Below are 164,600 nucleotides of genomic sequence, written 5' to 3'. Positions count from 1 at the left end.
CGCTCTACCGACTGAGCTATTGGAGAATCTGATGCGCATTTTAGGCAGGAAAACAAAGACCGTCAATCAATTCCTGTAAAGAAATGAATCATTTGCTTTTTTAATATGCATCTTAGACCTAAAAATAAAAAAATCACCCATGAAGGGTGATTTTTTAAGCTGGAAATAAAAAATTATTTCTCAACACCAGCAGGTTGACCAGCATATTTCGCGTTTGCGTAATCCCAGTTCACCAGGCTTTCTAGGAAAGTAGAGATGTATTTAGGACGAGCGTTACGGTAGTCGATGTAGTAAGCGTGTTCCCAAACATCGATTGTCAACACAGCAATTTTACCGTGTGCCATTGGAGTGTCAGCATTTGAAGTTTTAAGGATAGACAGGTTACCGTTTACTTCATCAGCAACTAACCAAGCCCAACCTGAACCGAACTGAGTTGCAGCAGCAGTTGCGAACTCTTCAGCGAATTTTTCGTAAGAACCGAAAGCTTCGTCAATTTTTGCAGCCAAAGCGCCAGTTGCTTTACCGCCACCGTTTTTAGTCAAGCAGTTCCAGTAGAATGTGTGGTTCCATACTTGTGCAGCGTTGTTAAATACACCTGCTTTAGATGAATCACCAGCAGTTGCTTTGATGATTTCTTCTAGAGTTTTGCCTTCAAGCTCAGTACCAGCGATCAGGTTGTTCAGGTTAACCACATAAGTATTGTGGTGTTTGTCGTGGTGGTATTCTAAAGTTTCTTTGCTGATGTGTGGAGCAAGAGCGTCGTAGTCGTATGGTAATGGTGGTAAAGTAATGGTTGTCATGTTTTCAATTCCTTGCATTTTGCTGGGTTTTGACAATAAGTGGCGTTATTGTAATAGATTCTTAGGCAAAAATGGGACTGTGTATAAATAACAATACAGAATAAAGCCTGAAAATTTAAAGATAAAGCCACTCATCTACTTGCCAATCGAAATTAAATCGGATTGTTTAATTCGAAATAACTATACTCAATATTAAATTGTTCTGAAATAGCTTTAGCCAGACGTTGTACACCATATTTTTCAGTGGCGTGGTGGCCGCAGGCATAATAATGCACATCCAGTTCCTGAGCATCATAAAAAGTACGCTCACTGACTTCGCCAGAAATATAAGCATCACAGTCTTGTGCCGCTGCTTTATGAATATAATCCTGTGCACCACCAGTACAGAAACCGACTTTTTGAATCAGGCTTTTTTCGGCAGGTAAATGCAACGCATCATAGCCCAGTCTTTCTGATACATAGGCCTTGAATCCTTCTGGCGTCATGGCCTGTTTTAAATAACCAATATTCCCAATTGGACGGCGCTCACTCGGATCAAGCTGTTCCAAGTTTTCCAGTTCCAGCAGGTCTGCAATCGCAATATTGTTTCCCAGAGTTGGATGGCTATCTAAAGGCAGGTGATAACCAACAAGCGAAATATCATTTTGGATCAGGCTTTTAATTCGTTTACCACGCATCCCGGTAATCGGGTAGGCTTCACCTTTCCAGAAATAACCATGGTGAACCAATAGTAAATCAGCACCTTGTTCAATCGCAGCTTCGATCGCAGTTTGGGAGGCAGTAACGGCACATAAAATTTTATTGACTTCAGCGCGGCCTTCGATCTGTAAGCCATTTGGTGCATAGTCCTTAAATTCGGAAGATGCCAAAGTCTGATCGCACCAGCGGATAATATCGTTTAAATTCGCCATAAAATTCCTGTCAGTTTATGAACTTGCCAATTCTTATTCATATGTCCAATTGTAACTAAAGCAGCACAAATCTCTGTGGATTTTTTTGTGTTTAGTTATGTATTTGGCATTACAATAGGATACAAATTACTTAGTCATCAACGAATTAAAATATTTTAGAGGATAGCAAAGTGCGCCGTACCTTTACATGGTTACCTTGGGTGTTACTGATTTTAGTCATTATCGGTTTTTTGGGGTGGCAGCAGCTGCAGAAACCTAAATCACCGATTGCGCCGGATGGCGTAAAAATGCCTGCTGAAAAAGTAGAACCGTTGATCGATACTTCGCGTTCTGGAGGCGTTGTCTCCTATAGTGCCGCAGTGAAAGTCGCAGCACCTGCGGTGGTAAATATCTTTACCACACAAAAAGTAAAACAGCAGGCGCATCCTTTACTGACAGATCCAGTCTTCCGTGAATTTTTCGGTGATCAGTTACCAGACCAGTTTGGTCAAAGTCCAAATGAAAACAGTTTAGGTTCAGGCGTGATAGTTCGTCCTGATGGTTATATCCTGACCAATAATCACGTGATTGCACAAGCAGACCAGATTGTAGTGGCCTTGCATGATGGACGTCGTGCCGAAGCCAAAGTCGTGGGTACAGACCCGGATACGGATTTGGCTGTAATCAAGATCGAACTTGAACAATTACCAGTTTTGCCATTTAAGCTGAGTGGCAATGAAGTCGGTGATGTTGTTCTGGCTATTGGTAACCCGTTTGGTGTCGGTCAAACCGTGACTCAGGGGATTATTTCTGCGACAGGCCGTTCTGATCTGGGCATCAATACCTATGAAGACTTTATTCAGACAGATGCTGCAATTAATCCGGGCAACTCGGGTGGTGCATTGATTGATGTTGCCGGTAACCTGATCGGGGTGAATACAGCAATCTTCTCGCAAACAGGTGGCTCACTGGGGATTGGTTTTGCGATTCCCGCTAAAATTTGTCAACAGGTGATGAATGCAATCCTGAAAGATGGCCGTGTCGTTCGTGGCTGGCTGGGTATCAGTCTGTTGCCGACTGAACGTAATGATGTACTGCAACCTAAAGAATCAGGTGTAGTGGTCGCTGAAGTGCTGGAAAATGGACCAGCAGCAAAAGCTGGCATCCAGCGTGGTGATAAAATTATCAAAGTAAATAATGAAGTGATTACTTCTGCCTCACATCTGATTAATTTTGTCGCTTTACAGGCACCAAACAGTACCGTTCAGATTGAAGTAGAGCGCGCTGGAAAAACCATGACACTGGATGTGGTGATTAGTGAACGTAAAACGCAAAGCAGTTCTTCACAATATATTCCTTTACCAGGTCAGTAATTTTTTCTAAGAAAATCCCTCCATGTGAGGGATTTTTTTATGCACGATTGATTTAATTAGATACAAAACAAAAATATTTTATGTGAATTAAATCATTTAACTTCATTAAATAAAAATCAAAAAGAGTAAAGAACAATGAGTTTTATGACTGCAGATCAGGCCAAAATTTTATCGGACGTGGCCAATTTAAATATTGAAATGTATAAGCCTCGCTTGGCTCAATTGATTGAAGATAATGCCCGACTGGGCAATACCGCTGTGCTAACAGTGTTTCCAAAACATTTGCCTTTAGAAGAGATCCGTGGTCTTTCGGCAGAATTGACTGAACTGGGCTATAACGTGCGCTTTGAGGTGCAGGAATTTTATTATAGCTTTAATGTCTATTGGTTATAGTTTTATCAATTGTTCAAAAATAGTCCTATTCAGGCATGTATTTTGCTGCACTCATCTCATAGCGAAACTATGAGAATTTTATGTCTTTATTTATTTATCCTGCAGCACGGGCCGATGCGCCTTATATAGTGCTTTCTTCTGGTTTAGGTGGACATGCAAGTTTCTGGAATCCACAAATTGAGGTTTTGCAGCAAGATTTTCATGTGGTGACCTATGATCAGGAAGGTTGTCATGCGGATTCTGAACTCTTGCCAACGCCTTATTCCGTAGATCATATGGCTCGGCAGATTCTGGATTTATTGATCAATGAGGATATTTGCGAGTTTCATTTTATTGGACATGCCCTAGGCGGACATATTGGCATGCAACTGGCGACCTGTCAGACGGAAAAGGGTGTGAAGTTACTTAGCCTGACCATGTTGAATGCCTGGGGGGAACTGGATTCACATACCCAAAAATGTTTTCAGGCAAGGACTTCTTTATTGCTGAATAGCGGGACTGAGGCCTATGTGCGGGCACAGGCTTTATTTCTGTATCCACCGCAATGGATCTCTACACATATTGAACAGTTGACTGATGCAGAAAATAAGCAGCTCCTTGACTTTCCACCGATTCAAAATGTCTTGGCACGTATACAGGCAGTACAAGCTTTTCAACTAGAAGAAGTGCATCGGCAGGCACTCAAAAATGTTCCTGTACATCTGATTGCCAATCGGGATGACTTTCTGGTGCCATATCAATGTTCACAAAAATTGCAGCAGTTATTGCCACATAGCCGGTTTAACCTGCTCGAAACGGGAGCACATGCTTCTACGGTGACTGAAACTGCCCTGATCAACCAAAACATACTGCATTATTTAAAATCAGCCTGATATTTTCAGCCAATAAATCTGTTTATTTAAGTCAGACCCTGGGTCTGACTTTTTATTTTTTCTAATGAATCATTTCTATGGTATGAGCAGGAATTTTACTGCGAATTTATACAGGGCTTGCACACGCATGAATTTATATAAATGCACTTGAATGAAACATAGTGAGCAAAATTGACTCATGTTTGAAAACAGTTATTTTACTAAAAATTCAAAAAATAAAATATTAAGTATTTGATAAATAATTAATAAAAATATTTGGCACACGGTTTGCAATGTTTATCTTGTAAATAAGATTCCCGTAGCGGAACCAGGATTTTGAATAAGTGTTAAAAAATAATGAGGTGTGAAAATGAAAATAGGTGTCTTCTGTCCAATTGGAAACAACGGTTGGTTACTCTCTGAAAATGCACCACAATATATGCCGACTTTTGAGTTAAACAAACAAATCGTACAGCGTGCTGAGCACTATGGTTTCGATTTCGCACTTTCCATGATCAAGCTGCGTGGCTTTGGTGGCAAGACCGAATTCTGGGAACATAACCTGGAAACTTTCACCCTGATGGCCGGTCTTGCTGCTGTTACCAGCAAAATTCAAATTTATGCAACAGCTGCAACTCTAGTCATGCCACCTGCAATTGTAGCGCGCATGGCATCTACCATTGATTCTATTTCCAATGGCCGTTTCGGTCTGAATGTGGTAACCGGCTGGCAGCCACCGGAATATACCCAGATGGGTATGTGGCCGGGCAATGAGTATTTTGGTAAGCGCTATGAATACCTATCTGAATACGTACAAATCCTGCGTGAGCTTTGGACAACCGGAAAATCAGACTTTAAAGGCGAACATTTCCAGATGGAAGACTGCCGTGTTAGCCCGCGCCCGCAAGCCGATATGAAAATCATCTGTGCAGGTCAGTCTGATGCAGGTTTAGAGTTTTCTGCACAATATGCCGACTACAACTTCGTATTTGGTAAAGGCCTGAATACTCCAACAGCTTATGCAGAAATTAATGACCGTCTAAAAGAAAAAACAGATGTGACTGGCCGTGATGTACAGACTTATGTGCTGTTTATGGTGATTGCAGCTGAGACCGATGAAGAAGCGCAAGCAAAATGGCAGCACTATAACGATGGTGCCGACATGGAAGCGATTAACTGGTTGATGAATCAGGGTGGGAAAGACACGACTTCTGGTGCAGATACCAATATCCGTCAAATGGCGTCTAGCGTATCTCCTGTAAATATCAATATGGGGACTCTGGTCGGTTCTTATAAAAATGTGGCACGAATGTTGGATGAAATTGGCGAAATCAAAGGCACTGAAGGTGTGCTGCTGACTTTTGATGATTTCGTTCAGGGTGTCGAAGATTTTGGTCAGAAAATCCAGCCATTGATGAAATGTCGTGAGCATATTGTGATTGAGGGCGAAGCACCGGTTCTGGAGAAAAGCGCATGAGTGAATCAGTAGTTACCGCTGGGTTTACTGAAAAACTCGGCACCGGAAGAACCCTAAAGGCTGAACCTGAAGCAATTTGTCTTGCACCTGAACAGACTGCGCTGATTGTGATCGACATGCAGAATGCCTATACCTCACAGGGGGGCTATCTGGATCTGGCGGGCTTTGATGTCTCGAAAACCAAGCCAGTGGTTGAAAATATTAAAAAGGCAGTTGATGCAGCGCATGCAGCCGGTATTCAGGTGATTTATTTCAAAAATGGCTGGGATACAGAATATAAGGAAGCGGGTGGAACCGATTCTCCAAATTTCCATAAATCAAATGCCCTAAAGACCATGCGTAAACGTCCTGAATTACAAGGGAAATTATTAGCAAAAGGCGGTTGGGATTTTGAACTGATTGATGAGTTAAAGCCATTGCCACAGGACCTGGTCATTGAAAAGCCACGTTATAGCGGTTTCTTTAATACCGCACTAGACAGCATGTTGCGTGTCCGCGGCATTCGCAATCTGGTTTTTGTCGGAATTGCCACCAATGTCTGCGTGGAATCGACCCTGCGTGATGGTTTCTTTCTGGAATATTTCGGCGTGGTGCTGGCGGATGCCTGCCATCAAGCCGGTCCAGTCGAGGCCCATGAAGCCAGTCTGTACAACATCAAGACCTTCTTTGGCTGGGTATCCGATACCGCAAATTTTGTCGATACCTTTCAAAAAGAAAGTGAGTCACTAAAAGAAACTAAATTAGCTGTAAGCGTATAAAGAATTAAAGATCAGGATTAAGGAAAAAAAGTATGCCTAAAGAAATCATTATTCCCGCAGGAACATCAAAACCACTCGCACCGTATGTACCGGCAACTAAGGCAGATAATATTGTGTATGTGTCCGGTACATTGGCCTTTGATGAAAATAATAATGTAGTGCATGTCGGTGATGCCGCAGCACAGACCCGTCATATTCTGGAAACCATCAAGCGTGTGATTGAAGAAGCCGGTGGCAGCATGGATGACGTAACGTTTAACCATGTCTTTGTCAAAGACTGGGCAGATTATGCTGCGATTAATGCAGTGTATGCAGAGTATTTCCCGGGAGATAAGCCGGCACGGTATTGCGTACAGACAGGTTTGGTCAAACCTGATGCGCTAGTCGAAATTGCTTCGATTGCCCATGTATAAGCCGATCCACCTGATTCAATCTCATTACTAGATGCCCCAAGTCTAAAACTGAATATTGACTTGGGGTCGGGAGAACAGCATGAATGCCAAATTATCTAAAATCATCACAGAGACAGTTGCAGAAAATAACGCATTAAATAAGGTTTTGGCGACTAACGCATCTGGCGACATCATTACCCAAGTCGATCAGCAGATTTTCCGTCAGGGCATGTCCAATCTGGGTGCTGCGGTGAATGTGATTACTACGCAAGGCGATGCAGGAATGGCTGGATTTACCGCTTCGGCCGTATGTAGCGTGACGGATACACCACCAACGTTGCTGGTGTGCCTGAACCGTTCTGCTTCAGTCTATGAAACCTTTAAAAAGAATCAGGTGTTGTGTGTGAATACCTTGGCATCACATCAACAACATCTCTCCAATCTGTTTGGTGGAAAGGCACCAATAGCAGAGCGTTTCAGCCAGGGGAACTGGAAAACCTTGGTGACCCAGTCACCTGTACTTGAGGATGCCTTAGTCAGTTTTGACTGCGAGGTGGTCCAATGTTTATCCGTAGGCAGTCATGACGTGCTGTTCTGTGAGGTGAAAGCCATGTGTCAGAGTCAAGGCAATGCGCTGATGTACTTCAACCGTTCTTACTGTGAGCCACACAAAATGTGCTAATTCAATTCAATCCTAATCAAGGAGGGGAAGCCGATGCAAGAAAAAGAAACGTGGTTTCCAAAATTTAAGCCTTACCAAGGCAATCTCGATACCACACCCGTGCAAACAGATGAATATCTGCCTGCTGGGAAAAGTATTATTCTCGGGTTACAGCATGTGTTTGCCATGTTTGGCGCAACCGTGCTGGCACCCTTATTAATGGGGTTTGATCCCAATCTCACAATTTTTATTACCGGGATTGGTACCATTTTATTTTTCCTGATCACGGGCGGTCGATTGCCTAGTTATCTGGGATCCAGCTTTGCCTTTATTGGTGCGGTCGTCGCAGTGACGGGGTATTCCGGAGTTGGAGCGAATCCTAATATCGGACTGGCACTTGGCGGTACGATTGCTTGCGGTATTGTTTATGCCTTGATTGGGCTGCTGGTCATGAAAACCGGTACCGCATGGATTGAAAAGCTGATGCCACCTGTAGTGACAGGCGTGATCGTAATGATTATCGGTTTGAACCTGGCTCCAGTGGCAATCAAAAGCGTTTCAGCGAACCAGTTTGATTCGTGGATGGCATTAATCACTATTATCTGTATCAGTGTGATTGCTGTATTTACACGAGGAATGGTACGCCGTCTGTTATTGTTATTGGGCTTATTATCTTCCTACCTGATTTATTTCCTTTTCACCAATGTGATGGGCTTCGGACCTGCGATTGACTTTACTAAGGTCAGTGAAGCAGCCTGGTTTGGTTTGCCAAATTTCCAAAGTCCGGTCTTTGAAATGAATGCCATGCTGATGATTGCACCAGTAGCAATTATCTTGGTTGCAGAAAATCTAGGGCACTTTAAGGCAGTCTCTGCGATGACCGGTAAAAACCTGTCTCCATATATGGGTCGTGGTTTCTTTGCTGATGGGGTGTGTACTTCATTATCAGCTTCTGTGGGTGGTACGGGGATGACCACTTATGCCGAAAATATCGGTGTCATGGCAGTCACCAAAGTTTATGCAACCACTGTATTTGTCTTTGCTGGTATCTTCGCCATCTTACTTGGGCTTTCACCTAAATTCGGTGCAGTGATCAGTACCATTCCAGTGGCCTTGTTGGGTGGTGCATCGATTGTCGTATTTGGTCTGATTACTGTGGCTGGTGCGAAAATCTGGGTGGATAACCGTGTTGATTTTACCAAGAACAGTACGCTGATTATTGGTGCAGTCTGTCTGATCATGGGCACAGGGAACTATAGCTTGCAGATCGGTGGTTTTGATCTGGGCGGTATTGGTACTGCAACTTTAGCTGCGATCTTACTCAATCTGTTCCTGAACCGTGGTGAAGATAAAGAATTGCCAGCATCTGAACCAGCTGAAACCGTAACTGAGGTTGAGGCTAAGCCAGTCGCTTAATATGAGGAGCATTTTTTGAGTCATTCAATTGCATTTTTAGGACTCGGGGCAATGGGCTGGCATATGGCCTCCCATTTGCCAAAACTCGGGCATCAGGTTTGGGTCTGGAATCGAACTGAACAGAAAGCTGTAACGCATGCTGAAATTTTTGCAACTCAAGCAGTGAGTATTAAGCAGGCGGTTCAGGCAGATTTTATCTTTTCCTGTTTGCCGACCAGTCAGGATGTGGAAGCATTAATTGCAGCCTATCCACCCAAACAAGGTGCAATCTGGATTGACTGTACCAGCGGTGTACCGGAATCTGCCCAGAAACTGGCGAAGCTCTTGGAGCAACAAGGCAGTTTTTATCTGGATGCACCGGTTTCTGGTCAAACCGTTGGCGCAGAAAAAGGTACTTTAACCGTGATGGTGGGAGGGAATGAGCAAGCCTTTGAACAAGCCAAACCTATCATTCATGCGTTTGCCGGATTAATCGAATATGTCGGAGAAAGTGGTGCTGGTTTTGCAGTCAAGGCTGTCAACAATACCTTGATGGCTACCCATTTATGGGCACTGGCCGAAGGACTGACGGTACTGAAAGGGCAGGGTGTTGATTTAAGCAGTGCACTAAATTGTATTAATCATTCCAGTGGTAAAAGCAGCATGTCGGAAAATATCATGGCACAGCGTGTACTAAGCCGTGAATTTAATAAGACCTTTGCACTGGATCTATTACAGAAAGATATTGGCATTGCCTTGGAGTTGGTACAGCAACAGCAACTGGATTTATCGGTGATGTCTTTGATTCAGCAAGAGTTTCAGCAGATTGCCAAACCACAGGCCAGTCAGCTGGATTTCTCCGCTGCGGTGCAAGGACTGGAACAGCGGACTCAAATTGAATTAAGAGGATAATCTTTTCAAACAATATTAAAGAAGTATAGCTATAGATATATCAGTTTAAAATTTAAAAAGCCGGGAATTTTAATTCCCGGCTTTATTATTGATAAGCCAGTTAAATAGCCTAGGTAATTCTTAATTCTGCTGATTTGCCTGATATTCCTGAATTACTTCAAATGCTGCACGGAAGGCTTCCAGTGTGGCAGGGGCACCGCAGTAAGGCAGGCTATGCAGTAGCACTTCTTGAATTTCTTCAACTGTTGCACCATTATTCAAAGCGCCACGAACATGGCCTTTCAATTCAGTCGGGCTTTTTTGCGCGGTAAGAAAAGCAATGGTAATTAAAGAACGGTATTTACGTGGTAAAACCCCTTCACGTTGCCAGGTTGAACCCCAGGCATGTTCATTAATCCAGTCCTGCAAAGGCTGAGTAAAAGGAACCGTATTGTCCTGAGCGCGCTTTACAAAACTTGCACCCATCACCTCAGTACGGACTTTCAAGCCATTTTCATAATCTTGTCGTGACATCATTGACCCTCAATTTTATTATGGGTGTAGCTTAACGTTTTATCTCTTAAATACCATCGTGCAATAGTCGTAAAAAAGTGGCTGAATAGCCACTTGAGATATCCAAAGTGAAATCAGGAAATAACTTCACTTTGGAAAGCAAGATTCGATTTAGATAAAAAATTTATCTAAGGGCTGGTTGAATGTGAAGGTGCACTTTGAACTGAGGTATCAGTACCTGTTGCATCTGCTTTCGAAATATGAGGATTTTCCAGTTCCAATACTTCCTGTAAATGCAAATCGAAGACATCAGTCAACATGCTGTCATAGCGACGCGCATTATAGTGCAGTAACTTATTGGCTTCTTCTTCATTAATAAAGCCTTGTCCATGCGCATCAGCCACATGATCAGCAAAACTAAGTCCCTTAAATTGACCTTTGTTTTCAGCTTTTTTAAAGCGATCCCAAAGCTGCTCAATTTCCAATAACATGGTGAAGGTTGATTCCATACGACCATTTACATCATCTTCCGCTGTGCTATAGAAAACATGCTTTTTCAGTACCTTCCGGAAAGCGTTATCTTCCATCATGACATTTGCGACTTCCTGTTTAAGTCGGTCAGATGGTTTCGCGACAGGGCGGCCAAATGGGAAACAGATGAGTTTGACCATGCCAGCAGCAACACCCACCGGGAAGTTCGCAAACAGGTCATAAAACGCTTCCTGAGCGGTATATAAAGATTTCTCAATTGCCAACTGTGCATGCAGACGTTCAGCTTCAGTTTTTTTACTATGTTCAAAAAAATTCAGAATTGCCGTCGCAATGAACAGATGGGCATGAATATCAGCCAGACGGCCAGAAAGCATTTCCTTGCGTTTAATATCACCTGCTAATAAACCTAAACACATATCTGCAGTCAGGGCAAAGTTGGCACTGAGCCGGTTGATAATCTTGTAATAAGGACGGGTAAAATCAACCGCACTTTGTGGCGCAGCACTTGAACCACCGCTAAAAGCATAGGCAAAAGAGCGGGCAGTCCGGTTAAAGGTATAACCCAGATGCTTAAACAACATAGTATCGAATGGATTCAGAGCGGCTTTCGGGTCTTCAGCTTGCAGAAGCTGTAATTCTTCATACAGATAAGGATGGCAACGCATCGAACCTTGACCAAAGATCATCAATGAACGGCTCAGAATATTGGCGCCTTCAACTGTAATTGATACTGGAATGGCTTGATAGTTTAAGGCCAAAAAGTTACGAGGCCCCATCTGAATGGCGCGACCACCCACGACATCCATACCATGATTGACGATTTTACGCATGGTCTCAGTGGCGTAGTATTTGGCAATCGCGGTCATGACTGCCGGCTTACCACCTTGATTCAAGCCACAAGTCACTAAATAACGGAATGCTTCCAGCATATAGGCATCACTGGCAATTTCGCTATTGGCTTCCTGTACGCCTTCAAATTTACCCACCGAAATCTTGAATTGCTGACGGATTCGCGAGAACGCGCTGACATTCAGATAAGTCATTTCGGCACTAGAGGTAGATAAAGCCGGTAGGGAAATACCACGACCAACCGCTAGACATTCCATCAGCATACGCCAGCCTTTACCGGCATTTTTCACGCCACCAATTATCCAGTCTAAAGGAATAAATACATCCTTACCTTCAACAGTGCCATTCATAAAAGGGGAGCCAGGATTATGTCGTGGACCGACTTTTACCCCTTCATGATTGGCCGGTAGCAAGGCACAAGTAATCCCATAATCTGTTTTATCACCAAGTAGATGATCAGGGTCATACATTTTAAAAGCCAGACCGACGACAGTGGCAATCGGTGCTAAGGTAATCCAGCGTTTAGAAAAATTCATTCTCAAACCGAGAACTTCCTGACCTTCAAACTGCCCATAACAGACCACACCGGTATCTGGAATTGCACCGGCATCTGAACCGGCTTCAGGACTGGTCAGACCAAAACATGGGATTTCTTCACCTTTGGCCAGACCGGGTAAATAACGATCTTTTTGCTCATCAGTACCATAATGTAGTAACAACTCACCCGGCCCGAGAGAGTTAGGCACCATACAGCTCACAGCAGCAGTGAGAGAGCGTGAAGAAATTTTGCTCATCACTCGGCTTTGAGCAAAGGAACTAAAGGCACGACCGCCGTATTCTTTGGGAATAATTAGTCCCAAGAAACCGTTATCTTTAATATATTGCCAGATATGTTCAGGCAGCATTTTCTTCTCATGAATTTCCCATTCATCCAGCATGCTACAGAGCGTTTCGACTTCGTTATCCAAGAATGCCTGTTCCTCAACGGAAAGTTTTGGATAAGGATAGCTATTAAAGGTTTCCCAGTTCGGCGCACCCATAAAGAGTTCTTTTTCCCACCAGCTGGTGCCGGAATCAAGAGCCTCACGTTCTGTCGGGCTAATGCTCGGCATGGCATCCGCTAAAGCTTTATAGGCTGGCCTGGAAATGAAAGACATGCGCAAAGGTTCGATCATGACGACCAGACTGATCAGGATCAAAGGAATGCCCAGAATCAGTGACCAAGGACTGATAAAGGCACAAACCACTGACATGACAATCAGGGTAATTGTACCAGTGGTACGGGAGAGTTGAAAAAAGAAAATCGCCCATAAACTGGCAATGAGAAGAAGTACGGCGAAAATAAATAGCATTGTTATATTTCTCCAGGGTCATACAAGTGTGATGCTGCCGATCTCCCTAAGGTGTCTTCATAAGACTTGATCAATTTTTTTACATCGCTTAAGCAATTGGCAAATTCACAATTGTTCTTGTGAGAACAATCGTTATTAAATATTTCAACGATATATTGAAGTGTTTTATCTGTTTTTGAGATTGTTTGAAAAATGCGCAGTCTTCAAGTGAGAACACGCAAAGAAATGTGAAGATAAGTAATAACTTAATCTCCAAGAGAGGGTAGATAAAATAATTAAAAAGTGAACAAATATAAATTTAGCTAGGCATAAAAAAGCCCTCTACTTGAGAGGGCTTTGATCTAAGTCATTTTAAGCTTCGATTGCCTGTACAGCGATTTTTTTTGCTGGATCAACTTTACGGCGTACTTCTGGAACCGGTTCACCATAGTATTGACGATCCGCAAAGTAACTTGAACGTACCATCGGTGCTGACCAGATATTCTTAAAGCCAAGCTTACGGCCATGTTCTGCATAACGTTCGAATTCTTCTGGCGTTACAAAACGGTCGATTGGCGCATGCTGTTTAGATGGCTGTAGATACTGGCCAATCGTTACATAATCCACGTCATGAGCTTTCAGGTCGTCTAGCAGAGCGAGAACTTCTTCTTCAGTTTCACCGATACCGACCATCAAACCACATTTGGTTGGAATTTCTGGGCAATAATCTTTAAACATTTTCAACAGATTTAAAGAGTGCTGATAATCAGAACCTGGACGCATGGCTTTATACAGACGTGGCACAGTTTCAATGTTGTGGTTAAACACGTCTGGTGGACATTCAGTCATGATGCGTAAAGCGATGTCCATACGACCACGGAAATCAGGTACCAGAATTTCTAGCAAAGTCTTTGGACTCAAAGCACGAGCTTCTTTAATACAGTCTACAAAATGCTGTGCACCGCCATCCAATAGGTCATCACGGTCTACTGAAGTGATGACTGCATACTTCAGACCCAAGTTGGCAATCGTTTCTGCCATATGACGCGGCTCGTCTGGATCAAGTGCATTTGGACGACCATGCGCCACATCACAGAACGGACAGCGACGCGTGCAAATATCACCCATAATCATAAAGGTTGCTGTACCCCCACCAAAACATTCAGGCAGGTTCGGACAGGCAGCTTCTTCACATACGGTATGCAGTTTTTGCTGACGAAGTGTAGTTTTAATACGCTGAACTTCCTCGGGAGCGGCCATTTTCACGCGGATCCAGTCCGGCTTACGTGGCGTTTCAACCGTAGGAACAACTTTTACAGGAATACGGGCGACCTTTTCTGCGCCGCGAAGTTTGATACCCTGTTCAGGTTTACGGTTTTCAGACATATATAACTTTTCCACTGTTTTGAAGGAGGGAGATAAATCAAAGTTAACACTTTTTTAATTATAACGAAACTCGGGTGAAATAGGGTGAAAAGGATTATTCATTTAAAAAATGTTCTTATCACACAATATATGTAAGTTAAATACACCAAATTGGTAGCAATTACGTCATAATATAGCGTAGATTAAAGCAAAATTTTTTAATTTTAAGGAGCGTTGAATGCCACGTAAAAAAGAGGTCGTTAGTGGAACTTTCGTTAAGTACGATGCGGTAGTTCTAGGTTCAGGCCCTGCGGGCGAAGGCGCGGCAATGAAACTTGCCAAATCTGGTAAGCGTGTTGCAATTGTAGATATGCGTGAACAGCTGGGTGGTAACTGTACACACGTAGGTACGATTCCAAGTAAGGCATTGCGTCAAACGGTATCCAGCATCATCCGTTATCAACGTGATCCAATGTTTCAAAAAGTAGGTGAATGGAAACAATTCACTATGAAACAGGTACTGCGTAATGCACATAAAGTGATTCAGCAGCAGGTGGATACTCACTCACGTTTTTATGACCGTAACAAGATTGATATCTATCATGGTCGTGCTTACATTCAAGACGAAAATACGATCTTTGTATTTACACCAGATGGCATAAAAGAAACCATTATGTTCCAGCAACTGGTGATTGCGACGGGTTCACGTCCATACCGTCCAGAGATTCTTGATTTCAATCATCCACGTGTATTTGATTCAGACAAAATTCTGGATCTGGATTTCTCGATCCAAAAAATCATTATTTATGGTGCAGGTGTGATTGGCTGTGAATATGCATCAATCTTTATTGGATTGGGACATAAGGTTGACCTGATCAACACCCAACCAAAACTGCTGAGCTATCTGGATGATGAAATCTCCGATGCGCTGTCTTATCACTTACGCGAACAGGGTGTATTGATCCGTCATAATGAACAGATCGACTTCCTTGAAACTTCTGATGATTATGTCGTTCTGCATACACAAAGCGGCAAGAAAATTAAGGCAGACGCTATTCTGTGGTGTAACGGCCGTTCAGGGAATACTGACGGTTTAGGCCTTGAAAATATTGGCCTGAAACCAAACAGCCGCGGTCAATTAACCGTGAATGAACAGTATCAGACTGAAGTCGAAAATATCTATGCTGCAGGTGACGTGATTGGCTGGCCATCATTGGCTTCTGCTGCCTATGACCAAGGTCGTTGCGCAGGTGCCAACATGAGCGGTGAGCAAGACGTTGCACCCGTAACTGATATTCCGACTGGTATTTATACCATTCCAGAAATTTCTTCGATCGGTAAAACTGAGCAGCAGCTGACTGAAGAAAAAATCCCGTATGAAGTGGGTCAGGCTTCTTTCCGTCATCTGGCGCGTGCGCAGATTACCGGTGATACGGTTGGTGAATTAAAAATCCTGTTCCACCGCGATACGCTGGAAGTTCTAGGTGTGCATTGTTTCGGTAATAATGCTTCGGAGATTATCCACATTGGTCAAGCGGTCATGAACAGCCCGAACAATACGATCAAGTATTTTGTGGAAACTACATTCAACTATCCAACGATGGCGGAAGCCTATCGTGTGGCAACCTTGAATGGTATGAACCGTTTATTCTAATTTGATTTATTCAGGTTAGATCAAAAACCCGCAAGCTCAATTTGCGGGTTTTTTATTTATCATAATTTTGGCATAACCACTGAATAAACAGTTGGGCTTCATCAGATATGTTTTTCCTCGGGTCTACAATTGCATAATATTGAAATTGAGGCTGCGCTGTAATATCAAATAGTTGTACGAGTGATCCTTGATTAATGAGTTTATTTACTAGTGATTCTCTAGCTAACGCTATACCCCAGTTATTTTGTGCTGCATGATAAAGTAAAGATAAATCTTCAAAGCGATGTCCTTGTATAGGTTCTTTCCATTCTAAATGTGCTTGCGTAAACCAAGGTGACCAAGGCTCTAAATAGCTCCTTAAAAGGTCACAGTTTTTAAGATCCCTAGGTGAACGAATATTCTTTATTTTTACATAATAAGGCGATGCAACTGGGAAAATAGTATCTCGGCTAATCTGATAACTTTGCATACCAGGGTAGATTCCAGTTCCATATCTAATATCAAAATCAACTTTGCTAATTTCATAATCAAGCTGTGATTTTGCAATTTCTATAGCAATCTCAATATCTGGATACTGTTCTAAAAAGTCTTTTAAACGAGGAAGTAAATAAATATTTGCGAAAGTAGGAGGAGACGATAGCGTAACTGTTTTTTGATGAGGGTTATTCGAGTTAATTTTATTAAGACTATCTAGTGAATGTAGGGCTTTTTTTACTGACTGATAATAGGATGCACCTGTAGCACTTAAATTTAACTTGCGTGTAGTTCGCTCAAATAAAACAGTATTAAGTAATTTTTCTAAGGTCTGAATCCGATGTGAAATTGTACTACGGGTAACATTAAGTTCATCAGCTGCTTTGGAAAATGATGAATGCCTAACTACAGCTTCAAAAGCATAAATAAGATGAAGAGGAGGAATCCTTCCTGGCATAAATTGTCCAATCCTATTCAACAATGTGTCTTTTAAATATCACAGATTGTCAAAAATAAAAAGACTATGATGAATTCAATCAGACATTTTAATATCTGATAGCACTAGCAAAATATAAAGACATTATGGACTCAGCCAGCTACTAGAAAGGAAGCAAACAGTGAACACATCTTATATTCTTCAATTGCATCCGAATGATAATATTGCAATTGCCAAAAGCCCTTTGATATCACGCACACCGATTACAGAAGAGATTGCTACTTTAGAAGATATCCCTGCTGCCCATAAAGTCGCACTAAAAGATATTTTCAAAGGTGAAGCTGTATTACGTTATGGTCAGATTATTGGTTTTGCTACCCAGAATATTCTAGCGGGTCAGCATGTTCATATACAAAATTTGGCCATAGCTGATTTTGATCGTGACTACGCGTTTGGAGAAAATGTAATTCCAATAGCAACTGCGCTGCAGCCTCGAAATTTTTTAGGAATTAAACGTGCAGATGGACGTGTAGCTACTCGGAATTATGTGGGAGTAATCAGTACAGTCAACTGTTCAGCAACAGTGGTAAAAAAAGTTGCTCAGTATTTTGACCACCCAGAAATCATAGACAATTATCCTAACGTAGATGGCGTAGTAGCATTATCACATAGTTTTGGTTGTTGTATTGATCATCATGGTGAAGGGCTCAAGCAATTACGTCGTACTATTGCAGGTTATATGGAGCATCCTAACTTTGCAGCGGTAGTAATCATAGGATTAGGGTGTGAAGCCAATCAGTTGAAACCACTTCTTCAATCAAAAAATCCAGCATATGCTAGTAAAATAAAATCACTGGTTATGCAGGAAGAAGGGGGGACACAAAAAACTATTGATAAGGCGATTGCGTTAGTGCAAGAAATTTTACCTGAAGCAAATCAAGTGAGCCGAGAGCCGCTACCATTATCTCATTTATGTGTCGCTCTGCAGTGCGGTGGCTCCGATGGATACTCTGGAATTACTGCTAATCCTGCCCTAGGTGTAGCTGTTGATCATTTGGTTGCACATGGCGGTACAGCAATCTTATCGGAAACTCCAGAAATTTACGGTGCAGAACATCTATTAACACGTCGGGCGGTGAATAATGAAGTAGGTCATAAATTAGTAGAGTTGATTCATTCTTGGGAAGCTTATGCTGATCGTGAAAAAGGTAGTATTGATAATAATCCTACTCCTGGAAATAAGGCGGGCGGTCTTACTACTATTCTAGAGAAGTCACTGGGTGCGGTAGCAAAAAGTGGTTCAACACCATTAAAAGGTGTGTATCGTTATGCGGAAACTATTGACACACAGGGCTTGGTATTCATGGATGCACCAGGTTATGACCCTATGGGAGCTACTGGCCAAATTGCCGGTGGGGCAAATTTAGTTGCCTTCACGACAGGACGTGGTTCTTGTTTTGGTGCTAAACCTTCACCCTCAATCAAAATTGCAACGAATACTGCTATGTATGATCGGATGCTAGATGATATGGATATTAATTGTGGAAATATTATGGACGGAACATCAAATGTGGCAGAAAAAGGTCAAGAAATTTTTGAAATGTTTATTCGTGTAGCCTCGGGTGAGAAAAGTAAAAGTGAAGCGTTAGGAATTGGTGGAGAAGAATTTGTACCTTGGATGATCGGTGCACAAATGTAAAAAGGAAATTGCTCAATAAGAGTAATGGTTTTGATCTCCACAGCCGCAATAAATATCTTTCTATTTTAAAAAATAGTTTCAAAATAATTAAGATCAGTATTGCTTTATCAAAACCATAACTCTTCAGGATGGAATTCGAGGGAGTTTTTAAAATGGAAATTAAAAAATTTATAGATAAAGTACCTGGTGGAATGATGCTAATTCCACTTTTAATTGGTGCAACAATTCATACATTTGCACCAGATACTGCTGAATATTTTGGTTCATTTACTAAGGGAATTATTACAGGGGCTGTACCAATTTTAGGAGTCTGGACTTTCTGCTTAGGGGCTTCTATTAATGTTCGTGCTACTGCCACTGTCGTCAGAAAAGCAGGAGCCGTTATCGGTGCAAAATTATTTATTGCCTGGATGTTAGCTCTAGTTTTAGGTTCTCTCATGCAGCCAGATGAAATGTTGAATACTCCGCTATTTGCGGGTTTTTCTATTTTAGCTATAGTGGTTGCATTTGATATGACCAATGCTGGTCTTTACTCTTCATTAACGTCAGAATATGGAACTAAAGAAGAGGCAGCAGCAGGCGCACTCATTGGAATTGAGTCTGGCCCTTTATTTACTATGCTTATTTTAGGTTCAGCTGGTGTTGCTTCTTTTCATCCTGCCGCTCTAGTAGGAGTGGTTCTACCATTTTTGTGTGGTTTCTTATTAGGCAATCTAGATGAAAAAATGAGAGACTTTTTTGCTCCTGCAGCGAAAGTAATGATTCCATTTTTTGGTTTTGCTCTGGGTAATAGTATTAATTTTGGACTAATTCTAGAAACTGGATTACCTGGAATTATTCTAGGTGTTACTGTTGTCTTGATTTCGGCTCTCTTTTTAATACCAGCAGATATATTTTTGGCCAAAGGTAATGGTACAGCAGGAATAGCAGCATCTAGTACAGCAGGTTCTGCAGCCGCTACACCAATGCTTATTGCTCAGGTAGCCCCACAATTTGAGGTTGTGGCACCAGCAGCAACTACTTTAATTGCAGCCTGCGTAGTTATTTCAGCAATTATCGTGCCTTTACTTACATCTTTATGGGTTAAAAAGTTTGCTTATAAAATTGATGATATAAGAGCTAAAAAAACTGAGTTTAAAGCAGAATTTTCCAAAATTACAGATACCTAAAATCTTAAATAATAAGAAAAACCCGCAAGTTCGATTTGCGGGTTTTTTATTTTCTAAATTGAAAAAGTTCAATCTAGCCAGTAATGCTGGAAATTAAGCTGCCATTTTGCGGCATTCTTCAGCACAGCGACGGCAAGCTTCTGCACATTGCTGGCAATGATCATCCTCATGATGGCCACATTCTTCTACACAATAATCGCAAGCTTTAGCACATAGCTCGCAAATCTCTTTCATAAATGGAGATTGCTTTTGTTGCATGCGGGCGCAGAGCTGACACAGATCAGCACAGTCCAGACAGCGCTGAATACATTCCCGCATCATTTCTAAATCTTCTTCTTTCAGGCAGGCACTGGCACAGTTGGTACAGGCCAGCGAGCAAGTCATACATGCGCGGACACAATCTGAAAATTGAATCTCGTTCATTTTCTTCTCCTTTTTGCAGCTATAGCAATCGCTTGTTTTTTAATACGCTAAGCAGAAAAGGAAAAATACACTAGGCAGTTTGAGTGAGAAAAAGTAATCTAATTACCGATTTTGTTAAAAGCTGTATTTCTAAAAAATTTAATTCAAAGCATCTCTCCTGATATTGCCAAAATAGGATGATTGAAGATTTAAAAATAAAACCATTGAGGTGGTCATTCCTCAATGGCGGAAAATCTACATGATGAGTCGTTATTGTCGAAGGCTTAAATAACCTTTCTCTTTATTATATTTTTATGGAGATTAAAATGGACGACTACCTGCCAAGCTGATCCGTTTTAATAAACGGCGTTGATCAGCGGGGAAAGGACGGCGTGAATGTAGAGTAACCTGATTATCCCAGAACACGATATCGCCTGCTTCCCAATTGTGCTCATAAGCGAATTCAGGTTTTAAGACATGTTCACGTAATTTTGCAATCAGTTCACTGCCTGCCTGATCGTCATAATTCACCAGCTCAACTTCGGTATGGGTATTTAACCAAAGCGCTCTACGCCAGATTCAGGATGGGTACGTACCAGTGGGTGCGGGTAGGCGTGACCTAAAATTGACTCATCTTTAAAGCGATACCTTGGCATATTACCCGCATAAGCATTACCACCTTTATTGCTTTGGAAGCGCACAAATGGATTATAGGTAATGAGCTGTAACTGGTAGGGGTGTCCACTGGTGATCGGCATGCGGTGCAAGTTCACCATGGCCGGTGTAATCCCCTTGACCGACTGCATTGGAAACTGGTACGACATCAGGTGGGGGGCCCGTATCGGTTTTAGAAGCTAGCACTGGCGTGTCAGCATCTGGACGGAAGATTGAACCGAAATAGGTGGCAAAGGCAAGATACTGTAGATCATCCAGACTTTGGTTTCTAAAGATCAGGATCAAGTGTTCGGCCAGAGCTTGCTTCAGACGCAGGATGATTTCACCAGATTGGGCTTTGCGGGCATCGAGGCCATAAACCACTGCGCCTAGCGCTTGATCTGCCTGCGGAACAATTTTAATTTCATCAGTATTCTGGAACTGATCTTGCTGATGCCAGCGTGGTGCATCGTGAATGGCTTGTGAAAGTTGGGTCAAGCTTGTCATTGGAAAGTCTCTGAATTTTCTTGTTGTAGAAAATCTAAAAAAATCCAGAGCAAAAATAAAATCACAAGAATTGCTAAACTTATGAAAATTCGGATAAAAATATCTAAATGATTGAATTGAAATCTTTTAATTAATATGGCAAAACAAAGTCCTAAAGCTGCTGAAAAATGTCAAATATTTGACAATCAGTGTGCGCAAAAAGCCTGGTTAAAGTACTCAAACAGTTCTGGAGTCTGGCTCCAGAGCAATAGAGAAATAGCGAGGAGAAGTACCATCGCTACCGCAATGGAAAGCTTGAGCAGAAAAGTGGAATCAGTCATGTACAATTTGCTCCTCATTTACCCATAAGTGCACCAGTACGCCAAAAATACTTAAGGCAATCGACAGCATCCATACTGCATTATAGTTACCACTCATGTCATGGTTTACACCGCCGAGCCAGCCGCCAAAGAATGAACCGACCTGATGGGTAAAGAATACAATCCCGCTGAGCATGGTCAGATATTTCACGCCAAACATATTGGCAACAATACCATTGGTGAGCGGTACGGTAGAAAGCCATAATAATCCCATGATGACACCAAACGCATAGACCGTCCAGGTGCTTAAAGGCAGCATCAGAAAGGCGATAATCGCAATCCCGCGCAGACCGTATAAGCCCATTAGCAGACGTGGTTTGGAATACTTTCCACCGAGCCAGCCAGCCGTATAGGTACCGACAACATTAAACAGGCCCACCAGCGCCAGGAAAATCGTGCCAGTTGTAGCATTGAACCCATGATCAATCAGATAACCCGGCAGGTGAATCCCGATAAAGACCACCTGAAAGCCACAGACAAAAAAGCCCATCGCCAGAAACCAGAATGGCTTATGGTTTTTGACTACCACTAAAATCTCTTTAAAGCTTAGTGAAACTTTATTCGGTGTAGGAGTCGCATTCGGATCGACATACATCGGGGCTTTTAGCATCCAGGCCAAAGGTACAATCAAAGCGATTAAAATTGCGCTGACAACAAGTGCTGCTGACCAGCCGACATTCTGTAAAAGTAACAGCGTTGAAGGCAGCATAATAAACTGGCCGAAGGAGCCTGCTGCACTGGCAATCCCCATTGCCAGACTGCGTTTTTCAGGTGGTGCAGCTCGTCCAACCGCAGACAATAAAACCGGGAAAGAAGTCGCAGACAAAGCCAGACCTAAAATCAGTCCGACGCTGAGATTCAATAGTAATCCGGTTGAACTGACAGCCATCAATAACAGACCAAGCGCATATAAGGCACCGCCAACGGCAACGACAATCTTGCTGCCATATTTGTCAGCGAAGGCACCAGTAATGGGCTGAACAGCACCCCAGATCAGGTTCTGCATGGCAATGGCTAAACTAAAGACATTATGACCCCAGCCAAATTCTTCACTCATTGGCACCAGATACAGGCCAAATGCATGACGAATCCCCAAAGATAAGGCCAGAATAATGGCAGCGCCAATCAGCATAAAAATCAGGGTTCTGGAAAATTGACTGTCAGCCATAAGTCATTCATGCATATAAAGTTGATAGGTATAGTATTCGATTCAACCTAGAGAGGCGATAAAATAAAAATTAATCAAACGATAAATTTTTTTTATAGCTGTATAGAACGTCAGAAAATAAAACAACGGCCGTAGCCGTTGCTCTGGAATTTTGAGGTTTGAATAGAAATTGTAATTGATTAGAAACGCATCCCGAATCCTGCATAGGCCAGAATTGGATTGACTTCAATATCGGCTTTGGAGGTAATTAATTCACCCAAACTATCATCAGAAACAGTAATAGTGGTTTCATTTTTCAGATGAGCATAAGATACAGAACCTACCGCGAACCAAGTATGATTAAAATCATAGGTGAAACCGACGGTGGCTATCGGAGCGAATGCATCGGTTGCTTCAAGATCTACTGTAGGATTGGCATTGCTCGGTTTACCTTCCAGTGAAGCTCCGGCATTGCCTTCTTTGATATTGGCAATCATATGACCGGCTGCAATCAAATCCTGTTCAGTACGCGGGTTAATCTCCAATTCATTAAAGTAAGCGTACATTATCCCTAAGCCGACATAAGGGCGAAACTTATTAACTCCGGTTTTTCCAAAATGATATTGTAATTCAAAGGCAGGCGTCCAAGCACGTGCTGACGCTGCAGGACCATGAGCTTCTAAATCAGTAATAAAAATATCATTTTGCAGATCGATATTTAGAAATTCTAAAGGCAAACTACCGATTTGAGGTGTAGCGATCGCAGCGAAAGGAGCATAAATTTTTCCTTTGCCTTGTAAGTCCACTTTGGGTGGAATGCCGGCTTTCATTTCAAGTGATACGTGATCGGTAAAAAAGTAATTACTTAAAATCCCAAGGGTAGTGACATCATCTGCTTCCAGACCGGTGCCCGGATTATTCCACTCCTCCAACCCTTGAATTCGTGAACTACCGCTGAGTCCACTACCTAATTCACCACCGGTAAAAAAACCCAGAAATTCTAATGCTGCTGCAAGACCCTCTTGGTCAACATTAGAATTCAAGTTATTCAATACAGTATCGACTTGAATAGTACCATTTCTGGCAACTTCACCATTTTTTACAGCAGTATTAACTTGAAAAGGCTGAGCTTTTCCTTGTGGCATGACATGCAGTGCACCAACTGAAACGGAAAATCGCTTAAAGCCATCGCCATCCTGTAGGCTGAAATATGGGGATTCTGCATGTGCAAGCAGGGGTAGTGTGGCTAGACCTGCCATGCATACCATGATTGTCTTCATTGTTCAGAGGACTCCTTGTCCGTGCTAGTTATTTTTTTTTCTATTGGACAATTTAGTTAAATCTCACCAATTTACACAGTTACAGAACGAGTAGTAAAAAGTTAACAGAAAGTAAAAAATGCCAAAATTTGTATAAATTGTATTAATAAAATATATATTTATGTAAAAATTATCATGAATAGTGAAGATAAATAGGATGTTAATTTTTATAAAATTTTCAATTTTATTGAAGTAATAGAATAATAAGTGGGTAACATTTTTATCATTAATCTAAGTTTTAAATAATGATTTAAGCTTTCTGTTCCGGACGTGATATATACAAGAAATCAGCAAATTTTCCGCTTAAAACTTACTAGAAAAAGCTTTAATAAATTTAGCTAACCGATGGTACACTGCAGATAGAGTTTTTTTGTACAATAGCCGCATAAATTATTGAGTATTGCGCATGAGCTCCCAAAATTCTCCCAAGAAAAAGCCACTGGTTAATTTACCGTTTCCATTAAAACAGGCAGAACAATCTGCTTCAGATGAAGTTCTGGAACATCTGCGACCTAAACCGCAACGTTATGCTGATCGGACCTGGATGCCACCTCGTGGTACACGCCGTTCAATGGGCAAACGTTAATAAATAAAAAAGCCATGAAGTTCATGGCTTTTTTATGAGTAAAATTTGAGATTTTCTTAGCGAACTGTTTTACGCGCCTTATTTTCAGGTTTTGGCGGGGCAATCTCACGATCGCCTTTCCAGACATCAATAAAGTCTTTTTCATTGATATTATAAAGTTCCAGTAGCGCCAGAATTACGGCACCAAACAGCATGGAACCTTCAGAATTATTCTGAAAGTCAAAAATCTTGCCATTCAGGTTATGCAGAATATCTTCAATCTCGAATACACGATCACGACCATTGCTATCGACCGGATAAATCTGAGTATTGAGCAGAATCTTGGCCAGACTCTTTTCATTATCGGTCAGTGCCAGAACATCAATCAGCTCATCTGTCGCCGGAGTAAAAATCACTGAATCCCGGAAGATGGTATGCAGGAATTGCGACGTAATTTTTGGAAGCGCTTTTTCTACAAAAGGCCGGAAAGATTGTGGAAAAATGACATTGTGGGAAATGCCTTTGAACATAGGAGCAATTTCTTCAACTTTATAGCCTGCAATGCCACAACCAACCGAAGTAATAAAATATTTAATTTTAGGATGGTTCTTGGTGTAAATCTTGAAGTCATCAATATAGTGCTGGATCTGTGAGAGAGGCATCTGTTGCAAATGCTCATTCATAGTCGGAATGGCATAACTTTGACCTGCCCAGCCACGACCAACCCCCATAACCGCCCCAAAATGCTCATAAGCTGTTAGAGCTGCACCTCCGGCATGTTGTCCAGCCAAGTTGCTTCCGAAAACAAATACCGTATTTTCTGGCAGAGATTTAACAATACTTTCATCGTGATAATGGTAAGTCATGGCTTTTTTATTCGATGTCCTGATTAGCTTCATGTTGCCTTTGAACGCTATAAGGGTCAAGGTGAAATTAATTTTTATTACATCATCAGATAAAGCAGAACTTTATACAGAAATTTTGGCTAAATATTGAATAAGCCAGAATAAGGTAAGGAACCGAATCAAAACTTATACTGATTCAATTTTGATAGAAAAGATTAGAACTAAAATGGTTTTAGGCTACGAAAGCATAATATTTCACTCGATTTATTTTACTAAACAGAAACCTGGATAGGGATTGAGTAATTCAATTTTACCCCCATAATAAATTGAGTCGATATCCGCAGTGAAATTATTAAAGCTATGAGTGATAAACAACCCTTTGAACTGGTGACTAATTATCAACCTGCTGGCGATCAGCCACAGGCCATTGAAAAGCTGGTCAAGGGTATAGAAAAAGGCTATCACGATCAGCTTTTGCTGGGGGTTACCGGTTCAGGTAAAACCTATACTATGGCCAATGTCATCGCCCGTACCCAGCGTCCGACTATTGTCATGGCCCATAACAAAACGCTGGCTGCACAACTTTATGGCGAATTTAAAGCATTTTTCCCGAATAATGCGGTTGAATATTTCGTCAGTTATTATGACTACTATCAGCCAGAAGCCTATGTGCCATCTTCAGATACCTTTATCGAGAAAGATGCGGCGATTAATGACCACATTGACCAGATGCGTCTTTCGGCCACCCGTGCACTTTTAGAACGACGTGACGCGATTATTGTTGCTTCGGTGTCTGCAATTTATGGTCTGGGTGATCCGAATGCTTATATGAGCATGCTGCTGCATGTGGTGGAAGGGGATCGCATTGGTCGTGATGATATTATCCGTCGTCTGGTCGAAATGCAGTATTCACGTAATGAACTGGAATTCCTGCGTGGTACCTATCGTATCCGTGGTGAGATCATTGATATTTTCCCAGCCGAATCGGATCAGGATGCCATCCGGATTGAACTGTTTGATGATGAAGTCGACTCCATTCGCTGGTTTGATCCTTTAACCGGGAAAATGATCCGTAAAGTGCCGCGTGTCACGATCTATCCTAAAAGTCACTATGTAACACCGAAAGACAATCTGGCTCGCGCGATTGAAACGATTCGAGATGAGTTAAAAGAACGTCTGGTCTTTTTCCGTGAAAATGACAAGTTGCTGGAAGCCCAACGGATCGAACAGCGTACCCGTTATGATCTGGAAATGATGCAGCAGCTCGGTTATACCAACGGTATCGAAAACTATTCACGTCATTTATCGGGTCGTCCGGCAGGCGAAGCACCGCCGACACTTTTTGATTATGTACCTGATGATGCCTTGCTGATTATTGATGAATCGCATGTGACTGTTCCACAAATTGGAGCCATGTACAAAGGTGACCGTTCCCGTAAAGAAAATCTGGTGAATTATGGTTTCCGCTTGCCAAGTGCGCTGGATAACCGTCCGATGAAATTTGAGGAATGGGAACGTATTGTACCGACGACCGTGTACGTCAGTGCCACACCTGCAAGATATGAACTGGAAAAATCTGAACAGGTGGTCGAGCAGGTGGTTCGTCCAACCGGTCTGATTGATCCGGAAATTGAAATCCGTCCAGTCCTGACTCAGGTCGATGATGTACTGTCTGAAATCAATATCCGTAAGGAAATGAATGAACGTGTGCTGGTGACGACATTGACCAAGCGCATGGCAGAAGACCTGACATCCTATTTAAAAGAATATGGAATCAAGGTGGCCTATTTGCATTCCGATATTGATACCGTTGAGCGTGTGAAGATTATTCATGAGCTACGTACCGGTGTGCACGATGTTCTGGTCGGCATTAACCTGCTGCGTGAAGGTCTGGATATGCCAGAAGTTTCACTGGTTGCAATCCTGGATGCGGATAAAGAAGGTTTTCTGCGTTCAGAGCGTTCATTGATCCAGACCATTGGTCGTGCAGCGCGTAACTTGAAAGGTAAAGCGATTTTATATGCAGATCGCATCACTGATTCAATGCAAAAAGCCATTGATGAGACTGAACGCCGTCGTGCCAAACAGATTCAGTTCAATGAAGAGCATGGTATTACACCACGTAGTGCAGTACGTCAGGTGATTAAGGAAATTGATACGGGTGAAGTGCTAGATGATGAAACTATTGAGCTGAAAGCTTCGGATCAGGCCCGTGCGATCAGTGCAGATGAACGCCATATCATGGCCGATCCAAAGATGTTCGCGAAGCATATCAATAAACTGGAAAAAGAAATGCTCAAGGCTTCAAAAGAGCTACAATTTGAGCAGGCTGCACGTATACGGGATGAAATTTTACGTTTAAAAGCGCAGATGTTAAGTTAGGTCTGTGTGTAAATTACAGATTTAAATTACGTAAAATCAATCACAAACCTAACATAATGCTACAAAGTATGTCTACGGATGCCGCTATTGTAAGTACGAAATATTCATGTTGAAAATTTTGTCCTGATCAACAAATAGGTATCGTATGACAACTAAAAATAATCTGCCTCATGCGGGATTGAAGCTTGCAAAAATTGCAGTGGGTGGTGCAGTTCTACTTGGACTCGGGGCTGCAACCATGGCTTATGCCAAGAACGATTCTTTACCCACTGTAGAGAAAGTTGAACTGGACCGTTATTTGGGCATTTGGTATGAAGTGGCTCGTAAACCACTTACATTCCAGAACAAGTGTGATCGTGATGTTACGGCGACGTATACATTAAATGAAAATGGTAACGTTAATGTAGATAACCGCTGTATCCAGAAAAATGGTCAGGTGACCCAATCAGTGGGTGAGGCATACATTCAGAATGCACCTTATAACACCAAGCTCAAAGTAAGTTTCTTACCAGAGTTTATTCGCTGGTTGCCAGTGGGCCGTGGCGATTATTGGGTATTGAAACTGGATGATAATTATCAAACCGTACTGGTAGGCGAGCCTAAACGTAAATATATGTGGGTATTGTCACGTGATCCTCAACTTGATCAGAACGTGGTGAATGAATACCTGCAATATGCGCAATCTGTGGGTTATGATTTGAGTGATGTGATACATACCAAACAGACCCAACAGGCAAGAAAATAAAAGGCCAATCGGGTTATGTATAAAAAACCCTGCTTCGGCATGGTTTTTTTTAATCCATCTCTTTTTTAAATTATATATTTTGCCTTGCTATTACCTTTGATCAGATGAATCTTCAAGCTTTATTTTAGACTAATCGTTATAATGTGCTGGAATGATCTTGGGTTTGAAGCATGTATAAAGGTATTGCATTATCGGTATTGGCATCAGTGGTATTTGGTGTTCTTTATATATTCACGCCATTGTTGCAGCCTTTAGACAGTGAACAGACCTTTGCCTGGCGGATGCTGGCGACCATTCCATTTTTGACTGCGTTCATGTGGTGGTCAGGCGATTTGAGTCATATCACTCATATTTTTAAACGCATTCTCAAACAGCCTGCTTTTCTGATCTGGTTGATCATCAGTTCCCTGTTATGTACGACACAGTTGTGGCTCTTTTTATGGGGACCAATTAATGGCCGTGGTTTACAGGTATCCCTGGGATATTTCCTGTTGCCTTTAGTCATGGTCTTGGTCGGATGTGTGCTCTATAAAGAGAAGTTGTCACGCTGGCAAATGGCAGCAGTCGCACTGGCCATATTAGGTGTAGGACATGAAATCTGGAGGATCGGTTCGATCGCGTGGGAAACGGTGTATGTAGCACTGGCATATCCGCTGTATTTCTTTATGCGCCGTAAATTCCAGACGGATCATTTGGGCGGTTTCTGGTGGGACCTTTTCATCATTCTGCCTGTCGCGATTTATCTGGGCTTTATTCATAGCGATTCCATGCAATTGATTCTTAATGCACAGCATCTGATTTTTGCGGTATTGGGTCTAGGCTTTTTAAGCGCACTGGGGTTGGGAAGCTATATTCTGGCGAGTCGCTATTTGCCTTTTGTCATCTTCGGATTATTAAGTTATTTAGAACCAGTACTTTTGGCTTTTGCGTCTATGGCATTAGGGGAGCGGGTTGAAGCTGGCGAATGGCTGACTTATCTTCCGATCTGGCTGGCCGTCGTATTGTTGGTGATTGAAGGTATACTACACATTATTGAACAACGAAAAAGACGCTTAGCACTAGCACAAAATTTAGAGCGTTATCAGAAACGTTTAGATTCTTGAATGATAAATTTGACTGAATAAACAACATTTAACAAAAATCTGGTTTTTATAGTTAGTAGATGATTTTTCAAATTTTAAATGCAAAATCATCTGACTAATTACAATTATTTTCAAAATTTATAGTGAATATATCGGATTTTCGGCCAGAGTTAATCAGCTTTTGATTCAAACTTGCGGCCAATTCCATTACAATTATCGGGTTTTGAAATTTATGCTTAGATTTACAATTAATTAGAGGACGTATCTGTGAGCAAAGACACTATCGTTGCCCTCCATGCAGAGCACCAAGGTCGTTGGAAAAACCGTGAAGAACTTGCGGAACGTATGATTGCCCTAGTAGGTCAGTTATATCGTGAAAAAAATATCGTAGCTACAGTTTACGGTCGCTCTTTAATTAACCGTTCTGTAATTCAGATCCTTAAAGCGCATCGTCGTACTCGCGTATTAGACGTTGAGCTTTCTGTTGTAGACACTTTCCCAATCCTTGAAGCATTGGCAAAAGTGGAAAACATCGGTACTGCTGAAATTGATCTAGGCAAACTTGCTGTTGAATTCAAAGCGAAAGGTGGTGATGTTAACGCATTCGTTGCTGATGCTGTGAAATCACTTGAAGGCAATGCAACTTCTGTTGAAGGTAAAGACGTTGTTCTTTACGGTTTCGGTCGTATCGGTCGTATCCTTGCCCGTTTGATGATCAGCCAGTCAGGTCTAGGCCGTGGCTTGAACCTGAAAGCAATCGTAGTTCGTAAATCATCTGACGGTGACCTTGAAAAACGTGCGTCTTTATTACGTCGTGACTCAATCCATGGTCCATTCGCGGGTACGATTTCTGTAGATGAAGAAAACGAAGCAATTATTGCAAACGGTCAGTTCATCAAAGTGATCTATGCATCTAATCCATCTGAAGTGGATTACACTGCATACGGTATCGAAAATGCATTAGTGATCGATAACACTGGTAAATGGCGTGATGCTGAAGGTCTTGCTCAACACCTTAAATGCCCAGGCGCTGCTCGTGTAATTCTGACTGCACCTGGTAAAGGTGACATGAAGAACGTTGTATTTGGTGTGAACCAGGCTGACATCCTTGATGAAGATCAAATCATCTCTGCTGCAAGCTGTACAACCAATGCGATCACTCCAACATTGAAAGTGTTAAACGACAAATACACAGTGATCAATGGTCACGTTGAAACAGTTCACTCGTTCACAAACGACCAGAACCTGATCGACAACTACCACAAAGCTGATCGTCGTGGCCGTGCTGCAACATTGAACATGGTCATCACTGAAACTGGTGCTGCTAAAGCAGTTGCGAAAGCACTTCCTGCACTGAAAGGCAAGTTGACTGGTAACTCTGTACGTGTTCCTACACCAAACGTATCTCTTGCGATCCTGAACCTGACTTTAGATAAAGAAGTTGATCGTGATGAAGTGAATGAATACATTCGCCGAATCTCAATCAATTCTAACCTTCAAGGTCAAATCGGTTATACAAACTCTACTGAAGTTGTATCTTCTGACTTTATCGGTTCGCGTACTGCAGGTGTATTCGACGCTCAAGCGACAATCACTTCAGGCAACCGTTTAACTTGCTACGTTTGGTATGATAATGAAGTGGGTTATAGCTGCCAGGTACTTCGCATTGCTGAACAAATGGGCGGCGTAAGCTATCCAAAAGTTCCTGCTGAAACAAATGCATAATTTGTAGAAGTCATCTAAAAAGAGCCTCTTTTGAGGCTCTTTTTTATTGTGGAAGATAAAGGTGGCAAATCAGCTTTATAAAACCATTGCATTAATTGATGGAAAATTCACCTTGATACGTCCATATGAATCTGTTAACTTACAAATGGTAAGTACATAAAAATAGTAAGTAATAACTAAAAACTGTGATCAAGAAAGGAACTTTTCAATGACCAAGTATGCAATCAGTCCATTGTTGGGACAGGTGCTATCTAATGAATGTTCATCCCGTGAAATACTGGAACATCTCACCAATAAATGGTCAGTGCTGGTATTGCGCTGTTTAAGTGAGGGTGTACATCGTTTTAGTGAGCTGAAGCAGCGAATTGAAGGGATCAGTGAAAAGATGCTTGCACAAACCTTAAAAATGCTGGAGCAGGACGGTTTTATTTTAAGAACGGTATATCCGATTGTACCCCCTAAAGTGGAATATCAATTGACCATTACTGGTTCGCAAGCGGCAGAAAAAATAAATTATTTGATTGGCTGGGTAGAGCGGAGTTTGCCAGAGATTTTGGAAAATAAAGAGCGTGTTGCTAAATAAAACTTAAATTGCTTTTGGGGAAGCAATAAATGGATAAATCAGAAAATTTAGTTGCTCGATTATTGGCAGTGTACGCAATTATCCTAACTTTATGCATCGCTATTTATGCGATCTTTCAACTTTTAGAAGTTGATCTCACTTTAGCGACTAATCTTTTACTTTGGTCAGCTGCAATCTTTGCTCCAATAGCCGTATTAATGACTTATACAAGCTGGAGAGAGCAGAAAGGGAGTGAAATTCTATCTAGTATGTCTAAAGATAATTATGCATCTTTGCTTGCATTAGAGAGTCATTTGATAGATGTAGCAAATAGCGTGAAATATCAATTTAAATCATGGCAATTAAGTGAAAATAGAGAAAAACTTTTTAATAACCAGTATCTTTTTGAAATTGAAAAATTAAAAGATCGAACGTCTTCACTCAAAAAAAATCTGGATATGATAGTTCGGTATCAAAAGGAAAATATAGAATTAAAGACATTGGTAAATAATTTTAATTCTGAATGTGAGTTGGTGAATGAAGGTATAAAAGGGCTCTGTGATCATATTGGAACATATGGTAACGATGATACTTACTTTAAAGCTAATTATTTAAAATATGAAAATGATCTTGATATGACAGTAGGTGAAGCTAATAGACCGACCCAAGAGCTTAGAAATCAGCTCATCAACCTTGTTTTTATAAAACTTAATAAGACAGTTGATAATTTTTTTTTGGATTACAAATGAGTTATTTTTCAAAATCAACTCAATCAAAGAGTAAAACACAATCAAGAAAATTAAGCTTAAAGTAGTAAATCACTTCAACTATAAGAAAAGACCTAACTCAAATCTAAGCTAAGTACAAATATTTTGTTGATCTTTATTTTGTATAAGTTCCTCACAATAATTTCTTGATAAATCGTCAATCTGTATCAGCTTTTTGCTTGAATAATATAAAATAATCTTAAATTGGGTCTTCTTCATGGAAAGCCCAATAAATATAGTCGAGAAATGCTTTAAAATATGGCAGAATAGGCGGTTTTTAAAGTTTTTAGAGGATTGGCATTATGCGCTTTGTTGATGAAGCAGTCATTACCGTAGAGGCTGGCGACGGTGGCAATGGCGTAGCCAGTTTTCGCCGTGAAAAGTTCGTACCATTTGGTGGTCCAGATGGTGGTGATGGTGGTCGTGGCGGCAGCATTTATATTCAGGCTGACGACGACACGAGTACCCTTGTAGATTATCGTTATACCCGTAAATTTCGCGCTGAACGTGGTAAAAACGGTGCTGGCGCAAACTGTGCTGGTCGTGGTGGCGAATCAGTTATTTTAAAAGTTCCTGTGGGAACAACTATCGTCGATTCTGAATCTGGCGATATTATTGGAGATCTGGTTGAAGACGGCCAGAAAGTATTAGTGGCACATGGCGGCCAAGGTGGTTTGGGTAATACCCACTTCAAATCATCAACCAACCGTTCTCCGCGTAAATGTACGCATGGTACCAAAGGCGAATTCCGTGAAATCCGTCTTGAGCTGAAAGTGCTGGCTGATGTTGGCTTGCTCGGCATGCCAAACGCAGGTAAATCAACCTTTATCCGTGCAGTTTCTGCTGCAAAACCAAAAGTGGCGGATTATCCATTCACAACCATGGTGCCTAACCTGGGTGTAGTGGATGCGGATCGTCACCGTTCATTCGTGATGGCGGATATTCCAGGTCTGATCGAAGGTGCGGCAGAAGGTGCAGGTCTCGGGATTCGCTTCCTGAAACATTTGGCACGTACCCGTATTCTGCTTCACATTGTAGATGTTCAACCGATTGACGGTTCAGATCCAGCTTACAATGCCAAAGCGATTTTGAATGAGTTGCAAAAATTCTCCCCAACACTTTCAAAATTACCAGTGGTATTGGTTCTAAACAAGGTCGATCAGCTTGCTGTAGATACTCGTGACGAATGGTGTAATCACATTCTTGAAGAATTGCAGTGGGAAGGTCCTGTCTTTAAAACTTCAGGCTTAACGGCTGAAGGCACTAAGGATGTGGTGTATTACCTGATGGATCAAATCGAGCAGCAACGCGAACGCGAAGTTGAAGATCCTGAATACGCAGCAGAGATGAAAGAATTCCGTGATCAGCTTGAAGCTGAAACACGTGAACAAACGATTGCTGCGAAAGAAGCTTATCGTGAAATGCGTCGCGCTCAACGTCTGGGTGGCGATGACTTTGATGATGAAGATGATGACGACAGCGACGTAGAAGTATATTACGTACGTTAATCTTTTAAAGATAAGTCTGAGGACAAGATGATAGAAGTGGTAGATGGGCAACGTCAGCTCAAGGGTTGTAAACGAATCGTTGTTAAAATCGGATCATCTTTACTCACAGCAAACGGGCAAGGTTTAGATTTAGATGCGATCTCGCATTGGGCGGGACAAATCGCGGATCTACACAATGCCGGACACGAGATTATTCTCGTTTCTTCCGGAGCTGTGGCTGAAGGTATGGTTCGAATGAAACTTGAGAATCGACCCACCGATCTACCCAGTCTTCAGGCTTGTGCTGCCATTGGTCAAATGGGTTTAATCCAGACCTGGTCAAGTGTACTGGAAAAACACAGCATTCAAACCGCTCAGGTATTATTGACTCATGATGATCTGGCAGACCGTCGTCGCTATCTCAACTCTTGTGATGCTTTGCAACACTTGATTGACTGGCATGTGATTCCAGTCATTAATGAAAATGACACGGTTTCTACTGATGAAATCCGCTTTGGTGATAACGATACACTCGCAGCGATGGTCGCAGGTCAAGTTCATGCAGATCTGCTGATTATCCTGACCGATCAGGAAGGCATGTTCGACTCGGATCCACGTTCTAATCCGAATGCCAAACTGTTCCATACCGTTCGTGCCATGGATGAAAGCCTGTTTGATATGGCAGGCGGCGGCGGAAAATTTGGTCGTGGCGGTATGCTGACCAAAGTCCGTGCTGCTCGTCTGGCTGCCAAGTCTGGTTGTCCGACATTAATTGCCAGTGGTGATAGTGACAATGTTTTATCGCGCCTGATGGCGGGTGAAATGTTGGGTACACTTTTTATCACTGATGATGATCGTATGACTGCACATCAGCAATGGTTAGCAGCGCATCTGCAAACTGCAGGTCGTCTGGTGATTGATGATGGTGCGGTTAAAGCCATCAAAGAAAATCACCGTAGCTTGTTGCCTGTCGGTGTCAAAGCGGTAGAAGGACATTTTGACCGTGGTGATGTAGTGGAATGTGTCGATCGACAAGGTCACCGTATTGCTGTAGGACGTGTCAACTTCAGTTCGCGTTCAGCGGAAATTGTCAAAGGTCTGGCATCAGATAAAGTGCATCAGGTCTTGGGTGAAGCACGTTCTTTAGAGATGATTCATCGCAATCATATGGCGATTTACTAAATCTTCGGTCTATAAAAAAATCCCGCTTTCGAGCGGGATTTTTTTATGACATTTGGATTAAGTTTATTTAACCCAGCCCATCCGAATAAAAGGCTTAAACAGGAATTGATGAATACTGAAAATAAAGCGCATGATTTTATTCTCATATTTCCACCAGAGCGGTAAGCCGGCAAGATTGACTGCTAAAGCAATCAGGAATGCTCCCACCATATCAATCGGAAAATGTACACCCACATAAACTCGTGACCAGGCTACCAGCCAAGCAGTCCAGAGCAGGATTCGTCCCAAATCACGTTGTGCTGAGAAATAATAGGCAAAGGCAATCCCGCTGAAAATACTCATGTGGTTGCTTGGGAATGAACCTGTAGGCGCATGTTCAATCAAAGTTCGGCCAACTTCCATGACAAAAGGGCGAGGTGTGTTTAGAACGGTAGATAATACCTCGCTAATCGACAAGGTAATTGCTGTGAAGATTGCAGCTTTAATAATCCCGGTTTTTACTTCATGACTACCACGCAGCCAGGCAATAGCAAAAATCAGCAGGAATACATACACCAGATCATGCGCTATCAGACTGGCATAGTTAATCATCCAGATCGAGGCTTGGTCATGTACATTGAGAAGATGAAACAGATACAGGTTCAATTGATCGAGTGACATGAGGAGAGAGGGTTGACACAAATGTCCGTTACTCTAAACCGATCAAAGCTCAATTCATATCTGAGTTTGTATGAATTTGTAGCATTGATTTTTCAGAGAATATTCACATGATAAAAAAACCACTCAAAAGAGTGGTTCTTAAAAGTCTGAGGAATATAATGAAGTCTTATTTAAACTGAATCGCCCCATTCGCGCTGACGGTCATTTGCGATTCACCCGCCGCAAATTCCTGCTCAGGAACCGCCATATCAGCCGATGCAGATTTCATCATGGCCATACGCGGTACTGGCTGTGGTGAATAATTGTTAGTATTCAGGTTTAAGTTCACCAGTTGATAACTCGGTTTGTTCCAGGTCTGGGTGAGTGCCTGTGCGCGTTGCTGGAAGTTTTTGGTGGCTTCAATTATCAGTTCGCTTTCAACTTTTTTACGCTTTTCGTCTGATACTTTAAAGTTAATCGACTGGGTCTGGAAGTGCTGTTGTAATTCGGCAATCAGTTGAGATGTCGCTTTAAAATCTTTCGATTCCAGACGAATTTGGGCACGACCACGCCATTCTTTCAATTTACGGTTGTCATTGTCATAAATAGGGTAAGTACTTTGTGCCCCAGTCTCGATTTTCACAGTTGGATATTTGCGTGCTGTGGCGATCGCCTGATTCATCAGCTGGTTAATTTGAGTGGCCAGTTCAGCTGGTTGTTTGTTGGATTTTTCAATATAAAGCACAGCATGCATTTCATCATTTGAGATTTCACGACTGGCCTCTGCTGAAAGATTAACAACATTATAATTCAGAGATTCAGCAGGAGCTGCGAATGTGCCTGTGGAGAGGGTGCTGGCAAGGATCAAACTGGTAAGTGCTAAGAGACGCATGAAATTGTCCTGTTTTTCTTAAAATTGGCCATCTAAGCCGTTGTTAAAATATTAAATCTCAATTGTGATCTTTTTACGAAATATTTGTCGTAAGAGTGTTAAATTTTCTTTAATTTTATCTCATTATTTAATTTATATTTATTATTAATAATTAAATACTTAATGAATAATTTTGAGATTGATTACCTGAATGCCGCCTGCGCTACAAAAAACCATAAAAGAACACGCTTTTCTTTCTGCTGTCACACTGTAAGATGATGATTTAGGGGATGGATTAGCATGATGTTTTTTTTCGATAAAGATTAGGACAAAATGTGACTGAAAGTTATTTATTTTCCTGAAAAATTCGGTATCATCCCCCTCCTAGTTATTCGAATACAAAACTGCTAGCTAGAACCCTTATAAAGCGCCGAGTCAAAGGACCAAACGTCACCAGACTTATTTCTTTCACCCATATCAGAGATGGTAATTCGATATGAGCGTTACTTCTGTAAACCCTGCCACCAATTCCACAAACGAATACTACTTGACTCGCCAAAGTCAGATGGAATCGAATGTGCGTAGTTATCCACGTAAATTACCGTTAGCGATAGCGAAAGCACAAGGTTGCTGGGTTACCGATGTTGAAGGTACTGAGTACCTTGATTGTTTAGCTGGGGCAGGGACGTTGGCTTTAGGCCATAATCATCCTGCAGTCATTCAAAGTATCCAGGATACAATTGCAAGCGGTTTACCATTGCATACCCTGGATCTTACTACTCCTTTAAAAGATGCTTTTACCGAAGCACTTCTTTCTTATCTTCCAGGTGGCCAAGAAGAGTACTGCTTGCAGTTCTGTGGTCCATCAGGTGCAGATGCAACTGAAGCCGCAATTAAACTGGCGAAAACCTTTACTGGTCGTAGCTCAGTGATCAGCTTCTCTGGCGGTTATCATGGTATGACTCACGGTGCATTGGCAATGACAGGTAACCTGTCTGCGAAAAATGCAGTGAACGGTTTGATGCCGGGTGTACAGTTCATGCCGTATCCGCATGAATACCGTTGCCCACTGGGTCTTGGCGGTGAAGCCGGTGTTGATGCCCTGACTTACTACTTTGAAAATTTCATTGAAGATGTCGAAAGCGGTGTGACCAAACCTGCAGCTGTAATCCTTGAAGCGATTCAGGGTGAAGGCGGTGTGGTAACTGCACCAGTAAAATGGTTGCAAAAAATCCGCGAAGTGACTGAAAAACACAACATCGTGTTGATTCTTGATGAAGTTCAGGCTGGTTTTGCGCGTTCAGGCAAAATGTTTGCATTCGAACACGCAGGGATTGAACCTGATGTCGTAGTGATGTCTAAAGCCGTAGGTGGTAGCTTGCCGCTTGCCGTACTTGGTATTAAACGTAAGTTTGATGCTTGGCAACCTGCTGGTCATACCGGTACTTTCCGTGGTAACCAATTGGCGATGGGTACAGGTCTTGCAACGATCAATACCATTAAAGAACAGAACCTGGCGCAAAATGCACAAGAACGTGGTGATTTCCTGCAAGCTGAACTGAAAAAACTGGCTGCTGAATTCCCATGTATCGGTAACGTGCGTGGCCGCGGTCTGATGATCGGTGTTGAAATCGTCGACGAGCGTAAACCAGCGGATCATATGGGTTCTTTCCCTGCTGATGGTCAGTTGGCTGCAGCGATCCAAACCGCTTGTTTCAACAACAAACTGTTGCTGGAAAAAGGTGGGCGTAATGGTACAGTAATCCGTTTACTTTGCCCATTGATCATCACTCAAGCTGAGTGTGAAGAAGTTCTGGTTCGCTTCAAGAAAGCGGTTGCTGAAGCTCTAGTCGCAGTTCGAGGCGCGTAATTCATGGTAGATTTTGCAGAACACCGTAAAGCGTTACTCTGCAATGATGCTGCATCTATCGCTGACTATGAGTCGGCGATGGATCAGGCGACCAAAGCGGTTGCAGCATGGTTGCAAAACGACAAGATGTATACCGGCGGTAGCATCAAGGAATTGCGTAGCGCAATTGCGTTCAATCCTTCTAAAGAAGGCTTGGGCGTACAGAAATCTTTAGAGCGTATGGTTGAGCTATTCCTCAACAAGAGCTTGAAAGTACATCATCCGCATTCGCTAGCACATTTGCATTGCCCGACGATGGTCACCAGCCAGATCGCGGAAGTGCTCATTAATGCCACTAACCAGTCAATGGACTCTTGGGATCAAAGCCCGGCAGGTTCTTTGATGGAAGTGCAGCTGATTGACTGGCTACGTCAGAAAGTTGGCTATGGCTCAGGTCAGGCAGGTGTGTTCACTTCTGGTGGTACCCAATCCAACCTGATGGGTGTATTACTGGCACGTGATGCCTGTATCGCGAAAAACTGGAAAGACGAAAACGGTAATCCGTGGTCTGTTCAGCGTGACGGCATCCCTGCAGATGCAATGCGTAACGTCAAAGTGATCTGTTCTGAAAATGCACACTTCTCTGTGCAAAAGAACATGGCGATGATGGGCATGGGCTTCCAGTCTGTGGTGACTGTTCGTGTGAATGAAAATGCTCAGATGGACGTTGATGCGCTGGAAAAAACCATGGCGCATCTTCAGTCTGAAGGCAAGATCGTGGCATGTGTAGTCGCAACAGCGGGTACGACTGATGCTGGCGCAATTGATCCACTGAAACAGATTCGTGAAATCACCAATAAATATGGCGCGTGGATGCATATCGACGCAGCATGGGGTGGTGCGCTGATCCTGTCGAATGACTATCGTTCTATGCTGGATGGTATCGAGCTGTCTGATTCTGTGACACTGGATTTCCATAAGCATTACTTCCAGACCATTTCATGTGGTGCATTCTTGCTGAAAGATGAAGAGAATTATCGTTTCATGCACTATGAAGCAGAATACCTGAACTCTGCTTATGATGAAGAGCACGGTGTTCCTAACCTGGTATCGAAGTCTCTACAAACGACTCGTCGTTTTGACGCGTTGAAATTGTGGATGACCGTAGAAGCGCTGGGTGAAGAGCTTTATGGCTCGATGATCGACCATGGCGTAAAATTGACTCGCGAAGTGGCAGATTACATCAAGGCAACTGATGGTCTGGAACTTCTGGTTGAGCCACAATTTGCATCGGTATTATTCCGTGTGGTTCCAGCAGGCTATCCAGCTGAGTTTGTCGATGCCTTGAACCAGAACGTCGCAGATGAACTGTTTGCGCGTGGTGAAGCGAACATTGGCGTCACCAAAGTCGGTCAGGTTCAATCTCTGAAAATGACCACTTTGAGTCCGGTTGCAACGCTTGATAATGTGAAGAACCTGTTGGCACTGGTGCTTGCAGAAGCGGATCGTATCAAGGATTCAATCGCTAATGGTACTTATACACCGCCAATCGCATAAGCTGTGATGGTGTGAAAAAGGAGATCGTTAAGATCTCCTTTTTTATTGGAATTTGGCTGACACATAGATAATGATTTTTAAATAAAATTAAGCTGCAAATAAAGGACTAAAGCCTTTTTTCCTTAACAGTTTGCGGTACATGCTGGAGCTGCGATCTGCCGGGAAATGTGCTTCCAGAGATAAGTCCAGCGGTAAAAACTCAGGCTTCTGATTTTCGACAATCAGACGATCTTCTTCAAAAATCTTCAGATTAAAATCATAGGCTTCTTCGACGGGTAAGTCTTTATCATAATTACGACAGATAGGAGCAAACAGTCGGGTCTGACGGGCGGTCATCGGTGAGGCAGCATTCATAATCACCTGTTTGGCATCATTAGGGAAATGAATGGTCAGGGTCGCGGTAAAGGGCAGACTAATTTCAAAATGTCGTAGCCATTTAAAATCTTCCTGACCACGCTGATCTAACCCAATCGGATAACGGCCAACACTGCTGATATAGTCGGCACTGAAACCATATTCAGTTTCTATTGGTGTGTAATTCGGGACTTCAACATCATTCGGATCACCAAAGGTATCCGGATGTACCCAGGCAAAATGGGCTACATCAATAAAGCCTTCTAGCTGTCTGCCAGCAAAACATTTGATGTCGACTTGTGGGCAAACCAGTTGCTGATAATCTGCATCGTTCCAATAAGGCATCATTGGAATATTCGGTTCAGCGTTTTTGTCAGCTGTCAGTGAACACCAGATCAGACCATAACGTTCAACCGCGGCATAGGTCCGTAAATGAAACCGATCTGAAATTTTATGCTGTGGATGTGCAGGGATACGGTTGCATTTACCTTGTGTACCAAAACGCAAACCATGATAAGGACAGACGATGCCTTGGCCATCATTTTTTCCCACACTTAAAAGCACACCACGATGCGGGCAGGCATCTTTGGCCACGATCAGTTCATCCTGTATCTTGTAAATGACCAGTGGCATATCTAGCAACATTGTCCCTAACGGCTGTTCAGAGACATCACGCGCTAAGGCCACTGGATACCAATATTGAGCTAGGAGATGCCAGTCATGTTCTTCAAATGTCATGTGAATCGGTAAATCGGGATTGAAAACTGGAATGGTGGTGCTGTTCATGGTGCTATCACTGTAATTCTTTATTTCAATATAGGCCAATGTGATGTTCTACGAAATTTCAAAGATCAGGACATCCTGTTGCATAAATTCGAACAGGATGTAAGGAAGAATGAGCTATAGGCAAAAAAATTAAAGGAAGCGATATTTGAAGCGCTTAGAAGCATTCTGAAAGATGCTTATTCTATTTTTCATGCACAAAATGTGCATTCAGGACTTTATGCCTAATGTGATATGCAAGCTCCATTCAGACAAAATCAGCTAATGTCAGGGAACAACAAAAATATCTAATTCAGGATGAAGAGATGACTAATTTGCATGTATCCCAACCCGTTGGCTGTATTATTCAAGGAAAAATGATACAAGGCGCTGCCGAAAGTTTTGTAGTGATCAATCCTGCTGATGAGCAGGTATTGGCACTGTGTTCTTCTCCCTCAGAAGCACAAATTGAAGACGCCATCCGTAGTGCCGAGCAGGCTTTTCATCAATGGAAAAATACGGATGATGCCACGCGACAGTCAATCTTGCATCGTATTGCGGATCGTATTGAAGAACATCGGGAAGAGTTAGCGCGTTTGGTGGTGCAGGAGCAGGGCAAACCTTATGCGCTGGCTGAATTTGAAGTCGGTGGGGCTATTGCCTGGACCCGCTATCAGGCAGAACTCAAGATTGAAACTGAAATCTTACAGGATGATGCCAATAAACGGATCGAACTGCATCATCGGCCTTTAGGGGTTGTGGCATCGGTCACTCCATGGAACTGGCCTTTAATGATTGCTGTCTGGCATATAATGCCGGCAATTCGCGCTGGCAACGTAGTGATCAATAAGCCTTCAGAATTTACCCCATTGTCGACCCTTCGACTCGGTGAGTTGATTCAGGAAGAAGTTGCACCTGGAGTGGTATCTATACTTACTGGAGGCGGTGAGGTCGGTGCCAAGCTGACCAGTCACTCTGCAATTGCCAAAGTGGTATTTACCGGTTCGACCGCAACTGGTCAAAGAATCATGCAGAACGCAGCTGCGACTTTCAAGCATTTAACACTGGAACTTGGTGGCAATGATGCAGGCATTGTTTTGCCAGATACCGACATTCAGGCAATGGCAGTCCGAATCTTTCATGGAGCTTTTATCAACATGGGCCAGACCTGTGCTGCGTTGAAGCGCCTGTATGTACATGACAGTCAGTATGATGCACTGGCACAGGAATTAGTAAAAGTCGCGCAGCAACAGTCTCTGGGAGATGGTTTAGCCGAGACAACTACTTTTGGTCCGGTACAAAATATTAAGCAATACCAAAAAGTTCAGGCCATGATTCAGGAAGCCCGGGATGAAGGGGCAATAGTCATGACATCTGGTCAGAATCTACCGGATACAGGCTATTTTATTGCACCGACGATTGTGACCAAGGTAAGCCCAGATAGCCGTCTGGTACAGGAAGAGCAGTTTGGTCCGGTATTACCTTTGATCCGTTATCACGATATTGAAGAAGTACTGACTGAAGCCAACAATACGGATTTTGGTTTAGGTGGCTCAATCTGGTCATCCGATCTGGGGCAGGCGCAGCAGTTTGCTCAACGGCTGAGTTGTGGTACGGCATGGATCAATACGCATGGTGAGATTTTCCCGCATGTACCTTTTGGTGGATGGAAGCATTCAGGTATCGGTGCCCAGTTCGGACTGAGTGGCCTGCTCGAAAATACGATTCAGCAGGTTGTTCATATCAATAAAAATTAAATCAAAAAAAGCTCAAGTTGAACTTGAGCTTTTTTCTTTTACTTAAAATATATCAACGTAATAAAGGGCGGGCAGCCTGAAAATCAAAATGTAATTGCTTGAATTTATCTAAGACAATATAAGATTTGATATGACCAATAAAATTACAGCTCAGCAATTTTTCAGTCACAAAATTTGCCAGCATTTCCAGATTTTTAGCGCCTACTTTTAACATGAAATCTGCATCACCACTTAAAGAAAAAGCTTCCTGAATGGCTTCTTCTTCTTCAATCAATTGTTGAAAAGCGATCTTGGCTGCTGCGTCATGTGTTTTGAGATTGACCTGAACCATAGCCAAAACTGCAATTCCCAAAGCTTCAGGATGAATGCAGGCGCTATAACCCAAAATAATTCCTTTTTGCTCCAGCAGCTGACGCCGTCTAGAACATTGAGAGGCTGACAGACCGATTAAATCCCCGATTTCCTGATTCGTCAGGCGCCCATTTTTTTGCAAAGCCTGGATGATTTTCCAGTCAAATTTATCCATTGCATCCATTGCACTGAATCCTTATCCGATACACGTTTTATGTGTTTTTGAATCATTGTGACTTGCATTATGCACGAAATCAGAAAATGAAATGCAATATTCTGTAATTGAAGCATAATAAGTGATAGGGAAAATAATAATGTTTATGGAAATTGGTCAGTACCTTAATCAGCGCCTGCAAGAACTAGGAATTCAGCATATTTTTGGTGTGCCAGGTGACTTTAATCTCTCCTATTTAGAACAGATCGAAATTGATCCAAAACTGGAATTTATCGGTAACTGTAATGAGCTAAATGCAGCTTATGCAGCAGATGGTTATGCACGTCTGCATGGTGTCGGTGCTTTGCTCACTACTTATGGTGTGGGTGACCTGAGCGCGATTAACGGCATTGCAGGTGCATATGCCGAGCAGGTTGCCATGGTGCATATTTCCGGTATTCCGCCTTTACATGCCGTAGAACAGGGTGCTTTGTTACACCATACTCTGATCGATGGCGATTATGACAATATCATGAACTGCATGCGCGAATTTACCGTAGCACAGACACGTTTGACTCCAGCCAATGCAGTGAGTGAAATTGACCGGGTATTGAAGCAATGTATATTGATGCGTCGACCGGTTCATATTCAGCTTCCATCGGATATTACCCATCTTCAGATTAAAGTACCTAAGCAGCCTCTGGATCTGAGCCGTCCACAGAGTGATCCAAAACTTCTGCAAGAAACTGCGGCACGGATAGCCAAACGCATCAAACAGGCACGTCAGCCAGTCCTGCTCATTGACAATGAAGCAGAAATTTTCCAGCTTACCGATATGCTGCAAAATTGGGCTGAGCGCATGCAGATTCCCTATACCTGTCTGTCTACTGCCAAAAATATCATGAATGAAAGTCACCCCTTATATGCGGGCGTTTATGCAGGTGCAGCAAGCGCAGCATCGACTTATCAGTTGGTAGAGCAGTCAGATTGTCTGATTGCCATTGGGCCACGTTTTACCGATGTTGCCACAGCATTTTTCTCACATCGTGTATCCGCACAAAATATGCTGTATCTGGCGGATTCCTGTCTTTGCTTGGATGGGCAGATGATCAGTGGACTGGATTTAGTTCAATTGATCCAAGCCATCTCAAAACAGACTTTAGATGATCAACCACGTACTTTTAATCCTGCACCGAAACCATCGTTACAAACTCAACAGATCGAAGAAAATACTGCGCTTAGCCAAACTGCACTCTGGCAGCAAATTTCTGAGTTCTTACAGGAAGATGATGTGATTGTGGCAGAAGTGGGCACTGCCAATGCAGGTTTATCAGGATTGACTTTACCTGTGACTGCTAAGTATCTGGTTCAACCGATCTGGGGATCGATTGGTTATACCTTGCCTGCCTTGCTTGGCAGTATGCTTGCTGCACCGAAGCGCCGTCATCTGTTATTTATTGGGGATGGTTCGATTCAGCTGACCATTCAGGAGCTTTCTACCTTATTAAGAGAAGGCTTAAAACCTGTCATTTTTATTTTAAATAATGGCGGCTATACCATTGAACGTTTGATTATGGGTGAAAATGCCAAGTACAACGATATTCAGAACTGGCAATACAGCCAGTTTGCCCAAGTCTTTTCTGCAGATACCCCGCATCAGGCTCATATAGTCAAAACCCCGGCAGAATTAAAGCGTACACTCGCACAGGTTCATCAGGCTGAGGAATTATGTCTGATTGAACTGCAACTTCCACGTATGGATGCTCCACAACGCTTAAAACAGTTTGCTGAAGTTGTGGCACGCTATGACTATGGTGAATATGGTTATAAGCAGCTGGTTGAGCAGAATACACCTCCCTACAAAAAGGCAATCTAGCAAAATGTAGAAATTAAAAAAATTGTTCACAAGGAGTGACAATATGGATGTTGAAGATCATCAATTAAAAAAACAGCTTTCCAACCGGCATATCCAGCTAATCGCCTTAGGCGGAGCGATCGGTACAGGATTATTTTTAGGTTTATCACATACGATTCAGCTGGCAGGTCCATCAGTACTTTTAGGCTATGCCATTGCGGGCATCATTGCATTTCTGATCATGCGCCAATTGGGTGAGATGGTGGTGCATGAACCGGTTAGTGGTTCATTCAGTTATTTTGCCAATAAATACTGGGGCAAAAAAGCAGGCTTTATTTCAGGCTGGAACTATTGGGTACTCTATGTCTTAGTCAGTATGGCTGAGTTGAGTGCAATTGGTACTTTCGTTCAGTTCTGGTGGCCGGAGATTCCGACCTGGCTCACGGCACTGGCATTCTTCCTGCTCATGAATGGTATTAATCTGGTCAATGTCAAATTCTTCGGTGAGAGTGAATTTATATTTTCCATGGTCAAGATTATTGCCATTTTAAGCATGATCGGATTCGGGATCTATCTGCTGTTTAGCGGTTCTGCAGGAAGTCAGGCCAGTGTGACAAATTTGTGGCAGCATGGCGGATTTTTCCCTGAGGGCTGGTCAGGTTTTATGATGGCACTTGCCGTGATTATGTTTGCATTTGGTGGGCTGGAGCTGATTGGTATTGCTGCCAGTGAAACCAAAAATCCAGAAAAGACCATTCCAAAAGCAGTGAATCAGATTGTCTACCGTGTACTGATTTTCTATATTGGTGCCATTGGCGTGTTGCTATGTCTGTATCCATGGAATCTGGTGGCGCAGGGCGGTAGTCCGTTCGTAATGATTTTCCAGTCATTGAACAGTCAGGGTGTGGCGAATGTTCTTAATTTTGTAGTTCTGGTTGCTGCACTTTCGGTCTATAACAGCTGTATTTATTGTAATACCCGCATGTTGTTGGGTCTGGCTCAACAGGGTAATGCACCGGCATTTTTAAAGAAAATTAACCGCCGGGGTATCCCAGTAAATGCTGTTCTATTCTCGGCAGCAGTCTCCGGTATCTGTGTATTAATGAATTACCTCATGCCGGGTGAAGCTTTCGGTATTCTGATGCTACTGGTGGTTTCTGCTTTGGTAATTAACTGGCTGATGATTTCACTGACCCATTTGAAATTCAGAAAAGCCATGCAGGAACAGCAGCAGACGACCGCATTCCCAAGCCTGTTTGGCCGCTGGAGTAATTACCTGACAATTTCATTTATCATCATGATTTTAATGATCATGAGCTTTACCAAAGAAATGCAGATTGCCGTTGCATTGGTGCCGGTCTGGTTGCTGTTTTTGACGGTGATGTATGTGATGAAATATCGCAGGAAACCGGTACTCTTGCCTGAATCTACTGAACCCACCACTTAAATAAAAAGACCCTGAAAAGGGTCTTTTTTCTATTATATTGTCTTGAGCAGGTAACGAATTAATTATCATAAAACCGTCATAAAGCTGTAACCCGGCTGTCATATTCTAAAATCAAAATGCGTGTATCGAAAAAGTACAAGACTTTATTAGAAAGTGGCGTACTCCAATAAATGCATCAATAAAGAGAGATGAGAATGCGCTTCAATCATATCGCAATTGCGTTGGCACTTTCAGGGGTAGCTGTTGCAACAACTGCAAATGCAGCTCGTGACACGATCCAAATTGCTGGTTCTTCTACAGTTTTGCCTTACGCGAGTATTGTTGCAGAAGAGTTTGGTAATACATTCCCACAATTTAAAGCACCTGTTGTAGGTTCTGGTGGTACTTCGGGTGGTTTGAAACAATTCTGTAATGGCGTTGGTGATAACACTATCGATATTGCTAATGCATCTCGTAAAATTAAAGACACTGAACTTGCAGCTTGTAAAAAAGCAGGTGTAAACCAAGTTCTTGAGATTAAAGTAGGTTATGACGGTATCGTGTTTGCATCAAACGCTAAAAAAGCGGCATTCAAATTACGTCCACAACATGTATTCGCTGCTTTAGCTGCTGAATTACCATCTAACGGTAAAATGGTTGCAAACCCATATACACGTTGGAACCAAATTGATCCAACACTTCCAAATGAAGCAATCACTTTAGTGATTCCTGCATCAAACCACGGTACACGTGAAGTGTTCCAAGAAAAAATGGTTGATGCTGGCTGTGAAACTTACCAAGCATTTGCGAAGTTAGATAAAGATGCACAGAAAAAGGCATGTTCTACATTCCGTAAAGATGGCCGTGTGATTGAAATTTCTGGCGACTACACTGAAACACTGGCACGTTTAAAAACATCTCCAAATGCAGTCGGTGTTTTTGGTTTAGGTTTCTATGATCAAAACCGTGACAAATTACGTGTAGCGACAGTTAACAACGTAGCTCCATCTGAGAAAACAATTCTGAATGGTTCTTACCCTGTATCACGTCCATTGTTCTTCTACGTGAAAGGTGAACATCTTAAATCAATCAAAGGCTTGAAAGAATTTACAGAATTCTTTGTAAGCAAAAAAGTATCTGGTAAAGGTTCTAAGCTTGAAAAAGCTGGTCTGATTTCAATGTCTGACAAAGAACGTGCTGCGGTACTAGCAAACTTCAAAGCGGGTAAAGCTGTTAAATAAAAGTATGGAAATAGCCAATGGCAGGGTCGACCTGCCTTTGGTTTTTTGCAAAGAAACCGTTTTTTCAAAGTGTGTAATTGAAGAAACAGTGGAGATTACATGAATCTGCTCCTCATTGGTGTGTTACTGGCGATTATTGCCATTGCCTATCAAGTTGGCTTAACCAAGAGCCGTAAACTTGCAGGTAAAGGGAATAACTCAGCGATGCTGCATTCTCGACCGGGTTACTATGGTGCATTGGTCGCGTTGTGGTGTGGTATCCCAGCATTTTTAATTCTGATTGTTTGGAATTTAGTTGAACCAAGTATTTTTCAACAAGTCATTTTAAATCATGTGCCTGAACAAATTCGTGCGACGCTAGATCCGGCGAGTACAAGCGTGATGGTTGAGCGTGTACAAGCATTGGCTTCGGGTTTTGGGGTGAGCGATACACCAGCTGCTTATGAACTTGCAGCAGCAGAACAGTTAAAGAAAATTGAGAACATTGGTTCATTCGCGAAATTAGCAGTTGTTGTAAGTGCGGCATTGATTGGTTTAGTGATGGCTAAACGTCGCATTGCAGAAAAATATCGTGCACGAAATCAAGTTGAAAAAGTCTTAAATGTAGCATTGGCACTATGTTCAGGCGTGGCGATTTTGACCACTGTCGGTATTGTCATGTCGATGTTTAGTGAAGCAATGCGCTTCTTTAGTTTTGTTAATCCTCTCGACTTCTTCTTTGGTACTGAATGGAACCCAGGTTTTAGTACTTCGGGAAGTGCAGAAGGCAGTTACGGCTTGTTACCTTTATTGTGGGGTACGCTCATGGTGAGTGGTATCGCATTATTGGTAGCTGTTCCTGTTGGTTTAATGATTGCGATCTATCTTGCTGAATATGCAAAACCAAGTTTTCGTTCATGGGCAAAACCTGCGATTGAAGTATTGGCAGGTATTCCAACCATTGTTTATGGTGTCTTTGCTTTAATGGTCATTGGTCCATTTGCTAAAGATTTAGGCGCAATGATTGGGCTCGAAATTAATGCGACAAGTGCCTTAACCGCTGGTTTTGTCATGGGCATTATGATTATTCCATTTGTCTCTTCATTATCAGATGACATCATTACTCAAGTGCCACGAGCACTACGTGATGGTTCACTCGGATTAGGTGCGACAAAATCTGAAACGATTCGCCAAGTGGTTATTCCAGCAGCATTGCCAGGTATTATCGGTGCGTTCTTGCTTGCAGCATCACGTGCCATTGGTGAAACCATGATTGTGGTACTAGCCGCTGGTAATAGTCCGCTGTTACATATCAATCCACTCGAAGCGGTTTCGACAGTCACAATTACCATTGTGAATCAATTAACAGGTGATACAGATTTTGCGAGTCCTCAGGCCTTGGTTGCTTTTGCATTGGGCTTAACGCTGTTTGTAATTACTTTAGGTCTGAATATTGTTGCGCTGTACATCGTGCGTAAATACCGTGAGCAATACGAATGAGTACGATTAATACATCAAATATGGATCAAACATTCGATCCGCAAGCTGCTGCTGAGCAGCGTGAAAAGCGTAAAAAAATCATCGAAAGCTCATTGGCAAAGCGTCACCGTAAAGAAAAGACATTTCGTATGTTTGGCTTCGGTGCGGTCATTACAGGTTTATTATTTGTTGCTTTGCTATTTGGCAGTATCTTGGCAAAAGGCTTACCTGCATTTTGGCAAAGTAGCATGACTGTGCCAGTGTTTTTTGATCCAGCAATTATTCAAGTCGGTCCTAAACCGGTTCAAAAAGGAGGTGAGTCACCTGCACAGTTTGAAGAGCGTTTTATCGCTTGGCAAACTGAAATGGGTATGGTGGATTGGGATGCGCTCATTGTTAATGGCATTGTTAAAAAAGCACCTGAAATTGCAAATCAAAGTGATGAGTTGAATAGTATTTACACCAGTTCCGAAGCTTATCGCTTACGTGATATGGTGATGAAAGATCCGTCACTGATTGGTAAAACGCAGGACTTCAGAATTTTAGCTGATGCGAATGTCGATGTATGGTTAGCAGGTAATATTGACCGTAGTCTTCCAGATGAACAGCAACAGCTGAGCCCTGAAGTACGTCAATTGGCCGATCAGTTAAAAGCCGATGGTGTAATCACGAATAGCTTCAATACAGAAATCTTTAAAAATCCAGATTCACGTAGTTCACCAGCAACTTCTGGCTTAGCAGGCGCATTTATGGGCTCGCTATTTATGATGCTGATTGTGATTGTGTTGTCTATTCCAATTGGTGTGGCATCTGCTATTTACCTTGAAGAATTTGCACCGAAAAACTGGATTACTGACATTATTGAAGTCAACATCAATAACCTTGCAGCAGTACCATCGATCGTATTTGGTTTGTTGGGTGCAGCAATCTTTATTGGTTGGATGCATATGCCACTTTCTGCACCTGTTGTGGGTGGTTTGGTCTTAAGTTTAATGACACTACCAACCGTAATTATTACAACGCGTGCATCTTTAAAAGCCGTTCCACCTTCGATTCGCCAAGCCGCTTTAGGCTTAGGTGCATCACGCTTACAAACAGTTTTCCACCATGTATTGCCATTGGCTTTGCCGGGTATTTTAACGGGCGGTATTATTGGTGTTGCCCAAGCTTTAGGTGAAACAGCACCACTATTACTCATTGGTATGAGCGCCTTCGTTGCAAACGTACCTGCTACGCCACTTGATCAATCGACTGCTTTACCTGTTCAGATTTTCTTATGGCAGGGGAATGAATTGCGTAACTTCTTCGAAGGACGTACCGCAGCAGCGATTATTGTACTTCTTGCACTGATGATTGGCTTAAACAGTCTAGCCATTTGGCTACGTAAGAAATTTGAAGTACGCTGGTAATTGAGAGCATTATATGAATACAGTTATTACTCTAGAACAGAATTCCTTAGAACAGGATAAGTCCGTGAATCCAGAACCAACGCAATTTACCTCTGCTCAGGGCAGTCAAAAACAGCCATCGACTTCGTTTGTGTCTCAGTTCGATACACAGACAAGTCAAAAGAAAGATGCCAAACCTACTGATGTAAAAATTAGCACACAAGATGTTCATGTTTACTACGGTGAGACTGAAGCCATTAAAGGAATTGACCTAAATATTTATGCAAATGAAGTGATTGCATTTATTGGTCCATCTGGCTGTGGTAAGTCAACATTCTTACGTACCTTAAACCGTATGAATGACACCATTGATAGCTGCCGTGTAACAGGTAAAGTGATGATGGATAATCAAGATATCTATGATCCAAATCTAGATGTGGTGTTACTACGTGCACAAGTTGGTATGGTTTTCCAAAAGCCAAACCCATTTCCAAAGTCAATTTTTGATAATGTCGCTTATGGACCAAAATTGCATGGTCTGGCACGGGATAAATATGATCTGGAAGAAATCGTAGAAAACAGCTTGCGTAAGGCAGGGCTGTGGGATGAAGTCAAAGACCGTTTAAATCAGCCGGGTACAGGGTTGTCGGGCGGACAGCAACAGCGTTTATGTATTGCACGGACGATTGCCGTTTCTCCTGAAGTGATTCTGATGGATGAACCTTGTTCAGCACTCGATCCGATTGCAACAGCTAAAGTTGAAGAACTGATCTCTGAACTTTCAACCCAATACACCATTGCTATTGTGACTCACTCCATGCAGCAGGCAGCGCGAGTCTCTGATCGGACTGCTTATTTCCATTTAGGTGATCTGATTGAAGTCAACTCGACCGAGAAAGTCTTTACTCAGCCTGACCATCAGCTTACAGAAGCCTATATTACCGGGCGTTTTGGTTAAGAAGTTTTATCTCAAGAAAGAAGGGCTAAAAAGCTCTTTTTTTATATCCAAAAGTAACGAAAGAATAAGATATATCAATTTAATCAGTGAAATGTGGAAAAATAAACCGAATCCTATTGTGCCCGAAATTCTTATAGAATATGCCGTCTTTGACATGGCAGAGCTGTCAAAAGATAGATGTTAAGAAAAGGTTGCATCCGCTATGGAAACACTCAAAACGATGTCAGTTTTTCTGATGCTGCTGATCGCATTAAGTTTAAGCATCGGTGGTCTGTGGCATCAATTACAAGGCGGCAGAATGTTTTATATACTGATTGGATTGCTGTATGGACTCAGTTTGAATTTCTATTTCAAAAAGCAGGAAAAAGCCTTATATACGAATTCTGCTATATTGCTAGGAGTTATTGTCTGGGCAGGTTATCAACATGGTATTAATTTTCTATAGTGCGAATTATTTTTGCCTTACTAAGACCATATGGATACTGCTCAGTTTCAGCAATTAAACAACAATATTCTATTGAAAAAAATTCATTTGACCTTATCTTAAATTGAAACCTATATAAATAATTGAGACCCGATTTTTATGTTATTTCATACCCCCAAATTACCCGCTGAAATCCGTATTAGTCATTTGAATGCGCGCATTAATGAGCAACGAAAAAAAATAGCGCAAACAACGTCGTCTAAACTGGAACTTTTGCAATTGAGCCAGCAATTGTCAAAAGAAGCGCGTGCGCGTAAGAAAACTAACCAGAAAATCTATGTACTCGATTTTAAAGGTGATATGGCTGCGTCAGCAGTAGAAAGCTTGCGTGAAGAAATTACCCTGATTCTATCTACAGCCAAAGCTGGTCGTGATCGTGTCATTGTACGTTTAGAAAGTCCGGGTGGCATGGTACATGGTTATGGTCTTGCAGCTGCGCAGCTGGTGCGCTTACGTGAAGCGGGTTTTCATGTGACCATCTGTGTCGATAAAGTTGCAGCCAGTGGCGGTTATATGATGGCGTGTATTGCAAATGAAGTGCTTTCTGCACCGTTTGCGATTGTGGGTTCAATTGGGGTAGTGGCACAGGTGCCAAACTTTAACCGTCTACTGAAAGAAAACAAGATCGATTTTGAACTTTATACTGCGGGTCAATATAAACGTACGGTGACCATGTTTGGTGAAAATACCGAAGAGGGCAAAGCCAAGTTTGAAGAAGAATTGCAACAGACACATGCCTTATTTAAACACTTCGTGGAAAAATATCGTCCACAGTTAAATGTTGAAAAAGTGGCAACGGGTGAACACTGGTATGGTCAGGATGCCCTAGACCTGAATCTGGTAGATAAACTGCAAACTTCTGATGAATATCTGCTAGGTCTTTTACCGCAACATGATGTGTATTTAATCCAGACCCGTAAAAAACCAACGCTGGGCGAAAAACTAGGTTTGCAAGCAGCACAAATCGCAGATTCTTTTATCCCCGCGGTGATGGATAAAGTGGTAGATACGCTAACCAAAGCCAATTCAAATCTGGTTCAGATGCGTGATCCGAAACTTTAATTTATTGCTCTAAAAATGATATGGAAAGCTCACTTGGTGGGCTTTTTTATTTTTGAAATCAAATCATTATGATATAAGTGAAGTACTTTGGTTGAGTCTAGGCTCATATGCTCACGTTTATTTTATTATTGGGATTCTTTAACATCGTGTTTATTCCGATGTTATGTATGCTCTATGCTGAAGCCAAACTCATAAATAATGATTCGAAGAAGATTCTGTTTTGGCTGAGCTTTCTACCTGGTGCATGTATTTTTCTATTATATGGTGTTTTAAAGCCAAATAATCCACCCGTTACTTCATCGAAAGAATGTGGTGTGGTGCAGTCTTATCAGGTATATAAAACTCGAGGTGGAACTCAGCATGAAAGCGTGATCATTCGCTTCAATGGTGCCAAGTATAGTCGTTATTTATATTTCGATCAGCATTTTGAGAAAATGCCGAAAGGGCAAAGGGTCTGTTTTGAGTATTTAGATAAGTTTAAATACCCACACTTGTCAAAATCTAAGTTTGTTAAATGGATTGACCCCACTGAAATGCCGACCAGCACTGAGGTAAATCATATAAAATAAAGCATATTTTACTGTTAGAGCAGAAACATGGCTGTCGCTGAAGCATATCTTGCAACGCAAAATTGTTATTTTAATTACGAGTTTGAAGAATTGAATTTAGAGGATTTTCCTGAGGAGTTATCTGTGTCACTGCGTGGCATGATGTTCCGCCATGAGATTCAATATCCTGATGCCACCTATTTTATTTATTACAGCGAGATATTGACGGGTCATGAATTGCAAAAAATGAAAGATGATTGGATGCGATATTGCCCACTTCCATAATTGAAAAATATGCAGCTCATTAAATTTGTGATGACACACTTTAATTCAATGAGATGCTGAGTTTAAGAGCTTGCTTCTATGGGCTTTTTTTGTAATAGCATGATACTCCCCGTAAATATAGCGCCAATGGTTGCCAGCAAAATATCTTTATGTGCATCCCACATATCACCTTGTTGTCCATTATAGTTTTCAGCTTCCTCAGGAGATAGACCAATGGCAATCAGCCATTCCAGCCATTCATAGAGCATGCTGCTGACCACCACAAACTGAATCACCAGCAGGAAAATGACCACAGGTTTCTGCTGCGGCAGCCAGACCTGAAACAACCGGTAAAATACCGGGTAGAGTAAAAGACCAAAAGCCAGGTGCACAAAACGGTCAAACATGTTGCGTGACCAGCCCATGGCAGCATTCAGGTCAAAGCCAAAGAGTGTCTGAGTCCATTCATTATAAGGTACATAAGAATACAGATAATGTGCAGCAACCACATGAATCAGCAGAAAAGCCAGATAAAGGTTGAAACTGAAGAAGCTCAATCCGATTTTATACAGGCACAAGATCAACATAACGATCATAAAAACCGTACCTGTTTGATGGAGCAGATAAGATTCCATTTCTAAAGGTTGAATACTGGCAAAGATAATCGCAATTGCCAAAATCCCTAAACTAACAAAATGTTTGCTGCTTAATCGATGATCCATCATCTATTTCTATATCATTTTTCTTAAAGTTAGACATGATTATAAATAAAAAAGCGAAGCCGGAGCTTCGCTTTTGGTCTTAATTGTCTAAATTAGATTTTAGCGATTAAGTCTTTAATTTGTTTTGCTTGTTCAGATGCATTACCTGTATATGTTGCAGGTGTCATTTCAGCCAAACGAGCACGATCCGCTGCAGGAACAGCTTCTAATTCGTTACCGTTTACGAAATCAACCATCATGTCGCGAGTCATGGCTTGACCACGAGTCAGTGCTTTTAATTTTTCATATGGTTTTTCAACATTATAACGACGCATAACCGTTTGAATTGGTTCAGCCAAGACTTCTTGAGCATTGTCTAAGTCTTCATCAATACGTGCAGCATTCAGTTCAAGTTTACCCACGCCTTTTAAGCAAGCTTCAAACGCGATCAAGCTTTGCGCAAAACCTACACCCATGTTACGAAGAACAGTTGAGTCAGTCAGGTCACGCTGCCAGCGAGAAATAGGCAGTTTTTCACCTAGATGCGCAAGAACTGCATTGGCAATACCCAAGTTACCTTCTGAGTTTTCGAAATCAATCGGGTTAACTTTGTGCGGCATGGTTGAAGAACCCACTTCGCCTTCTTTCAATTTTTGTTTGAAGAAACCAAGTGAGATATAACCCCAAACGTCACGGTTGAAATCGATCAGGATAGTATTGAAACGACGCAGCGCATCAAACAGTTCCGCCATGTAGTCATGTGGCTCGATCTGGGTGGTGTACGGGTTAAAAGTCAAACCTAAAGATTCAACAAATGCTTGTGAATGCGCAGGCCAGTTGATGTCTGGGTAAGCTGAAAGATGCGCGTTGTAATTACCCACTGCGCCATTGATTTTGCCCAGTAGCTCAACTTGCTTGAACTGTTTGATTTGACGGGCAAGACGGTAAGCCACGTTCGCCATTTCTTTACCCAAAGTTGTTGGGCTCGCTGTTTGACCATGTGTACGAGACAACATTGGTTGGTCAGCATGTTTCTCAGCCAATGCAACAATTGAATCAATGATTTGTTGCATAGACTCAACCAGTACATCACGACCGCTTTTCAGCATTAATGCATGAGACAGGTTATTGATGTCTTCAGAAGTACATGCAAAGTGAATGAATTCGCCTGCATTTTTCAGTTCTTCAATGCCTGCAATTTTTTCTTTCAGGAAATATTCAACCGCTTTCACGTCGTGGTTCGTAGTACGTTCGATCTCTTTAATGCGGTTGGCATCTTCTTCAGAGAAGCTGGCAACAATCGCATCAAGTGCAGCATTGGTTTCAGATGAGAACGCTGGCACTTCAGTGATTTCAGGACGGTTGGCAAGCGCTTGTAACCAACGCACTTCAACAGTCACACGAGCATGGATCAGACCAAACTCAGAAAGAAAAGGGCGCAGCGCATCACATTTGCTAGCGTAGCGTCCATCTAATGGAGAAAGTGCAGTTAAAGCGTTCATATCGATTCCCTAAATTTTGGAATTAAACGAAAAACGGTGCGCGTACAACAACATGGTTTAGATCACCTGAAACTGTAAGCGCGCGAGATTTTGGATATCCTGTAGCAACTTGCGCTTGCCAAAAATCATGCCCCATGAACTGCCGCCAAGCTGACGCCATAAGTGCGCCATTTGCAGTCCAGTAAAGAGTGAAGCACGGATGCGGTTGGTATGACCGGAATCTTTAAAGGCTTCAGCATTGCCACGCACCATGATCCGCGGATTGATCTGGCCGGCGGTATCGACATAGGTCTGAGCGAGATTGGCAATGATGCTGGGGTGCATGTAATTGTTATCGAAGAAGGAGAGCTGTCTGAGGATTTTTTGCTGGGATTGTTCGATGATTTCAACAAACTTGGTATTGCTATAGACCTTCTTTTCTAACTGAAGAAGTGCCATGGCATAGGACATTGGAAGCTTGGTCGATGAAAGTTTTGGAAGTCTGGATTTTGGGGAAGTATTAAAAGGTTGGGTAATGCTGCTTTCCAGGGTTTTTAAACCGAGGGAAATATCGGCCAGCTGATTAAAGAAGTCTAAGGTCTGGGCATTTAACTTGCCACTTGGACGGATATTTAAACTGGCTTTAATCAACTGTTCAAAATAGAAATTACCGCTTTCACCAATGCTTTGCTGTCCCGTCAATGCAGTCATATGCGTCAGCTGGGTGGCCTGAAAAACCCCCGCTAGCGCCAACGCACGATTTTGACGAACATTCAACGTTGTGGCTTGTTGAAACGGTAACTCCGTCATACCGAAATCATCCTTTAATAAAATCAGGTTTAGGCGCATTGGTATGATGAATCACGCCACCACCTAAACAAACTTCACCTGAGTAGAATACAACGCTTTGACCCGGGGTCACTGCACGTTGCGACTCATCAAATTCAACACGAACACCATTTGGTGTTTCTGGATCCTTGAAAATAGTACACGCTTGGTCAGGCTGACGGTAGCGGGTTTTTGCCGTACAGCGGAAACCTGTTTCAGGAATATCCTGTTCACCGGCTACCCAGTCAATCGCTTCAGACCACAATATGGTACTGTGCATCAGTGGATGTTCATGACCTTGACCCACCACCAGACGGTTACCTTCAATATCTTTATGCAGTACAAACCAGGCACCCTCTTCCGCGCCTTTCATACCGCCAATACCGATCCCGCCACGTTGACCGAGCGTATAGTACATTAAGCCGTGATGATCACCAACCTCTTTGCTATCTTCCAGCACGATTTTTCCAGGTTGCGCCGGCAAATATTGCTTTAAGAAGTCATTGAAGCGACGTTCACCAATAAAACAGATACCCGTAGAATCTTTTTTCTTCGCTGTTGCCAGACCTAATTCTTCTGCAATTTTACGGACTTGCGGTTTTTCAATTTCGCCGACAGGGAACAGGGTCTTATTAATTTCACGACCATGGACCGCATGCAGGAAGTAAGTCTGGTCTTTATTATTGTCATAACCACGCAGTAATTGGGCATATTGCTCACCGCGCGAATTGGTCATGGTTTTGCCGCGACGACAGTAGTGACCAGTCGCGATAAAGTCAGCGCCCAGATTGATCGCATGATCCAGGAAGGCTCGGAATTTGATTTCTTTATTACACAAAATATCCGGGTTTGGGGTACGGCCAGCAGTATATTCAGCCAGAAAATGCTCGAACACGCGATCCCAGTATTCCATCGCGAAGTTGGCGGTATGCAGTTTGATCCCGATCTTGTCGCAAACGGCTTGTGCATCGGCAAGATCTTCCATTGCCGTACAGTATTCTGTGCCGTCATCTTCTTCCCAGTTTTTCATGAAAAGACCTTCAACCTGATAACCCTGTTGAAGGAGGAGAGCTGCAGACACAGATGAATCTACACCACCAGACATACCGACGATGACACGTTGTTGCATAGGATTAGGCATCCAAATTTAAAATTAAGGGAGAATTTTGGTGCTCGTAAATGAGCGATAAAGGATAGTGTTTGCCAGCTTGGGCATCCTGCACGGCTTTAATCACCAATGGGCTGCGAGCACGTGCGGTTTCAACCAGTTCATCCAGCGTCATCCAGACTGCACCGACAATACCGGTATCCAGTTCAGCATTTTCATCATGGCTGACGGCTTCTGCTCTCAGGCAGAAACGGAAATAGGTACGATCCGGGAACATCGGCGGGGTATAGGTATAGATGCCGATCAGATCAGTAACATTGACCTGATAACCGGTTTCTTCTATGGTTTCACGAATGGCTGCTTCGACAATGGTTTCACCTGCCTCCACATGGCCTGCCGGCTGATTGAATACGGTATGGATGACACCTTCAGTATGTTCTTCAACGAACAGGAATTTTCCATTTTTTTCGACGATAGTTGCGACAGTGACGTGAGCAGTCCAAGCGATCATAGAGGAGCACCATGGAATAAAAACTGTATTCTACAAAATTTAGGCGGCGGTGGCTATGTTGATACTCGGGATTTTAATTTAGATGATTAACAATAAAGGTATTTGGCGAAAAAGAAAGCGTAGAATATAATGAGTGCATAAAATACTAAAACAGCAATATTTGCGTTCTACGCTTTAATATAAGAATTTGATTTAAAATAAAATTTAATAAAAATTAGCAGTATTTCATAACAATTAAAATAAATAACAGGCTTTATAGGACAGGACTCCAATGAAATTCAGAACAGACATCAATGGCCTCAGAGCAATTGCCGTGATTGCAGTCATGCTATTTCATTTTAATGCGGCATGGATGCCTGGCGGTTTTGTTGGAGTAGATGTCTTCTTTGTGATTTCAGGTTTTTTAATGACTGGAATCATATTTAAAGATTTAGAACATGAAAAATTTTCTATTCTGAAATTTTATGTGGCTCGTGCGAATCGGATTATTCCAGCTTTGGCCGTGCTGTGTCTGGTATTAATGATTTTTGGCTGGTTTTATCTGACGCCTTTTGATTACAAGTTATTGGGTAAGCATGCCGCGAGTAGCATGACTTTTTTATCCAATATCAGTTACTGGAAGGAATCCGGTTACTTTGAGGCAGGCACTCACGAAAAGTGGTTATTACATACCTGGTCACTTTCCGTCGAATGGCAATTCTATATGATTTATCCGCTCGTTCTCATTGCCATGCGCAAGTTCATGTCTATCCAGACCATGAAATTTATGCTGCTGGCAGGAACGATTTTAGGATTCATTCTATCTGTGATCGCTACCTACAAATGGCCAAATCCCGCTTATTTCCTGTTACCTACCAGAGCCTGGGAAATGATGATCGGGGGAATTGCTTATCTTTACCCTTTGGCCTTGCAGGAAAATAAGAAAAGGTTGCTGGAAGGAACGGGATTGGCACTTATTCTGGGATCCTATTTCTTCATTTCTGCAGAAGACTTGTGGCCTGGTTATCTGGCAGTTTTTCCTGTTACCGGTACCTTCCTGATGATTCAGGCACATCGACATGACAGTGTTCTTACCAATAATATTGTATTTCAAAAGCTGGGGACTTGGTCTTATTCTATTTACCTATGGCACTGGCCTTTGGTTGTGCTGATCTATATCTACTCATTGCCTGAGTATTATGTGTATGCCGGAATAGCACTTTCTATAGGGTTAGGTTTTCTGAGCTATAAGTATATTGAGCAGATTAAATTACCTTCATATCATCAGTGGAAAGATATTTATCGTATAAAACCGCTTTATTTTTCTCTAGTGCTCATGAGCTTAGGCGTTACTTTAAATATATTTAATGGTTTTAATACAGATCTGCGCCAAGGTGCAGCCTCAGAACAGGCAAAATTTTTAGATTATTATAATGAGAAATTCAAAAATTTAAGGGATGCATACTGGCTGAAATGTGATACTTACGTGAGCCTGACTGAGCATAATAGTTATGATCCTGATCCAATCTGTATCACGAAACAAAAGGAAGGTGGGGTGTTCTTATGGGGAGATTCTCATGCTGAGGCACTTTCTTTAGGGCTGAGGACATTACTGAAATCCAATGATATCCCTTTTTATCAGAAAACCTCCTCCATTTGCCGGGCATCGCTGACCGAGATCAACTATCATAAAGGAGCTTATAAAGAAGCCTGTGACTATTCCAATAAACTGGCACTAAAGAGCATCGCAGAACTGAAACCCAAAATTGTGGTTATCACTCAAGCCCTGAAACACGATGAAACCAATTGGGAAAATATCGGGAAAAGTTTGCTTCAGCTTGGCGTATCTAATATCGTCATTGTGGGGCCAATTTCGCAATGGAAACCTTCGCTTCCTAAAGTGATGGTGAAACCGAAAAACTGGAATAGTGCTGAAGATTTTATATTTGATGCCGGACTGGATTTAAGAGCAGTTCAGGTAGACGAGAAAATGAAAAAATTACAATATCCTCAGGGAATTACCTATATATCCCTCATTGATCATCTATGTAAAAAAGATGATGTGCAGCAGCAATACAAATGTCGGATTCGGGCAGCTCAAGGAGAAGACCTGCTTCAGGTGGATTATGGGCACCTAAGTGAATCAGGCTCTTTATTTGTGGGGAATACCATACTGTCAAAATACTTATTAAATTTATATTCTCAGGATGTGACCACAAAACAATAAGCTTATTTCCTATGATTGATCAGCCACCCATTGAGGTGGCTTTTACGTATATAAGTTTAATCAAAATTATTCATTCATATTGAACACTTCAGTGATCCCGCAATCACGCACAAACTGTTCATCGTGTGAAACTAAAATCATAGCGCCTTTATAAGACCGAATTGCACTTGCCAACGAAGCTTTAGACTCAATATCCAGATGATTTTCTGGCTCATCCAATAATAAAAGTTCGGGTTGAGGAGAGACTTGGCTGAGACCTAGTAAGGCCACTTTCAGCTTTTCACCACCACTTAACTGAGGCAAAGGATAAGTACCTTTATCACCACGAATTCTAAGTTGGCCCAATAAATTACGCCATTTCACTTCCGGAATATCAGGATTCATCTGCCTTAAATTTTCAATTGCACTTAGTGCTTCATTGAGAAAACTAAAATTTTGATCCAGATAAAAACAGTTTCGTGCCAAAAAGATTTGATCGAGAGGTTGCTGCTTTTGTAGGGCGGTCAGTTTCAGCAAAGTGGATTTACCACTTCCGTTTCGGCCTACAATATGGATTTTTTCACCTGCACTTAAAGCAAGATTCACAGGCTATGGAGTACCAAAAAGAAGCTTTAAGTGTTTAACCCGCAGAATTTCACCAGACTGTAGTTTAAGGTCTGGAAATTGAAATAGCTGAGGTTTTATCTTTTTAAGTCGCTGCTTTTGAACTTTTAATTCAGATTGTTCATTCGAAATTTGCCGTTGGTGCTGTGCCTGAACTTTCCCTACACTTTGACCAGCCTGTTCTTTTTAAAGTCTAAAAGCACTTTGGCTTGGGAATTCGAATCACGTAATTTGTTTCCGGCATGTTCCTGCTTTTATACTTTCATTAAAACGTCATGCTGCTTGTGCTTCATCTGTTTAATATCACGCTGACTCTGTTGAATTGACTGTTCGAGTGAAGCGACATTTTTCTGATACTGTTCAAAAAACTCCGCATAGTTTCCAGTAGAGTGCTGTAATCCATACTCATTTAAATAATAAATATGATCAACCTGATCTAGTAAAGTCCGGTCATGACTAATGATCAACGCACCAGCAGGATGTAATTTTAAATGCTCTATTAACCATGTTCGTGCTTCACAATCCAGATGGTTAGTCGGTTCATCCAGCAATAAATAATATTCAGGCTTTAAGAACAAGCTACATAAAGCAAGTTTGGTCTTTTGGCCCTCACTCAAATATTGCACAGGAAAGTCCAGATCGGTGGGTAATTGTGCTGAGCTCAACAGTTGCTGCCATTCATGCGGCAAGTGCCAACTATCCTCAAGTAGCTCATAATCCTCGAAACTGACTGTACCATGTTCAACATTTTTAAAAGCACGATGTAATTGACTTACTTCGAGTGCTTCAGCAATTGTGGCTGCCTTTAACCGATGCAATTGTGGTAGATAGGCATTATGCATTTGCCAGGAAACTTTACCTGAGCAATGTGGAGTAGAATACTGAGTCTGATGCAAAAGCTGCATGAGCAAAGACTTACCTTGTCCATTACGGCCTATTAAAGCGCTGACCTGAGCTTTAGGAAGGGTAAAATTTAAATTCTGAAATATGACTTTGGACGGGAATTCTAAAGTCAGATTGGATATTACACATGCCTGTTGAGTCATAAATAACCTCATAAATACAGGATGCACAAAATAAACAAGAGATTTTTTCTAGAAAAGATCAAGCCAGACGATCTATTTTGCACATCAATCTAAAAATAATCGTTGATGAGAAAAATAGACTTACTTCATTGGCGTGACTCATTTATAAGAGAAGGGGAGTTCGGACCTTATTTTAATATAAATAAGCTTGCTTAAAAATAGATCAAATTAGGATTGTTTATCCACTGTATTGATGCTGATTTAAGTGAATTTCAGGATTTTAAGAATATGAGATGATTGACTTGAAGTGGAACGAGTAAGTTTCATTTATACTATGCGGCTAAAGTCTTCTCTATTTTGCTTTTAAAGGATTTTTTTATGTCTGAACTCAAGCTCTACATTGCTTTATTGGGCGGAAAGCATGAAAAAGCCAATGTAGAAGTACATGACGTAATTCCGGTCATTAGTTCAGATATTAAGACAGCTTTCCCATATTTGAAGCAGCAATGGTTTGGTTTACAAAAAGGCCTGCATGTCGATGGTTGGATGACGATCAATGGTGTCAACTATCAGGATCTGAATTATCAGGTTCAGGTGACGGACATACCTGTAAAACAGGATTTAAAACTATTCCTGATCAATCTGGGTGCTTATGTGCCAGATCAGTTTGGTGAAATCCATAAATATCTGGTAGTTGCTGCAAAAAATAAGACTGAGGCTAAAGCACAAGGCAAGCTGGCCATTGAAAAAACTTGGTTTAAACCTCATACCGATGCCGTGATTGATGTGGATGATTGCTTAGAACTGAACAAGATTGACCAGAAATTTGTGCATCTAGTAGAGGGAGACTTTGAAGCCAATAGTTTTAAGAACGATTATGTGGTTATTCCTTAATTAAGATAAGGCTACATAAAGTAGCCTTAGTTTGTCGATTTATTTGTAATGACCTGAGACTTTCACATAATTCTGTGCTGAATAAGGCAAGAAAGCTATTTCCTTCTCAGTCAGTGGACGCACTTTTTTGACTGGACTGCCTACATACAAGTATCCACTTTCTAATACCTTATTCGGTGGTACCAGTGAACCTGCTCCAATCATCACATCATCTTCAACAACTACATCATCCAGAATAATTGTACCGATACCCACTAAAACACGATTACCAATGGTACAGCCATGTAATTTTACATGATGACCGATCGTGACATCTTCACCAATAATCAATGGTGAACCTTCAGGTTTATCCGCCTTTTTATGACTCACATGCAACATGGAATGATCCTGTACATTCGAGTTCTTACCAATACGAATATGATTCACATCACCACGAATTACGGCAAAAGGCCATACAGATACATTTTCGCCTAAAACAACATCACCTACGACCACCGCCATCGGATCGATATAACAGGAGTCAGCGACTTGCGGGCGAGTATCCAGATAAGGGCGAATGTTTTGGCTCATGTCAGTATCATCCTGAAAGTTTATAAGTATTATAAAATAAAAAAGCACACATTCGATGAATGTGTGCTTTCGCTTTAGTAAGATCTAATATTGATAATAAATATTAGAACAGGTTACTAAAAAATTGTTTGATATGATCCAGCATACGAGCAAAGAAACCAGCTTCTTCAACTGCTTTTAGTGCAACAAGTGGTTTCTCAGCAATCACTTTGCCGTTTAAAGTCGCCACATATTTACCTACGACTTGACCTGGTTGTAAAGGTGCAGTCAGTTTAGGCTGAACGACCAATTGAGTTTTAATGGCATTGGCCTGACCTTTAGGCATAGTCACGTTAAAGTTTTCTGCAAGACCGATCTGAACTTCATTTTCCTTACCAAACCAGACTTTAGACTTGGCTAGAACCTGTTTAGCTGGCTGAACATTTTTGGTTTCAAAGTTTGCATAACCCCAAGCCAGAAGTTCACGTGTTTGTGATGCACGTTCATTCATGGTTGGTGCACCGAAAATCACTGAAATCAGACGAGTCGGACCACGTTTTGAAGAAGTCGTTAAGCAGTAACCGGCTTCATCGGTGTGACCAGTTTTCAGACCATCTACACTTGGATCAGTATAGAGCAGGGCATTACGGTTACCTTGCTTAATCCCGTTAAAAGTAAATTCTTTTTCAGAGTAAATTGGATAGTATTTTGAACTGTCTTTGATGATGTGCTGAGCCAAAGTTGCCATATCTTTCGCTGTCGAATAATGGCCTTCAGCTGGCATACCAGTCGAGTTGATGAAGCTGGTATTAGTCATGCCGATCCGTTTCGCTTCCTGGTTCATCATATGTGCAAAGGTACCCTCGTTCCCTGCAATATGTTCAGCCATCGCTTTAGACGCATCATTACCAGACTGGATAATAATCCCACGCAACATTTCTAGTGCAGTCGCCGTACCGTTTAAAGGTACATACATACATGATTCTGCACTGCTACCACGGCACCATGCAGATTCATTCATGCGAACCTGTTCATCTTCAGTCAGCTCACCACTTAATAACTTCTGCTCGATGATGTAACTGGTCATCATCTTGGTCATTGAAGCAGGGGCTAATTTTTCATTTTCATTTTTTGATGCGAGAATTTGCCCTGTCTCGTAGTCCATTAGCACATAAGATTTATTATTCAATTCTGGTGGTGCAGATAAGACAGTTGCTGCAAAGCTAAAACTAGGAATTAATAATAATGCAGCAAGGGCAGTTTTTTGGGTCATTTCTAGTGGGTTCCAATATCTTGATGTAAGCACGAAGAGCCTAGCATTTTAGGACAAAGCTAGGCTGACTTCTATGGGAAACCCGGGGTTATTTCAAAAGTATTGTAAGCAATCACTCAAAAAGTGGATTATTTACTGTAGCTCACCAACTCATTGCAAATGGCCTGATTCTTTTTCTTGCCAGCCTTTTTGGCGTCGCTCTGTGCTTCGGCCAGAATGTTACGGAAATCTGACTGTTTTACCATCTGGTTCAGCCGTTCAACCGGATTTTTTTGACCCGGCAAATATTCAATCACGAGCTGGTTATAACCTTGATTGAATTTTGCTTTGTCTTTGACCATGCTTGGGCAAATTTCAGAAAGGACATAAATCGCAGCCAATTCTTGCTTGGTAATTTCCTGGTTTGGGGTGACTTCAATATTTTCATTTGCTGCATAAACCGAGCTGCCCCAAAGTGTCATACCAGCAACAACAGATAAACTTAAACTTTTAATTAATGTATGTTTCATCAAAAAACTCAAAAATTACATGTAGAACAATAATTTGTTAGCTTAAAGATATTTTTAAAATTGAAAAGAGGGGAAATGTAGTGAAGCTGTAGAATTATGAAGAAATGTGTAAGAGAAAAAAGACGATGCTGGCATCGTCTCATTTCAGCGAGAAAAACCTTATTCCTGATAGGCTAAAACATCTTCACACGCTGTTTTTTGTTCGTCTTTTGCAGTCTGTTTTGCACCTTGACGCGCTTCTTCAAGCACAGTCTTGTATTCACTGTCTGCCTGAAGTTTTTGATAGGTCATAGATTTGTCTGAGTATTCTTTTAGATAAGATTGAATCAGCTGCTGAATCGTTGTATCGAATTTTGCATTCTGACCAATAATGCCTGGACATACTTCGATCATTACCTGTGCAGACGCAACATCTTCTTTCACGATCATGTCATTTTCTTCAGCTGTCAAATCATTGGCAATAACTGCAGGAGATACAAAAGTTGCCAAACTTAAAGCCAAAGTACCCCAAAGAGAGAATTTTTTCATCATCTTAAGCCATATGTATTAATGGATATCGTGCTACAAATATATATAATTCCTGAACTAATACAATGAAATGTCCTAGCGAGTCATTTTTTAGCTCAACGAGATTTTGCAGTGAATATATTAATTTCAAATGATGATGGTGTTTTTGCACCGGGTATACAGGCATTGGCGCAGGCCTTGAGACCTTTAGGACGCGTTGTGGTGGTAGCTCCGGAAAGTGAACGTAGCGGATTTTCCAGTGCACTCACTTTAGACCGACCATTAAGACCAATCCAGATTTCTCCCGATGTATGGGCAGTGAATGGTACGCCAGCAGATTGTGTTTATCTGGCCATGAATGGTTTATTTGATGTTGAATTCGATCTGGTGGTCAGCGGCATTAACAGTGGTGCCAATCTGGGAGATGATGTGCTGTACTCAGGGACGGTGGGTGCCGCATTTGAAGGCCGTCTGGCCAAACAACCTGCATTGGCAGTTTCTCTATGTGGGCAAAACGTTCGATCTTATACCTTGCCAGAAGATTATCGCATTGCAGCGCAATGGGTACATGATTTTATCGCGGCAGGTTTGCCGACTTTGCCTGAACGTCATATTTTTAATGTGAATATTCCTGATATGGCTGAGCTGAAAGGAACTAAAGTGACCTTTCAGGGACGCCGTAGCCAGTCCAAGCCGATTACCAGTCATGTAGATCCACGTGGTCGCCAGGTTTACTGGATTGGGCTATCGGGTGAAGCAGTCGCAATGCCAAAACATAAAGGAACTGAAATCGAGTCAGACTTTTTTGCAATTGCCAATGGCTATGTAAGCGTGACGCCAATTCAGATGGATGCCACAAACTATGACACACTTCACACTTTGCAAGCCCAGATTCTAAATAAAATCTAATGAATGTTATAAGTTTGTGAAAAATGAAAGCTTACAAGTATATTGTAGTAAAACTTTGCTAATCTTACTGGGTTTTTGCAACCGTATAGATGTTAGAGAGGAAGATAATGTCCTTGGTGTCACCGAAATACTTCATTCATGCTTCACCATCCAGCTTCATCAAAACTCTGGTTTTGTCCACTGTGGTTGTTTCCACAATGATTATTACTGGTTGTGCCACTAAACCTCAGGTCAATAATATGACCCGCTATGCCGCAGCGCCTGACTTCTATACGGTACGCTCTGGGGATACTTTGAGTGGCATTGCTGCACGTTATGGTCTGAGCTATATCAGTGTGGCAGAGATGAATGATATTGCTCCGCCGTATCGTATTTATGTGGGTCAGTCGATTCGCCTGAAAAATAACACTACCGCTCGCCGTACTACAGCGACTCAACCTGTTACCCAAGCTTCACCGATTCAGCGTCAAACGATTGCGATTCCAGCGCCAACCACTCCCGCTCCAACAACTGTTAAGACTACGCCAAAACCTGCCACCACTACTTCCGCACCGATTACCCCAGTATCGACAGCAGCAGGATTACGTTGGGTCAAGCCATCAAATGGTCCGGTATTACAAAACTATGATCTGGCCGCAAATATCAAAGGTACCCGTTATGGCGGTAATGTCGGAGATACGGTCTTTGCTGCAGCAGATGGGCAGGTGGTATACGCAGCAGATGGCCTGAAGGAATATGGTAATCTGGTACTAGTTAAACATATTAATGGCTATATCACCGCTTATGCGCATAACAGCAAATTAAGCGTGAAAAGTGGCCAAAATGTAACGGCTGGTCAAAAAATTGCCGAGATGGGGGCGACTGGTACAACCCGCACTATGCTTGAGTTTCAGGTTCGCTTGGACGGAAAACCGATTAATCCAACAACAGTTTTACCAAATAATTAAATAAATAATGCAAAACGTAAATTTCACCGTATAATACAATGAGTTGCTTTTATCAAAAGATGAAGCATCTCATAAGTTTAGAGGGGAATTTATGTTAGATCAACTTCGAGCAATGGGTGTCTTTGCTTGTGTTGTGGAAAAGAACTCGTTTAGCGGTGCTGCACGTGAGTTAGGGATTACAACCAGCGCCGTGAGTCAACAAATTCGCTCTTTGGAACAGGATATGGAAGTTGTACTTCTAAATCGTTCTACGAGAAAATTAAGTCTGACCGAAGCGGGACAAGCTTTTTTTCACAGCTGCCAGGAAATGTTGTCTGCTGCTGAGCGTGGAAAGGTTCGCATTAACGAGTTACGTGACGATCTTGTTGGTGAACTTCGTATTGTATCCTTACCGGAAGTGTGCGCGAACCATGTGATTCCTGCACTTTCTCACTGGATGTCCGCACACCGTGGCCTGACAGTCCACCTGGAAACAAACAATCATGAGGTTGATTTGTTGGAAGAGCGTATTGATATTGCCCTGCGATTTGACCAGAACGATGATGACCACAACCTTCAGGTTGTGCCATTAATGCAGATTGAACAGATTCTTGTTGCTGCGCCAAGCTATATTAACCAGACCGCAATTATCTCGCGTCCTGAAGACCTGAAACACCATGATGTTTTGCCTTTAACGCATATTAAAAATCATCAGAATTTCAGTTTTCAGCATGTGCATAGCACAGAAAAGGTTGAATTTGAACTAAGCTCACGCTTTAGTACCAATAATAGCTTGGTTGCAAAAGCCATGTGCCTGCAAGGCAACGGGGTTGCCAAGATTTTATATCTTGATGTTAAAAAAGATTTATTAAATGGTTCACTGATTGAAGTCTTGCCTGAATGGAAACTTCCACCAGTCACCCTTTATGCAGTTATGCCTAATCGAGAACAGCAACCGACTAAAGTCCTGCGCTGTCTGGATGCATTGAAACAATATTTTAGCCAGATCTCTGGTGGACGTTTGTTACAAGTCGCATCATAAATTCCCTATAAACAAAAAAGCCGCTTTAAAGCGGCTTTTTTGTTTTTCAAGATAGACTTAAGCAAGGTAGGCCTTGATCATTTTCACTAAACGCTCGATCAGTTGATCGGCCTGTTCCTGTGTAATATTCAGGGTAGGCAACAGACGAACGACATTACCTGCAGTCACGTTAATAATGGTTTTGTATTCATCGCGTGCAATATCCACCAGCTCACCACAGTCTTTAGGCAACTCAATCCCAATCATCAGACCGAATCCGCGTACAGTCACTTGATGATCTGCAAGCTTGTTACGTAACTGCTCAACAATATATGCACCTTTTTCAGCGGCATTGGCTACGATATTTTCTTTTTGCATAATATCGATGATGGTATAAACCACGCGTGAACCCAATGCAGTACCGCTATAAGTCGAACCGTGATTCCCCGCAGTTAAAACACCGACACCACGACCTTGAGTCATCACGGCACCAATTGGGAAGCCATTGCCCAGACCTTTAGCAGTCGTCAATACGTCGGGCACAATATTGGTGTGCTGATAAGCAAAATATTTACCGGTACGGCCATTACCTGTTTGTACTTCATCCAGCATCATCAACCAGTTGTGCTGATTACAGATCTGACGGATTTCTTCTAGGTAACTAAAGCCTTGCGGTGCTGTATTGACACCACCTTCACCTTGGATCGGTTCAACCAGAATAGCCACGATATCCGGATGGTTAATTGCAGCTTCTTCAATGGCTTCAATATCACCAAAAGGTACACGAATAAAGCCTTCAACCAATGGACCAAAGCCTTGTTGAACTTTTTTGTTACCGGTTGCAGACAGGGTTGCCAGCGTACGGCCATGAAAAGATTTGTCAGCTACAATAATTTTTGGTGACGCAATACCTTGCATATGACCGAATTTACGCGCAATTTTGATCGCACCTTCATTCGATTCTGCACCACTGTTGGAGAAGAAAACTTCTTCCATGCCAGCGACTTCAGCCAATTTCTGTGCTGCAGCAGTTTGCCAAGGCACTTCAAACAGGTTACTGGTATGAATCAGGGTTGCAGCCTGTTCCGCAATTGCTTCAGCAATCACTGGATGAGCATGACCCAAACCGCAAACGGCGATCCCAGTTAAGGCATCTAAATACTCTGTACCATCTTCGGTATAAAGATATGCACCTCGTCCTCGGACAAAGCTGATCAGTTGACGACCAAAGACTGGCATCAAATGTGAAGGTTGATCAGTTTGTACCGGAGCGAGGGTAATATTGTTCATGACTAACTCTTTACTGTTAGGTGGAAAGAAAAACTTATATAAGCAAAAACTTGGTCAGATTTAAAGGGTAATTGTAAATAAAAATGGATTTATTACTTTAGACGTACTGTTTTTCTCTGTTTTGGGTATAATGCGAGACAGATTAGTTGAGGATTTATCAATGACTGAACAAGCACGCGATACCGAAGCGTTAATTCGTGACCAAATTGCCAAGCACGCAGTACTTCTTTATATGAAAGGCACACCACAATTTCCACAATGTGGTTTTTCTGCACGTGCGGTAGAAGCACTCAGTCAAATTGGTCGTCCATTTGCTTATGTTAATATTCTGGAAAACCCTGATATTCGTGCAACTCTGCCACAAATTGCGAACTGGCCGACATTCCCACAACTTTGGATCAATGGTGAATTGATCGGTGGTAGTGACATCATCCTAGAAATGTTCCAAAAAGGTGAATTACAGCCTTTAGTAGAGCAATACAGTCCAGCACCTGAAGCTTAATCCTTGGATTAAACTGATAGATATAAAAAAGCGCTTCCGAAAGAAGCGCTTTTTTTATGGGTGGATAGTGAGGCAGGGGGGCAGAATTAATCTTCTGCCTGATCCTCAGATTTTTCCAGTTCTTTTGATTCAGCAACCAAGGCCTCAGCTAACGTATCTGGATCGGTCTGAACTTCCTTTATAAGCGCCTTATCTTTTTTCTTTTTCTTCTTTTTTTTCTTTTTCTTAGGTTCTTCCTCAAATTCGGCACCATCTTCAATGGCTTGCCAGTATTCGAGTTGGTCCATCACAGCAGCAAAGATCGAGTTTTTGCTATAACGACCTTTCTTGTCCATAGTCCCGACCGGACGAGCCATCAGAATTTCCAAAGCCTGCGCGATATTATCAATGGCATGAATATGGAACTGACCTTCTTCGACTGCAGCAATAACATCTTTACGTAACATCAGATGCTGCATGTTTTGTCGTGGAATAATCACACCCTGCTTACCTGTCAGGCCTTGCAGCTTACAGGCATCGAAGAAACCTTCAATTTTCGCATTAACTCCACCAATCGGTTGTACCTGACCAAGCTGGTTCATGGAACCGGTAATCGCCCAGGACTGGTCGATCGGTAATTGGCTAATCGCAGAAATAAGCGCTGAAAGTTCAGCAACTGTCGCGCTGTCACCATCCACCTGACCATAGCTTTGTTCGAAAGCTAAAGCGGCAGAGAAGTGCAGGGTCTGTTCACGACCAAAATGGGCTTTTAGAAAAGAGGCCATCAATAGCACGCCCTTAGCATGCAAAGAACCGCCAAGTTCTACACTACGTTCGATATCCAGAATATCACCGCCACCTTGATATACAGAAGCAGTTAAGCGTGAAGGTAGACCAAATTCAACATCCGCATAATGAATCACAGACAGCGCATTGATTTGGCCTAGACGATGACCGCGAGTTTCAATCAGTTGGGTGCCACGGGTCAGATCTTGCCAGAATAGCTCACGTAAATAGCCTAAGCGATATTTACGATGATCCAGTGCGGTATTGATATGCTTTTCTGACACCATCTTGTCACCCGCTTCGAATGCATGATGATGCGCTTCACGAATCAGGTCGCCCAGCGTTAATGCATGTAGTGACAGGGAACTCTGATCTTCAGCCTGACGGCTTGAATCGGTCAGCAGGGCAGATAATGCAGAACGGTCAAATGGCAATAATTTATCTGATTGCACATAGTCAGCAATCAGTTGCATATAGGCTTGCTCATTTTCATCATTACGTTGCAAAGTATCGGTAAAATCAGCACGGATTTTAAAGATACTGCCTAGTTCTGGTTCAAGTTCCAGAATTTCATAATAAATTTCTGGCTCTGCCAGCAGCACTACTTTGATATTCAGCAGAATAGAAGCTGGCTCAATGGAAATGCTACCGGTGAGGGTCAGCATATGTTCCAGAGAAGAAAGCTTGAGATGCCCAGATTTCAAGGCACGTTTCAGACCTTGCCATGCATATGGCTGTTCCAGTAACTGTTCAGCTTCAAGCATCAGGAAACCGCCATTGGCATTATGCAAGGAGCCGGGACGGATCAGCGTGAAATCTGTAGTAATCGTACCATTTTGGGTCAGCTGTTCTACATGACCCAATAGATTGTAATGCGTCGGGAAATCTTCAAAAATAACGGGTGCACCGCTATTTGGCTTATGGGTGACGATCACATTGGCCTGGAAGCGCGCTGGTACGCGGCTGAACTGGGCAGGGGTAAAATCGTCTTCTTCCTGTTCCAGTACAATTTCAACATTATTAATAATGTCTTCAGCATATTGCTTCAGATATTGTTCCAGACCTTCGACATGCTTGAATTTAGTCAGCATCTGCTCAACACGTGGCATCACTACCTGCTTGGCAATATCACGGTTCAATACTTGAACACGGTCACGCGCATCATCTTCCAGGTCACCCAGATGAAGTCCCAGGCGTTCCAGTTTCTTGTCCATGTAACGCATGTTAGAGGCGATTTCGGCACGATCTTTATTGCTTAAAGCATTCAAATCTTCCTGAGACATTTCCTGTACTTTGTCATCTTTCAGATGAATTGGCACAAAACAATGTTCATCATTGCGGGAAATCAGTTTTAGATCGAGTTCTTCACCTTCACGGGTCAGTTCAATCAGTGCGAGTTGCTGTTCATCACCCGTTTCCTGACGAATCATTTCAATCCGGTTGTGATAGCTTTCCGCAGTAAAACGACGCTCCAGCTGTTTTAGAATGGATTGCCAGCTTTGGTGCAGCATCGCCTGAAACTTGGGTCCCTGACCAGCTGGAAATTCCAGTGCGATAGGCTGACGAGGATTCTGAAAATTATTGACATAGACCCAGTCATTTGGCGTTTGCATGGTTTTGGCATGTTGCTGCAACAAACGCTTCACCATAGTGCGTTTGCCGAGTCCTGCTGTACCTACCGCAAAGATGTTATAGCCTGAATATGGCAGGGCAATACCGGCTTCAACCGAAGCACGGGCACGGTCCTGGCCTAGAAAATTATTTAAAGGCTTGATTCGCTTGGTCGATGCCGGGATTTTATCCGGATCGGCAATACGCGTCAGTTGTGCCGGTTTCAGGCATGTCTTTTCAAGGGTTGGTGTAATTTCGCTTTGTTCAAAGGCTGAGATAAGTAGGTCGGAGCTGATGCTTTGTTGAGATATAGTTGTATTACTTGAAATTGAAGAATGAATTTGATCGAGTCTCTGAGTCACTGTTGAAAGTCCAAAACGAAATATGACGTGGATAAGGTTTAAGGTATACAGATTTACTTGAAAAATTCAAGCCAACATGTCAGTTTTGCCACAAAATAAAAAATCGGGTATGCGAGAAATATATAAATTTTGTTGAAAGATACGTTATTAAAGGATTGAATAGCAGCAATTGGTTTTCGTGGAAAATAACAAAGCAATGACAACACAAACGACGGGTTGGAAATCCGCATTTACAGCATTTCTGGATCGACGTGCCCTGATCATGCTGTTTCTCGGATTTTCAGCCGGTGTCCCGATTCTTTTGATCTTTTCCAGTTTGTCTTTATGGCTCGGTGAAGCCGGAATCAGTAAAAGTGCGGTGACTTTTTTTAGCTGGGCTGCACTAGGCTATTCATTTAAGTTTGTCTGGGCGCCATTGATTGATGAATTACCTGTCCCATTTCTGACCAAAGCTTTGGGTCGCCGGCGCGCCTGGCTATTGATTGCTCAGATCCTGATTGTAACTGCGATTTCAATTATGGCTTTTTCAGATCCAGCATTGGGGCAGGCACATTTACAGCAGATGGCACTAGGTGCAGTCCTGCTGGGATTCTCGGCTGCAACGCAGGATATTGTCATTGATGCCTATCGTATTGAGCTGGCCGAAACTCAGATGCAGACCGTACTGGCATCGACCTATAATGCGGGTTACCGGATCGGGATGATTGTGGCTGGCGCTGGAGCTCTGTTTCTGGCGGCATATTTAGGCACGGCCAAAGGCAATTATATCTATGATGCCTGGAAATGGACTTATCTGGCGATGGCAGCGGTTATGCTGGTTGGGATTATTACTACACTGGTCATCCGTGAGCCTCAGGTGGATCGGATACGTAAAGATTACCAGCGCAGTGATTATTTCCGCTTGGTTGGCGTGTTTTTCGTGGCTGTTATAAGTTTTGTGCTGAGTTATGTCTATTCCGGTGACTTGGTATCTAGCATCACTGAACAGTGGGCAATTCAGGATACTTTTGCCTTGTTCTGTTTTGAGGCTTTACGCTTTATCGGTTCAGGTGCTGTTGCTTTCGGTGTGGGTACGATTCTGGTCAAAATGGGTGCTGTGAATAAGCAGATGGCATTCGAAACCTGGGTCAATCCCGTAGCAGATTTCTTTGATCGCTATGGCTTAAAGCTGGCTTTGGTGTTGTTATTGTTGATCGGTTTCTATCGGGTCTCCGATATTATTGCCGGTGTGATTTCCAATGTGTTTTATCAGGATCTAAATTTTAGCAAGGAGCAGATTGCTGAAGCTGTAAAAGTGTATGGGGTAATTTTCTCCTTGCTTGGCGGTTTTTTAGGTGGCTTGCTGGCCCAGAAAATGAACATCATGAAACTGATGTTTGTAGGCGCGATTCTGGCCTGTTCAACCAATCTGATTTTTATTGGCTTAGTGAAGTCTGGTGAAAAGCTGGGGCAGGTCGAAGTTCAGGTAGGTCAGCAAACCTTTCGGGCAGATACAGATGAAGTCGGTTACTGGAAACTGAATGTACCCAATACTGCTTTTAAAGAGGCCGAACAGATTCAGGTTCGTGCACATTATCTGAATCATCCGGCAGATGCAGTACAAGTCAACCTGCCTTATCTGCAACAGAATGATTCGAAAGCAGCACAATTACAGCTTCTGCCTGTTACCACAGATAACCTGATCAGTGCCAATGAACAGGAAAATAGCATCGTGGTTCGCGGTCAGTATCTAGGGCCGGATTTAACTGCAGAGCAAAAAATTGTATTAGAGCTGAATGGCGATAAATTCGAAGCCAAGCTGGATGAAGGACGTGTCTTTAGTGCTGCTATTCCTGCCGAAAAACTGATTGCTGCACCTGTGAAGCAAATCAATGCAAGCTTAATGCAGCAAGAGCATCCGATAGTTGCCCAGCAGCATTCATATGCTGTGGACTTGTCGCAGACCCAAGCCAATCCGATGGATATCGATGTTCAGCCAATTACGATTGGAACTGGTGAGAATGTCGAAATTCAGGGTAAAGTGATTAAACCTTATAGTTCATGGTGGCTGTATTTTGCAATTATTGTCGATAATCTGGCTGCAGGTCTCGCAGGTGCAGCCTTTATTGCTTTCCTGTCCAGTCTGACCAGTGTGTCCTTTACCGCTGTTCAGTATGCTATTTTCAGCTCACTCATGACTTTAACCCCTAAGATTTTAGGTGGATATTCAGGTACTATAGTGACCAATATCGGTTATCCGAGTTTCTTCCTGATGACCACTTTAATCGGGATTCCAATCCTGATTCTGGTGGTTTGGGTGGCAAAATTGCTCGGTGAACACCAACAACAATCTGTAAATAAGGATGATTAATATGCGCATGCTGCATACCATGTTACGTGTAGGCAATCTGGAACAATCACTCAAGTTTTATACTGAGGTTCTTGGTATGACTTTACTTCGTAAGCGAGATTATGAAGAAGGTCGTTTTACCTTGGCTTTTGTAGGCTATGGCGATGAAGAAAATCACACTGTGCTTGAACTGACCCATAACTGGGATACAGAAAGCTATGACCTGGGCAATGGCTACGGTCATATTGCGATTGCGGTAGATGATGCTTATAAAGCCTGTGAAGAAATCAAGGCACGTGGTGGCAATGTTGTTCGTGAAGCTGGCCCAATGAAAGGCGGTGTCACTGTGATTGCATTTGTGGAAGATCCAGACGGTTATAAAATCGAATTGATCCAGCAAGACAATAACGCACGTAATAACTAAGTGTTATAGAGCGAGATATGTGAAATGTATTCATGTATGGATGAAAATATTCCATCAATCTGAATGCATAACATGGACCCGGCATCTGTTAAGATAGCCGGGTATTTTTTATCGAATAATAAAATTTTGAGGGAAGGAAATCAGATGCTTAAACTGCTGGCATTGGACCGCTTTACGATCTTGCTCTTTGTTATGGTGTTACTGGCCAGTGTATTGCCAGTGTCAGGGCAGGCAGCTGAACTCTTTAGCTGGATCACGACAGCAGCCATTGCCATCCTGTTTTTCCTGCATGGTGCCAAGCTTTCGCGTGAAGCTGTAATTGAAGGCTTGATGCACTGGAAATTACACACTTTGGTCTTTGCCTTGACCTTTGCACTCTTTCCAATTTTAGGCTTGCTGGCAAAGCCAATCCTATTGCCAATGCTGGGGCAAGAATTATATTGGGGATTCCTGTTTATGTGCTTCTTGCCATCAACCGTACAGTCTTCCATCGCCTTTACCTCAGTGGCTCAAGGGAATATTGCCGGTGCAATCTGTAGTGCTTCATTTTCCAATATTATCGGGATGTTCATTACACCGATGCTGGTCGCATTCTTTATCCTTGGGAAATCTCAGCATGGCTTTGATCCGACAGCATCGATTCTACAGATTACGCTGCTGTTATTAGTGCCTTTTATTTTAGGTCAGTTACTACGTCCATGGATTTTCCCAAAAATGCAGAAGATGCCCAAGATCGTTAAAGTATTCGATCAGGGCTCAATTCTGATGGTGGTTTATGGGGCATTTAGCAGTGCGGTGGTGGCTGGGCTTTGGCGTGAAGTCAGCTTAAGTACTTTGCTCTTGCTGCTGCTGGCATGTTCGGTTTTATTGACCATTGTGATGCTGTTGTCGCTATTTATTCCACGCTGGTTGGGCTTTAATCGTGCTGACCAGAAAACGGTGTTCTTCTGTGGTTCCAAAAAAACGCTTGCCAGTGGTGTACCGATGGCACAGATTCTGTTTATTGGTCAGCCACTTGGCATAATTGTTTTACCAATTATGATTTTCCATCAAATCCAGCTCATGGCCTGTGGTGTGATTGCGAATCTCTGGGCCAAACAGGCCGTACATACAGAAGAATAATTCGCTTATTGGATTTGTTTGCCGTATAATACCGCCCAACTTGTTGTGCTTAGCTCTGACGGTATCCGTCTCGGTGGGCCAAAAGAATGGTCTGTTGTGGTGTTGATCTGCCTGAATCCTGATTCTGGCCCTTCCTCAATATTTGAGAGTGATCAATTGCGATGACAGCAAAACCTTCTTTCATCTTAATGGAGTAATCGACGATGCGCGCCGATATTCACCCAAAATACGAAAAACTAGTTGCTACTTGTTCATGTGGTAACGTAATCGAAACTCGTTCAGCTGTTGGTAAAGAAACTCTTTACCTAGACGTATGCTCAGCTTGCCACCCATTCTACACTGGTAAGCAAAAGAACGTTGACACTGGCGGCCGTATCGACAAGTTCAAACAACGTTTTGCTGGTATGTCACGTTCTGTTAAACGTTAATACCCAAAATGAAAAAACGGGCTTTATGCCCGTTTTTTTTGTGCCTGCAATTTAGAAAATCATTTCACGTTTCTAGATTGAAAGGCGAGTACAAGACCTTAGTGGTCTTGTACATCAATCAGATGATCCAGTTTTTTCTGGAAATAATCACCCTGAATAAAGCGTGCATCGACGTTCCAGGCATTCGCAAATAAGGTCATGTCATTCAGTTCACGGATCATGATATTCACTGGTTTGATTTCATTGTACGTGGTGATTTTTTCCTGTAACTGTTCAATTTCAGCATCATTGTTCAGCATCTTGGTCAGTTTGCTATCCAGGCTCAGACCATTGATATCAAACTCACGTAGTAGGGTTTCACTATACATTGAGTGACCAAAGTTACGAATCGCAATTCGCGCGCCATGTTCACGTAAAGTACGTAGATATTTCTGCGCATCCTGCTGGTTCATCAGGATATCTTCTTCTGAGAACTGTAAAGTTAAAGGATGTTCGACTTTACTGCGAATAATGGTAATTAGTTTGGAAATAAACTCAGGAAAAGTACGGTCTTTAAATAGTACCGCACGGTTCAGGTTCACGATTAAACGGGCATCCGGATACTGGGTAATGAAGTTGTGCAATTGCTTGCTTGATTCAACCAGAATCCAGCGATCGAGTTTAATAGATAATTCATCATCTTCATTGAGTTCTATCAAGGAAGAAATGTCCTGCCATTTATTTTCAAAGATAAAGCCACTAGTCACCTCATACATATAGAGGTTGGTATCTTCTTTATCATACAGCTGTTGATATTTCAGATGAATTTCACCACGTTCCAGACATTCACGCAGTGCTTTTAATACTGGCGATGTAGTCAGTGGTACAGCACTGACTGCTGGACTGACCGGTATGGACTCAGGCGCTGGAATAACGGGTTCTGAAACCGTGAAGTCAATGCTTGGCATTGAAATCGATTCCTGAGTCGTTGCAGGAATATCCAGAACAAACTCAGAAGTTTTTTGTGCTTGTGGTAAAGGAGTAGAGAAAGCCCGACCGATTAATTCATTACAATGGCTTTCATCACGCAGTTCACCGTCAAGCAGGGTATAACCGATGCGCAGATTGAGCGGATAAGTTTGCTGATTCACTGTAATGAGCTGTGGTTTGGTCAATGAACCTAGTCCAACCAGTTTGGATTCCAGAATGTCTTGCGCATCTGCCTGAATGATCCCCACCAGAACATCATGTTCCAGTTTGAAGAGCGGAATACGAACCTGCTCTTTCAGGAATTTCTTAATTTCATGGAAGTAACCTATGTAGGTCGCCCAGTCACCATTCAGGACTTGCGGCTCATACGCAGCAAAGGAGAAAGTGATCAATGCATTGGCTTTGGCCGGTTCACGATTGAGTTCACGCTTAAGTGACTGTAAGGTATTTGGCTTGTTTGCAACTTTTTCAGAAGAGGCACTTGCCTGAGTAGTCGCTGTATCAATCGTAATTTGTAGTGCATCTTCTTCAGCACTAGATGCCAGAAATTCCAGTTTTAATGGATTGGCAGCAGCCACATTTGGATTCGACGAAGTAATATCAAAACGGCCTAAATCAAACTGGCCCTGAGAAATCTTTTTAAAGCGGGTTTTAAAATCATTCAAATCTTGCGGCTGTAACAGGTCTAAAAGCGGCAGACCGATAATATCATCCTCGCTTTTAAGGCCAAACAGTTTGAGATAATCGGCATTAGCCTGAATATGGATGCCTTCCTGAATGGTTGCGACCGCACGGTTACTGTCTTCTACCAATGATTGTGCCTGGCTTTGTGCAGTTTCCAGTTCTTCAATTAAATGGCGCTGTGCTTGCATCGTACGGCTAAAGGAAAGGGCACGTACCAGATTAAGGAAGAAGCGGCCTGGGTAATCCAGATTCAGAATGTCAAAAATACCTTTACGGATATACTGGGCATATTGTTCAGCCTGATAATCTTCTGGTTTTAACAAAAGAATAGGAAGGTCAGGTTGCTGCGAAAGTTGAACCAGACTTAAGGCCTGTTCATATTTCAGATCATACGCACGACCAAAAATAATCAGGTCCCAGTTAAAGTTTAACTGTTTTTCAAAAGATTGCAGATCATCAAGCAGAACGGCATCGACCTGATATTCATTGCTGGTTAAGAGATCACGGATTTGGTTATATCTAATTTGATTATCATCAATGATCAGTAAACGTGTTTCAGTACGTTTTAACTTTTTAGACAATAATGGATTTCTCACTTCAATGCTTCCCATAAATCGTGATTTCTAGTTTCATTCAATTGCTTATGTATAAAGTTTTCGATGATATCTTCTTCTTGATCATTTAATAATTCATAGTCAAAACGGATAAAACTTTGTGTAATGAGCTGCGCCTTGGTCAGGTAGATTCTGAGTTCTTTTTGGCCAAGTCGTAAATGAATGGTCTGTTTTTCCCTAAACATTTGTGAGCCAGAGACAATAATACTGGTTGAGACCTGATCAAGCTGGGTCATCTGTACCAGAATGGCTGGCTGATAATTGACACTGTGTTTGTCGGTACGGGCATAGACTGCGCAAGGGAACAGTTCCTGTGCGAGAATTTCCAGACCAATTTCCAGACTTTTATCAGCAGACTGTTTGATCCAGCGAATGACACCACCACGCCACTGGCTTTGAGATTTTTCCTGAACCAGAATAAATTCGCCAGTTTTCAGATTGGCAGGTGTGATACCTGACCATTTAATCCGGTAACCATTAACACTGATATCGAGAACTTCAGCGGTATGAATCTGTTTGGCTTCGCGATCGAGCGCCTTGATACTGCTGAATCCGCTTGGAACGGTATTATGCATTGAGCTGATAAAACTGCTTTCGCTCTGGAAACCATAATTACCTTCCAGTTCCAGCGTTTCATTAAAGTTTTTACCCTTAGACAGATAAAAATGCGCCACCGTTAAGCCAAAGCAGATATTGATCTGTGCAGAATATTCATAACGCTCATGACGGCGTTCGACATTATTCGAAAGCAGGTTATAGATATGAAAATGCAGGGCAGGCGTCAGGAACAGCTTTTCATTACGTGACAGATATTGGGCATTTTTGCTTTGAGTGCCGGTCAGGTGTTCCATCAGGTTTTGTGTCGAAATATAGAAGCTCGGCTGGAAATGCTGACCCTGATGAGAATTTAATAAAGGTGGATGATCTTTGCTGGCATCAACCACATAACGTGATAGCGTGGTTTCTTTCGGTAGAATCTGAACCAGTTTCGCCCAGTCTGCACTACATAAATATAAGCCCTGAATTTCAGCAGGACGAATCTGATGAGTATTAAAAATATCTAGTAAGATCAGTCGTGCATAGGCTTGGGCAATATTCTGGATTTCGTGCTGGGTGCCAAGAACCTGATTAATGTTGGTCTGATAGAAATTATTGTCCATCGCACATTCCAGCAACTGATGTGCTGCCAACCACTGACCGGCGCCAGGTGTGCTATACAGCATATGCTGTTGATAGAGCAGGAGACTTAACTGTTGCAGGCCATAGTAAATAGACACCATCCGGGCACTTTGCAGGCTTTTCTTTTTGCCCAAGGAAAATAGTGAAAACTTTTGATGATTCAGCTGATGATTACAGCGTTTGGCAATATCTATATAGATTTTGGCAAAATAGCTGCGTAACAGCATAGCCAGCTCAATAATCTGGTCATTGCGATCTGTCGTGATCAGACCCTGATTGACGAAATGTTTCTCAAGACTGGCCAAAACATTTTCAAGGGTAGGGTGCAATACCTGAATCAGGTCAAAACGCAAGGTTTCCGCACATTTCAGTTCGGAAATTTCCAGTAAAGCACTGAACAGAGACTTGGATGAATTCCCCAATTGCATGATTGAAATTCCTGCGACCCATTCCTGCAATGCTTTGGCATTTGTGGGACAAAAACTTAGCTGTTCTATGGTGAGTTCAGCCGTTGTCTGAAAAATGTCTGCAGTATGCTTACTCATCTTTATTATTTAACTCAAAAATGTTGAAACCCCAAAAAGCGGTGTCTTATTCTTCTCGCCCGCTATTTCTCGAACTAGTTTAGGAACCAGATACCCCGGTAGGTTCGCTAAAACTTCTGTATAAATCTCATTGATGTGCTCAGCAGGTAAATCAAAATGATGCGCACCTTTTACTTTATCAAGTACATGTAAATAATAGGGCATCACGCCAGCATCAAACAAGCGATAGCTTAAATCAATCAAAACTTGAGCAGAATCATTAACCCCTTTTAATAAAACTGCCTGATTGAGTACCGTGATCTGATGCTGAACCAGCTGATTAAGCTGCTTACAGGTCAGGTCATCCAGCTCTGATGCATGGTTCGAGTGTACCACTAGAATAATACGTAGCCTACTGTTTTTTAACATGCTTAGTAGCTCTTCGTCGATCCGGTTTGGGATCACAATAGGAACTCGTGAATGTATTCTTAAAAATTTGAGATGTGGTACCGATTCTAGTCGTTCAATCCAGGTTTTTAATTTTCGGTTAGATAAGGTCAGTGGATCGCCCCCACTCAGAATTACTTCATTAATATCTGGCTGGCTTTCCAGATATTGTTTGATATTAATCCAGTCTTCATTTTTAGGCAGATTTTCCTGATAGGGGAAATGGCGGCGGAAACAGTAACGACAGTGGACTGCACAGGCACCGGTTAAGGTCAGTAAAAAACGTGACTTGTATTTATGTAGAACACCAGGCTGCTGGTTGGCTTGTTCTTCACCTAGGGGATCGGTGACAAATCCCGGATGATCTTCCAGTTCCAGATGATGTGGTAACACTTGTAATAAAAGTGGATCTAAAGGATTGCCTGGCTGCATTCTGGAAACAAAAGCTCGCGGCACACGTAGTTTAAAGGCTTGAGAGGCCAGCAGAGCACCAGATAACAGCTGATCTGGTGAAAGCTGTAAAATCTGTAGTAGTTCCTGTGGATCAGTGATCAGATCACTCAGTTGCGATTGCCAATTTGCTTCTTGATATAAATACTGTGTCATGCCGGAAGATCAAAAAAAGATGAAGGCGATAGCCAGAAGTGCGCAGTTTAGCAGTTTGTCTACAGATGGGAATGTGAAAGCCGGCTAAAATTTCTCTAAACACGATCAATTTGCTATGGTATGCAAAAGTATAGAGACTTTTATATGCTTGGAAGACTGGTTGTGCACCAGTATTGGAATAGCTGATGCTAAGTTAAGCAGTGTCAGCAAGTTAAAACCGATTTTTTCGTTGCGACTTGGTGTATTGCTCATTTAGAATACGCAACATTAAATGAATGTGCATGTGGCAACTCATGTTCGTGTCAGACTTGCTAAATGACATTGCAACAGCCCATAGCATCAATAGCTTAAAGTTAGTAAGTTTGGAGTGAGCCAATCATGGCCTATTATTCTACGAACGATTTCAAGTCTGGCCTGAAGGTTATGCTTGATGGTAACCCATGTTCAATCATGGAAAACGAATACGTTAAACCAGGTAAAGGCCAGGCGTTCAACCGCGTTAAATTACGTAACCTTCGCAGTGGTAAAGTTTTGGAAAAAACTTTTAAATCTGGTGATTCTCTAGAAGCTGCAGACATCGTAGAAGTAGAAATGGAATACTTGTACAACGATGGCGAAATGTGGAACTTCATGGATCCTGTAACTTTCGAACAGATCGCTGCTGATAAAACAGCAATGGGCGACGCTGCAAAATGGTTAAAAGACGATTCAAATGAAAAATGTACTATCATGTTATGGAATGGCGTACCTTTAACAGTAAGCCCACCAAACTTCGTAGTATTAAAAATCGTTGAAACTGATCCAGGCGTTCGTGGCGATACTTCTGGCGGTGGCGGTAAACCAGCGAAACTTGAAACAGGTGCAGTAGTACGTGTTCCATTATTCGTTCAGCAAGAAGAAAGCGTTCGCGTAGACACCCGTACTGGTGACTATTTAGAACGTGCATAATGGTCGGAAAATAGACTATTATCAAAGGGGATGACTAAAATCATCCCTTTTTTTATGCCAAAGTCTTAGAGGAATTCGAAAGGAACAAGCGTAAAGTCGCAAGGGAAAACAGCAGTACCTCGAATAAAAAAATCACGCTGATTTATATGCTTCACAAAATGAGGGATTGAATGGAAACTTTACAACAGAAGTCAACCATGACTTCGAAAATCATCTGGCTCCTGGTAGCCATAGTCGGGGCAGTCTCCTTCGGGATACTTGCACTCAGTCGTGGTGAGCATGTGAATGCAGTCTGGCTGGTACTGGCCGCAGCCTGTGTGTACAGCATCGCTTACCGTTTCTACAGTTTATTTATTGCCAATAAAGTTTTTGAACTGAATGCACGCCGTTTAACACCTGCCCATCGTCTGGGTGATGGTCTGGATTATGTGCCGACCAATAAAAGTGTGTTATTCGGTCACCATTTTGCCGCGATTGCCGGTGCGGGTCCTTTAGTCGGTCCAATCCTTGCAGCGCAGATGGGTTATCTGCCAGGCACGATCTGGTTACTGGTCGGTGTGGTACTGGCAGGTGCGGTACAGGACTTCCTGGTACTGTTTATTTCTACCCGTCGTGACGGCCGTTCACTGGGTGAAATGGCAAAACAGGAACTGGGTACCTTTGCTGGTATTATCGTGATGCTTGGTGCGCTGGGTGTGATGATCATCATCCTAGCAGTATTGGCGCTAGTGGTTGTCAAAGCACTGACCAATAGTCCATGGGGCGTATTCAGTATTGCAGCTACGATTCCGATCGCCATCTTCATGGGTATCTACATGCGATTTATCCGTCCGGGTAAAATTGCAGAAGTTTCGATCATTGGTTTCGTATTGATGATGCTTGGCATTATCTATGGTGAAAACGTTGCACAGCATCCATACTGGGGGCAGCTATTTACCTTAACGGGTACTGAGCTGACTTGGGCACTAATCATTTATGGTTTTATTGCATCGGTATTGCCCGTCTGGTTATTACTTGCACCACGTGACTATTTATCAACCTTCCTGAAAATTGGTGTGATTGCCGGTCTGGCGATTGGTATTCTGTTCGCGATGCCGGAAATGAAATTGCCAGCGATTACCAAATTTGTCGATGGTACAGGCCCAGTATTCGCTGGTTCAATGTTCCCATTCCTGTTTATTACCATTGCCTGCGGTGCGATTTCTGGTTTCCACGCACTGGTTTCTTCAGGTACGACACCGAAACTGGTCAACAACGAACGCGATATCCGGATAATCGGTTATGGCGGTATGTTGATGGAATCATTTGTTGCGATCATGGCTTTGATCTGTGCCGCGATTCTTGATCCAGGTGTGTACTTCGCGATTAACTCACCAGCAGCACTACTAGGTACAACCGTAGATACTGCAGCTGAAGCAGTACGTAATCTTGGTTTTGTGGTAACGCCTGAAGCGCTGACTCTCTTGGCTCAGGAAGTAGGTGAGAACTCGATTCTGTCACGTACGGGTGGTGCACCAACTTTCGCGATTGGTATGGCGCATATCATTACCGAAATCTTTAACAGCCGTGAAATGATGGCCTTCTGGTATCACTTTGCAATTCTGTTTGAAGCTTTATTCATTTTGACAGCGGTAGATGCGGGTACTCGTGCATGTCGCTTCATGGTTCAGGATACAGTTGGTATCGTGATTCCTGCGGTAAAACAATCTCATAACTTCTTCGGTAATATGCTGGGTACAGCCATTGCTGTTGCTGGCTGGGGTTTCTTCGTTTATCAGGGCGTTGTTGATCCATTAGGCGGTATTAACAGCTTGTGGCCACTGTTCGGTATTGGTAACCAGATTCTGGCTGCAATGGCATTGATTTTGGGTACTGTGATTCTGTTCAAGATGAAGAAAGAGAAATATGTGTGGGTAACCATTGTTCCAACCGTATTCCTGTTTATTACTTCAATGACGGCAGGCTGGCAGAAGATTTTCCATGAAAATCCAAAGATCGGTTTCCTGGCACAGGCAGAGCGTTTCAATACGGCAATTGCGAATAATGAAATTCTGGCACCAGCGAAAACCCTGGCTGAAATGCAGACTGTCGCAATGTCGAACCAGATCAACGCAGCACTTTGTGGCTTCTTCATGATCGTAGCGTTTGTAATGCTATTTGCTGCGATTGGCGTGATCCGTCGTGCCCTGGCGAGCCCGGTACCAACCGTAAATGAAGCAGAAGCAGTATATCGCGATCCTGAAGAAATTCAGCCTGCAAAAGGACATTAAGGAGCAGCGCATGAACTTGAAGTTTGCTAAAGGTGGAAAAGCGGTTATCTATAAAATCATCAAGATGACCGTGATGTCACAAAAAGACTTAATCCTGAACCCGAAAAACTGGTCACGGATTGCGACGTTGTGGCAGCGTTTACAGCAGAGTTTCCGCCTGATGGTGGGTGTGCCGGATTATCAGACCTATTTGGCGCATATGAAAAAGCACCATCCTGATCTGGAAGCGATGGACCCTAAAACATTTTATCGTCACTGTGTAGATTCGCGTTATCCATCTGCCGGTGGAGATATGAAGAAGTGTCCATGCTAATAGATGAATAAAATGAGCGCCTTTCGGGGCGCTTTTTTATGGGCAAATTTTAGGATTCAAACAAGATAAAACAAAATTATGATCTATTTTGACATTGGGAATTTAAATTTTTAAAAGTCTTTACCTTTTAGGTATAAGTTCAGATCTCAAAGGTTTTTAATAGCCTGTTATTTCTAATAAATATGCCAAGGAAAATGCAATTTTTCTAAACTTTAATCTTAAAGTTTCAATTGGTTCTTATAGGAAATTTAATCATATAAAATTTCTAAAATTCCCAATTTATTCTGCAGAAATAAAGTCGGCAGATGACTGATCTTTGGGGAATTTTAAAAAACAGTGTATGTTAATCCTACAGCATGTTTTATTAGGGAAAATATTGTGATCTGGGGCATGAAACAAAAAGAAAAGCTGGATATTGCGCACAACAATGATGAGCTTGAACAGAAGCTGGCTGATTATGCCCCCAAGATTCAAAAATATTTCCAAGAAATTAATGCGATTGTTCTGGATAAACATGCACAGACCAGATTAGCCCTATGCTGTCTTATTGCAGGCGGACACGTATTATTTGAAGATTTACCCGGTTTGGGCAAGACAACATTGGCAAGCAGCCTAGCCCATCTCGCAGGACTGAAATTTCAGCGAATTCAGTTTACCAATGACATGCTGGCCAGTGATGTGATCGGTATCAATATGTTTAACCAGAAAGAACATCAGTTCGAGTTTAAACAGGGGCCTATTTTTACCCAGATTTTGCTGGCAGATGAAATTAACCGTTCCAGTCCCAAAACTCAGAGTGCCTTGCTGGAGGCGATGGAAGAAGGCTATGCCACTGTCGATGGGATACGTTATGCATTGCCTAAGCCATTCTGGGTAATTGCGACCCAGAACCCCTTATTTCAAAGTGGCACTTATGCCTTGCCTGAATCTCAGCTAGACCGTTTTTTAATGCGCCTGTCTTTGGGTTACCCATCCCGTCATGCTGAAAAACTGTTATTACAGCAAGAATCCCGTTTTGCCTTGATCGCAAGCCTAGCACATGTGTTTAGCGAAAATGAGGTGCTGGAATTACAGCAGTTGACCCAGCAGATTTTTATCAGTGAAGCAGTTCAGGAATATATGCTGGATCTAGCAGAAGAAACCCGTAAGAAACGCCAAGGCTTATCAACACGAGGTTTGCTGGCGCTTAAACGTGCAGCACAGGCGAATGCCATCATTCAGCAACGTAGCTTTGTAACTCCGGACGATGTACAAGCCGTTTTTGTGGCAGTCGCCGCCCATCGTCTGGGGCTGAGCGATGCAGAAACATTAAATGTGATGCAACAGGTTGCAGTCAGTTAAAGGAGTCCGCTCTTGGATAAAACCTGGCAAAACTGGCTGGCGAAACGTTTTCAATTTTCACAGCAAAAACAGCTTTCCCAAAAGGATGTACTGGTCTTTATTTATCAGCAGGGTTATCTATATCTGGTTCTGATTTTTATCACCTTTATTGCTGGCGTGAATTATGCCAATAACCTGATCTTAGGTTTCTGCTTTCTGATCAGTGCAGTGCTATGTGTCAGCTTCTATCTGACCTTTAAACAGTTGCATGATCTGGATATTGAAATGGTTGCTGAAGACGTCGGACAGGTGGGTGATGCACTCAATTTGCATTTTTATTTTCAGCAAGCCACAGCCCGGCCGCGTTATCTGTATATTAAGGCCGGCAATCAGCTGGAGAAAGTTTATCTGACTGAACAAAAGCAGCATTGGGTGCTGCCATTTTATGCAGAACGTCGCGGTAAATTTGAGTATCCGGTGATTCAGATCTATTCAGTCTATCCTTTTGGTCTGGTTCGAGCATGGACCTACCTTTATCATCATCAGTTTGCCTGGGTGGCACCCAAAGCCCAAAATAACACTTCGGAAAACAAGATTTATCAAAATAGCTTTGAACCGGATATGGATGAGTTCCGTGAATTACGAAATTATCAATCTGGAGACTCATTGCAGGCGGTTTCCTGGAAACAGTTTGCACGTGGGCAAGGCTTATATGTCAAAGTCTTTGAACAGTATCAGGATGAACATAGCATTGAGATTCATTATGAACATATGCCTAGCCAGTCGCATGAGGAGAAACTGGGCTTGATGATGGGACTGATTGAGCAATGTGAGCAGCAGCAATGTGCATATGCGTTACATTTACCACAGGTAGAATTGCCGCAGGGAGCAGGTGAAGAACAGTTACGTAAGGCTAAACAATTATTGGCTCAGGCATAACGGGTGAATCTATGATTGATGGAAAAATCCGAATTTCGATCGTCTTGACCCTAGGCTTGATCATCCTTGCCCAAGTAGCTTTCATCCCGGTGCTGCTCAGCATTATCTTTGTCATTAGCCTACTGTGTATCTGGATTTTTCTTAAACGGCAAAAGCCATTTCCTAAAATAGGGACTTTTCTACTCACTGGTTTGGCATTAGGTAGTATTTATCTCAGCCACCAAAGTTTTATTGGAGTGGAGGCAGGTGTTGCAGTTCTTTCCACTTTTTTATTTGCCAAATCACTGGAAACGAAAAACCGGCGGGATCTGATTATCCTGTTTAATTTTGCGCTTTTTGTTGCAGCCAGTTCATTTCTATATAGCCAGTCTTTTGGTATGGCTGTTGTGATTATTCTATGCTTGTTGAGCTGTCTAATTGGTTTATACCGGATTCAGACCAGTGAGTTTCAGCAGAGTCAGCAATCACCACGTATAGCCTTGCAGCAAGATGCCAAATATGTTGGCAGCTTTGTGCTTTATGCTCTGCCGTTTTTTATTTTGTTATTCATCTTCTTTCCGCGTTTGCCACCGCTTTGGCATATCCCGATTCCAGAAAATAAAGGCGTGACCGGGATCGGTGATAGTATGTCACCGGGAGATATTGCTGAATTATCTCAATCTAATGCTTTGGCTTTCCGGATTATTGGTAATGTTAGTAAACTGCCGCCACGTTCAGAGTTGTATTGGCGGGCATTGGTGCTAGATGAGTATGATGGACAACGCTGGACCAGTAGCTTTATTAATCAGCAGCCTTTAATCCGTCAGCCTGGAGAAGTTGTTCCAGTATCCCCATCAGGGTGGAATTACCAATATCTGGCTGCTGATCCTTCTGTGTTCTGGGTGATGGGGCTGGAAAAATCGATGCCTTTGGAACGCCGTTATTATAATCGTCAGGATTGGAGTATCGTACCAAGGCGTTTGACCCAAAGGGTAGAACCGATTCATCTGCAATGGCTAGGTAGTCAAAATACTGAAAGTATTTTACCGGAGCAATTTGTTCAGCGACTGAATACCCAGACTCAAATCCATTTGGATACTCAGGCACAACAGTTGGCACAGCGTTTATATCTACAAAGTGGGGAGGATCCGCGACGTTATATCCGAACAGTCTTGAACTGGTACCAGCAAAATCATTTTGTATATACCCTGAAACCAGGTGTACTCGGCAAAAACCGGATTGATGAATTTCTGTTTAAATCCCGGCAGGGTTTTTGTGAACACTATGCTTCCAGTTTTGTGATGCTTATGCGATATGTGGGAATTCCGGCACGTGTGGTCACAGGTTATCAAGGTGGACAATTGGCACCCGATGGGAAAAGTTGGGAGGTTCGTCAGTTGGATGCTCATGCCTGGACAGAAGTCTGGATTGACCAAAGATGGCAGCGTTTTGATCCTACCGCAATGGTAGCTCCGCAACGTATTGATGATGGGATGCAAAACTTAATCTCGCAAGATGAGCGAGTATGGGCAAGTCATTCTGGTTGGACATCACAGCGTAATGTATGGCTGACCAAACTAAGAGTCTGGAGTGATTATGCAAGTTACCAATGGCAAAGTAAGGTCGTGGGCTATAATGCAGAATCTCAACAAGGCTGGTTAGCGAAGCTAGGTCTAAGTTCAGTTTATTCCAGTGTGATCATTCTCATATCCGGTATTGGCATACTCATATTGCTTTATATTCTAAAAATCTACCTTAAAGCTCGACAATTACAGTCACCCTTTGATTACTCCATTCAGCAATTTAATCAGACTTTAAAAAAAGATTTAAAAAGACAACCTGCAGAGACTTTTCACCAATGGATGTTAAGGCTATCTCAGCAAGTTCAGGATAAAGATCAGTCTGTATTTTTTGAAGCAATCAGACTATTTGAAAAATCAATTTATTCTGGTAGGGAATTCTCAGACCAAGATCTGAAACAATTCAAAGATTTGCTTAAAACTTGTACGTATATATTGAAAATTAAATGAAAAGGCTTGTCTTAGGATCGAAAAATTTATAATATGCCAAGCATTCTAGGTGTATAGCTCAGTTGGTTAGAGCGCTACGTTGACATCGTAGAGGTCTCCAGTTCGAGTCTGGATATACCTACCAAATACCTAAAACCATATAAACTTACTTAACTTTATATGATTTATAAAGCCTTGAATCTTAACGATTTGAGGCTTTTTTATTGCCTGAAATAAACTCATATAAACTTACTTACCTGAACTCTTCTTGTATCACTTTGTGTATCATGATCTAATATATGAACTCGTGATACAAATCTTGATGTAACTTTATGAAAAGAACAGAAATAAAGAAATTTCCTATGTCTGATACCACTTTGGCAAATTTAGAGTCTGAGGGGAAAGATTATCGTGTAAAAGATTCAGATAGCGGATTATATTTTGTTGTAAAAAAAAGCGGTACTAAATCTTGGCAATTGAGATATAAAAAAACTGATGGCGTGTGGTCTTGGTATGGTTTAGGAGCTTATCCTTCAGTAAGCGGAGCACTTGCTCGCAAATTAACGAATGAAATAAAGTTGAAACTCGCTAATGGGAATGAAATAGAAACTAAGAAATCCGTGAAGCAGCAAGCTAAAGAGATAGAAGGTAAGAAATTTAAAACACTTATGTCTGATTGGCTCGATACTAAAAAATCCCATTGGGACGAAGTTACATTTGATAAAGCTGTGAAATCGATTGAACGACATATTATTCCAGTTTTTGGACAGCGCAATTTTGCAAGTATTTCTCCTAAAGAGTGGTTTGATTTTTTTCAGGGGTTACAAAGGGATCATGGAATTTATACACAGGTAGAAAAATTGACATCTTATGCTCGGAATGCGTATGACTGGGCAAAGTTTCAGGAGAAAATTGTTTTTAATCCACTTGAAGGTATTACGAAGCATTTAGATAAAAATAATGGCGGAAATATGAAGTTCGTTGAAATTAATGAGCTTCCTGCTTTAATACATGCAATCAGAGGTTATCCAAAGCGTGATATGGCAATTGGCTTGGAGTTGTTAATTCGCTTATTCCCTCGTCCTGTTGAGCTACGTTTTGCAACATGGGATCAATTTGATTTAGAAAAAGCTGTATGGATTAAGCCAGCTGAAATAATGAAAAAAGGTATTGCTCATGCAGTGCCACTTTCAAAACAAGCTATTCAATTACTCAAAGAATTGGAAACATATAGAACAGAGTCAAATCTACTTTTTCCTAGTAGAGAAAGCTTGATCAAGCCGATCTCTGATAACACATTTAATCAAGCATTAAACCGTTTAGGGTATAAAGGGCGACAAAATCCACATGGTTTTAGGCATATAGCAAGCACAGAGTTGAATAATAAATATAGCGATAAGGAGCAGGTTGTAGAGGCTACCTTGGCGCATTTAAAGACAGGTGTAAAGGGGGTGTATGATAAGGGGGCACATTTTGAAGAGCGTATAGGTATGATGCAGTGGTGGTCAGATTATGTTGATGAGATAGTTGGTTGAAATATAATAAAAAAGTAATATTTTAGGATTTGTAATGGCAAAGTTTTATAAAGAAATACCAAAACTCTTTCAATTGGAGAAATACCAAGGCTTAGATAAATTCAATGCATGCGAATGGTTCTATGCTCTAAGCGGTAGGCAGATGATTTTTAATTATATTCACGATCCAATGTTAATTGATACTTTAGGTGAACTGTCTGATGGAGATAGAACAAAAGTATTAAAACAAGCTATTGAAAAAGTATTAAAAGATCCATTGGCTCTTAATTTTGATTTTAATTATATTAAAAAAAAATCTCAAAATGATGAATCAGTAAGAGTCTTCGTATTTGGAGATGATGAAGGTTCTGAGGAGTTTATGTGGGTTGATAAGTATCATTATCCACCAGCTAAACAAATGAAAAATATAGATTTAAGATATCTTAAGGCTGCTACTGATTTAAATGAAAATTATGATGATATGAATGTTGTAGATTCTATTTTTAAAAATAATGGTGTGATTAATCAGTATGCGGAAGTGCCAATTGTAATTAATCCATTTTTTTCTGATGAAATTATTATTGATGAAATTAGGGAATTATTAATTAAAATTAGACAAGAGAATAATATTAGCTATTCAAAAGTAATTAGTAATAAAATGTTGAAAGCTTGGGCACGATATAGGATTTTGGCTTATATGGATCTCTGGCTTTGGTCGAGAATATTTCTTGAAGAAAATGAAAAGTTTTCTTTTGCTACCTATCATAAAGCAATATTTCCAGATAATGCTAGAAATCAGTCTACGATTGAGAAAGAAGTGAAACCGCTTACAGATGAAATATTTTCCTATACCTCATCGGATACGTTTCATTATGAAGAACAAGAAAAACCCAAGTCGATAAGTATTATGGATCATTTACAAATTTTTGCTGCTGTGGAAAAAGCAAGATCTGAATCACGTGAAAGATCATATTATAAATAGGCATAACGAATCTTAAACATGACTTAATAGGAGTATAGTCATATATGTTTATATTCCTTTAAAGATATTCTAATTATACAAAAGCTTAAACAGTACCCTGTAAATTGCTATGTGCTCGAAATTGGATAGTAGTTAAAGACGGATTTCCAGTTTGATAGATATTTGCTTTCATTGGATTCAGCTGTAATTTTAAAAATGCGGGAAAAAAATGGGTGTGAATTCGCCGTATTTTTTTGTTTAATTTATTTCAAAATAAGTTCATAGCAAGTTCTATGGAGTTATATGAATGCTACCTATTCGAGTTACTTACAATCAGACGTGTGAACTTTTAAGTATCACACGCAATACCTTACGTGACATTAGGCTGAATGATCCTACCTTTCCAAAGGGATATAAAGCCGGATCATCACGGCAGGCGCCAGTTTATTTTGACTACAACGCACTAGTCGAATGGCATAAAAAAAATGAGGCGAAAAACGAATAATTTTTTTAACTTTACTTAAACAATTTTACTATCAGCTGCTTATTTGGTTTTGAGTGGCTGAGAGTATTTTATTATCTATATTGACTTGGTTATTTTCATGTTACAAAAAATTGAAAATCAGGATTTAAGCTGTAACTTAAATCCTGATTACACTGAAATCTTAAATCAACATTGTTTTAATCTAACTGAAAATGATTCAGAAAGAAAATCTAATTCTACAATATTTCGTTTTGGGAATCCTAGAGGTGGATTGTTTTTTTCAAAAGAAATTTGTATGAATAATATTGACTTATCTGGTCGTGTAGTATTCCCTCTAATGGTAAAAGGGGAAATCACTGGGTTAAACTTTCTGTCTGATAGTGCAGATAAAAAAGATTATATAGTTGGAAAAGGTAATCTAATAGTCAATTCTGATTTTGATAATTCAATTGTATTAGTTTGTGTGGATAAATACTCATTATTCAAGCTTTCTCATGCAAAGTATCCGATTATTTACGTATCAGAAAAAAATATTGATAAGTTAAGTAAAGCTGATTATCAGAATTCTCAGTATTATCTAGTATGTGCTAAACATGAGGAAAATGACTTTAAGCGAAAGTTAAGAAATTCATTTATTAAAGTTTTGGCATTGTCTATGCCAATTTGTGCGGTTGCTTCACCAAGTGAAGTGATTGCTGAGGTGGAAGAGATTTTATCTATTGAATATGATCGAAGTACTAAAGAGATTTCTTCATTTAGACCAAGTAAAATTTATGAAAATCCATATCCTATTAATGATTTGCCTGTATCTCTAAGGAATGCAATTCTTTGTATTCATGAGTATATAAAAGTCCCTATTGGTATTGCAGCAAACTCTGTTTTGTTCGCTGCAACTTATATTGCTCAAAGAAAAGTAGATGCATATGACATCAATGGTGGTGTAATGCCGTGCAGTTTGTATTTTCTTACAGAAGGCGAGAGTGGAGATAGAAAAAGTACTGCAGATAAAATGGCTATGAATGCTGTTTTAGCCTTAGAAGATGAAAAAATGTTGGAATACCAAAAGGCGTTGCAAGCATATCGAAATTCATCGCAACAAGTTTCTGAGCCTGTAAGTCCTAAAACATTATTTTCAGATACTACTATTGAACCAATTACATCTGGTTTTATTAACGGAGATTTTAGAAATATTGCTTTGGCATCTGATGATGCGGCTGAGCTTTTAAGTGGACATACTTTTAAATCTGATACTGCTAAGTCGAGTATGGCATTATTGGCTAAAATGTTTGACAAAGGCACAATTGAGCGGACTCGTTCCAAGGGAAATGTTAATGGTAGCGGTGTTGCATTTGGTTGTCGTATGAGTATTCATTTAATGGGCCAGCCTATTATCATTAAAGAGGTTGTTAGTGATAAAGCTATGTCGGGTATTGGTTTATTACCTCGATTTATCTTCACGGCACCTAAATCAATAGCAGGTACTAGATTAATTGACCAGAAAGAGCTATCGAAAAATATAAAAGAAGATTTGAGAATGCTTACTTACTGGGAACAATGTAAAAAATTACTTCGTGATGATACAGCATCTGATTTAAAGGAAAGTGATACTGAGCGAGGGAGATTAGCAATGACGTCAGAAGCAAAATCATTGTGGATTCGGTTTTATAATAAAATCGAGGTTGAACTTAAGCAACAAGGTAAATATAGCCACATTAAATCTTATGGTAGCCGTGCAGGTGAAATCATGATTCGTTTAGCGACAGTGTTTGCTTTTTTTGAAGAGAGGGTTGTGGTTGAAAAAGCGGATATCTATTCAGCTGCAATGATCATAATGCATTCATTAAATGAGTGGGCTAATTACGATCAAAAGCATGTTGTGCATTCGAAAAGTGACGATATTTTAAACTGGTTGATTCGAGAATATAAGAATGGAGAGGATAAAGTACTTAAATCTACGCTCAATCAATATATTCGCTCTATAAAATCTGCACGAATTAGAGATGAAGCTCTACAACCATTAATTGATACCCATTGTGTGTTTATTGAAAAGTTTGAGAATAAGGAATACGTATTGTTGAATCCTAAATATCATCTAATAGTCTAATTTTGCTTTAAAATATTGAATTATATTGATATGTCTTTAGATTTTATAATCTAATTTCACCTAAGATGTCTAATTGTATTGTTTAAATTAGACATCTTAGTTTTGTTTAGAAGGTGTAGTTTTTAAAATTAATTAAATATTATCAGTGTGTTGGGGTAGTTTAGTCATTTTAGACTGACCATAAGCTGCGATATTAGCTTCGCCTTTTTCCATGATTTCGCAATAAACATCAGCATATTCTTTAGCTAATCGTTCGTAAGTTTCCCAATGCATTCCAATTGGTCTTGGTGGAGGGGAACCCCATCTACCTTTGCCTTTCAGCTTCTTTTCTAATCGTTCAAGTTTATACATTGGTAGAAAATATTTTGATCGGTTTTGGCTTGGATATAAAAGTTTATGGCATTTTCTGCAGGCGAATAACTCTTCTTTAAGATAGAGCTTATCTACCCGTTTTTTACACCCTTTAATGGGGCAAATAAACCATACTCTCTTGCCTTCAAATTGAGTTTTTTGTTCTTGGTATCTAATATGATAAGCCCACTTTTCGGTTAGTTGATAGCCGACCAGAATCGTGGTTCCTGTAAAGAAAACTTGTACATGGAAGTCCTCGCCGTAATGGGAGGGAAATTTAAATGTCAATCCTTGATCTTCGTTAAGACTCAGAATTGGTTTAACTTGTTTCATCATGCTGAGATGGGGATAACGATTGGTAATATTTGAAGACATAGTTTCATAAACTCACAATAGAATTAGGATTCGGGACGTTCAAATGCTGAATTTCCCATTCGATTTAGGTTTATTGTGCGTTCCAAAAAATACTTAAAAGCTTTGATTTTCCTATTTTGATACATTGAAAGTTAAATTTAGTTGTATGGCAGGTTATGCTGTCGAAAAGGTGGGGAGTATATAATCAAGAGTGTGGTGTCATGTGCAGTAAATGCACCTGACAGTAAAAACACGGCGTAGTCTTTTGGCGTTTTAAGCTATTTTTTGTGGTATCTAGTTGTCACTGTAGTCTCTTATCAACCCTGTAACAAATTATTGGAGTTCACTCAAATACTTTATTACAGTTGCTAATCAGTCTGGAAATGACAGTCTTTTGTTCTCTGAACTTGTGAGTATATTGCGTATTGTTGATCTATATACAGGGCAATTTCATTATTCGTTTTTTCACATAATCCATTCTGTAGCATGAATTTTAGGTAATAAAAAACCTCTCGAAGGAGGTCTGGTTTCTACTTCGCAAAGTACTTCTCTACTCGTTCTTTAACTGCTGGATCAACATCCTCATCCAAAAAGAAACAAGGTCGATATTTATTAATCAAATGATGAATTAACTTTTGCTTGTCAGGCACTGTGTGTTTCAACATGATTTGAGAGGCGACAGTGATCAAGTTATTTGACTGGCGCATTAATGTAATCAGCATCTCATCCGTATACCCCATTACATCACGGGTAAAAGACTGCTTGCCAGTATGAACCAAGGAGTTAAGTTGCTTAAGGTGGTATTTTTTAAAAGCGCAGAGGTGATCAATTACTGGTTGTGCTGGAAGGTTGGCATTACTCAGCTTTTCAAGCATGTCATTTATCATTGGACAGGTATCACTTTCGAATTGCTCTTCAAATGTATAACTAAAATTCAACTTTGATATTTGGTGATTACTTGCAATAAACAAAAGCCAATATGCTCTGACTACTGCTTCAAATTGCGATCTAAGTAAAACCATGGCTTGAGTAGGTAGTCCAATGGCTAATAATCCATTTACTCCTATTCCGTGTTCAAAAGAGATGTAAATACACTGCTCTACTAACTCTAGTCTTGGACCACAATCAAGAACATCACTCTCTATGATTTCTTGTTTCAGCTCCATGATCATCTGAGTTGATAATTCAAAAAGTTTTTCTCTATTCATGTGTATCTATAATTTTAAAGTTTTAGTGATAATAATCTGTACTAATAAGAAATAAAAACCAAACTTCATATTGGTTGACTAAATATAGTGCCTTGTACTTCTCAATTACTGCAGAAACTAAGAGCAAATAGCATTTTTATTTTTTATTACATCAGTGATGTTTATGGATACTAAAGTTTTACCTAGTTATTTTTTGTAGTCTCATTTATAGGTCTGTAGGGGGAATGTTCTTTGATGCTATTTTGAGTGCACGAATGCGTAGAAGCGAATGATTTCATTGGCTTATCCTATATATCAAGTTATAAACCTGACACTAGGCAATTCCACAAAGATTGGTGATAGACTGAATAGGGGTGGAAATTTACCGCTATATAGGAAACGGCTGCCCAGAAGGACACTCTTTTCAGCCTGCCATAAAAGGCATAGCCAAATTTTACACAAAAAAATAGCCCATGATGGACTTTTTGCGCCTATATAACTCTTCAGGTTTCCACGCCTGACCACAGATTTTGCTGTAGTTTAAAAACTACAGCAGTGATACAGTGTATCAGTCAATAGGCTTTATAAGAAAAAATGGTGTTGCGAAGTGCGTGAATATTTAGCGGATAAATTGTATTACTCAACTTTTAAAATTAATGGGAATAATTCAACCGGAACAGGTTTTTTTTATATTTATAATTTTGGTGGACTGGCTAAAATTTTCTTAGTCACGAATCGGCATGTGGTAGAGCCAAATCAAAATGGATCAATTGATTTTCATTCTTCAGAATCTAGTTTTCCGAATAAAAAATTAAAATTAGGATCCAAAGTCACTTTAAGTTTTGATCAGACTAAATGGAAAGGTATGTGGAAGTTTCATTCTGATCCTAATGTTGATATTGCTATCCTAGATTTTACTGAAGTTGAAGCAGATATTGATAAACAAGGACTGCATGTTTATTACAAGGCAATGGATAGTCAGTTGTTAGTAAGTGCCGATGATTATCCTGATATATCTAGCATTCAACAGGTGGTTTATGTTGGTTACCCTAATGGTTTGATTGATAATCAAAATTTATTACCTATTGCACGCAGTGGATATACAGCTTCACCAATAAAATTTGATTTTGATGGGAAGAAAGAGTTCTTGATTGATTCTTTTGTTTATCCGGGTTCGAGTGGTAGTCCTGTCTGTATCCTTAATGAAGGCACTCCTTTTATAGATAGAAATAATACGGTTCATATGGATAAAACACGGTTCATTTTCCTTGGTGTTTTAACTAGGGTACAAACTGAACGACAAGCTAATAATCCTAATGAAGTAAAGCATTATTTAAATTTAGGGCATGTAGTTAAAGGCGAGTGTGTAAAAGAAACGATTGAGCATCACTTTACGATACAACAGCCATCGCCTAAGCCATCTACTGTAACGATCACTGGTCAGTTAAAGCGTTAGAATAATAATCTGAGGATACACAAGTGGATTTGGATCGACTGAATTACAATGCAAATCAAAGCAAATTAGGCAATTTATTTTTAGGTTTTTTTGAAGGTTTATTTTTAGACGGTCGTGTAAGGTTACAAGAAATTGAAGCATTAATTAAATGGGTTGAACACTATCCAGAAGCGGTAGAAGTTCCACATTTTGATACCCTGTACCAAGTATTAATGAAAGCTGCTGAAGATCCAGAGTTTTTATTATTACGTCATCAAGAAGTTCAATCCAGTTTAGATGTATTTAAAAACTCGAAATATTTTAAAGAGCATACTGGAGATGTACAGCGATTGTATGGCGTATTGGCTGGTTTATCCTGCGATCAGAATTACACAGATGATGAATTGCTCGCTTTAAATGTGTGGTTGAATCAACACGATTATTTAAAAGATGATCCGATTTATAAAGAATTATTAGTTGCTTTAAACCATGTACGAGTTTTAAACCGAGTAAGTGAAGACAGTAAAGAAGTTCTAAAAATTACCATCGGCAAGTATGTCCAACTGAATAATTTTGGTTTGCCAAATTTAGTCGTAACTATCACCAGTGAAAATAGAAACCCAGATTTTTATCACGGTAATGTTGAAATTATTGGTAAAACCATTTGCCTTACAGGTGCATCTAATCGATATACCAAAGCTGAATGGAAAGATGTCATTGAATCCAAAGGTGGTATTTTTAAAGATGATTTGACCAAGACTGCTGATTATCTCGTGATTTGTAATAAGGGAAATCCACACTGGGCACACATGAGCTATGGGCGTAAATTTGAACAGGCTTTGAAGTGGCAAAAGGACGGTGCAAATATTCGTATTTTGACTGAAGATGATTTTGTAAATGTATTAGAGGGATAGTGATGAAGCATAAAATTGAGAAGATTATTAAAGATGATTTAACGCATGTTAAATGCACACGATGTGGTACCGAAGACACCTTTCAAACATTTGATAATACTGATAAATTTAAACAGCGCACATTAGCAGGTGATTGGGAACTAGGCATGACAAATAGCCTTACGTGTAAAACATGTGATCGTACAACTCCATATTATAATTGGACTGTGACAGATTATTTTTATGAATAAAAAAGTCCTGAAAGGGGCTTTAATGTAAATGTTTAAAATTGAATTATTATAAATTAAGTGTGTGTAATGGATAAACTTTTAGATCTTGCAGAAAAACTCCTATCAAAACCAGAATATACATTTTGGGGATTATTTCTACTAATTCCAATAGCGATAGTGGTGTTTTGGGGGAAAGTAAAAGAAGCAGGAATGTTTAAAGATATTGGCTCATTAATTTCGCGGGATAGAAGAAATAAAATCACTCAATTAAAAGCTAGAATTGAACAAGGTAGTTATCTTAAACGTGAAAAAGCACTATTTGAATATGAGTTAAAAGTATATGAATATCAAGAGCTTTTGAAAACCCGTGAAAGCCATTTACCCACTTTAATATTTTTAAATGGATTTGAAAATTCAAGATCTGCAATGGATGCATATCATAATTGTAAAGGCTTTTTAAAATTCAATGATTTTGAAAATAGACTGGAACTTAAAAAAGCAATTAATCCTCAATTGGCTAAGTCTTTTGCACATGTAGGTGCAGTAATATTTTTCTCAATGTCTCTGGGGGCTTATGCATTAATGATGTTTTTTTTGTATTTGTATGATCAATTTGGTGTTGCAAAAAACTATGTAGGTTTATGGGCATTTTTTAATTTTCTTCTTATGCTTTTAATCATCTTTTGTGCGATGAAGATTATGAAATTCTTTATGAAAAGGCAGCAGGCTTTAAATATGCTGACTTTAACAAGAGTTAATATTAAATATAGTGACAATATTGAGAAATAAAAAAAGCCCCGAAAGGGGGCTAATTAATTACATTATTTTTAGATTTTGTGCAATTGGGATACATACATCAAAAGGTATATCTAATTCAGCTATAAGTGCTAAAAATAATAAGGCGTTAATAAAATTTGTGTATTGGTATAGGTCTCTGCTTTCAATAGAATATTCATTGGCATGAGTTATATCATTCCTGAGTTTAGTGATTTTTACTAACTCATCTTTTTTAAATAAAAGTGAGTTTTGTATTTCTATTGGAATTGAATCAAAGAAATCTGATAAACACTTTAAAGTGTTGTATTTCATTTGATTCGTTTTTTCAATTCTTTTGCTTAAGTCTTTAATGATGGACATTTTGCTATCCAATCTTTTTTTTAAGTACGTTCTAGATTTATTTAAAATCGATTTAAGTATTTCTTCATCTACATAAGATTGGCTTTTGAATGTTAGTTTTTCTAATAGTCTGAAAAATCCTAAAAATTTTTCTTCATCTGATTTCATTCTTTTATATCTTAAGTATTTAGTAAAAATTATTCTCTTATGCTCTGGTAGCTTATAGTAGTTATTGAAACAATCTAAAGGTAACTCTTTTAAATGAGTAGCATATCTGACTGAATTACGACCCAATGGAAGTAGTGGGTAGGTAATTTCTTTAATTTTAAAATCTGTTGGGAAATAGACACTTGAAGTCGACGAAAAGTTTTCAATAATATCTATACTAAGGGTGTTTATTTTGAAATCACTTCCAATAAAAAATGTCATTAGGTCATAAAACTTATTAAATTCTAAGTGTAGTTCACTTACTGTTTTAGAAGATTCAAATTGAAATAAAAGTTTAGGTGGATATTTTGATCCAATTCTAAATTCATCTAGGCTAAAGTGTTGTTCTAAATGATAATAAAGTATTATCCATCCATAACCTTCTATGTGACTAGTAAACTCAACTCTATCTTCACGCGAAATATCACGTGGATTTGAGCTTATTTTATGCATTAATTCTTCTTGCTTTTTGGTCAAATTTATCCATTTTGCAAATATTGATGCATCAATAGTAAATCCTGTTATTTCTTCATCATATTTTAATGATGTGCTGGAACATGTTATGAAACCAACATCGAATATGTATTCATAAAATGAAACATGATTTTGTTCTGGTCCAATTAAAGAAAAATTTGCTGAAGAACCACTGTATTTTAATTCATACAAATTAAAGTTCATGCGTAAGGTTGAACAGTAAATTATGATTGCCTTATGGAAATTATCTGAAGGGCGTCTTTCTGTCATAACTCGAAGTGAGCACTTCTTTGGAGAAAGTGTTAACTTTCCTGCAAATGATTGATTTTCATCTTCCACATTTACTTCAAAAGAATATTCTTCTTCTAATTTCAAAATACATTCACGATTGAACACAGCTTTACCCTTATATAACTAATTATTAAGAATTTATGGGAGGTATGATTGAGCAATAGCAATAGTTAATAAAAAAGCCCCAAAGGGGCTTAATTATCGGAGCTGAAAACGTGTCACGCCATGTACTGCATATTGAATATTTTGCTGTCATCCTTTTGTTACTATAACAGTTTATTTATAAAGCAACTACTGTGAACAAAAATACAAGGCTACATAAACAAGTACCTGTTAATGTGCCAACTAAAACCACATATTTTAAACCTTCAATTTGTGTTGATTGAGTTTATGTTGATTCTGGGCAATTGTGATGTGTGTCAGTTTTTGGCTTTCTTCAATTGACTTTAAAATGCGTTTGATCGTCTTATCATACAAGTACCACCCAAGCAAGAAAAGAGCAGCTAAAACATTCACTAAAATAAGAATAGCGATAGTTTTCTGAGATATTTTTAGATTCCTGTATTATTTTTGTGAGGTGCATTCAGTCGGATCTGAACCATCAGCGATAATTGTTGGCATGTTTTTCTTCCAATGATTTGCACTCAATACAAAAGTGACTGCCCTCAACTTTTGACGCTCTTGAGAAATGTCATTGCCGCATTTTTTGCATTCTGCGAGTGATGAAATGCTGTAAATCTATTGTAAATCAGGCACAATGACCGCATTTATTTCAATATTGATAGCTGCTTAATAGCCTTGGTTTTTTTAATGACTAACAATAATTTTACTCAAGTAGCCGCATTCATTTGGTCAGTTGCAGAACTACTCTGTGGTGATTTTAAACAATCTCAATATGGACGCGTAATTTTACCATTTACGTTATTACGCCGTTTAGAATGTGTCTTGGCTCCAAGCAAAGCCAATGTGCTCGCGGAATATGAAAAGGTTAAAGCTTTACCGCTACCAGAAGAAGCCAAAGAAAAATTATTGCTGAAATCGACCCAAGGTTTAGCCTTCTTTAATACTTCAGAATTGGATTTAGTCCGCCTTGGGCAAAAAGACATTCGTTCAAACCTGAACAACTACATTCAGAATTTTTCTAAAGATGCACGTGGAATCTTTGAACACTTTAAGTTTGATGAATTTACGGGGTTACTGGATGATGCCAACCTACTTTATAAAGTAGCGCAGAAGTTCGCCACCACAGATTTAAGCCCTGAAAACATCTCTAATCATGAAATGGGCTTGGTGTTTGAAGAGTTGATTCGCCGTTTTGCGGAAAGTTCAAATGAAACCGCAGGGGAACACTTTACCCCGCGTGATATTGTGCGACTCACCACAGGCTTGATCTTTAGCCAAGATGATGATGCCTTAAATAAAGACGGCGTGATTCGTACCATTTATGACCCAACGGCGGGGACGGGTGGTTTCTTATCTTCAGGTACAGAGTATGTGTATGAGCATAACCCTTTAAAGCCGATACTACCGAGCATAAGTTGGAACCTGCGAATGACATGGGGACTGCCAAGGCGAAGGACAAGAAAGAAGATTTTTTATCGGTCATTTTAGGGCGTGTGAATGACTTATTCATTACCGATAAGCTGACCGATCAAGACATGATTAACTATGTTCATACCGTGGCAGACAAAATGTCTGAAAACACGCGCATGATGAAGCAGATTCAAAACAATACACGTGAACAAGCGATGCTAGGCGAGTTTGACAGTGCTTTAGATGACGCCGTGTTAGATAGCAATGCCGCGCATATGGAGCAAATGACGCAGTCGATGAGTGATCCAGCCAAGATGAGGCAGTTTGCGCACATTATTTATGATGTGTTGGTGAATCAAATTAATCTTTAGATTTGAATTTTGTGTTTGGATATTTAAGGTGAAAGAGAGATAAATGAATATGCATGCGTATTTCAAAGAGGAACACTTTGATTTGTTGGAAAAGTTGCAAAATAGAATACGAAACAAAGATGACCAAATTCAAAATATGGAATATGAAAAACTAAAAGAAGCAAATAGTTTGACTAAAGCTTGGGGGGAGGAGGTTCTTAAAAAACAATTCCCTTCAGGGAAATTAGATTTTCGAAATAGTCCACTTGATCAAAGTGGAAAATTTAAACCATATACATGGGCGAAAATTTACCCTGAAAAAGATTCTCCAAAAGAACTAGCTTTTACTGTTGGTATAGATGGTAATTTAGGATTTATTCTGAAAATAGATACAGTTAATGCTAATAATAAGTTACGCAACAGATATGAAGAAGTAAGAGGTGAATTTAATAATTCACCTATAGTTTCAATTTTATCAGTTGAAGAAGGGCTTGAAAAATCTTTAGATGATTTGGTAGCTTGGAGTGTAGAAAAAATTCAAAAATTTGGATTCACCTATGATGAAGTGTGTATTGAAATTGCTTTAGAAGATGATTTAAAAATTAATGATTTTACGGCACAGAAAGTGCTTGATTATTTGAAATCTAGATATCCGAATAATGAACAGAAAACCCAAAAGATTTTCTTATGTATAAATGATTTGGACAAAGAATTAGCTCTAGAAACAGGGAATCTGTCTACAAATACTATACGCTTGTTTTTGAAAGATAAACCTCCTGAACAAATTGTTGCACTGGAACAATGTAAATTTAGGGGAATTGGCGATAGTCCTAATCATAATTTAAATACGAATACAAAAACTTTAAGAGAAAATGACAGTTTTTATCAAATCCGCCCTAGTTCATTAAATCAGTTACAGAAAATTTGTAATTGGTTTGATGAATTTTCTAATGTAAATCATATCAGCAGTAAATCGAATAAAATGGAATTAGATAAAGAAATGAGTAGTGAAAATCAACCTTTAAATCGTATTTTATTTGGTGCTGCTGGTACGGGGAAAACTTTTACTACTGTCAATCATGCACTTTCGATTTTAGAAAATAAATCATTAGATGAATTGGGAACGGAGGCTCGTGAAGAGCTAAAGAAGCGCTTTGATGGTTATAAAGAAAAAGGGAAAATTAAGTTTGTAACTTTTCATCAAAGTTTTAGCTATGAAGACTTTGTTGAAGGAATCAGAGCTGAAAGTGATGAAGATGGTAGTTTAAACTATTTAGTAAAAGATGGTGTTTTTAAAGAAATTTGTGGTGTTAAGCCATCTAATCAATTTAGTAATTTGATCGGTTCGGAATTTGGGCGTGGCTATATACTTCAGTCTATAAATTCAGATTGCTTAAGTGTAAAAAAACCTAATGGAAATTTAATCCACTTATCATTGGATCTAGCATTACTTTTATTAGAAAAAGTAGTTGAAAATGAAATAACAGTAGAAGATATAAATCAGAAATTAGCTATAGAGAAATTAGAAGCCAATCCGTTATTGGAACCATATATTATTAATTGCTATTGTACGGTTTGGGCGAACTTGATTCAGTTAATGTTAGATAATCGTATGCCTGAAAATATAGAGAAAAGCCCCTGTGTGTTAATTATTGATGAAATTAACCGAGGTAATATTTCTCGTATTTTTGGGGAATTGATTACATTAATTGAAGATTCAAAACGTGCTGGTGCAAAAGAAGAATTATCAGTTACTTTGCCTTATTCGAAACAAGAATTTACTGTTCCACAAAATATTTACATCATTGGTACGATGAATAGTTCAGACCGTTCATTAACTGGACTAGATATTGCATTACGCCGCCGTTTTACTTTTATTGAGATGCCACCAAGACCAGAATCATTGGAAGGGGTAAATGTTGATGGTATTGATATCAAACGACTATTAACAGTTATTAATCAGCGGATTGAAGCCTTGCTTGATCGTGATCATTGCATTGGTCATGCTAATTTTATGCATTTAAAAGAGCAGCCAACTTTAAATAATCTGTCTGCTATTTTTAAGCAAAAGATCATTCCTCAACTTCAAGAATATTTCTTTGACGACTGGGCAAAGATAAATTTAGTTTTGAATGGAAATGGAATGCTTCAGTCGAAACTTATAGAAAAATCAGCAATATTTCCGAATGTAGATTCTGAGGAATTGGGTTACTTTAAAGATAAGAAAGCTTGGGAGCTGGTGCCAACTTCATTTGATGACATAGTTAGTTTCACCAAGATTATTCAACACTAATAGGGGATATTTATGTCTGATCTGATTACAGTCAGAGAATATGCATATATTAGTGTTGCTTATGCTGGGTGCCCTGAATCATCGATAGATCATGCTTATATCTCTGCACCCGCATTTGATCATTTGTGTGAACTATCTGCATCGTTTTCAAAACACGGCGCTAAAATATTTGAATTGGCTGGGCGTAGAAAGCTTAAGCTTGATCAATATGTAGGAATTATTGAAACCAAGTGTGGTACTCGCATTGAAATTCTGCCAAAACATATCGACAAAGCTGTTGGTGAATCCATAGAAAGCGTGGTTGAAAAAGAACGTGAGCTTTTGAAAAAGATGCTCCGAGTATCTTTGCATTTACCATACCGAGATGCAGGTGAAGCGAACCTAAGCCGATTTAAGCAACCGATACATGAGTGGATCATTGAACAATTTCTTTGTAATTTTGAGAAGCTCATTCAACGGGGATTACGCTTTGATTACAACCGTGTTCAAGAAGAGCAAAAGTATTTAAGAGGGCAGTTGCTGCATGTAAAACACATGCGGCAACCGCCAGCAAAAAAGCATATCTTCCCGATAGAACATGATGTTTATGAAGTTAATCGACCTGAGAACAGATTGATTAAAACTGCATTAGATGTTGTGTGTAAAAAAACAAGAAGTTCTAATAACTGGAAGTTAGCTCAAGAACTTCGTTTGATGACTGGAGAAATTCCGAAGAGTCAAAAGATCACTCAAGATTTTAAGCAGTGGCAGTCAGGACGTTTACTTGCACTCTATGCAGATATAAAGCCTTGGACTGAGTTGATTTTAAGTGAATACATGCCCGTGTCTGCTCAAGGGGATTGGCGTGGAATGAGCTTATTATTCCCTATGGAAAAGCTTTTTGAGCATTATGTTGCTTACCATTTACGCCGTGAATTAAAAGATTGGGATGTAAGCACACAGGTATCGAGCCAGCATATTTGTCTACATGAAGATAAGCCAATCTTCAGACTCCGTCCTGATATTCATATTCAGCATAAGCAAAAGAATCTGAAAATTGTTTTAGATACTAAATGGAAGCTATTAGATCAACATAATCGTGGTGGGCGCTTTGGCTTTAAAGATGGTGATATCCAGCAGATGTTCGCTTATAGTCATTATTATTTGGAACATGCGAGTGAGGTTATTTTAATTTACCCTCATCTACCCAATAAGTTCGATGATGAGCTTCGTTTTAAATTTAATGTCCAGAGTGAAAAAGCTCTTTTACGGGCGATACCATTTCATCTAGATGAGCCAAAGAATGTACTAGAGTATCTATCAGGCTATCAGGTTTGAGCTAATATAAGAATTTTGATGGCTATTCAGTAACTTAATTTAGATTGAAAGTATGGATGAGTTTTGGAGGAACGGGTAATTTCACAAAAAATTACAATGTAAAGTAAATAATTCTTTGTATCACAACATGTATCACTAATTAAATTAAATATAAAATACAATTAAAATCAATAATATGGGTTTGTGTTTGGTAGAGGATATACCTACCAAGATTCAAAACTATATGTTATAAGGGTTCTAAGTGAAAACAGTAGCTTAAAACCCTTTTTTTATGCCTACAATAAAAAATACCTTTATCCGCATTATCTTTAAAATTACTGCTTTTTACCGATTATAAGGCTTAAATTACGTCATGAAACTATTTAAGTTAAGCTAAGAAAAAAGCAAAAGGCAGGGCGTTTTGATATTCATTTTTATGACACGCGACATGAAGCACTCAACCCTTTGTGAATAATTAGAAATTATCGATTGATGTGCTGGCCCTGATCACTGGGCGTATATCAAGGTGCTTGTAAATACTTACTACATCCGGGATCGAAGATTTTGCTGACATGTTAGAGGCAGCATACGAAAAGCCTTATTCAGTTAATGGGGTAGGGTAACTATGTGGGTAGTGAGGCTGAGGATTTGTGTGTGATACGAGATTGTTAATCTTCAGTTATTGTAAAGTGATGAATTATTAGGTCAGTATTATTTGTATCATATATTATAGAAACTAATACATCATATATAGCAGTTAGCTCATCTAGGCTATTGAAAGCGCTCTTTCTATTTATACGCTTATACATATCAAAAGTATTTTTTTGAACTTCTTCGGCATGGTTAATTTTTTCTTTAGTGGGTGTAATTAACTTTCGAATATCACCTTCTATTACTTCGCTATTCTGATCGAGTGATTTGATAGACCCTTACGACAATTCTAATATTTTTTGTAAGTTATTTATTTTTAATACGTTTTATCCAAAGCTATGAGTAACATATTAAGGCATTGTATTTTTAATTCAAATTTTCTTTGTTCATCTGCACGATCTTCCTATTTTTTTTTGCAATTTTTATCTGTTCAATTATTTGTCTATAATCAAAAATTGCAGACTTAGCGCTAATATGCCTATCAGAATCTGAATCTGTCCTGAATTGCTCTTAGCCCCTGTCGAAAAACTAACTAAATAATTCAGCATAAAATAGACTTCTTGCGTTAGTCAAAATTTAAACAGCCCAAAGCTACATTTTATAAGGTTTTAGCTAATTCAAAAATTAGGTAAAACGATACTTTCGCAAGAGGTCTAATAAGTCCTTATTGTAAGTTAATCAGCATTCTACCCAAATTTAATTAGAAGATTCTTATTAATTAAACCAACGTACTGGCATCATCTAAAGCCTATTAAACCAATAAAACCAATTTTTTATTTGAATTACGGTTGATACATTTCCAGTGTTTGTAAAGGTAATTAAAAAAATGCACATAATTTAAACTGAAGAAAGAGTAGAAAGGTGACTATTATTTAGGTTGTCTTAAGCCTTCAGGATCAACTATCAATTTATCAGGTGCAGATCATAAATTTCGATAGGAAAGCACAGATCTGTTTCAATTCGCTTTTTAACCCATACTTATGGAAATTACGGTCATTGATAATTTATTTTCATGATACCCAACATGTAGATAAAAATTGATGGCAAAAAACTGAATTAAGCACACTTTAAGTTTATAGGTGAATTTGTTTGATTTTTAATTTAAGTAATTGAATTGTAATGCTTAAATTATAGTTTTTGGTAAAATTAAGCAAAATTCGCAAATTAACCTTCTAATGCAAAAATCACATGGTTTGGCAATGTGCCAATTCGAAAAAAGGTTCATTTTCACGTAGAATACTGCTGTCGGTGAATCACACTGACGATCTATACGAATTTTTTAGGCAAAGTTGAATATGTATTGATATTCCTTTGACTGAGGTGCAACCAGCACCACTACTTTCAAAGTTTATTTAAGTAACCGGTTCGCTGAAATTAGGCCAAAAGCCTGATGATCAGAAACTCAATCCAAAGCAAGGGGCTATATATGGCTGGTGGAAAGTCAACAATCATTTACACACTGACCGACGAGGCGCCATTATTGGCGACTTACTCTCTACTGCCGATCATTGAGACCTTTACTAAGCCGGCGGGCGTTGAGATTGTTAAGACAGACATCTCTGTAGCCGCACGCGTACTTGCAGAATTCGCAGACTATCTAAGCGATGAGCAGAAAGTTTCAGATAACCTGGCAGAATTAGGTCGTCTTACCCAAGATCCAGATACTAATATCATTAAACTCCCTAATATTAGTGCATCTGTTGCTCAGTTGACGTCATGTATTAAAGAACTTCAGTCTAAGGGCTATGCACTGCCTGACTATCCAGAAAACCCGACTACTGAAGAAGAAAAAGCAATTAAAGCGCGTTATAGCAAGTGCTTAGGTTCAGCAGTGAACCCGGTACTTCGTGAAGGTAACTCTGACCGTCGTGCGCCGACAGCAGTGAAAAACTACGCGAAAAAACACCCACATTCTATGGGTGAATGGAAACCTTGGTCACAAACTCACGTTTCACACATGCAAGAAGGCGACTTCTACCATGGTGAAAAGTCTATGACTTTAGACCGTGCGCGTAATGTGAAAATGGAACTGATTACCAAGTCTGGTGAAACTATCGTTCTTAAGCCAAAAGTTGCGCTTCAAGATGGCGAAATCATCGACTCAATGTTCATGAGCAAAAAAGCACTTTGCGACTTCTATGAAAAAGAATTAGAAGATTGTAAAGAAGCTGGCATTCTGTTCTCTTTACACGTTAAAGCGACCATGATGAAAGTGTCACACCCGATCGTATTCGGTCACTGTGTGCGTATTTACTACAAAGATGCATTTGAGAAACACGGTAAACTGTTCGACGAGCTAGGCATTAACGTAAATAACGGTATGGCTGGTCTTTACGAAAAAATCGAATCTTTACCGACTTCTTTACGTGAAGAAATCATTGAAGATCTTCACGCATGTCAAGAACACCGTCCAGCACTTGCGATGGTTGATTCAGCAAAAGGTATTACTAACTTCCATTCTCCAAACGACGTGATTGTAGATGCTTCTATGCCTGCAATGATCCGTACTGGCGGTAAAATGTGGGGTGCTGATGGTAAACCTTACGACTGTAAAGCAGTCATGCCTGAATCTACTTTCGCACGTATTTACCAGGAAATGATCAACTTCTGTAAATGGAATGGTAACTTCGACCCACGTACTATGGGTACAGTTCCTAACGTTGGTCTGATGGCTCAAAAAGCTGAAGAATACGGTTCTCACGACAAGACTTTCGAAATTCCAGAAGCTGGTGTTGCGAACATCACTGACCTTGAAACAGGTGAAGTGTTGATGTCTCAAAACGTGGAAGAAGGCGATATCTGGCGTATGTGCCAGGTGAAAGACGCACCGATCCGCGACTGGGTGAAACTGGCTGTGACTCGTGCACGTAACTCTGGCATGCCTGCTATCTTCTGGCTTGACCCGTACCGTCCACACGAAAACGAACTGATCAAAAAAGTTCAAACATACCTGAAAGACCACGATACAGAAGGTTTAGACATCCAAATCATGTCTCAAGTACGTGCGATGCGTTACACACTTGAACGTGTTGCTCGCGGTCTGGATACTATTTCTGTAACTGGTAACATCCTGCGTGACTACCTGACTGACTTGTTCCCAATCATGGAGCTTGGTACTTCTGCGAAAATGCTGTCTATCGTGCCTTTAATGGCAGGTGGCGGTATGTACGAAACTGGTGCTGGTGGTTCTGCGCCTAAACACGTACAACAGTTGGTAGAAGAAAACCACTTACGTTGGGATTCTCTAGGGGAGTTCTTGGCATTGGCTGTTTCTCTGGAAGAAATGGGCATTAAAGAAAACAATGCACGTGCGAAACTGCTTGCGAAAACACTGGATGCTGCGACTGGTAAATTGCTTGACAATGACAAGTCTCCCTCACGTCGTACTGGCGAGCTAGACAACCGTGGCAGCCACTTCTACCTAGCTAAATTCTGGGCTGAAGAACTTGTAGCGCAAGACGAAGATGCAGAATTGAAAGCGAAATTTGCACCGATCGCTCAATCTCTTGCTGAAAATGAAGAGAAGATCGTAAGCGAATTGAATGCAGTTCAAGGCCAATCTGTAGATATCGGTGGTTACTATGCGGTTGATCCTGCGAAAGTAAATGCTGTAATGCGTCCAAGTGCTACATTGAACCAAATCATTGAGTCACTAAACGCTTAATCAGGCTGTACTAGCTTTAAAGCTCGTAAAGTGAATAAAACCGGTGCTTAGGCGCCGGTTTTTTATTGTTTTTAGATATACATTTAGATAAGAAATGAAGAAAAGACATTCCAGTTAAGTTTCTGATCTATTGTCATTTGATTGAATAATCGAAATGATTAAAAAATAATTCTGAACTTGTTATATTGATTTAAAGTATAAACGCTATATTAAAAAAGGTTTTATTGACCTGGGTAGGGTAGAGCCATGAGTAATCAGATATTCATACAGCAGACTTTTGATGGTCCGGTGGATATTATTGGCGATATTCATGGTGAGATCGACGCGCTGCAACAATTGTTAGAAGTATTGGGCTACGATCTGCAAGGTCGTCATTCTGAACAGCGTAAACTGATTTTTGTCGGGGATCTGTGTGATCGTGGACCAGACAGTATCGCTGTCATCAGACAGGTTAAAACCTTAATAGAAAATGGCAATGCGCAATGCATTCTAGGTAATCATGAAATCAACTTGTTAACCGATACGCTACGGGAAGGCAATGGCTGGTTTTTTGGTTCACCGCATCAGGATGATCTCAAAACTTTTGATTCAGTTCAGGCTTCAATTCAGGATCGTGCATGGATTCTAGAATTTCTAAACAGCCTGCCTTTGGCTCTAGATGCACCCCATTTAAGAATTGTGCATGCTTGCTGGGATACGCAGGCAATTCAACAATTGAAATCTGTTCCTTTTAATTCAATCAGACAGGCTTATGATTATTTTGTCCTGAAAAATGAGCTTGAGTTGCAGACGTTAGGCTTTGATGAATATATCCAGAGTGAACAGCAGCAATACCAAGGACAATTCAAGGATCCAGCAGCTAGCATTCCCTTATTAAAATATATCGCTGAGAAAGAGTTACGCGACCAGATGCAAAATCCGATTCGTACCTTAAGCTCAGGCGCAGAGAAAATTGCGCAACGTCCAGTCTATGCAGGGGGACGCTGGCGCATGATTGATCGTTTGCCATGGTGGGAGTGTTATACAGATACGATACCTGTCGTGATTGGCCATTATTGGCGAAACTTTAAAACCACCGAAGAAAAATCCGGTCTGTTTAAGCATATTGATGCCCTGCAATGGTTTGGACAGCAGCAGAATGTATTCTGTGTGGACTATTCAGTAGGCAGGCGTTATCGTGACCGACAGCAACAGGCTGAGTATGCTCATCATCTTGGGGCTTTAAGACTGCCTGAAAATCTGGTGATTTTTGAAGATGACCAGCAGTATTTCACTCAAAAAATGACGTAAAAAAAGCAGCCACGAAGACTGCTTTTTTAATGAAATTAGCGGATCATTCCACTTCTACAATTTCAAAATCGTGGGTGATTTCGACACCACCATCAGACAGCATTTTGCTGGCAGAGCAGTATTTCTCAGCAGAAAGCTCTACCGCTTTAGCGACTTGTTTCTCTTTGATGCCTTTACCGCTGACCACAAAGTGTAGATGGATTTTGGTAAATACTGCAGGAATTGTATCGGCGCGTTCTGCTTTTAATTCACAGCGAACATCAGTAATTTCCTGACGTGCTTTCTTTAAAATTGTCACAATGTCAAAAGAAGCACAACCGCCCAGACCGGTTAAAATCAGTTCCATTGGGCGAGGACCACGGTTTTCACCGCCATATTCAGGTGAACCATCCATGATGATACTGTGACCACTTTGAGTTTTTGCTTCAAAAGCAACATTCTCTAGCCAATGAACACTCGTTTGCATTGCAACTACCTAAAAAAAGCTATAAATTTACGAAGTAACTGTACACTAACATAAATTGGGTTGATAAGGAATTTCAATCCCACTGTGTGACAAGTTCACATTAGGTCTTGTGCGATCTATAAATTATCCATATTCGGAACTGTAAGCATGACTTCAAACTTTTCACAATTAAGCACAGACGCACTTTCGCCGGGGCAACTACCTGTATCAGTGAAAGCGTTATTAAAACGTGCATATATCAATCGCTATCCAAAACGTACCACGATCGTGGATGCAGGGTCAGAATCTAAATCTCTGTATTTAATTCTGAAGGGGTCTGTGTCTATCATTCTTCGTGAAGATGATGAACGTGAGATTGTGGTAGCTTATTTAAATGCGGGAGACTTCTTTGGGGAAATGGGTCTTTTCGAAGCAAATCCACAGCGTACTGCGGAAGTGCGTACTCGTGATGTCTGTGAAATTGCTGAAATTACCTATGAAAACTTTCATGAAATTAGCAAACAATATCCAGACCTTAGCTATGCAGTTTTTGCCCAGCTGGTTCGCCGTCTGAAAAATACCACACGTAAAGTGACTGACCTGGCATTTATTGATGTATCTGGTCGTATTGCGCGTTGTCTGATTGACCTGTCATCTCAGCCAGAAGCGATGATCTTGCCAAATGGTCGTCAAATCCGTATTACCCGTCAGGAAATCGGCCGTATTGTAGGCTGTTCACGTGAAATGGTCGGTCGTGTTCTAAAAACTCTAGAAGAACAGGGCATGATTGAAACCGATGGTAAGGCGATTCTGATTTTTGATGCATCGCTGGAAGAACCTGAAGCACTGGGTGCTGGCGAGTTCGAAGACGAATAAGCCAAAAGCACGATAAAAAGCAAATCTTCGGGTTTGCTTTTTTTATTCCTGTTTAAAAATTTCAGCCTGATTTAGAACATAACAAATTGGCACAAGCTTGTTAGAAAAGATGATTTAAGTCCGTCTTATAATTCCGATAGGCTATAGCACACTTGCTCTTGATAAATAACAGATAAACTTAAAGGACATTTTTATGCAATTCAGACCATTGGCGGATACGGGAATCTTATTGCCAGAAATCTGTTTGGGCACCATGACTTTTGGTGAGCAAAATACTCAGGAAGAGGCTTTTCAGCAATTAGACTATGCCTTGGATCAAGGTTTATATTTCTGGGATACCGCAGAAATGTATCCAGTGCCACCTAAGGCAGAAACGCAGGGTGCAACTGAACGCATTATTGGTAACTGGATTGCTTCACGCGGTGGTCGTGACAAACTGTTTTTAGCTTCGAAAATTGCGGGTCCGTCACAAGGTGGGAGCCATATCCGTGATGGTCAGACTAAGTTCGTGGCTTCGGAAATTGCATCAGCAATTGATAATTCATTGTCACGTTTGCAAACTGATTATATCGATCTGTACCAATTGCACTGGCCACAGCGTGCGACTAATTTCTTTGGCAAGCTGGGTTATGGCAATGCAGAAGCTGCAGATGATCGTGCCGTAACGAATCTGGAAGAAACCCTGACGGCTTTGCATGACGAAATTAAGAAGGGTCGTATCCGTTATATTGGCCTGTCGAATGAAACCCCTTGGGGCACCATGAAGTTCCTGCATCTGGCAGAGAAACTGGGACTGTCCAAATTTGTTAGCGTGCAAAATCCATATAGCCTACTGAATCGTACTTATGAAATTGGCATGTCGGAAATTGCCAAATATGAAGGTGTGGGTTTGTTGGCTTATTCACCGCTGGCATTTGGTTATCTGACTGGTAAATTCCGCAATGGTGCACGTCCAGCCAATGCACGTGTGACTTTATTCTCTCGTTTTAGCCGTTATAGCAATCCGGAAAGCGAGTGGGCCGTCGAGCAATATGCACAACTGGCTGAGCAGCATGGCCTGACATTAACCCAGTTGTCACTGGCTTTCATTAAACAGCAGTTCTTCGTGACCAGTACCATTATCGGTGCGACCAATCTGGATCAGCTCAAAGAAAACATTCAGGCGTTTGACGTGAATCTGTCTGAAGAAGTCTTGCAGGGCATTGAAGTGATTCACCGTCAGCAGCCCAATCCGGCACCATAATCGTTTAATTGTTCTCTTTAAATGCCCTCCAAGTGAGGGTATTTATTGTTTCAATAAAGGATCAGATTTAATGACAAACAATATAGCAAGAAAAGGATAAAGGCAGCATAATCAAAACAAGATTCATCAATAGAATTTGACAAAAATGAATAATGAAACGGATATTTCTAAATCCCAAGTATTAGCTATAGCAATATTCAATCTCGCTGAACAGTTGCAATTGCAAGAATTTGAGCTTGCATTAGTTCTGGATCTATCTAAAGCAGAATTATCGTCAATCATAAATCAAAAAGAATTAGAACCAGATACTACCGCAGGTAAAAGAGCAATAATTTTAATCAATATCTATCAGGCATTATTTAGTCTGACTGGTGGAGACTTGAGCTGGATGCGCCAGTTTATCAATTCGCCTAACAAGCTTTTGGATGAGCAAACGCCAAGATCCTTGATACAAACAGAACATGGTTTGAGTGCAGTATTGCGATTACTAGGACGCTTGCAACCGCACTAAAAGTCTTTCTCTATTTTCTACCCAGCCGAAAAATAGCAGAGTCAATTAAATCAGATATTAATTATTGATCTTCACTTTAAAAATTCTACTTTCGCTCACTTGAAATATTTTCCTGGAATACCAATATTAATACTGATAACTCTGTCCATTATTAAATTAAGTTTTTGAAAAATAAATAAAAAAATTATTTGAAATTTTATTTCCAGCACCCATATATTTATCAAGTAGAAAATTTGTTGTGAGGAATAACAAGAATGCGTTTTGAGAAATTTACTAATCGCTTACAGCAAACCCTTTCCGATGCGCAATCTCTGGCAATGAGCAAGGATCATGCTGCCATTGAAGGGATTCACATCTTGTCCACCTTGATGGAAGAAGCATCGAATGTGAGCTTGCTGCAACAGGCAGGAGCGAACCTGCGTGAACTGCAAAGCAAAGTACAAACTGCGCTAAATAATGTAGCTACGCTCGGTAATCCCTCTGCCGATATCAATATCAGTCAGGAAGCAGCCAAAGCCCTGCATCTTGCGGACAGTTATGCACAGAAAGCAGGAGATGAGTTCCTGTCCACTGACTGGGTATTACTGGCACTTGCAGAAACGGGTGCCACCAAAACCTTATTAAACAGTGTTGGCGTAAAAACAGAAACTTTACGACAGGTTATTAATCAAATTCGAGGCGATGAAAAAGTCATGAGCAATAATCATGAAGATCAACGGGACTCACTGAATAAATATACGATTGATTTAACTGAACGTGCCATGGCAGGCAAACTTGACCCGGTGATTGGTCGTGATGATGAAATCCGTCGTACGATTCAGGTGCTGTCACGCCGTACCAAAAACAACCCGGTACTGATCGGTGAGCCAGGTGTCGGTAAAACTGCGATTGTCGAAGGTCTGGCACAACGTATTGTCAATGGTGAAGTTCCAGAAGGACTGAAAGGCAAACGCGTTCTGTCATTGGACTTGGGTTCATTGTTAGCTGGTGCCAAATATCGTGGTGAGTTCGAGGAACGTCTAAAAGCTGTTCTGAAAGATCTGGCTAAACATGAAGGCGAAATCATCCTGTTCATTGACGAGCTGCATACATTGGTCGGTGCCGGTAAAGGTGATGGTGCTATGGATGCGGGTAACATGCTGAAACCTGCATTAGCGCGCGGTGAATTACGCTGTGTCGGTGCAACGACTCTGGATGAATACCGTCAGTACATTGAAAAAGATGCAGCCTTAGAGCGTCGTTTCCAGAAAGTGCTGGTGGATGAGCCAAGCGTGGAAGACACCATTGCGATCCTGCGTGGTCTGAAAGACCGTTATGCGACTCACCATGGTGTGCAGATTCTGGACTCAGCAATTATTGCTGCGGCGAAAATGTCACATCGTTACATCACTGACCGTCAATTGCCGGATAAAGCCATTGACCTGATTGATGAAGCAGCATCCCGTATCAAAATGGAGCTGGATTCTAAACCTGAAGCACTGGATAAACTCGAACGCCGTCTGATTCAGCTGAAGATGCAGCTTGAAGCGGTGAAAAAAGATGCAGATTCTGGTGCGCAGGGTGAAGTGAAACACTTGGAAGAGCAGATTGCCACTGTAGAGAAAGAGTACAGCGAACTGGAAGAAATCTGGCGTGCCGATAAAGCGCTGGTAGCAGGCAACAAAGACATTCAGGTGAAACTGGATCAGGCTCGCATTGCTCTGGAAAAAGCCCAGCGTGAAGGTGATCTGGCTGAAGCAGCACGTTATCAGTATGGTGTAATTCCGGAGCTGCAAAAACAGCTGGAACGCATTGAAGGGGCTGAAGAAAGCGAAGCACCAAAACTGCTACGTGACAAAGTCACTGACAATGAGATCGCTGAAGTAGTCAGTGCTGCGACCGGTATTCCGGTAGCGAAAATGCTGCAAGGTGAGCGTGACAAACTGCTGCATATGGAAGAATTCCTGCATAACCGTGTTGTTGGTCAGGAAGAAGCCGTAGTAGCTGTATCGAATGCTGTACGTCGTTCACGTGCCGGCTTGTCAGATCCAAACCGTCCAAGTGGTTCATTCCTGTTCTTGGGCCCAACAGGTGTAGGTAAAACAGAATTGACCAAAGCCTTGGCGAACTTCCTGTTCGACAGTGACGATGCCATGATCCGAATCGACATGTCCGAATTTATGGAAAAACATTCGGTGAGCCGCTTGGTCGGTGCACCTCCGGGCTATGTCGGTTATGAAGAAGGTGGTGTGCTGACTGAAGCGGTGCGCCGTAAACCATATAGCGTGGTGTTATTCGATGAGGTCGAAAAAGCGCATCCGGATGTATTTAACATTCTGCTGCAAGTGCTGGATGACGGCCGTCTGACCGACTCGCAAGGCCGTGTGGTGGACTTTAAAAATACCGTGATTGTGATGACTTCGAACCTGGGTTCACAGGATGTCCGTGAACTGGGCGATAAAGCAACTCGTGAAGAAGTCCGTACAGTGGTGATGAATGCGGTATCAGAACATTTCCGTCCGGAATTTATCAACCGTATTGATGAGCTGGTGGTGTTCCATGCGCTGGAAAAAGACCAGATTCGTGGTATTGCCGATATCCAGTTGAACCGCTTGCGTCAACGTCTGGCAGAACGCGATATGCGTCTGTCTGTGGATGACAGTGCTTTCGATCAGTTAATCGAAGCTGGTTTCGATCCGTTGTATGGTGCGCGTCCATTAAAACGTGCGATCCAGCAACGTATTGAAAATGGCTTGGCACAAAGCATCCTGGCAGGTGAGTTTGGCCCTGGTGATACCATCGTCGTTCGTGGTGAAAGCGGCGAACTGGTCTTTGAAAAAATGAAACTCAGCTAATAGAAGTTCTCCTCGCAACAAAAAAACCCAGCCTAGGCTGGGTTTTTCTTTATCTTATATTCACACCTTACATTTTTGGATGAGTAATTTTCCAGGCACGGTGAATTTTCTGGTTACGCTTGAAGTCTGGACCAATGGTTTCATGCGTGATTTCTTCCACGTCATATAAACCTTCAATCATTTCATCCATTTCGAAACCACGGTAGTTGTTCGAGAAATACAACGTACCGTCAGTGGTTAAACGGTTCATGGCACGTTTCAATAAAGAGACGTGGTCACGCTGAACGTCGAAAGTCCCGTAGAATTTTTTCGAGTTAGAGAATGTCGGTGGATCGATAAAGATCAGGTCATATTGTTCATGACCTTCTTTCAGCCATTCAAAACAGTCAGATGCAAAGAATTGATGTTGTTGATCGGCATGGTCTACAGTCAGGCCGTTTAGAACAAAGTTCTCTTTTGACCAGTTCAAATAAGTATTAGACAAATCCACGCTGGTAGTACTCGCTGCACCACCTAAAGCTGCATGTAAGCTCGCGGTAGAGGTGTAGCTGTACAGATTCAGGAAGTGCTTACCTTTGGCTTCTTTAGCAATACGCAAACGCATCTGACGGTGATCCAGGAACAGACCGGTATCCAGATAGTCGGTCAGGTTGACCAGAATCTTGGCTTGGCCTTCCTGTACGATAAAACGTTTAGACGCGGTACTTTGCTTGGTGTACTGGTTTTTACCTTCCTGACGGGCACGGGTCTTGATAAAGATCGCATCACGGCCCAAACCAGTCACGGCACGAATTGCTTGCAAAGCTAGGTTAAAACGTTTTTTGGCTTTTTCAGGATCAATCTTTTTCGGTGGTGCATATTCCTGAACATGCAGACGTTCACCGTACAGGTCAACGGCTACGTTAAAGTCCGGTAGGTCAGCATCATACAAACGCAGACAGTGAATATTTTCTTTTACTGCCCATTTTTTCAGAGTTTGCATATTCTTGGTCAGACGGTTAGCAAATTCCATCGCACCTTCGATCGGCTCGAATTGTTGTGGCTGCCAGCTTTCCAGGAATGGACGTGTGACTGCTGCCGGTTTTATAGTACCGAAACGGATATAGATTGGCAGTTTACCGTTCATCAAACGCAGAATTTGTGGATCATTGAACGCTAAGACATCGGCCTGTTCCACCTGAGCAGCAATGACTGCCGCTTTCTGATTCGGGAAATTCTTTTGTAGCAGATTAGACAGACCCAGATACAAGGCACGGTTAGATGCCTTATCACCCAGACGCTCACCGTACGGCGGGTTGGTGACGAAGAAGACTTTTTTGCTTTCCGCCTGGAAATCTGGCCAATCATTTAAAGTACGCTCTTCGATCTTGATCTGGTCGAGGGCTGATTCAAAACCTGCAGCAATAATATTCTGTTTAGTGGCTTTTACCGCTTCCCAGTCAGCATCGAAGGCATAAAATTTTGGTAATGGATTTTCCAGCGCAGCTTTATGACGTTCAGCAGCTTCGGCTTTAATACCCATCCACAGTTCATGGTCATGACCATTCCAGCCGTTAAAGCCGAAACGACGTACCAGGCCTGGTGCACGATCAGTCAGAATCATTAAAGATTCAATAATAAAGGTACCTGAACCACACATAGGATCAACCACGATATCCGGGTTGATGTCTTTCAGGCCACCTTTTTGCAGGATCGCTGCTGCCAGGTTTTCCTTGATTGGTGCTTCAGTCATAAAGCGACGATAGCCACGTTTATGCAGCGAATCACCAGAAAGGTCCAGGCAGTAGGTATGAGCTTTTTTACCAGCCAGAATATACATGGTGATTTCTGGCTGTCTGGTATCAATACTTGGACGCTTGCCCACAGCTTCCATAAAGGAATCGACGACGCCATCTTTGGCACGTAGAGTTGCAAACTGGGTGTTGACCTTAATATCACGTTCAACATGCAGACGAATTGCGAAGGTGCTTTGTGGTGCAAAAATCAGTGACCAGTCGAAGCTCATCGCACCTTCATAAAGCTCTTCTGCAACATCACGCGCATCGTGGGAGAATTCGATTTCATGCGTATGAATTGGCATCAGGACACGAGAAGCCAGACGAGACCACATACAGATGCGGTAAGCATTTTCAAGCGTGCCTTTGAAGGTCAGACGACCTGGGAAACGTTCAATATCCTGAACACCTAAACCTTTGATTTCTTCTTCTAATAAGGTTTCCAGACCATCGGCACAGGTGACCCAATAATTGCTTAAACGTGAAGAGGTATTCATAAAATAGAGAGACCGGAAAAGAATAAATAAAAAACTGCGCTCAGTTTAGCGTATTTTGCCTGTTAAAGCTTTGGAAATTTTTTAAATTCGAGCACATGCAGCCTAGTGTTATTTATCCTAAAAAGCGCTAAATGTTGACTTAAAAAGCAAACTGAAAATTTACGAGATATGTAAGACTACACAATACCAATAAGGTGGATTTTTAATTAAATCTTTTATTTTACAGACGGATATCTAGTAGGTATTAAAACTAATTCGCAATCTAGCTCTTCAATTGCGACCATGTTGTATGTGTAATTTAGAAAGATAAATAATCGGATTAATGATGTGATGGATCTGATGCAGGGTTGTTCATATGCACCTCATGGCATCAGCATTACTCTAAAAGTAAAAGCTAAAATTGGGTCACTTATGTCAAGTGATCGAGATTAAGAATTGATTAGCCAGACGAAGATCGAATCTAAAACAAAAAAGACGCTGACCTAATATTGCTCCGGGGTAGATCAGTTTTCATTCATATCAATTTATAACTCACATAACTTATTTATTAATTTTGGTACGTTTATTGCTTTATCTAATATCAATCAAGCTGTAATGCTGAGGGGAATCATTACAGCTTCATCTTTATTCTTAATTATTATTTCGGAGGGGCTTAGATGTTGGATCTTCAATTACGCAGGAATGAGGCATTTTCAATCGCTACCTTGATCTACGCACGTTTAAGACGAGTAACTGGACGAGTAATTGATGCCATGTATCTTGCAGAAAATATCCACTATGCAAAGCATGTGATTGGGCTGGCAGAGCAGACTGAAGATCCTGAGCTTTTACATCTGGTCAACCGCTTAAAAACCACTCTGGATTTATCGTCATTTTCAGAACTGCAGGCTGAAGAACAGGCGGAAAAGGAACTGATTTCTGTAGAACCAAGTGAAGAAGATATCTATCGCGCACAGGTTTCACATCATTATATTGGCGCATTGCGCTAATTGGGGGGATTGGGTGTGGATGCTCCAGACTGAAGCACTCATGTTTAAATGAAAAAACAAGCATATAGATAAACAGGTTAAATTATCTTATTGAAAAAATGCATGGGAATTTAAATTTCCATTCTTATTACTGAGATGGTTTTTGTACAACTGAGCTCTTTATCAACTATAAAGATTCGCTAATCTCTGTATAATACGTTGACTTAACGTATAAGGAATCTCTCATGCACTTGGCGGCATTGCATACACCGAGCCAGATTCAACTCAACAAAGCAGGTAATCTTAAACATTTCCTGACCATCGAAGGTCTTTCTAAAGAAACTCTTACAAAAATACTGGACACTGCGTTGTCCTTTTTTAATGACCAAAATCAGCTGATCACCAATAATTTGCTCGAAGGCAAAACGGTGATGAACTTATTTTTTGAAAATTCTACCCGAACGCGTACTACTTTTGAGGCAGCGGCCAAACGTCTGTCTGCCAACGTGCTGAATATCGATATTGCCCGTTCAAGTACCTCTAAAGGTGAAACTTTACGTGATACCTTGTGGAATCTTGAAGCTATGGCGGCAGATATTTTCGTGGTACGTCATTCATCTTCAGGTGCAGCACACTTTATTGCCAAAGATGTCTGTCCAAATGTCGCCATTATTAATGCAGGCGATGGCCGTCATGCCCATCCAACTCAAGCGATGCTGGATATGCTGACCATTCGCCGCGAGACCAATAAAAAATTCGAAGATATGTCGATTGCGATTATTGGCGATATCAAGCATTCGCGTGTAGCACGTTCAGATGTGGCGTCACTGCAAACCTTAGGCTGTAAAGATATTCGCGTGATTGCACCGAATACGTTGTTGCCATACGGTTTTGATGACTACAGTGAAGATGTACGCCTGTTTAATAAAATGGAAGATGGCATCAAAGACTGTGATGTAATCATTACCTTACGTATTCAAAACGAGCGTATTGATTCGCCAGCGCTGTCTTCTCAGGCTGAATTCTACAAAATGTATGGCCTGAATAAAGAACGTCTCGCCATGGCCAAGCCGGATTGTATCGTGATGCATCCAGGACCAATGAACCGTGGTGTGGAAATTGATTCCAGTATTGCAGACGGTCCGCAATCCGTGATTCTGAAACAGGTTACTAACGGGATTGCAGTACGTATGGCGGTACTGGCTCTTGCGATGCAGGGTCAGTTACAGGAACAGGGTTTGATTGAAGCGATTGCGGTATAAGGAATAAGTCATGTCTATTGTAAAAATTGAAAATGTCCGTGTTCTTGACCCAATCCAAAACACTGATTCAGTCGAAACGGTTTATCTGGAAAATGGTAAACGTGTTGCAGAGACTGCTAACGTATCTGAAACCATTGATGGACAGGGCAAATGGCTGATGCCAACCATGGTGGATCTATGCGCACGTTTACGTGAACCGGGTCAGCAGCAACACGGAACTTTAAAGTCTGAAGGTAAGGCTGCACGTGAAAACGGTATTCTGCATGTATTTACCCCGCCAGATTCCAAACCGATTGTGCAGGATAATGGTGCGCTGATTCATGGTCTGGTTGAAAAAGCCATGCTGGATGGTGGTATTTATTTACAGGTGATCGGTGCGCAAACTCAAGGTCTGCAAGGTCAGCAACCGGCCAATATGGCAGGTTTGAAAAAGGGCGGATGTACTGCGGTTTCTAATGCCAGTGCGCCGTTTGCCAATGATGATGTGGTATTGCGTACACTTGAATACGCAGCGGGCTTAAACCTGACTGTAGTGTTCTATGCAGAAGAGCCGCAAATTGCCAAAGATGGCTGTGTGCATGAAGGCTTTATTGCTTCACGCCAAGGTTTGCCAATGATTCCGGCATTAGCTGAAACTGTGGCCATTGCCAAATACCTGCTCATGATTGAAGCGACTAAAGTACGCGCTCATTTCGGTTTGTTATCTTGTGGTGCATCAGTAGAACTGATCCGTATTGCCAAAGAAAAAGGCTTGCCAGTCACTTGTGATGTCGCAATGCATCAATTACATCTGACTGACCATCTGATTGATGGCTTTAACTCTCTTGCACATGTGCGTCCGCCATTACGTTCTGAATCTGACAAAGAATTACTGCGTCAGGGCGTAAAATCTGGTGTGATTGATGCGATCTGTACCCATCATGAACCACTAAGCAGCTCTGCCAAAATGGCACCGTTCGCAGAGACACAGCCTGGTTTTACCGCTTTTGATACCTACGTACCGTTCGGTATCCAACTGGTGAATGAAGGTTTCTTTACGTCGTTAGAATGGGTGGAGAAAGTCACAGTTGCTCCCGCGAAAGTCGCTAACATGTTTAATCGCTGGAAGGCAGAAGCTGGTTGGGTACTGGTTGATCCAGAACAGGAATGGACGTTGAGCAAAGAAACGATCGTTTCTCAAGGTAAAAATACACCACTGCTCAATCAAAAAGTGAAAGGTAAAGTGCTGCAAACTTTTATTGCTGCATAACACTTACATTTCGCGTTTACAAAAAGTCAGCTTCGGCTGACTTTTTTATATCTTAATCAAAATACTAGAAAAGTTAGCCATACATAAACAGTGAAACTTTATGATATCAGTACAATTATTAACATTCCAAAGAGGGTGGGTCGCTACACTGATTAAATATTAAACATTATAAATCAGAATAATGGTGATCTTGATGAATACAGATTTAATTGAACGTTTAAAGAGTGATGTGACCGCCATTGTGCTGCAAGGTGAAACAGAACATCTATTTGTCAAGGATCAGTCCTTAGCCCAATTCTATCCTGTATTGTTAAGTATTCTTCGTGCAAGACCGGCCTGGATTGAAAGTCTGGGGCAGCAACTTAATCCCAAGATTGATGAATTATTTAATAATAATCCGACCCTAAAACAACAATTCCTGGCTCAGTTAGATTCAACTGCACCTCAAGATGAAATTGAACAGACCCTGAACCGGGCAATTGTTCCAACCATGAACTTCTTGCAGGCAGAAGCGGGTGCACCCACTGCTGAAGCGGTAGGCCATTTGTTAGATACCCATGCAGACTCGATTCAACGGGCATTACCAGTATGGGCCGGTCCTATAATGGCATCTTTAGGTGTATCTCCGCTGGCGGGACAAAACCTGAACCGCGCACCGGGTCGGGCTTCCGAACCGGAGGCAGAGCCGGAACTGACTGAAGAGAAAAAAGCAGTAGTGTTCTGGCCATTTATTCTCCTCGTGATTATTGCTGCAATTATCTTATTCTTCTTCCGTGGATGCCTGCGTGATGATGATCCGGATGAATTACGAAATGCTCAGGCGGTAAGCGAAGCTGCTGCAACGAACCCTGCAATTTTAAAAATCAGCACCGGTAGCCAAGGTGAAATTGTCAACTGTCAGGTACAGATGAATGATCCGAAATATATGCAAATTCTGCAAAATGAAATTAAACAGATCTTTAATTACAGTATTGGCTGTGGCGCAGTAGCCAATGAAAATTACCACTCAGAATTTATTGATCAGGATACAATTCCATCCGTATTGAAATTACTGCAAGGCATGTCAAATGTGACTTTGACTTGGGCAGGTAATCAGGTGTCTGTACAGGCAGCGAACAGTGCAGATGCACAGCGTCTGGCGGGTCAGATTCGTGGTCTGGCTAAAAATGTAGAAGTTGTGACCCAAAAACCAGTTGATATGGATGAGGCGATCAATACAGCCAATACCGAGGCTAAAAAAGCTTTAGACGAACTTCAGATGGAAAATATTGAGGCGTTAGATGTTGCAACTGCCTTAAACCTGCAAATTATTCATTTCGCGACAGGTTCCACCGAAATTCCTGAAGTGAATAAAAGCTTGCTGGATCAGACCGCAGCTTTATTACAATATGCCAAAGATGTACGTCTAATCGTGATGGGCCATACTGATACGGAAGGCAGCAGCACTCAAAATCAGGAGCTATCTTTAAAACGTGCTCAAGCCATTGTGAATTATCTGGTGCAGAAAGGGGTGAACCCGGCGCAGTTACAACCAGTAGGTATGGCGGCGAATCAGCCTGCTCAATCGAATGCGACTTCGAACGGTCAGTATCAAAACCGTCGTGTAACTTTTGAAGTTATGAGTACCGAAGATGATCGTGTCCATACTGTAGATAATGAAGGCGTAGTTGAAAAGAAAGCCAGCTAAATAATTCTTTCATCATAAAAAAGGACGAATGATTCGTCCTTTTTTATTTATTATGAATTAAGAGAAGACAGGTGGGGTATAAGTCAAAGTTCTTCCCAGGAACCAGAGTAAGAACAGTACCAACGGAAGATGAAAGACCAGTTGTGTCACTGTAAAGCCAATTACATCTTTAGCCTTTAATTTCAAGATTCCCAGCATGGGGAGCATAAAGAAAGGATTGATCAGATTGGGTAAGGCTTCGGCTGCATTATAGATCTGGACAGACCAGCCCAGATGTACTTTCAGGTCATGTGCGGCCTGCATCACATAAGGCGCTTCAATAATCCATTTTCCTCCACCAGAAGGAATGAAGAAGCCTAGAATCGCAGAATAAATTCCCATAACGATGGCAAAGGTTTCCTGCGACGCAATCGACACGAAGAATTCGGCGATATAATGTGACAGGGAAAGATCAGCAGAATTCAGGGCATTGGTCATCATAAAGGCAATACTGCCATAAAGCGGAAACTGGATCAGCACCCCTGAAATGGCCGGCATAGCTTTGGATACGGCATTGAGAAAATTACGTGGTGTACCATGTAAAGCTACACCTAAAATCAGAAAGATAAAGTTATAAGTGTTTAAGCTGGAGATTGCCAGAATCGGATTGCTCTTGGAAAACTCGTTAAACATCCAGACCAGACCCAGAACCACAATCAGAATACTTAAGATTGGCGAGTTTTCAAGCCAGTCACCTGGCCGTTTATGGATCACGGTTTCAGTCTTTTCTTCTTCAATCTGGATCGGGAAGTGATCAATGGTTTTAATATGATTGCCTTTGGGCGCAGACCAGTAGGCAATGGCAATCGAGGCGATGATCAAGACTGCTGTCATAATCATGGATTGCGGCAGGAAAATCGTTTCAGTAAATGGAATCACACCAGTCAGATTATACAGAGGTTCTGGCAGGCTGGATTTGTTGGCCTGTAATTGTGCGGCAGAAGAGCTGATACCGAGCGCCCAGGTTGCGCCCATCCCGATAATCGCTGCTGCGGCAGCCGCACGATAATCCATGTTCAGCTCTTTACGCTGCGCCAGTGCAATCACCAGAAGAGCAGTTAGCACTGTACTCATCGCCCAGTTAATCAGGGAAATCAGTAGGCTAACTGTGGCGACGAGAACGATAGCTCCACGTTCAGAATGAGGAATGCGCGCCATTTTCTGAATCAATAATTGCATCGGTTTGGAAACCGAAACTACATAACCGACCACGATCAGCATACACATCTGTAAGGTAAAGGGAATCAGACTCCAGAATCCGTCACCAAATGAAATCGCGATGTCTTGTGCCGGTGCACCAATGCCAATCGCGGCAATCGCAACGATGATAACACCGAGTAGGGCAAAGATATAAGAGTCCGGAAACCATTTTTCAGACCAGTCGCTGACGCGCATGGCAAAGCGCTGCAAGATATTTTGTTGAGTTTGCATGATTAAAATCCATTTATTCTGCATTTGTTATTAAGAAGTGGCTTTCTTCAGCCAAAAAGAAACCCTTAAAAATTTTCATTTTAAGGGTTGGGAACAATCAGGCTGCTTTACGGAGTAAAGGCACACCGGTGACTTTCTGAATTTCATCAAAACTGACATCGGGTGCCAGTTCTACAAGTTGAATACCTTCAGGTGTGACATCCAATACACCTAAGTCAGTAATAATCCGGTTCACTACAGCCTGGCCAGTAAGCGGAAGACTACATTGTGAAACAATTTTAGGCGTACCATCTTTAGCGCAGTGTTCCATCAGCACCACAACTTTCTGTACGCCTGCAACCAGATCCATGGCACCACCCATGCCTTTGACCTTCTTGCCCGGAATCATCCAGTTGGCCAGATCACCATTTTCTGAGACTTCCATAGCCCCCAGAATAGCGATATTGACATGACCGCCACGGATCATGGCAAAGGAATCGGCACTGGAAAAGAAAGATGCACCTTTGCGGGCAGTCACGGTCTGTTTGCCAGCATTGATCAGGTCGGCATCCACAGTATCTGCCGTTGGAAATTCTCCAATACCCAACAGGCCATTCTCAGACTGTAGCCAGACATTAATATTCTCTGGAATATAATTCGCAACTAAGGTTGGCAGACCAATACCTAGATTCACATAGAAACCGTCTTCAAGTTCCTGTGCGGCGCGCTGCGCCATTTCATTACGTGTCCAAGCCATGATCAAGCCTCCGCCTTTAAAGTCATCTGTTCAATCCGTTTTTCCGGTTGGGTATTGAGTACAATCCGGTTCACATAAATGCCCGGAAGATGAATTTCATCTGGATCAAGGGCACTGATCTCGACAATTTCTTCGACTTCAGCAATGGTCACTTTACCAGCCATGGCACAGACCGGATTGAAGTTCTGGGCAGTTTTACGGAAAATCAGGTTACCGGCTTTATCGGCCTTATAAGCTTTAACCAAAGCTACATCAGCAGTTAAGGATTCTTCCAGAATATAAGACTTGCCATTAAACTCACGGACATCTTTACCTTCAGCAATAACGGTTCCAACACCGGTCGCGGTATAGAAAGCGGGAATACCTGCACCACCGGCACGTAATTTTTCCGCTAACGTGCCTTGTGGAGTCAATTCTACTTCGAGTTCACCGCTTAAGTATTGGCGTTCAAATTCCTTGTTCTCGCCCACATAGGAAGAGATCATTTTTTTGATCTGTTTGGTTTCCAGCAATAGTCCCAAGCCAAAGCCATCGACACCGGCATTATTGGAAATACAGGTCAGATTTTTGGCACCGGTTTCTTTTAAAGCTGCAATGAGGGCTTCTGGAATACCACAGAGTCCAAAACCGCCAACTGCAAGAGTATGTCCATCCTGGACCACGCCGTCTAAAGCGGCTTTTGCACTGTCATACACTTTATTTGACATTTTTACCTCGATTTATTCTTCTCTTGCAGATCTCTTTTATCTAAAGATCTGCTGATTTCTATCCATGAGGACTTATAGAGTGTCCGGCTATTTCAAGTTTTTAAGCACAGGCTTTTTGCCAATAGGCATTGGCATAATTGGAGGGATTATTGCGTTGTAGACCCTCACTGATATTACGGCTGGTCTGCATCAGAGTATCCAGTTGAATACCGGTTTCAAAGCCCATCTTGGAGAGCAGGTAATACAGGTCTTCAGTTGAAACATTGCCGGAAGCACCTTTGGCATAAGGACAGCCACCGAGGCCGGCAATAGAGGAGTCAAATACCCGAATACCTTGTAATAGTGACTGGTAAATATTAGCGATGGCCATGCCATAGGTATTATGAAAATGGCCAGCCAGCGCTTTACTATCAATTTCTGAAAGACAGGCATCCCAGACGTTCTTCACGCGATCTGGAGTTGCCGTACCAATGGTTTCACCCAGTGATACTTCATAGCAGCCCATATCTAGTAAGCGCTGCGTAACTTTTACGACCTGCTTCGGATCAATTGCACCTTCATAAGGGCAGTCCACCATACAAGAGACATAGCCACGAACCTTGACATCATTAGCTTTGGCAGCTGCCATCACATCTGCAAACTTTTTAAAGCTTTCATCAATAGAGCAGTTGATGTTCTTACGAGTAAAGCTTTCAGAAGCTGCGGTAAATACCGCAACTTCTTTACAACCCACAGCCAGCGCTGATTCAAAACCTTTCATATTTGGCGTCAGTAAACTGAACTGGATATTCGGATCTTTAGGCAAGCTGGCAAATAGCACATCGCTATCTGCCATCTGTGGGACCCATTTGGCTGAAACACAGGAACCGACTTCAATTGCCTGTAAACCTGTTTTCATCAAATCCAGAATCAGGTTTTTGCGGTCATCTAGTGTTAAAGGTGTTTTTTCGTTTTGCAGACCATCGCGTGGCCCGACTTCTACGATTTTAACGAAATCTGTCATGCAACTTCCTCCGCTAGAGGCTGGAACTCTACCAGTTCATCGCCAGCTTTAACCTGGTCACCTTTTTGAAAGTATGAGTTTGCGATAATGCCATCATGCGGAGCGCGAATGGTATATTCGATCTTCATTGCTTCCAAAGTCAGCAGTACATCGTCTTTTTTCACTTTGTCATTTGCCGCAACCAGAACCTGAGTAATCACACCTGGCATTGGTGCAGTCAGATTGTTTTCAGTGCTTTGTTCATCCTGGCCATTAAAATCAGACTTCAGATAAGTAAACTTGTAACTTTGCCCATTCTGGAACAGGGTAATGCCATGTTCAGTCTGACTAAATGCCAGTTTCTGCTGTTGACCTGCAAGATTTAACTGGAGTAGGTGTTGATCGAGCAGTTCACCTTGGATATTGAGTGTCTGGCCTTCATGGTTTGCCAGGAAGCTATTTTCTAGCGCTTTAAAGCTCACCACACGTAAAACGTCATTACATTGTAATTTGATTGTGTAGCTATTTTGCTGATTCAGACGCCAAAATGCTTTTTGCTGCCAGACAGGATTATTGCTCGTCGGGTTTTGAGCCAGACGAGATAACAGTTCAACCAAGGCGGCACTGACCACTAATTCTGCGCTGATATCAGCAGATGGTTTGAGTAGGAACTCTTCTTCGCGTTGAATCAGGCCAGTATCGAGATGGGCATTTTTAAATGAGTCACATAATACTAAGCGATCAAGAAAAGCGATGTTATTCCCGAGTCCATCGACATGGAACTGACCCAAGGCGTGATGCATCTGGGTTAAAGCCGCTTCACGGTTTTTGCCCCAAACAATCAGTTTGGCAATCATCGGATCATAATAGGTGCTGATTTCATCACCTTCGACAATGCCACTATCCACACGCACGCTGTCATTTTGTTCTGGATAGTGCAAATAGCTGATCTGACCGATGGCAGGAATAAAACCTTTTTCTGGTTCTTCAGCATAGACACGTGCTTCGAGCGCATGACCGTGTATCTGTAATTCATGTTGCTGTTTCGGTAAAGGCTCACCGAACGCGACACGTAGCTGCCATTCCACCAGATCCTGACCGGTGATCATTTCAGTGACTGGATGCTCAACCTGTAGACGGGTATTCATTTCCATGAAGTAGGCAGTACCATCTTGTTCAACGATGAACTCGACTGTACCCGCACCAACATAATTCACGGCACGTGCAGCATCAATCGCGGCTTGGCGCATCGCTTCAAGTTTGTCTTCTGGCATTTTAGGTGCTGGTGCTTCTTCCAGAACTTTCTGGTGACGACGCTGCACGGAGCAATCACGTTCAAACAGATGCACATAATTGCCATGTGTATCACCAAAGACCTGAACTTCAATATGACGTGGCTGCACGACATAGCGTTCAATCAGCACATCTTCATTGCCGAAGCTGGAACGTGCTTCGCTTTTACATGAAGCGAGTGAACTGAGGAAATCTTCACTACGCTCGACCAGACGCATGCCTTTACCGCCACCACCAGCACTAGCCTTGATCAGTACCGGATAGCCAATACTGTCTGCCTGCTGTTTCAGGAAATCCGCATCCTGATTGGTACCATGATAGCCTGGAGTTAACGGTACACCGGCTTTTTCCATCAGTGCTTTAGAGGTCGCTTTCAGACCCATTGCTAAGATTGCATCCACTGGCGGACCAATAAAGACAATATTGTTGTCCTGACAGGCCAGGGCAAACTGGTCATTTTCAGACAGGAAACCATAACCTGGATGAATGGCCTGAGCACCGGTAGTTTTAGCTGCCTGAATAATACGTTCAATCTGTAAATAACTTTGTGCAGCAGGCGATTCACCAATATGGATGGCTTCATCTGCCAGTTTGACATGCTGTGCCTGTGCATCGGCATCGGAATATACGGCAACAGTAGCGATGCCTAACTTTTTCGCTGTACGAATTACACGACAGGCAATTTCACCACGGTTGGCAATTAAAATCTTTTCAAACATCCTACGATCCTTCTTGTTGTTATGCCGTGGTCTTGATCCAGGCCGGGCTTTGTTTGTTTAAAAATGCATTCAGTCCATTTTTCGCCTCATCTCCCTGGCGAACATGGGCAATATGCTGTGCGGTTTTAAGCAGCAGATCTTCAGTCAGAACTTGCTGATCAACCAGTTGAATCAGCTGTTTTGAAGCGTTTTGCGCTGCTGGTCCACCGAGTAAGAGCGCTTCCACAATCTCATCAATTTTGCTGTCGAGCTGTTCTGGTGCAGTCACTTCATGTGCCAGACCAATGGTTTTCGCCTGTTCAGCTGAAATTCGCTCAGCAGTCAGGAAATAACGTGACGCCTGACGGGCGCCAATCGCGCGAATCACATAAGGGCTAATCGTTGAAGGTGCTAGACCTAAACGGACTTCGGAAGTTGCAAACTTGGCTTCGGTGCTGGCAATACAGATATCACAAGCGGATGCCAGACCCATACCGCCGCCAAAAGCAATACCATGGACACGGGCAATGGTGGGTTGTTTTAATGTCGCCAGACTTTGCAACATTTTTGCTAGTTTTAAAGCATCGGCTTCATTATCTGCCTGTGAGGCCTGACCGGCCTGTTTCATCCAGTTCAAGTCTGCACCTGCAGAGAAGCTTTTGCCTCGGCCTGCCAGAATCACCACGCGTATATCATCACGCTGATTTAAAGACTGGAAGCAAGCATGTAGCTCTTCAATGACTTGGGTGTTAAACGCATTGTGCAATTCAGCACGATTAATCCAGACTGTTGCTACCTGATTCTGCTGCTCGAGCTGTAAAAATTGATAGTCCATTTTTGTCACCTCTTACATGCGGAACACGCCGAATTTGGTTGGCTGGATTGGTGCATTCATCGCTGCAGCCAGACTTAGGGCCAGGACTTCGCGCGATTGCGCTGGATCAATGACACCGTCATCCCATAAACGCGCAGAAGCATAATAAGGATGGCCTTGGCGTTCATATTGGTCACGAATTGGCTGTTTAAACTGGTCTTCTTCTTCAGCTGACCAGGTTCCACCTTTTTGCTCAATCTGATCGCGTTTCAAAGTTGACAATACGCTAGAAGCCTGTTCACCGCCCATCACCGAAATACGCGAGTTTGGCCAGGTCCACATAAAGCGTGGCGAGTAAGCACGACCACACATGCCATAGTTACCGGCGCCAAAAGAGCCGCCAATCACTAAAGTCAGTTTAGGCACATTGGCTGTCGCGACGGCCATCACCAGCTTGGCACCATTTTTGGCAATACCTTCATTCTCATACTGACGACCCACCATAAAGCCGGTGATGTTTTGCAGGAAGATCAGCGGAATATTGCGCTGGGTACAGAGTTCAATAAAATGTGCGCCTTTTTGCGCAGACTCAGAGAATAAAATCCCATTGTTGGCAATAATTCCAACTGGCATTCCATAGAGCTTGGCAAAGCCAGTCACTAGGGTAGTCCCGAAACGTGCCTTGAATTCGTCAAAACGTGAGCCATCGACAATACGCGCAATCACTTCACGGATATCAAATGGTTTACGGGCATCGCTTGGCACAATGCCATACAGCTCTGAACTATCAAAACGCGGTGCTTCGATTTCATCTGCAGTTTTATTTGGCTTTTTGTTCAGGTTCGCCACAATGTTGCGGGCAATGGCAATTGCGTGTTCATCATTTTCTGCCAGATGATCGGCAACTCCAGATAAACGGGTATGTACATCACCGCCACCGAGATCCTCACTAGAAACCACTTCACCGGTAGCTGCTTTTACCAGAGGAGGGCCACCCAAGAAAATCGTACCCTGATTGCGCACAATAATGGTTTCATCTGACATCGCTGGCACATAAGCACCACCGGCTGTACAGCTACCCATCACTACAGCAATCTGGGCAATACCTAGACTCGACATACGTGCCTGATTGTAAAAAATACGGCCAAAGTGATCACGATCCGGGAATACTTCATCCTGTAAAGGCAGATAAGCACCGCCAGAATCGACCAGATAAATACATGGCAAATGATTCTGTTCGGCAATTTCTTGGGCACGTAAATGCTTTTTCACCGTAAGGGGATAATAAGTACCGCCTTTGACTGTGGCATCATTGGCCACGATCATGCAGGTCACACCATTGACCTGACCCACACCCGCGACTACACCTGCTGCAGGAACATCATCCTGATAAACCTGATAGGCAGCCAGTTGACCAATTTCCAGAAAAGCTGTGCCTGGATCAATTAAATGATTAATCCGTTCACGCGGCAGTAATTTGCCGCGATCCAGATGTTTCTGGCGGGCATTTTCTCCACCACCCAAGGCAATTTTTTCTACTTTCTGTTTCAGGTCATCGACCAGTTGCAGCATGGCAGCCTGGTTGGTCTTAAACTCTTCACTACGTATATTGATTTTGCTCTGTAACTGATTCATGACGAACATCCTTGTTTTATTCTAAGTGTTCAGGTTTAGGCTGTTTCGTTGAAGAGCTCACGGCCAATGAGCATGCGGCGGATTTCGGAAGTTCCGGCACCAATTTCATAGAGTTTGGCATCGCGCCATAAACGGCCTGCAGCAAATTCATTGATATAACCGTTACCACCTAGGGTCTGAATAGTTTCGCCTGCCATCCAGGTGGCTTTTTCAGCGGCATATAAAATGGCACTGGCAGCGTCTTTACGCAGGCTACGGCTATGTTCGGCTTTGTCACATTCAGCACCAACGGCATACACCAGTGCCTTACATGCCAGCCAGGTAGAGTACATGTCAGCAATTTTGCCTTGCATCAACTGGAATTCACCGAGTGCCTGACCAAACTGTTTACGGTCATGAATATAAGGAATCACTGTATCCATGCAGGCATCCATAATACCCAATGGACCAGCACTGAGAACCGCACGTTCGTAGTCCAGACCACTCATCAGCACTTTAGTTCCATTGCCGACACCGCCAAGCACGTTTTCTTTCGGAACTTCGACATTGTCAAAAAACAGGGGATAGGTATTGGAACCACGCATACCCAGTTTGTCTAAATGAGTGCCGTGACTAAAACCTGGCATATTTTTCTCAACCAGGAAGGCGGTCATGCCTTTAGCGCCAGCTTGTAAATCGGTTTTGGCATAGACCACAAGTACATCAGCATCGCCGCCGTTGGTGATCCACATCTTGGAACCGTTGAGTAGATAATGATCACCTTTATCTTCAGCTTTCAGTTTCATGCTGACCACATCTGATCCGGCATTCGGCTCAGACATTGCTAATGCACCAACATATTCGCCAGAAATCAGTTTTGGCAGGTAACGCTGTTTTTGTTCTTCATTACCATTTCGCTTAATTTGGTTTACACATAGGTTAGAATGGGCGCCATAGGACAAACCAATGGATGCTGAAGCACGGGAAATTTCTTGCATGGCAATAATATGGGCCAGATACCCCAGATTGGTACCGCCATATTCCTCACTGACCGTTAAACCAAGTAGGCCCATATCACCAAATTTTTTCCAGAGGTGAGCCGGGAATTCATTGTCACGGTCAACTTGCTGGGCAATTGGGGCAATTTCCTTGGCGCAAAATGCGGCCACTGAATCACGAAGCGCAATAAGAGTTTCATCCAAACCGAAATCTAAGCTTTGTAAATTCATTCTTCATCCATCCTGAGATTATATTTGTTGTGTCCAAAAGCATTTTTGTTGTGCTTGTTTTTTAACATACAACGAAAAATTAAAAAAGTGAACCTATATTCACAAAATGATTTACAATTCATTTTATCTGGTTGAGAATAAGATTATGAGTTATAAAAGATCATCACTGATGCAGGAACGAATGGAACAAAATCGTTTGTCGATTTTACAGTCTGCTCGTGAACTGATTACTCAAGGGGGCTTTAAAGAGGCGTCGATTCAGGCGATTGCAGAACGCGCAGGCGTTTCTACAGGGCTGGTATATCGATATTTTGAAAACAAAAGCCAGATTTTGATTGAGGTTTTGTCGGCAGCGATTCAGCATGAAGTTGGAATTCTTGTTTCCATTGCCGGGTCGGATTTATCGCCAAAACTAAAATTGCAAAAATCTGTTACAACTTTTGTGAAACGTGCCATGAATAGCCCCCAGTTGGCGTATTCACTTATGTTTGAACCGGTTGATCCGGAAATGGAACATGAGCGTTTTCGCAGTAAACAGCTGCTTAAACAAAGCATTAAGGAAATCCTGGCCGAAGGAAAGGTGAATGGAGAGTTCGAGTTTGAAGATTTAAATACGGCAGCTTTGGGCGTGGTGGGTGCCATGACCTTTGTCGTGATTGAACCTTTGAATCCGTCCCGTAATGTGATGTTTGATCAGAACTACAAGGATCACTTTGTCAAACAGATTGCCGATTTTTGTGTTAACGCAGTACATCGACAGGAGGGAAATTCAGCAGCATAGACACACAAAAACAGGCACATAGACAAGGTCGTCGTGGTCATAAAACAATTAGTAAAGTTGAAAATCAGAATTACAAAGAATCAAGGAGATCGATTCAATGACACAAGTACGGTTAAGCTATGCCTATGGAACCAGCAGCCAGCCTTTATTGGGCATGACCATTGGTGAAAAATTTGATCAGGCTTGCGAACAATATGCAGATCGCGATGCAGTCGTCAGCATGCATCAGAACATACGCCTGAGTTATCGGCAGCTACAGGATCAGGTCAATGCCTTTGCCTGTCAGCTGCTGAAATTGGGTATGCAAAAAGGTGACCGTCTGGCGATCTGGTCGCCGAACTGTGTGGAATGGACTATTACCCAATTCGCAGCTTTCAAGGCAGGCATTATTCTGGTTAACCTGAATCCAGCCTATAAAAGCAATGAGCTGGAATATGTTTTGAATAAAGTGTCCTGTAAGGGACTGGTTATTGCATCGCAGTTTAAAACAACGGACTATCAGGAAATTCTGACCAAAATTGCGCCTGAATTAAAACAGGCTGAAAATAAATTACTGAATGCAGAGCGTCTACCACATTTAAAGCATGTCATTAAAATTGATGAGCAGCAGCATACGGGTATTCATCGTTTTCAGGATTTAATGCCTATACCAAGTGCTCAAGAGCTGGAACAGCTGCAACAGATCTCCACTGATTTGCAGTTCGATGAAACCATTAATATCCAGTTTACGTCAGGCACCACAGGTAACCCTAAGGGTACGATGCTGACCCATAACAATATTTTAAATAATGGTTACTTTGTGGGTGAAGCGATTCACTTAACTCCAGAAGACCGTGTCTGTATTTCTGTTCCACTATTCCACTGCTTTGGCATGGTAATGGGTAATCTGGCTTGTATTACCCATGGTTCAGCCATGATCTATCCATCTGCCGTATTTAATCCGCTGGAAACCTTAAAAGCCATTCAACAAGAAAAATGTACGGCAGCTTATGGCGTACCGACCATGTTTATTGCTGTGCTGGAACATGAACAGTTTGACGATTTTGATCTGTCTAGCCTGCGTACCGGCATTATGGCGGGTAGTCCATGTCCACAGGAAATTATGCAGCGTGTAATAGAGCGAATGCATATGTCTGAAATTACCATCTGTTATGGCATGACTGAAACAGCACCGGTAAGTGCCCAAAGTTCAACAGAAGACAGTGTTGAACGTCGTGTGAGTACAGTTGGCCGTGTCCATCCACATCTGGAAGTTAAAATTGTCGATGAAAATGGCAAGGTGGTGCCGCGCGGTCAATTGGGTGAACTGTGTGTGCGTGGTTATTCCGTGATGCTGGGTTATTGGGAAGATCAGGACAAGACCCAGGAAGTCATTGATGCTGCGCGCTGGATGCATACTGGTGATATTGCGGAAATGGATGATGAAGGCTTTGTCAAAATCAAGGGTCGTATCAAGGATGTGGTCATTCGTGGCGGTGAAAACCTGTTCCCGAAAGAAATTGAAGATTTCCTTTATACCCATCCAGCGGTTTCAGATGTACAGGTGATTGGCGTGCCAGACCATAAATATGGTGAAGAGCTTTGTGCTTGCATTATCCTGCATGAAAATGACCCATGTACCGAAGAAGCCATCCGCCAATATTGTGCTGAGCATATTTCTCACAATAAAGTGCCGCGTTATGTGCGTTTCTTCCATGAATTCCCAATGACGGCTTCAGGTAAGGCACAGAAGTTCAAGTTGCGTGAATTTATGCGTGAAGAATTAAATCTAAAAGAGATTGCTTAAATTAATTAAAGCTAAGTTTAGATAGTATTTGATCAGATGACCTGGCGGCATGGATGCCGCCGTTTCATTGTATGGCAAGGATGCCATATCAATGAAACAGAAGGGTTTGGTTACTTTGCCCAGTCAAAGTAACGAAGCACCTGCACAATGGAAGAAGAATCCATCTTGCAAATTGAGGTCATGTATTTAGCAATTTCTTTAAATAGATAAAAATTTATTTCTATATAAATCAGAGTAAACAGATGGCAAAAAACTTTCACAGTGAAGTCGTGGTCGCCAGCTATGACGATCATATCCGCAAACTGATTCCCGGATATGAACTGGTGCATCAGCAGATTGAAGCAATTCTCAGCACTGAACTCCCGGAAACCGCTCATATTTTGGTAGTGGGCTGCGGGACGGGTTATGAGCTATCTTATTTATTGCAGCAGCATCCAAACTGGACATTTACTGCGATTGATCCTTCCGCTGCGATGCTTGGGCAGGCAAGGAAGCATCTGGCTTCTATTGGAGTTGAACAACGAGTTCAGTTTATACAGTGCACCACTCAAGAACTGGATCAGCAAAATACTTACGATGCTGCACTCGCTATTTTAGTCGCCCATTTTATTCCTGAACCTCAGAAATCTGATTTTTTTCAGGATATCTATCACAGCCTTAAAACTGGCGGGATCGTATTGACCTATGATCTGATGCAGCCTGAAGGTGAGAATGAATTAAAGGTAATGCAAAAAATGGCACAACAAACCGGACTTAGTGTGCAGCAAAGCGAAAATATGATGGCCAGATTGCAGCAGGACTTTTTCCTGATTTCAGTAGAAAATTTAAATGAACTTTTAACAAAAGTCGGATTTAAACAACACAAAATTTATAGTCAAATTATGAATTATTGTGGTTTTTTACTCAGAAAATAAAGATCATGAAACCTTATATAAATTTTAAAGTTTAAGAGAATAATCAAGGAAGTTTAAGAAGAATGTCAGCATATTATAGTTTGATCCAGCGCGAACAGCATGCAGATGGCAGTACTACTGCCTATTATCGTTCCAATATTCATGCTCAAGGTGCGTGGAATCCTCATGAACAGCACATGGCACCGGCAACCGGTATTCTATGTGTTGAACTAGAACAGTTTCAGCCTAGATCAGAAATGCGTATTGGCCGGGTTGGACTGGATATTTTTGGACTGATTGCATTTGGTGAGTTTTCTATTACTACGCGCATGATCCGTCCTGGCAAAACTATTGAACTGATTGAGGCGGAAATGTGTGCCAATGGAAAAACCTGTATCGTTGCTCGTGCCTGGAGGATGCTGACTTCGGATAGCCGGGCCATTGCAGGTATCGAAGATTTTCCGATTGAAAGCCCTGAGTTTTTACCGGTTTGGGAGGGTATGAGTTGCTGGCCGGGTGGTTATATTCAAAGTATTGAAACCCGTGCACATCCTGATCATCGAGCAGGCAAAGGCATTGTCTGGCTCAGAAATTCACTGGATATGGTCGAAGGACAACCGACTACAGATTTTAGTCGTTTACTTGGTATGGTAGATACGGCCAATGGCATTGTGCCGCGTCAGGATCCAAATGCGGGCTGGGGATTTCCAAATCTGGATTTACAGATTCATATGCACCGTCTGCCGCAAGGTGAATGGCTGGGGCTGGAAGTAGTGCAACAGTATGGTGAAGATGGGATTGGTCTCACCAGCGGTGTGCTGCATGATATTCACGGGCCTTTCGGTCGCAGTGAACAGATTCTGACCTTACGTAAATTCTAAATCCGATTCAAAAGCAAAAGGATGAATTGATTCATCCTTTTTTTATTGGCATGCTGTGCGCAATGGTTCAGGAATATTGATGAATGCGGATTAGTATCATTGGGGCAGGACGAGTGGCTTATCATCTTGCCCGTGTATTGTCAGCACAACATGAAATTGTACAGATCTACAGCCGGACTCTGGATAAAGCACAGCAACTGGCTAATCGATTTAAAGCGCAAGCTATCGCTCAACCTGAGAATCTGAATCAGAATATAGATTTGATCATCATTGCCGTGAGTGATCAATCAATTGCTAATGTCATCAGACAAGTCCATTCTTATTTGCAAGATGTGCTGATTGTCCATACTTCGGGTAGTACTCACCTGAATGTTCTAGCAGATATACATGCAAAGTCTGGCGTCTTTTATCCATTGCAAACCTTTAGTCTGGAACGTGAAATCGACTGGGAAAATACGCCTTTATTTATTGAAGCATCTGACCCAACAGATCAAGAAATCTTAACCCATTTAGCAAATAGCCTAAGCAAAAGAGTTTATCAATATAGTTCGGACCAACGTTTGAGCTTGCATCTGGCTGCTGTGTTTGCCTGCAATTTTAGCAATTACTGTTATGACATGGCTAAGCAGGTGGTAGATGCACAACAGGTAGATTTTAGCCTGCTTTATCCATTGATTCTGGAAACAGCCAATAAGGCGACGCAAAATGATCCTCGCCAAGGACAGACGGGACCTGCGATGCGTGGTGATCAGAATATTCTGAATATGCATCAGCAGATGCTAGAGCAATCTCAACGACAAGACTTGGCAGGTGTGTATAAATTACTCAGTCAGCAGATTTTAGAACGCCATCATAGCTAATAAAAAAGCGCTGAATAATCAGCGCTTTTTAGACTTATAGATATTAAGAAATTTTCTTAAAGATAAAGTCATTAATCTTGTGGCCAGCTTCGATTCCGCGACGCTCAAACTTGGTTTGTGGACGCCATTCAGGGCGAGGATAGCTGTTGCCTTTATCCGCCAGATTTTCTAAACGTGGACGTTCTTCCAGAACTTCCAGCATCCACTCAGCATACGGTTCCCAGTCTGTTGCAGCATGGAAAGTACCGCCAAGTTCCAGTTTTTGCTCAACCAATGACATGCGGTCATGAGATACAAAACGGCGTTTAAAGTGACGTTTTTTCTGCCATGGGTCAGGGAAGTACAACTGAACGGTGTTAATGCTATTGTCTGGCATTTCACGAAGCACCTGAATCGCATCAGCATCCAGTACACGTAAATTAGTCACGCCCGCCATACCTGCTTCATACACGCACTGCGCAATACCCGGTACATGCACTTCGATCCCGACAAAGTTACGCTCTGGATTCGCTTTAGCCATGAGTACCAGAGAGCGGCCCATACCAAAACCGATTTCTACAGTCAGCGGACGTTCAGGATGTTCAAAATACTGACGCAAATCACCTACCGGATATTCCAAAATTAAGTGACCATATTGTTCAAGCGCAGTACGTTGAGAGGTATTTAATGGCGCTGAGCGGCGCATAAACGTCACAATTTCACGGTGCTCGCTTAAATTGTCCAGCTCCACGACTTGCTGGTCTAATTGATCGTTCGACATAATTTTGGCAAATCTAAAAATTCAGAATGCGGTATTTTAAGTCCTGAGCGGTGCAAGTCAAACTTTTCTCGGTATTTCTCCATAAAAATCGAGCCAGAGATCTCAGACAAAATAAAAGAACCAATCGGCTCTTTTACAGATCAAGCTTGATCAGGTACTAAAACGGTCGATCAACGTGCTACTGGCTTCATTTAAACCAATTACAGTCACGTCTATGCCTTGGGCTTTAAACTTCTGGATGACATTATTGAGCATATTTACTGAAGTCACATCCCAGATATGTGCATGGGTCAGATCCAGCTCAACATGATCCAGCTTTTCTTTAAAATCAAAAAACTGGTAGAACTTTTCTGTACTGCTGAAAAAGATCTGTCCAGAAATTATATAGCTACGTGAATTAGGCTTATGCAAATAAGTCGAGACATGTACAGTTCTTTCCAGCTTATTAATAAAGAACAGAGCAGAGAGCAATACACCGACAAATACACCGAGCGCCAGATTATGAGTAGCAAGCACGACAATAATCACCGCAATCATCACGGTATTAAATTCTAGCGGATGCTTGCCAAACTGTTTGATTGCACCCCACTGGAAGGTGGTAAATGACACCATAATCATAATGGCTACCAGCGCTGCCATCGGAATATAAGCCAGCCAATCTTTCAGAAATACCACCAGGCAAAGTAAGAAGATGCCTGCCACAAGCGTAGACAGACGGGTACGTGCACCAGAAGAGACATTGATAATCGACTGTCCAATCATAGCACAACCGGCCATTCCACCCATAAAACCGCTGACAATATTGGCCATACCCTGACCACGACATTCCCGATGGCGGTCACCTTCAGTTCCGGTAACTTCATCAATCACTGTAGTCGTCATCATACTTTCAAGCAGACCTACAGTGGCTAAAGTAAAGGAATAAGGCAGGATAATCTGCAAGGTTTCCAGATTCAGTGGAATTTCTGGAAGAAGAAAGACGGGTAGGGTATCTGGAAACTGTCCCAGATCGCTCACAGTACGCATATCTGCACCAAGCAATAACGCAAGTGCGCTCAGCACGACGATACAGATCAGAGGCGATGGAATCGCTTTACCGATTTTCGGTATATAAGGAAACAGATAGATAATTATCAAACCTACTAAAATGAACAGATAACCCGTACTGTCCATCCGGTTAATTTCCGGGATTTGTGCCACAAAAATCAGGATCGCGAGGGCATTCAAGAAACCATATACCACAGCCTGCGACACAAAACGCATCAGCTTGGCAACTTTAAAAAAGCCCGCAATCACCTGAATAATCCCGGTCAGAATTGTGGCTGCAAGCAGATATTGCAAACCATGATCCTTGACCAGCGTAATCATCAGTAGCGCCATTGCACCAGTCGCCGCAGAGATCATGGCAGGACGGCCACCGAAAAAGGCAATGGACACCGCAATACAGAAAGAGGCATACAAGCCGACTTGCGGATCAACACCTGCAATCGCAGAAAAAGCAATAGATTCAGGAATCAGGGCCAGTCCAACCACCAGACCTGCCAGCACATCAGTCCGGATATTGGAAAACCATTCTTCTTTTTTCAGGTTAATCACGAAATATCATCTAAATTTTGAGAACCTGCGTATCTTAAACAGATACAGATAAAAATCTACACAAGATTGACTTGCAAAAGCCTGTAAATTCCTCAATATTGGATATGTAACTGTGCCGAATCACAGTTACGCTTTTTTGCAATTTACAGGTTTGATCACTTGAAAGTTTGTCAGAAGCGATTTAAAACATTGAGAAGTGTATAACAAGGATCAGAAATGAAGCTTTACTATTCGCCAGGCGCATGCTCTTTGGCAGCTCATATTATTTTAAATGAAATTAATGTCGATTTTGATTTGGAACGTGTTGACTTAAAAACCCATAAAACAGAAAAAGGTGCAGATTATTACGAAATTAACCCAAAGGGTTATGTCCCAGCACTAGAAATTAATCCGGGTTTAATTCTTACAGAAAATGTTGCAATTTTACCGTTTCTTGCTCAACACGATCCAAAACAAGATCTGATTCCTCCTTCTGGCATGGGACGTGCCAAAGTGCTGGAGTGGTTAGGTTATCTCAACTCAGAACTGCATGATGCTTATGCTGTCTTCTTCACAGGAAAATTATCAGATGAAGCCAAAGAAAAAGCATATGCAGAAATTGACCGTTTATTGAGTTATATCGATAAGGCCATTGGTGAATCGGACAATGATTATCTGGTCGATGATAATTTCGGTCCGGCAGATGCTTACCTATTTGTTCTGACCAACTGGTCGAACCAGATTGAACATGATCTGAGTCCATATAAAAATATTATTCATATCCGCAATAAGGTTGCAGAACGTCAATCTGTACAGATTGCAATGCGTGATGAAGGTTTAATCCCTTAATCACAAAATTTTGAAAAAGCGCCGTAGGGCGCTTTTTTATTCCTTCCAAAGTAATTGTTGATATTTAGTCAATAATGATTTGCAAAATCACTGCTTTTTAGCAATAAGCAGAATCTATATAGTGCCCGTATAAATTTTTGGTTTCAGGTTCTTTCCATGAAAAATATTCTATTAATTAACGGCGCAAAAGCTTTCGCCCATTCAAATGGTCAGTTAAATGATACTTTGGCCGAACTGGCTCAAGAAGTATTAACAAAGCTGGGGCATCAGGTTCAGGTGACTCGTGCTGATAGTGAATATAATGCAAAAGCAGAAGTGGAAAAATATCTTTGGGCAGATACGGTCATTTACCAAATGCCAGGCTGGTGGATGGGTGCGCCGTGGCCAGTGAAAAAGTATATTGATGATGTTTTTACCGAAGGGCATGGCAGCCTATATGCAAATGATGGTCGCTCACGTTCAGATGCTTCAAAACAATACGGCTCAGGTGGCCTGATTCACGATAAAAACTATATGTTATCTCTTACCTGGAATGCACCGATGGATGCGTTTACGGATACCGAGCAGTTTTTTCATGGCGTGGGTGTAGATGGCGTTTACCTACCTTTTCATAAAGCCAACCAATTCTTGGGGATGCAGGCTTTACCGACATTTATTGTGAATGATGTAATTAAAGCCCCTGAAGTTGAAGCGTATATTACACAGTATCGTGAACATTTAATTCAAATTTTTGCTTAACCAGGAGATATGACCATGCTAACCGTTATTGCTGAAATCATTTGTCATTCGGAACAAGATATGAAAACAGTGCTGGATTCATTTAACAACATCCGCGCACAGGTATTACAAGAGCCAGGCTGTCATCTTTATGATGTTTATATTGATCATCCAGAGATTGAGAGCCGATTACAGACCAAAGTGCCTTTTTCAATCATGATGTTTGAAAAATGGGAAAGTATTCAGCATCTGGAAACCCATATGCATAGTGTAAATATGCAGCAACATACTAAAGCCACTCAAGGTGCGGTTGCGAGTGTAAAGATCCGAATTTTAGAAGCACTTTAAGCTGTAATTCTCAGTTTGAAAGAGTTTGTGATATTTAATTTTATTTGAACTCTTGTGGCTGATTAAATTGAACCTGTTCAAATTTTAGTGCGTAGCGGTGTTTTAAAGTGGACCATTGAACTTTGGCAGGTTGCGTCTGTTCTGCAAATTCATTTTCATCTGTTGTAGTTTTTACCTTGCCTGTTAAAAAGTTAATGCTTAGTGCTGTACTCTCACCCGAAGCACGGTGAAAATCATCTACATCATAGCCGATCAGCTTAAAAGCATTATTTTGGTATCGGAATGTATAAGTATGATTGGTGACATACCATGAACCACAGCTTAGCCAGTAATATAAATGAACCCGAAGTACACCTTTTTGAATGCTTAAGGCTTCGGATTCACCAAGTGGATCAGCGAGACAAGGTGATTCAACATCACCTTCGTTTGGCAAAGTAGTATTGCTAGCTGCAAGCTGATAACCACTTTCTTGCTTGAATAAAATCAAAAGTTTTCGTTTGTTGGTATTCAGAACATGATTGCCTACACCTGCATTTGCAACAAGGTTTTCGGGATTAGTATCTTCAATAATCAGCGCGAGATCTGCTTGACCGTCCTGATTTAAATCGCCTTGCGTTTTTTCTAGAACTTTCCAGTTTTTCGGAATAAAAGATTGATAGCTTGATTTGAAAGAACTATCTGTCTGAGGTTTTGCACATGCATTTTGTGTAAATGCTATACACAGCAGGGTGCTAAATAGGAAAGGCAGTTTGATCTGATGAAGCATCGGTTTAAATTCCTTTTATTTATAATTTTTTTGATGGTCAAAGCTGAGTAATAAGTTTAGCCAACAAGGTTAAGTCATTTCTTTGAATATTGGATAGATATTTATGGTGAACTTTAAAGCTTTTTTATAAATTCAACTATGGGGATTTGAAGTTCCTATTCAAATTTGTCTAAACCAAGAAGTGAACTTTTAATATTCAATCTTCAAATTTAACTTGGGTATCTAAATTTAAAAGTTCAGGAGTTTGCTAGAAACTCCTGAACAGATCGATATGATTCAAATAATCTTTTAAGCTTCTAGCCCTGATTATTATTTAAAGAAATAACCGGTTTCAGGTGAGCTGGCATTGGCCATGCGTTTGCATGGCATACGGCCGGCAAGGAATGCTTCACGACCAGCTTCAACCGCTTTACGCATCGCAGAGGCCATTAAGACCGGATTTTGTGCTGCTGCAATCGCCGTATTCATTAGTACGCCGTCACAGCCCAGTTCCATGGCAATCGCTGCATCACTTGCTGTACCGACACCTGCATCAACCAGCACAGGCACTTTGGCATTTTCTTTAATGATCGAAATTGTATGTGGATTCAGAATCCCCATACCAGAACCGATCAGGCTCCCCAAAGGCATGATTGCTACGCAGCCCATACTTTCCAGTTCTTGTGCTACGATCGGATCATCTGAGGTATAGACCATGATTTCAAAACCGTCATCGATCAGGGTACGCGCTGCTTTCAAGGTTTCAGTAATATTTGGATAAAGCGTCTTTTCATCACCCAGAACTTCCAGTTTTACCAAGTTATGACCATCCAACAGTTCACGTGCCAGCATACAGGTGCGTATTGCGCTATTGGCATCAAAACAGCCTGCTGTATTTGGCAAAATGGTGTATTTTTCTGGTGGAACTACTGAAAGCAGGTTCGGTTGGTCCGGATGCTGACCAATATTCACCCGGCGAATAGCAACCGTTACAATTTCTGCACCGCTGGCCTGAATGGCCTGATCTGTTTCATTTAAATCTTTATATTTGCCTGTGCCTACTAAGAGACGAGACTGAAATTGGCGTGAACCGATCTGTAATAAATCTTGCATAATTGTTCCAAGTGTTATTAGCCGCCACCGACTGCGTGAATAATTTCTATTTTGTCCGCTTCGCAAATGGGCGTTTCACCCAATCTGCTTTTAGAAATAATCATTTCATTTACCTCAACAGCAAAGCGCTTACCCTCAAGCGCCAGACTTTGAACCAGTTCCAGCAGGTTCTTGCATTGAGTTTCTTGTTGTTCGCCATTGATATATACCAGCATCTTGGCAACCCTCCATGATTATTGATTAAAGCATCAGACCTATTTGAGGTATTTTACGGCATTCCAGGCCAGAATTAACCAGCCAGCAATCATTAAGGCACCACCAATTGGCGTAATTGCACCTAAACCGCGCGGCAGACCTAGTGCCATGATATAGAGTGAGCCACAGAACAGGAAAATCCCCGCCTGAATCAGGAGAAAACTCCATTTGATTGGCAATTCAGGAATCACTCGGCTGATCACTGCCAGAATAAGTAAGCCAAGAGCATGGTAGAAGAAATAATCTGTGGCCGTTTGCCACCAGGTCAACTGTGCTTCAGTCGCTCGAGTCTTTAAACCATGGGCACCAAATGCGCCGAGTATGACCGCAAGCGCAAGATTCAGTGCTGAAATCGCAATCCACATTTGAATTGATCTTCTCAATAAAGTTTGCGCTTAACCTTAGCATAAAAGCAGAGACCGAAACACGACATTAAAAGACAAAAAAGCCTTCATATATGAAGGCTTTTTTAAGATTAGTAGCTTATTAATTCAACACGTCAGTTTGAAGACATTGCCACTTTGATTTTTTCCATTGCATTCTTTTCAAGCTGACGGATACGTTCAGCGGAAACATTATATTCAGCTGCCAGTTCATGCAAGGTTGACTTTTCATCATCCAGCCAGCGACGCTGCAAGATATTACGAGAACGGTCATCAAGCTGTTCCATCGCTTCATGTAGGGCAGAGGTACTTTGTTCCTCATAGTCTTCATTTTCAATCAGACGTGCCGGATCATAACGGTTGTCTTCCAGATATAGTGCTGGAGCAACGTGAGTTGAATTTTCGTCATCATCGTCACCTGATGCTTCAAATGCCGCATCATAAGCTGTTAATCGGCCTTCCATTTCCAGCACCTGTTCTGGCGTTACATTCAGGTCATTGGCAATCGACTGAGCTTCTTCAAGCGTTAACTTTTTAGATGACTTTTTCAGGCTACGTAAATTGAAGAACAGTTTACGCTGCGCTTTAGTGGTCGCAATTTTGACAATACGCCAGTTACGAATTACATATTCATGAATTTCAGCTTTGATCCAGTGCACCGCAAATGACACCAGACGTACGCCCATATTCGGGTCAAAACGTTTAACGGCTTTCATCAGGCCAAGGTTGCCCTCCTGAATCAGGTCACCTTGAGGCAGGCCATAACCTGCATAACTACGTGCAATATGTACCACGAAACGCAAATGAGACATGACTAGCATTTTTGCTGCGTCCAGGTCTTGGTCGTAGTAATAGCGTTCGGCCAACTCTTTTTCTTGTTCGGCCGTTAAAATAGGAATTTGATTGACAGTGCTAATATAAGCACCAAGATTGACACCTGGCGCCGATAATGACAGGGGCATCAATTGATTGCGGCTGTCACTCATGTGTTCTCCTTGAAGTGCGGGGGATTTAACCCTTAACTAGGTTTTATCTTAATCTAAACTCTCCTCAAATAATGGATATTTGGGTAGAGAAATGTAAACTTTTATACGAGTATGGAGAGCATCCAGTTTAATTGAAAATTTTTAAGATTCAATCAGGTAGTGATATTCAGTTGCAGAAATCTGTTGAGATTCGCATTTTAACTGATGCATTTGGCAATATCGTGTAACATCAGTTTGACTATGTGGATCTGATGACTTTAGCAAGAATGTTTTGCCCTGATCTGCTTTTAATGCACGCTTTAACATCAGGAGCGGCATCGGACAGGGTTTACCCATGGCATCAATAATATGCGCTTGACCGTGGTTATCACTCATTTCCGTTTTATTCATATCGCAAAAAAAAGGCTATAAATATTAGCAAATAGGATGCCAAAACCCAACTATTTGGCTAAAAAGTTACATGAAATAATATATATAATTTTTCTGATATATATTGTGAAAAAAATAACTAAATCAAAAGGAACAAAGCTAAAAAATATCTATTAATTGTCATAAACCCATGTTAAGCTCGTTGCGTATTTAGGATTTCAGATAAACAAATTGATTGTTTTTCGCCCTATACACAATGGATGTAACCGGGATTTTGTTAATAGTTTTACAGAATGATTACAAGCTTAAAAATAATATTTTCAAACTTGTTTGCTCTGCTGTTTGCAACACCGGGTGGTCCTTTTTTTAGTATCAATGAGGATTAACTTATGACAGCTGCTCGTGAACAAGGCGTAGTTAAATGGTTCAACGACACTAAAGGCTTCGGCTTTATTCAACGCAACGGCGGTGATGACGTATTCGTTCATTTCCGTGCAATCCAAGGCGAAGGCCACCGTTCACTTCGTGACGGCCAACGTGTTGAATTCAGTGTAGTTAAAGGCCAAAAAGGCTTCCAAGCTGAAGAAGTTCAACCATTAGACTAATCTTCGGATTAAGCTAATAAACGCCCCAATATAAATTGGGGCGTTTTTTGTTTATACTATTCCATCTTAGTGATTATCAAATTAGAGCAGCGCTTTATGTCATCTGGTTTTGAAACCTTAAATTTACATCCCCAACTGAAAAAGGCAATTGATGCTTTAGGCTTTACTTCCATGACGCCGATTCAGCAGAAGGTTTTAAAATTCACCTTGGCAGGACATGATGCTATTGGTCGTGCACAAACGGGTACGGGTAAAACTGCCGCATTCCTGATTAGCGTGATTAATGACTTGCTGAACAATCCGGTAAAAGAGCAGCGTTATCGTGGTGAGCCACGTGCACTGATTCTGGCACCGACTCGTGAACTGGCATTACAGATTGAAAGCGACGCGCATGAGCTGACCAAGTTTACTGACCTGAGTGTGGTAACACTTCTGGGTGGTGTAGATTTTGACAAGCAGAAAGCTCAATTGGATAAAGCGCCAGTCGATATCATGGTGGCAACGCCAGGGCGTCTGATTGATTTCGTCGAGCAAAAAGAAGTCTGGCTGGACCAGATTGAATTCCTGGTGATTGATGAAGCTGACCGTCTACTGGATATGGGCTTTATTCCATCAGTAAAACGTATCGTGCGTTTCTCGCCACGCAAAGAGCAGCGTCAGACACTGATGTTCTCTGCAACCTTTAGCTATGATGTGTTGAATCTGGCACAGCAATGGTTGTTTGAACCGGTCACTGTCGAAATCGAACCAGAGAAGAAAACCAATGCCGACGTTGAACAACGTGTTTATATGGTCGCGAAGGCAGATAAATATAAATTGCTGCAAGACATTCTGCGTGATGAACCGATTGAAAAGGTAATGATTTTCGCTAACCGTCGTGATCAGGTGCGTAAGCTCTATGATCATTTAAAACGTGATGGTTATAAGGTGGTGATGCTGTCAGGTGAAATTGCTCAAGACAAACGCCTGAAAATGTTAGACCAGTTCAAAAATGGTAAACATAACATCATGATTGCGACAGACGTTGCCGGTCGTGGTATTCATGTAGACGGCGTATCCCATGTGATTAACTTTACTTTGCCTGAACAGTCAGATGATTATGTACACCGTATTGGTCGTACCGGTCGTGCGGGAACGCGTGGTGTAAGTATCAGTTTCCTGGCGGAAGATGATGCGTTCTATCTGCCAGAGATTGAAAAAGCAATTGGACAGAAATTACCGCTGACCCGTTTGGAAGGTTATTGCTAATCTAAATTGCAAAAAAAACCGCTCTTAAAGAGCGGTTTTTTTTATTGTTGCACATGTTGAAGCTTATTTAGCCTCACAACGGAACGTTAAAACAGTCTGATAATCATCATTCTGGTTCAATCCGGTATTGGTGCCGGCAATATTGCCTAATACAGTCGCAGCAGCCTGAATCATTTGTCCGGTCTGTTCATCGACTACACCTTTTAGTGCACCATCATAAGAAGTTTTTTCATCCAGAATAATCGCAGTTGCTTTGGAGCCACAGGTTTTGCTGGCGGCATTCACTGCATTATTTTTAGAGGTTAACTGGTTTTTACCTAATCCTGTTACTTCAAACTGATTATTTTCCTTTTGAACCGCCACTGAAGTCGGGTTAGATGCACAGGCAGTTAAAAGTAGAGCTGAAGCTGCTAATCCGCTGATCGCAATTGTTTTTTTCATCATAAAATCTCGCTTGAAAACAGAACTGGTAATATTGAAACACAGTAAAAAGCACAGAATTAGGAGCTGTTGTATAAGTTTGGCAATTTTCGATGTTGCTCTATGAGAGAAAAGTGAATGAAAGAGACCTTTTATTGATTCCATAGAAAATATTGTAATCTTCCTTAAATATTTTCAAGGTAGAGGTATTTGCAAGTTTCTAGAGTATTACTAGTGGAATATGCTAATCTTGACCGTAGTTTTTAAGTTATAGATCTATAAAGCAATGACGGAATCTGTGGTCGACATCGTTCATCAAAATATTCACCAACGTCAATCAATAGGACATTTGCTGGCACCTGCGCCGAATGCAGAACAGTTAGAAATGGCATTTAAAGCTGCTTTGACAGCACCGGATCATCACCGGTTAAAACCTACCACTTTTGTGATCATCCCGGATGCGCAACGTGAAGCATTTGGTGAACTGTTATCGCAAGCACTGATAGATCTGGGTCAAACTGAATCAGCTCAGATTGAACGGGTCAAGAATCATCCTTTTCGTGCACCTTTGCTGGTACTGGCATTAACCCGTTTGCAGGATCATCCGAAAGTGCCACATTTTGAGCAGATTTTGAGTTCAGGTGCCGCTATTCAAAACTTCTTGCTGTCTTTGCAGGCTCAAGGTTTTTCAACTATGTGGCGTAGTGGCGCAGTAGTAGAATCAAAATTTTTCAAGCAGTCGCTCGGCATTGGTAAGGATGATCTGGTTTCTGGCATTATCTATATCGGTACAGCGGCAAAAGCGATTGCACCACGTGCTGAAATCCAGACCCAGAATTATGTAAGTTATTGGAATCAAAACTAAGGCATTTCAAGACACAGGATATTAGAAAACAAGATGTCAGAATTAAATTTTACCGATTTGATTGAACCGGTAGTGGTCAACCAGAATACGGCTTTAAGAATTACAGTTTTAGGCGGTGGTAGTTTTGGTACTGCAATGGCCAATACCGCGGTTCGAAATGGCTGTGATACCATGATCTGGATTCGTGATCCGGAAGTAGCTGAAGATATTAATGCAACACATATCAATAAACGCTATCTACCGGATTTTAAGCTGGAAGAAAATCTGCTTGCTGTGTCCGTTCTGGAGAAGGCTGTTCGTGATCGCGATATTATTCTAGTCGCAATTCCAAGCCATTCTTTTCGTGATGTGTTGCAGCAGATCAAGCCTTTTATCACATCTCAAGCCGTGATTTCCCTGACAAAAGGGATTGAGGCCAATACCTTCAGCTTTATGAGTGACATCATTCGTGAAGAACTACCGGAAGTGCCTTATGGTGTGCTGTCTGGTCCAAACCTGGCCAAAGAAATTGTCGCAGGTCAGCCGGCAGGTACGGTGATTGCCAGTGAATCTGAACTGGTACGTTATGCAGTGCAACAGGCACTCCATAGTGCATTATTCCGTGTCTTTGCCAGTGATGATGTGCATGGCGTAGAACTGGGTGGCGCATTGAAAAATATTTATGCGGTCGCGATGGGAATGGCGGCTGCCTATAATGTCGGTGAAAATACCAAAAGTATGATTCTAACTCGTGCGCTAGCTGAAATGAGCCGATTTGCAGTCAAGCTGGGTGCAAATCCGCTAACTTTCTTGGGGCTTTCTGGTGTAGGTGATCTATTTGCCACTTGTAACAGTCCGCTGAGTCGTAACTATCAGGTTGGTTATGCATTAGGTAAGGGTAAAACCTTAGAGCAGGCGACGACTGAACTGGGTCAAACTGCGGAAGGGATCAACACCATTGTGCAGGTAAAAGCGCGTTCAGAAGAGCTGGATGTTTATATGCCGATTACAACTGCTTTGTATGAAGTGATCTTTGAAGGAGCGCCGCCGCTGACGATCGCTTTATCCTTGATGAAAAATGGTCATCGCAGTGATGTCGAATTTGTCTTGCCACATCATCAAGTCTGATCTATAACACAAGAAGCACGATGATTATGATGCTGACTGATGATCGTAACGACCAAATAAATAGGGAAATAAGATGCAACTGACTTTAGTGCGACATGGCGAAGCCGCGCCACCAGTGAATGGGAATGATACCAAGCGTCCCCTAACGGAGCGCGGGCATCAACAGGCGGAACAGACAGCGCAGTATTTAAGGGACATCATTAAACCGGAGGTGTTTGTGGTCAGTCCTTTATTGCGTGCGCAGGAAACTCTGGCGCATTTACAGCACTATTTTAAAGATGTACCCGTGGTGATCTGTAATACCATCAAGCCTGATGATGATGCCAAAGTTGCAGTTGAATGGTTATCGCAGTTGCCGTATGAGTCCATTGCGGTGGTTTGTCATATGAATGTAGTGGCGCATATTGCCTCCATTCTCGTGACTGAGTCTTTCCACCCATTTCATTTGTCAGAAGCACGTATTTATGATCAGGCCGTGATTGCACCAGGCTTATCAACACAAGTTAAAAGCTTTATTCCAACAGTATAAAAACCAATTAAAACGGTAGAACACAATCGATGTTGTATTTATGGATGCCGGAAGCCAATGGGGTTTGGCAATGGTCAAAGGGGGAGTTCTGGAACACTGTTGCGACACTCGAGCAGCTGATTCAGGATATTCAGGCCTATCATGGTGAAGAGGCGACGGTCTTTTTTCCAAGTCGTCATGTGCAGATTTTGCAGCAGACCTTGCCTAAGAGCCAATACAAGAAAATGGGCAATGATGGCATCAAATATCTGTTAGAAGAATATGTGGTACTGCCTGTCGATACGATGAAAGTGCTGCATCATTTTCAGCAGCCTGACCAGATCGGTATTATGGGGATTGCAAATTCTACAGTTGAAACTTTGCAGCATGCCCTGAATCTGATTCCTATTAAAGTCACTGCATTATTGCCAGACTTTCTGGTCTTACCAGTACCTGAACATGCGCAGCAGCGCGTTATTGCACAAATTGGTGGGCATCTGCTGGTACGTGAAGCTGAATATATTGGCCAGTCAGTGGATGATCTGAGCCTTTATCTGGATTTTCAGTCTAAAGATCTGGAATATCAGGTCAGCAATCTCAGCCCTGAACAAATGAGCAGTTTAGAAGCGGTAGCAACACGTGAACAATTAAACTCGTTCCAATATACGTTGCCAATGCTAAAAAAACCGAAACAGCATCCATTTAATATCCTGCCAAAGGGTAAATCGGATAATACTGTTTCCGGTTACTGGAAAGCCTGTGCGGCGGTTTTTCTTGGGATTCTAGTATTGCAATTTACTTACGATGCGGTGCGCTGGTACCAATATAAAAAAGTCGCCAATACCACTGCGATGCAGGCGATTGACCAGTTTAAATACTGGTTCGGACAAAATTATCCGGTCACTGAGCAGAATATTAAAAGCCAGTTCGAAGCCCAGCTTCGTCAAAGTCAGACTGCGGATACTCAGGCTTTGCAGCTCATTAGCCGAGTCGGGCCGGTACTAATGCAAAACCAGATTGTGGCACAGCGCGTCAATTATGACCCGTCAGGATTGAGTCTACAATTACAGTCCAATTCATCTGAAAGTTTAAATACTTTAACCAAGCAACTGGGGCAGCAGGGTTTTAAAGTAGAATTGGGGAATATACAGGCGAATGGAAAAGGCGTCGTAGGACTGGTGAAAATACAATAATGAAAGCCATTGAAACCTTACAGAACCGTATGGATCTGCAAATTGAAAAACTGACCGATTATCTGGATCGTTTGTCAGCACGTGAACGCATTCTGGTGATCTTTACAACGATCTTTGTGTTGGTGACCGCTGTTGCAAGTGCATTATGGGCGATGCATCAGGCAGCAGATACCCAGCAGAAACGTTTAAATGATCTAAAAGATACGCTGGTCTGGATGCAAAGCAATGCGGTCACCATGAAGCCGGCAGGAGACTTGCAATTAGATGCAGCAGAAAAAGTGCAACGCATTACCCAGCAACAAGGGCTGTCGGTTGCATCACAGCAAATGGATGGAAAAATTCAGTTGATGCTGTCTCACGAAAATTATTCTGTGCTGGCCAACTTCCTGACACAGTTGGCACAAATGGGGCTAAGTATCGAGAAAATAGAACTAAATAATGAAGCAGGGCAGATTAAATTAACAGCGACTGTGCAATAACTGGTAAAAATAAAGATTTGCAAAGCATGGTTTTTTTGTCAGCCTATGCCTATAATATGCCGACTTAAAAAGCAGTAGACTTTTCTAGATATGTTGTATTCTCTAGCCCGCCCTTTGTTGTTTTCTTTAGCACCAGAGCGTGCACATGAGCTGACACTATCACTATTAAAATCATCCCATAAAATGGGCATGATGCGTCAAAATGTTGCTGTGAAACCTGTGACCTGTATGGGAATCGAATTTCCTAATCCGGTCGGTCTTGCAGCAGGGTTAGATAAAAATGGTGCCTATATTGATGCCTTGGCCAGTCAAGGCTTTGGTTTTATTGAAATTGGTACCATTACTCCACGCCCGCAACTTGGTAATCCTCATCCACGTTTATTCCGTCTTCCGAAAGCCAAAGCGATTATTAACCGTATGGGTTTTAATAATGATGGTGTGGACAAACTGATTGAAAACGTTAAAGCTGCAAAATTTAAAGGTGTACTGGGAATCAATATCGGTAAAAACGCTGATACTCCGGTAGAAAAAGCAGTAGATGATTACCTTATTTGTTTAGAAAAAGTCTATAATTATGCTTCCTATATCACCGTTAATATTTCTTCTCCAAATACCAAGAACCTGCGCAGTTTACAAAGTGGCGATGCACTGACTGAATTGCTGGAAACGCTGAAGAATCGTCAGCTGGAACTGGCTCAGGAACATCAGCATTACGTTCCTCTGGTATTAAAAGTTGCACCGGATCTTGAAGCTGAAGATATCGCCTTTATTGCCAAGCAGTTATTGCAATACAAGATTGATGGTCTGATCGTGACCAATACCACATTGTCACGTGAAGGTGTGGAAGGTCTGGAGCATGCAGAAGAAGCGGGCGGTTTATCAGGCGCGCCAGTCTTTGAGAAAAGCACGGCATGTCTGGCTGCATTTGCAGAGGAATTAAAGGGACAAATTCCATTGATTGGTGTGGGTGGTATTCTTTCAGGTGCGGATGCGCTAGCCAAGAAAAAAGCTGGTGCAAGCCTTGTACAAGTCTATAGTGGCCTCATATATACTGGGCCGGAACTGGTTAAAGACTGTGTAGCCGCGCTTTAAATCCTATGAATGCCATTGATATCTTTCTACTGATTATTTTGCTCATTGGAGGGCTCAACGGTTTGCGCCAAGGATTTATTAAAGCCTTTGCGAACTTAGTGGGATGGATTTTTGCCTTGATTATTGCGGCGAAATATTCAACACTACTTGCGCCCTCAATGGTTGCTCTCAGTACAGATCCAGTGGTACAGAAGATTGCAGCCTTTGCCTTTATCGTTCTGATGATTGTGGTACTCACCTGGATTGTCACCTTTCTGCTCAACCGCATTTTAAAAACCCTGAAACTCGGTCCGCTGAATCGTCTTGCGGGCGGTGTTTTCGGTAGCCTGAAAGGTTTGCTGATTGTTCTGATTACCATGCAGGGGATTGGCCCTTGGGTGGAAAGTTCGCCGCACTGGAAGCAGTCCAAATTTATACAGGTCTTATTGCCATATGCGCCTTGGGCAACAGAGCTCTCCAAAGAAGCCGCAAATGGCGCCCTGCAACATATCAAGTCTGAAGGGGCACAGAAACCTTCAGATTCCTCATCTGAACCGGCATCCAAGGCCAAGAGTTCAGATGCGTCAACGAATAATCCTTTTTATTAATCCTAGCTTGTCTGCGAGGTTGCTATGTGTGGAGTAGTTGGTATAGCTGGTAAATCACCTGTTAACCAAATGTTGTTTGATGCATTAACGATGTTACAACATCGTGGACAAGATGCAGCTGGGATTGTGACTTGTCAGGAAGGCCGTCTGTTCCTGCGTAAAGATGTCGGTATGGTCCGTGATGTATTTCATACCCGTCATATGCGTGCTTTACAGGGTAATTATGGTATTGGTCATGTGCGTTATCCAACGGCGGGTACTTCAAGCAGTGCCGAAGCGCAACCATTTTACGTAAACTCACCTTATGGGATTACGCTGGCGCATAACGGTAACTTAACCAATGCTGAAGAAATTCATGACGACCTGTTTAAAACTGACCTGCGTCACATGAATACTGATTCAGATTCAGAAGTGCTACTAAACGTACTGGCGCACGAATTACAAAAACGTGGCAAGCTGGTACCAACATCTGAAGATATTTTTCAGGCTGTAACGCGTGTACATGAGCGTTGTAAAGGTGGGTATGCCGTTGTTGCGATGATTACTGGTCAAGGTCTGGTAGGCTTCCGTGATCCAAACGGTATCCGTCCATTAATTTATGGTTCGCGCGAAACAGAAAATGGTATGGAATATATCATTGCTTCTGAATCTGTAGCGATTACGGCACTAGGCTTCAAAGTTGAACGCGATATCGAACCGGGTGAAGCGGTTTTCATTGATTCTGACGGTAATTTCTTTACCCAGCAATGTGCAGCGAATCCAGAATATCGTCCATGTATTTTTGAATATGTGTACTTTGCCCGCCCAGATGCAACCATTGATGGGATCTCTGTGTATAAAGCCCGTCTGAAAATGGGTGAGAAGCTGGCACAAAAAATTCTGCGCGAGTGGGGCGATGAGCACGACATCGACGTGGTGATTCCAATTCCGGATACTTCACGTACTTCTGCACTTGAACTGGCTAATATAGTGGGCGTGAAATTCCGTGAAGGTTTCATGAAAAACCGTTATATCGGCCGTACCTTCATCATGCCAGGTCAGCAACTGCGTAAAAAATCAGTACGTCAAAAACTGAACCCGGTTGAGCTCGAGTTCCAGGGCAAAAACGTTCTACTGGTTGATGACTCGATTGTTCGTGGTACGACTTGTAATGAAATTATTCAGATGGCACGTGATGCGGGTGCGAAAAAAGTATTCTTCGCTTCTGCGGCACCTATGGTGAAATATCCAAACGTGTATGGTATTGATATGCCAGCGAAATCTGAACTGATCGCTTCTGAACGTAGTGTAGAAGAAATCCGTGAAATTATTGGTGCTGACCGTCTGATTTTCCAGGATCTGGAAGACCTGAAAGATGCAGTACGTACCAAAAAGGTTCCTCATTTGCGTGAATTTGACTGTTCTGTATTTGATGGTGTGTATGTCGCAGGTGGAATCAATGCTGAATACCTCGATCAATTAGAGCAAAAACGCAGTGATGGCGCCAAAAAAGGCGACAATTTTATTGATGTGAATATTGATGCAGCATCAGTTGATCTGACCGGTGTACGCGAAGTCTAAGCAATTAAAATCATGATGAAAAAGCGGGAATTTCCCGCTTTTTTGTTTTATGATGAGCCCAAGGAAAGACCAGATCAGTTAGGGTGGTAGATTGAAAAGCGTAGGATATGCTTTGGTCAAAAACAAGAATATGCTATTGCTAGCCAGCTTTTGTCTGATTGCGATACTATTAACAGTTCTGATTATCAATACAGTGGTTGGCCTGTTTGTTTTCTATGCTGATCCTGGCCAGTCGATATGGTGGCATGTCCTTAGTCCTTATCTGGTAGCACTGGTTTTATTCTTGATGATTATTTCGGTCATCTATGAATTTTATACGTTTCGTGCCGGCGGCTATTCTTTAGCCCAGCAAATGGGCGCGCGTCGACTGAACCAAATGGAAAGTATTCCGGAAGAAAGTGCTGCACTACGGATCAATACTCAACTGGCAGATACGTTCCTGATTGAACCGCCAGCTATGTATGTCCTGCCGAATGAAGTGGGGGTCAATGCATTAACAGCGGGTTTTAGTCCACGTGATACTGCTATTATTCTGACTTGGGGTGCATTACAAACTCTTGATGAAATTGAACTTTACGGCTTGCTCAGTCATGAATTTAACAAGATTCTATCTGGTGAAACAGCTGAAAATACCCGCCTGAAAATTCTATATAGCAGTCTGACCACTTTTAGCCAGTGGGGCAGCAAGATTGCGAAGTTGGGGTTTTATCGAAATGATGTACCTCGCGAAAACAAGTTTGAAACCTTCTATGTCTCAATCGGAGCAGTCATCTGGTTGATTGGCAGCTTGGGTATTTTGATTACACGTTTTATTAAATATATTTCATTGGGCGGACGTACCTATAAAAATGACCAGAAAACCCGACGCCTGATTCAGAATGATGCCAATATTCAGACTTTATTGCGCATTCATGTACATCATTCAGGTTCACAGATTTACAGTGAATATGCCGAATCCATTTCACATATGTGTTTTGCCAATTCTCTAAGTCCACAGAACTGGTTGAATATTCATCCGAATATTAATCAGCGTATTTATGAATTAAATCCTGCCTTGATTCAGGATCTGCAGCTTGAAAATCTGAAGAAATTAAAAAACCAGCCTTTGTTTAGTCTGTTTCGTTCACTCGAAGATGTCGTGCCTGAAAGCACAGCAGTCTGGGAATCCCCACAACCTTTGCCTTTGTTACGCTTGTCTCCAATTAGCTTCGCCATTAAAGATGCCATCAAGCCATTAAATCCGGAGCTGCGTGCCAATATGCCGCGTCCGGAGCTGATTGAACGTGCTTTGCAAACTTCGACCGGTTCACGTGAAGTGATGGTCGCAATTTTGATGATCCGGCAATATCGTGAATTTATTCCGACCGAGGCAGAGGTCAGTCGTGCGATTATTGATTCATTATTAAATCTGGATGGACGGGTACATATCTCGATTTTCCAGCAAGCCTGTAAAAATATTGGTGGAATGCCTACCACAGTTGCACGGCAGTTTTTAATGAAGCTGGCAAGGATTATTCAGGAAGATGGTGAAATTGGTTTGCTGGATGCCTTATTGCTAGAGCGGGTGAAGTATGAGCTGAATTTACTGCCGATGCATACGCCGACGTCTTTAGATGAGGTCAAACCACAGATTGTACGTCTGATTGATGCCTTGCTGCATGTGCAGCAGATTAATAGCGATAATCAACTGGAGGTTCGGGAAAAGATTTTAAACCGTATTCTTAGTCCTCGAGAACTTGAGCTGTATAGTGAAATCTCAGATGAGCCGATTGATTTGGCCGAGATTTTAAATGATATTGCAGGATTGTTATTACGTGATCGTTTGAGCATGTTGGGTATTGCAGAAGTTTGCCTGTGGAGCGACCGGATCATGACTCAGGATGAACTGGATGTGATGGAGCTTTTATACTGGCGCTTGGGCTTTGAATCCAATGAAATTACCTCGCAAATGCTTAAGAAAAACAGTTTGATGATTATCTAGTATTTTTAAATTAATAAGATGTATTTAAGTCCAGTCTTTCAAGAACTGATCTATAAACAAACTTGCAGTAGAAAAAAGTAATCTTATAAATTGATTTCTATTCTGAGTTAAAATGACTCAAGATAGAGAGTGAAAACTGGAAATAGTTCGGCAAAGAAAAGCGAATCCCGTTAAAATGTTCGACCTGAAATAGGTGATGAAGAAAAGATGATTGGGCATCAGCGTGACATACTGGCAACATTAGGAATAGATATCTGGATTCCCAAGGGCGACGTATGTCAGCAGTATCAGGTTTCGATCTGGCGTGATCAGGCCCCAGCAGAATTGCATAGCGAAATCATCCTGCCACAACCGACTCAGATTACTCCGGTAGAAAAAGCTCCTTTAGTCGCGCCTGAGCCCGTTACAGTTGAAGCAAAAGCTGAAGCTAAAAGTGAAGCGCCAGTAGTTGTTGCAACAATTCAGGAACAGCGGGAAATTCTGCATATTCCGCCATTCAACTTACAAGCTTTAAGCTTGGAACATTGCACGATTGTCATCGATGCCACAGAAATGACCGGGCAAACCCAGCTTTTATGGACCAACATCCAGCGTGCCCTGCAAAGTGAATTTTATGAACTGAACTGGCCATTTCCTTGGGTGAATCTGCAAGATGGTCGAGGTGTTGAATCTTATATTCAAGGTTTTCTGGACATGATGAGCCTGGAAAAAAATATCATTTCCCTTGGCTCTATTCGGCATGTGACACATAATAAAATGATTCAACTGGCATCTTTACAGGAAATGCTGGATCAGCCAATACATAAAAAACGCTTATGGCAGTTTATGCAAAACAGGCCAGCGAACTCAGATTAATATTGATGTGGAATAGGGACATATGAAACAAAAAGTGATTGTATTCAGCCAGATCGATCAGGATGTCCAAAAAAGACTCGAACAAAATTTTAATGTAGTGACCTTACAGCCGAAACTGGGCAATGTGCATGAGCAGTTGCTGAAACATGTGCGCGATGCCGATGGCATGATTGGGGCAGGCCGACTGCTCAATCGCAATAATCTGGCACCAGTAACCCGACTTAAAATCATTTCTAGTGTCAGTGTCGGGTATGACAACTATGAAGTTGATTATCTGAATGAAAAAAATATCTATCTGACCAATACCCCCCCATGTCCTGACTGAAACCACGGCAGATCTGGGATTTGCGCTATTAATGGCAGCTGCACGCAAAGTGGCTTATCTGGATCACTGGACCAAGCAGGGACAATGGCACCGTACAACACGTGAAGCACAGTTTGGTGTGGATATTTTCGGAAAAACGCTGGGGATAATCGGCCTAGGGCATATTGGGGCAGCAGTTGCACGCCGTGGATTTTACGGTTTCAATATGAATATTCTGTACCATAATCGCAATGAAAAACCGGAATTGGCTCAAGGCCTCAATGCACAGTATTGCTCTCTGAATGAACTTTTGCAGCGCTCAGATTTCGTGGTGGTTACCGTGGATTTAAATTCTGAATCAAGAGCTCTGATTGGAGCAGAACAACTGGCACAAATGCAGCCACATGCGGTGCTGGTGAATATCTCCCGTGGGTCTGTGATTGATGAGCAGGCTTTGATCGAAGCCTTAAAAGCCAACCAAATCTTTGCTGCGGGGCTGGACGTTTATGAGAAAGAACCTTTAAAAGAATCAGAATTATTTGAGCTGGATAATGTTATTACCTTGCCTCATGTCGGTTCGGCCACAGTGGCAACACGTCGAAAAATGGCTGAGCTGGCTTATCAGAATCTGGTCGATGCACTTGAAGGGCGGGTGCCACGCTATGTGGTGAATCCGCAAGTGATTGGTTCATCTAAGTAATATTAAATAACATTTTCCTGCATCTATGCTCATTTTTCGATGCTATATTCGAGACAGGTTGAAACTGAATTTTAGAGATTTTTCATTGAAACGTTTGGTATTGGCGTGCGGGTTAAGTCTGTGTGCAGCAGCAGGACATAGTGATAATGATTATTTTAATCAGCCTGCTGCACAATTTTCTGTACCGGATATTGGTGCGGGCGTCGGATTGATCGACCAGCAAAAAGAACAAATGATTGGTGAAAAGGTCTATCGTCAAGTCCAGAAACAAATGCCTGTGATTCAGAATCCATGGCTTGAAGATCAGTTACTTTCCATATTTTCCCAAATTCTCAGTCAGACCAAATTACAGCAACCGATCGGTTTAATGGTAATCAATGATCCGCAAATTAATGCCTTTGCGGTACCTGGTGGGTTATTTGCCCTGAATGCGGGTTTGATTAATTCTGCTCGAAATACGGATGAAGTGGCAGGGGTGATGGCACATGAAATTGCACATGTCACACAACGTCATTACAGTCGTTCGCAAGAAACCTTTAAAGGACAAGGACTGTTGGCCCTGGCAGGGATTCTGGTGGGTGCATTAGTGGCTTCACAGGCAGATGGTGATGCAGGTGCAGCAGTGATGATGGGTTCTCAGGCAGCTCTACTGGATCAGCAATTAACTTATAGCCGTAATCAGGAACGTGAGGCGGACCGGATCGGCATGCAATATATGTATGCTGCCGGATACAGTCCGCACAGTATGGCGGATTTCTTTGAAGTGATGCATCGTTCCACTAGCCGTTTAAGCTTTATGCCTGATTTCTGGCTGACGCATCCTCTAACTACTGAGCGTATGAGTGAAGCACGTTTGCGCGCCAATCAGCTGCCTGCGGTTAAGCGTAATTTAAATGATCAGGATTTTGAAATCATTAAATGGTATACACGGGTACTGTCACGTCAGACTACTGAACAACAGCTCAACTTAA

At 41.7% G+C, this 164,600-nt stretch carries 140 protein-coding genes, 1 tRNA gene and 6 pseudogenes (1 of these 147 only partly in view); 94 read left to right on the top strand and 53 right to left on the bottom strand.

Going from position 1 to position 164,600, the window contains the following annotated elements; genetic code table 11:
- Window positions 1-173 precede the first annotated feature (173 nt).
- Window positions 174-800: a superoxide dismutase gene (locus RJ01_RS03540; protein WP_004782758.1), complete on the bottom strand. Its 627-nt coding sequence runs from the start codon at window positions 798-800 to the stop codon at window positions 174-176.
- Between the two features lie 152 nt (window positions 801-952).
- Window positions 953-1,711 carry a Nif3-like dinuclear metal center hexameric protein gene (locus RJ01_RS03535; protein ID WP_034170060.1) on the bottom strand — a complete coding sequence of 253 codons (759 nt, stop codon included), beginning with the start codon at window positions 1,709-1,711 and terminating at the stop codon, window positions 953-955.
- A 170-nt stretch (window positions 1,712-1,881) separates the two neighbouring features.
- On the opposite strand from RJ01_RS03535, the gene RJ01_RS03530 reads away from it, so the two are divergent.
- The 9 genes and pseudogenes from RJ01_RS03530 (at window position 1,882) to RJ01_RS03490 (ending at window position 9,902) form a co-directional block, all read left to right on the top strand.
- Complete coding sequence (locus RJ01_RS03530) at window positions 1,882-3,063, top strand: S1C family serine protease (RefSeq protein WP_004782756.1); 1,182 nt, start codon at window positions 1,882-1,884, stop codon at window positions 3,061-3,063.
- A 135-nt stretch (window positions 3,064-3,198) separates the two neighbouring features.
- A complete protein-coding gene (locus tag RJ01_RS03525) occupies window positions 3,199-3,456 on the top strand; it encodes a hypothetical protein (RefSeq protein ID WP_005234869.1) in 258 nt (85 codons plus the stop codon).
- Between the two features lie 80 nt (window positions 3,457-3,536).
- Window positions 3,537-4,328 carry a pyrimidine utilization protein D gene (gene rutD, locus RJ01_RS03520; protein WP_034170059.1) on the top strand — a complete coding sequence of 264 codons (792 nt, stop codon included), beginning with the start codon at window positions 3,537-3,539 and terminating at the stop codon, window positions 4,326-4,328.
- 349 nt (window positions 4,329-4,677) lie between these two features.
- A complete protein-coding gene (gene rutA / locus RJ01_RS03515) occupies window positions 4,678-5,784 on the top strand; it encodes a pyrimidine utilization protein A (RefSeq protein ID WP_034170058.1) in 1,107 nt (368 codons plus the stop codon).
- Window positions 5,781-6,542, top strand: coding sequence for a pyrimidine utilization protein B (gene rutB, locus RJ01_RS03510; protein ID WP_034170057.1), 762 nt, complete (start codon window positions 5,781-5,783; stop codon window positions 6,540-6,542). The genes rutA and rutB overlap by 4 nt, the downstream gene beginning before the upstream one ends.
- A gap of 32 nt (window positions 6,543-6,574) precedes the next feature.
- The gene (gene rutC / locus RJ01_RS03505) at window positions 6,575-6,955 is read left to right on the top strand and encodes a pyrimidine utilization protein C (RefSeq protein WP_004646493.1); all 381 of its coding nucleotides are present in this window, start codon (window positions 6,575-6,577) and stop codon (window positions 6,953-6,955) included.
- A 178-nt stretch (window positions 6,956-7,133) separates the two neighbouring features.
- Window positions 7,134-7,616, top strand: a pseudogene (gene rutF / locus RJ01_RS03500) (NADH-dependent FMN reductase RutF); the annotation flags it as partial.
- Between the two features lie 33 nt (window positions 7,617-7,649).
- Complete coding sequence (gene rutG / locus RJ01_RS03495; RefSeq protein WP_034170055.1) at window positions 7,650-9,011, top strand: pyrimidine utilization transport protein G; 1,362 nt, start codon at window positions 7,650-7,652, stop codon at window positions 9,009-9,011.
- Window positions 9,012-9,026: 15 nt separating this feature from the next.
- On the top strand, window positions 9,027-9,902 hold the full coding sequence (locus tag RJ01_RS03490; protein WP_081402636.1) for an NAD(P)-dependent oxidoreductase: 876 nt from the start codon (window positions 9,027-9,029) through the stop codon (window positions 9,900-9,902).
- Window positions 9,903-10,022: 120 nt separating this feature from the next.
- Here the strand turns inward: RJ01_RS03490 and RJ01_RS03485 are convergent, their stop codons facing one another.
- The 3 genes from RJ01_RS03485 to lipA form a co-directional block, all read right to left on the bottom strand.
- On the bottom strand, window positions 10,023-10,415 hold the full coding sequence (locus RJ01_RS03485; RefSeq protein ID WP_034170077.1) for a carboxymuconolactone decarboxylase family protein: 393 nt from the start codon (window positions 10,413-10,415) through the stop codon (window positions 10,023-10,025).
- Between the two features lie 167 nt (window positions 10,416-10,582).
- On the bottom strand, window positions 10,583-13,087 hold the full coding sequence (locus RJ01_RS03480) for an acyl-CoA dehydrogenase (protein WP_034170053.1): 2,505 nt from the start codon (window positions 13,085-13,087) through the stop codon (window positions 10,583-10,585).
- Between the two features lie 351 nt (window positions 13,088-13,438).
- On the bottom strand, window positions 13,439-14,452 hold the full coding sequence (gene lipA, locus RJ01_RS03475; RefSeq protein WP_004782741.1) for a lipoyl synthase: 1,014 nt from the start codon (window positions 14,450-14,452) through the stop codon (window positions 13,439-13,441).
- Between the two features lie 217 nt (window positions 14,453-14,669).
- On the opposite strand from lipA, the gene sthA reads away from it, so the two are divergent.
- A complete protein-coding gene (sthA, locus tag RJ01_RS03470; RefSeq protein WP_005234884.1) occupies window positions 14,670-16,085 on the top strand; it encodes a Si-specific NAD(P)(+) transhydrogenase in 1,416 nt (471 codons plus the stop codon).
- 52 nt (window positions 16,086-16,137) lie between these two features.
- Here sthA and RJ01_RS03465 read toward each other — a convergent pair whose 3' ends face one another.
- The gene (locus tag RJ01_RS03465; protein ID WP_034170052.1) at window positions 16,138-17,016 is read right to left on the bottom strand and encodes a LysR substrate-binding domain-containing protein; all 879 of its coding nucleotides are present in this window, start codon (window positions 17,014-17,016) and stop codon (window positions 16,138-16,140) included.
- 160 nt (window positions 17,017-17,176) lie between these two features.
- On the opposite strand from RJ01_RS03465, the gene RJ01_RS03460 reads away from it, so the two are divergent.
- Together RJ01_RS03460 and RJ01_RS03455 are read left to right on the top strand one after the other, a co-directional pair.
- On the top strand, window positions 17,177-18,694 hold the full coding sequence (locus RJ01_RS03460; RefSeq protein ID WP_005234887.1) for a UxaA family hydrolase: 1,518 nt from the start codon (window positions 17,177-17,179) through the stop codon (window positions 18,692-18,694).
- Window positions 18,695-18,846: 152 nt separating this feature from the next.
- Window positions 18,847-19,863 carry a 2-keto-3-deoxygluconate permease gene (locus RJ01_RS03455; protein WP_034170051.1) on the top strand — a complete coding sequence of 339 codons (1,017 nt, stop codon included), beginning with the start codon at window positions 18,847-18,849 and terminating at the stop codon, window positions 19,861-19,863.
- Window positions 19,864-19,956: 93 nt separating this feature from the next.
- Here RJ01_RS03455 and RJ01_RS03450 read toward each other — a convergent pair whose 3' ends face one another.
- The 5 genes and pseudogenes from RJ01_RS03450 to RJ01_RS03430 form a co-directional block, all read right to left on the bottom strand.
- Window positions 19,957-20,286 (bottom strand): four-helix bundle copper-binding protein, encoded by a 330-nt coding sequence (locus tag RJ01_RS03450; RefSeq protein ID WP_005234894.1) that lies wholly within the window; start codon window positions 20,284-20,286, stop codon window positions 19,957-19,959.
- 300 nt (window positions 20,287-20,586) lie between these two features.
- Window positions 20,587-21,426, bottom strand: a pseudogene (locus RJ01_RS03445) (TauD/TfdA dioxygenase family protein).
- 185 nt (window positions 21,427-21,611) lie between these two features.
- Window positions 21,612-21,746, bottom strand: a complete 135-nt coding sequence (locus tag RJ01_RS16690) for a hypothetical protein (protein WP_034170050.1) — start codon at window positions 21,744-21,746, stop codon at window positions 21,612-21,614.
- Entirely contained in the window at window positions 21,739-22,953 is a 1,215-nt protein-coding gene (locus RJ01_RS03435) for an MFS transporter (protein WP_034170049.1), read from the bottom strand. The genes RJ01_RS16690 and RJ01_RS03435 overlap by 8 nt, the downstream gene beginning before the upstream one ends.
- A gap of 179 nt (window positions 22,954-23,132) precedes the next feature.
- A complete protein-coding gene (locus RJ01_RS03430) occupies window positions 23,133-24,212 on the bottom strand; it encodes an OmpW family protein (protein ID WP_005234901.1) in 1,080 nt (359 codons plus the stop codon).
- A 445-nt stretch (window positions 24,213-24,657) separates the two neighbouring features.
- Here RJ01_RS03430 and RJ01_RS03425 point away from each other — a divergent pair, with 445 nt between their 5' ends.
- Window positions 24,658-24,837, top strand: a complete 180-nt coding sequence (locus RJ01_RS03425) for a hypothetical protein (RefSeq protein ID WP_005234902.1) — start codon at window positions 24,658-24,660, stop codon at window positions 24,835-24,837.
- 56 nt (window positions 24,838-24,893) lie between these two features.
- On the opposite strand, the gene RJ01_RS03420 is transcribed toward RJ01_RS03425, so the two are convergent.
- Window positions 24,894-25,682, bottom strand: a complete 789-nt coding sequence (locus RJ01_RS03420) for a hypothetical protein (protein WP_034170048.1) — start codon at window positions 25,680-25,682, stop codon at window positions 24,894-24,896.
- A 339-nt stretch (window positions 25,683-26,021) separates the two neighbouring features.
- Between RJ01_RS03420 and uvrB the strand changes: the two genes are divergently transcribed.
- The 8 genes from uvrB to proB all read left to right on the top strand — a co-directional run bounded on the left by uvrB (window position 26,022) and on the right by proB (window position 35,593).
- A complete protein-coding gene (gene uvrB, locus RJ01_RS03415; protein WP_034170047.1) occupies window positions 26,022-28,043 on the top strand; it encodes an excinuclease ABC subunit UvrB in 2,022 nt (673 codons plus the stop codon).
- A gap of 145 nt (window positions 28,044-28,188) precedes the next feature.
- Window positions 28,189-28,788 (top strand): lipocalin family protein, encoded by a 600-nt coding sequence (locus RJ01_RS03410; protein ID WP_034170046.1) that lies wholly within the window; start codon window positions 28,189-28,191, stop codon window positions 28,786-28,788.
- A 170-nt stretch (window positions 28,789-28,958) separates the two neighbouring features.
- Window positions 28,959-29,891 carry an EamA family transporter RarD gene (gene rarD, locus RJ01_RS03405; RefSeq protein WP_005234915.1) on the top strand — a complete coding sequence of 311 codons (933 nt, stop codon included), beginning with the start codon at window positions 28,959-28,961 and terminating at the stop codon, window positions 29,889-29,891.
- A gap of 246 nt (window positions 29,892-30,137) precedes the next feature.
- Entirely contained in the window at window positions 30,138-31,595 is a 1,458-nt protein-coding gene (locus RJ01_RS03400; protein ID WP_034170045.1) for a glyceraldehyde-3-phosphate dehydrogenase, read from the top strand.
- 208 nt (window positions 31,596-31,803) lie between these two features.
- Window positions 31,804-32,178, top strand: coding sequence for a helix-turn-helix domain-containing protein (locus RJ01_RS03395; RefSeq protein WP_005234916.1), 375 nt, complete (start codon window positions 31,804-31,806; stop codon window positions 32,176-32,178).
- Between the two features lie 29 nt (window positions 32,179-32,207).
- Window positions 32,208-32,906, top strand: coding sequence for a hypothetical protein (locus RJ01_RS16500; protein WP_227504398.1), 699 nt, complete (start codon window positions 32,208-32,210; stop codon window positions 32,904-32,906).
- A gap of 320 nt (window positions 32,907-33,226) precedes the next feature.
- Window positions 33,227-34,432 (top strand): Obg family GTPase CgtA, encoded by a 1,206-nt coding sequence (gene cgtA, locus RJ01_RS03385; RefSeq protein WP_004782712.1) that lies wholly within the window; start codon window positions 33,227-33,229, stop codon window positions 34,430-34,432.
- Between the two features lie 27 nt (window positions 34,433-34,459).
- Entirely contained in the window at window positions 34,460-35,593 is a 1,134-nt protein-coding gene (gene proB / locus RJ01_RS03380; RefSeq protein ID WP_034170044.1) for a glutamate 5-kinase, read from the top strand.
- A 63-nt stretch (window positions 35,594-35,656) separates the two neighbouring features.
- Here the strand turns inward: proB and RJ01_RS03375 are convergent, their stop codons facing one another.
- Together RJ01_RS03375 and RJ01_RS03370 are read right to left on the bottom strand one after the other, a co-directional pair.
- On the bottom strand, window positions 35,657-36,253 hold the full coding sequence (locus tag RJ01_RS03375; protein ID WP_034170043.1) for a phosphatase PAP2 family protein: 597 nt from the start codon (window positions 36,251-36,253) through the stop codon (window positions 35,657-35,659).
- A gap of 166 nt (window positions 36,254-36,419) precedes the next feature.
- Window positions 36,420-37,124: an SIMPL domain-containing protein gene (locus RJ01_RS03370; RefSeq protein ID WP_034170042.1), complete on the bottom strand. Its 705-nt coding sequence runs from the start codon at window positions 37,122-37,124 to the stop codon at window positions 36,420-36,422.
- Window positions 37,125-37,599: 475 nt separating this feature from the next.
- Here RJ01_RS03370 and RJ01_RS03365 point away from each other — a divergent pair, with 475 nt between their 5' ends.
- Window positions 37,600-38,973, top strand: coding sequence for a diaminobutyrate--2-oxoglutarate transaminase (locus RJ01_RS03365; protein ID WP_005234927.1), 1,374 nt, complete (start codon window positions 37,600-37,602; stop codon window positions 38,971-38,973).
- Between the two features lie 3 nt (window positions 38,974-38,976).
- A complete protein-coding gene (locus tag RJ01_RS03360; RefSeq protein ID WP_034170041.1) occupies window positions 38,977-40,509 on the top strand; it encodes an aspartate aminotransferase family protein in 1,533 nt (510 codons plus the stop codon).
- An 87-nt stretch (window positions 40,510-40,596) separates the two neighbouring features.
- Here RJ01_RS03360 and RJ01_RS03355 read toward each other — a convergent pair whose 3' ends face one another.
- Window positions 40,597-41,649 (bottom strand): aromatic ring-hydroxylating dioxygenase subunit alpha, encoded by a 1,053-nt coding sequence (locus tag RJ01_RS03355; protein ID WP_034170040.1) that lies wholly within the window; start codon window positions 41,647-41,649, stop codon window positions 40,597-40,599.
- Between the two features lie 302 nt (window positions 41,650-41,951).
- Between RJ01_RS03355 and RJ01_RS03350 the strand changes: the two genes are divergently transcribed.
- Entirely contained in the window at window positions 41,952-43,382 is a 1,431-nt protein-coding gene (locus tag RJ01_RS03350; RefSeq protein WP_052209066.1) for an aldehyde dehydrogenase family protein, read from the top strand.
- 52 nt (window positions 43,383-43,434) lie between these two features.
- On the opposite strand, the gene RJ01_RS03345 is transcribed toward RJ01_RS03350, so the two are convergent.
- Window positions 43,435-43,908: an Lrp/AsnC family transcriptional regulator gene (locus RJ01_RS03345; RefSeq protein WP_034170074.1), complete on the bottom strand. Its 474-nt coding sequence runs from the start codon at window positions 43,906-43,908 to the stop codon at window positions 43,435-43,437.
- Window positions 43,909-44,047: 139 nt separating this feature from the next.
- Between RJ01_RS03345 and RJ01_RS03340 the strand changes: the two genes are divergently transcribed.
- From RJ01_RS03340 to RJ01_RS03290, 10 genes are all read left to right on the top strand, one after another.
- On the top strand, window positions 44,048-45,763 hold the full coding sequence (locus RJ01_RS03340) for an alpha-keto acid decarboxylase family protein (RefSeq protein ID WP_034170039.1): 1,716 nt from the start codon (window positions 44,048-44,050) through the stop codon (window positions 45,761-45,763).
- A gap of 43 nt (window positions 45,764-45,806) precedes the next feature.
- Window positions 45,807-47,189: an amino acid permease gene (locus RJ01_RS03335; protein ID WP_034170038.1), complete on the top strand. Its 1,383-nt coding sequence runs from the start codon at window positions 45,807-45,809 to the stop codon at window positions 47,187-47,189.
- Between the two features lie 194 nt (window positions 47,190-47,383).
- A complete protein-coding gene (locus tag RJ01_RS03330) occupies window positions 47,384-48,409 on the top strand; it encodes a substrate-binding domain-containing protein (protein WP_005234940.1) in 1,026 nt (341 codons plus the stop codon).
- A gap of 99 nt (window positions 48,410-48,508) precedes the next feature.
- Entirely contained in the window at window positions 48,509-49,888 is a 1,380-nt protein-coding gene (gene pstC / locus RJ01_RS03325) for a phosphate ABC transporter permease subunit PstC (RefSeq protein WP_005234942.1), read from the top strand.
- The gene (gene pstA, locus RJ01_RS03320) at window positions 49,885-51,276 is read left to right on the top strand and encodes a phosphate ABC transporter permease PstA (RefSeq protein WP_005234946.1); all 1,392 of its coding nucleotides are present in this window, start codon (window positions 49,885-49,887) and stop codon (window positions 51,274-51,276) included. Before pstC ends, pstA begins: the two co-directional genes overlap by 4 nt.
- A 13-nt stretch (window positions 51,277-51,289) precedes the next feature.
- On the top strand, window positions 51,290-52,213 hold the full coding sequence (pstB, locus tag RJ01_RS03315) for a phosphate ABC transporter ATP-binding protein PstB (protein ID WP_005234950.1): 924 nt from the start codon (window positions 51,290-51,292) through the stop codon (window positions 52,211-52,213).
- 202 nt (window positions 52,214-52,415) lie between these two features.
- Window positions 52,416-52,658, top strand: coding sequence for a hypothetical protein (locus RJ01_RS03305; RefSeq protein WP_034170036.1), 243 nt, complete (start codon window positions 52,416-52,418; stop codon window positions 52,656-52,658).
- Between the two features lie 138 nt (window positions 52,659-52,796).
- Window positions 52,797-53,759: a protease SohB gene (sohB, locus tag RJ01_RS03300; RefSeq protein WP_005234956.1), complete on the top strand. Its 963-nt coding sequence runs from the start codon at window positions 52,797-52,799 to the stop codon at window positions 53,757-53,759.
- Between the two features lie 107 nt (window positions 53,760-53,866).
- Entirely contained in the window at window positions 53,867-54,328 is a 462-nt protein-coding gene (locus RJ01_RS03295) for a hypothetical protein (RefSeq protein ID WP_005234958.1), read from the top strand.
- 27 nt (window positions 54,329-54,355) lie between these two features.
- Window positions 54,356-54,592 (top strand): hypothetical protein, encoded by a 237-nt coding sequence (locus RJ01_RS03290; RefSeq protein WP_005234962.1) that lies wholly within the window; start codon window positions 54,356-54,358, stop codon window positions 54,590-54,592.
- A gap of 62 nt (window positions 54,593-54,654) precedes the next feature.
- Here RJ01_RS03290 and RJ01_RS03285 read toward each other — a convergent pair whose 3' ends face one another.
- The 5 genes from RJ01_RS03285 to RJ01_RS03265 form a co-directional block, all read right to left on the bottom strand.
- A complete protein-coding gene (locus RJ01_RS03285) occupies window positions 54,655-55,296 on the bottom strand; it encodes a DUF2238 domain-containing protein (protein ID WP_034170035.1) in 642 nt (213 codons plus the stop codon).
- An 89-nt stretch (window positions 55,297-55,385) separates the two neighbouring features.
- On the bottom strand, window positions 55,386-56,774 hold the full coding sequence (gene purB, locus RJ01_RS03280) for an adenylosuccinate lyase (RefSeq protein WP_034170034.1): 1,389 nt from the start codon (window positions 56,772-56,774) through the stop codon (window positions 55,386-55,388).
- A 57-nt stretch (window positions 56,775-56,831) separates the two neighbouring features.
- On the bottom strand, window positions 56,832-57,563 hold the full coding sequence (gene hflD / locus RJ01_RS03275) for a high frequency lysogenization protein HflD (RefSeq protein ID WP_005234970.1): 732 nt from the start codon (window positions 57,561-57,563) through the stop codon (window positions 56,832-56,834).
- A gap of 7 nt (window positions 57,564-57,570) precedes the next feature.
- Complete coding sequence (gene mnmA, locus RJ01_RS03270) at window positions 57,571-58,710, bottom strand: tRNA 2-thiouridine(34) synthase MnmA (RefSeq protein ID WP_005234972.1); 1,140 nt, start codon at window positions 58,708-58,710, stop codon at window positions 57,571-57,573.
- A 4-nt stretch (window positions 58,711-58,714) separates the two neighbouring features.
- Window positions 58,715-59,200, bottom strand: coding sequence for an NUDIX hydrolase (locus tag RJ01_RS03265; protein ID WP_034170033.1), 486 nt, complete (start codon window positions 59,198-59,200; stop codon window positions 58,715-58,717).
- Between the two features lie 271 nt (window positions 59,201-59,471).
- On the opposite strand from RJ01_RS03265, the gene RJ01_RS03260 reads away from it, so the two are divergent.
- Window positions 59,472-61,406, top strand: coding sequence for an acyltransferase family protein (locus RJ01_RS03260; protein WP_034170032.1), 1,935 nt, complete (start codon window positions 59,472-59,474; stop codon window positions 61,404-61,406).
- Between the two features lie 66 nt (window positions 61,407-61,472).
- Here RJ01_RS03260 and RJ01_RS03255 read toward each other — a convergent pair.
- Window positions 61,473-63,055: pseudogene (locus tag RJ01_RS03255) on the bottom strand (ATP-binding cassette domain-containing protein).
- A gap of 357 nt (window positions 63,056-63,412) precedes the next feature.
- Here RJ01_RS03255 and RJ01_RS03250 point away from each other — a divergent pair.
- Window positions 63,413-63,928, top strand: a complete 516-nt coding sequence (locus RJ01_RS03250) for a DUF1543 domain-containing protein (protein WP_005234992.1) — start codon at window positions 63,413-63,415, stop codon at window positions 63,926-63,928.
- Window positions 63,929-63,967: 39 nt separating this feature from the next.
- Here RJ01_RS03250 and RJ01_RS03245 read toward each other — a convergent pair whose 3' ends face one another.
- The 4 genes from RJ01_RS03245 to RJ01_RS03230 all read right to left on the bottom strand — a co-directional run bounded on the left by RJ01_RS03245 (window position 63,968) and on the right by RJ01_RS03230 (window position 66,790).
- Window positions 63,968-64,498 carry a gamma carbonic anhydrase family protein gene (locus tag RJ01_RS03245; protein ID WP_034170031.1) on the bottom strand — a complete coding sequence of 177 codons (531 nt, stop codon included), beginning with the start codon at window positions 64,496-64,498 and terminating at the stop codon, window positions 63,968-63,970.
- A 103-nt stretch (window positions 64,499-64,601) separates the two neighbouring features.
- The gene (gene dacC, locus RJ01_RS03240) at window positions 64,602-65,750 is read right to left on the bottom strand and encodes a D-alanyl-D-alanine carboxypeptidase PBP5/6 (RefSeq protein WP_004782636.1); all 1,149 of its coding nucleotides are present in this window, start codon (window positions 65,748-65,750) and stop codon (window positions 64,602-64,604) included.
- Between the two features lie 128 nt (window positions 65,751-65,878).
- Window positions 65,879-66,259: an MCR_0457 family protein gene (locus RJ01_RS03235; RefSeq protein ID WP_005234997.1), complete on the bottom strand. Its 381-nt coding sequence runs from the start codon at window positions 66,257-66,259 to the stop codon at window positions 65,879-65,881.
- A 159-nt stretch (window positions 66,260-66,418) separates the two neighbouring features.
- The gene (locus tag RJ01_RS03230; RefSeq protein WP_004782632.1) at window positions 66,419-66,790 is read right to left on the bottom strand and encodes an MCR_0457 family protein; all 372 of its coding nucleotides are present in this window, start codon (window positions 66,788-66,790) and stop codon (window positions 66,419-66,421) included.
- A gap of 108 nt (window positions 66,791-66,898) precedes the next feature.
- Here RJ01_RS03230 and surE point away from each other — a divergent pair, with 108 nt between their 5' ends.
- The 3 genes from surE (at window position 66,899) to RJ01_RS03215 (ending at window position 69,643) form a co-directional block, all read left to right on the top strand.
- A complete protein-coding gene (gene surE / locus RJ01_RS03225; protein ID WP_005234998.1) occupies window positions 66,899-67,675 on the top strand; it encodes a 5'/3'-nucleotidase SurE in 777 nt (258 codons plus the stop codon).
- A gap of 107 nt (window positions 67,676-67,782) precedes the next feature.
- On the top strand, window positions 67,783-68,622 hold the full coding sequence (locus tag RJ01_RS03220; protein ID WP_034170030.1) for a peptidoglycan DD-metalloendopeptidase family protein: 840 nt from the start codon (window positions 67,783-67,785) through the stop codon (window positions 68,620-68,622).
- A gap of 91 nt (window positions 68,623-68,713) precedes the next feature.
- Entirely contained in the window at window positions 68,714-69,643 is a 930-nt protein-coding gene (locus tag RJ01_RS03215; RefSeq protein ID WP_034170029.1) for a LysR family transcriptional regulator, read from the top strand.
- Between the two features lie 57 nt (window positions 69,644-69,700).
- On the opposite strand, the gene RJ01_RS03210 is transcribed toward RJ01_RS03215, so the two are convergent.
- Entirely contained in the window at window positions 69,701-70,912 is a 1,212-nt protein-coding gene (locus RJ01_RS03210; RefSeq protein ID WP_034170028.1) for an aspartate aminotransferase family protein, read from the bottom strand.
- Window positions 70,913-71,072: 160 nt separating this feature from the next.
- Here RJ01_RS03210 and grxD point away from each other — a divergent pair, with 160 nt between their 5' ends.
- Window positions 71,073-71,414, top strand: a complete 342-nt coding sequence (gene grxD / locus RJ01_RS03205; protein WP_004782624.1) for a Grx4 family monothiol glutaredoxin — start codon at window positions 71,073-71,075, stop codon at window positions 71,412-71,414.
- An 86-nt stretch (window positions 71,415-71,500) separates the two neighbouring features.
- Here the strand turns inward: grxD and RJ01_RS03200 are convergent, their stop codons facing one another.
- Window positions 71,501-74,152: a Lon protease family protein gene (locus RJ01_RS03200; protein ID WP_034170027.1), complete on the bottom strand. Its 2,652-nt coding sequence runs from the start codon at window positions 74,150-74,152 to the stop codon at window positions 71,501-71,503.
- 178 nt (window positions 74,153-74,330) lie between these two features.
- Between RJ01_RS03200 and RJ01_RS03195 the strand changes: the two genes are divergently transcribed.
- The 4 genes from RJ01_RS03195 to rpmE all read left to right on the top strand — a co-directional run bounded on the left by RJ01_RS03195 (window position 74,331) and on the right by rpmE (window position 78,455).
- Window positions 74,331-76,502, top strand: a complete 2,172-nt coding sequence (locus RJ01_RS03195; RefSeq protein ID WP_376738165.1) for an MFS transporter — start codon at window positions 74,331-74,333, stop codon at window positions 76,500-76,502.
- 1 nt (window position 76,503) lies between these two features.
- Window positions 76,504-76,905, top strand: coding sequence for a lactoylglutathione lyase (gene gloA, locus RJ01_RS03190; protein ID WP_004782618.1), 402 nt, complete (start codon window positions 76,504-76,506; stop codon window positions 76,903-76,905).
- A gap of 144 nt (window positions 76,906-77,049) precedes the next feature.
- Complete coding sequence (locus RJ01_RS03185; protein WP_034170026.1) at window positions 77,050-78,027, top strand: bile acid:sodium symporter family protein; 978 nt, start codon at window positions 77,050-77,052, stop codon at window positions 78,025-78,027.
- Between the two features lie 203 nt (window positions 78,028-78,230).
- Window positions 78,231-78,455 (top strand): 50S ribosomal protein L31, encoded by a 225-nt coding sequence (gene rpmE / locus RJ01_RS03180; RefSeq protein ID WP_004782616.1) that lies wholly within the window; start codon window positions 78,231-78,233, stop codon window positions 78,453-78,455.
- A gap of 98 nt (window positions 78,456-78,553) precedes the next feature.
- On the opposite strand, the gene RJ01_RS03175 is transcribed toward rpmE, so the two are convergent.
- From RJ01_RS03175 to epmB, 3 genes are read right to left on the bottom strand one after another with little or no spacing between them, the layout of a single operon-like run.
- Window positions 78,554-80,719, bottom strand: coding sequence for an EAL domain-containing protein (locus RJ01_RS03175; protein WP_034170025.1), 2,166 nt, complete (start codon window positions 80,717-80,719; stop codon window positions 78,554-78,556).
- The gene (locus RJ01_RS03170; RefSeq protein WP_034170024.1) at window positions 80,701-82,446 is read right to left on the bottom strand and encodes a hypothetical protein; all 1,746 of its coding nucleotides are present in this window, start codon (window positions 82,444-82,446) and stop codon (window positions 80,701-80,703) included. Before RJ01_RS03170 ends, RJ01_RS03175 begins: the two co-directional genes overlap by 19 nt.
- A gap of 9 nt (window positions 82,447-82,455) precedes the next feature.
- The gene (epmB, locus tag RJ01_RS03165; protein WP_004782609.1) at window positions 82,456-83,478 is read right to left on the bottom strand and encodes an EF-P beta-lysylation protein EpmB; all 1,023 of its coding nucleotides are present in this window, start codon (window positions 83,476-83,478) and stop codon (window positions 82,456-82,458) included.
- A gap of 378 nt (window positions 83,479-83,856) precedes the next feature.
- On the opposite strand from epmB, the gene efp reads away from it, so the two are divergent.
- From efp to RJ01_RS03110, 11 genes are all read left to right on the top strand, one after another.
- Window positions 83,857-84,426 (top strand): elongation factor P, encoded by a 570-nt coding sequence (efp, locus tag RJ01_RS03160; protein ID WP_004782608.1) that lies wholly within the window; start codon window positions 83,857-83,859, stop codon window positions 84,424-84,426.
- 170 nt (window positions 84,427-84,596) lie between these two features.
- Window positions 84,597-86,696 (top strand): carbon starvation CstA family protein, encoded by a 2,100-nt coding sequence (locus RJ01_RS03155; protein ID WP_004782607.1) that lies wholly within the window; start codon window positions 84,597-84,599, stop codon window positions 86,694-86,696.
- A gap of 10 nt (window positions 86,697-86,706) precedes the next feature.
- Window positions 86,707-87,009 carry a YbdD/YjiX family protein gene (locus RJ01_RS03150; protein ID WP_004782606.1) on the top strand — a complete coding sequence of 101 codons (303 nt, stop codon included), beginning with the start codon at window positions 86,707-86,709 and terminating at the stop codon, window positions 87,007-87,009.
- Between the two features lie 390 nt (window positions 87,010-87,399).
- Entirely contained in the window at window positions 87,400-88,350 is a 951-nt protein-coding gene (locus tag RJ01_RS03145) for a MoxR family ATPase (RefSeq protein ID WP_034170072.1), read from the top strand.
- Window positions 88,351-88,362: 12 nt separating this feature from the next.
- Window positions 88,363-89,268, top strand: a complete 906-nt coding sequence (locus RJ01_RS03140) for a DUF58 domain-containing protein (protein WP_034170023.1) — start codon at window positions 88,363-88,365, stop codon at window positions 89,266-89,268.
- A gap of 11 nt (window positions 89,269-89,279) precedes the next feature.
- Window positions 89,280-91,277, top strand: coding sequence for a DUF3488 and transglutaminase-like domain-containing protein (locus tag RJ01_RS03135; RefSeq protein ID WP_034170022.1), 1,998 nt, complete (start codon window positions 89,280-89,282; stop codon window positions 91,275-91,277).
- Between the two features lie 47 nt (window positions 91,278-91,324).
- A tRNA-Val gene (locus RJ01_RS03130) sits at window positions 91,325-91,401 on the top strand.
- Window positions 91,402-91,588: 187 nt separating this feature from the next.
- Complete coding sequence (locus RJ01_RS03125) at window positions 91,589-92,791, top strand: tyrosine-type recombinase/integrase (RefSeq protein ID WP_034170021.1); 1,203 nt, start codon at window positions 91,589-91,591, stop codon at window positions 92,789-92,791.
- Window positions 92,792-92,825: 34 nt separating this feature from the next.
- Window positions 92,826-93,752, top strand: coding sequence for a DUF6387 family protein (locus RJ01_RS03120; RefSeq protein ID WP_034170020.1), 927 nt, complete (start codon window positions 92,826-92,828; stop codon window positions 93,750-93,752).
- Between the two features lie 286 nt (window positions 93,753-94,038).
- Window positions 94,039-94,236, top strand: a complete 198-nt coding sequence (locus RJ01_RS16495; RefSeq protein ID WP_034170019.1) for a hypothetical protein — start codon at window positions 94,039-94,041, stop codon at window positions 94,234-94,236.
- Window positions 94,237-94,333: 97 nt separating this feature from the next.
- A complete protein-coding gene (locus RJ01_RS03110) occupies window positions 94,334-96,319 on the top strand; it encodes a DUF3987 domain-containing protein (protein WP_034170018.1) in 1,986 nt (661 codons plus the stop codon).
- A gap of 132 nt (window positions 96,320-96,451) precedes the next feature.
- Here RJ01_RS03110 and RJ01_RS15590 read toward each other — a convergent pair whose 3' ends face one another.
- Both RJ01_RS15590 and RJ01_RS16490 read right to left on the bottom strand, forming a co-directional pair.
- Window positions 96,452-97,045, bottom strand: coding sequence for a hypothetical protein (locus tag RJ01_RS15590; protein WP_052209065.1), 594 nt, complete (start codon window positions 97,043-97,045; stop codon window positions 96,452-96,454).
- Between the two features lie 509 nt (window positions 97,046-97,554).
- A complete protein-coding gene (locus RJ01_RS16490) occupies window positions 97,555-98,232 on the bottom strand; it encodes a DUF6988 family protein (protein ID WP_227504397.1) in 678 nt (225 codons plus the stop codon).
- 586 nt (window positions 98,233-98,818) lie between these two features.
- Between RJ01_RS16490 and RJ01_RS03095 the strand changes: the two genes are divergently transcribed.
- From RJ01_RS03095 to RJ01_RS03080, 3 genes are all read left to right on the top strand, one after another.
- Window positions 98,819-99,667 (top strand): serine protease, encoded by an 849-nt coding sequence (locus tag RJ01_RS03095; RefSeq protein ID WP_052209064.1) that lies wholly within the window; start codon window positions 98,819-98,821, stop codon window positions 99,665-99,667.
- 23 nt (window positions 99,668-99,690) lie between these two features.
- Window positions 99,691-100,560 carry a BRCT domain-containing protein gene (locus tag RJ01_RS03090; protein ID WP_034170017.1) on the top strand — a complete coding sequence of 290 codons (870 nt, stop codon included), beginning with the start codon at window positions 99,691-99,693 and terminating at the stop codon, window positions 100,558-100,560.
- Window positions 100,561-100,856: 296 nt separating this feature from the next.
- Window positions 100,857-101,558, top strand: coding sequence for a hypothetical protein (locus RJ01_RS03080; protein WP_034170015.1), 702 nt, complete (start codon window positions 100,857-100,859; stop codon window positions 101,556-101,558).
- 27 nt (window positions 101,559-101,585) lie between these two features.
- On the opposite strand, the gene RJ01_RS03075 is transcribed toward RJ01_RS03080, so the two are convergent.
- A complete protein-coding gene (locus tag RJ01_RS03075) occupies window positions 101,586-102,962 on the bottom strand; it encodes a HEPN domain-containing protein (protein WP_034170014.1) in 1,377 nt (458 codons plus the stop codon).
- Between the two features lie 705 nt (window positions 102,963-103,667).
- Between RJ01_RS03075 and RJ01_RS03070 the strand changes: the two are divergent.
- The 6 genes and pseudogenes from RJ01_RS03070 to RJ01_RS03045 form a co-directional block, all read left to right on the top strand.
- Window positions 103,668-104,369, top strand: a pseudogene (locus RJ01_RS03070) (type I restriction-modification system subunit M N-terminal domain-containing protein); the annotation flags it as partial.
- A 2-nt stretch (window positions 104,370-104,371) separates the two neighbouring features.
- A pseudogene (locus tag RJ01_RS03065) lies at window positions 104,372-104,761 on the top strand (type I restriction endonuclease subunit R); the annotation flags it as partial.
- A gap of 43 nt (window positions 104,762-104,804) precedes the next feature.
- Entirely contained in the window at window positions 104,805-107,033 is a 2,229-nt protein-coding gene (locus RJ01_RS15710) for an McrB family protein (protein ID WP_081402635.1), read from the top strand.
- A 12-nt stretch (window positions 107,034-107,045) separates the two neighbouring features.
- The gene (locus RJ01_RS03055; RefSeq protein ID WP_034170012.1) at window positions 107,046-108,350 is read left to right on the top strand and encodes an McrC family protein; all 1,305 of its coding nucleotides are present in this window, start codon (window positions 107,046-107,048) and stop codon (window positions 108,348-108,350) included.
- A gap of 2,056 nt (window positions 108,351-110,406) precedes the next feature.
- Window positions 110,407-112,644 carry an NADP-dependent isocitrate dehydrogenase gene (locus RJ01_RS03050; protein ID WP_034170011.1) on the top strand — a complete coding sequence of 746 codons (2,238 nt, stop codon included), beginning with the start codon at window positions 110,407-110,409 and terminating at the stop codon, window positions 112,642-112,644.
- 246 nt (window positions 112,645-112,890) lie between these two features.
- Window positions 112,891-113,934 (top strand): metallophosphoesterase, encoded by a 1,044-nt coding sequence (locus RJ01_RS03045; RefSeq protein WP_034170010.1) that lies wholly within the window; start codon window positions 112,891-112,893, stop codon window positions 113,932-113,934.
- Window positions 113,935-113,977: 43 nt separating this feature from the next.
- Here the strand turns inward: RJ01_RS03045 and RJ01_RS03040 are convergent, their stop codons facing one another.
- Entirely contained in the window at window positions 113,978-114,400 is a 423-nt protein-coding gene (locus RJ01_RS03040; protein WP_004782528.1) for an OsmC family protein, read from the bottom strand.
- A gap of 147 nt (window positions 114,401-114,547) precedes the next feature.
- Between RJ01_RS03040 and crp the strand changes: the two genes are divergently transcribed.
- The 4 genes from crp (at window position 114,548) to clpB (ending at window position 119,843) form a co-directional block, all read left to right on the top strand.
- Complete coding sequence (gene crp / locus RJ01_RS03035) at window positions 114,548-115,255, top strand: cAMP-activated global transcriptional regulator CRP (RefSeq protein ID WP_005235028.1); 708 nt, start codon at window positions 114,548-114,550, stop codon at window positions 115,253-115,255.
- 193 nt (window positions 115,256-115,448) lie between these two features.
- On the top strand, window positions 115,449-116,498 hold the full coding sequence (locus RJ01_RS03030) for an NADP(H)-dependent aldo-keto reductase (protein WP_005235029.1): 1,050 nt from the start codon (window positions 115,449-115,451) through the stop codon (window positions 116,496-116,498).
- A 145-nt stretch (window positions 116,499-116,643) separates the two neighbouring features.
- Window positions 116,644-117,009, top strand: coding sequence for an MbcA/ParS/Xre antitoxin family protein (locus RJ01_RS03025; RefSeq protein WP_034170009.1), 366 nt, complete (start codon window positions 116,644-116,646; stop codon window positions 117,007-117,009).
- A 254-nt stretch (window positions 117,010-117,263) separates the two neighbouring features.
- The gene (clpB, locus tag RJ01_RS03020) at window positions 117,264-119,843 is read left to right on the top strand and encodes an ATP-dependent chaperone ClpB (RefSeq protein ID WP_034170008.1); all 2,580 of its coding nucleotides are present in this window, start codon (window positions 117,264-117,266) and stop codon (window positions 119,841-119,843) included.
- 67 nt (window positions 119,844-119,910) lie between these two features.
- Here the strand turns inward: clpB and rlmKL are convergent, their stop codons facing one another.
- Window positions 119,911-122,115, bottom strand: coding sequence for a bifunctional 23S rRNA (guanine(2069)-N(7))-methyltransferase RlmK/23S rRNA (guanine(2445)-N(2))-methyltransferase RlmL (rlmKL, locus tag RJ01_RS03015; RefSeq protein ID WP_034170007.1), 2,205 nt, complete (start codon window positions 122,113-122,115; stop codon window positions 119,911-119,913).
- 656 nt (window positions 122,116-122,771) lie between these two features.
- Here rlmKL and RJ01_RS03010 point away from each other — a divergent pair.
- The 4 genes from RJ01_RS03010 (at window position 122,772) to RJ01_RS02995 (ending at window position 127,281) form a co-directional block, all read left to right on the top strand.
- Window positions 122,772-123,104, top strand: a complete 333-nt coding sequence (locus RJ01_RS03010) for a hypothetical protein (RefSeq protein ID WP_034170006.1) — start codon at window positions 122,772-122,774, stop codon at window positions 123,102-123,104.
- A gap of 224 nt (window positions 123,105-123,328) precedes the next feature.
- Complete coding sequence (locus RJ01_RS03005) at window positions 123,329-124,345, top strand: aspartate carbamoyltransferase catalytic subunit (RefSeq protein WP_034170005.1); 1,017 nt, start codon at window positions 123,329-123,331, stop codon at window positions 124,343-124,345.
- Window positions 124,346-124,355: 10 nt separating this feature from the next.
- Window positions 124,356-125,594 carry a dihydroorotase gene (locus tag RJ01_RS03000; protein WP_034170004.1) on the top strand — a complete coding sequence of 413 codons (1,239 nt, stop codon included), beginning with the start codon at window positions 124,356-124,358 and terminating at the stop codon, window positions 125,592-125,594.
- 193 nt (window positions 125,595-125,787) lie between these two features.
- The gene (locus RJ01_RS02995) at window positions 125,788-127,281 is read left to right on the top strand and encodes an OmpA family protein (protein ID WP_034170066.1); all 1,494 of its coding nucleotides are present in this window, start codon (window positions 125,788-125,790) and stop codon (window positions 127,279-127,281) included.
- 57 nt (window positions 127,282-127,338) lie between these two features.
- Here RJ01_RS02995 and RJ01_RS02990 read toward each other — a convergent pair whose 3' ends face one another.
- The 8 genes from RJ01_RS02990 to RJ01_RS02955 form a co-directional block, all read right to left on the bottom strand.
- A complete protein-coding gene (locus tag RJ01_RS02990) occupies window positions 127,339-128,751 on the bottom strand; it encodes a short-chain fatty acid transporter (protein ID WP_034170003.1) in 1,413 nt (470 codons plus the stop codon).
- Window positions 128,752-128,848: 97 nt separating this feature from the next.
- Window positions 128,849-129,487 carry a CoA transferase subunit B gene (locus RJ01_RS02985; protein ID WP_004782495.1) on the bottom strand — a complete coding sequence of 213 codons (639 nt, stop codon included), beginning with the start codon at window positions 129,485-129,487 and terminating at the stop codon, window positions 128,849-128,851.
- A 2-nt stretch (window positions 129,488-129,489) separates the two neighbouring features.
- Window positions 129,490-130,194: a CoA transferase subunit A gene (locus RJ01_RS02980; RefSeq protein ID WP_034170002.1), complete on the bottom strand. Its 705-nt coding sequence runs from the start codon at window positions 130,192-130,194 to the stop codon at window positions 129,490-129,492.
- A 100-nt stretch (window positions 130,195-130,294) separates the two neighbouring features.
- Window positions 130,295-131,197 carry a hydroxymethylglutaryl-CoA lyase gene (locus RJ01_RS02975; RefSeq protein WP_034170001.1) on the bottom strand — a complete coding sequence of 301 codons (903 nt, stop codon included), beginning with the start codon at window positions 131,195-131,197 and terminating at the stop codon, window positions 130,295-130,297.
- Complete coding sequence (locus RJ01_RS02970; RefSeq protein WP_034170000.1) at window positions 131,194-133,188, bottom strand: acetyl/propionyl/methylcrotonyl-CoA carboxylase subunit alpha; 1,995 nt, start codon at window positions 133,186-133,188, stop codon at window positions 131,194-131,196. Before RJ01_RS02970 ends, RJ01_RS02975 begins: the two co-directional genes overlap by 4 nt.
- Before the next feature lie 19 nt (window positions 133,189-133,207).
- On the bottom strand, window positions 133,208-134,002 hold the full coding sequence (locus tag RJ01_RS02965; protein WP_034169999.1) for an enoyl-CoA hydratase/isomerase family protein: 795 nt from the start codon (window positions 134,000-134,002) through the stop codon (window positions 133,208-133,210).
- A 12-nt stretch (window positions 134,003-134,014) separates the two neighbouring features.
- Window positions 134,015-135,616 (bottom strand): carboxyl transferase domain-containing protein, encoded by a 1,602-nt coding sequence (locus RJ01_RS02960; RefSeq protein WP_005235052.1) that lies wholly within the window; start codon window positions 135,614-135,616, stop codon window positions 134,015-134,017.
- Window positions 135,617-135,651: 35 nt separating this feature from the next.
- Window positions 135,652-136,824, bottom strand: a complete 1,173-nt coding sequence (locus RJ01_RS02955; RefSeq protein WP_005235053.1) for an isovaleryl-CoA dehydrogenase — start codon at window positions 136,822-136,824, stop codon at window positions 135,652-135,654.
- Window positions 136,825-136,969: 145 nt separating this feature from the next.
- Between RJ01_RS02955 and RJ01_RS02950 the strand changes: the two genes are divergently transcribed.
- The 5 genes from RJ01_RS02950 to RJ01_RS02930 all read left to right on the top strand — a co-directional run bounded on the left by RJ01_RS02950 (window position 136,970) and on the right by RJ01_RS02930 (window position 142,025).
- Window positions 136,970-137,605: a TetR/AcrR family transcriptional regulator gene (locus tag RJ01_RS02950; RefSeq protein WP_004782481.1), complete on the top strand. Its 636-nt coding sequence runs from the start codon at window positions 136,970-136,972 to the stop codon at window positions 137,603-137,605.
- Between the two features lie 97 nt (window positions 137,606-137,702).
- Window positions 137,703-139,391: an AMP-binding protein gene (locus RJ01_RS02945; protein WP_034169998.1), complete on the top strand. Its 1,689-nt coding sequence runs from the start codon at window positions 137,703-137,705 to the stop codon at window positions 139,389-139,391.
- Window positions 139,392-139,633: 242 nt separating this feature from the next.
- Window positions 139,634-140,305: a class I SAM-dependent methyltransferase gene (locus RJ01_RS02940; protein WP_005235056.1), complete on the top strand. Its 672-nt coding sequence runs from the start codon at window positions 139,634-139,636 to the stop codon at window positions 140,303-140,305.
- A gap of 62 nt (window positions 140,306-140,367) precedes the next feature.
- Window positions 140,368-141,165, top strand: a complete 798-nt coding sequence (locus tag RJ01_RS02935; protein WP_005235058.1) for a thioesterase family protein — start codon at window positions 140,368-140,370, stop codon at window positions 141,163-141,165.
- Between the two features lie 83 nt (window positions 141,166-141,248).
- Window positions 141,249-142,025, top strand: a complete 777-nt coding sequence (locus tag RJ01_RS02930) for a Rossmann-like and DUF2520 domain-containing protein (RefSeq protein ID WP_034169997.1) — start codon at window positions 141,249-141,251, stop codon at window positions 142,023-142,025.
- Window positions 142,026-142,068: 43 nt separating this feature from the next.
- Here RJ01_RS02930 and trmB read toward each other — a convergent pair whose 3' ends face one another.
- Together trmB and RJ01_RS02920 are read right to left on the bottom strand one after the other, a co-directional pair.
- Window positions 142,069-142,785: a tRNA (guanosine(46)-N7)-methyltransferase TrmB gene (gene trmB, locus RJ01_RS02925; RefSeq protein WP_005235062.1), complete on the bottom strand. Its 717-nt coding sequence runs from the start codon at window positions 142,783-142,785 to the stop codon at window positions 142,069-142,071.
- 150 nt (window positions 142,786-142,935) lie between these two features.
- On the bottom strand, window positions 142,936-144,381 hold the full coding sequence (locus RJ01_RS02920) for a SulP family inorganic anion transporter (RefSeq protein ID WP_034169996.1): 1,446 nt from the start codon (window positions 144,379-144,381) through the stop codon (window positions 142,936-142,938).
- A 216-nt stretch (window positions 144,382-144,597) separates the two neighbouring features.
- Here RJ01_RS02920 and RJ01_RS02915 point away from each other — a divergent pair, with 216 nt between their 5' ends.
- The 3 genes from RJ01_RS02915 to RJ01_RS02905 all read left to right on the top strand — a co-directional run bounded on the left by RJ01_RS02915 (window position 144,598) and on the right by RJ01_RS02905 (window position 146,274).
- Complete coding sequence (locus RJ01_RS02915; RefSeq protein ID WP_004782472.1) at window positions 144,598-145,209, top strand: glutathione binding-like protein; 612 nt, start codon at window positions 144,598-144,600, stop codon at window positions 145,207-145,209.
- A gap of 156 nt (window positions 145,210-145,365) precedes the next feature.
- Complete coding sequence (locus tag RJ01_RS02910) at window positions 145,366-145,947, top strand: NAD(P)H-dependent oxidoreductase (protein ID WP_005235065.1); 582 nt, start codon at window positions 145,366-145,368, stop codon at window positions 145,945-145,947.
- Between the two features lie 15 nt (window positions 145,948-145,962).
- Entirely contained in the window at window positions 145,963-146,274 is a 312-nt protein-coding gene (locus tag RJ01_RS02905; RefSeq protein WP_034169995.1) for a putative quinol monooxygenase, read from the top strand.
- Window positions 146,275-146,314: 40 nt separating this feature from the next.
- Here RJ01_RS02905 and RJ01_RS02900 read toward each other — a convergent pair whose 3' ends face one another.
- The 6 genes from RJ01_RS02900 to RJ01_RS02875 all read right to left on the bottom strand — a co-directional run bounded on the left by RJ01_RS02900 (window position 146,315) and on the right by RJ01_RS02875 (window position 150,131).
- Window positions 146,315-147,040, bottom strand: a complete 726-nt coding sequence (locus RJ01_RS02900) for a hypothetical protein (RefSeq protein WP_005235069.1) — start codon at window positions 147,038-147,040, stop codon at window positions 146,315-146,317.
- Window positions 147,041-147,349: 309 nt separating this feature from the next.
- Complete coding sequence (locus RJ01_RS02895) at window positions 147,350-148,132, bottom strand: thiazole synthase (protein ID WP_005235071.1); 783 nt, start codon at window positions 148,130-148,132, stop codon at window positions 147,350-147,352.
- A 17-nt stretch (window positions 148,133-148,149) separates the two neighbouring features.
- A complete protein-coding gene (gene thiS / locus RJ01_RS02890) occupies window positions 148,150-148,347 on the bottom strand; it encodes a sulfur carrier protein ThiS (RefSeq protein ID WP_005235073.1) in 198 nt (65 codons plus the stop codon).
- 39 nt (window positions 148,348-148,386) lie between these two features.
- Window positions 148,387-148,752 (bottom strand): DUF423 domain-containing protein, encoded by a 366-nt coding sequence (locus RJ01_RS02885; protein WP_005235075.1) that lies wholly within the window; start codon window positions 148,750-148,752, stop codon window positions 148,387-148,389.
- Window positions 148,753-148,886: 134 nt separating this feature from the next.
- Window positions 148,887-149,756, bottom strand: a complete 870-nt coding sequence (rpoH, locus tag RJ01_RS02880; RefSeq protein ID WP_005235076.1) for an RNA polymerase sigma factor RpoH — start codon at window positions 149,754-149,756, stop codon at window positions 148,887-148,889.
- Between the two features lie 141 nt (window positions 149,757-149,897).
- Window positions 149,898-150,131, bottom strand: coding sequence for a sulfurtransferase TusA family protein (locus RJ01_RS02875; RefSeq protein ID WP_175968201.1), 234 nt, complete (start codon window positions 150,129-150,131; stop codon window positions 149,898-149,900).
- 383 nt (window positions 150,132-150,514) lie between these two features.
- Here RJ01_RS02875 and RJ01_RS02870 point away from each other — a divergent pair, with 383 nt between their 5' ends.
- Window positions 150,515-150,730: a cold-shock protein gene (locus RJ01_RS02870; RefSeq protein ID WP_004782461.1), complete on the top strand. Its 216-nt coding sequence runs from the start codon at window positions 150,515-150,517 to the stop codon at window positions 150,728-150,730.
- Between the two features lie 96 nt (window positions 150,731-150,826).
- On the top strand, window positions 150,827-151,978 hold the full coding sequence (gene rhlB, locus RJ01_RS02865; protein WP_004782458.1) for an ATP-dependent RNA helicase RhlB: 1,152 nt from the start codon (window positions 150,827-150,829) through the stop codon (window positions 151,976-151,978).
- 63 nt (window positions 151,979-152,041) lie between these two features.
- Here the strand turns inward: rhlB and RJ01_RS02860 are convergent, their stop codons facing one another.
- Window positions 152,042-152,419 carry a hypothetical protein gene (locus RJ01_RS02860; protein ID WP_034170065.1) on the bottom strand — a complete coding sequence of 126 codons (378 nt, stop codon included), beginning with the start codon at window positions 152,417-152,419 and terminating at the stop codon, window positions 152,042-152,044.
- Between the two features lie 265 nt (window positions 152,420-152,684).
- On the opposite strand from RJ01_RS02860, the gene RJ01_RS02855 reads away from it, so the two are divergent.
- From RJ01_RS02855 to RJ01_RS02800, 12 genes and pseudogenes are all read left to right on the top strand, one after another.
- The gene (locus RJ01_RS02855) at window positions 152,685-153,263 is read left to right on the top strand and encodes a nitroreductase family protein (protein ID WP_034169994.1); all 579 of its coding nucleotides are present in this window, start codon (window positions 152,685-152,687) and stop codon (window positions 153,261-153,263) included.
- Window positions 153,264-153,296: 33 nt separating this feature from the next.
- Window positions 153,297-154,370, top strand: a complete 1,074-nt coding sequence (locus RJ01_RS02850; protein ID WP_034169993.1) for an NAD(P)H-dependent glycerol-3-phosphate dehydrogenase — start codon at window positions 153,297-153,299, stop codon at window positions 154,368-154,370.
- 73 nt (window positions 154,371-154,443) lie between these two features.
- Window positions 154,444-154,899, top strand: coding sequence for a histidine phosphatase family protein (locus RJ01_RS02845; RefSeq protein ID WP_005235080.1), 456 nt, complete (start codon window positions 154,444-154,446; stop codon window positions 154,897-154,899).
- Window positions 154,900-154,928: 29 nt separating this feature from the next.
- On the top strand, window positions 154,929-156,071 hold the full coding sequence (gene gspL / locus RJ01_RS02840) for a type II secretion system protein GspL (protein WP_034169992.1): 1,143 nt from the start codon (window positions 154,929-154,931) through the stop codon (window positions 156,069-156,071).
- Window positions 156,071-156,550, top strand: coding sequence for a type II secretion system protein GspM (gene gspM, locus RJ01_RS02835; protein WP_034169991.1), 480 nt, complete (start codon window positions 156,071-156,073; stop codon window positions 156,548-156,550). Before gspL ends, gspM begins: the two co-directional genes overlap by 1 nt.
- 90 nt (window positions 156,551-156,640) lie before the next feature.
- Window positions 156,641-157,642 carry a quinone-dependent dihydroorotate dehydrogenase gene (locus RJ01_RS02830; RefSeq protein ID WP_034169990.1) on the top strand — a complete coding sequence of 334 codons (1,002 nt, stop codon included), beginning with the start codon at window positions 156,641-156,643 and terminating at the stop codon, window positions 157,640-157,642.
- 5 nt (window positions 157,643-157,647) lie between these two features.
- Window positions 157,648-158,229, top strand: a complete 582-nt coding sequence (locus tag RJ01_RS02825; RefSeq protein WP_005235088.1) for a CvpA family protein — start codon at window positions 157,648-157,650, stop codon at window positions 158,227-158,229.
- 24 nt (window positions 158,230-158,253) lie between these two features.
- Window positions 158,254-159,789, top strand: coding sequence for an amidophosphoribosyltransferase (purF, locus tag RJ01_RS02820; RefSeq protein ID WP_034169989.1), 1,536 nt, complete (start codon window positions 158,254-158,256; stop codon window positions 159,787-159,789).
- A 91-nt stretch (window positions 159,790-159,880) separates the two neighbouring features.
- Window positions 159,881-161,770 (top strand): M48 family metalloprotease, encoded by a 1,890-nt coding sequence (locus RJ01_RS02815; protein ID WP_034169988.1) that lies wholly within the window; start codon window positions 159,881-159,883, stop codon window positions 161,768-161,770.
- A 207-nt stretch (window positions 161,771-161,977) separates the two neighbouring features.
- Window positions 161,978-162,625 carry a hypothetical protein gene (locus tag RJ01_RS02810; RefSeq protein ID WP_034169987.1) on the top strand — a complete coding sequence of 216 codons (648 nt, stop codon included), beginning with the start codon at window positions 161,978-161,980 and terminating at the stop codon, window positions 162,623-162,625.
- A 22-nt stretch (window positions 162,626-162,647) separates the two neighbouring features.
- Window positions 162,648-163,629, top strand: a pseudogene (locus RJ01_RS02805) (2-hydroxyacid dehydrogenase).
- Between the two features lie 85 nt (window positions 163,630-163,714).
- Window positions 163,715-164,600, top strand: the 5' portion of a protein-coding gene (locus RJ01_RS02800) for a M48 family metalloprotease (protein ID WP_034169986.1). The gene runs 557 nt beyond the window's last position; the window shows 886 of its 1,443 coding nt (coding positions 1-886); the start codon lies at window positions 163,715-163,717; its stop codon lies off the right edge, out of view.

Source organism: Acinetobacter sp. YZS-X1-1, from assembly GCF_000804305.1.
GTDB classification, from domain to species: domain Bacteria; phylum Pseudomonadota; class Gammaproteobacteria; order Pseudomonadales; family Moraxellaceae; genus Acinetobacter; species Acinetobacter variabilis.
The sequence above is the reverse complement of the archived record's forward strand: the minus strand, read 5'-3'. Positions and strand labels throughout refer to the sequence as shown.

Bases quoted from the DNA above. Each gene is read 5' to 3' on its own strand.
- hflD (WP_005234970.1), bottom strand. From the start codon at position 57,563: ATGACGGAGTTACCGTTTCAACAAGCCACAACGTTGAATGTTCGTCAA.
- RJ01_RS02955 (WP_005235053.1), bottom strand. From the start codon at position 136,824: ATGAATTTACAAAGCTTAGATTTCGGTTTGGATGAAACTCTTATTGCG.
- RJ01_RS03295 (WP_005234958.1), top strand. From the start codon at position 53,867: ATGCTCACGTTTATTTTATTATTGGGATTCTTTAACATCGTGTTTATT.
- RJ01_RS03345 (WP_034170074.1), bottom strand. From the start codon at position 43,908: ATGGATAAATTTGACTGGAAAATCATCCAGGCTTTGCAAAAAAATGGG.
- RJ01_RS02980 (WP_034170002.1), bottom strand. From the start codon at position 130,194: ATGTCAAATAAAGTGTATGACAGTGCAAAAGCCGCTTTAGACGGCGTG.
- RJ01_RS03250 (WP_005234992.1), top strand. From the start codon at position 63,413: ATGTCTGAACTCAAGCTCTACATTGCTTTATTGGGCGGAAAGCATGAA.
- RJ01_RS03330 (WP_005234940.1), top strand. From the start codon at position 47,384: ATGCGCTTCAATCATATCGCAATTGCGTTGGCACTTTCAGGGGTAGCT.
- RJ01_RS02875 (WP_175968201.1), bottom strand. From the start codon at position 150,131: ATGAGTGATAACCACGGTCAAGCGCATATTATTGATGCCATGGGTAAA.
- RJ01_RS03355 (WP_034170040.1), bottom strand. From the start codon at position 41,649: ATGAACAGCACCACCATTCCAGTTTTCAATCCCGATTTACCGATTCAC.
- RJ01_RS03055 (WP_034170012.1), top strand. From the start codon at position 107,046: ATGTCTGATCTGATTACAGTCAGAGAATATGCATATATTAGTGTTGCT.
- gloA (WP_004782618.1), top strand. From the start codon at position 76,504: ATGCGCATGCTGCATACCATGTTACGTGTAGGCAATCTGGAACAATCA.
- pstC (WP_005234942.1), top strand. From the start codon at position 48,509: ATGAATCTGCTCCTCATTGGTGTGTTACTGGCGATTATTGCCATTGCC.
- RJ01_RS02885 (WP_005235075.1), bottom strand. From the start codon at position 148,752: ATGTGGATTGCGATTTCAGCACTGAATCTTGCGCTTGCGGTCATACTC.
- pstA (WP_005234946.1), top strand. From the start codon at position 49,885: ATGAGTACGATTAATACATCAAATATGGATCAAACATTCGATCCGCAA.
- RJ01_RS02900 (WP_005235069.1), bottom strand. From the start codon at position 147,040: ATGCTTCATCAGATCAAACTGCCTTTCCTATTTAGCACCCTGCTGTGT.
- RJ01_RS16490 (WP_227504397.1), bottom strand. From the start codon at position 98,232: ATGAATAGAGAAAAACTTTTTGAATTATCAACTCAGATGATCATGGAG.
- RJ01_RS03370 (WP_034170042.1), bottom strand. From the start codon at position 37,124: ATGCGTCTCTTAGCACTTACCAGTTTGATCCTTGCCAGCACCCTCTCC.
- RJ01_RS03450 (WP_005234894.1), bottom strand. From the start codon at position 20,286: ATGAACGAGATTCAATTTTCAGATTGTGTCCGCGCATGTATGACTTGC.
- RJ01_RS03335 (WP_034170038.1), top strand. From the start codon at position 45,807: ATGGATGTTGAAGATCATCAATTAAAAAAACAGCTTTCCAACCGGCAT.
- RJ01_RS15590 (WP_052209065.1), bottom strand. From the start codon at position 97,045: ATGTCTTCAAATATTACCAATCGTTATCCCCATCTCAGCATGATGAAA.
- cgtA (WP_004782712.1), top strand. From the start codon at position 33,227: ATGCGCTTTGTTGATGAAGCAGTCATTACCGTAGAGGCTGGCGACGGT.
- RJ01_RS03425 (WP_005234902.1), top strand. From the start codon at position 24,658: ATGAGCTCCCAAAATTCTCCCAAGAAAAAGCCACTGGTTAATTTACCG.
- RJ01_RS03120 (WP_034170020.1), top strand. From the start codon at position 92,826: ATGGCAAAGTTTTATAAAGAAATACCAAAACTCTTTCAATTGGAGAAA.
- sohB (WP_005234956.1), top strand. From the start codon at position 52,797: ATGTTATTTCATACCCCCAAATTACCCGCTGAAATCCGTATTAGTCAT.
- gspL (WP_034169992.1), top strand. From the start codon at position 154,929: ATGTTGTATTTATGGATGCCGGAAGCCAATGGGGTTTGGCAATGGTCA.
- RJ01_RS03235 (WP_005234997.1), bottom strand. From the start codon at position 66,259: ATGAAACATACATTAATTAAAAGTTTAAGTTTATCTGTTGTTGCTGGT.
- crp (WP_005235028.1), top strand. From the start codon at position 114,548: ATGACTTCAAACTTTTCACAATTAAGCACAGACGCACTTTCGCCGGGG.
- RJ01_RS02895 (WP_005235071.1), bottom strand. From the start codon at position 148,132: ATGCAAGATTTATTACAGATCGGTTCACGCCAATTTCAGTCTCGTCTC.
- RJ01_RS03540 (WP_004782758.1), bottom strand. From the start codon at position 800: ATGACAACCATTACTTTACCACCATTACCATACGACTACGACGCTCTT.
- rutC (WP_004646493.1), top strand. From the start codon at position 6,575: ATGCCTAAAGAAATCATTATTCCCGCAGGAACATCAAAACCACTCGCA.
- RJ01_RS02845 (WP_005235080.1), top strand. From the start codon at position 154,444: ATGCAACTGACTTTAGTGCGACATGGCGAAGCCGCGCCACCAGTGAAT.
- RJ01_RS16495 (WP_034170019.1), top strand. From the start codon at position 94,039: ATGCTACCTATTCGAGTTACTTACAATCAGACGTGTGAACTTTTAAGT.
- mnmA (WP_005234972.1), bottom strand. From the start codon at position 58,710: ATGCAACAACGTGTCATCGTCGGTATGTCTGGTGGTGTAGATTCATCT.
- RJ01_RS02910 (WP_005235065.1), top strand. From the start codon at position 145,366: ATGAAAAATATTCTATTAATTAACGGCGCAAAAGCTTTCGCCCATTCA.
- thiS (WP_005235073.1), bottom strand. From the start codon at position 148,347: ATGCTGGTATATATCAATGGCGAACAACAAGAAACTCAATGCAAGAAC.
- sthA (WP_005234884.1), top strand. From the start codon at position 14,670: ATGCCACGTAAAAAAGAGGTCGTTAGTGGAACTTTCGTTAAGTACGAT.
- RJ01_RS03000 (WP_034170004.1), top strand. From the start codon at position 124,356: ATGTCTATTGTAAAAATTGAAAATGTCCGTGTTCTTGACCCAATCCAA.
- RJ01_RS03245 (WP_034170031.1), bottom strand. From the start codon at position 64,498: ATGAGCCAAAACATTCGCCCTTATCTGGATACTCGCCCGCAAGTCGCT.
- RJ01_RS02830 (WP_034169990.1), top strand. From the start codon at position 156,641: ATGTTGTATTCTCTAGCCCGCCCTTTGTTGTTTTCTTTAGCACCAGAG.
- clpB (WP_034170008.1), top strand. From the start codon at position 117,264: ATGCGTTTTGAGAAATTTACTAATCGCTTACAGCAAACCCTTTCCGAT.
- purF (WP_034169989.1), top strand. From the start codon at position 158,254: ATGTGTGGAGTAGTTGGTATAGCTGGTAAATCACCTGTTAACCAAATG.
- RJ01_RS03045 (WP_034170010.1), top strand. From the start codon at position 112,891: ATGAGTAATCAGATATTCATACAGCAGACTTTTGATGGTCCGGTGGAT.
- RJ01_RS03040 (WP_004782528.1), bottom strand. From the start codon at position 114,400: ATGCAAACGAGTGTTCATTGGCTAGAGAATGTTGCTTTTGAAGCAAAA.
- RJ01_RS02905 (WP_034169995.1), top strand. From the start codon at position 145,963: ATGCTAACCGTTATTGCTGAAATCATTTGTCATTCGGAACAAGATATG.
- RJ01_RS03365 (WP_005234927.1), top strand. From the start codon at position 37,600: ATGAGCGTTACTTCTGTAAACCCTGCCACCAATTCCACAAACGAATAC.
- RJ01_RS03290 (WP_005234962.1), top strand. From the start codon at position 54,356: ATGGCTGTCGCTGAAGCATATCTTGCAACGCAAAATTGTTATTTTAAT.
- RJ01_RS16500 (WP_227504398.1), top strand. From the start codon at position 32,208: ATGGATAAATCAGAAAATTTAGTTGCTCGATTATTGGCAGTGTACGCA.
- rpoH (WP_005235076.1), bottom strand. From the start codon at position 149,756: ATGAGTGACAGCCGCAATCAATTGATGCCCCTGTCATTATCGGCGCCA.
- RJ01_RS02930 (WP_034169997.1), top strand. From the start codon at position 141,249: ATGCGGATTAGTATCATTGGGGCAGGACGAGTGGCTTATCATCTTGCC.
- RJ01_RS02990 (WP_034170003.1), bottom strand. From the start codon at position 128,751: ATGCAAACTCAACAAAATATCTTGCAGCGCTTTGCCATGCGCGTCAGC.
- rutB (WP_034170057.1), top strand. From the start codon at position 5,781: ATGAGTGAATCAGTAGTTACCGCTGGGTTTACTGAAAAACTCGGCACC.
- RJ01_RS03025 (WP_034170009.1), top strand. From the start codon at position 116,644: ATGAATAATGAAACGGATATTTCTAAATCCCAAGTATTAGCTATAGCA.
- RJ01_RS03395 (WP_005234916.1), top strand. From the start codon at position 31,804: ATGACCAAGTATGCAATCAGTCCATTGTTGGGACAGGTGCTATCTAAT.
- epmB (WP_004782609.1), bottom strand. From the start codon at position 83,478: ATGACACAGTATTTATATCAAGAAGCAAATTGGCAATCGCAACTGAGT.
- grxD (WP_004782624.1), top strand. From the start codon at position 71,073: ATGACTGAACAAGCACGCGATACCGAAGCGTTAATTCGTGACCAAATT.
- RJ01_RS02995 (WP_034170066.1), top strand. From the start codon at position 125,788: ATGAATACAGATTTAATTGAACGTTTAAAGAGTGATGTGACCGCCATT.
- RJ01_RS03485 (WP_034170077.1), bottom strand. From the start codon at position 10,415: ATGTCACGACAAGATTATGAAAATGGCTTGAAAGTCCGTACTGAGGTG.
- RJ01_RS03125 (WP_034170021.1), top strand. From the start codon at position 91,589: ATGAAAAGAACAGAAATAAAGAAATTTCCTATGTCTGATACCACTTTG.
- RJ01_RS02960 (WP_005235052.1), bottom strand. From the start codon at position 135,616: ATGAATCAGTTACAGAGCAAAATCAATATACGTAGTGAAGAGTTTAAG.
- RJ01_RS02940 (WP_005235056.1), top strand. From the start codon at position 139,634: ATGGCAAAAAACTTTCACAGTGAAGTCGTGGTCGCCAGCTATGACGAT.
- rarD (WP_005234915.1), top strand. From the start codon at position 28,959: ATGTATAAAGGTATTGCATTATCGGTATTGGCATCAGTGGTATTTGGT.
- RJ01_RS03220 (WP_034170030.1), top strand. From the start codon at position 67,783: ATGTCCTTGGTGTCACCGAAATACTTCATTCATGCTTCACCATCCAGC.
- RJ01_RS03430 (WP_005234901.1), bottom strand. From the start codon at position 24,212: ATGAAGACAATCATGGTATGCATGGCAGGTCTAGCCACACTACCCCTG.
- RJ01_RS03525 (WP_005234869.1), top strand. From the start codon at position 3,199: ATGAGTTTTATGACTGCAGATCAGGCCAAAATTTTATCGGACGTGGCC.
- RJ01_RS02825 (WP_005235088.1), top strand. From the start codon at position 157,648: ATGAATGCCATTGATATCTTTCTACTGATTATTTTGCTCATTGGAGGG.
- RJ01_RS03535 (WP_034170060.1), bottom strand. From the start codon at position 1,711: ATGGCGAATTTAAACGATATTATCCGCTGGTGCGATCAGACTTTGGCA.
- RJ01_RS03050 (WP_034170011.1), top strand. From the start codon at position 110,407: ATGGCTGGTGGAAAGTCAACAATCATTTACACACTGACCGACGAGGCG.
- RJ01_RS02965 (WP_034169999.1), bottom strand. From the start codon at position 134,002: ATGGACTATCAATTTTTACAGCTCGAGCAGCAGAATCAGGTAGCAACA.
- RJ01_RS03455 (WP_034170051.1), top strand. From the start codon at position 18,847: ATGGAAATTAAAAAATTTATAGATAAAGTACCTGGTGGAATGATGCTA.
- RJ01_RS02855 (WP_034169994.1), top strand. From the start codon at position 152,685: ATGACGGAATCTGTGGTCGACATCGTTCATCAAAATATTCACCAACGT.
- RJ01_RS03145 (WP_034170072.1), top strand. From the start codon at position 87,400: ATGAAACAAAAAGAAAAGCTGGATATTGCGCACAACAATGATGAGCTT.
- pstB (WP_005234950.1), top strand. From the start codon at position 51,290: ATGAATACAGTTATTACTCTAGAACAGAATTCCTTAGAACAGGATAAG.
- RJ01_RS03080 (WP_034170015.1), top strand. From the start codon at position 100,857: ATGGATAAACTTTTAGATCTTGCAGAAAAACTCCTATCAAAACCAGAA.
- gspM (WP_034169991.1), top strand. From the start codon at position 156,071: ATGAAAGCCATTGAAACCTTACAGAACCGTATGGATCTGCAAATTGAA.
- rpmE (WP_004782616.1), top strand. From the start codon at position 78,231: ATGCGCGCCGATATTCACCCAAAATACGAAAAACTAGTTGCTACTTGT.
- purB (WP_034170034.1), bottom strand. From the start codon at position 56,774: ATGAACGCTTTAACTGCACTTTCTCCATTAGATGGACGCTACGCTAGC.
- RJ01_RS16690 (WP_034170050.1), bottom strand. From the start codon at position 21,746: ATGACTGATTCCACTTTTCTGCTCAAGCTTTCCATTGCGGTAGCGATG.
- RJ01_RS03175 (WP_034170025.1), bottom strand. From the start codon at position 80,719: ATGGGAAGCATTGAAGTGAGAAATCCATTATTGTCTAAAAAGTTAAAA.
- RJ01_RS03265 (WP_034170033.1), bottom strand. From the start codon at position 59,200: ATGATCGCTTGGACTGCTCACGTCACTGTCGCAACTATCGTCGAAAAA.
- efp (WP_004782608.1), top strand. From the start codon at position 83,857: ATGGCCTATTATTCTACGAACGATTTCAAGTCTGGCCTGAAGGTTATG.
- uvrB (WP_034170047.1), top strand. From the start codon at position 26,022: ATGAGTGATAAACAACCCTTTGAACTGGTGACTAATTATCAACCTGCT.
- RJ01_RS03350 (WP_052209066.1), top strand. From the start codon at position 41,952: ATGACTAATTTGCATGTATCCCAACCCGTTGGCTGTATTATTCAAGGA.
- rutD (WP_034170059.1), top strand. From the start codon at position 3,537: ATGTCTTTATTTATTTATCCTGCAGCACGGGCCGATGCGCCTTATATA.
- lipA (WP_004782741.1), bottom strand. From the start codon at position 14,452: ATGTCTGAAAACCGTAAACCTGAACAGGGTATCAAACTTCGCGGCGCA.
- RJ01_RS03340 (WP_034170039.1), top strand. From the start codon at position 44,048: ATGTTTATGGAAATTGGTCAGTACCTTAATCAGCGCCTGCAAGAACTA.
- RJ01_RS03110 (WP_034170018.1), top strand. From the start codon at position 94,334: ATGTTACAAAAAATTGAAAATCAGGATTTAAGCTGTAACTTAAATCCT.
- proB (WP_034170044.1), top strand. From the start codon at position 34,460: ATGATAGAAGTGGTAGATGGGCAACGTCAGCTCAAGGGTTGTAAACGA.
- RJ01_RS03435 (WP_034170049.1), bottom strand. From the start codon at position 22,953: ATGGCTGACAGTCAATTTTCCAGAACCCTGATTTTTATGCTGATTGGC.
- dacC (WP_004782636.1), bottom strand. From the start codon at position 65,750: ATGACCCAAAAAACTGCCCTTGCTGCATTATTATTAATTCCTAGTTTT.
- RJ01_RS03420 (WP_034170048.1), bottom strand. From the start codon at position 25,682: ATGACTTACCATTATCACGATGAAAGTATTGTTAAATCTCTGCCAGAA.
- RJ01_RS02860 (WP_034170065.1), bottom strand. From the start codon at position 152,419: ATGAAAAAAACAATTGCGATCAGCGGATTAGCAGCTTCAGCTCTACTT.
- RJ01_RS03150 (WP_004782606.1), top strand. From the start codon at position 86,707: ATGAACTTGAAGTTTGCTAAAGGTGGAAAAGCGGTTATCTATAAAATC.
- RJ01_RS03215 (WP_034170029.1), top strand. From the start codon at position 68,714: ATGTTAGATCAACTTCGAGCAATGGGTGTCTTTGCTTGTGTTGTGGAA.
- RJ01_RS02810 (WP_034169987.1), top strand. From the start codon at position 161,978: ATGATTGGGCATCAGCGTGACATACTGGCAACATTAGGAATAGATATC.
- RJ01_RS03210 (WP_034170028.1), bottom strand. From the start codon at position 70,912: ATGAACAATATTACCCTCGCTCCGGTACAAACTGATCAACCTTCACAT.
- RJ01_RS03230 (WP_004782632.1), bottom strand. From the start codon at position 66,790: ATGATGAAAAAATTCTCTCTTTGGGGTACTTTGGCTTTAAGTTTGGCA.
- RJ01_RS02985 (WP_004782495.1), bottom strand. From the start codon at position 129,487: ATGGCTTGGACACGTAATGAAATGGCGCAGCGCGCCGCACAGGAACTT.
- RJ01_RS03375 (WP_034170043.1), bottom strand. From the start codon at position 36,253: ATGTCACTCGATCAATTGAACCTGTATCTGTTTCATCTTCTCAATGTA.
- RJ01_RS02975 (WP_034170001.1), bottom strand. From the start codon at position 131,197: ATGACAGATTTCGTTAAAATCGTAGAAGTCGGGCCACGCGATGGTCTG.
- RJ01_RS15710 (WP_081402635.1), top strand. From the start codon at position 104,805: ATGAATATGCATGCGTATTTCAAAGAGGAACACTTTGATTTGTTGGAA.
- rlmKL (WP_034170007.1), bottom strand. From the start codon at position 122,115: ATGAATACCTCTTCACGTTTAAGCAATTATTGGGTCACCTGTGCCGAT.
- RJ01_RS03260 (WP_034170032.1), top strand. From the start codon at position 59,472: ATGAAATTCAGAACAGACATCAATGGCCTCAGAGCAATTGCCGTGATT.
- RJ01_RS02850 (WP_034169993.1), top strand. From the start codon at position 153,297: ATGTCAGAATTAAATTTTACCGATTTGATTGAACCGGTAGTGGTCAAC.
- RJ01_RS03185 (WP_034170026.1), top strand. From the start codon at position 77,050: ATGCTTAAACTGCTGGCATTGGACCGCTTTACGATCTTGCTCTTTGTT.
- rutG (WP_034170055.1), top strand. From the start codon at position 7,650: ATGCAAGAAAAAGAAACGTGGTTTCCAAAATTTAAGCCTTACCAAGGC.
- RJ01_RS02870 (WP_004782461.1), top strand. From the start codon at position 150,515: ATGACAGCTGCTCGTGAACAAGGCGTAGTTAAATGGTTCAACGACACT.
- RJ01_RS03305 (WP_034170036.1), top strand. From the start codon at position 52,416: ATGGAAACACTCAAAACGATGTCAGTTTTTCTGATGCTGCTGATCGCA.
- RJ01_RS03465 (WP_034170052.1), bottom strand. From the start codon at position 17,016: ATGCCAGGAAGGATTCCTCCTCTTCATCTTATTTATGCTTTTGAAGCT.
- RJ01_RS02970 (WP_034170000.1), bottom strand. From the start codon at position 133,188: ATGTTTGAAAAGATTTTAATTGCCAACCGTGGTGAAATTGCCTGTCGT.
- RJ01_RS02945 (WP_034169998.1), top strand. From the start codon at position 137,703: ATGACACAAGTACGGTTAAGCTATGCCTATGGAACCAGCAGCCAGCCT.
- rutA (WP_034170058.1), top strand. From the start codon at position 4,678: ATGAAAATAGGTGTCTTCTGTCCAATTGGAAACAACGGTTGGTTACTC.
- RJ01_RS03010 (WP_034170006.1), top strand. From the start codon at position 122,772: ATGTTGGATCTTCAATTACGCAGGAATGAGGCATTTTCAATCGCTACC.
- trmB (WP_005235062.1), bottom strand. From the start codon at position 142,785: ATGTCGAACGATCAATTAGACCAGCAAGTCGTGGAGCTGGACAATTTA.
- RJ01_RS03480 (WP_034170053.1), bottom strand. From the start codon at position 13,087: ATGCTATTTATTTTCGCCGTACTTCTTCTCATTGCCAGTTTATGGGCG.
- RJ01_RS03170 (WP_034170024.1), bottom strand. From the start codon at position 82,446: ATGAGTAAGCATACTGCAGACATTTTTCAGACAACGGCTGAACTCACC.
- RJ01_RS02935 (WP_005235058.1), top strand. From the start codon at position 140,368: ATGTCAGCATATTATAGTTTGATCCAGCGCGAACAGCATGCAGATGGC.
- RJ01_RS03360 (WP_034170041.1), top strand. From the start codon at position 38,977: ATGGTAGATTTTGCAGAACACCGTAAAGCGTTACTCTGCAATGATGCT.
- RJ01_RS03285 (WP_034170035.1), bottom strand. From the start codon at position 55,296: ATGATGGATCATCGATTAAGCAGCAAACATTTTGTTAGTTTAGGGATT.
- RJ01_RS03005 (WP_034170005.1), top strand. From the start codon at position 123,329: ATGCACTTGGCGGCATTGCATACACCGAGCCAGATTCAACTCAACAAA.
- RJ01_RS02915 (WP_004782472.1), top strand. From the start codon at position 144,598: ATGAAGCTTTACTATTCGCCAGGCGCATGCTCTTTGGCAGCTCATATT.
- rhlB (WP_004782458.1), top strand. From the start codon at position 150,827: ATGTCATCTGGTTTTGAAACCTTAAATTTACATCCCCAACTGAAAAAG.
- RJ01_RS03135 (WP_034170022.1), top strand. From the start codon at position 89,280: ATGATTGATGGAAAAATCCGAATTTCGATCGTCTTGACCCTAGGCTTG.
- RJ01_RS03030 (WP_005235029.1), top strand. From the start codon at position 115,449: ATGCAATTCAGACCATTGGCGGATACGGGAATCTTATTGCCAGAAATC.
- RJ01_RS03410 (WP_034170046.1), top strand. From the start codon at position 28,189: ATGACAACTAAAAATAATCTGCCTCATGCGGGATTGAAGCTTGCAAAA.
- RJ01_RS02950 (WP_004782481.1), top strand. From the start codon at position 136,970: ATGAGTTATAAAAGATCATCACTGATGCAGGAACGAATGGAACAAAAT.
- RJ01_RS03155 (WP_004782607.1), top strand. From the start codon at position 84,597: ATGGAAACTTTACAACAGAAGTCAACCATGACTTCGAAAATCATCTGG.